General features: G+C 67.7%; 200 protein-coding genes, 5 tRNA genes and 1 pseudogene (2 of these 206 running past the window's edge). 75 read left to right on the top strand and 131 right to left on the bottom strand.

From position 1 onward, the window contains the following. The 8 genes from acnB to RAB71_RS10385 all read right to left on the bottom strand — a co-directional run. Positions 1 to 2,026, bottom strand: partial view of a bifunctional aconitate hydratase 2/2-methylisocitrate dehydratase gene (gene acnB, locus RAB71_RS10420; RefSeq protein WP_010343320.1) — the 5' portion only. Its footprint begins 566 nt before the window's first position; the window shows 2,026 of its 2,592 coding nt (coding positions 1-2,026); it begins with the start codon at positions 2,024 to 2,026; its stop codon lies beyond the left edge, outside the window. Positions 2,027 to 2,078: 52 nt separating this feature from the next. Continuing rightward, complete coding sequence (locus RAB71_RS10415) at positions 2,079 to 2,486, bottom strand: type II toxin-antitoxin system VapC family toxin (RefSeq protein WP_010343321.1); 408 nt, start codon at positions 2,484 to 2,486, stop codon at positions 2,079 to 2,081. Then, positions 2,483 to 2,746 (bottom strand): AbrB/MazE/SpoVT family DNA-binding domain-containing protein, encoded by a 264-nt coding sequence (locus RAB71_RS10410; RefSeq protein ID WP_010343322.1) that lies wholly within the window; start codon positions 2,744 to 2,746, stop codon positions 2,483 to 2,485. The genes RAB71_RS10415 and RAB71_RS10410 overlap by 4 nt, the downstream gene beginning before the upstream one ends. Positions 2,747 to 2,861: 115 nt before the next feature. Next, positions 2,862 to 4,295 (bottom strand): OprO/OprP family phosphate-selective porin, encoded by a 1,434-nt coding sequence (locus tag RAB71_RS10405; protein WP_010343323.1) that lies wholly within the window; start codon positions 4,293 to 4,295, stop codon positions 2,862 to 2,864. Positions 4,296 to 4,414: 119 nt separating this feature from the next. Next, complete coding sequence (locus RAB71_RS10400) at positions 4,415 to 5,191, bottom strand: ABC transporter permease (protein ID WP_010343324.1); 777 nt, start codon at positions 5,189 to 5,191, stop codon at positions 4,415 to 4,417. After that, positions 5,175 to 6,008: an ABC transporter ATP-binding protein gene (locus RAB71_RS10395; RefSeq protein ID WP_010343325.1), complete on the bottom strand. Its 834-nt coding sequence runs from the start codon at positions 6,006 to 6,008 to the stop codon at positions 5,175 to 5,177. The genes RAB71_RS10400 and RAB71_RS10395 overlap by 17 nt, the downstream gene beginning before the upstream one ends. A gap of 11 nt (positions 6,009 to 6,019) precedes the next feature. Next, a complete protein-coding gene (locus tag RAB71_RS10390; protein ID WP_010343326.1) occupies positions 6,020 to 7,072 on the bottom strand; it encodes an ABC transporter substrate-binding protein in 1,053 nt (350 codons plus the stop codon). 83 nt (positions 7,073 to 7,155) lie between these two features. Beyond that, the gene (locus tag RAB71_RS10385; protein ID WP_010343327.1) at positions 7,156 to 8,262 is read right to left on the bottom strand and encodes a 4-oxalomesaconate tautomerase; all 1,107 of its coding nucleotides are present in this window, start codon (positions 8,260 to 8,262) and stop codon (positions 7,156 to 7,158) included. A gap of 104 nt (positions 8,263 to 8,366) precedes the next feature. Between RAB71_RS10385 and RAB71_RS10380 the strand changes: the two genes are divergently transcribed. The 4 genes from RAB71_RS10380 (at position 8,367) to RAB71_RS10365 (ending at position 15,730) form a co-directional block, all read left to right on the top strand. Next, complete coding sequence (locus tag RAB71_RS10380; RefSeq protein ID WP_010343328.1) at positions 8,367 to 9,269, top strand: LysR family transcriptional regulator; 903 nt, start codon at positions 8,367 to 8,369, stop codon at positions 9,267 to 9,269. Positions 9,270 to 9,439: 170 nt separating this feature from the next. Next, the gene (acnA, locus tag RAB71_RS10375; protein ID WP_010343329.1) at positions 9,440 to 12,199 is read left to right on the top strand and encodes an aconitate hydratase AcnA; all 2,760 of its coding nucleotides are present in this window, start codon (positions 9,440 to 9,442) and stop codon (positions 12,197 to 12,199) included. A gap of 826 nt (positions 12,200 to 13,025) precedes the next feature. After that, a complete protein-coding gene (locus tag RAB71_RS10370) occupies positions 13,026 to 14,708 on the top strand; it encodes a long-chain fatty acid--CoA ligase (protein ID WP_010343330.1) in 1,683 nt (560 codons plus the stop codon). A gap of 149 nt (positions 14,709 to 14,857) precedes the next feature. Next, positions 14,858 to 15,730: a crotonase/enoyl-CoA hydratase family protein gene (locus RAB71_RS10365; RefSeq protein WP_010343331.1), complete on the top strand. Its 873-nt coding sequence runs from the start codon at positions 14,858 to 14,860 to the stop codon at positions 15,728 to 15,730. A 52-nt stretch (positions 15,731 to 15,782) separates the two neighbouring features. Here the strand turns inward: RAB71_RS10365 and RAB71_RS10360 are convergent, their stop codons facing one another. The 17 genes from RAB71_RS10360 to RAB71_RS10280 all read right to left on the bottom strand — a co-directional run bounded on the left by RAB71_RS10360 (position 15,783) and on the right by RAB71_RS10280 (position 36,608). Continuing rightward, entirely contained in the window at positions 15,783 to 17,963 is a 2,181-nt protein-coding gene (locus tag RAB71_RS10360; protein ID WP_010343332.1) for an ATP-binding protein, read from the bottom strand. 1 nt (position 17,964) lies between these two features. Further along, on the bottom strand, positions 17,965 to 19,101 hold the full coding sequence (locus RAB71_RS10355; protein ID WP_010343333.1) for a two-component system response regulator: 1,137 nt from the start codon (positions 19,099 to 19,101) through the stop codon (positions 17,965 to 17,967). 146 nt (positions 19,102 to 19,247) lie between these two features. Then, entirely contained in the window at positions 19,248 to 20,765 is a 1,518-nt protein-coding gene (gene lysS / locus RAB71_RS10350; RefSeq protein WP_010343334.1) for a lysine--tRNA ligase, read from the bottom strand. Positions 20,766 to 20,860: 95 nt separating this feature from the next. Next, positions 20,861 to 21,986, bottom strand: a protein-coding gene (gene prfB / locus RAB71_RS10345; protein WP_100224025.1) for a peptide chain release factor 2 whose coding sequence is annotated in 2 segments (ribosomal slippage) — positions 20,861 to 21,910 and positions 21,912 to 21,986 — 1,125 coding nt in all. Because the reading frame shifts where the segments join, the coding sequence is not laid out codon by codon here. A 68-nt stretch (positions 21,987 to 22,054) separates the two neighbouring features. Then, a complete protein-coding gene (locus tag RAB71_RS10340; RefSeq protein ID WP_029562138.1) occupies positions 22,055 to 22,951 on the bottom strand; it encodes a LytTR family DNA-binding domain-containing protein in 897 nt (298 codons plus the stop codon). A gap of 206 nt (positions 22,952 to 23,157) precedes the next feature. After that, on the bottom strand, positions 23,158 to 24,891 hold the full coding sequence (recJ, locus tag RAB71_RS10335) for a single-stranded-DNA-specific exonuclease RecJ (protein ID WP_010343337.1): 1,734 nt from the start codon (positions 24,889 to 24,891) through the stop codon (positions 23,158 to 23,160). Next, positions 24,888 to 25,808, bottom strand: a complete 921-nt coding sequence (locus RAB71_RS10330) for a regulatory protein rpfe (protein WP_010343338.1) — start codon at positions 25,806 to 25,808, stop codon at positions 24,888 to 24,890. The genes recJ and RAB71_RS10330 overlap by 4 nt, the downstream gene beginning before the upstream one ends. A gap of 4 nt (positions 25,809 to 25,812) precedes the next feature. Then, on the bottom strand, positions 25,813 to 26,277 hold the full coding sequence (gene greA / locus RAB71_RS10325) for a transcription elongation factor GreA (RefSeq protein WP_026143501.1): 465 nt from the start codon (positions 26,275 to 26,277) through the stop codon (positions 25,813 to 25,815). 8 nt (positions 26,278 to 26,285) lie between these two features. Continuing rightward, complete coding sequence (gene carB / locus RAB71_RS10320; RefSeq protein WP_010343340.1) at positions 26,286 to 29,528, bottom strand: carbamoyl-phosphate synthase large subunit; 3,243 nt, start codon at positions 29,526 to 29,528, stop codon at positions 26,286 to 26,288. A 9-nt stretch (positions 29,529 to 29,537) separates the two neighbouring features. Continuing rightward, entirely contained in the window at positions 29,538 to 29,984 is a 447-nt protein-coding gene (locus RAB71_RS10315; RefSeq protein WP_175300604.1) for a hypothetical protein, read from the bottom strand. After that, positions 29,981 to 31,105, bottom strand: a complete 1,125-nt coding sequence (gene carA / locus RAB71_RS10310) for a glutamine-hydrolyzing carbamoyl-phosphate synthase small subunit (RefSeq protein WP_010343342.1) — start codon at positions 31,103 to 31,105, stop codon at positions 29,981 to 29,983. Before carA ends, RAB71_RS10315 begins: the two co-directional genes overlap by 4 nt. A 162-nt stretch (positions 31,106 to 31,267) precedes the next feature. Beyond that, positions 31,268 to 31,984, bottom strand: coding sequence for a 4-hydroxy-tetrahydrodipicolinate reductase (dapB, locus tag RAB71_RS10305; protein ID WP_010343343.1), 717 nt, complete (start codon positions 31,982 to 31,984; stop codon positions 31,268 to 31,270). 246 nt (positions 31,985 to 32,230) lie between these two features. Beyond that, on the bottom strand, positions 32,231 to 32,944 hold the full coding sequence (locus tag RAB71_RS10300; protein ID WP_010343344.1) for an MOSC domain-containing protein: 714 nt from the start codon (positions 32,942 to 32,944) through the stop codon (positions 32,231 to 32,233). Between the two features lie 20 nt (positions 32,945 to 32,964). Further along, the gene (locus tag RAB71_RS10295; protein WP_052471035.1) at positions 32,965 to 34,173 is read right to left on the bottom strand and encodes a PLP-dependent aminotransferase family protein; all 1,209 of its coding nucleotides are present in this window, start codon (positions 34,171 to 34,173) and stop codon (positions 32,965 to 32,967) included. A gap of 71 nt (positions 34,174 to 34,244) precedes the next feature. Continuing rightward, the gene (locus RAB71_RS10290) at positions 34,245 to 34,499 is read right to left on the bottom strand and encodes a DUF6587 family protein (protein ID WP_010343346.1); all 255 of its coding nucleotides are present in this window, start codon (positions 34,497 to 34,499) and stop codon (positions 34,245 to 34,247) included. A gap of 1 nt (position 34,500) precedes the next feature. Beyond that, positions 34,501 to 36,360 (bottom strand): ferrous iron transporter B, encoded by a 1,860-nt coding sequence (locus tag RAB71_RS10285; RefSeq protein ID WP_010343347.1) that lies wholly within the window; start codon positions 36,358 to 36,360, stop codon positions 34,501 to 34,503. After that, positions 36,357 to 36,608 carry a FeoA family protein gene (locus RAB71_RS10280; RefSeq protein ID WP_010343348.1) on the bottom strand — a complete coding sequence of 84 codons (252 nt, stop codon included), beginning with the start codon at positions 36,606 to 36,608 and terminating at the stop codon, positions 36,357 to 36,359. The genes RAB71_RS10285 and RAB71_RS10280 overlap by 4 nt, the downstream gene beginning before the upstream one ends. A gap of 124 nt (positions 36,609 to 36,732) precedes the next feature. Between RAB71_RS10280 and RAB71_RS10275 the strand changes: the two genes are divergently transcribed. The 6 genes from RAB71_RS10275 (at position 36,733) to RAB71_RS10250 (ending at position 40,987) form a co-directional block, all read left to right on the top strand. Further along, entirely contained in the window at positions 36,733 to 37,521 is a 789-nt protein-coding gene (locus RAB71_RS10275; protein ID WP_010343349.1) for an enoyl-CoA hydratase-related protein, read from the top strand. After that, positions 37,518 to 37,922: a VOC family protein gene (locus RAB71_RS10270; RefSeq protein WP_010343350.1), complete on the top strand. Its 405-nt coding sequence runs from the start codon at positions 37,518 to 37,520 to the stop codon at positions 37,920 to 37,922. Before RAB71_RS10275 ends, RAB71_RS10270 begins: the two co-directional genes overlap by 4 nt. Before the next feature lie 166 nt (positions 37,923 to 38,088). Further along, entirely contained in the window at positions 38,089 to 38,985 is an 897-nt protein-coding gene (locus RAB71_RS10265) for a hydroxymethylglutaryl-CoA lyase (protein ID WP_010343351.1), read from the top strand. Between the two features lie 112 nt (positions 38,986 to 39,097). Continuing rightward, a complete protein-coding gene (locus RAB71_RS10260) occupies positions 39,098 to 39,868 on the top strand; it encodes an SDR family oxidoreductase (protein WP_010343352.1) in 771 nt (256 codons plus the stop codon). Positions 39,869 to 39,984: 116 nt separating this feature from the next. After that, a complete protein-coding gene (gene yeiP, locus RAB71_RS10255; RefSeq protein WP_010343353.1) occupies positions 39,985 to 40,551 on the top strand; it encodes an elongation factor P-like protein YeiP in 567 nt (188 codons plus the stop codon). A gap of 4 nt (positions 40,552 to 40,555) precedes the next feature. Beyond that, positions 40,556 to 40,987 (top strand): hypothetical protein, encoded by a 432-nt coding sequence (locus tag RAB71_RS10250; RefSeq protein WP_010343354.1) that lies wholly within the window; start codon positions 40,556 to 40,558, stop codon positions 40,985 to 40,987. A 264-nt stretch (positions 40,988 to 41,251) separates the two neighbouring features. On the opposite strand, the gene RAB71_RS10245 is transcribed toward RAB71_RS10250, so the two are convergent. The 4 genes from RAB71_RS10245 to RAB71_RS10230 form a co-directional block, all read right to left on the bottom strand. After that, the gene (locus RAB71_RS10245; protein WP_104609622.1) at positions 41,252 to 42,175 is read right to left on the bottom strand and encodes a transposase; all 924 of its coding nucleotides are present in this window, start codon (positions 42,173 to 42,175) and stop codon (positions 41,252 to 41,254) included. A 304-nt stretch (positions 42,176 to 42,479) separates the two neighbouring features. Further along, a complete protein-coding gene (locus tag RAB71_RS10240; RefSeq protein ID WP_100224007.1) occupies positions 42,480 to 44,258 on the bottom strand; it encodes a DUF4105 domain-containing protein in 1,779 nt (592 codons plus the stop codon). A gap of 137 nt (positions 44,259 to 44,395) precedes the next feature. Next, positions 44,396 to 44,713 (bottom strand): DUF2388 domain-containing protein, encoded by a 318-nt coding sequence (locus tag RAB71_RS10235; RefSeq protein ID WP_010341821.1) that lies wholly within the window; start codon positions 44,711 to 44,713, stop codon positions 44,396 to 44,398. Between the two features lie 116 nt (positions 44,714 to 44,829). Next, positions 44,830 to 46,218, bottom strand: a complete 1,389-nt coding sequence (locus tag RAB71_RS10230; RefSeq protein WP_010341822.1) for an FAD-binding oxidoreductase — start codon at positions 46,216 to 46,218, stop codon at positions 44,830 to 44,832. A 259-nt stretch (positions 46,219 to 46,477) separates the two neighbouring features. Here RAB71_RS10230 and serA point away from each other — a divergent pair, with 259 nt between their 5' ends. Beyond that, entirely contained in the window at positions 46,478 to 47,719 is a 1,242-nt protein-coding gene (gene serA / locus RAB71_RS10225; protein WP_010341823.1) for a phosphoglycerate dehydrogenase, read from the top strand. 240 nt (positions 47,720 to 47,959) lie between these two features. On the opposite strand, the gene RAB71_RS10220 is transcribed toward serA, so the two are convergent. Beyond that, complete coding sequence (locus RAB71_RS10220; protein WP_010341824.1) at positions 47,960 to 48,508, bottom strand: NUDIX hydrolase; 549 nt, start codon at positions 48,506 to 48,508, stop codon at positions 47,960 to 47,962. A 169-nt stretch (positions 48,509 to 48,677) separates the two neighbouring features. On the opposite strand from RAB71_RS10220, the gene RAB71_RS10215 reads away from it, so the two are divergent. From RAB71_RS10215 to RAB71_RS10185, 7 genes are all read left to right on the top strand, one after another. Beyond that, entirely contained in the window at positions 48,678 to 50,150 is a 1,473-nt protein-coding gene (locus RAB71_RS10215; RefSeq protein WP_010341825.1) for an amino acid permease, read from the top strand. Between the two features lie 85 nt (positions 50,151 to 50,235). Beyond that, positions 50,236 to 51,669, top strand: coding sequence for an amino acid permease (locus RAB71_RS10210; RefSeq protein ID WP_010341826.1), 1,434 nt, complete (start codon positions 50,236 to 50,238; stop codon positions 51,667 to 51,669). 681 nt (positions 51,670 to 52,350) lie between these two features. Beyond that, complete coding sequence (locus RAB71_RS10205) at positions 52,351 to 52,992, top strand: methylthioribulose 1-phosphate dehydratase (protein ID WP_010340792.1); 642 nt, start codon at positions 52,351 to 52,353, stop codon at positions 52,990 to 52,992. Positions 52,993 to 53,086: 94 nt separating this feature from the next. Further along, a complete protein-coding gene (locus RAB71_RS10200) occupies positions 53,087 to 53,653 on the top strand; it encodes an acireductone dioxygenase (protein ID WP_010340791.1) in 567 nt (188 codons plus the stop codon). Positions 53,654 to 53,656: 3 nt separating this feature from the next. Next, complete coding sequence (gene mtnC / locus RAB71_RS10195; RefSeq protein ID WP_010340788.1) at positions 53,657 to 54,355, top strand: acireductone synthase; 699 nt, start codon at positions 53,657 to 53,659, stop codon at positions 54,353 to 54,355. Positions 54,356 to 54,363: 8 nt separating this feature from the next. After that, positions 54,364 to 55,476, top strand: coding sequence for a C13 family peptidase (locus RAB71_RS10190; RefSeq protein WP_010340786.1), 1,113 nt, complete (start codon positions 54,364 to 54,366; stop codon positions 55,474 to 55,476). A gap of 68 nt (positions 55,477 to 55,544) precedes the next feature. Then, positions 55,545 to 56,243, top strand: a complete 699-nt coding sequence (locus RAB71_RS10185) for an STY0301 family protein (RefSeq protein ID WP_208625101.1) — start codon at positions 55,545 to 55,547, stop codon at positions 56,241 to 56,243. 225 nt (positions 56,244 to 56,468) lie between these two features. On the opposite strand, the gene RAB71_RS10180 is transcribed toward RAB71_RS10185, so the two are convergent. From RAB71_RS10180 to RAB71_RS10080, 21 genes are all read right to left on the bottom strand, one after another. Continuing rightward, a complete protein-coding gene (locus tag RAB71_RS10180) occupies positions 56,469 to 58,055 on the bottom strand; it encodes a calcineurin-like phosphoesterase family protein (RefSeq protein ID WP_010340784.1) in 1,587 nt (528 codons plus the stop codon). Between the two features lie 268 nt (positions 58,056 to 58,323). Next, on the bottom strand, positions 58,324 to 59,172 hold the full coding sequence (locus tag RAB71_RS10175; RefSeq protein ID WP_010340783.1) for a sulfotransferase: 849 nt from the start codon (positions 59,170 to 59,172) through the stop codon (positions 58,324 to 58,326). Next, positions 59,166 to 59,870, bottom strand: a complete 705-nt coding sequence (locus tag RAB71_RS10170) for an SDR family NAD(P)-dependent oxidoreductase (protein ID WP_010340782.1) — start codon at positions 59,868 to 59,870, stop codon at positions 59,166 to 59,168. Before RAB71_RS10170 ends, RAB71_RS10175 begins: the two co-directional genes overlap by 7 nt. Continuing rightward, on the bottom strand, positions 59,867 to 60,622 hold the full coding sequence (locus RAB71_RS10165) for a hypothetical protein (RefSeq protein ID WP_010340781.1): 756 nt from the start codon (positions 60,620 to 60,622) through the stop codon (positions 59,867 to 59,869). Before RAB71_RS10165 ends, RAB71_RS10170 begins: the two co-directional genes overlap by 4 nt. A gap of 5 nt (positions 60,623 to 60,627) precedes the next feature. Continuing rightward, the gene (locus tag RAB71_RS10160; protein ID WP_010340780.1) at positions 60,628 to 61,974 is read right to left on the bottom strand and encodes a coproporphyrinogen-III oxidase family protein; all 1,347 of its coding nucleotides are present in this window, start codon (positions 61,972 to 61,974) and stop codon (positions 60,628 to 60,630) included. Then, positions 61,971 to 62,252 (bottom strand): acyl carrier protein, encoded by a 282-nt coding sequence (locus RAB71_RS10155; RefSeq protein ID WP_010340779.1) that lies wholly within the window; start codon positions 62,250 to 62,252, stop codon positions 61,971 to 61,973. Before RAB71_RS10155 ends, RAB71_RS10160 begins: the two co-directional genes overlap by 4 nt. Further along, the gene (locus tag RAB71_RS10150; protein WP_041500122.1) at positions 62,245 to 63,597 is read right to left on the bottom strand and encodes an AMP-binding protein; all 1,353 of its coding nucleotides are present in this window, start codon (positions 63,595 to 63,597) and stop codon (positions 62,245 to 62,247) included. Before RAB71_RS10150 ends, RAB71_RS10155 begins: the two co-directional genes overlap by 8 nt. Further along, positions 63,594 to 64,142 (bottom strand): hypothetical protein, encoded by a 549-nt coding sequence (locus tag RAB71_RS10145; protein ID WP_010340777.1) that lies wholly within the window; start codon positions 64,140 to 64,142, stop codon positions 63,594 to 63,596. Before RAB71_RS10145 ends, RAB71_RS10150 begins: the two co-directional genes overlap by 4 nt. Before the next feature lie 200 nt (positions 64,143 to 64,342). Then, a complete protein-coding gene (locus tag RAB71_RS10140) occupies positions 64,343 to 65,623 on the bottom strand; it encodes a hypothetical protein (RefSeq protein ID WP_010340776.1) in 1,281 nt (426 codons plus the stop codon). An 11-nt stretch (positions 65,624 to 65,634) separates the two neighbouring features. Then, positions 65,635 to 66,507 (bottom strand): CCA tRNA nucleotidyltransferase, encoded by an 873-nt coding sequence (locus RAB71_RS10135; RefSeq protein WP_199774626.1) that lies wholly within the window; start codon positions 66,505 to 66,507, stop codon positions 65,635 to 65,637. 2 nt (positions 66,508 to 66,509) lie between these two features. Then, positions 66,510 to 67,286: an ABC transporter permease gene (locus RAB71_RS10130; protein WP_010340774.1), complete on the bottom strand. Its 777-nt coding sequence runs from the start codon at positions 67,284 to 67,286 to the stop codon at positions 66,510 to 66,512. A gap of 60 nt (positions 67,287 to 67,346) precedes the next feature. Then, complete coding sequence (locus tag RAB71_RS10125) at positions 67,347 to 68,021, bottom strand: GrpB family protein (RefSeq protein ID WP_010340773.1); 675 nt, start codon at positions 68,019 to 68,021, stop codon at positions 67,347 to 67,349. A gap of 274 nt (positions 68,022 to 68,295) precedes the next feature. Then, entirely contained in the window at positions 68,296 to 68,919 is a 624-nt protein-coding gene (hisIE, locus tag RAB71_RS10120; protein ID WP_010340772.1) for a bifunctional phosphoribosyl-AMP cyclohydrolase/phosphoribosyl-ATP diphosphatase HisIE, read from the bottom strand. Continuing rightward, complete coding sequence (gene hisF, locus RAB71_RS10115; protein WP_010340771.1) at positions 68,909 to 69,685, bottom strand: imidazole glycerol phosphate synthase subunit HisF; 777 nt, start codon at positions 69,683 to 69,685, stop codon at positions 68,909 to 68,911. Before hisF ends, hisIE begins: the two co-directional genes overlap by 11 nt. Beyond that, a complete protein-coding gene (gene hisA / locus RAB71_RS10110) occupies positions 69,679 to 70,413 on the bottom strand; it encodes a 1-(5-phosphoribosyl)-5-[(5-phosphoribosylamino)methylideneamino]imidazole-4-carboxamide isomerase (protein WP_010340770.1) in 735 nt (244 codons plus the stop codon). The genes hisF and hisA overlap by 7 nt, the downstream gene beginning before the upstream one ends. Beyond that, complete coding sequence (gene hisH / locus RAB71_RS10105) at positions 70,410 to 71,012, bottom strand: imidazole glycerol phosphate synthase subunit HisH (protein WP_010340769.1); 603 nt, start codon at positions 71,010 to 71,012, stop codon at positions 70,410 to 70,412. The genes hisA and hisH overlap by 4 nt, the downstream gene beginning before the upstream one ends. Positions 71,013 to 71,040: 28 nt before the next feature. After that, complete coding sequence (gene hisB / locus RAB71_RS10100; protein WP_010340768.1) at positions 71,041 to 72,114, bottom strand: bifunctional histidinol-phosphatase/imidazoleglycerol-phosphate dehydratase HisB; 1,074 nt, start codon at positions 72,112 to 72,114, stop codon at positions 71,041 to 71,043. After that, entirely contained in the window at positions 72,111 to 73,211 is a 1,101-nt protein-coding gene (hisC, locus tag RAB71_RS10095) for a histidinol-phosphate transaminase (RefSeq protein WP_010340767.1), read from the bottom strand. The genes hisB and hisC overlap by 4 nt, the downstream gene beginning before the upstream one ends. Further along, entirely contained in the window at positions 73,208 to 74,503 is a 1,296-nt protein-coding gene (gene hisD, locus RAB71_RS10090) for a histidinol dehydrogenase (RefSeq protein ID WP_010340766.1), read from the bottom strand. The genes hisC and hisD overlap by 4 nt, the downstream gene beginning before the upstream one ends. Then, positions 74,500 to 75,414, bottom strand: a complete 915-nt coding sequence (gene hisG / locus RAB71_RS10085) for an ATP phosphoribosyltransferase (RefSeq protein WP_010340765.1) — start codon at positions 75,412 to 75,414, stop codon at positions 74,500 to 74,502. The genes hisD and hisG overlap by 4 nt, the downstream gene beginning before the upstream one ends. 9 nt (positions 75,415 to 75,423) lie before the next feature. Further along, positions 75,424 to 75,750: a YerC/YecD family TrpR-related protein gene (locus tag RAB71_RS10080; protein ID WP_010340764.1), complete on the bottom strand. Its 327-nt coding sequence runs from the start codon at positions 75,748 to 75,750 to the stop codon at positions 75,424 to 75,426. Positions 75,751 to 76,018: 268 nt separating this feature from the next. Here RAB71_RS10080 and RAB71_RS10075 point away from each other — a divergent pair, with 268 nt between their 5' ends. Further along, the gene (locus RAB71_RS10075; protein WP_010340762.1) at positions 76,019 to 77,191 is read left to right on the top strand and encodes a hypothetical protein; all 1,173 of its coding nucleotides are present in this window, start codon (positions 76,019 to 76,021) and stop codon (positions 77,189 to 77,191) included. Positions 77,192 to 77,304: 113 nt separating this feature from the next. On the opposite strand, the gene hisS is transcribed toward RAB71_RS10075, so the two are convergent. After that, entirely contained in the window at positions 77,305 to 78,705 is a 1,401-nt protein-coding gene (gene hisS / locus RAB71_RS10070) for a histidine--tRNA ligase (protein ID WP_010340760.1), read from the bottom strand. Positions 78,706 to 78,816: 111 nt separating this feature from the next. Here hisS and RAB71_RS10065 point away from each other — a divergent pair, with 111 nt between their 5' ends. Together RAB71_RS10065 and RAB71_RS10060 are read left to right on the top strand one after the other, a co-directional pair. Next, positions 78,817 to 79,572, top strand: a complete 756-nt coding sequence (locus tag RAB71_RS10065; RefSeq protein ID WP_010340758.1) for a Crp/Fnr family transcriptional regulator — start codon at positions 78,817 to 78,819, stop codon at positions 79,570 to 79,572. 300 nt (positions 79,573 to 79,872) lie between these two features. Further along, complete coding sequence (locus tag RAB71_RS10060) at positions 79,873 to 80,187, top strand: hypothetical protein (RefSeq protein ID WP_010340756.1); 315 nt, start codon at positions 79,873 to 79,875, stop codon at positions 80,185 to 80,187. A 36-nt stretch (positions 80,188 to 80,223) separates the two neighbouring features. Here RAB71_RS10060 and thrC read toward each other — a convergent pair whose 3' ends face one another. After that, positions 80,224 to 81,525, bottom strand: coding sequence for a threonine synthase (thrC, locus tag RAB71_RS10055; protein ID WP_010340755.1), 1,302 nt, complete (start codon positions 81,523 to 81,525; stop codon positions 80,224 to 80,226). Positions 81,526 to 81,753: 228 nt separating this feature from the next. Here thrC and RAB71_RS10050 point away from each other — a divergent pair, with 228 nt between their 5' ends. Next, on the top strand, positions 81,754 to 82,386 hold the full coding sequence (locus RAB71_RS10050; protein ID WP_146095613.1) for a hypothetical protein: 633 nt from the start codon (positions 81,754 to 81,756) through the stop codon (positions 82,384 to 82,386). A gap of 4 nt (positions 82,387 to 82,390) precedes the next feature. On the opposite strand, the gene RAB71_RS10045 is transcribed toward RAB71_RS10050, so the two are convergent. From RAB71_RS10045 to RAB71_RS10035, 3 genes are all read right to left on the bottom strand, one after another. Continuing rightward, positions 82,391 to 83,347, bottom strand: a complete 957-nt coding sequence (locus tag RAB71_RS10045; RefSeq protein ID WP_010340024.1) for a homoserine kinase — start codon at positions 83,345 to 83,347, stop codon at positions 82,391 to 82,393. Positions 83,348 to 83,352: 5 nt separating this feature from the next. Next, on the bottom strand, positions 83,353 to 85,878 hold the full coding sequence (gene thrA, locus RAB71_RS10040; RefSeq protein ID WP_029561671.1) for a bifunctional aspartate kinase/homoserine dehydrogenase I: 2,526 nt from the start codon (positions 85,876 to 85,878) through the stop codon (positions 83,353 to 83,355). Between the two features lie 463 nt (positions 85,879 to 86,341). After that, positions 86,342 to 86,689 (bottom strand): hypothetical protein, encoded by a 348-nt coding sequence (locus RAB71_RS10035; RefSeq protein ID WP_234006561.1) that lies wholly within the window; start codon positions 86,687 to 86,689, stop codon positions 86,342 to 86,344. A 352-nt stretch (positions 86,690 to 87,041) separates the two neighbouring features. On the opposite strand from RAB71_RS10035, the gene RAB71_RS10030 reads away from it, so the two are divergent. The 10 genes from RAB71_RS10030 to RAB71_RS09985 all read left to right on the top strand — a co-directional run bounded on the left by RAB71_RS10030 (position 87,042) and on the right by RAB71_RS09985 (position 95,739). After that, positions 87,042 to 87,118: transfer RNA gene (locus RAB71_RS10030), tRNA-Arg, on the top strand. Between the two features lie 249 nt (positions 87,119 to 87,367). Continuing rightward, on the top strand, positions 87,368 to 88,900 hold the full coding sequence (locus RAB71_RS10025; RefSeq protein WP_010340027.1) for an aldehyde dehydrogenase family protein: 1,533 nt from the start codon (positions 87,368 to 87,370) through the stop codon (positions 88,898 to 88,900). A 1-nt stretch (position 88,901) separates the two neighbouring features. Further along, a complete protein-coding gene (locus RAB71_RS10020) occupies positions 88,902 to 89,642 on the top strand; it encodes a metallophosphoesterase (protein WP_010340028.1) in 741 nt (246 codons plus the stop codon). 97 nt (positions 89,643 to 89,739) lie between these two features. After that, positions 89,740 to 90,021: a DUF4190 domain-containing protein gene (locus tag RAB71_RS10015; RefSeq protein ID WP_010340029.1), complete on the top strand. Its 282-nt coding sequence runs from the start codon at positions 89,740 to 89,742 to the stop codon at positions 90,019 to 90,021. Next, a complete protein-coding gene (locus RAB71_RS10010) occupies positions 90,018 to 90,791 on the top strand; it encodes a class I SAM-dependent methyltransferase (protein ID WP_010340030.1) in 774 nt (257 codons plus the stop codon). Before RAB71_RS10015 ends, RAB71_RS10010 begins: the two co-directional genes overlap by 4 nt. An 8-nt stretch (positions 90,792 to 90,799) precedes the next feature. Beyond that, on the top strand, positions 90,800 to 91,855 hold the full coding sequence (locus RAB71_RS10005) for a quinone-dependent dihydroorotate dehydrogenase (RefSeq protein ID WP_010340031.1): 1,056 nt from the start codon (positions 90,800 to 90,802) through the stop codon (positions 91,853 to 91,855). Next, positions 91,852 to 92,895: a UDP-N-acetylmuramate dehydrogenase gene (gene murB / locus RAB71_RS10000; protein WP_010340032.1), complete on the top strand. Its 1,044-nt coding sequence runs from the start codon at positions 91,852 to 91,854 to the stop codon at positions 92,893 to 92,895. The genes RAB71_RS10005 and murB overlap by 4 nt, the downstream gene beginning before the upstream one ends. Before the next feature lie 32 nt (positions 92,896 to 92,927). Then, positions 92,928 to 93,797 (top strand): DMT family transporter, encoded by an 870-nt coding sequence (locus RAB71_RS09995; protein ID WP_050946502.1) that lies wholly within the window; start codon positions 92,928 to 92,930, stop codon positions 93,795 to 93,797. A gap of 77 nt (positions 93,798 to 93,874) precedes the next feature. Next, positions 93,875 to 94,564 (top strand): aspartate/glutamate racemase family protein, encoded by a 690-nt coding sequence (locus RAB71_RS09990; protein ID WP_010340034.1) that lies wholly within the window; start codon positions 93,875 to 93,877, stop codon positions 94,562 to 94,564. Positions 94,565 to 94,566: 2 nt separating this feature from the next. After that, positions 94,567 to 95,739 carry a YgcG family protein gene (locus RAB71_RS09985; RefSeq protein WP_010340035.1) on the top strand — a complete coding sequence of 391 codons (1,173 nt, stop codon included), beginning with the start codon at positions 94,567 to 94,569 and terminating at the stop codon, positions 95,737 to 95,739. 4 nt (positions 95,740 to 95,743) lie between these two features. Here RAB71_RS09985 and RAB71_RS09980 read toward each other — a convergent pair whose 3' ends face one another. The 5 genes from RAB71_RS09980 to ispG form a co-directional block, all read right to left on the bottom strand. Next, positions 95,744 to 97,303 (bottom strand): molecular chaperone DnaJ, encoded by a 1,560-nt coding sequence (locus RAB71_RS09980; protein WP_010340036.1) that lies wholly within the window; start codon positions 97,301 to 97,303, stop codon positions 95,744 to 95,746. After that, entirely contained in the window at positions 97,300 to 98,991 is a 1,692-nt protein-coding gene (locus RAB71_RS09975) for a molecular chaperone HscC (protein ID WP_010340037.1), read from the bottom strand. Before RAB71_RS09975 ends, RAB71_RS09980 begins: the two co-directional genes overlap by 4 nt. 354 nt (positions 98,992 to 99,345) lie before the next feature. Continuing rightward, positions 99,346 to 99,624 carry a hypothetical protein gene (locus tag RAB71_RS09970; RefSeq protein ID WP_100223976.1) on the bottom strand — a complete coding sequence of 93 codons (279 nt, stop codon included), beginning with the start codon at positions 99,622 to 99,624 and terminating at the stop codon, positions 99,346 to 99,348. Between the two features lie 148 nt (positions 99,625 to 99,772). After that, a complete protein-coding gene (locus RAB71_RS09965) occupies positions 99,773 to 100,483 on the bottom strand; it encodes a phosphatase PAP2 family protein (RefSeq protein WP_010340039.1) in 711 nt (236 codons plus the stop codon). Continuing rightward, a complete protein-coding gene (ispG, locus tag RAB71_RS09960; protein WP_010340040.1) occupies positions 100,464 to 101,729 on the bottom strand; it encodes a flavodoxin-dependent (E)-4-hydroxy-3-methylbut-2-enyl-diphosphate synthase in 1,266 nt (421 codons plus the stop codon). The genes RAB71_RS09965 and ispG overlap by 20 nt, the downstream gene beginning before the upstream one ends. Positions 101,730 to 101,853: 124 nt before the next feature. Between ispG and RAB71_RS09955 the strand changes: the two genes are divergently transcribed. The 3 genes from RAB71_RS09955 to RAB71_RS09945 all read left to right on the top strand — a co-directional run bounded on the left by RAB71_RS09955 (position 101,854) and on the right by RAB71_RS09945 (position 105,516). Continuing rightward, complete coding sequence (locus tag RAB71_RS09955; RefSeq protein WP_010340041.1) at positions 101,854 to 103,077, top strand: ATP-binding protein; 1,224 nt, start codon at positions 101,854 to 101,856, stop codon at positions 103,075 to 103,077. Next, the gene (locus RAB71_RS09950) at positions 103,074 to 103,640 is read left to right on the top strand and encodes a response regulator transcription factor (RefSeq protein WP_010340042.1); all 567 of its coding nucleotides are present in this window, start codon (positions 103,074 to 103,076) and stop codon (positions 103,638 to 103,640) included. The genes RAB71_RS09955 and RAB71_RS09950 overlap by 4 nt, the downstream gene beginning before the upstream one ends. Before the next feature lie 82 nt (positions 103,641 to 103,722). Next, positions 103,723 to 105,516 carry a bifunctional diguanylate cyclase/phosphodiesterase gene (locus RAB71_RS09945; RefSeq protein WP_029561673.1) on the top strand — a complete coding sequence of 598 codons (1,794 nt, stop codon included), beginning with the start codon at positions 103,723 to 103,725 and terminating at the stop codon, positions 105,514 to 105,516. Positions 105,517 to 105,544: 28 nt separating this feature from the next. Here RAB71_RS09945 and RAB71_RS09940 read toward each other — a convergent pair whose 3' ends face one another. From RAB71_RS09940 to RAB71_RS09915, 6 genes are all read right to left on the bottom strand, one after another. Beyond that, positions 105,545 to 107,107, bottom strand: a complete 1,563-nt coding sequence (locus tag RAB71_RS09940; RefSeq protein ID WP_010340044.1) for a sodium/sugar symporter — start codon at positions 107,105 to 107,107, stop codon at positions 105,545 to 105,547. Positions 107,108 to 107,211: 104 nt separating this feature from the next. Continuing rightward, complete coding sequence (locus RAB71_RS09935; protein ID WP_050946501.1) at positions 107,212 to 109,830, bottom strand: exo 1,3/1,4-beta-D-glucan glucohydrolase; 2,619 nt, start codon at positions 109,828 to 109,830, stop codon at positions 107,212 to 107,214. Between the two features lie 471 nt (positions 109,831 to 110,301). After that, entirely contained in the window at positions 110,302 to 110,523 is a 222-nt protein-coding gene (locus RAB71_RS09930; protein ID WP_104609580.1) for a hypothetical protein, read from the bottom strand. A 310-nt stretch (positions 110,524 to 110,833) separates the two neighbouring features. Next, positions 110,834 to 111,292, bottom strand: coding sequence for a hypothetical protein (locus tag RAB71_RS09925; RefSeq protein WP_138985733.1), 459 nt, complete (start codon positions 111,290 to 111,292; stop codon positions 110,834 to 110,836). A 1-nt stretch (position 111,293) separates the two neighbouring features. Continuing rightward, on the bottom strand, positions 111,294 to 116,720 hold the full coding sequence (locus RAB71_RS09920; protein WP_158255553.1) for an RHS repeat-associated core domain-containing protein: 5,427 nt from the start codon (positions 116,718 to 116,720) through the stop codon (positions 111,294 to 111,296). 63 nt (positions 116,721 to 116,783) lie between these two features. Then, positions 116,784 to 121,718, bottom strand: coding sequence for an IPT/TIG domain-containing protein (locus RAB71_RS09915; protein WP_081482000.1), 4,935 nt, complete (start codon positions 121,716 to 121,718; stop codon positions 116,784 to 116,786). Positions 121,719 to 121,867: 149 nt separating this feature from the next. On the opposite strand from RAB71_RS09915, the gene RAB71_RS09910 reads away from it, so the two are divergent. After that, the gene (locus RAB71_RS09910; RefSeq protein ID WP_010343886.1) at positions 121,868 to 122,887 is read left to right on the top strand and encodes a cytochrome-c peroxidase; all 1,020 of its coding nucleotides are present in this window, start codon (positions 121,868 to 121,870) and stop codon (positions 122,885 to 122,887) included. Here the strand turns inward: RAB71_RS09910 and RAB71_RS09905 are convergent. From RAB71_RS09905 to pcnB, 7 genes are all read right to left on the bottom strand, one after another. Further along, positions 122,884 to 123,303, bottom strand: a complete 420-nt coding sequence (locus RAB71_RS09905) for a hypothetical protein (protein WP_138985770.1) — start codon at positions 123,301 to 123,303, stop codon at positions 122,884 to 122,886. The two genes, RAB71_RS09910 and RAB71_RS09905, sit on opposite strands and share 4 nt — an antisense overlap. A 135-nt stretch (positions 123,304 to 123,438) precedes the next feature. Beyond that, complete coding sequence (pgi, locus tag RAB71_RS09900; RefSeq protein ID WP_010343888.1) at positions 123,439 to 124,953, bottom strand: glucose-6-phosphate isomerase; 1,515 nt, start codon at positions 124,951 to 124,953, stop codon at positions 123,439 to 123,441. Continuing rightward, positions 124,950 to 125,330, bottom strand: a complete 381-nt coding sequence (gene panD / locus RAB71_RS09895) for an aspartate 1-decarboxylase (protein ID WP_010343889.1) — start codon at positions 125,328 to 125,330, stop codon at positions 124,950 to 124,952. The genes pgi and panD overlap by 4 nt, the downstream gene beginning before the upstream one ends. Before the next feature lie 171 nt (positions 125,331 to 125,501). Then, positions 125,502 to 126,341 carry a pantoate--beta-alanine ligase gene (gene panC, locus RAB71_RS09890; RefSeq protein ID WP_041500112.1) on the bottom strand — a complete coding sequence of 280 codons (840 nt, stop codon included), beginning with the start codon at positions 126,339 to 126,341 and terminating at the stop codon, positions 125,502 to 125,504. Next, positions 126,338 to 127,156, bottom strand: a complete 819-nt coding sequence (gene panB, locus RAB71_RS09885) for a 3-methyl-2-oxobutanoate hydroxymethyltransferase (RefSeq protein ID WP_010343892.1) — start codon at positions 127,154 to 127,156, stop codon at positions 126,338 to 126,340. Before panB ends, panC begins: the two co-directional genes overlap by 4 nt. Positions 127,157 to 127,187: 31 nt before the next feature. Beyond that, a complete protein-coding gene (gene folK / locus RAB71_RS09880) occupies positions 127,188 to 127,697 on the bottom strand; it encodes a 2-amino-4-hydroxy-6-hydroxymethyldihydropteridine diphosphokinase (protein ID WP_041500110.1) in 510 nt (169 codons plus the stop codon). Beyond that, complete coding sequence (gene pcnB / locus RAB71_RS09875; RefSeq protein WP_026143854.1) at positions 127,694 to 129,112, bottom strand: polynucleotide adenylyltransferase PcnB; 1,419 nt, start codon at positions 129,110 to 129,112, stop codon at positions 127,694 to 127,696. Before pcnB ends, folK begins: the two co-directional genes overlap by 4 nt. A gap of 30 nt (positions 129,113 to 129,142) precedes the next feature. Between pcnB and RAB71_RS09870 the strand changes: the two genes are divergently transcribed. Then, positions 129,143 to 129,217, top strand: a tRNA-Glu gene (locus RAB71_RS09870). Between the two features lie 242 nt (positions 129,218 to 129,459). Here the strand turns inward: RAB71_RS09870 and folE2 are convergent. The 9 genes from folE2 to RAB71_RS09825 all read right to left on the bottom strand — a co-directional run bounded on the left by folE2 (position 129,460) and on the right by RAB71_RS09825 (position 146,762). Further along, on the bottom strand, positions 129,460 to 130,410 hold the full coding sequence (folE2, locus tag RAB71_RS09865; RefSeq protein ID WP_029562225.1) for a GTP cyclohydrolase FolE2: 951 nt from the start codon (positions 130,408 to 130,410) through the stop codon (positions 129,460 to 129,462). A 385-nt stretch (positions 130,411 to 130,795) separates the two neighbouring features. Next, complete coding sequence (locus RAB71_RS09860; RefSeq protein WP_010343896.1) at positions 130,796 to 132,223, bottom strand: sugar porter family MFS transporter; 1,428 nt, start codon at positions 132,221 to 132,223, stop codon at positions 130,796 to 130,798. A 91-nt stretch (positions 132,224 to 132,314) separates the two neighbouring features. Next, positions 132,315 to 133,655, bottom strand: coding sequence for a xylose isomerase (gene xylA / locus RAB71_RS09855; RefSeq protein WP_041500108.1), 1,341 nt, complete (start codon positions 133,653 to 133,655; stop codon positions 132,315 to 132,317). A 34-nt stretch (positions 133,656 to 133,689) separates the two neighbouring features. Continuing rightward, on the bottom strand, positions 133,690 to 135,183 hold the full coding sequence (xylB, locus tag RAB71_RS09850) for a xylulokinase (protein WP_010343898.1): 1,494 nt from the start codon (positions 135,181 to 135,183) through the stop codon (positions 133,690 to 133,692). Positions 135,184 to 135,925: 742 nt separating this feature from the next. Beyond that, complete coding sequence (locus RAB71_RS09845; RefSeq protein ID WP_010343899.1) at positions 135,926 to 138,808, bottom strand: TIM-barrel domain-containing protein; 2,883 nt, start codon at positions 138,806 to 138,808, stop codon at positions 135,926 to 135,928. A 53-nt stretch (positions 138,809 to 138,861) separates the two neighbouring features. Continuing rightward, on the bottom strand, positions 138,862 to 140,547 hold the full coding sequence (locus RAB71_RS09840; protein ID WP_050946595.1) for a DUF5597 domain-containing protein: 1,686 nt from the start codon (positions 140,545 to 140,547) through the stop codon (positions 138,862 to 138,864). Positions 140,548 to 140,564: 17 nt separating this feature from the next. Continuing rightward, on the bottom strand, positions 140,565 to 142,499 hold the full coding sequence (locus tag RAB71_RS09835) for a sialate O-acetylesterase (protein WP_010343901.1): 1,935 nt from the start codon (positions 142,497 to 142,499) through the stop codon (positions 140,565 to 140,567). Positions 142,500 to 142,583: 84 nt separating this feature from the next. Beyond that, complete coding sequence (locus tag RAB71_RS09830) at positions 142,584 to 145,451, bottom strand: TonB-dependent receptor (protein WP_234006560.1); 2,868 nt, start codon at positions 145,449 to 145,451, stop codon at positions 142,584 to 142,586. Between the two features lie 348 nt (positions 145,452 to 145,799). After that, complete coding sequence (locus RAB71_RS09825; protein WP_010343903.1) at positions 145,800 to 146,762, bottom strand: LysR substrate-binding domain-containing protein; 963 nt, start codon at positions 146,760 to 146,762, stop codon at positions 145,800 to 145,802. A gap of 280 nt (positions 146,763 to 147,042) precedes the next feature. On the opposite strand from RAB71_RS09825, the gene RAB71_RS09820 reads away from it, so the two are divergent. From RAB71_RS09820 to fdxA, 5 genes are all read left to right on the top strand, one after another. Further along, a complete protein-coding gene (locus tag RAB71_RS09820; protein WP_041500105.1) occupies positions 147,043 to 147,663 on the top strand; it encodes a 2-dehydro-3-deoxy-6-phosphogalactonate aldolase in 621 nt (206 codons plus the stop codon). Beyond that, complete coding sequence (dgoD, locus tag RAB71_RS09815; RefSeq protein ID WP_010343906.1) at positions 147,660 to 148,811, top strand: galactonate dehydratase; 1,152 nt, start codon at positions 147,660 to 147,662, stop codon at positions 148,809 to 148,811. The genes RAB71_RS09820 and dgoD overlap by 4 nt, the downstream gene beginning before the upstream one ends. A 4-nt stretch (positions 148,812 to 148,815) precedes the next feature. After that, positions 148,816 to 149,739, top strand: a complete 924-nt coding sequence (locus tag RAB71_RS09810) for an SMP-30/gluconolactonase/LRE family protein (RefSeq protein WP_010343907.1) — start codon at positions 148,816 to 148,818, stop codon at positions 149,737 to 149,739. Further along, entirely contained in the window at positions 149,736 to 150,635 is a 900-nt protein-coding gene (locus RAB71_RS09805; protein ID WP_010343908.1) for a 2-dehydro-3-deoxygalactonokinase, read from the top strand. Before RAB71_RS09810 ends, RAB71_RS09805 begins: the two co-directional genes overlap by 4 nt. 98 nt (positions 150,636 to 150,733) lie before the next feature. Further along, a complete protein-coding gene (gene fdxA, locus RAB71_RS09800) occupies positions 150,734 to 151,057 on the top strand; it encodes a ferredoxin FdxA (protein ID WP_010343909.1) in 324 nt (107 codons plus the stop codon). A gap of 952 nt (positions 151,058 to 152,009) precedes the next feature. On the opposite strand, the gene RAB71_RS09795 is transcribed toward fdxA, so the two are convergent. Together RAB71_RS09795 and dapA are read right to left on the bottom strand one after the other, a co-directional pair. Then, positions 152,010 to 152,534, bottom strand: a complete 525-nt coding sequence (locus tag RAB71_RS09795; RefSeq protein ID WP_010343910.1) for a hypothetical protein — start codon at positions 152,532 to 152,534, stop codon at positions 152,010 to 152,012. 17 nt (positions 152,535 to 152,551) lie between these two features. Continuing rightward, a complete protein-coding gene (gene dapA, locus RAB71_RS09790) occupies positions 152,552 to 153,460 on the bottom strand; it encodes a 4-hydroxy-tetrahydrodipicolinate synthase (protein WP_010343911.1) in 909 nt (302 codons plus the stop codon). A 166-nt stretch (positions 153,461 to 153,626) separates the two neighbouring features. On the opposite strand from dapA, the gene RAB71_RS09785 reads away from it, so the two are divergent. The 9 genes from RAB71_RS09785 (at position 153,627) to RAB71_RS09745 (ending at position 159,583) form a co-directional block, all read left to right on the top strand. After that, on the top strand, positions 153,627 to 154,202 hold the full coding sequence (locus RAB71_RS09785) for a glycine cleavage system protein R (RefSeq protein WP_087943489.1): 576 nt from the start codon (positions 153,627 to 153,629) through the stop codon (positions 154,200 to 154,202). A gap of 65 nt (positions 154,203 to 154,267) precedes the next feature. Beyond that, positions 154,268 to 154,747, top strand: a complete 480-nt coding sequence (locus RAB71_RS09780; protein ID WP_010343914.1) for a peroxiredoxin — start codon at positions 154,268 to 154,270, stop codon at positions 154,745 to 154,747. Positions 154,748 to 154,829: 82 nt separating this feature from the next. Further along, positions 154,830 to 156,230: a PhoH family protein gene (locus RAB71_RS09775; protein ID WP_010343915.1), complete on the top strand. Its 1,401-nt coding sequence runs from the start codon at positions 154,830 to 154,832 to the stop codon at positions 156,228 to 156,230. A gap of 41 nt (positions 156,231 to 156,271) precedes the next feature. Continuing rightward, positions 156,272 to 156,721 carry a hypothetical protein gene (locus tag RAB71_RS09770; RefSeq protein ID WP_175300611.1) on the top strand — a complete coding sequence of 150 codons (450 nt, stop codon included), beginning with the start codon at positions 156,272 to 156,274 and terminating at the stop codon, positions 156,719 to 156,721. Positions 156,722 to 156,805: 84 nt separating this feature from the next. Further along, positions 156,806 to 157,474 (top strand): YoaK family protein, encoded by a 669-nt coding sequence (locus RAB71_RS09765; RefSeq protein WP_010343917.1) that lies wholly within the window; start codon positions 156,806 to 156,808, stop codon positions 157,472 to 157,474. 47 nt (positions 157,475 to 157,521) lie between these two features. Then, entirely contained in the window at positions 157,522 to 158,331 is an 810-nt protein-coding gene (thiD, locus tag RAB71_RS09760; RefSeq protein ID WP_010343918.1) for a bifunctional hydroxymethylpyrimidine kinase/phosphomethylpyrimidine kinase, read from the top strand. Continuing rightward, positions 158,328 to 159,197 (top strand): alpha/beta fold hydrolase, encoded by an 870-nt coding sequence (locus tag RAB71_RS09755; protein ID WP_104609578.1) that lies wholly within the window; start codon positions 158,328 to 158,330, stop codon positions 159,195 to 159,197. Before thiD ends, RAB71_RS09755 begins: the two co-directional genes overlap by 4 nt. Before the next feature lie 62 nt (positions 159,198 to 159,259). After that, positions 159,260 to 159,336: transfer RNA gene (locus RAB71_RS09750), tRNA-Arg, on the top strand. Between the two features lie 170 nt (positions 159,337 to 159,506). Further along, positions 159,507 to 159,583: transfer RNA gene (locus tag RAB71_RS09745), tRNA-Arg, on the top strand. 129 nt (positions 159,584 to 159,712) lie between these two features. Here RAB71_RS09745 and RAB71_RS09740 read toward each other — a convergent pair. The 3 genes from RAB71_RS09740 to RAB71_RS09730 form a co-directional block, all read right to left on the bottom strand. Next, positions 159,713 to 160,507, bottom strand: a complete 795-nt coding sequence (locus RAB71_RS09740) for an SDR family NAD(P)-dependent oxidoreductase (protein ID WP_010343921.1) — start codon at positions 160,505 to 160,507, stop codon at positions 159,713 to 159,715. 361 nt (positions 160,508 to 160,868) lie between these two features. Then, positions 160,869 to 161,858, bottom strand: coding sequence for a DedA family protein/thiosulfate sulfurtransferase GlpE (locus RAB71_RS09735; RefSeq protein ID WP_010343922.1), 990 nt, complete (start codon positions 161,856 to 161,858; stop codon positions 160,869 to 160,871). Between the two features lie 139 nt (positions 161,859 to 161,997). Next, on the bottom strand, positions 161,998 to 162,933 hold the full coding sequence (locus RAB71_RS09730; protein WP_010343923.1) for a LysR substrate-binding domain-containing protein: 936 nt from the start codon (positions 162,931 to 162,933) through the stop codon (positions 161,998 to 162,000). Positions 162,934 to 163,082: 149 nt separating this feature from the next. Between RAB71_RS09730 and RAB71_RS09725 the strand changes: the two genes are divergently transcribed. From RAB71_RS09725 to RAB71_RS09705, 5 genes are all read left to right on the top strand, one after another. Then, positions 163,083 to 163,784 carry a pirin family protein gene (locus RAB71_RS09725; protein WP_010343924.1) on the top strand — a complete coding sequence of 234 codons (702 nt, stop codon included), beginning with the start codon at positions 163,083 to 163,085 and terminating at the stop codon, positions 163,782 to 163,784. Positions 163,785 to 164,003: 219 nt separating this feature from the next. Further along, positions 164,004 to 166,139: a glycogen debranching protein GlgX gene (glgX, locus tag RAB71_RS09720; protein ID WP_010343925.1), complete on the top strand. Its 2,136-nt coding sequence runs from the start codon at positions 164,004 to 164,006 to the stop codon at positions 166,137 to 166,139. 342 nt (positions 166,140 to 166,481) lie between these two features. After that, complete coding sequence (locus RAB71_RS09715; RefSeq protein WP_029562229.1) at positions 166,482 to 167,033, top strand: CPBP family intramembrane glutamic endopeptidase; 552 nt, start codon at positions 166,482 to 166,484, stop codon at positions 167,031 to 167,033. Between the two features lie 287 nt (positions 167,034 to 167,320). Then, positions 167,321 to 167,491 carry a CsbD family protein gene (locus RAB71_RS09710; RefSeq protein ID WP_010343927.1) on the top strand — a complete coding sequence of 57 codons (171 nt, stop codon included), beginning with the start codon at positions 167,321 to 167,323 and terminating at the stop codon, positions 167,489 to 167,491. A gap of 566 nt (positions 167,492 to 168,057) precedes the next feature. Beyond that, positions 168,058 to 168,618, top strand: a complete 561-nt coding sequence (locus RAB71_RS09705; RefSeq protein ID WP_029562230.1) for a hypothetical protein — start codon at positions 168,058 to 168,060, stop codon at positions 168,616 to 168,618. 187 nt (positions 168,619 to 168,805) lie between these two features. Here RAB71_RS09705 and RAB71_RS09700 read toward each other — a convergent pair whose 3' ends face one another. Further along, complete coding sequence (locus tag RAB71_RS09700) at positions 168,806 to 169,267, bottom strand: hypothetical protein (protein ID WP_010343929.1); 462 nt, start codon at positions 169,265 to 169,267, stop codon at positions 168,806 to 168,808. Between the two features lie 558 nt (positions 169,268 to 169,825). Between RAB71_RS09700 and RAB71_RS09695 the strand changes: the two genes are divergently transcribed. Continuing rightward, complete coding sequence (locus tag RAB71_RS09695) at positions 169,826 to 170,035, top strand: hypothetical protein (RefSeq protein ID WP_156148506.1); 210 nt, start codon at positions 169,826 to 169,828, stop codon at positions 170,033 to 170,035. A gap of 562 nt (positions 170,036 to 170,597) precedes the next feature. Next, complete coding sequence (locus RAB71_RS09690; RefSeq protein ID WP_010340586.1) at positions 170,598 to 170,972, top strand: hypothetical protein; 375 nt, start codon at positions 170,598 to 170,600, stop codon at positions 170,970 to 170,972. Positions 170,973 to 171,025: 53 nt separating this feature from the next. Here the strand turns inward: RAB71_RS09690 and RAB71_RS09685 are convergent, their stop codons facing one another. Next, positions 171,026 to 172,636, bottom strand: a complete 1,611-nt coding sequence (locus RAB71_RS09685) for a MobA/MobL family protein (protein ID WP_010340585.1) — start codon at positions 172,634 to 172,636, stop codon at positions 171,026 to 171,028. 266 nt (positions 172,637 to 172,902) lie between these two features. On the opposite strand from RAB71_RS09685, the gene traD reads away from it, so the two are divergent. Next, complete coding sequence (gene traD / locus RAB71_RS09680; RefSeq protein ID WP_010340584.1) at positions 172,903 to 173,226, top strand: conjugal transfer protein TraD; 324 nt, start codon at positions 172,903 to 172,905, stop codon at positions 173,224 to 173,226. A gap of 62 nt (positions 173,227 to 173,288) precedes the next feature. Here traD and RAB71_RS09675 read toward each other — a convergent pair whose 3' ends face one another. From RAB71_RS09675 to RAB71_RS09635, 9 genes and pseudogenes are all read right to left on the bottom strand, one after another. After that, positions 173,289 to 174,695 carry a hypothetical protein gene (locus RAB71_RS09675; RefSeq protein ID WP_010340583.1) on the bottom strand — a complete coding sequence of 469 codons (1,407 nt, stop codon included), beginning with the start codon at positions 174,693 to 174,695 and terminating at the stop codon, positions 173,289 to 173,291. 87 nt (positions 174,696 to 174,782) lie between these two features. Next, positions 174,783 to 176,120, bottom strand: coding sequence for a hypothetical protein (locus tag RAB71_RS09670; protein ID WP_138985713.1), 1,338 nt, complete (start codon positions 176,118 to 176,120; stop codon positions 174,783 to 174,785). A gap of 261 nt (positions 176,121 to 176,381) precedes the next feature. After that, on the bottom strand, positions 176,382 to 177,107 hold the full coding sequence (locus tag RAB71_RS09665; protein WP_138985712.1) for a hypothetical protein: 726 nt from the start codon (positions 177,105 to 177,107) through the stop codon (positions 176,382 to 176,384). Between the two features lie 56 nt (positions 177,108 to 177,163). After that, positions 177,164 to 178,240 carry an MBL fold metallo-hydrolase gene (locus RAB71_RS09660; RefSeq protein ID WP_029561777.1) on the bottom strand — a complete coding sequence of 359 codons (1,077 nt, stop codon included), beginning with the start codon at positions 178,238 to 178,240 and terminating at the stop codon, positions 177,164 to 177,166. A 33-nt stretch (positions 178,241 to 178,273) separates the two neighbouring features. Further along, positions 178,274 to 180,859 (bottom strand): XVIPCD domain-containing protein, encoded by a 2,586-nt coding sequence (locus RAB71_RS09655; protein WP_010340580.1) that lies wholly within the window; start codon positions 180,857 to 180,859, stop codon positions 178,274 to 178,276. 36 nt (positions 180,860 to 180,895) lie between these two features. Continuing rightward, positions 180,896 to 181,555 carry a DUF1629 domain-containing protein gene (locus RAB71_RS09650; protein ID WP_010340579.1) on the bottom strand — a complete coding sequence of 220 codons (660 nt, stop codon included), beginning with the start codon at positions 181,553 to 181,555 and terminating at the stop codon, positions 180,896 to 180,898. A 114-nt stretch (positions 181,556 to 181,669) separates the two neighbouring features. Continuing rightward, a complete protein-coding gene (locus RAB71_RS09645; protein ID WP_010340578.1) occupies positions 181,670 to 182,353 on the bottom strand; it encodes a thermonuclease family protein in 684 nt (227 codons plus the stop codon). A gap of 108 nt (positions 182,354 to 182,461) precedes the next feature. Continuing rightward, entirely contained in the window at positions 182,462 to 182,662 is a 201-nt protein-coding gene (locus RAB71_RS09640) for a hypothetical protein (protein ID WP_010340577.1), read from the bottom strand. 70 nt (positions 182,663 to 182,732) lie between these two features. After that, positions 182,733 to 183,216: pseudogene (locus RAB71_RS09635) on the bottom strand (JAB domain-containing protein). A gap of 486 nt (positions 183,217 to 183,702) precedes the next feature. Between RAB71_RS09635 and RAB71_RS09630 the strand changes: the two are divergent. Further along, the gene (locus tag RAB71_RS09630; protein ID WP_029561776.1) at positions 183,703 to 184,086 is read left to right on the top strand and encodes a hypothetical protein; all 384 of its coding nucleotides are present in this window, start codon (positions 183,703 to 183,705) and stop codon (positions 184,084 to 184,086) included. Positions 184,087 to 184,120: 34 nt separating this feature from the next. On the opposite strand, the gene RAB71_RS09625 is transcribed toward RAB71_RS09630, so the two are convergent. After that, positions 184,121 to 184,516 carry a hypothetical protein gene (locus tag RAB71_RS09625; protein ID WP_138985711.1) on the bottom strand — a complete coding sequence of 132 codons (396 nt, stop codon included), beginning with the start codon at positions 184,514 to 184,516 and terminating at the stop codon, positions 184,121 to 184,123. Between the two features lie 442 nt (positions 184,517 to 184,958). On the opposite strand from RAB71_RS09625, the gene RAB71_RS09620 reads away from it, so the two are divergent. Continuing rightward, positions 184,959 to 186,359: a site-specific integrase gene (locus RAB71_RS09620; RefSeq protein WP_010340574.1), complete on the top strand. Its 1,401-nt coding sequence runs from the start codon at positions 184,959 to 184,961 to the stop codon at positions 186,357 to 186,359. Positions 186,360 to 186,413: 54 nt separating this feature from the next. Here RAB71_RS09620 and RAB71_RS09615 read toward each other — a convergent pair whose 3' ends face one another. Further along, positions 186,414 to 186,743 carry a hypothetical protein gene (locus tag RAB71_RS09615; RefSeq protein WP_081481887.1) on the bottom strand — a complete coding sequence of 110 codons (330 nt, stop codon included), beginning with the start codon at positions 186,741 to 186,743 and terminating at the stop codon, positions 186,414 to 186,416. A gap of 713 nt (positions 186,744 to 187,456) precedes the next feature. Between RAB71_RS09615 and RAB71_RS09610 the strand changes: the two genes are divergently transcribed. Both RAB71_RS09610 and RAB71_RS09605 read left to right on the top strand, forming a co-directional pair. Next, a complete protein-coding gene (locus tag RAB71_RS09610) occupies positions 187,457 to 188,413 on the top strand; it encodes a reverse transcriptase domain-containing protein (protein WP_029561775.1) in 957 nt (318 codons plus the stop codon). Next, positions 188,410 to 189,750 (top strand): AAA family ATPase, encoded by a 1,341-nt coding sequence (locus RAB71_RS09605; protein ID WP_029561774.1) that lies wholly within the window; start codon positions 188,410 to 188,412, stop codon positions 189,748 to 189,750. The genes RAB71_RS09610 and RAB71_RS09605 overlap by 4 nt, the downstream gene beginning before the upstream one ends. Before the next feature lie 48 nt (positions 189,751 to 189,798). Here RAB71_RS09605 and RAB71_RS09600 read toward each other — a convergent pair whose 3' ends face one another. Further along, on the bottom strand, positions 189,799 to 190,092 hold the full coding sequence (locus RAB71_RS09600) for a helix-turn-helix transcriptional regulator (RefSeq protein WP_353940101.1): 294 nt from the start codon (positions 190,090 to 190,092) through the stop codon (positions 189,799 to 189,801). 166 nt (positions 190,093 to 190,258) lie between these two features. On the opposite strand from RAB71_RS09600, the gene RAB71_RS09595 reads away from it, so the two are divergent. From RAB71_RS09595 to RAB71_RS09580, 4 genes are all read left to right on the top strand, one after another. Continuing rightward, positions 190,259 to 191,014 (top strand): hypothetical protein, encoded by a 756-nt coding sequence (locus RAB71_RS09595; RefSeq protein WP_010340570.1) that lies wholly within the window; start codon positions 190,259 to 190,261, stop codon positions 191,012 to 191,014. 72 nt (positions 191,015 to 191,086) lie between these two features. After that, complete coding sequence (locus RAB71_RS09590; protein WP_010340569.1) at positions 191,087 to 191,401, top strand: hypothetical protein; 315 nt, start codon at positions 191,087 to 191,089, stop codon at positions 191,399 to 191,401. Between the two features lie 17 nt (positions 191,402 to 191,418). Beyond that, entirely contained in the window at positions 191,419 to 191,778 is a 360-nt protein-coding gene (locus tag RAB71_RS09585; protein ID WP_050946523.1) for a hypothetical protein, read from the top strand. Between the two features lie 356 nt (positions 191,779 to 192,134). Continuing rightward, entirely contained in the window at positions 192,135 to 192,875 is a 741-nt protein-coding gene (locus RAB71_RS09580; protein ID WP_010340567.1) for a DNA/RNA non-specific endonuclease, read from the top strand. A gap of 115 nt (positions 192,876 to 192,990) precedes the next feature. Here the strand turns inward: RAB71_RS09580 and RAB71_RS09575 are convergent, their stop codons facing one another. The 19 genes from RAB71_RS09575 to rlmE all read right to left on the bottom strand — a co-directional run bounded on the left by RAB71_RS09575 (position 192,991) and on the right by rlmE (position 212,505). Beyond that, positions 192,991 to 193,326, bottom strand: a complete 336-nt coding sequence (locus RAB71_RS09575) for a hypothetical protein (RefSeq protein WP_010340566.1) — start codon at positions 193,324 to 193,326, stop codon at positions 192,991 to 192,993. Between the two features lie 370 nt (positions 193,327 to 193,696). Further along, entirely contained in the window at positions 193,697 to 194,167 is a 471-nt protein-coding gene (locus RAB71_RS09570; protein WP_045760590.1) for a hypothetical protein, read from the bottom strand. 194 nt (positions 194,168 to 194,361) lie between these two features. Then, positions 194,362 to 194,766 carry an H-NS family nucleoid-associated regulatory protein gene (locus RAB71_RS09565; RefSeq protein WP_010340564.1) on the bottom strand — a complete coding sequence of 135 codons (405 nt, stop codon included), beginning with the start codon at positions 194,764 to 194,766 and terminating at the stop codon, positions 194,362 to 194,364. A 165-nt stretch (positions 194,767 to 194,931) separates the two neighbouring features. Continuing rightward, the gene (locus RAB71_RS09560) at positions 194,932 to 195,552 is read right to left on the bottom strand and encodes a hypothetical protein (protein WP_138985710.1); all 621 of its coding nucleotides are present in this window, start codon (positions 195,550 to 195,552) and stop codon (positions 194,932 to 194,934) included. A gap of 440 nt (positions 195,553 to 195,992) precedes the next feature. Beyond that, a complete protein-coding gene (locus RAB71_RS09555) occupies positions 195,993 to 197,447 on the bottom strand; it encodes a site-specific integrase (protein WP_029561770.1) in 1,455 nt (484 codons plus the stop codon). A gap of 81 nt (positions 197,448 to 197,528) precedes the next feature. After that, positions 197,529 to 197,621: transfer RNA gene (locus tag RAB71_RS09550), tRNA-Ser, on the bottom strand. Positions 197,622 to 197,702: 81 nt separating this feature from the next. Then, positions 197,703 to 197,915: a carbon storage regulator CsrA gene (csrA, locus tag RAB71_RS09545; RefSeq protein WP_010341308.1), complete on the bottom strand. Its 213-nt coding sequence runs from the start codon at positions 197,913 to 197,915 to the stop codon at positions 197,703 to 197,705. Positions 197,916 to 198,051: 136 nt separating this feature from the next. Beyond that, positions 198,052 to 200,703 (bottom strand): alanine--tRNA ligase, encoded by a 2,652-nt coding sequence (alaS, locus tag RAB71_RS09540; RefSeq protein WP_041500103.1) that lies wholly within the window; start codon positions 200,701 to 200,703, stop codon positions 198,052 to 198,054. Between the two features lie 105 nt (positions 200,704 to 200,808). Continuing rightward, a complete protein-coding gene (gene recX, locus RAB71_RS09535; protein WP_010341310.1) occupies positions 200,809 to 201,306 on the bottom strand; it encodes a recombination regulator RecX in 498 nt (165 codons plus the stop codon). A gap of 116 nt (positions 201,307 to 201,422) precedes the next feature. Then, the gene (gene recA, locus RAB71_RS09530) at positions 201,423 to 202,460 is read right to left on the bottom strand and encodes a recombinase RecA (protein WP_010341311.1); all 1,038 of its coding nucleotides are present in this window, start codon (positions 202,458 to 202,460) and stop codon (positions 201,423 to 201,425) included. A gap of 199 nt (positions 202,461 to 202,659) precedes the next feature. Further along, on the bottom strand, positions 202,660 to 203,295 hold the full coding sequence (gene lexA / locus RAB71_RS09525; protein WP_010341312.1) for a transcriptional repressor LexA: 636 nt from the start codon (positions 203,293 to 203,295) through the stop codon (positions 202,660 to 202,662). Positions 203,296 to 203,629: 334 nt separating this feature from the next. Beyond that, complete coding sequence (locus RAB71_RS09520; protein ID WP_010341313.1) at positions 203,630 to 205,306, bottom strand: AarF/ABC1/UbiB kinase family protein; 1,677 nt, start codon at positions 205,304 to 205,306, stop codon at positions 203,630 to 203,632. Positions 205,307 to 205,340: 34 nt separating this feature from the next. Further along, the gene (locus RAB71_RS09515; RefSeq protein WP_010341314.1) at positions 205,341 to 205,835 is read right to left on the bottom strand and encodes a CinA family protein; all 495 of its coding nucleotides are present in this window, start codon (positions 205,833 to 205,835) and stop codon (positions 205,341 to 205,343) included. Between the two features lie 159 nt (positions 205,836 to 205,994). Further along, a complete protein-coding gene (gene hflX, locus RAB71_RS09510) occupies positions 205,995 to 207,320 on the bottom strand; it encodes a ribosome rescue GTPase HflX (RefSeq protein WP_010341315.1) in 1,326 nt (441 codons plus the stop codon). 26 nt (positions 207,321 to 207,346) lie between these two features. Continuing rightward, positions 207,347 to 207,622: an RNA chaperone Hfq gene (gene hfq / locus RAB71_RS09505; protein ID WP_010341316.1), complete on the bottom strand. Its 276-nt coding sequence runs from the start codon at positions 207,620 to 207,622 to the stop codon at positions 207,347 to 207,349. 119 nt (positions 207,623 to 207,741) lie between these two features. Further along, positions 207,742 to 208,692 carry a tRNA (adenosine(37)-N6)-dimethylallyltransferase MiaA gene (gene miaA / locus RAB71_RS09500; protein ID WP_010341317.1) on the bottom strand — a complete coding sequence of 317 codons (951 nt, stop codon included), beginning with the start codon at positions 208,690 to 208,692 and terminating at the stop codon, positions 207,742 to 207,744. After that, positions 208,692 to 209,597 carry a dihydropteroate synthase gene (folP, locus tag RAB71_RS09495; protein WP_010341318.1) on the bottom strand — a complete coding sequence of 302 codons (906 nt, stop codon included), beginning with the start codon at positions 209,595 to 209,597 and terminating at the stop codon, positions 208,692 to 208,694. The genes miaA and folP overlap by 1 nt, the downstream gene beginning before the upstream one ends. A 269-nt stretch (positions 209,598 to 209,866) precedes the next feature. Then, positions 209,867 to 211,801 carry an ATP-dependent zinc metalloprotease FtsH gene (gene ftsH, locus RAB71_RS09490; protein ID WP_010341319.1) on the bottom strand — a complete coding sequence of 645 codons (1,935 nt, stop codon included), beginning with the start codon at positions 211,799 to 211,801 and terminating at the stop codon, positions 209,867 to 209,869. Positions 211,802 to 211,872: 71 nt separating this feature from the next. Beyond that, positions 211,873 to 212,505, bottom strand: coding sequence for a 23S rRNA (uridine(2552)-2'-O)-methyltransferase RlmE (gene rlmE / locus RAB71_RS09485; RefSeq protein ID WP_010341320.1), 633 nt, complete (start codon positions 212,503 to 212,505; stop codon positions 211,873 to 211,875). A 66-nt stretch (positions 212,506 to 212,571) separates the two neighbouring features. Here rlmE and yhbY point away from each other — a divergent pair, with 66 nt between their 5' ends. Together yhbY and RAB71_RS09475 are read left to right on the top strand one after the other, a co-directional pair. Next, positions 212,572 to 212,877 carry a ribosome assembly RNA-binding protein YhbY gene (gene yhbY, locus RAB71_RS09480; protein WP_010341321.1) on the top strand — a complete coding sequence of 102 codons (306 nt, stop codon included), beginning with the start codon at positions 212,572 to 212,574 and terminating at the stop codon, positions 212,875 to 212,877. Between the two features lie 19 nt (positions 212,878 to 212,896). Further along, on the top strand, positions 212,897 to 213,271 hold the full coding sequence (locus tag RAB71_RS09475) for an Mth938-like domain-containing protein (protein ID WP_010341322.1): 375 nt from the start codon (positions 212,897 to 212,899) through the stop codon (positions 213,269 to 213,271). 65 nt (positions 213,272 to 213,336) lie between these two features. Here the strand turns inward: RAB71_RS09475 and RAB71_RS09470 are convergent, their stop codons facing one another. The 5 genes from RAB71_RS09470 to surE form a co-directional block, all read right to left on the bottom strand. Then, positions 213,337 to 214,260 (bottom strand): transposase, encoded by a 924-nt coding sequence (locus tag RAB71_RS09470; RefSeq protein ID WP_104609622.1) that lies wholly within the window; start codon positions 214,258 to 214,260, stop codon positions 213,337 to 213,339. Positions 214,261 to 214,754: 494 nt separating this feature from the next. Beyond that, entirely contained in the window at positions 214,755 to 215,555 is an 801-nt protein-coding gene (locus tag RAB71_RS09465) for a peptidoglycan DD-metalloendopeptidase family protein (RefSeq protein WP_010341526.1), read from the bottom strand. Next, a complete protein-coding gene (locus tag RAB71_RS09460) occupies positions 215,552 to 216,166 on the bottom strand; it encodes a YqaA family protein (RefSeq protein ID WP_010341527.1) in 615 nt (204 codons plus the stop codon). Before RAB71_RS09460 ends, RAB71_RS09465 begins: the two co-directional genes overlap by 4 nt. A 19-nt stretch (positions 216,167 to 216,185) precedes the next feature. Continuing rightward, positions 216,186 to 216,863 carry a protein-L-isoaspartate(D-aspartate) O-methyltransferase gene (locus RAB71_RS09455; RefSeq protein WP_010341528.1) on the bottom strand — a complete coding sequence of 226 codons (678 nt, stop codon included), beginning with the start codon at positions 216,861 to 216,863 and terminating at the stop codon, positions 216,186 to 216,188. Beyond that, the gene (gene surE, locus RAB71_RS09450; protein ID WP_010341529.1) at positions 216,860 to 217,639 is read right to left on the bottom strand and encodes a 5'/3'-nucleotidase SurE; all 780 of its coding nucleotides are present in this window, start codon (positions 217,637 to 217,639) and stop codon (positions 216,860 to 216,862) included. The genes RAB71_RS09455 and surE overlap by 4 nt, the downstream gene beginning before the upstream one ends. Here surE and RAB71_RS09445 point away from each other — a divergent pair. From RAB71_RS09445 to RAB71_RS09420, 6 genes are all read left to right on the top strand, one after another. Next, entirely contained in the window at positions 217,638 to 217,835 is a 198-nt protein-coding gene (locus tag RAB71_RS09445) for a hypothetical protein (protein WP_010341530.1), read from the top strand. The genes surE and RAB71_RS09445 overlap by 2 nt on opposite strands. 9 nt (positions 217,836 to 217,844) lie before the next feature. Next, positions 217,845 to 218,378, top strand: a complete 534-nt coding sequence (locus tag RAB71_RS09440; RefSeq protein WP_010341531.1) for a Smr/MutS family protein — start codon at positions 217,845 to 217,847, stop codon at positions 218,376 to 218,378. A gap of 353 nt (positions 218,379 to 218,731) precedes the next feature. After that, entirely contained in the window at positions 218,732 to 219,799 is a 1,068-nt protein-coding gene (locus RAB71_RS09435) for a DUF535 family protein (protein WP_104609567.1), read from the top strand. 48 nt (positions 219,800 to 219,847) lie between these two features. Next, positions 219,848 to 220,396 carry an RNA polymerase sigma factor gene (locus RAB71_RS09430; protein ID WP_010343444.1) on the top strand — a complete coding sequence of 183 codons (549 nt, stop codon included), beginning with the start codon at positions 219,848 to 219,850 and terminating at the stop codon, positions 220,394 to 220,396. Then, positions 220,396 to 221,364: a FecR domain-containing protein gene (locus tag RAB71_RS09425; RefSeq protein ID WP_041500101.1), complete on the top strand. Its 969-nt coding sequence runs from the start codon at positions 220,396 to 220,398 to the stop codon at positions 221,362 to 221,364. Before RAB71_RS09430 ends, RAB71_RS09425 begins: the two co-directional genes overlap by 1 nt. A gap of 232 nt (positions 221,365 to 221,596) precedes the next feature. Continuing rightward, positions 221,597 to 223,879, top strand: a complete 2,283-nt coding sequence (locus RAB71_RS09420; protein ID WP_234006559.1) for a TonB-dependent receptor — start codon at positions 221,597 to 221,599, stop codon at positions 223,877 to 223,879. A gap of 34 nt (positions 223,880 to 223,913) precedes the next feature. Here the strand turns inward: RAB71_RS09420 and truD are convergent, their stop codons facing one another. The 5 genes from truD to eno all read right to left on the bottom strand — a co-directional run. Continuing rightward, on the bottom strand, positions 223,914 to 224,963 hold the full coding sequence (gene truD, locus RAB71_RS09415; RefSeq protein ID WP_010343436.1) for a tRNA pseudouridine(13) synthase TruD: 1,050 nt from the start codon (positions 224,961 to 224,963) through the stop codon (positions 223,914 to 223,916). Further along, positions 224,960 to 225,451 (bottom strand): 2-C-methyl-D-erythritol 2,4-cyclodiphosphate synthase, encoded by a 492-nt coding sequence (ispF, locus tag RAB71_RS09410; RefSeq protein WP_010343435.1) that lies wholly within the window; start codon positions 225,449 to 225,451, stop codon positions 224,960 to 224,962. Before ispF ends, truD begins: the two co-directional genes overlap by 4 nt. Positions 225,452 to 225,532: 81 nt before the next feature. Then, positions 225,533 to 226,237 (bottom strand): 2-C-methyl-D-erythritol 4-phosphate cytidylyltransferase, encoded by a 705-nt coding sequence (gene ispD / locus RAB71_RS09405; protein ID WP_175300606.1) that lies wholly within the window; start codon positions 226,235 to 226,237, stop codon positions 225,533 to 225,535. After that, positions 226,234 to 226,593: a cell division protein FtsB gene (gene ftsB / locus RAB71_RS09400; protein WP_010343433.1), complete on the bottom strand. Its 360-nt coding sequence runs from the start codon at positions 226,591 to 226,593 to the stop codon at positions 226,234 to 226,236. The genes ispD and ftsB overlap by 4 nt, the downstream gene beginning before the upstream one ends. A 3-nt stretch (positions 226,594 to 226,596) precedes the next feature. Next, positions 226,597 to 227,720, bottom strand: partial view of a phosphopyruvate hydratase gene (eno, locus tag RAB71_RS09395; protein WP_010343432.1) — the 3' portion only. It continues 169 nt past the right edge of the window; only the last 1,124 of its 1,293 coding nucleotides appear in the window; its start codon lies off the right edge, out of view; it ends in the stop codon at positions 226,597 to 226,599.

Raw genomic sequence — 227,720 nt, 5'->3', positions numbered from 1 at the left:
CGATCTCGATCACCGCCGCGTACTCGGCGTCGGCATCGGGCTCGAGCAGCTGCGGGTCGGCCAGCCACTCCTCCATCTTCTTGATCCGCCGCGCCAGCGAACGCGCGTCGGCGTAGCCTTCGGCGATCATCCACTTCAGCAGGGTGATGTTGCTGGTCAGGTACTCGACGATCGGCTCCTTGTTCAGGCGCACCGTGCAGCCGGCGGCCGACCGCTCGGCGGAGGCGTCGGACAGTTCGAACGCCTGCTCCACCTTCAGTTCCGGCAGGCCTTCGATCTCCAGGATGCGGCCGGAGAAGATGTTCTTCTTGCCCTGCTTGGCCACGGTCAGCAGGCCCTGCTTGATCGCATACAGCGGGATCGCGTTGACCAGATCGCGCAGGGTCACGCCCGGCTGCATCTGCCCCTTGAAGCGCACCAGCACGCTCTCGGGCATGTCCAGCGGCATGACGCCGGTGGCGGCGGCGAAGGCCACCAGGCCGGAACCGGCCGGGAACGAGATGCCGATCGGGAAGCGGGTGTGCGAGTCGCCGCCGGTGCCGACGGTGTCGGGCAGCAGCATGCGGTTGAGCCAGCTGTGGATCACGCCGTCGCCCGGGCGCAGCGACACGCCGCCACGGGTGGAGATGAACTCCGGCAGGGTGTGGTGGGTCTTGACGTCCACCGGCTTCGGGTACGCCGCGGTGTGGCAGAACGACTGCATCACCAGGTCGGCGGAGAAGCCCAGGCAGGCCAGGTCCTTCAGCTCGTCGCGGGTCATCGGGCCGGTGGTGTCCTGCGAACCCACCGAGGTCATCTTCGGCTCGCAGTAGGTGCCCGGGCGCATGCCCTGGCCTTCCGGCAGCCCGCAGGCGCGGCCGACCATCTTCTGCGCCAGCGAGAAGCCCTTGCCGGTATCCGGCGGGTCCATCGGCAGGCGAAACAGGGTCGAGGCCGGCAGGCCCAGGAACTCGCGCGCCTTGGCGGTGAGGCCGCGGCCGACGATCAGCGGGATGCGGCCGCCGGCGCGCACTTCGTCGAACAGCACGTCCGACTTCATCGCGAACTCGGCGATCACCTGCCCGTTCTTCAGCGCCTTGCCTTCGTACGGACGCAGCTCGACCACGTCGCCGTGCTCCATCTGCGACACGTCCAGCTCGATCGGCAGCGCACCGGCGTCTTCCATGGTGTTGTAGAAAATCGGCGCGATCTTCGAACCCAGGCACACGCCGCCGAAGCGCTTGTTGGGGATGTACGGGATGTCCTCGCCGGTCCACCACAGCACCGAGTTGGTCGCCGACTTGCGCGAGGAACCGGTACCGACCACGTCGCCGACGTAGGCGACCAGGTGGCCTTTGGCCTTGAGGTCGGCGATGGCCTGGATCGGGCCGCGCTTGCCGTCCTCTTCCGGCTCGAACGGCGCGCCGTCGCGCTTGTTCTTCAGCATCGCCAGCGCGTGCAGCGGGATGTCCGGGCGGGTGGTGGCGTCCGGCGCCGGCGACAGGTCGTCGGTGTTGGTCTCGCCCGGCACCTTGAACACGGTGATGGTCAGGCTCTGCGGCACTTCCGGCTTGCTGGTGAACCACTCGGCCTCGGCCCAGCTCTGCAGCACCGCCTTGGCGTGCGCGTTGCCGGCCTCGGCCTTCTCCTGCACGTCGTGGAAGGCGTCGAAGATCAGCAGGGTGTGCTTGAGGCCTTCGGCGGCTACCGCGCCCAGCTCGGCGTTGTCCAGCAGTTCGACCAGCGGATGGATGTTGTAGCCGCCGAGCATGGTGCCCAGCAGCTCGGTGGCGCGGGTGGGCGAGATCAGCGGGGTGGTCTCGCTGCCGAAGGCGACCGCGGCCAGGTACGAGGCCTTGACCTTGGCGGCGTCGTCGACGCCGGCCGGCACGCGGTGGCTCAGCAGTTCGACCAGGAACTGCTCTTCGCCGGCCGGCGGATTCTTCAGCAGCTCGATGACCTGCGCGGTCTGCTGCGCGCTCAGCGGCAGCGGCGGGATTCCGAGCGCGGCGCGCTCTGCAACGTGGTGGCGGTAGGCTTCCAACATGCGGGTTCTCCGGAAAAAAACGGTGGGGATGAGCGGTAGCGGTTGCGCGGCGTCAGCCGGCGGGCTTGGGCACGATGATCTTCAGGCCCTTGAAGTAATCGCGGAAAAAACCGTCGTCGCGGGTGATCAGGCCATCGCATTGCAGCAGCGCATGCGCCCCGATCAGGAAATCGGCCACCACCCGCTCGCGCTTGCCGCCGCGGGCGCGGAAGCGGCGCTGCATCTCGCCGGCGCGCAAGGCCGACTTGGCCTCCAGCGCGCTGAAGCGGATGCTCATGTCCTCCAGCACCGACAAGGCCTCGGCGCCGTCGCGCAGCGCGCTGCAGACCTCGGCCAGGACGATGTCGCAGACCACCACCGGGCCGGTGCTCAGGCACTGGCGCAGGCAGGCTTCGGCGGCGTCGGCCTGCGGGCCGTCGGCCAGCAGGTCCACCAGCACGGACGAGTCGATGGCGATCATGCGCCGGCGTCGGGTTCGGGCTCGAACGGATCGCCGGGGGCGCGGCCGCGGATCGCGCGCATCGCCTCGTCGGTGCTGGCGAAGCCGTCGAGCTTGAAGCGGCCGCGGGCGCGCGAGATGGCATCGTCCACGCTCTTGCGCAGGATGATCCGGCCGCCGTCCAGTTCCACTTTCAGGATGGTGCCCTTGCTCAGGCCGAGCGCATCGCGCACGGCCTTGGGAAGGGTGATCTGACCGCGTTCGGCGACAGTGGCTTCCATCGGTGTAGGCCCGGTTCGGTATGCACGGATTATACATACCCAAGCGGTCATACCGCCAGCGACGGACGTGGTGAGGCACGACCTCGCGCCGGCCGCCCTGCTCTCGTTCAGCTGCTCAGAACGCCACCTGCAGGCGGGTATTGAAGGTGGTGCCCTGGTCCCGGCCCTGCACCGTGCCGCTGCGGTTGTCGGTCTGCCAGCGGATCACGTCGAGCATCAGCCGGCTGACATCGTTGAGGTACCAGTTGGTCCCCAGCGTCCAGGCGTTGCCGCGGCCGCCACTCGGCAGTTCGGCGTAGTCCACGTCCTCGTAGCGCAGCTTCAGTTCCCAGGCGCCGGCGCCGCCGGCGGTGACCGGGTCGGCGACCTTGACCCGGCCCCAGGTCCCGGTCTTGGCGGCATACGCGGGCAGCGCGCCGGACAGGAACCAGCCGGCCGACACCGCCCAGGCCTGGTGATCGAGATCGTAGCCGCCGGCCGCGCCACGCCCGCGCAGGTTGCGCGTGCCCCATTCGGCGCTGGCCCAGGCCGGGCCGAAGACGCCGGCCAGTTCCGCACCGTAGGCGTCGCTGCGCTGCGCGCCCAGCAGCGTTCCCGGCGCGATCTTGACCTGGTCGTTGAAGTGCCCGGCGATCGCCGAACTGCGCAGCACGCCGCTGGCGCCGGCGGCGATCTCCTCGTGGAAGGCCCAGGCACCCACGTGCACGGTCGCGGCCTTGCCGACCAGCGGATTCCAGTGCGCGCGCGCCGCCCAGGTCAGGCTGTCGTTGTCGTCGCCGGCGTTGTTGAGGTCGTTGCCCGCCACCGACAGGCTGGCGTGCCAGTCGCGCCCGTAGACGCGCTCGGTCAGGCCGACGCCGAACAGGCCGCGCTGCGGCAGGATCAGCGTGCCCACCACGTTGCGGTCCTGGAACGGGGTGTTGGAGGTGCTGCTGGCGCCGTCGATGCCGCGATCGTTGAGGCGATTGCCCACGCTCAGCTCGGCCGGCAGGCCGAACAGGCGATGGTCGACGCTGGCGTACACCGATTTCCAGGCCACCGCGTTGTCGGCGAAGTCGCCCTCCACCACCCAGCCGAGCTGGCCGTAGCGGCCTTCGGCGCCGAGCCGCACCGAGCGGATCTCGGTGCCGGACAGGTTGCGCTGGCTGGCGGCGGAACCGTCGGTACTGGAGGCATCGACGAACAGGCGGCCGCGCGGACGGAACACCACGTTGCCATCGGCGCTGGCGAACTCCGGGGCGCCCTTCGACCACGACACCTTCGGCGCCTTGGCCTGCGCCGATTCGAGCGCGGCGACGCGGCCTTCCAGCGCCGGTGCGGTGGTGGCGGGCGCCGGACTCGGCGCGGCGGGGGCCTGCAGCGCGTCGAGCCGCGCCTGCAGCTGCTGGATCTGCTGCGCCTGCTGCCGCACCAGCACGGTCAGTTCGGCATGGCTCAACGTGGCCGGCGCGGCCGGCACGGTTTGCGCACCGGCTTCGTTGGCGCCGCCGAGCAGCAGGCCGAGCGCGAGCGTCAGCGCTGCGCGGGGCAGCACGGGATGGGGATGCATGGATGGGTCTCTCCGGCCAGCCGGGCGCCTGGCCTGGCGCTGGCCCGTTGCGATGGTGCGGGGGATGCGATACGCGCGACAGGCGCGCCACCGGCCGGGCCGGCGGCGCGCGGCCGCGGTCAGCTGGTGGCCTGGTTCTGCGCGTTGGGACGCCAGGTGATCAGGCGGTTCTCGATCACGTCCAGCAGCGCATCGATGAGCAGCACGAAGGCGGCCAGGATGATGATGCCGGCGAACACGCCCACGGCATTGAAGTTGCCCTCGGCCTGCGCGATCAGGTAGCCCAGGCCGGCGGAGGCGCCCAGGTATTCGCCGATGATCGCGCCGACCACGGCAAAGCCCACCGAGGTGCGCAACGACGACAGGATCCAGCTCGCCGCCGCCGGGAAGTACACGTGGCGCAGCAGGTCGCGGCGATTGGCGCCGAGGATGCGCGCATTGGCCAGCACCACCGGATTGACCTCGCGCACGCCCTGCATGGCGTTGAAGAAGGTGGTGAAGAACACCAGGGTCACCGCCAGCGCCACCTTCGACCACAGGCCCAGGCCCAGCCACAGCACGAAGATCGGCGCCAGCACCACGCGCGGGATCGCATTGAAGCCCTTGATGAAGGGATCCAGAATCCGCGCCGAGCGCCGGCTCAGGCCCAGCCACACGCCGCCGGCCACGCCCAGCGCGGTGCCGATGACGTAGCCGAGCGCGGTCTCGGTCAGGGTGATGTAGACGTGCTGGTAGAACCCGGTGTCGGACAGCCAGGCCCAGGCCTGCTGCACGATCGCCGTCGGCGCCGGGAAGAAGAACGGGTCGATCAGGCCCAGGGCGATGCCGCCCTCCCAGCCGCCGAACACGGCCACGACCAGCGCGAGCTGGATGAGTTTGTCAGTCTTGGCGTGCATAGCTCTTCTCCACTTCGCCGCGCAGGCAGGCCCAGATGTCGCGGTACAGGTCGGTGAAACGCGTGTCGAGCTTGATCTCGGCGACGTTGCGCGGGCGCGGCAGGTCCACGTCGAAACTGCGCACCACGCGGCTGGCGGGGCCGGAGGACAGCACCACCACGCGGTCGCCCAGCGCGATCGCCTCCTCCAGGTCGTGGGTGATCAGGATCACCGAGCGGCGCTGCTCCTGCCACAGCCGCAGCAGTTCGTTCTGCATCAGGTGGCGGGTGTGGATGTCCAGCGCCGAGAACGGCTCGTCCATCAGGATCACCTTCGGCTCCACGATCAGCGCCTGCGCCATCTGCACGCGCTTGCGCTGGCCGCCGGAGAGCTGGTGCGGATAGCGATGCTCGAACCCGGCCAGGCCGACCTTGGCCAGCCAGGCATTGGCGCGCTGCCTGCGCTCGGCGTCGGCCACGCCGCGAAAGCGCAGGCCCAGCTCCACGTTCTGGAAGGCGGTCTTCCAGGGCAGCAGCGCGTCCTGCTGGAACAGATAGCCGACCGCCTCCTGCACACCGGCGACCGGGCGGCCGTCGATGACGACCTGGCCGGCGGACGGCGACAGCAGGCCGGCCACCGAGTTGAGGATGGTGCTCTTGCCGCAGCCGGTGGGGCCGACGATGGCCAGGAATTCGCCATCGGCGACCTGGATGTCCACGTCGCGCACGGCGGTGAAATCGCCGAAGGACATGGTGACGTTGTTGATCGCGACCATCGTCTGCGCCGGATCGAGGTGCGGCGCGCCGTTGAGGCGCTGCACGGTAGCGTTGCGTGCCATGGTTCCTCCGCTCACGGTTGGGCCGCCTTCGCCGCACCGCTGGCGCGATCCACGAAGGCGTTGGTGTAGGTCTTGGTCAGATCGATGTCCGCGCGCGCCACGTCCTTGTTGAACTCGCGCAGCACGGTCAACGGCGTTTCCAGGTCGGCGGCGACGAAGCGCCCGTCGCGGGTGAAGATGGCACGGGCGTTCTCCACCGCACGCGCATAGGTGGCGCGGTCGCCGGACACGTAGGCATCGGGCAAGGCCGCGACGATCTCCTCGGCGGAGTGGTCGGCGATGAAGCGCAGCGCCATCTGCTCGGCACGCACGATCTTCTCCGCATCCTGCGGCCGCTTTTCCAGGAAGCTGCGGTTGGCGTACATCACCGAGGTCGGATACAGCCCGCCGTACACCTGGCGTGCGCCGGCATCGCTGCGCGCGTCGATCAGGATCCTGCCGATCTTGCGCTCGCTGATCAGGGTCGCCGCCGGATCGTAGTTGACCAGCAGGTCGATCTTGCCCTGCTCCAGGGCCGCCACCGCGGCCGCGCCGGAGCCCACGCCGATCAACGACACCGCGCTCTCGGCGATACCGTTGCGCGCGAGGTAATGGCGCACGAAGAAGTCGGACGAGGAGCCCGGCGCGGTGATGCCGACCTTCAGGCCCCTGATGGTCTGCGGCTTGGCCGGATCGAAGGCGGTGTCGTTGCGCCCGGCCAGCACCAGCCCGGAATTGCGCGACAGCAGCACGAAGGCGACCACGTCCTTGCGCTTGGACTGCATCTGGATGGTGTGGTCGTAGAAACCCACCGCCACGTCGGTGGAGTTGGCCACCAAGGCCTGCAGCACCTTGGAGCCGCCCTGGGCGAAGTTCTCGGTCTTGACCTTGACCCCGACCTGGTCGAAGTAGCCGTTGGCGTCGGCGATGAAGAACGGCAGGTTGTTGAGATTGTAGGACCCGACGCTGATGCGCACGGGCGTGGCGTCGGCGCTCGCCGCATCGCCGCCGCCCTTGCCGCAGGCGGTGAGAAGCAGCAGGCCGACCGCGGCGAGCGCCGCGGTGAAGAACGTTCTGGACAACATCGATCCCTCCCAGGATTGAAGCGTGTGCGTTGTCGGTCGCGGAGGCCTGCTTGCATGCAGGCGCCCGGCCGGTTCGGGTCATGTCATGCCGCGGAGATCCATTGGCGGGCCTCGGTGGACACGGGCGAGGTCGCGAAGACCCGCCCTTCGAACAGCCGGCGGGCGGTGCGCACCACGCTGGCGACGATCGGCGCATCGGCCGCGGTGCGGCTCAATCCCACCTCCAGGGCGCCGCTCGGATGTTCCAGGACGACGTGGCGCGGCAGCGCCGCATCGCCGACGAAGGCATTGGCCAGGGTACCCGGCGTGGCCGCCGCGGTGGCGATGCCGACCGCACCGGTGATGGCCAGCGCGGTGTGGCACTGCTGCGGCATGAAATAGCGCACCTGCAGGTCGCCGCCGTGCTGCGGCGCCGACAGCAGCACCGGCTTGGGAATCACCTTGCTGCCGACGTCGGCGATGCCCATGCGCGCACCCGCCTCGATCCGCAGCCCCTCCAGCCGCGCCAGCAGCGCGGCATCGGCATTCAGCTCGGCAGGCGAGGCATCGCCGCGCACGCCGAGATCGGCGGCACGCAGCAACATCATCGGCATGGCGCAATCCACCAGACTCGTCGTGACCCCGTCGATGGTGTCCTGCGCCTGCCCGCTCGGCAACAGCTTGCCGGTGCGCGCGCCGGCCGCGTCCAGAAACGACAGCCAGATCGGCGCGGCCGCGCCAGGCGCCCCGGCGATGCGCGTCTCGCCACGGTACACCACCCGGCCATGCGGCGTTTCCACCGTGGCCACGATCAGCTTGCCGGTGTTGACGTTGTGGATGCGCACCTGGGTGCGCGGATGCTGCGCCTGCACCAGGCCGCGCTCAATCGCGTACGGCGCCACCGCCGCCAGCATGTTGCCGCAATTGGGCGAGGTGTCCACCACCTGCTGCTCGACCCGCACCTGCGCGAACAGATAGTCCACGTCCGCGTCGGCGCGACTGGAGCGGTCGATGATGGCGACCTTGCTGGTCAGCGCGTTGCCGCCGCCGATGCCGTCGATCTGCAGCGGATGGCCGGCGCCCATCACCTCCAGCAGCAGGCGGTCGCGGCGGGCGGGATCGGCCGGCAGGTCCGGCGCGAAGAAGAACGGCCCCTTGGAGGTGCCGCCGCGCATGAGCACGCAGGGAATGCCGAGCAGATCGTTGGACATGGTGTAGATTGATGCGCTATGAAGATGAATGTCTTCGTCTGATTCGATACTTGCATGACCCCAATTGATCTGTGAATTGCTAATTTTCCAATGATTGATTACATATGAGCATCAATTGCGAAATCCTCGACCTGCGCGCGTTCCTGCTGGTGGCCGAGACGCGCAGCTTCCATCGCGCGGCCGAGGCGCTGCACATGTCGCAGCCGGCGCTGAGCCGGCGCATCCAGAAGCTGGAACAGGCGGTGGGGTCGCCATTGCTGGAGCGCACGACCCGCAGCGTGGCCACCACCGCCATCGGCGAGAACCTGCTGCCGCTGGTGCGGCGCATGATCGAGGAGTTCGACGGCTCGCTGTTCTCGGTGCGCGGCCACGACGATGCGCGCGGCGCCACCGTCACCATCGCCTGCCTGCCGACCGCCGCGTTCTACTTCCTGCCCAGCGTGATGGCGCGCTTCCGCGAGGCGCATCCGCATGTGCGCTTCCGCATTCTCGACATCCCGGCCACCGAGGGCCTGCAGGCGGTGGAACGCGGCGAGGTCGAGTTCGGCATCAACTTCATGGGCGCCAACGATCCCAACCTGGATTTCGACGTGCTCGCCGAAGACCCGTTCGTGCTGGCCTGTCGCCGCGATCATCCGCTCGCGAAGAAACGCCGGATCGAATGGGCCGACCTCGCCCAGCACCAACTGATCACCGTGCATCGCACCAGCGGCAACCGCACCCTGCTCGACGGCGCACTGGCGCGCGAGAATCTGAAGCTCAGCTGGCACTACGAAGTGACCCACCTGTCCACGTCGCTGGGCATGGTCGAGGCCGGCATTGGCGTGTCGGTGCTGCCGAAGATGGCCACGCCCGACGGCGAGCATCCGATCCTGGTGACGCGGCCGATCGGCAATCCGGTGGTCTCGCGCACCATCGGCATCGTGCGCCGGCGCAGCGCGCTGCTCTCGCCCAGCGCCGAACGTTTCCTGCAGATGCTGATGAGCCGCTGGCGCGGCAAGCCGTGACACGGGCGCTACATCTGAACGTGTAAGCTTCGGCCCGACGCCTTGGGCCGCCGCGCCTTCCGGCCGCGTCGCGACGCGACGCAATGCCGGCAACGCAACGGCCCGGCACTCGCAAGCAGGCTCGTCACAGCGGGCCACTGCAAGCCACCCGCAATCAGGAGTTCCCCCGCATGAACGACTCGTTCTCCACCCGCAGCCAGCTGCACGTCGGCGGCAAGACCTACGGTTACTTCAGCCTGCCCAAGCTCGGCGAGCGCTTCGACATCTCGCGCCTGCCCTACTCGCTGAAGATCCTGCTGGAGAATCTGCTGCGCCACGAGGACGGCGGCGCGACCGTCGGCAAGGAGCACATCGAAGCGGTGGCGCAATGGCAGCCGACCGCCGAGCCGGACACCGAGATCGCGTTCATGCCGGCGCGCGTGGTGCTGCAGGACTTCACCGGCGTGCCGTGCGTGGTCGACCTGGCGGCGATGCGCGATGCGGTGGTCAAGCTCGGCGGACGCCCGGAGCAGATCAACCCGCTGATCCCGTCGGAACTGGTGATCGACCACTCGGTGCAGGTGGACGTGTTCGGCAAGCCCGACGCGCTGGATCTCAACGGCAAGATCGAATTCCAGCGCAACAAGGAACGCTACGGTTTCCTTCGCTGGGGCCAGAAGGCCTTCGACAACTTCAAGGTGGTGCCGCCGAACACCGGCATCGTGCACCAGGTCAACCTGGAGCACCTGGCGCGGGTGGTGATGACTGGCGAACGCGATGGCGAGGCGCTGGCCTATCCGGACACCGTGTTCGGCACCGACAGCCACACCACCATGATCAACGGCATCGGCGTGCTCGGCTGGGGCGTGGGCGGCATCGAGGCGGAAGCGGCGATGCTCGGCCAGCCCTCGTCGATGCTGATCCCGCAGGTGGTGGGCTTCAAGCTCACCGGCAAGCTGCCCGAAGGCGCCACCGCCACCGACCTGGTGCTGACGGTGACGCAGATGCTGCGCAAGCACGGCGTGGTCGGCAAGTTCGTCGAATTCTTCGGCGACGGCCTGCAGCACCTGCCGCTGGCCGATCGCGCCACCATCGGCAACATGGCGCCGGAGTACGGCGCCACCTGCGGCATCTTCCCGATCGACGCCGAATCGCTGACCTACCTGCGCCTGTCCGGGCGCAGCGAGGAGCAGATCGCGCTGGTCGAGACCTACGCCAAGGCGCAGGGCCTGTGGCACGACGCCGACAGCGCGCACGCCAGCTACAGCGCGACGCTGGAACTGGACATGGGCGACGTCAAGCCGTCGCTGGCCGGCCCCAAGCGCCCGCAGGACCGCGTGCTGCTGGAAGACATGCAGCGCAACTTCCGCGACAGCCTGGTGCCGTTCGCCGACGCGCGCAGCAAGCGCCACAGCGATGCGAAACAGGAAGACCGGCTCAAGAACGAAGGCGGCGGCGGCACCGCGGTCGGAGTCCAGGCGGCGCAGGCGCAGGAGGCCGAGGCCAGCGGCGCCGGCTGGCGCCTGCGCGACGGCGCGGTGGTGATCGCGGCGATCACCTCCTGCACCAACACCTCCAACCCCGCAGTGATGCTCGGCGCCGGCCTGCTCGCACGAAACGCCGTGGCCAAGGGCCTGAAGGCGCAGCCGTGGGTCAAGACCTCGCTCGGGCCGGGCTCGCTGGTGGTCACCGACTACCTCAAGAAGGCCGGGGTGATGGACGACCTGGAACAGCTCGGCTTCTACGTGGTCGGCTATGGCTGCACCACCTGCATCGGCAACTCCGGCCCGCTGCCGGAGGACGTGTCCGCGGCGATCGCCCAGGACGACCTGGTGGTGGCCTCGGTGCTGTCGGGCAACCGCAACTTCGAAGGCCGCGTGCATCCGGAAGTGAAGATGAACTACCTGGCCTCGCCGCCGCTGGTGGTCGCCTACGCCATCGCCGGCACCACCGACATCGACCTGACCCGCGACCCGCTCGGCACCGGCAGCGACGGCCAGCCGGTGTACCTGCGCGACATCTGGCCGAGCAACAAGGAAATCGGCGACACCATCGCCGCCACGGTCGGCCCGGAAATGTTCAAGCAGAACTACGCCGACGTGTTCAAGGGCGACAGCCGCTGGAACACGATCGCCTCGCCCGACGGCGAGCTGTACGCCTGGGACGGCGCCTCCACCTACATCAAGAACCCGCCCTACTTCGACGGCATGACCATGCAGGTCGGCCGCATCGAGGACGTGCACGGCGCGCGCGTGCTGGGCCTGTTCGGCGATTCGATCACCACCGACCACATCTCACCGGCCGGCAACATCAAGAAGGACTCGCCGGCGGGCCGCTTCCTGCAGGAGCGCGGCGTGCAGCCGGCCGACTTCAACAGCTACGGCAGCCGCCGCGGCAACGACGACGTCATGGTCCGCGGCACCTTCGCCAACATCCGCATCAAGAACCTGATGTTCGGCGGCGAGGAAGGCGGCAACACCCTGTACCACCCGCCCGGCGGCGGCCAGCCGGAAAAGCTGGCGATCTACGACGCGGCGATGAAGTACAAGGCCGACGGCGTGCCGCTGGTGGTGATCGGCGGCAAGGAATACGGCACCGGCTCCTCGCGCGACTGGGCGGCCAAGGGCACCAACCTGCTCGGGGTCAAGGCGGTGATCGCCGAGAGCTTCGAGCGCATCCACCGTTCCAACCTGGTGGGCATGGGCGTGCTGCCGCTGCAGTTCCTCGACGGCCAGAACGCGCAGAGCCTGGGCCTGGACGGCTCGGAAGTCTTCGAGATCACCGGCCTGCAGGACGGCGCCAGCAAGCGCGCCAAGGTCGTCGCGACCAAGGCCGACGGCAGTGCGCAGTCCTTCGAGGTGGCGGTGATGCTGCTGACCCCGAAGGAGGTGGAGTACTTCCGCCATGGCGGCCTGCTGCAGTACGTGCTGCGGCAGTTGGCTGCGCGCTGACCGACCCAGCGCTTTCCGCCAGCGGAAACCCGGCCCCCGCGCCCGCGCGGGGGCGCTGCGCCGGCGCGCGAACCCGTGGTTCGCAAGCGCGCCGGCTCGCCCACCACGGTGGCCTGCTGCAGTACGTGCTGCGTCAGTTGGCCGCGCGCTGACCGACCCTGCGCTTTCCGGTAGCGGAAGCCCGGCCCCCGCGCCTGAGCGGGGGGCTCTGTCGGGGCGCTTGAACCTACGATTCGCGTGTTCTCGCGCCCGCGCCGTGGCCACAGTGAATTGCTGCAGTACCTGCGCCCCCAGTGGCTGCGCACTGATGCACCTTGCAGTTTGTGCGAACCACTGACCGCATACGCGCTAAAAGCAAAGGCTTTCGCCTTGCGGCGAGTTACTTTTCTTTGCTTGTGCAAAGAAAAGTAACCAAAAGAAAGCACACCCTGCCTCGCGCCCTCCGCGCTGCGCGCTCCGGGTCCGCGTCCAGCACGGGGATCCGCGGAAGGGGCATCCTGCCCCTGCCGCGGACGGCGTACATCCATGTACACCGCCCTTCGGGTGTTTCCCCGCGCTGGCCGCCGCTTCGGAAGGGAACCCGGTACGGCAACAGCAACGACCAACAGCAACAGCAGGTGCAACGGCAAAAGCAGCGTTGCTGGCGTCTGGGCGGTCATCGCTCTTCGGCATTCCCAGCAGAACCATCACCCAAAGACATCCGTCAACCAGGCATTCGGTGCTCTCCCCTGTTCGCCTTTTCCCTACGGAACGGTATGCTGCCGTTGCCGGTTCTGACGGATACTGTCCGTCGTGAGCCAATCAATACGTTTCCTGGAGGGGGAATATGAGTCTGGATCGTCCGTGGTTGCAGAGTTATCCGGCCGGCGTTGGCGCCGACATCGATGTCGAGGAATACCGCTCCGTCGCCGCCGTCTTCGAAAGCTCCGTGGCCAAGTTCGGCGACCGCCCCGCCTACAGCAACTTCGGCAAGACCCTGACCTACCGCGAGGCCGGCGAACTGGCCCGGCAATTCGCCGGCTACCTGCTGGGCGAACTGCAGCTCAAGAAGGGCGACCGCGTCGCCCTGATGATGCCCAACTGCCTGCAGTACCCCATCGCCACCTTCGGCGTGCTGCTGGCCGGCATGACCGTGGTCAACGTCAATCCGCTGTACACCCCGCGCGAACTGCGCCACCAACTCATCGACTCCGGTGCCAGCGCACTGGTGGTGATCGACAACTTCGGCACCACCGTGCAGGACGTGCTCGCCGACACCCCGGTCAAGCAGGTCATCACCACCGGCCTGGGCGACATGCTGGGCTTCCCCAAGGGTCCGCTGGTCAACTTCGTCCTGAAGTACGTCAAGAAGCTGGTCCCGGACTACGACATCCCCAACGCGATCCGTTTCCGCGACGCGCTGACCCTCGGCCGCCTGCACACGCTGCCGCCGATCGACATCGCGCCGGACGACATCGCCTTCCTGCAGTACACCGGCGGCACCACCGGCGTGGCCAAGGGCGCCATGCTGACCCACCGCAACCTGGTCGCCAACATGCTGCAGGCCGGTGCGTGGATCTCCGCGACCGGCAAGCTGGAGGAAGGCAAGGAAGTCATCATCACCGCGCTGCCGCTGTACCACATCTTCGCGCTGACCGCGAACGGGCTGGTCTTCATGAAGCTCGGCGGACTCAACCACCTGATCAGCAATCCGCGCGACATGCCCGGCTTCGTCAAGGAACTGCAGAAGACCCGCTTCACCGCCTTCACCGGCGTCAACACCCTGTTCAACGGCCTGCTCAACACCCCCGGCTTCGACAAGGTGGATTTCTCCTCGCTGAAGTTCACCCTCGGCGGCGGCATGGCGGTGCAACGCGCGGTGGCCGAGCGCTGGAAGCAGGTCACCGGCGTCACCCTGGTCGAGGCCTACGGCCTCACCGAGACCTCGCCGGCGGCCTGCATCAATCCGCTGACCCTGACCGAGTACAACGGCGCGATCGGCCTGCCGATCCCCTCCACCGACGCCTGCGTCAAGGACGACCAGGGGAACGTCCTCGCCCATGGCGAGGTCGGCGAACTGTGCATCCGCGGGCCGCAGGTGATGAAGGGCTACTGGCGCCGGCCGGAGGAAACCGCCAGCGCCATCGACGCCGACGGCTGGCTGCACACCGGCGACATGGCGCGGATGGATCCGCAGGGCTTCTTCTATATCGTCGACCGCAAGAAGGACATGATCCTGGTGTCCGGTTTCAACGTGTATCCGAACGAGGTCGAGGACGTCATCGCGATGATGCCGGGCGTGCTGGAAGTGGCCGCGGTCGGCGTGCCGGACGAGAAGTCCGGCGAGGCGGTCAAGGTGGTGATCGTGAAGAAGGACCCCAACCTGACCGCCGAAGAGGTGAAGGCCCACGCCCGCGCCAACCTCACCGGCTACAAGCATCCGCGCATCGTCGAGTTCCGCAAGGAGCTGCCCAAGACCAACGTCGGCAAGATCCTGCGGCGCGAACTGCGCGACGCGCCGCCGCAATAAGCAGGTCCGACGGGCGTCCACGCGGCGTCCGTGCAGGCGCTGGCAGGGCGGGTTCCGGCCGCTACACCCGGGTGTAGCATCCGCCGGGTGGAAACGCACTCGCCCGCTGCGCCACGCCATCTCCGCGGGCGTCTTTCCGAGAGCCCGCCATGAGCACGATCGACCCGCTGCCCCGTACCCGCGCCTACTCCAGCATCCGCATCGATGCCGACGGCGACGACGATAGCCACTGGCTGTACATGCATGCAGGCGGTGCCGCGAAGCAGCGGCCCTGCTTCCATCCCACCTTGATGCGCGAGATGCACGGCTACCTCGCCGCGATCAGCCAGCCCGGCACCCCGACCTCGGCGCGGCTGGGCAGCCTGGTGCTGGCGTCCGATGGCAGCGCGTTCAACCTGGGCGGGGACCTGGAACTGTTCGGCCATTACATCCGCCGCCGCGATCGTGCCGGCCTGATGGCCTACGCGACGAGCTGCATCGATGGCGTCCATCGCTTCCATACAGGGCTCGGCGGCAATTTCCGCACCATTGCCCTGCTGCAGGGCGACGCGCTCGGAGGCGGCCTGGAGATGGCGCTGTCGTGCCATCTGATCGTGGCCGAGGAAGACGTCGGCATGGGCCTTCCGGAAATCATGTTCGGCCTGTTTCCCGGCATGGGCGCGTATTCGTTCCTCAGCCGTCGCATCGCGCCGCATGCCGCGGAGAAGCTCATCCTGGGAGGCCATGTCTTCAGCAGCCAGGAGATGCACGCCATGGGCATCGTCGATGTGCTGGTCCCCAAGGGCCAGGGCAAGGAGGCGGTGCGCGACCTGATCCAGCAACAACGACGGGCGCCGCTGGCGCATCTGGCGATGAACGCGATGCGCAACGTGGTGCAGCCGGTCAGTCGCGAGGAATTGCTGACGGTGACCGAAATCTGGGTGGACGCCGCGCTGGCCCTGGGCGAGAAGTCGCTGCGGACGATGGATCGGCTGGTGCGGGCCCAGGTCCGGCGCGCGCAAGCCGGCGTCGTTGCCGCCTGAGCGGCGTGCCGGCGGCAGTGAGGGGATGACCCGGCCGCGCGCCGGGCGTTCCTCAGCGCAGTTCGCCGTCCTGCACGGCGCTCTGCCGGGCGCGCAACTCCAGGGCTTCGCGGCCTTCGGTCAGGCTGGCGTTGAGCGCCATCAAGCGCTGGCGCCACTCGCTGCGCACCTGCCATTCCGGCATCTGCATCAGCTCGCCGCCAAGGCTGGCGAGCCGTATCAGGCCGAGGTTGCTGGCGACGCCCTTGATCGCATGCGCGTGTTCGCGCAGGCGCTCCCAATGCTCGGCTTCGCCGGCGATCTGCATGCCGCCGAGGCAGCCCTCGGCATCGTTGAGGCATTGCGAGATGAACTCGCGCTCGAAGCCATCGCCCATGCCGAGCCCGGCGAGTTCGTCCAGGACCGACGAATCCAGCACCCCTTCGCTCGACACTGGCATCTGCCGCACGCTCGTGTCGTTGCCGACGCGCAGGCGCCCTTCCATCGCGATGTCCGAGAGCGTATCCAGCAGGCGGTTGGCCACCACCGGTTTGGCCAGAAAGGTCCTGGCGCCGGCCTGTTCGCAGCGCTGGATCGATTCGGGAGTCACATCGGCGCTGAGCACCACCACCGGCGTCCGCGGTCCGCCGGCCTGCATCACCCGCAACTGCCGCAGCATGTCCAGGCCGCTCATGCCGGGCATGTGCAGGTCGACGATCACCGCGTCGAATTCGGTCTCGGCCAGCGCGTCCAGCACCGCCTCAGCGCCGTCGACGCAGATGACACGATGGCCGGCCTTCTGCAGCATCCGCTGCAGCACCATGCGGTTGGCGGCGTGATCGTCGGCGACCAGGATGCGCATACCGCGCACCCGCGCGCGGTGGCGCAGGAACGGGTCGGAGAAGGCGATGACGTTGCCGCTGGTATCGAACTCCTCGGCCGCCGCCGGCACGCTGGCCGGCTGCGCACCCAGGTCCGCCGACGCCGGCACCGCCGCGGCCACGAACGGCAGTTCGAACCAGAAATGGCTGCCGCGCGGGGCATTCTCCTGGTAGCCGATGCTGCCCCCCATCGCCTCGACCAGGCCCTTGGCGATCGTGGTGCCGAGGCCACTGCCTTCGTAGCGGCGCGACAGGCCGACGTCAGCCTGCTCGAACGCCTCGAACAGGCGCGGCCGCATGTCCGGCGTCACGCCGATGCCGGTATCGACGATGTCGAAACTCAGGCGCGTCGGCTGCCCCTGCTCGTTCTTGTGCAGGCGTACGCGGATGTCGACCCGGCCGGTCTCGGTGAACTTGATGGCATTGCCGGCCAGGTTCAGCAGCACCTGGCGCAGATGGCCCGGGTCGCCGGAGAGGTAGTCCGGCACGTCCGGGGCGACATCCACCTGGTAGGTCAGCAGCTTGGCGCGTGCCTGCGGCTGCAGGATCAGGCTGATCCCTTCCAGGGTTTCGCGCAGCGAGAAATCGCGCTTGTCGAGCCGCAGCTTGCCGGCCTCGATCGCGGAAATGTCCAGCACTTCCTCGACCAGCGACAGCAGGCTGCGTGCGGACGCCTGGATGGTGTTGACGCACTCGCGCTGCTCGGCGTCCAGGCGTGTGGTCGCCAGCACCTCGGTCATGCCGGACAGGCCATTCAACGGGGTACGGAACTCGTGGCTCATGTTGGCCAGGAAACGGCTCTTGGCCTCGCTGGCGCGGCGCGCCTCGGCGGTGGTGCTGGTCAATTGCCGCAACAGTCCCGACAGGTACAGCGGGATGGCGGCCAGGCCGACCAGCAGGCCGATGCCCAGGCCGCGATTGGCGATCCAGTAGTCGCTGGTCATCAGCGTGATGCTGAAACTGGCCACCGCCATGGCCACGGCCAGATACAGATAGCGGTTGCCATAGCGCAGGCCGTTGCCGATGGTGACCCACATGATGACCACGTAGATGCAGGCCATCGGCTCGCCGATCGCGCTCATCGCCATCGACATCAGCCCGTAGTCGGCCACCATGCCGATGATCCGGCGCACGTCCGAGCGCTGCGGCCGGAGCACGATCCAGGTCATCAGGGCCAGGGCCACCGCCTGCGAGATCAGGGTCAGGCCGATGACGTAGGCGCGCTGCCGCGGGGCGATGTCCCAGCCCTGCGAGAACGACAGTTCGTAGGCCAGGATCAGCGCGACCATGCAGATGCGGACGAACGCCTGGCCGTGCTCGGTATCCTTGCGCTCCGCGAACCGTTGCCGCACCCACCTGATCGCCGAGATCATGTCAGATTCCTGGTCGCGCCGAGGCGGTGGAGAACTTCTCGCAGATCACCTGCAACTGCTCGCGGCCGCGGAACAGCGCGTCCACGCAACGCGGGTCGAACAGGCGGCCGCGCTGGGCGTAGAGGTAGGCCAGGGTCGCATCCATGGTCCAGGCTTCCTTGTAGGGCCGCGGCGAGATCAGCGCGTCGAACACGTCGGCGACCGCCACGATCCGCGCTTCCAGCGGAATCGCCTCGCCGACCAGGCCGTCCGGGTAGCCGCTGCCGTCGTAGCGCTCGTGGTGGCGCAGCGCGATCAGCGCGCCGACCTGGATGAAGCGGTTCTGGCTGCCGCTGAGCAGTTCGTAGCCGATGCGCGGGTGCATGCGCATCACCGCCATCTCGTCCTCGCTGAGCTTGCCCGGCTTGAGCAGCACCGCGTCGGGAATGGCGATCTTGCCCATGTCGTGCAGGCTCGCCGCCATCTCGATGACCCGCACCTCGTCCTCGGACAGGCCCAGTTGCTCGGCGATCAGCCCGGCCACGTGCGCCATCCGCTCCAGGTAGGCGCTGGTGCCGACATCGCGGTACTCGATGGCCCGGGCCAGCCGCGACAGGGTCTCGCGCTCGCGTTCCTCGACCTCGCGCATGCTGGCCAGCAGGCGCTGCTCGAGCGACATCGCGCGCTGCTTGATGTTCTCGCTCTGCAGCCGCAGCTGCAGCAGGTTGTGGCAGCGCGCGCGCAGTTCGCGCGGGCGGATCGGCTTGACCAGGAAGTCGATCACCCCCGCTTCCAGCGCCGCCTGGCGGATCGGCTCGTCGCCGACCACGGTGATCAGGATGATGGGAATGTCGCGGTGCTTGGGCAGCCGGCGCAGGCGCCGCGCGAACTCCAGCCCGTCCATGCCCGGCATGCGGTAGTCGAGCAACAGCAGATCGACCTTGCCCGCCTCGCACCAGGCCAGCGCGGCCTGCGAGTCGCCGAAGTCGCGTACGGTCAGTTCCGGGGCGATGTCCTCGATGACATGCCGCAGCATCGTGCGCGCGGAGGTCTGATCGTCGACGATGACGATGTTCAAACGATTGTCGCTTCCGTCCGCCCAGTGGAGACGGTCCCCGTTCGAGGACGCGCCGGAGAGGCTCATGCTGGCATCATGCATCTGCAATCCTCCGCCCGTCGCATCTGCGCGGGCTGCTGAGACGACAACGGGAACGCACCGGCGCGGGGTCACCCGGCGCGTCCACCTCACTTCCTTTTGCGTGCAACGCCTAGTGCAAGAACCGCACCACCTCGTCCGCGGCTAGGTTAAGCCTCCGGACGCATATACGGAAACAGCAGCACGTCACGGATTGAGCTGCTGCCGGTGAGCAACATTACCAGCCGGTCGATGCCGATGCCCAGGCCGCCGGTCGGCGGCAGCCCCACTTCCAGCGCCCGGATGTAGTCGGCGTCGAAATGCATGGCCTCGTCGTCGCCCCCCTCCTTCGCCGCCACCTGGGCCTGGAACCGCGCCGCCTGGTCTTCCGGGTCGTTGAGCTCGGAGAAGCCGTTGGCGATTTCCTTGCCGTTGATGAACAGCTCGAAGCGGTCGGTGTAGCCCGGCTCGGTGTCGCTGGAACGGGCCAGCGGTGACACCTCGACCGGGTGGTCGGTGATGAAGGTGGGCTGGATCAGGGTGTGCTCGACCGTGGCCTCGAAGATCTCCAGCAGCAGCTTGCCCCAGCCGTAGGACGGCTTGGTGCGGATCTTCAGCCGCTCGCAGTGGCGCAGCAGCGCCTCGCGGTCGGTACAGTCGGCGGCACTGATCTCCGGGTTGTGGTGGCGCACCGCCTCGTCCATGCGCCAACGACGGAACGCCGGCGCCAGGTCGATGTCGGCGCCGTCCCAGTGGACCTGGGTGGTGCCCAGCACCTCGCGGGCGACGTCGCGGATGACGTTCTCGGTCAGGTCCATCACCTCGTGGTACGTGGCGTAGGCCTCGTACAGCTCCATCATGGTGAATTCCGGATTGTGCCGGGTGCTGACGCCTTCGTTGCGGAAATTGCGGTTGATTTCGTAGACCCGTTCCAGGCCGCCGACCACCAGCCGCTTCAGGTACAGCTCCGGGGCCACCCGCAGGTACAGGTCCAGGTCCAGGGCGTTGTGGTGGGTGGTGAACGGCTTGGCCGTGGCGCCGCCGGGGATGTAGTGCATCATCGGCGTCTCCACTTCCAGGAAGCGGCGCGCGTCCAGCCAGGCGCGCATGGCGCGGATGATCTTGGAGCGCTTGACGAACACCTCGCGCGCCTCCGGCGACACGATCAGGTCGACGTAGCGCTGGCGGTAGCGCTGCTCCACGTCCGACAGGCCGTGCCACTTGTCCGGCAGCGGCCGCAGCGCCTTGGTCAGCAGGCGCAGGCCAGTGGCCTTGATCGACAGTTCGCCGGTCTTGGTGCGGGTCAGCCCGCCCTCCACGCCGATGATGTCGCCGATGTCCCAGCCCTTGAAGGCGTCGTAGGCCTCGCCCAGGGCGTTGGCCTGCAGGAACAGCTGGATGCGCCCGGACTCGTCCTGCAGTTGCACGAAGCTGGCCTTGCCCATCACCCGCTTGGCCAGCAGGCGCCCGGCCAGCCGCAGGCTGCGTCCTTGGGCCTCCAGCGCCTCGGCGGTCCAGCGCTCGGTGTCGGCGAACTCGGCCTGCAGATCGCCGGCGAAGTCGCTGCGGCGGAAATCGTTCGGATAGGCCACGCCCTGCGCGCGCAGCGCGGCGAGTTTGGCGCGCCGTTCGGCGATGAGGCTGTTCTCGTCGACGGGAAGGGACGGCGCGGGGGTCTGCTCGGTCATGGGATGGGGGATGCGTGAGGAAGGGAAAGAATGCACCAGCCGACGCGGCCGTGTGCCGCCGCACGGCCTCCGTCGCCAGGACGGAGGCCGCCGGTTCAGGCGTCGCTGCGTTTCGCGCCGGCTTCCAGACCGGACTTGAGGCTGGCCTCGACGAACTCGTCCAGGTCGCCGTCGAGCACCTTCTGGGTGTCCGAGCGCTCCACGCCGGTGCGCAGGTCCTTGATCCGGCTCTGGTCGAGCACGTAGTTGCGGATCTGGCTGCCCCAGCCGATGTCGGACTTGGTCGCCTCCACCGCATCGCGCTCGGCGTTGCGCTTCTGGATCTCCAGCTCGTACAGCTTGGCGGCCAGCATCTTCATCGCGTTGTCGCGGTTCTGGTGCTGGCTGCGCCCGGTCTGGCAGGCCACCACGATGCCGGTGGGCACGTGAGTGATGCGCACCGCCGACTCGGTCTTGTTGACGTGCTGGCCGCCGGCGCCGGAGGACCGGTACACGTCGGTCTTCAGGTCGGCCGGATTGATGTCGATGTCGATGTTGTCGTCCACTTCCGGCGACACGAACACCGAGGTGAAGCTGGTATGGCGGCGGTTGTCCGAGTCGAACGGCGACTTGCGCACCAGCCGGTGCACGCCGGTCTCGGTCTTCAGCCAGCCGTAGGCGAAGTCGCCCTCCACGCGCAGCGTGGCCGACTTGATCCCGGCCACTTCGCCGCCGGAGACTTCCATCAGCTCGGTCTTCCAGCCGCGCGACTCGCACCAGCGCAGGTACATGCGCAACAGGATCTCGGCCCAGTCCTGGGCCTCGGTACCGCCGGCGCCGGCCTGGATGTCGACGAAGGCGTTGCTGGCGTCCATCTGCCCGGAGAACATGCGCTGGAACTCCAGCTTCTCCACCTGCGCCTGGAAGCGGTCGACGTCGGCCAGCACCGCCTGCGCGGTGGCCTCGTCGTTCTCGCTTTCGGCCAGTTCCAGGAATTCCAGCGATTCGTTCAGGCCATCGAGCACGCTGGCGATGCCGCCGACGGTCTTCTCCAGGCTGGCGCGCTCGCGGCCCAGGCCCTGGGCGCGCTCAGGGTCGTTCCAGACGTCGGGGCTTTCCAGCTCCCGGGTGACTTCCTCTAGACGCTCCTTCTTGGCGTCGTAGTCAAAGAAACCCCCGTAGCGACAGCACCCGATCGGACAGATCGGCGATGCGGTGGCGAATCGGATTGAGTTCGATCATTGCGGCATTTCCGGCAGACAAGAGCGCGATTCTAGCAATTCCGGCCGCCGCGCCACAGCGCCGCCGGCCTACTCGACGGGGGCGGCCTCGCCCTCCCCGGCCGCCACCCGCAGCCCGGCGCGGTAGCGGCGGCTGCACGGCACCTGGCTGCCGTCGCGCAGGTGCACGCGCGCCTCGCCCGCCTCCAGCGGCTCGATCGAGACCACGCTGGCGAGGTTGACGATGTAGCTGCGGTGGATGCGCACGAACCGCGCAGGGTCCAGCCGCGCCTCGATCGCGGCCATGGTGCTGCGCAGCGGGTAGTCGTAGCCGCGCACGCGCAGGTTGACGTAGTTGCCGGCCGCCTGCAGCCATTCGATATCGGCCGCGGCAACCAGGAAATCGCGGCCCAGCTTGCGCACCAGGAAGCGCTCCGGTCGCTCCAGCGAGCCCACCGGCGGACCGGCGTCGGGCGCGCCGAGCAGCGCCGCCTCGCCCTGCCAGCGCCGCAACAGGAACCGATACATCTCCACGCACAGCGCGATCGAGGCCAGGCTGCGCACGTCTTTCAGATACTCGTAGGCCAGGCCCTGCGGCCACGGCCCGAAATCATAGTGCTGGCCCTGCATGTGGTAGACCAGGCTGCGCACGGCCACCATCCCCACCACATGCAATACCGACAGCGCCACGCTGCCCAGCAGGTAGCCCGGCAGCCGGCGCCGCCAGGTGTCCCAGTGCAGCGGATAGCGCCGGGTCAGCAGCACCACCAGCGGCACGATCAGCAGGAACATCAGTTGGCTGGACCACTCCCAGACCACCGGTTCCCAGGCGGCGAAGTGCAACCCAGTGGTGCGGATGTCGATCAGCACCGTGATGCTGTTGGCGGTGGCGTTGATCAGGGTCAGCGCGACCCAGAAGCCGATCTCGAAACTGCGGCGCCAGGGCTGGAAACGGGAGTAGGCGCTGGCGCCGGAGAGGTCTGACATCTGCAAAGTGTAGCGGCAGATCCTCGTTCGCCGATGCGCGAGGGACGATCAACGCATCGGATTTGCTAGGCTTCGCCCCGTACCCTCATCCGCCCCTGCGGGGCACCTTCTCCCGAAGGGAGAAGGAACAGCGAAGCCCCTCTCCCATCGGGAGAGGGGTTGGGGTGAGGGTCCGGCACCACCTGCAGCGTCGGACCGCCAACTGCTCAGCCATCCAACGGCAAACAGTGCTCCACCACCAATTGCACCGCATCGCCACCGCGGTAGTCGTCGGCAACCAGCCGATAGGCGATGTGCACGCGGCGGCCGGGTTCGCGGCCGTGCCAGCCGTTGAAGTGGATCGCGTTCAAGGGCGCGGCGCGGCCGGGGCAGCGCAAGCTCAGCTTGAGGTGGCGCTCCTTCAGCACGCGCCACTGCAGCACCTCGAATTCGCCATCGAACAGCGGCTCGGGAAAGCCCTGCCCCCATGGCCCGCCCTGGCGCAACGCCTCGGCATGGCGATGGTCGAGTTCGTGCGGTTCCAGCGCGCCGTCGCTGAGCAGTTCGGCCTGCAGCAGTTCCGCGTCCAGGCTGGCCAAGGCATGGTTGCGGAACACCTGTTCGAATTCGGGCAACGCGTCCTGCGGCAGGCTCAGGCCCGCTGCCATGGCGTGGCCGCCGAACTTCTCCATCAGGCCCGGCCGCTGCGCCTCCACCGCCGCCATCGCATCGCGGATGTGGAAGCCGGGAATCGAACGCGCCGAGCCGCGCAACTGGGTACTGCCCGGTTCGGCCGGGGCGAAGGCGATCACCGGCCGGTGCAGGCGGTCCTTCATCTTCGAGGCGACCAGGCCGATCACGCCGGGATGCCACTGCGCATCGAACAGGCACACCGCCACCGGCGGCTGCTCGGGTGCGGCCAGCAGCGCCTTGGCCACCACCGCCTCGGCCTCGTCGGTCATCTGCTGTTGCACCGCGCGGCGCTCGGCGTTGATCTCCTCCAGCGTCGCGGCGATCGCGCGCGCCTGCTGCGGGTCCTCACACAACAGCAGTTCGATGCCCAAGGCCATGTCCTCGAGCCGGCCGGCGGCGTTGAGCCGCGGGGCAAGGGCGAAGCCGATGTCGCTGGCGCTGAGCCGTGCCGGGTCGCGGCCGCTGGCCTCGATCAGGGCGCGCAGGCCGATGCAGCCCTCGCCACGCTGCAGCCGGCGCAAGCCGGCCGAGACCAGCGCGCGGTTGTTTGGATCCAGCGGCACCAGATCGGCGACGGTGCCGACCGCGACCAGGTCCAGCAGCACGCCCAGGTCCGGCGGCGCAGCGGCGAACGCACCGCGCGCGCGCAGGTGCCGGCGCAGCGCCAGCAGCACGTAGAAGATCACGCCGACGCCGGCCAGCATCTTGCTCGGGAACGCGTCGCCGGCCAGATTCGGATCGACGATGGCATCGGCCGGCGGCAACGCCGGACCCGGCAGGTGATGGTCGGTGACCAGCACCTGCCAGCCCAGCGCCTTGGCCGCGGCGACGCCGGCATGGCAGGCGATGCCGTGGTCCACCGTCACCAGCAGGTCCGGCTGCAACGGCGCCAGTTCCGCGACCAGCGCCGGCGACAGCCCGTAGCCATGGACCATGCGGTTGGGCACCGCGTGCAGCACCTGCGCGGCGCCGAGCAGGCGCAGCCCGCGCACCGCCACCGCGCAGGCGGTGGCACCGTCGCAATCGAAATCGCCGACCACCAGGATGCGCTTGCCCGCCGCGATCGCGTCGGCCAGCAACACCACCGCGGCGTCGATGCCGCTCAGTGCATCGGGCGGCAGCAGTTGCGCCAGCTTGGGCTGCGCCAGGCCGCTGTCGTGTGCGCCGCGCGCGGCATAGATGCGCCGCAGCAGCGGCAAGGTGGCCTCGTGCCACGGGCCGGCCGCGGCCGCCGCGGGCCGCCGCACGATGCGCGCGCTGGAACTCATGCGTCCAGGCGCGACAGCGGTCGCCGCCACAGGCGCCAGCGTTGCGCGGGGGCGATGCGGAAACAGGTGCCGTCCTCGAAATCCAGTTGCAGTTGCTGCAACTCGCCGTCGCGCAGCGCCTGCAGCAGCGGCTGTACCACCTCGCCGACGAACTGCTCGGGCGCACGCAACTGGCGCAGGTCGACCAGCGCATCGACCCGCGGCGCCTGTGCGTCGGCGACGCCGGCGGCCTGGGCGAGCGCGCGCAACAGCGGATCGCGGCTGCGCACCTGCGCATGCGCAGTGCCGACCGTGGCCGGCAGGCGGCCGCCGCCCCAGAACCACAGCGAATTGATCGCCGGCTGCCCGCGGGCGACGCGTTCGCGGTTCCACGGATGCTGATGCAGCACGATCTGCGCCTCGGTCAGCAACGCACGCCAGCGGCGCGCGTCCTCGCCCTGCGGCAGATGGTCGAACAGGTCCGCGCCGAGCACCTGCGCCGGCGCCGCGAACACCGGCAGCACGCTGTCGGCCGGCAGACGCAGGTACCAGCGGGTCGGATCGGGCGCGTCCAGGGTCAGCCCGCTCTCGGCGAACAGGGCCTGCACCGCCGGCAACAGCGCGTCCAGGTCCACCGCGTCGAGCGGCAGCATGTCGCCATGCGCCATCAGCCGCGCGCCCTGCATGTCCGGCACCACGTAGGCGGGATCGGCGCGCAGCCACAGGCCGTCGCCGGCATCGCCGGCGTCCAGTTGCCGGGTCAGTGCCGCAGCCGGCAGGGAGTCCTCCGCCAGCGCGAAATGGCGGCGCAACTGCGCCTCGCCGCCGGGCGCGGCCTGCGTGCGGTCGGCGCGACCGAACGCGCGCGCCACCTCGCCAGACAGCACGGCGCCGGCCAGGCGGACCCGCTCGGGCAACAGCAAGGTGGCAACCGCCATCGGATCAGCCGACGTAGGCGACGCTGACGATCTCGTACTCGCGGCGACCGGCCGGAGCGTCGATGCTGACGCTGTCGCCTTCCATCTTGCCGATCAGCGCGCGCGCCAGCGGCGAGGAGATCGCGATCAGGCCGAGCTTGATGTCCGCCTCCAGGTCGCCGACCAACTGGTAGCGCTTCTCCTCGTCGGTCTCGACGTCGGCCAGGGTCACGGTGGCGCCGAACACCACCTTGCTGCCGACCGCCAGCTTGCTGACGTCGATGACCTCGGCGTGCGACAGCTCGCTTTCCAGCTGCTTGATGCGGCCTTCGATGAAGCCCTGCTGCTCGCGCGCGGCGTGGTACTCGGCGTTCTCCTTCAGGTCGCCGTGCGCACGCGCCTCGGCGATCGCGGTGATGACCTCGGGACGCTTGACCGACTTCAGGTGATCCAGTTCCTCGCGCAACCGCTGCGCGCCTTGCATGGTGATCGGGGCTCTCACGCTTCCAGCTCCTTGTGCAGTTCCTGCAGCGCCCAGACCGGACCGGTGCCGCGGAATTCCAGTGAATGCACCAGCGCACGCGCGCCGGCGACCGTGGTCGAATAGGTGACGCGATGCTGCAGGGCTTCGCGACGGATCGAGAACGAGTCGGAGATCGCCGCCCGGCCCTCGGTGGTGTTGACGATATACACGATTTCGCCGTTCTTGATCAGGTCGACGATGTGCGGGCGGCCCTCGGCGACCTTGTTGACCTGCTCGCACTGCAGGCCGTGCTGCTGCAGCCAGGCGCAGGTGCCGCGGGTGGCGACCAGGGTGTAGCCGCGCTCGACCAGCGCCTGCGCCACCGGCAGCACGCGCTGCTTGTCCGGATCGCGCACCGACACGAACGCCTTGCCCAGCGGCGGCGCCTTGATGCCGCCGGCTTCCTGCGCACGCGCGAACGCCGCGCCGAAGCTGCGGCCCACGCCCATCACCTCGCCGGTGGAACGCATCTCCGGGCCGAGGATCGGATCGACGCCCTGGAACTTGGCGAACGGGAAGATCGCCTCCTTCACCGAATAGTAGTCGGGCACGATCTCCTTCAGCGCGCCCTGCTCGGCCAGGGTCTTGCCGGCCATGCAGCGCGCAGCGATCTTGGCCAACGGCACGCCGATCGCCTTGGACACGAACGGCACGGTGCGCGAGGCGCGTGGGTTCACTTCCAGCAGGTAGACGATGTCGTCGCCGGCATCGTTGACCTGCACCGCGAACTGGGTGTTCATCAGCCCGACCACGTTCAGCGCCTTGGCCAGTTCGACCACCTGGCGGCGTAGCTCGGTCTGGGTGGCCGGCGACAGCGAGTACGGCGGCAGCGAGCAGGACGAATCGCCCGAGTGCACGCCAGCTTCCTCGATGTGCTCCATGACGCCGCCGATCAGCACCTGGCCGCTGTGGTCGGCGATGATGTCCACGTCCACTTCCACCGCGTTGTCCAGGAAACGGTCCAGCAGCACCGGCGAATCGTTGGAGACCTTGACCGCATCGCGCACGTAGCGCGCCAGGTCGGATTCGCCGTAGACGATTTCCATGGCGCGGCCGCCGAGCACGTAGCTCGGGCGCACCACCAGCGGGTAGCCGATCTCGCGCGCCAGCACCAGCGCTTCCTCGGCGTTGCGGGCGATGCGGTTCGGCGGCTGCTTCAGGCCCAGCTTGTCGACCAGCTGCTGGAAGCGCTCGCGGTCCTCGGCCAGGTCGATGGAATCCGGCGAGGTGCCGATCACCGGCACGCCGTTGGCTTCCAGCGCGCGCGCCAGCTTCAGCGGGGTCTGCCCGCCGTACTGCACGATCACGCCCTTGGGCTGCTCCAGCTCGACGATCTCCAGTACGTCTTCCAGGGTCAGCGGCTCGAAGTACAGGCGATCGGAGGTGTCGTAGTCGGTGGACACGGTCTCCGGATTGCAGTTGACCATGATGGTCTCGTAGCCGTCCTCGCGCAGCGCCAGCGCCGCGTGCACGCAGCAGTAGTCGAACTCGATGCCCTGGCCGATGCGGTTGGGGCCGCCGCCGAGGATCATGATCTTGTCGCGGTCGCTCGGCGCGGCCTCGCACTCGTCCTCGTAGGTCGAGTACAGGTAGGCGGTGCTGGTGGCGAATTCGGCCGCGCAAGAGTCCACTCGCTTGTACACCGGGCGCACCTTGTGCGCGCGGCGCAGCGCGCGCACCGCGGCCTCGTTGGTGCCGCACAGCTCGGCCAGGCGCGCATCGGAGAAACCGGCGCGCTTGAGCGTGCGCAGGCGCTTGGCGTCCAGCGCACCGAGGCCGTCGGCAGCCAGCTGCACTTCCTGCGCGATCAGGTCTTCCATCTGGTCGAGGAACCAGGGATCGATGAACGACAGCGCGTGCACCTGCTCCACGCTCATGCCGGCGCGGAAGGCGTCGGCGACATAGAACAAGCGCTCCGGACCGGGCGCCTTCAGCTCGCGCTTGAGCGTGGCCAGGTCGTCTTCGCTGCTCAGGTCCAGGCCGGTCGGGTCCAGCCCGATCTTGCCGGTCTCCAGGCCGCGCAGGGCCTTCTGCAGCGATTCGGAGAAGGTGCGGCCCATCGCCATCACCTCGCCCACCGACTTCATCTGCGTGGTCAGGCGCGCGTCGGCCTGCGGGAACTTCTCGAAGGCGAAGCGCGGGATCTTGGTGACCACGTAGTCGATCGACGGCTCGAACGAGGCCGGGGTCAGCCCGCCGGTGATCTCGTTCTTCAGTTCGTCCAGGGTGTAGCCCACCGCCAGCTTGGCCGCGACCTTGGCGATCGGGAAGCCGGTGGCCTTGGAGGCCAGCGCCGAGGAGCGCGACACGCGCGGGTTCATCTCGATCACCACCACGCGGCCGGTCTGCGCGTTGATGCCGAACTGCACGTTGGAGCCGCCGGTGTCCACGCCGATCTTGCGCAGCACCGCGATCGAGGCGTCGCGCAGGCGCTGGTATTCCTTGTCGGTCAGGGTCTGCGCCGGGGCGACGGTGATCGAGTCGCCGGTGTGCACGCCCATCGGGTCCAGGTTCTCGATCGAGCAGACGATGATGCAGTTGTCCGCGGTGTCGCGGACCACTTCCATCTCGAACTCCTTCCAGCCCAGCACCGACTCTTCGACCAGCACTTCGCTGGTCGGCGACAGTTCCAGGCCGCGGCCGACGATCTCGATCAGCTCTTCGCGGTTGTAGGCGATGCCGCCGCCGCTACCGCCGAGGGTGAAGCTGGGGCGGATGATGGTCGGGTAGCCGACCGTGGCCTGGATCTCCAGCGCCTCTTCCAGGGTGTGCGCCACCGCCGCCTTCGGGCATTCCAGGCCGATCTCGCCCATCGCCACGCGGAACAGCTCGCGGTCCTCGGCCATGCGGATGGCCTCGCGCTTGGCGCCGATCAGCTCGACGCCGTACTTCTCCAGCACGCCGTGGTCGGCCAGGTCCAGCGCGCAGTTCAGCGCGGTCTGCCCGCCCATGGTCGGCAGCAGCGCGTCGGGCTTTTCCTTTGCGATGATCTTCTCGACCGTCTGCCAGTTGATCGGCTCGATGTAAACGGCATCGGCCATGTTCGGGTCGGTCATGATCGTGGCCGGGTTGCTGTTGACCAGCACCACGCGGTAGCCCTCGTCGCGCAGCGCCTTGCACGCCTGCGCTCCGGAGTAGTCGAACTCGCAGGCCTGGCCGATGACGATCGGGCCGGCGCCGATGATGAGGATGGTTTGGAGGTCGGTGCGCTTGGGCATGGGGGATTCTCAGTAGAGGCGGTCCTGCCACGCCGCAGGGGCGCGCCAGGTGATCTGATCGGGCGAACGCGCATCGATCGCGCCATGGTCGACCGCGGCGCGAACCTCGCGCTGCATCGCGGCCCAACTGCTGGCGGTGGCGCCGATGCGCGCGCCGATCCGGTTGTTGTGGGCGTCCATCGCCCGGCTGGCGTTGCCGTGGCCGTCGCGCTCCATGACCGCCGTGACCCAGTCCACGCAGCGTGGCGACAGGGTGTAGGCGACCACGGCGCTGGCCAGGCTGTGGCGGTACGCATCGGCAGGGCCGTCGCGCCCGCCCGGCAGGCCGGCGCTGAGCCATTGCGGATACACCGCGCCCAGCACGAAGGCCGGATACGCGGCCAGCACCAGCAACGCCGTGGCCGGCCCCCGCCAGCGGCGGGTCGGCGACGGCATGGCCGGCACGGCGGCCATCAGGCGGCGGCCGCCATCAGCGCGGTGAAGCGATCGAACAGCGGCGCCACGTCGCGCGGGCCCGGCGAAGCTTCCGGATGGCCCTGGAAGCTGAAGGCCGGCGCGTCGGTGAGCGCGATGCCCTGGTTGCTGCCGTCGAACAGCGAGCGATGGGTGACGCGCACATTGGCCGGCAGCGTCGCCTCGTCCACCGCGAAACCATGGTTCTGCGAGGTGATCATCACCCGGCCGCTGTCCAGGTCCTGCACCGGGTGGTTGGCGCCGTGGTGGCCATGGCCCATCTTCAGGGTCTGCGCGCCGGCGGCCAGCGCCAGCAGCTGGTGGCCCAGGCAGATGCCGAAGGTCGGGATCTTGCGCGCCAGCAGTTCCTTGATCGCGGCGATCGCGTAGTCGCAAGGGGCCGGGTCGCCGGGGCCGTTGGACAGGAACACGCCGTGCGGGTTCATCGCCAGCACATCGGCGACCGGCGTCTGCGCCGGCACCACGGTCACCTCGCAGCCGCGCTCGGCGAGCATGCGCAGGATGTTGAGCTTGACCCCGTAGTCGTAGGCGACGACCTTGAACCTGGGCTCGGCCGTCACGAACGCGTTGCTGTCCAGGTCGAGCTGGCCGTCGCGCCAGGGATAGGCGGTGTCGGTGGAGACCACCTTGGCCAGGTCCATGCCCTTGAGCCCCGGGAACTTGCGCGCCGCCTCCAGCGCGGTGTCCACGTTCACCTCGCCGGCCATCAGCGCGCCGTTCTGCGAGCCCTTCTCGCGCAGGATGCGGGTCAGCTTGCGGGTGTCGATGCCGGCGATGGCGACCACGCCGCGCTGGATCAGCCAGTCCGGCAGCGCCACCTGGTTGCGCCAGTTGCTGGGGCGGCGCGGCACGTCGCGCACGATCAGGCCGGCCGACCAGACCTGGGCGGCCTCGTCGTCCTGGTCGGTGCAGCCGGTGTTGCCGATATGCGGATAGGTCAGCGTGACCAGTTGGCGGGCGTAGGAGGGATCGGTGAGGATCTCCTGGTAGCCGGTCATGGCGGTGTTGAACACCACTTCGCCGACGGACAGGCCGGCAGCGCCTACGGATTCGCCCTCGAACACGGTGCCGTCTTCAAGGACAAGGATTGCGGGTTGAGTCACGGGGTTCGCCTTGGGGAGAGAGGAACCCTGCCCCACCAACTTGCAGGCTGCAAGAAACCGCGAACTCGGCGCTTCTCCGGGTCCGTGGCGATGGGTAACAGGCGAGCGAGAATTGTACCGGCGCGGGGCGGTCCGCGCCAGCCGTTTGGGTGAAGCGCCTGTTCAGCCGAGCAGATCGCGCAGCCGGTAGGCCCCGGGCGCACGCCCCGGCAGGCGCGCGGCGGCATGCAGCGCGCCGCGGGCGAAGATGTCGCGGTTGCTGGCGCGGTGCACCAGTTCGACCCGCTCGCCGAGCCCGGTGAACTGCACCAGATGCTCGCCGACGATGTCGCCGGCGCGCAGGCTGGCGTAGCGCGGGGTGGCGCCGCCGTGCGCGGCCGCGTCGCCGAGGGTGAGCGCGGTGCCGGAGGGCGCGTCCTGCTTGTGCACGTGGTGGGATTCGACGATGTCGCAATCCCAGCCCGGCAGCGCCGCGGCGGCGCGCTCGACCAGGTCGTGCAGCACCGCCACGCCCAGGCTGAAGTTCGACGCCCAGATCAAGGGAATGCGCTCGGCGGCGGCGGCAAGCGCTTGCCGCTGCGCGTCTTCCAGCCCGGTGGTGCCGGACACCAGCGCCGCGCCGCGCGCCGTGCATAGGGCCAGCACCGGATCGAAGCCCTGCGGCAGGCTGAAATCGATCGCCACGTCGAAGGCCGGCACGCCGCCCAGCTCGGCCGCGGCGAAGTACGGCACGCCGTCGATCACCCGCTGCGCCGGCGCGCGCCGCACCACCGCGGCCACCACCTGCAGTGCCGGGTCCTGCGCGGCCAGCCGCAACAACGCCTGGCCCATCCGGCCCGACGCACCATGGATCAACACACGCAGCGGAGAAGTCGTCATCGGCAAAGGCTAGCGGTTTGCGCGCGGGTGCGACAGAGGGTGTGCGCGCCGGAGACGCATGCGCGCCTGACGAAATGCCAGCGACGTTCGACGTCGCGCGTGCGCTGCTTCGGAGGTGAGCCGGCTTCACTCGTCGCGGCTGAAGCCGCTCCTACGACGGGCTGAACGCAATCGCAGCCGATGGGGCATCCCACTGTGGGAGGGGCTTCAGCCCCGACGCGGTGCGAGGAACGGGGCCTTGCTGCCCTACTCCGGAGCCTGCCCCAACAAGCGCTTGTCCCAGTCCTCCACCGCGCGCTGCGCCAGGCGCCGCTCGAACAGGGTGCGCCAGTTCGGCACCAGCGGCAGCGCCAGCACGTCCCGCAATTGCGCCGGGTCGATCTCGCGCCGGTACAGCAGGCCGACCAGCCGTACCAGCGGCCACTGCGGATACGGACGCTCCAGCAACTCCAGGCGATCGCCGGCGGCGACCTCGCCGGGCTGCAGCACGCGGTAGTACCAGCCGGTGCGGCCGCTGTCCTGCACGCGCCGCGCCAGCGCCGGCACGCCGAAGCGGTCGGACAGCTTCCAGCACGGCTGCCGCGACTGCGAGACCTCGACCAGCGCGGTACCCAAACGCAGACGATCGCCCAGGCACAGGTCGGCTTCGGTCACCCCGCAACTGCTGAGGTTCTCGCCGAACGCGCCCGGCGCGTCCAGCAAGGCATGCGCGCCCAGCTCCTCGCGCCAGGCCGGGTAATGGTCGCGCGGGTAATGGTGCAAGGCCTTGTCGGGGCCGCCATGCACGCGGCGGTCGCCTTGCTCGTCCAGTTCCAGCCCTTCCGGGCCGATGCGCAGGCGCCCGTTCTGGGGCCGCTTGTCGATCGCGCTGCGGCTGCCCGGGCGGGTGAACGCCTGCGCGCGGCCGATCAGGACCGCATCGATGGTCCACGAGGCGACCGCGGAACCGGACGACGTCATCGACAGACGCGAGGCCAGGCTCAGGCCGTCGCGCGTCGGTGCGCGGCGACCTCATCCTGCAACAGCGCGCCGAGGATGCGCACGCCGGTCTCGATGCGCTCGGCCGGCACGGTCACGAACGACAGCCGCAAGGTATTGCGCTGCGGCGCGACCGCGAAGAACGGCGCGCCCGGCACGAACGCCACGTTGCGCTCGATCGCCTTGCTCAGCAGCGCGCCGCCGTCCATGCCCTCAGGCAGCTCGACCCAGATGAACATGCCGCCGGCCGGGCGGTTCCAGCGCACCTGCGCCGGGAAATACTTGGTCAGCGCTGCGAGCATCTGCTCGCAGCGGCTGGCGTACAGCGTGCGGATGCCGGGGATATGCGCATCCAGGAAGCCGTCCTGCACCGCTTCGTACACGATGCGCTGACTGAACGAGGGCGTGTGCAGGTCGGCCGCCTGCTTGGCCTGCACCAGCTTGGCATGCACCGCCTCCGGCGCGACCACGTAGCCCAGGCGCAGGCCGGGGGCGAACACCTTGGAGAAGGAGCCCATGTAGATGGCGCCGTCCGGGTTCATCGACAGCAGGCTCGGCAGCGTGTCGCCGCTGTAGCACAGCTCGCCATAGGGATCGTCCTCGACGATCGGCACGCCGGCCGCGGCCGCACGGGCGACCAGCGCCTGGCGGCGATGCAGCGGCAGGCGCCGCCCGGTCGGATTCTGGAAGTTCGGCAGCACGTACATGAAGCGCGCGCCGGCCAGTTGCGCATCGTCTAGCGCGTCCACCACCACGCCGTCGTCGTCCGACTGCATCGCCGCGAACGCCGGCTGGAACAGCGAGAACGCCTGCAGCGCGCCGAGATAGCTGGGCGTTTCCACCAGCACCTTGCTGCCTTCGTCGATGAACACCTTGCCGAGCAGGTCCAGGCCCTGCTGCGACCCGGTGGTGATCAGCACCTGGCTGGGCCGGATGTCGGCGCCGTCGCGGCTCAGTCGCGCCGCCACCCATTCGCGCAGCGGCAGATGGCCTTCGGTCGGGCCGTACTGCAGCGCCGCCTGCGGGGCGTCACGCAGCACCTTGTCGCAGGCCTCGCGCATGCGCGCGACCGGGAAGGTATCCGGCGACGGCAGGCCGCCGGCGAAGGAGATCACTTCCGGGCGTTCGGTGACCTTGAGGATTTCGCGGATCGCCGAACTGGTCAGCGCCTGCGCACGGCGGGAGAACTGGAATGGGCTGGTCATCGGCATAGGATAGTCGCCGCCCTCGCCGCGCGCATGTGCGGCGCACAAGTGCGCCAGACGGCAATACGTGGCGCGGCTCAGTGCCGCCGCGGCGGCGCCGGCCCGCAGCTGTCGCACCCGCCACAGGCGCCTGCACCGGCGCTGGCCGGCGGTGCGATGCGCCGCCCCAGCGCCTGCAGCCAGGCCGCCCGGCCCGGCTTGAGCAGGCGTAGTGCGAGTGCGCCGCGCAGCTTGCGCGCGGTGCCGGGGAATTGCTTCTTCAACACCACCCAGGCGCTGACCAGCACCGCCAGCGCGATCACCAAGTACTGCAGCAGCAGCGAGGCGGTCATCTCAGCCGGCTCCCAGCGCCACCGCGACCTGGTAGGTGACCAGCGATGCCAGGTATGCCAGCGCGAACAGGTAGAACGCGGCGAAACTCATCTGCTTCCACGAGTTGGTCTCGCGCTTGATCGTGGCCAGGGTGGAAAGGCACATCGGCGCGTAGATGTACCAGACCAGCAGCGACAGCGCGGTGGCCAGCGACCAGCCGTCGTGGATCAGCGGCGACAACGCCTGCGCGGCGGCATCGTCGTCGGCCGCCGACAGCGCGTACACCGTCGCCAGCGACGACACCGCCACCTCGCGCGCGGCCAGGCCGGGGATCAGCGCGATGCAGATCTGCCAGTTGAAGCCCAGCGGCGAAAACACCGTGGTCATGGCGTGGCCGATGCGGCCGGCGAAGCTGTAGTCGATCGCCGGCAGGGTGGCGTCGGCCGGTGCCGCCGGGAACGACAGCAGGAACCACAGCAGAATGGTCAGCGCCAGGATAATGCCGCCGACGCGCTTGAGGAAGATCGCCGCGCGCTCCCACAGGCCCAGCGCCAGGTCACGCAGATGCGGCACGCGGTAGGACGGCAGTTCCAGCAGCAGCGGGTGCTCGCCCTTGTCGCGGCGCCACTTCTTCATCGTCCACGACACCATCAGCGCGCTGGCGATGGCGGCGAAATACAGGCCGAACAGCACCAGCCCCTGCTGGTTGAACACGCCCCACACCTGCCGTTGCGGGATGAACGCGCCGATCAGCAGCGCGTACACCGGCAGGCGTGCCGAACAGGTCATCAGCGGCGCCACCAAAATAGTGGCCAGGCGGTCGCGCGGGTCCTGGATGCTGCGCGTGGACATGATCCCCGGCACCGCACAGGCGAAGCTGGATAGCAGCGGGATGAACGAGCGCCCGGACAGGCCGGCCGCGGCCATCATGCGGTCGAGCAGGAAGGCCGCGCGCGGCAGATAGCCGGATTCCTCAAGCGCCAGGATGAAGGCGAACAGGATCAGGATCTGCGGCAGGAACACCACCACCCCGCCGAGACCGGCGATGATGCCGTCCACCAGCAGACTGTTCAGCGGCCCCTCCGGCAGCGTCCCGCCGATCCAGGCGCCCAGCGCCTTGGTGCCGCCGTCGATCAGGTCCATCAGTGGTGCCGCCCAGGCATACACCGCCTGGAAGATCAGGAACATCACCACAGCCAGGGTCAGCAGCCCGGCCACCGGGTGCAGCAGCCAGCGGTCCAGCGCGTCGTCCACTCGCGAGGTGCGCGTCGGCATCGACACCGCCGAGGCCAGGATCGCGCGCACCTGCTGGTGATAGTCGCCCTGCCCCTCGGCCGGCGCCACCGCCGGCGGCAGTGCCGGCGCCAGTGCGTCGAGCCGCTCGACCAGGGCGCGGGCGCCGTTGCGGCGCACCGCCACGGTCTCGATCACCGGCACGCCCAGCGCCTGCTCCAGCGCCTGGCGGTCGATCTGGATGCCGCGGCGCTGCGCCGCGTCGACCATGTTCAGGGCCACCAGCATCGGCTTGCCCAGCTCGCGCAGCTCCAGCGCGAAGCGCAGGTGCAGGCGCAGGTTGGTGGCGTCGACCACGCAGACCAGCACGTCCGGCGCCGGCTCGCCCGGGTAGAAGCCGCGGCACAGATCGCGGGTGATCGCCTCGTCCAGGCTGGCCGGCTGCAAGCTGTAGGCGCCCGGCAGGTCCAGCACCGCGAACTCGCGCCCGGACGGCGCGCGGAAACGGCCCTCCTTACGCTCGACGGTGACACCGGCGTAGTTGGCGACCTTCTGCTTGCTGCCGGTCAGCTGGTTGAACAGCGCGGTCTTGCCGCAGTTCGGATTGCCGACCAGGGCCAGGCGCAGCGGCGCGGCCACCGCGCTCACGGGCGCACCTCGTCCAGCGCGCTGACCTGCACCCGCGCCGCCTCGCTGCGGCGCAGCGCGAAGCGCGTGTAGCCCACCTGCACCAGCAGCGGTTCGCCGCCGATCGGCCCGCTGGTCAGCACCTGCACCTGCTCGCCGGCGACGAAGCCCAGCTCGCGCAGACGCCGCGCAATGGCGTCGTTGGGCTGGCGGTCGTGCACGGATTCCACGAGGGCGCTGCTGCGCAACGGCATGTCGGACAACGTCACAGCACGTTCCGTCGATAAGAATGGTTATCAATTGTAGCATCGCCGCGGCGCGTCATGGCGGCGCTGACGCGGCCGGCTATGATCGCCGTATGGCTGCCGTTTTCCCTTTGTACGAGCGTGTTCGATGAGCGATGCCCTGTTGTTGCAACGATCCGGCAAGGTCCTGACGCTGCAGTTGAACCGACCCGAGGTCCGCAACGCCTTCGACGCCGTGCTGATCGCCCAGCTCAGCGACGCGCTGCTGCAGATCGGTGCCGATCCGCAGGTGCAGGTCGTGGTCCTGGCCGGCGCCGGCGCGGCGTTCTCGGCCGGCGCCGACCTGCAGTGGATGCGCTCGATGGCCGGCGCCAGCGAGCAGGCGAACCTGGACGATGCGCTGGCCCTGGCGCGGCTGATGCGCCTGCTCGACGAACTGCCCAAGCCCACGGTGGCGCGGGTGCAGGGCGCCGCGTTCGGCGGCGCGGTGGGCTTGGTCGCCTGCTGCGACATCGCCGTGGCCGCCACCGATGCCCGCTTCGCGCTCAGCGAAAGCCGCCTGGGCCTGCTGCCGGCGGTGATCTCGCCCTACGTGATCGCCGCGATCGGCGCGCGCCAGGCGCGACGCTGGTTCGCCAGTGCGGAAACCTTCGACGCCGCCACTGCGGCGCAGATCGGCCTGGTCCACCAGGCGGTGGCGCCCGAGGCCCTGGACGCAGCGGTGCAGCGCCAGGTCGCCCTGCTCGGCCAGGCCGGGCCGCTGGCTGCCGCCGGCGCCAAGGCGCTGGTGCGGCGGGTCGCCGCTGGCGGCGAGCGCGATGCGCTGGACCAGGCCAACGCGGCGCTGATCGCGCAATTGCGGGTCTCGACCGAGGGCCAGGAAGGATTGACTGCGTTCCTGGAGAAACGCGAACCGGCCTGGAGGGCCAGCCCATGAACCCGCTCGATCATCTCGGACTGCGCTGCAGCGACCTCGACCGCAGCCTGGCCTTCTACCGCGCCGCCCTGGCCGCGCTGGACCTGGGCGTGGTGATGCAGGTGAGCGCCGAACAGAGCGGCGGCCAGCGCCATGTCGGCTTCGGCCGCGACGGCAAGCCCAGCTTCTGGATCGCCGACGGCGGCCGCGACGCCGGCGACAACGGCGTGCACGTGGCCTTCGTCGCCGCCAGCCGCGCGCAGGTGGACGCGTTCCATCGCGCCGGCCTGGCGACCGGCGGCCGCGACCACGGCGCACCGGGCCTGCGCCCGCACTATCACCCCGACTACTACGGCGCGTTCCTGCTGGATCCGGACGGCCACAACATCGAAGCGGTCTGCCACCACCCGGCAGCGGCCTGATCGGCGCCGCCGCGTCGTGCCCGCGCAAGGCGCTGGCCGTGCTGCCGGTGCTTCACCGCCTCCCTCTCTCAGGAATTCCCATGATCCTCGTTGCTTCCCGTCTCATGCGCAGTGCCCGGCAGACGCCGCGGCGCGCGCACTCCCTCCCGATGCGGGAGCGCGCGCAATGAGCGACCACGTCCGCATCGTCGAAGTCGGCCCGCGCGACGGCCTGCAGAACGAGAAGGCCTGGGTCGCCACCGCCGACAAGATCGAGCTGATCGCGCGGCTGGGCCGCACCGGCCTGCGCAGCATCGAGGCGACCAGCTTCGTCAGCCCCAAATGGGTGCCACAGCTGGCTGATGCAGCCGAGGTCTACGCCGGCATCGCGCAGATGCCGGGGGTGGACTATCCGGTGCTGGTGCCGAACCTGCAGGGCTACGAACGTGCCGCCGCGGTCGGCGTGCGCGAGGTGGCGGTGTTCACCGCCGCCTCGGAGACCTTCAATCGCACCAATACCAATGCGGGCATCGACGAATCGCTGGCGCGCTTCGCGCCGGTGCTGGAGCGCGCGGCCGCGGACGGGGTTAAGGTGCGCGGCTACGTGTCCACCGTGCTCGGCTGCCCGTACCAGGGCGAGGTCCCCCTGGACGACGTGGTGCGGGTGGCGCAGCGGCTGCACGCGATGGGCTGCTACGAGATCTCGCTGGGCGACACCATCGGCGTGGGCACGCAGGGCAAGGCGCGGGCGATGCTGCGCGCGGTCGCCGCCGCTGTGCCGATGGACGCATTGGCGGTGCATTTCCACGATACCTACGGCCAGGCCCTGGCCAACATCGCCGCCTGCCTGGAAGAAGGCGTGCGCGTGGTCGATGCCGCCGTGTCCGGCGCCGGCGGCTGTCCCTACGCCAAGGGCGCCAGCGGCAACGTGGCCAGCGAGGACGTGGTCTACCTGCTGCACGGCAATGGTGTGGACACCGGCATCGACCTGCCGGCACTGGCCGCGACCGGCCGCTGGCTGGCGCAGAAACTCGGCCGGCCCACCGGCAGCAAGGTCGGCCAGGCGCTGGCCGCCGAGGCCTGAGCCGCGACAGCGCCGCATCCGGCGACAGGCTTGCGCACCGCGGGCGGTCGTCGCGTCTCGCCGCAATCGGCGGCAGCCTCTAAACTGGGCGTTTTCCTGGGAGGGAAAATCCATGCAGCTTGCCGATCTCAAAGCGGTGGTCACCGGCGGCGTGTCCGGCCTCGGCCTGGCGGTGGCGCAGCGCATCGTCGCCGAAGGCGGCAAGGTGGCGCTGTTCGATCTGAACGACGACAAGGGCGCGGCCGCGGTCGCCGCGCTGGGCGCGGAGCGGGCCTGCTACCTGCGCACCGACGTCAGCGACGAGGCCCAGGTGGCGGCGCAGCTGGCGGCGGCACGCGATTTCCTCGGCGGACTCAATGCCGCGGTCAACTGCGCCGGCATCCTCGGCGCCGGTCGCGTGCTCGGCAAGGAAGCGCCGATGCCGCTGGCCGCCTTCCAGGGCACGGTGATGGTCAACCTGGTCGGCAGCTTCAACGTCGCCAAGGCTGCCGCCGACCTGATGCAGCACAACGCCCCGGGCGAGGACGGCGAGCGCGGCGTGATCGTCAACACCGCCAGCGTGGCCGCCTACGAGGGCCAGATCGGCCAGGCCGCCTACGCCGCGTCCAAGGGCGGCGTGGTGGCGATGACCCTGCCGATGGCGCGCGAACTGGCGCGCTTCGGCATCCGCGTCAACACCATCGCCCCGGGCATCTTCTGGACGCCGATGGTCGACGGCATGCCCGAGGCCGTGCAACAGTCGCTGGCCGCGTCGATCCCGTATCCTTCGCGTCTCGGCCGTCCGGACGAATTCGCCGACACGGTGATGTTCCTGCTGCGCAACCGCTACCTCAACGGCGAAACCATTCGCCTCGATGGCGCGGTGCGGTTGGCGCCGAAGTAGCCGGGAATGGAGAATCGGGAATGGGGAATCGCAAAAGCGCTTCCCTCCCGCCGATCCTTTCCGGCCGCTTGACGCTGTTCCGATTCCCTATTCCCCATTCCCGATTCCCAGCCCTCATGAAAGCCAACGAAATCAAGAAAGGCAACGTCGTCGAGTACAACAACGGCGTGTACCAGATCCGCGACATCGAGCGCAGCTCGCCGCAGGGCCGCGGCGGCAACGTGCGCTTCCGCTTCGTGATGTACAGCGTGCCGGGCGGCAACAAGCTCGATGCCAGCTTCGACGGCGACGACGACCTGCGCGAGGTCGAGCTGATGCGCCGCCAGGCCACCTTCTCCTACAAGGACGGCGAGGCCTTCGTGTTTCTCGACGACGAGGACTACACGCCCTACACACTGGACGCCGATGCGATCGGCACCGACGCCGGCTACATCACCGACGGCCTCAGCGGCATCTACGTGCAGGTCATCGACGACCAGCCGGTGGCGATCCAACTGCCGCAGAGCGTGACCCTGGAAGTGATCGAGACCCCGCCGGAACTCAAGGGCGGCACCGCCACCAAGCGCCCGAAGCCGGCCAAGCTCAATACCGGCATCGAGATCATGGTGCCGGAGTACATCGGCAACGGCGAGCGCGTGCTGGTCAATACCACCACCGGCGAATTCGCCGGCCGCGCCGACTGAGTCCATGCGCGGGCGCCGAGCGAATCACGTCGCCCGCGCCGGCCGCACCGAGCGCGCGCCACGGCGCGCGTCCCTCGGCCTGCTGCTGGCCGTGCCGGCGCTGGCGCTCGCCGCGCCAGTGACGCCGGCCACCGCAGCCGCGGCCAAGCCCGCGTGCACGATTCCGGACGCGGTCGATCCCGAGCATTACGACGGGTTCTGCGCGATGCCCGCGCCGATCCGCGTCTTCGTCGCGCGCCAGGACACCTGCACCCATTTCGCCGGCGAAGAGCCCTACGACGCGGCGCGGCGGCGCGAACTGGAACAGGCGATGGCCAAGTACTGCGGCGGCAACGAACAGACCTGGGCGACGCTGCGCGCGCAGTACCGCCAGGATCCGCCACGCGACGCCTGGCTGCGCCGCTACGGCGAGGATGTCGGTCTCGAGCTGCCGTGATGACGGCTTGCCGGCCGGCAAGGTGGCGCCCTTGCGGGCATCGGCGTCGGCCCTGAAGGCCGTCGACATCGGCCGGCTTCGCGCCTTCGTTCGTCGCGGCTGAAGCCGCTCCTACAAAACCGAGCGGAGGGGACGCCGCTTTTTTGTGGGAGGGACTTCAGTCCCGACGACTGGAACTATCGGCCTCCTTTCATAACGAAAAGGCTGCGCTGCAACCAGCCGATGCAACACACCCACCGCCGGCCGCGTCGTAGGAGTCAACTGTCATGCACCTGCGATGACAGGAGGAGCATATGGTGCGTGATCGCGCACGATGGCGTTGAGCCAGCGCAGGAACTTGTGCATACAGGCGACGATGGCGACCTTGGCCGGCTTGCCCGCTGCGCGCAGGCGCGCGTAGGTGTTGGCCAAGGGGGATTTGGCACGGATGCTGGCCCAGGTGGCCATGTACAGCACGCGCCGCACGTCGGCACGTCCGCCTTTGATGCGGCGTTGGCCTTTCCAGCAGCCGCTGTCGTGATTGAACGGGGCCAGCCCGACCAGGGCAGCGAGCTTGCGTGGCGGCAGCGTGCCTAGTTCTGGCAGCCGCGCGGCCAGAACCGCGCGCAGGATCGTGCCGAGCCCAGGCACCTTGGGTAGGCTCGAGCAGGTCTTGCCCTGCTGCTCGATCTCCTGCGTCAACGTCTGGATCTGCTGGTTCAGTAGGGCGATCACCTCTCGGCAGCGGTGTTGCACTTTGGCGCTGGTGATGTGCTCCAGGCGCCGCCGATGGACATCGCGCTGGCCCACCAGGGTGGCACGCAGGTCCAGCAGTTCGCGAAGAGATTGCTGGTGCTCAGGCACCACGGGCGTGAGGGTGGTCGGGATGTGCTGGGCGGCGATGGCCAGCAGGCGCGCGTCCAGGACATCGGTCTTGGCATGCAGGCCCAAGGCCTGGGCTAGTTTGCGCGGACGATCGGCGGCCATCCGCACTGCCGGCAGGTTCGCCTCTCGGAGCACCTGCAGCACGGCATGTTCGTAGCCGCCACTGGCTTCCAGCACGATCCGCTCGCAGCCCAACTCGGCCAGGCGTTGGGCCAGCGCACGCTGCCCCTGTGGCGTATTGGGTTGGGTCCAGGTCTGCTCGTCCGGCAGTACATGAATGACCAGTTCGGCCTTGGATACATCGATCCCGATATAGCGTCGCATAGACGTTCTCCGCAGTAGACTCAGGCACGAGAGCACTCCTGCCGACGCCCATGCTTGTGGAGTTCGAGCTCGCGACTCGGGCAACTGTTCGGGCTGATGAGGCAGGAGACACGGGGTGCGGCGGCGCTGACTCCTACTCGTGCTTGCTGGCACCACGGCTAAACGGCCTGCCGCACTCCGCTCTCACCTGCAACGATAGACCCTCATTTGACACAAGCGGCTTCAACCGCGACCGCGCCGCCGTCAACCGCACGCGCGATACATCTCCCTTCGATCGCCGCGCGTCGCAAGCCCGTATGCCGCACTACGGCTGCCCACCACGCTGCCGCAACAGCGACGGCGAATCCAACTGCAGCCCGCCACCTTCGCGATTGAGCGTGCGCAGGCGTTCGCCCAGCGTCGCCAGGTTGGCGTCGATCTGCACCAGGTCCGCCTGCAGCGGCGCCGGCAGCAACCCGCGCAGGCGCGCCTGCAGCGCGGCACCGTCCTCGCGCAGCGCCGCGATTCGCGCTTGTCCCTGAACCTGCAGCCAGGCGCGTTCCTGCGCCTGCGGCAGGCCATAGCCCGGCTGCCCCTGCAGCAGGCTCGCCGGCTGGTTCAGCAGCCCTTGCTCGGCCAGGACGGCGCGCACCGCGCTGGCGGCGTCGCGGGTGTCGGCAGCCGCCTTGCCCTCGCCCGCAGCGGCCACCGCGGACGGCAGCTGCTTGTCCAGATAGCGCCGCTTCAATGCATCGCGGCCGCGCTGTTCGGCGCGGCGGCGCGCGGCGTTCTCCAGCACCAGCAAGGCCGCACTGGTGCGCAGGTCGCCGCGCTGCAGCCACGGCGCGCGCTGCGCCGCCGGCAGGTCCAGCCACGCGTCGGCAGTGCGCGCCGGCAGCGCCAACGAGCTCCGCGCCACCGCGAACATCTCCGCGAAGTGCGCGCTCGCCGCAGGGAAGTAATAGCCCTCCCGCACCGCCCCATCGGCATCGTCGAGCACCGACGCATCGGCGATGCCGGCCCCTACCAGGCGCCGCCGCAATCCCGTCGGGCTGATGCCGGACAGGTGCGCGGCCGCCAGCCGCGGCACGCCGTCGTGCAGCAAGGCGTAGGTCTCCACCGCGCAGTTGTTGCTGAGGAAGTAATAGCGGCCGTCGTAGCTCCAGTGCAGTTGCGCGGCGCGCTCCAGCAGCGCGGCGATCTCCTCGTGCGAGAGCCGCAGCGGCAGCGACTGCAGGCCGCGCAGTTGCACCTGGGTGTAGTCGTCCACCACCTGGCGCAGCGGCAGCACGAACAGCCGCGACGGGTAGGAGCCGGTCAGCCCGCGCAGGCTGGAGATCTGCACGTCGTCGACGAAGGCGCGGAACGACAAGACCCGATGCTCGGCCAGGTCCAGCCGGCATGCCGGCCCCAGCGGCCGCCCCGGCGCGCAGATCACCAGGCGCAGCATGCTGTGGCCCCAGTGGCTCATCGGCTGCGCGTTGCCTTCGGCCAACAGGTAGTCCACCGCGTAGACCCGCGCCGGGTCGATCTGCAGCAGCGCCGCCTGCTCGGCCAGCGGATCCTGCACGAACGCCAGGCCCGGCGCGCAGTCGCGGGCCGGTGGCGTCCACGCCAGGCGCTCGGCGAAATACGCGGCCAGCGCCGGGCGGCGGCAGGCATAGTCCGGATCGAGCAGGAAATGTTCGAGATTCACCGCCACGAACTCGGCCGGCGACTGCAATTCGTAGCGGTCCGGGCTGCGCTCGGTGAACCGGTTGTGGCCGCGGCGCAGGCCCAGGCGCATCGGGCTGACCTGCCAACCGGCCAGATCCAGCAGCCGCGGATCGGACGACAGCCGCCCTGCCGTGGAACGATCATAGAAATGCGCCAGTTCGTGCAGCACCGCGGCCAGGGCCAGCCGCCGCGCCGGGTCGGCGGCCGGATCGGTGTCGGCCCCTGCCGCCACCCAGTCGCGCAGCAAGCGCTTGTTCAACAGCAGGCGCCTGGCCTGCGCGCGCCCGTGCACCTGTGCGGGGAGGTCGTCGCGCCATTGCAGCGGCAGCCCTGTCGGCAGCGCCGCGGCCCAGGCCGGAGGCAGCCGCGCCTGCGCCGCGGCCAGCACGGCCTCGCTGGCCGTACGTTCGGCGGGACTCAGGCCGGTTTCGTCGACAGACAGCGGCGCGGCCGCCGCATGCACCGCACCTGCCAGCGCCAGCAACGCCAGCCACCACGCGCCCAAGCGCCGTGGCCGGCGCGGGATCACAGCGCCAGGATCGCCTGCGCCAGTTCCAGGTCGCTGGCCTGCTGCGCCTGCGGGTTGCGCTCGCGCAGCACGCGCAGCGCCGCTTCCAGTTGCACGCCGCGGATGCGCCCGGCGCTGGCGACGAAGCCGGCCGCATCGTCGCGCGCCTGCAGCACCACCTTGTCGTTGTTGGAACTGCTGTCCGAGGACGCCGAACTACCGGCCGAACCGGCCGAGGCCGAACCGGCGGAGCTGCCGGCGAAGCTGGACGCCTGCGCGAACGCGGGCAGGATCAGGGCGAACAGCAGGGCGCAGCGCGCGGTCACTCGGGTCATCGCAATCGTTCCAAACGGGATCGTGAAAAGGGGGACGGCCAGCGCCGCGCCGCATAGCCTAGCGGCCCGCCGCGCGCAGCGCCTGAACGGGCCGTGCGGCAGTGCTGCGGCCGGGCTCAGGGATCGAACAGCTTGCCGGGATTGAGCAGGCCCGACGGATCGAACACGCGCTTGACCGCACGCATCAGCGCGATCTCCTCGGCGCTGCGGGTGCTGTCCAGGTACGGTTTCTTGACCAGGCCGATGCCGTGCTCGGCGGAGATGCTGCCGCCGTGCTCGGCCAGTACCTGCGCCAGCAGCTTGGTGACCTGCTCGCAGGCGGCGATGAACTCGGCCGGCGCGGTGGCGTCGGGCTTGAGCACGTTGATGTGCAGGTTGCCGTCGCCGATGTGGCCGAACCACACCACCTCGAACTGCGGGTAGGCCTCGCCGAGCAGCGCCTGGGTCCGTGCCAGGAACGCCGGCATCGCCGAGATCCGCACCGACACGTCGTTCTTGTACGGGGTGTAGCGCGCCACCGCCTCGGTGATGCCTTCGCGCAGGCGCCACAGCTGTGCTGCCTGCGCCTCGCTCTGGCTGATCACCCCGTCCAGCACCCAGCCCTGCTCCATGCAGGCCTCGAACGCGGCCAGCGCCGCCGCCTCCTGCGTCTCGTTGCCGCTGGCGTATTCGGTGACCACGTAATACGGATAGACCGTGTCGAACGGCGCCTGCGCGCCATGCGCGAGCACGTGCTGCAACGCGCGGTCGGTGAAGAACTCGAACGCCTCCAACTGCAGCCGGCTGCGGAACGCGGCGAACACCTGCATCAGCACCTCGAACGAGGGCAGCGCCAGCAGCATCACGTTGCTCGGCGGCGGCGGATCGGTGAGCCGCAGGGTGGCCTCGACCACGATGCCCAGGGTGCCTTCGGAGCCGATCAGCAACTGGCGGAAATCGTAGCCGCTGGAATTCTTGATCAACCCGCGGTTGAGCTCGAGCAGCTCGCCGCTGCCGGTGACCACCTTCAGCCCGGCGATCCACTCGCGGGTGTTGCCGTAGCGGATCACGCGGATGCCGCCGGCGTTGGTGGCGATGTTGCCGCCGATCGAGCACGAGCCGCGCGCGGCGAAGTCCACCGGGTACAGCAGCCCGTGCTCGCGCGCGGCGTTGTGCACCGCTTCCAGCGGCATGCCGGCCTGCACGGTGAGGGTGCGATCGACCGGATCGAACGCCAGCGCCTTGTTCATCCGCTCCAGGCTCAGCACCAGTTCGCCATGCGCGGCCACCGCGCCGCCTGACAGGCCGGTGCGGCCGCCGGAGGGCACCACCGCCACCGCGTGCTCGTTGGCCCAGCGCAGCACCGCCTGCACCTCTTCCACCGTCGCAGGCAGCGCGATCGCCAGCGGCGCCGGGGTCCAGCGCCGGGTCCAGTCGCGGCCGTAGTGCTCCAGGTCGGCGGGATCGGTCTTCAGGCGCAGGCCGGGAACGGCGAGGGCCAGGGCATCCAGGCGCGGGTCGGTCATGGCGGAGAGGTCGAGGCGTAGACAATCGTTCAAGCGTGCCAGCGTTGCGCAACAACGTCCAGTTGCGGCGTCGACGCCGCCGTTCTTGCGAATCCCCAATCCCCACTCCCGAATCCCACGCCGGCCCAGCTCAATCGATGCACCTGAAACCGTTCCCCGGCGTTGCATCCACGGCCTCCCGGCATCCTATTGCGGCGCACCAAAGCACGGAGCCATCTGGCATAGTGACCGGCCCGTTGGCCATCGCTCCCTCGCCGCAATGTCGCCCAAGAAGACCTCGTTTCCGAAGCAGGATATCCGCGTGCTGCTGCTCGAAGGCATCAGCCAGACCGCCGTCGACGTGTTCCGCGCGGCCGGCTACTCGCAGATCGAACTGCACGCCAAGTCGCTGCCGGAAGAGGAGCTCAAGCAGCGCATCGCCGAGGCGCACATCGTCGGCATCCGCTCGCGCACCCAGCTCAGCGCCGAGGTGCTGGCCCACGCCAAGCGCCTGATCGCGGTCGGCTGCTTCTGCATCGGCACCAACCAGGTCGACCTGGACGCGGCCGAACTGGCCGGCATCCCGGTGTTCAATGCGCCCTACTCCAACACCCGCAGCGTCGCCGAACTGGTGATCGCCGAGGCCATCCTGCTGTTGCGCGGCATTCCGCAGAAGAACGCCGAATGCCACCGCGGCGGCTGGTCGAAGTCGGCCGCCGGCAGCCACGAGACCCGCGGCAAGGTGCTGGGCATCGTCGGCTACGGCCACATCGGCACCCAGGTCGGCGTGCTCGCCGAGGCGCTGGGCATGCAGGTGATCTTCCACGACATCGAGACCAAGCTGTCGCTGGGCAACGCCCGCACCGCCACCGACCTGGACGACCTGCTGGCGCGCTCGGATGTGGTCACCCTGCATGTGCCGGAAACCGCGGCCACCCGCGACATGATCGGCGCGGCGCAACTGGCGCAGATGAAGCCGGGCGCGCACCTGATCAACGCCTCGCGCGGCACCGTCATCGACATCGACGCACTGGACGCGGCGCTGCGCAGCGGCCACATCGGCGGCGCCGCGGTGGACGTGTTCCCGATCGAACCCAAGGGCAACGGCGACCTGTTCGAATCGCCGCTGGTCGGGCACGACAACGTGATCCTGACCCCGCACGTGGGCGGCAGCACGCTGGAGGCGCAGGACAACATCGGCGTGGAAGTGGCGGCCAAGCTGGTGCGCTACAGCGACAACGGCAGCACCCTGTCGGCGGTGAACTTCCCCGAGGTGACCCTGCCCGAGCACGCCGAGAGCCTGCGCCTGCTGCACATCCACCGCAACGTGCCGGGCGTGCTGTCGCAGATCAACGAACTGTTCTCGCGCCACAACGTCAACATCGATGGCCAGTTCCTGCGCACCGACCCCAAGGTCGGCTACGTGGTGATCGACGTCGGCGCAAGCGAGGAGCAGGCGGCGGTGCTGAAGGAGGAACTGGCGCAGGTGGCGGGGACGTTGCGGACGCGCATTCTTTACTAGCGGGATTGGGGATTGGGGATTGGGGATTGGGGATTGGGGATTTGCGGGTGCGCTGCGCGCCCGGACCCTCACCCCAGCCCCTCTCCCGGGGGGAGAGGGGCTTTGGCTTTCCCTTCTCCCGTCGGGAGAAGGTGCCCCGAAGGGGCGGATGAGGGTACGGGCGAAGTATCGTGTTGCCAGATTGGTGCAGCGCTTCGCGCCCGTACCCTCACCCCAACCCCTCTCCCGGGGGGAGAGGGGCTAAGCAGTTCGCTGCAGCCACTTTTGCGCCATGCGCCGCAGCGACGGATCCAGATCCGCTTCATCCACCAGTTCCGCAATCGGACGCCAAGCCAACGCCAGCGATTCTTCGCTGACCGCAAAGGCCTCGTCCGCGCCGGCGCGGACCACATACCGCGCATCGTAGTGCCAGTGTCCCGGCACCTCGCCCCGCTCAGGAATCCAGTGCCGGTCTAGGTCGAAGATCGCGCCATCGTCCAATCCCAGGCCAGCCAGCCCCGACTCCTCCTCGGCCTCCTTCAACGCCACCCGCGCCAGATCGCGGTCGCCGTCGGCGTGGCCGCCCAGTTGCAGCCAGCGCTGCAGCTTGCGGTGATGGGTCAGCAGGGTGCGCGTGCCGTCGGCGCTGACCAGCCAGGCCGAGCCGGTGAAATGGCCGTCCAGGCGCGCGCGCACGAACGGATCGGCGGCATCGTCCAGCAAGGCCAGGAACTGCGCGGCGACCTCGGCCTGGTCCGGACACCGCCGGGCATGGGCCTGCAACTGCTGGCGTAGGGGCGACTCCGGCATCGGCGTTCTCGCGTTCGGGGGCCGCCATTATCGCCGCCGACGGTGCAGCGCGGCTTGTGGCGGCCGGCCGGCTTTGGCATGGTACGACGCTTGCGTCGCCCGCTTCGGGCCCGGCGCTTCGCCATTGCCGGGGCCGCTTGCCCCGTACCGCCACCTGGGGATGCACCGAATGCTCAAGTCTCTGCTGAGGGTCAAGCCGATCGAACCGGCCGGTCACGTCGATGCCGGCGAACCGTTCGAAGGCAGTCTGGAGGGGGAAGCCACCCTCAAACGCACCCTCACCGCCAGACACCTGATCCTGCTCGGCATCGGCGCGGTGATCGGCGCCGGCATCTTCGTGCTCACCGGCCAGGCCGCGGCCAATCACGCCGGCCCGGCGGTGATGCTCTCGTTCGTGTTCGCCGGCCTTGCCTGCGCCTTCGCCGGCCTGTGCTACGCCGAGTTCGCGGCGATGCTGCCGGTCTCCGGCAGCGCCTACTCGTACTCCTACGCCACGCTCGGCGAAGGCGTGGCCTGGTTCATCGGCTGGTGCCTGGTGCTGGAATACCTGTTCGCCGGCTCCAGCGTCGCGGTCGGCTGGTCGGCCTACCTGATCAGCTTCGTCACCGGCACCCTCGGCCTGCCCTTCCCGGCGGAACTGGCCAGCGCGCCGCTGACCTGGACCGGCCACGCGTTCGTGGCCTCGGGCAACCTCGTCAACCTGCCGGCGGTGCTGATCGTGGCCGCGGTCAGCACGCTGTGCTACATCGGCGTCACCCAGTCGGCCTTCGTCAACGCCATCGTGGTGGCGATCAAGGTGCTGGTGATCTGCCTGTTCGTCGGCGTCGGCCTCTTCTACATCAACCCGGACAACTGGCACCCGTTCATCCCCGAGAACACCGGCCCGGGCGAGTTCGGCTGGAGCGGCATCTTCCGTGCGGCCTCCATCGTGTTCTTCTCCTACATCGGCTTCGATGCGGTCTCCACCTCGGCCGGCGAGACCAAGGACCCGCAGAAGAACATGCCGATCGGCATTCTGGTGTCGCTGGCCATCTGCACCATCATCTACATCATCGTCTGCGCGGTGCTGACCGGCCTGCTGCCCTACACCCAGCTCGGCACCGCCAAGCCGGTGGCCACCGCGCTGGAGCACTACCCGCAGCTGGCCTGGCTGAAGACCTTCGTCGAGATCGGCGCCATCGCCGGCCTGTCCTCGGTGGTGCTGGTGATGCTGATGGCGCAGCCGCGCATCTTCTACACCATGGCCCGCGACGGCCTGCTGCCGAAGCTGTTCGGTAAGGTCCATCGCCGCTTCCACACGCCCTACGTCGGCACGGTGGTGGTCGGCGTGCTCGCTGCGCTGCTGGCCGGGCTGATTCCGCTGGACGTGCTGGGCGAACTGGTGTCGATGGGCACTCTGCTGGCCTTCGCCACTGTTTGCGTCGGCGTGATGGTGCTGCGCTTCACCCGTCCCGACCTGCCGCGTCCGTTCCGGGTACCGCTGTTCTGGGCGGTGTGCCCGCTGGGCGCGCTGTTCTGCGTGGGCCTGTTCTTCCAGGCGTTCCAGGAGCATTGGAAAGTGTTCGTCGGCTGGACCCTGATCGGCCTGTGCATCTACTTCTTCTACGGCATCCGCAACAGCCGCCTGGCCGCGAAGGCCTGATCCCTTTCCCCGAAGACCGGCGTCCGCGCCGGTCTTCGCGTTCGTCCCCTCTTCCTCGCGCGCCGCGCCCGGCTGGAACCGCTCCATGCTCAAACAACTCTTGGCCACCAAACACCCCCATGCCAGCCACGAGGACGCCGGCGGGCTGGGCCTGCAACGCGCGCTCGGCCCCTGGGGCCTGACCGCGCTGGGCATTGGCGCGGTGATCGGCGGCGGCATCTTCGTCATCACCGGGCAGGCCGCGGCCAACCATGCCGGGCCGGCGATCATGCTCTCGTTCGTGCTGGCCGCGGTGTGCTGCGCGTTCTGCGCGCTGGCCTACGCCGAGTTCGCGGCGATGGTGCCGGTCTCCGGCAGCGCCTACACCTATACCTACGCCACCTTCGGCGAACTGGCGGCCTGGTTCATCGGCTGGATGCTGGTGCTCGAGTACGGCGTGTCGGCCTCGGCGGTGGCGGTGAGCTGGACCGGCTATTTCCTCAGCCTGCTCGACCACTTCAACATCCATCTGCCGGCCGCGCTGGTCAACGCGCCGCTGGACGGCAAGCTGCAGCCCACCGGCGCGATCGCCAACCTGCCCGCCGCCGGCATCGTGCTGCTGCTGACCTGGCTGTGCTACGTCGGCATCCGCAAGTCCTCGGCGATGAACATGGCGATGGTGGTGCTGAAGAGCGGCCTGATCGTGCTGGTCATCGCCGCCGGCTGGAAATACGTGGATCCGGCCAACTGGCACCCGTTCATCCCCGCCAACGAAGGCCCCGGCAAGTACGGCATGGACGGCGTGCTGCGCGGCGCGGCGATGGTGTTCTTCGCCTACATCGGCTTCGAGGCGGTGTCGGTGGCGGCGCAGGAATCGCATCGGCCGCAGCGCGATTTGCCGATCGGCATGATCCTGTCGTTGGTGATCTGCACCGTGCTGTACATCGCCATGGCCGCGGTGATGACCGGGCTGGTGCCGTTCGCGCAACTGGGCACCGACGAGCCGGTGGTGACCGCGGTCGCCGCGCATCCGCAGCTGGGCTGGCTGCGCGTGGTGGTGGAGGTCGGCGCGCTGATCGGCCTGTCCTCTGTGGTGCTGGTGATGATCATCGGCCAGCCGCGCATCTTCATGATCATCGCCCGCGACGGCCTGCTGCCGCCGGTGTTCACCAAGATCCACCCGACCTACCGCACCCCGCACGTCAACACGGTGATCACCGGCATCGGCATCGCCCTGCTGGCGGCGCTGTTCCCGCTGGACGTGCTGGGCGAACTGACCTCGATGGGCACCCTGATCGCCTTCGCCGCGGTCTGCGCCGGCGTGCTGATCCTGCGCCGCACCCAGCCGGACCTGCCGCGGCCGTTCCGCATCCCGTTTGCGTGGCCGATCTGCATCGCCGGCGTGCTCAGTTGCCTGGCGCTGCTGTCGGCGATGACCGCGCACAACTGGATGCTGATGGCCGGCTGGACGGTGATCGGCCTGGCAATCTACTTCGGCTACGGCTACCGCCACAGCCGCCTGCGCGGCAGCCAGGGCTGAGCGCCATAAGCCCCTCTCCCTCCGGGAGAGGGGTTGGGGTGAGGGTCCGGCGCGCGAAGTGCTGCACCCAGCTGGCGACACGTGGCTTCGCCCGTACCCTCATCCGCCCCTGCGGGGCACCTTCTCCCAAGGGGAGAAGGAAAAGCCGTAGCCCCTCTCCCTCCGGGAGAGGGGTTGGGGTGAGGGTCCGGCGCGCGAAGCGCTGCACCCAGCTGGCGACACGTGGCTTCGCCCGTACCCTCATCCGCCCCTGCGGGGCACCTTCTCCCAAGGGGAGAAGGAAAAGCCGTAGCCCCTCTCCCTCCGGGAGAGGGGTTGGGGTGAGGATACGGAGCGCGAAGCGCTGCACCCATCTGGCATACGTGGCTTCGCCCAGACCCTCATCCGCCCCTGCGGGGCACCTTCTCCCAAGGGGAGAAGGAAAAGCCGTAGCCCCTCTCCCTCCGGGAGAGGGGTTGGGGTGAGGATACGGAGCGCGAAGCGCTGCACCCATCTGGCATACGTGGCTTCGCCCAGACCCTCATCCGCCCCTGCGGGGCACCTTCTCCCAAGGGGAGAAGGAAAAGCCGTAGCCCCTCTCCCTCCGGGAGAGGGGTTGGCGTGAGGGTACGGCATGAGCAGATGCGCTTGGATCCAGCCACCTGTCATCCCAATCCAACCCCCAAGCCCTACACTACGCGCATGAACGCACTGCCCTACGATTCCGAGCGCCTGCGCACGCTGGCGCACCTGCTGATCGACAACATCCGCGAACTCTCGCAGGCCGGCTGGACTCCCGCCACCAGCAGCAACTTCTCGCACCGCCTGGACGAGCGCCACGCGGCGATCACCGTCTCCGGCCGCGACAAGGGCCGGCTGGTGGAGGACGACATCATGGTGGTGGACTTCGACGGCCAGGCCGTCGGCCGTCCGCTGCGCCCATCCGCCGAGACCCTGCTGCACACCCAGTTGTACCGGCGCTTCCCCGAAGTCGGCTGCATCCTGCATACGCATTCGCCGGTGCAGACCATCGCCTCGCGCCTGTACGCACCGCAGGGCCATATCCGCCTGGAAGGCTACGAGCTGCTGAAGGCGCTGCACGGCAACCAGACCCACGAGACCGCGGTGGACCTGCCGGTGTTCGCCAACACCCAGGACATGACCGTGCTGGCGACGCAGGTCGACGCCCTGCTCGACCGCACGCCGCTGTGGGGCTACCTGATCGACGGCCACGGCCTGTACGCCTGGGGCCACGACATGGCCGAGGCGCGACGCCACCTGGAGGCCTTCGAGTTCCTGCTGCACTGCGAGCTGGAGCTGCGCAAGCTGCGCGCCGCCGGCTGAGCCGCCGCGGCGCGACAGCGTTCCAGCGCCGCAACGGCCGCCAGCCGCGCACCTGCTACCCTTTTCGTTCCCCCTGCCGCTTTCGCCCGCCGCCATGAGCCGACTCCGCATCTTCGCCGACACCACTCCCGACACGCCGCTGTTCGACAGCCGCGATGGCGACGCGATCGCCGCCGAACTGCGCAAGATCGGCGTCACCTTCGAGCGCTGGCAGGCCAACCAGCCGATCGAGGCCGGCGCCTCGCCGGAAGCGGTGATGGCTGCCTACAAGGCCGACATCGACCGCCTGGTCGCCGCCAACGGCTTCAAGACCGTGGACGTGGTCAGCATCGCCCCCGACAACCCGCAGCGCGAGGAGATGCGCAAGAAGTTCCTCGACGAGCACTTCCACAAGGAAGACGAGGTGCGTTTCTTCGTCGCCGGCTCCGGTCTGTTCACCCTGCACGTGGACGGCAAGGTCTACGAGATCGAGTGCGTGCAGAACGACCTGATCGCCGTGCCCGACGGCACCCACCACTGGTTCGACATGGGGCCGGAACCGCGCTTCGTCGCGATCCGCTTCTTCACCGAGCCGGACGGCTGGGTCGGCCACTTCACCGGCACCGACATCGCCCAGCGCTTCCCGCGCTACGAGGCGAAGCTGCGCGGCGAGGCGCACTGAGCGATGACCGATCCGCGCGTCGTTCTCACCGACATCGAAGGCACCACCAGCAGCATCTCCTTCGTCAAGGACGTGCTGTTCCCGTACGCGCGCCGCGCCCTGCCCGGCTTCGTGCGCGAGCATGGCCAGCAGCCGCAGGTGCGGCACTGGCTGGATGCCGTCGCCAGCGAATGCGGCGGCATCTGCACCGATGCGGTGATCGTGGAGACCCTGCAGGGCTGGATCGACCAGGACCGCAAGCACACCGCGCTCAAGGCGCTGCAGGGCATGATCTGGGAAGCCGGCTACCGCGATGCCGACTTCACTGCGCACATCTATCCCGATGCCGCACCGGCGCTGCGCCGCTGGCACGCCGACGGCCGCGCGCTGTACGTGTACTCGTCCGGCTCGGTGCCGGCGCAGAAGCTGTTCTTCGGCCATAGCGACGCGGGCGACCTGCGCGCGCTGTTCTCCGGCTGGTTCGATACCGAGATCGGCGGCAAGCGCGAGCAGCCCAGCTACGCGCGCATCGCCGAGGCAATCGGGGTGGCGCCGGCGCAGATCGTGTTCCTGTCCGACGTGGTCGCCGAACTGGATGCGGCCCGCGCTGCCGGCCTGGACACGGTGCTGATCGACCGCCGCGACGATTACCCGCAACCGCGCCAGGGCGAGGCCTGCAACGGCCACCGCCGCGCGGAGAGCTTCGCCGACCTGGGCTTCTGAGAACCCGCATGCGCCGGCCTGTCGCCGCCTTGGTGGCCGTCCTGGCGGCGTGGCAGCGCCCGCTCGCCTTGCTGCGACGCCGCTTGCTGCCGGTAGCGCTGCTGGCGCTGGCCCTACCCGCCTGCCATTCCGACGCCGGCGCCATGCCGGCCGGCGCGGCCGACGCCGCACAGGACGAGGCGGCACCGGATCCGGTCGACCAGGCGCAACTGCGCCAGGCGCTGGGGTCGCTGCAGGCGCAGCGCCCAGGCATTCCCGACCTGTACGTGGTCGGATTCGCCGGCGACGCCAGCGAGGACGTGTTCCGCAACGAAGTGCTGTACCTGCGGCAGATGTTCACGCAGCGCTTCGGCGCCGCTGGCCGCATCGCCACCCTGATCAACCAAGGCGACAACCTGGGCGCGCACGCCTACGCGCCGCAGGCGTCCTACGACAACCTGGCCGATACGCTGGACCGCGTCGGCAAGCTGATGGATCCGCGCGAGGATGCGCTGCTGCTGTTCCTGACCAGCCACGGCACCGACAAGCACGAGCTGTACCTGCAGTTCGGCCCCGGCGAGGATGCCGAGTACGACACCATCACCCCGCAGGAACTGCGCCGCCTGCTCGACGACGCGGGCATCCGCAACCGCATCATCGTGATCTCGGCCTGCTACTCCGGCGGCTTCGTGCCGGCGCTGAAGACCGCCGACACTCTGGTGATCACCGCCGCACGCCGCGACCGGCCCTCGTTCGGCTGCGGCAACACCGCCAGCGCCACCTACTTCGGCCGTGCCTGGCTGATCGACGCACTGGCGCGCACCACCGACATGGTCGAAAGCTACAGCCTGGCCAGCGCCGAGATCAGCGCACGCGAACAGGCCGAAGGCGAAGCGCCGTCGTATCCGCAGCTGTACGTGGGTGCGCGCATCGGCAGCTGGCTGCAGCACTGGCGCGCGCAGTTGCCGAACGCCGCCGCACCGCCCTATCCGTATCCGGAACCCGATGCGGACGACGCAGCGACTGCGGCCGATGCAGATGCAGATACCGAACCGGACCACGCGCCCGGGACCACGCAAGCCACTGCCCCCCCGACGCCTGCAAAACAGGCGCGACCATCGACTGCCGCTCCCGCGCAGTGAGTCGTCCTGCTCCGTCGAGCAGCGCACGTATTGCCCCGACGGTGACGGCTCCAGCGCTCGGTGCCCGCATGGAGCCTGGAGCAGGAGTCCGCAGCGATCTCATAGATGAGAGTGATTCGCGTTCGACCGATGATCGCGCGCGGCCGCTACACTGCGCCCCGCAGCAAGCCCGCCAGCCTTTCGCCAGCCAGCTGCGCACCGATCCGCCCGCCCGCCAGCCTTCGCTCGCCAGCCAGGATCCTCGCGTTTCATCGGCCTCCTTCATGGAGGTTTTTTTGTTTCATGCCGATGCCACACCAGCAGTGCACCGGGCCGCGCCGCAGCGGCGGTCCACTCCAGACTCGGCAGGCGGTGAAGCCGACTTCCTCGATCAAGGCTACACAGGCGAACGCCCGGCCGACGCGGCGCAGATGGAAGCAACCTCTATGTCATCGAGCAAGCAACTTGCCGCGCTCCTCCTTTGCCTATTTGGCTGGAGGAGTGCGCTCGCCGCGCCTTCCGTCTGCCCCATTCGACAGAACCAGCCACTTCGCTCCATCGATGCATTCGATGGAGAACCACAGGATCTCGCAACGCTTGAACCCGACGTGGCAAAGGAACGAGACGGCCATTGGGCTCTCGGCTACATCTACGACGAGGGCCGCTTCGTCACCATGCGCTGCAAGTACGCGGACAAGCAAACGCAGGATGTAAAGCTGGCGAACCGTGTGGAGCAATGCAGCTATTCAATCAATGCAAGGAATGTTCTTCGCGTAACCTGCAAATGAAAGTTGGCACAGCGATCGGGCCCAGCACACGCGGGCGCTGGACGAAGTAGAACCGGCTGCTGTCGTTGGCGATGAAGCCGATGCGCCGATCGGCGCTTGCATTGGCGAATCGGCTGGCGTTTGACCGGTCCGGCGCGCCGTCCCAGCCCAGGACAGCGGTTGAAAGAACCTAGATCGCGACTGAACTGGCGTCGCCGGGACACCAGCGTCGCACCCGCGGCGCGTTCAGGGCGACGCGTCCTGCAACCGATAGCTGGTGCTGGCGCGCTGCTCGCCGCGCCAGCGATCGAAGGCGCGAACCTCGATCCGGTGTGCGCCGACGCTCAGGTCGGTGGGCAGGACGCCGCGCCACAGGTGTTCCGACGGCGTGGCTTCCGGCGAACGGTCGTAACCACGCAACGCGTCGGCGGCATCGTCGCGCGCGTTCTCCGCGAGCAGGTCCGGATCCGGCTGCCGGACGTGCCGCATCGGCTTCCAGGGGCCGCCATCGAGACGGTACTCCACACGTGTGTCGTCTTCGCCCATAAACACGTTCGCGTACACCCCCCAGGCCGGGTAGGCACCGCGGCGCAGCACCTTGGGCGCATGCAACTGCAACTGCGGATCGCCGGCGGCGCGCGCGGCGTGATAGGCGAGCGCATAGTCGCCGCCGCGCTTCACGGTCAGCACGGCATAGCCATTGGGCGTGCCGTCGGACATCGTCGTCACCGGCACGCCATCGGCGCCCTTGACGCCGGACCAATAGGCGCCGCAAGCGGCGCCGACGTTGTACTCGTGCAGCGGGCTCGCGCCCTGCCAGCCGTCGGCGGCGGTGTAGTACATGTGCCGCTGGGTGTGGCTGTGCGCGGTGAGCACCAGCACGTGCGGGAAGTCCTTCAGCAGCGCGAACAGCCGCGCACGGTCGGCATGGCGGAAGGACTCCTTGCCGGGGACCGCGTCGAACAGGTGGATATGCATCCCCAGCACCAGCAGCCGATCCTTGGGAACGCTCGCCAGGTAGGTCTGCAGGAACGCGAACTGATCCTCGCGCAAGCCGCCGATGTAATCGGGCTGGCGCTGCGGCTGATAGATCACGTCGTCGAGGAACACGAAGCTGGCGCCCCCGTCCTCCACCGCGTAGGTGTCCGGGCCGTAGATCGCGCGCCAGCTAGCCAACGACCCCAGGTCGTCGGCCGCGTCGAAATTCAGGTCGTGGTTGCCGGGCACGTGGAACCACGGCACGCCCAGCTTGACGGTTTCGGCGTTCAGCGCGGGAAACAGCGACAAGTCGTCGCTGACCAGGTCGCCCAGCGTGGTGCCCAGGCGCGCCTGGGTCTTGCCGACCAGCGGGGCGACGATCGCGCGGGCGTAGTAGCCGACGTCGGTCATCGAGGCGGTCTGACTGTCGGCGAAGACCAGCACCTCGGTGCTGTCGGCCTTGGGCTGCGCGCGCAGGGCGAAATCCCAGTGCTCGGTGGCGCCGGTCGTCGGCGCGATCCCCGGGTACTTGAGCTTGGGCGAGCCGGCCGGCGCGTAGTGGCGCCAATAGGCAGGCAGACCGTTGCCTGCGCTGGCGAAGGTGTAGCCATCGGGCTTGATCACGAAGACCGTGCGTCCCGGCTCCACTTGCAGGGAGTAGCGCCCCTGCGCGTCGGTGCGCACGATGTGCACGCCATCGGAGACCTGCACGCCGGCGATGCCGGGCTCGCCATCGCCACGTCCCGCATGGCCATCGCGCTCCTGGTAGACGCTGCCGCTGATCGTCGCCGGCTGCGCCAGCACGGGAAGCGCGGCGGTCAACAGGCAGGTGAGCACGACGGCACGCAGCAACATGGTCAATCCCGGGAGCAAGCGAAACCGCCATTGTAGCCATTGATCACGGAACGACGGTGACCGCGACCGGACGGTCCAGCGCACAGCCAGCGGGCCGGCGACGTCCTGCACAGCCACGCCCAACGGTTGGGCGGACGCAGGCGATCAACGCAGCCGCAGCCCGGCGCTCGAGGCGGCTGGGCGCCCGAGGTCCGCTCAGGCGTCCACCCGAAGACAGGCTCCCCTGCCCTGACCCGCCACGCGGGCGATCATGTTCCCGGCGCCCCTGTCAGGCAGCTCGCCACGCGTCAGGCCATGGCCTGTCCGCTGCCAGCGCGAAGCCGGCGTTGCGTTCCTGCGCATGGTGGCGCAGACGTGTGCGCAGCGCAGCGGGGATCGCAACGTCCGCCTTGCCGGCGTGCAATCGGGAGGCAGCGGGGTTCAGCTTCCGGCGGAGATGATCGGGCAGATCGCGCAGTTGCTTCGTTGCCATGCGACGCACCGCCTCGCGTGCCTGCCGGGCATCGAAGCTCACCGGCGCTTCCTGGTCGATGCCCAGCCAGCCGCAAAGATCGCGAAACCCCGCCTGCGGCGACGCGTACATGTCCTCGTAGGTCAGCACCCGCAACCGCTCCCTGGGAAAGAAGCTGCGCCAACGCGACAGTGGCCCGGTGACGTCCAGCAAGTTGAGGTAGTGCAGCCCGAACGGAAAATACGTGTTCGCGAAACGTGCCTCGCTCGTGCGGAACACGGCCGCCTCGGGATTCGAGTCGGCTTCGTTGCCCGTCCGCAGATACAGCGCATACAGGCTGAGCAGCATGTCGGCCGGGCTTCGCAGCAGCAGCACGATCCGCGCGTCCGGATGTGCCCTGGCGATCCGTGCCGGCGCCTCCTGGCTGTAGAAGTACCAGACCGACGCTTCGGCGCGATAGCGCTGGTCGCCCGCAGCAGCGAACAGGCGCTGGTAGTCCGCGGGATCGGAGACGGTGTGCGGCTGTGCGGGCAGGTCCGCGGCGTAGAAGTGCGGCTCCTTCAGCACGGTCGCGTAGACGTCCGGATGCTGCTTGAGCGCGGCGAACAACGAGGTGGTCCCGCATCTCGGCGCGCCGATGACGAACAGGTTCGGCGCCTTCACCACGGGAAAACCGCCTTGTCCTTGTAGAACTTGCCGGTCTCGCCGCCGCCATCGGCCAGCCACAGGATGGTCTCGGCCCCCTGCTCCGGCGAGCGCGGCGCGGCGATGCCGCCGAGCTTGGTCCTGACCCAGCCCGGGGTCATGCAATTGACGCGGATGCCGCGGTCGGCGAGCTCCATGGCCAGCGCCTGGGTCAGCACATTCAATGCCGACTTCGAGCTGCGGTACGCCAGGTTGTTGCCTTCGATCTTGGTCGAACTGCCGTGCCCGCTGGAGACATTGATGATCTGCGCCTGCGGCCGCAACTGCATCAGGGGCAGGACCAACTGGATCAGCCGCCACGGGCCGAAGAAGTTGACGTCGAACGTCGCCCGCGCCTGCGCCTCGGCTTCCGTACTGGGCGTATCGCGCACGCCCACGGAGACGCCGGCATTGTTCACGAGCACGTCGACATGCCCGTGGGCTTGTGCGATGACGTTGACCGCCGCGGCCATCGACGCTTCGGAGCAGACGTCCAGCTGGATCGGCGTCACCCCGCTCAGCTGGCGGCGCGCGACCACGGCCATGCCATCGGCCAGATTCCGGCACCCCATGTACACCTGCATGCCACGCTCGGCGAGGCCTTCGCACGTCGCCAGCCCGATCCCGCGATTGCCGCCACTGATGAGGGCGACGCGATCGCCGCTGCGCGTCTGCGTCATTGCACACCTGCCCGGTATTCCGGAAAGCGATTGAACAGGAAGGCCTCCTTGCGCGCGACGAAATCGCGCAAGCGATCGTCGAAGTAATCGCGTGCGTGCGGGCGCGCCCGCGCTTCGTGGGCCTGATCCGGCAGGACCCGGTCGTGCTGTCGGACGCACCTGGACAGCGCCGCATCCGCACCCAGCCGTTCGAGGTAATCGGCGAGGTCGTCGTTGAGCGTCTCGGTGCGCAGGAACTCCACCAGATACTCATGCGCCTGCAGATGGCCCCGGTCCAGGTCCTGGTCGACGATGCCGGCGAATACGCGCTTCGGGTCCCGGCAGAAGAAGCGGATGAACTGCTCGGTATGCCATCCGATCGCACGTTCGGCCGGCAGCTTCGGCGTGTCGTAGCCGCTGGGCATGCCGCGATGCACATTGACGAAGAAACGATTGGCGATCGCGACGAACTCCCCGAAACCGACCTGGGGATACGCCGGGAACTCCTGCTGGATCCGCGCAGGATCGCAGTATTCCTGCGGATGCGTCTTCCACCAGCCATAGTGGTACTGCGAGACATAGCGCTCGAACGGCGAGCGCATGACCGAGAGGATCGGCTTGCCCCGGTCCGCGTCCGGGATCTCGTCGCAGGTACCGTGCTTGCGCCCGGTTTCGACCGCCCGCGGGCCATACGCACGTCGCAGCATCTCGGTGATGAATGTTCCGCCCGTCTTGGGCATATGGATGAAAACGAAATCCGGCGTGATCAGCATCGTGGTCAGGCTCTCAGCGGCCCGGCCTTTCCGGTGAGCTTGCGGCGCAGTCCGGCGCCCAGATAACGGCCGCAGTAGTCGCCGTAGAGGATGCCTTCGTCGGTCAGGCGCAGGCGCTCGTCCTCGAGCGTGACCAGGCCCTGCTGCTGCAGGTGCGCAAGGTCGTCGGCGAGCGTCGTGTCCAGCTGCACGCCGTGCCTGTCGCGGTAGGCGCCGAGATCGATCGCGGTCGTCTTCAGCCCCATCACCAGGTCGCGCAGCATTTGGTCGGCGCTGCTGATCTCCAGCACCCGCTGCGTCGGGATCGCACCGCGCTCGACGCGGTCCAGATAGGCATCGATCTCGGTGACGTTCTGCCGGCTGCGTCCGCCCACGGTGCCGAACGCCGATGCGCCGAAGCCATACAAGTCTTCGCCGCGCCAGCGGCTGATGATGTGCCGTTGCGGATACTTCCCTTCGCGGGTGAAGGTGAAATAGGTGGACGGCAGATAGCCCGCCTCGCGCAGCCGCGAAAGTCCCCAGCGCGCAAACGCTATTTCCTGGTCCGGGCCTGGCAGCGTGAGCGTGCCCTGGCGGACGTCGTGCATGTAGTGCGCGTTGGAGTACAACTCCATCTTGTAGACGGTGACCGCATGCACGCCGAGGGAGATGGCACGGTTGATCGAATGCTGCCAGCTGCCCATCACCTCGCCTTCGAGCCCGGACAGCAGATCCACATTGACCACGGCACCGGTCTTCAGCGCTCGCTCGATCGCCCGCGAGTTCTTCTCGTCGGTATCGTGGCGACCGGTCAGGGCGACCACGCGGTCGTCGAAGGACTGGATGCCGAAGCTGATCCGGTTGACGCCCAGGTCCGCCAACCCATCGATCATGCGGTTGTTCAACGTGATCGGCTCGATCTCGAAGACGAACTCGGGCGCATCGAGCACGAAGCACTCCTCGATCTTGCGCTTGATGCGGCGCAGCTGCTCGGGCTGGATCACGCTCGGCGTGCCGCCGCCGAAGTAGATCGACTTCACCGTGCGTCCGCGCAACCGGTGCGCATCGGCGACCAGTTCGATCTCGCGGCACAGCGCGTCGACATAGCGCTCGCGGACCGCATGCGAGGAGTCGGACAGGATCTCGATCTTGAAGAAGCAGTAGCGACAGCGCTGCAGGCAGAACGGGATATGGAAGTACAGATGCAGCGGCTGTTCGGCCAGGAGATCGGCGTCGCCGGCCGACTTCCAGTAACGCTGAGGCGGCCACGCCACCACGAAGCCGTCGCGGTTGGGCAGTTCGTTGCGATAGTCCGGCGGCGGCAGGGGCGGACCACGCGCATCGTCGACCAGCGCGATCGTGAGCTCGGTCATTGCGCCGCCTCGGCCGTGCGCGCCGGCAGGCGCATGAGCACGAGCGAGGCCACGCTGTCCAGCGACCTGAACGTATCCGACTCTAGGTCTTCGTCCAGGATGCGGATCGGGAAGCGGCGCTCCAGATGGTTGATGAACTCCGCCATGCTGATCGAATCCAGCGCAAGCCCGTCTTCCAGGAACGACGCCCCATCCGGGATCTGCTCGTAGCGCACATTGAGATCCAGGTCCTCGGCGATCAGCCGCTTCAAGGTGTCGACGATCTGGGGCTTATCCATGGCAGTAGTCCTTGATGATGGTCTTCCGGTCGGGCTTTCCGCTGCCCAGACAAGGCAGATCCGAAACGAGCGTGTAGTGATCCGGCCTGGCGAAGGCCGGCAGCGTGATCGACGCATGCTGCTTGAGCACGTCGACGGTCAGCGTGGGGTTGGCAGGCTTGACCACGGCCGCGATCGCCTTGCCCGCCGTGGTGTCTTCGTCGAGCACGATCGCCACGGCCTGCGCGACGTCGGGCCACGCCATCATGGTGCTCTCCAGATCGGCCAGGATCAGCAGCTTGCCCGCGCGGTTCAGGCTGAGATCGGCGCGGCCGCGGATGCAGAAGCCACCACTGTCATCGAAGGCCGCGATGTCGCGCGTGTCCCAGACGGCGGGAAACGCCGTCAGTTCGTCCTGCTGGGCCAGATGCGTGGCGGCGTGCGGATGGGTCACCAGCAGATTACCCTGTCCGGCGCTGGTGTCTGCGATGCATGCGGACACGCCCTCGAGCGGACGCAACGCCCCGGGCGCATTGGGCGCGGAAATCGCGACCACACCCAGTTCGGAACTTCCGTAGAGGTCGAAAACGCGATTGAAGACCTGCTGCGCCTGCGCGTGCAGTACCGGCGGCGTCGCGTCGCCGGCAAGCACCAGGCCGCGACAGCCGACGACCGGGGCGTTCTTGCGCTGCAGCAGCATTCGCAACAGATGCGGGGTGGAATAGACCCAGGTCGGCCTTGCGGCGCGCAGCGCATCGTTGAAGCCCAACAGATTGGCCTTGGGCAGCAGATGGATCTGCGCACCGGCCAGCAATGCCGGCAGCAGCGCCGCGCCGAGACCATACATGTGATGCAGGGGAACGGTGATCAACACCCGATCGTCGGCGCCGAGTTGCAACCGGCGCAGCACCATGGCGCTGGTCGCCAGCAGATCGTCGTATGCATGCCAGATCACCTTGGGCGCCCCCACCGTGCCCGAGGACAGCACCGCCAAGCCCGCGGGCCACTGCGCATGCCCTGCCGGTGGCGGGAGGATCTGCAGCGGCGACGGCGCAGCGCCACCTTCGACCGCCGCACCGACATGCACATCGCACAGCGGCGGTGGCGCCGCGTTGCCTGCACACAGCAGCAGCGAATGCCCATCGACAATGGCGGCCAGCAAGTGCGACAGCATCTGCAGATCGTCGACGCCCAGCATCGCCGCCCGCGTGCACCCGCGCTTGGCCTTCCAGCGCTCGCGCCCGCTGTGCAGCAGGTCCTGCAGCGTCGCCCGCGCTCCATTCAGGTGCACCACGCTGCCGCTGGCGGCCAGCGCGCCGCGCCAGTCGCACGCGGGCGCGTCGGCGCACTCGACCGGCGTCATCATGCGCGCTCCAGCGATTCGTTGTTGAGGATTTCGCTGACCTCGACGCAGTCGAGGCCGTTGAGTTTCATCGCGTAGCGCCGCGAGAGCGCCCAGGTCGAGTCGGTGCGGAGACTGCGAGGTGCAGGCACGGCAAGCGTCTCCAGGTCGGTCTTTTCGAGGAGACCACGATCGTGCGGATCGAACAGCTTGCCGATTCCTACGCTGCCGTCGAGCAGCTTCCGCCGCTGCTGCGCATCGACGCAGGACAGGCGGATCGACGATTCGGCGACCAGGAGGATGTTGCGTGGATCGCGCACGTAAAGGCGGGAACGGCGGCACAGGACCTCGCCTTCATTCGCCCGCGCTTCGATATGCTGATCGAGGACATGGACCTCGACGGGCGATCCGGCGAGCGCCTCCAGAAAGAAGGTGGTGGAGCCGCGCAAGGCCAGATAATCGTTGAGCCGTCGCGAGGGGACGGCGTCGGCACACCATCCATCGGCATACGCGTCCGCAGGGCGCGGGTCCGGAAAGGCGGTCCAGGAGGCCAGCAAGTGCGAGGTCATATCCGTCCTTGAAACATGCTGCCGGCCGCAGACATACGGCTGTCAGATGCACAACCAATAATTGTGCATTTCCTTATGCTGTAGGGGCTGTGGCCCGAGTATATTCAGAAGAATTTGCGAAATTCAACGCACCTTTCATCCGCGACTCGAAAATGTAGACAAGTGACGGCGTCGATGCGGGCGCGGCAGCGCACTCGATCTCATCGCGTTCGCGGTGCGAGCACCGTCTCGACGGATGCGGAAAATACCCATGCGGTGTCTCGGCACGGCTGCGCGTTGGGATCGTAGCCGCCCACGTACAGCATTCCTGGTTCGAATGGCGAGGCCGCGAAGCTGCGTGCGGCAAAAAGCGGCGTGGACGGCGCCAGATCCGCAGATTCGATCCGAGCGAGCGTATGCCGCTGCCCGTCCGGATCGCGGATCAGATACCAGGCGTCGCGGGCCCAGCCGTCGGGCGGATGCATGTCGTCGCGGGCACTGTCGCTGGCGCCAACGCCTGCGAGCAGCAACGTCTGTGCGCTGGCGGGATCGCGCACCGGCGTGAAGTCGTCGTAGGCGACCACGCCAAAGGCCGGGCGCTTTCCCCAATGCGCGCCCAGAAACTCGAGGACATCCAGTTCGAGGGTCTCCCTGAAGTCGTCCTGCGGATCGATCCGGACGATGCGGCAACGGTCGCCTTCCAACGCCGCCAGCAACACCTGCCCCGATCCCGAGGGATGCGGCACGCCCATGAGCCCGCGATATCCGCAACTCGGAAAGATCAGCGGTTCGGCGATCGTATGCACGCTCTCCCATCGCGGCACAGGGCCGTCGATGCGCCGATAGATGTCCGGCCTGATGCTGCAGTACAGGACCCCATCGCATTCGGTGAAGGCCATGGGACGGCGCCGGTAGCCGCTTAGCTCGGCCTGTCGGTCCCAGCGGATCTTGCCTGGCGCGTCCGGATCGTAGCTGCCGCTGAAGATGCCGAGCGGCAACGTGCCGACGAAGACGCGCTCCTGCCCGGTCACCGTGTCGCGGTGGACGAAGAAGCTGCGCGCGGCGGTCAGGCCCGCCCCGCTCCCCAGGTGCGTGCGCGCCCACGTCCCGATGTCGTCGTCGAGGCAATCGACATACACGGCGCCCTTGTTGTTGGACGGCCCGGCGAGCAGCAGCGAGACGGGCACATCGAGCGGTCGCCCGCGTTCGTCCTGGGTAAACGCCACCGACCTGAGCGTTGCCCGCCAGTAGTCACGGTCGTAGGCGTGCACCTGGCGCCATTCGCCGTCGGCCCGATCCAGCATGGCGACCTGGGCGCCGACCGGAGGGTCGCCTGGCAGGTAACGGTTGTGGGAATAGGACAACAGCGAAAACAGCTTTCCTCGATGCGGCACCAGATGCAGCACTTCGGTGCCACCGAGCAGGTGGCCGTCGCCGTCGCGCATCCCGGCTTGGAAGACGCGCCGGAACGGTGCCGACATCGTGGCGATGGATGCGTGCATGCAGGTCTCCCTCAGCCGAAGAAGGCGTCCAAGGTCTCGATGGAGGCGGCCTGGCGGGCGTGCGCATAGAGGACGCCCTTGAACGCTGCCTGCTGATCGCGCTCCACGCGCAGCTGCTCCGATGTCCATCGACGAATGCGCGCGCCCATGCCCTGGATGTCGCGATCGGCATGGCTTTCCAGATACTCGAGCACGTTCGACGTCGGCGAATAGCCGCGACTGAGGAACTGGGCAATGCGGAAGGTCATCCGGTAGCTCGCCGCCAGCACGTGCGGATGGGCGATGATCCGCAGGGATTTTTCGCGCAGATCCTGAATGCCGCACCGCAGAGGATCGCGCAGCACCTGGTTTGCGCAATCGTAATAGAACGCATTGACCGAAAAATCGCGCATCAGCGCGTCTTCGACCAGATCCGAACGCGCGACGAACGTCGTCGTCCACATGTCACTGCCCTGGACATCGCGCCAACTGCGCAGGATGTTGAGATCGACCGCGCCTGACGCGGGGTCGCCCCAGCGCACCACGCCGAAGCGGTCGTTGCGCATGCGCACCGCAGCCTCCGCATCGGGATAGGCGTCGCGCAGCAGGCGCAGCGCCTCGTCCACGCCGCACTCCAGCGCCAGATCGATGTCCTTGCCAGGCAGGCCCGCCAGCCAGTCGCGTGGCGCACCTCCGACAACGAAAACGCGCTTGCCGTCACGGCCCAACACGGCGACAAGGTCGCGCACGCGCACGTCGTATCGGGTGTCCCGATACACCGGTTGATCGAGTGCTGCTTCCACCAGACCTGGCGCAAGCGCGGCATCGCCGATGTCCATGTCGCGAGCTCCCTGGTCCTGACGACCGATCGTCACCGCTGCGTCCCGCGCATGCTTCACCGCCATGCTCAGGATCTGACGCCGACACCTCTGCCGAGCAACGTCAGCGCGAAAGCGCCCAAGCCTATAATGAACATCAGCATGACCACAAGCGAGGTGCCGACGCTCGCTGCGGTGTCCGCGCCCAGCACGCCATAGCGGAACGCGCTGATCATGTGCATCAATGGATTGATGCGCGCAATGCTCTGCCAGGGCTCGCCCAGCAGGCCGATCGGGTAGAACACACCACCGAGATAGGACAGCGGGGTCAGCACATAGGTGGACACATGCGCCGTGTCGTAGAAATTCTTCGCGTAGATCGCGACGATGACACCGACCAGCGAAAAGATCGTGGCCGCCAGAAGCGCCGAAAGAAAGACGATGAACGGATGCGCGACCTGCAGTGCGGTCATCGGCAATGCGATCAACAACACCAGCCCCCCGACGAGCAGGCCGCGCACCACCGCCGCGGCCACATAGCCCAGCAGGATGGTCCATTCGTGCATGGGCGACACCAGCAGTTCCTCGATCGCGCGATTGAAGCGGATGAAATAGAACGCGTTCGACGCATTGGCGTAGCTGTTGGTGATGACGCACATCATCACCAGGCCCGGCGCGATGAAGTGCAGGTAGCTGACGCCGTCGACGGTTCCGATCCGGGTTCCGATCAGCTTGCCGAAGATCAGGACGTACAGCACCATCATCGTCAGCGGCGGAACCAGCGTCTGCACCCACATCCGGAACATGTGCGCGATTTCGCGTCGAAACAGGGCCTGCAGCGCGATCAGGCTGTGCGAGGCCTTCATGCCGCACCGGATCGCATCTGCAGATGACGCCGGGATTCCTCCAGGAGGGATGCCGGCATGTCAGCTCCCCTGGCGCCACGCATTGGCGCGTGCGGTAATCCGCACCACGAGGACTTTCTTGAACACGCTGTAGTCCAGCCAGGTCTGGCCGGGCACCGCCGCCAACGCCTGCTTGAGCTCCAGATAGCGCTGCCGCTCTTGCGGAAACGCACGCAGGAAATCGCGGAAATTGCGGATGTCGGTGAATCGGGGATTGTCGGCGGCGCAGGTATGGACCACGAACGCGCGATCGCCGGCCTGCCCGATGCGCCAATGCCAGGAGAATCCTGCATCGATCGGGCTTTCGCCATATGCCTGATAGCCGAGTTCCGACAATATGCCGGACTGCCGTTCGGCCGACAGCGATGCGCCGCGTGCCATCGCGATGTCCAGGATGTTCTTGCTCGGCAGGTCCGGGATCGCCGTGCTACCGATATGCTCGACACCCAGCACATCCTCTCCGGCGAACGCGTCCAGCAGCCGATCCTTTTCCTCTTCGAATGCGCGCGGCCAGTTTGGGTCGTAGTGGCTCTGCATGTCCAGCGTCAACGCCGGCGGGCGCACGCGCGCGTAGCGGCGCACAAGGTGTTCGACCGTCTCGGCGCCCAACTCGCTGGGCTGCACCTGCGCCTTGAGTCGCCTGATGACGCGCGCCAGCTGCAGGGCGCCCCCGAGATCCTGGGCGTCGGGGCTCATAGGCCGACACCGGCGGACCGCACAGGGAGCGCACTACCCGCAGCGAGGCGTGATGCATCCAGCCGACTTCCCATTGCATCTCCATTGCACGCCAGTTGATCGCCGCGAACGCAGTTCGCGGCCTGAACATCCGCGTTGGTGCTGCCATCTTGGCAGCGCATTCGCACGTGTCCGCATGCTTATCAATGGCATGCGGGCTGTCAAGCGACATCAGACCGGCAGGGCGGCTGCGATGTAGACAAGATGGGCGACGCCTGACGCGGCGTCACCTGGACTACCAGTGCCGCGCTTCCAGCACCGCCACCGCATCGGCCAAGCCCAGGCCGCGCGCGCGCAGCAGCACGGTCAGGTGGTAGAGCAGATCGGCGGATTCGCCGAGCAGTTCGTCGTCGCCCTGGGCGACGCCGGCCAGCGCGGTCTCCACGCCCTCCTCGCCCACCTTCTGCGCGATGCGCCGCGTGCCTTTCTCGAACAACTGCGTGGTGTAGCTGCCGGCCGGCCGCTCGCGCTCGCGCTGCGCGACCAGGCGGTCGAGCGCGCCCAGGAACTGGCCCGGTGCCTGCGGGAAGCAGCTGTCGCGGCCGAGGTGACAGGTCGGCCCGCGCGGATGCGCCAGCACCAGCAAGGTGTCGCGATCGCAATCGGTGTCGATCGCCACGACGTCCAGCACGTTGCCGGAGCTTTCGCCCTTGGTCCACAGCCGCTGCTTGCTGCGGCTGTAGAAGGTGACCTGGCCGCTGCGGCGCGTGGCCGTCAGCGCCTCCTGGTTCATGTAGCCCAGCATCAGCACGCGCAGCGTGGCGGCATCCTGCACCACCACCGGCAGCAGGCCATCGCCCTTGCCCCATTCCAGCGCCGCGTCGGCGGCGTCCGCATCGTGGGAATGTTCATGCGCCATCGCGCACCTCGATCTGTCGTTGGCGCAGGAAGCGCTTGAGTTCGGGAATGGGAATCGCGCCGCTGTGGAAGACGCTGGCGGCCAGCGCGCCGTCGACGTCGGCACGCTCGAACACGTCGGCGAAGTGCTGCATCTCGCCCGCGCCGCCGGAGGCCACCAGCGGCACCTTGCACAGGGCGCGCACCTCGTGCAGCTGGGCGATGTCGTAGCCGCGGCGCACGCCGTCGTTGTCCATGCAGTTGAGCACGATCTCGCCGGCGCCCAGGCGCTGCGCCTCCACCACCCAGTCCAGGGTGCGCACGCGCAGCGCCTGGGTCTTGCTGGGATCGCCGGTGAAGCGGCGCACGCGCCACTGGCCGTCGTCCTCGCGGATCGAATCGATGCCGACCACCACGCATTGCACGCCGAAGGCCTCGGCCAACTCGGCGATCAGCGCCGGCCGCTCCAGCGCCGGCGAATTGATCGAGATCTTGTCGGCGCCGGCGTGCAACACTGCGCGCGCGGTGGCGACGTCGCGGATGCCGCCGGCCACACAGAACGGGATGTCCAGCAACCGTGCCACCTTCTCGACCCAGGCGTAGTCCACCGAGCGCCCTTCCGGGCTGGCGCCGATGTCGTAGAACACCAGTTCGTCGGCACCCTGGTCGCGGTAGCGCAACGCCAGTTCGGCGATGTCGCCCATGTCCACGTGGTCGCGGAACTTGACGCCCTTGACCACGCGCCCTTCGCGCACGTCCAGGCACGGGATGATGCGCCGGCTCAGCATGCCAGCGCCTCGTCCAGGCGCAGCCGCCCTTCCAGCAAGGCCTTGCCGAGCACCGCGCCGGCGCAGCCGGCCTCGCGCGCGCCGCGCACGTCGGCGGCGTCGCGGATGCCGCCGGAGGCCTGCACCGCCAGCGTCGGCGCGAGCTGCCGCAGGTGCGCGTACAAGGCCAGATTCGGCCCGGACAGCATGCCGTCACGGGCGATGTCGGTGCACAGCAGATGCACCAGCCCGGCCGCGGCGTACTCGCCCGCCAGCGTATCCAGGCTCAGCGACGAGGTTTCGGTCCAGCCGTGCACCGGCAGGCGCCAGACGCCGTGCGCGTCCTGGCGGCTGTCCAGCGCCACCGTGATGCGCTCGGGACCGAACTCGGCCAGCCATTCCAGCACCGATTCGCGATCGCGCACCGCCAGCGAGCCGATCACCACGCGGCTGGCGCCGGCCTCAAGCAGGCGCTGCACGTCGGCACGCGAGCGCACGCCGCCGCCGGTCTGCACCTGCAGCCCGGTCTCGCTGCGGATCCGCTGCAGCAGCGGCGCCAGGGTGTAGCCGCCGGCGCGAGCCGCATCCAGGTCGACCAGGTGCATCCACTGCGCGCCGGCCTCGGCAAAGGCCTGCGCGCGGCGCAGCGGATCGTCGCCGTAGTGGGTCTCGCGGGCGTAGTCGCCCTGCGCCAGCCGCACCACGCGGCCGTCGCGGATGTCCAGGGCGGGATAGACGACGAAGCTCATGGGAAATCGGTCTCGAGGAAGTTGCGCAGGATGCGCGCGCCGGTGTCGGCCGAGCGCTCGGGATGGAATTGCGCGCCGCAGCGGCGACCATGCTGCACCACCGCGGTGAACAGGCCGCCATGATCGCAGGCGGCGACGGTGTCGCCTGTGACCGGTGCGGCATAGCCGTGCACGAAGTAGGCGCTGGCACCGTCCGGCACACCCGCCAGCAGCGACGACGGCCGCAGCGGCAACAGCCGGTTCCAGCCCATGTGCGGCACGCGGATGCCCAGCGCCGGCGGCATGCGCCGGACCACGCCGGTCAGCAGACCCAAGCAGTCGACATCGCCCTCCTCCGAGCGTTCGAACAGCAACTGCATGCCCAGGCAGATGCCGATCAGCGGCACCTGTAGCGCGCGCAATGGCTCGATCAGACCTTGCTCTTGCAGCCGCGCCATCGCGTGCGGCGCGGCGCCGACACCCGGCAATATCACCCGGTCCGCGCCTTGCAGTCCGGCGGCGTCGCGCACCAGCCGGGCTTCCACGCCGAGGCGTTCGAGCGCGTAGCGTACCGAACCGAGGTTGGCGCCACCGGCATCGATCAGGGCGACATCGCTCATCGCACGCTCCCTGCGAAACCCGCGCGCATCACAGCACGCCCTTGGTCGAGGGCAGCGCTGCGCCCTCGCGCTTCAGCGCCTGGCGCAAGGCGCGCGCCAGCGCCTTGAAGCAGGCCTCGACCTTGTGGTGGTCGTTGTCGCCGCGCACGCTCAGGTGCAGGTTCAGCCCAGCGGCGTCGCACAGCGAACGGAAGAAGTGCGGCACCAGTTCGGTCGGCATGTCGCCGACCCGCTCGCGCTTGAACTCGCCTTCGAACACGAAGTACGGACGCCCGCTGAAATCCAGCGCGGCGCTGGCCAGGGTCTCGTCCATCGGCAGGGTGAAGCCGTAGCGACCGATGCCGCGCTTGTCGCCCAAGGCCTGGCGCAGCGCCTGGCCCAGCGCCAGGCCGGTGTCCTCGATGGTGTGGTGTTCGTCGATGTGCAGGTCGCCTTCGGCATGCACGTCCAGGGCGAAGCCGCCGTGCTTGCCGATCTGCTCGAGCATGTGGTCGAAGAACGGCAGGCCGGTGGCGCAGTGCGGGTCGCGCGCCTGGTCCAGGTCCAGTTCCACCGCGATGCGGGTTTCCTTGGTGTCGCGCTGCACCCGCCCACGCCGCGGCGCATCGGCCAGTTCGTGGGCGATGCCGGCCCAGTCCCACTCGCCGCCGAACTGCGCGGTGCGCAACTGGAAGCCGCGGATGCGCAGGTTCTCGGCGAACTGGATGTCGGTGACGCGGTCGCCGACCATCGCCGAGCGTGCCCAGTCGATGCTGCGGTCCTGCAGGTACGGCAGCATCAGACCGATGCCGGGCTTGCGCGTGGGCGCATTGTCGGCCGGCCAGCTGCGGTCGACCAGCACCTCGCGGAACACGATGCCCTGGCTGGCGAAGATCTGCAGCATCAGGTCGTTGGGGCCGTCGAAGGCGGCCTGCGGATAGGCCTCGCTGCCCAGGCCGTCCTGGTTGGTGACGATGACGAACTGGTAGCCGGCGTCGCGCAGCTTGAGCATCGCCGGGATCACGCCCTGCACGAAGCGCAGCTTCTCGTAGGCGTCGATCTGGAAATCGGCCGGCTCCTCGATCAGGGTGCCGTCGCGGTCCACGAACAGGATCGGGGTCATGCCGCGGCCCTCCACGCCTGCAGCGCGCCGAGCACGCGCTGGTTCTGCGCCGGCGTTCCCAGGGTGATGCGCAGTGCGTCGCCCAGGCCGGGCGCGGCGCGCTGGTCGCGCACCACCACCCCTGCCGCCAGCAGCGCCTGGAACGCGCCCTCGGCGTCGTCGAAGCGCAGCAGCAGGAAATTGCCCTGCGACGGATACACCTGGCGCACGCCGGGCAGCGCCGCCAGCGCCGCCTGCATGCGCGTGCGCTCGGCACGCACCTCCTGCACCCGCGCCGCGGTCTGCCGCAGCGGTTCGGGCTGCAGCGCGGCCAGCGCCAGCTGCGTGCACGGCGCCGGAATCGGATACGGCGCCTGGCAGCGCCGCAGCACCGCGATCAGCGCCGGATCGGCGATCACGCAACCGATCCGCGCCGCCGCCAGCGCGTGCGCCTTGGACAACGTGCGCAGCACGGCCAGGTTGGCATGGCGCGCAAGCAAGGTCGTTGCCGAGGCCTCGTCGGAGAACTCGCCATAGGCTTCGTCCACCACCAGCACCGCACGGCCCTGCAGACGCTCGGCGGCGCGGGCGATGTCGGCCAGCGCGATTGCCGCGCCGCCGGGGTTGCCCGGCGAGCACAGGAACACCAGCTTGGCCATCTGGCTCAGCGCGGCGTCCACCACCGCGTCCACCTCGGTGAGCAGGCCTTCGGCGGTATCGCGCAGCGGTACCTCGACCACGCGCGCGTTCTGCAGCCGCGCGCAGACCGCGTACATGCCGAACACCGGCGGGGTGATGACGATGGCATCGCGGCCCGGCTCGCACAGGGCGCGCAGCAGCAGGTCGATGGCCTCGTCGCTGCCGCGGCCGAGCAGCACCTGTTCCGGGGCGCAGGCGTACAGCTGCGCCAGCGCGGCGCGCAGCGCCGGCGGCTGCGGGTCGGGATAGCGGCGATTGCCGGCGTCGCCATCGGCGGCGTTGGCCCAGGCCGACTCGTTGGCATTGAGCCAGATGTCGCCCTGCAGCGCGCTGCTGCGTGCGGACGAGTAGCCGGCGAAGTCGCGCAGATCCGGGCGGACCAGCGCCAGCACGGCGCGCGCATCGGAGGCCGCGCTCATGCCGCCTTCTCCATGCGCAGTGCCACCGCATTGGCGTGCGCGTCCAGGCCCTCGGCACGCGCCATCAGCACCGCGCAGCCGCCGATCGTGGCGATGCCGGCAGCGCTGGCGCTCTGCACGCTGACGAAATTTTGGAAGCTGGCCACGCTCACGCCGCTGTACGCGCGCGCTGCGCCGCTGGTCGGCAGCACGTGGTTGGTGCCGCTGCAGTAATCGCCCAGCGCCTCGGGGGTGTAGTCGCCGAGGAATACCGAGCCGGCGGCCTCGACGCGGTCCAGCCAGTCGCGCGGCGCGCGCAGCGCCAGGATCAGGTGTTCCGGGGCGTAGCGGTTGCTGATGGCGAAGGCGTCCTCCAGCGTATCGACGCGGATCAGCCGCGACGCGGCCAGCGCCTGCCGGGCGATCGCCGCGCGCGGCAGCGTCGCCAGCTGCCGCTCCAGTTCGTTCTCCACCGCCTCGATCAGCGCGGCGCTGTCGGACAGCAGCAGCACCTGCGAATCGGCACCGTGCTCGGCCTGCGACAGCAGGTCGGCGGCGACGAAGGCGGCATCGGCGCCGGCGTCGGCGATCACCAGCACCTCGGACGGGCCGGCCGGCATGTCGATCGCCGCCGCGCCGGCCTGGGCGATTTGCTGCTTGGCCTCGGTGACGTAGCTGTTGCCCGGGCCGAACAGCTTGTCGCAGGACGGCACGGTCTCGGTGCCGAAACCCATCGCCGCGATGGCCTGGGCGCCGCCGAGCTTGAACACCCGGTCCACGCCGCACAGGGTCGCCGCGACCAGCACCGCCGGGTCGGCCGAGCCGTCGGCGCGCGGCGGCGTGCACAGCACCACCTCGCGGCAGCCGGCCAGTGCCGCCGGCACGCACAGCATCAGCGCGGTCGACGGCAGCGGCGCGCTGCCGGCCGGCACGTACAGGCCGACCCGCCCGATTGGCCGGACCACGCGCTCGCAGACCACGCCCGGCGCGGTCTCGATCGCATACGGCTGCGCCATGCCCGCACGGTGGAAGGTGTCGATCCGCGCCGCCGCCTCGGCCATCGCCCCGCGCAGCGGCGCCGGCACCGCCGCTTCGGCGGCGGCGAACTCCTCGGCGCTCACTTCGAGCGTCTCCAGCACCACCCCGTCGAAGCGCGCGGTAAGCTCGCGCAACGCGACGTCGCCGCGGCTGCGCACCGCGTCCAGCACCTGCGCCACGGCGCTGCGAGTCTGGTCGGCGACGCGCTGCACCGGCCGGGTCAGCGCCTGGGTGCGCTCCTGCGCGTCGAGCGCGCTCCACTCCAATCGATTCATGCCAGCGACCGCTCCACCGTCAAGACCATCAACCCCTGCGCGCCTGCGCGCTCCAGTTCCTCCATGCGTTGCCAGGTGATCGCGCCGTGGCACATGGTCTGCAATTGCAGCGGGCCGTCGGCGTCGCCGGGCAGTTGCACCAGCGGTTCGGCATCGGGCAGCAGCCGCGCCAGGTCGGCGACGCGTTCGCGCGCGGCGCGGAACATCAGCAGCTTGCTGTCGCGCAGCTTGAGCACGCCGTCGAGCCGGCGCAGCAGCATCGCCGCCAGGCCCGCGCGGGCGTCGGCCGGTTCGCGGACCGGGCCGGCCAGCACCGCCTCGCTCTCCAGCAGCGTCTCCACCGGCTTGAGCTGGTTGGCCGCCAGGGTGGCGCCGCTGGACACCAGATCGCAGATCAGGTCGGCGGTGCCCAGGCGCGGCGCGATCTCCACCGAGCCGGACAGTTCCACCACCTGCGCGGCGATGCCGCGCGCGTCCAGCCAGTCGGCCAGCACCGCCGGGTAACTGGTGGCGATGCGCAGCCCCTGCACCTGCTGCGGGCCGCTCCACTCCCAGCTCTCCGGCACCGCCAGCATTAGCCGGCACTGGCCGAAGTTCAGCCCGCGCAGGGCGCGATAGGCCTCCGGCAAGCCGTTGCGGCGGCGCTCGCCGGCCTGCTCGTCGAGTTCGTTGCGGCCGACGATGCCGAAGTCGCACACGCCGTCGGCGATCAGGCCGGGAATGTCGTCGTCGCGCACCAGCAGCAGGTCCACCGGCAACGATTCGCCGTAGCAGAACAGCTTGTCGCGGCTTTCGCGCCAGCTCAGCCCGCAGGCGGCCAGCACCGCGCGGGCCGGCTCGGCCAGGCGGCCGCTCTTCTGGATCGCGATACGCAGCCGGTCGCGGGCCGGTGCTGCCAGGGAAGCACTCATCAGGACATCTCAGTGGGAATCGGAGGGGCGCGCCGTCTGCCGGCGCAGCGCCGCGGCATAGCCGCCGGCGCCGTATTCCAGGGTCCGTGCGACACGGCCGATGGTGGTGACGCTGACCTGGGTCAGGTCGTGGATCTCGCGGTACGGCACGCCCTTGAGCAGCAGCGGCACCACCCGCCAGCGGTCCGCCATCGCTTCCAGCTCGGCCGGCGTGCACAGGTCCTGCAGGAACGCCGCCACTTCCTGCGGCTTGCCGAGCTGGGCCAGGGTACGCGCCAACGCCTTGAACGAGGCGTCGCCATCGCGGTCTGCTGCAGGGACGGGACGTTGTTTCATTGCGCTAATGTAATAGCACACTGTTACAAGGTCAAGCCTGCGTGGGTCGCAACGACCTGGCATTCAGCCTCCGGGCTATCCTGTTGCGGGTTCTGGCGCCCTACGCGTTGCCGCGATCCGGCCTCACGCCGCGTGCAGACGCCACCGGCAGCGCATGGAAGGAGTACCCGGCAGCCGCTAGGATCGGCACTAACCGCTGCCCCTTCTGGAGTGCCGCATGCGCCATGCGTGTTTTGCTGCTCTTGCCCTTTGCTTGGTGACACAGGCAGTGGCGCAGCCGCCGCCAGCGCCTCCCGTCCAAGGAGCCGCAAGCGGCGACACCGCGGCCACTGCGCCAGGACTGCCGATCCGCTCCACCGCCCAGCTCCAGGCCTACCTGCGCGCCCACGCCGGCCAGGCCACGCCCCTGGACGCCCTCACGCCCGGCGCCCGCGAGCGCTTTCTCGACGGCCTGGTGTTCGGGCGCAACGGCCTGGGCGGATTCGATACACAGGATCTGCCGCAGCTCACCCGCGAACAGGGCCGCGCACTGCTGGCCCTGTTCGGCGCCGAGCGCTACGCCGAGAGCTTGCCGCACTGGGCGACGCAGCCGCGTGCCCACGATCCCGCCGCCCCCATCGGCGACCTGGAGCGCCGCTACAACATCTACAACCGGAATCTGGACGGCCTGCGCCGCACTGGACGCGATCCCTGGCCCGCCGTGCGCAGCGCCCTGCCCGAAGCATTCGACCCGGCGGCCCTCGCGCAATCGGACGATACCGCGCTGGACCTTCTGTATCGGGCCGTCGTCGCGACCTACGCGCTGCGCCCCACCCCGGCGGGACTGGACACGCAACTGCAGGTGTTGGCGCAGTTGCGGCACCGCGGCCAGGCCAGCGCGGCGCAGGTGGACGACGCCGGCAACGCGCTGCTGCTCGCGCATCGTGTGGACGACGCACGGCGCCTGCTGGCCGATGGCGGCAGCGCCGACTGGCCGCATTGGCTGCGCTTCGAGGACCGCCTGGGCGCAGCGACGCAAGGGCCGACGCTCTGGTCGCTGGACGCCGATGGCCGCACCCTGCACCGGCAGCGCATCGATCTGGGGCCGACCCAACTCCTGGTCACCGCCGGCTGCCATTTCGCCGCCGACGCCGCACGCGCCATTGCCGCCGATCCCGAACTGGGCCCGGCGTTCCGCCGCCATGCGCTGTGGCTGACCCTGCCACCCGGCAGCGAGGACCTGGAGGCACTGCGCGCCTGGAACCAGGCGCAGCCGCAGACGCCGCTGCACCCGCTCTACGACGTGGAGGAATGGCCGCTGTTGCCGCGCGAATGGCGCATGCCGACGTTCTTTCTGGTGCGCGACGGCAAGATGGTCGCGCAATTGCATGGGTGGCCGGCGGACGACGCCGCGCAGCGGCGTGCGCTGAAGGCGATGCTGCAGGGCGCGGGCCTGCTGTAGCCCGCGCTTGGGGATCAGCCACGGCCGGGTTTACCGGCCATGCTGGTCGCGGCTGACGCCGCTCCTACGAGAATCCTGCACAGCGCGGCGGCCGTCGCCGGCCGCCGACAGACTCAGGCCATGACCTTGGCCTGCTCCAGTTCCACCTGCAGCGTGCTGGCCAGCTCGTCGCGGGCGACCTCGAACTGCTGCTCGCGCAGCAGGTCCTTGACCGCGACCACGCCGCGCGCCAGTTCGTCGTCGCCGGCCAGCACCACGAAGCGGATGCCGGCGCGGGCCGCGTACTGGAACTGCTTGCCGATCTTCTTCGGCTCCATCTGCACTTCGGTGTTGATGCCGCCGGCGCGCAGGCGCCGCGCGATGTCCAGCGCGTCGTCGAGCTTGGCCTCGTCCATCAGCGCCACCATCGCCTGCACGCTGCTGGAGGCGATGCCGTCGATCAGCCCGGCCTCGCGCAACTGCCAGAACAGCCGGGTCAGGCCGATGGAGATGCCCACGCCGGGCAGCTTGGACTTGCTGTAGTGGCTGGCCAGGTCCTCGTAGCGGCCGCCCGAGCAGATCGAGCCGATCTGCGGGTAGTCGGTCAGCAGGGTCTCGTAGACGGTGCCGGTGTAGTAGTCCAGGCCGCGGGCGATGGAGAAGTTCAGGCAGTAAGCGCTCTCCGGCACGCCCAGCGCCTTGACCAGCGCCAGCACCTCGCGCAGTTCGGCCACGCCCTCGCGCAGGATCGCACTGGAAGCGGCGTCGGCCTCCAGCGCCTGCAGCCGCGCCAGCGCATCGGCATGCCCGCTGGAGCGCACCGCAACGAAGTCGAGGATGCGCTGCACCTGCGCGGCGGGAATGCCGAAGCCCTCGCCGGTGAGCGTCTCGCGCACGTAGTCGGCGCCGCGCTTGTCCAGCTTGTCGACCTCGCGCAGCACCGCGAGCTGGCGCTCGCCCTCGGCCACGCCCAGGCTCTCGAAGAAGCCGCGCATCAGCTTGCGGTTGTTCAACTGCACGGCGAAATCGCCGATGCCCAGCTCGGCGAACACCGCGTGGATCACCGCCAGCACCTCGGCGTCGTAGCGGATGCTCAGCGCGTCCTTGCCGATCACGTCGATGTCGCACTGGTAGAACTCACGGAAACGACCGCGCTGGGCGCGCTCGCCGCGGTACACGCGCTGCATCTGGTAGCGGCGGAACGGGAAGCTCAGCTCGTGCTCGTGCTCGGCCACATAGCGGGCCAGCGGGACGGTCAGGTCGAAGCGCAGCGCCAGTTCCGGCAGCCCGCCCTCGGCGCCCTCGGCCGCGGCATTGGCCAGCGCGCCGGTGGACTGCACGAAGTACACCTGGCGCTCGGTCTCGCCGCCGGACTTGGTCAGCAGCACATCGGACAGCTCGAACACCGGCGTCTCCACCGGCAGGAACCCGAACCGCTCGTAATTGCGGCGGATGACGTCCAGCATGCGCTGGAACGCGATCTGCTCGAGCGGCAGCAATTCCATGATGCCGGGCGGCGTACGGGGCTTGATCACGTGCGGAACTCCTGCGATTCGGGGGCGAGCGGGATGCCAATTCTAGCCGCACCGGCCACGCCCGACCGCATCGGCGTATCATTCGCGGGTGCCGAAGCCGCTGCCACGCCCATGAACAGGCCTCCTTCCGGATTCGCCCTGCCCTACGCCGAACCGGCCGCCCCGCGCGCGCCGCACGGCAACGAATGCCTGCATTGCGCGGTCCGCCACCTGGCGATCTGCTCGGCGCTGGCCTGCGACGAGGTGCAGGCGCTGGAACGGGTCACCACCTCGCTGACCTACTCCGCCGGCGCCACCCTGGCGCGCACCGGCGAGGCGCGGCAGGCGGTCTATACCGTCACCGCCGGCGCGCTGCGCCTGGTCCGTACCCTCGCCGACGGCCGTCGCCAGGTGGCAGGCTTCGTGCTGCCCGGCGACTACGTGGGCCTGAGCGAATCGGCCCGGCACCGCCACGACATCGAAGCCATCGCCGACAGCCGGGTGTGCCGGGTGCCGGTGGCGCAGATGCAGCAGTTGCGCAGCCAGTTTCCGCACCTGGAGCGCAAGCTGCTCCAGCGCGCCTGCCTGGAACTGGACGCGGCGCAGGACGCGGCGCTGGCGCTGGCGCGTCTGCAACCGGCCGAGAAACTGGCCGATTTCCTGCTCAAGCTCGCCGCCCGCGCCGCACGCCAGGGCGATGCCGGCAACAAGGTGGTGCTGCCGATGGGCCGCGGCGACATCGCCGACCATCTCGGCCTGACCATGGAAACGGTCAGCCGCACCTTCACCAAGCTGCGCCAACAGGGCCTGATCGCCTTGCCGCAACTGCACGTGGTCGAGATCCGCGACTTCGCCGCGCTGCACCGGCTGGCGTCGGACGAAGACTGAGCGGACCGAGGTGGCGATTTTTTCGCCACGCCGCTGCAGGCACTGACGCCGTGCGGCGCCTGGCCAGTTATCCACAGGATTCCAGGGCAACGCTCCACATCGCGTGTGGACAACCGTGTAACCTCCGCTGGCGGCCGACGGGTCGCCTGCCTGCCAGCGCGTGCAACGCTGCCGCCGCGCCCGCTCTGAACGCTTCAGCCGGCCCTCGCGGCAGCGGCGTCCTGCCGGCTTAGACTGCGTGCGCAATACACCTGCGGCGCCGCCGCGGTGCCGGTGGGGGGGACCACTCGGAGGGCCAACATGGCCGTCGCCATCGAGATGCAACACGCCTCGCGCGCCTGCGTGATGCTGGATCGCGAGCGCGAACTGGAGTTCTGGAAGGCGCAGTTCGTACACAGCCCCTTCCATCAGCCTGGTTACACGTTCCACGACTACGAGCCGGCGCTGAAGCTGGCCTACGACGCCTACCTCAAGTACCACGGCCAACGCGTGGAGGACGTGGTCGCGCAACTGCGCGACGTGTTCCTGCGCGACCACCCGCGCTCGCGCCTGGACTGGCTGCAGGTGCGCGGCATCGTCCTGGCCGCCTGGCAGCGGCTGCAGCCGTCCGACTGAGCCACACGTGCGCAGGCGACATCGCCCACGTGCCGCTCAGCCGGCCAGCAATCGCGCGCGCAAGGCCGCGTAGTCCGGCGCGATCGGCTCGGCCTGCGCCGGCCGCTGCAGCAACGCCGCCAATGCCGGCGGCACCGGCACCGGCTGCCCGATCAGCGGCTCCACCACCCCTTCGAACTTGGCCGGATGCGCAGTGGCCGCCACCGCCCAGTCGCCGGCGTCGGCCTCGGCGCCCTCGGCGCGCAGTTGCTGCAGCACGTGCAGCGCGGTGGCGGTGTGCGGGCAATGCACCTCGCCGTAGCGGCGGAAGCGCTCGCCGATGGTCTGGCGGATCTGCGCATCGTCCACCGAGTAGGCCTGGAACTGGGTACGCAGCGTGGCGTCGTCCCCCTGGTACAGCCAGCGCAGACGCTCGACGTTGCTCGGCGCGCCGACGTCCATCGCATTGGCCAGGGTCGCCACACTGGGCTGCGGCGCATAGTCGGCGCCGGCGAAGAAGTCCGGCAGCACGCGGTTGGCGTTGGTGGCCAGCACGATCCGGCCCAGTGGCACGCCCAGCGTCCGCGCCAGGATCGCGGCCAGCGCATTGCCCAGGTTGCCGGTGGGCACCACCAGGTTCAGCGGCTGCGCATGCGCGGCGTGGTGCTGCAGCGCTGCATGCGAGTAATAGCTCATCTGCGGCAACAAGCGCCCCAGGCTGATGCTGTTGGCCGAACTCAACGGCGCCTGCGCCTGCAGCTCGGCATCGTTCAGGGCTTGCTTGACCAGCGCCTGGCAGTCGTCGAAGGAGCCAGCCACGCGCAGGGCGTGGATGTTGTCGCCGAAGCAGCCGAGTTGATGCGCTTGCCGCGGCGACACGCGCCCGTCCGGATACAGCACCACCACGCGCAGCCCGGGCTGGCGATGGAACGCGGCCGCGACCGCGGCGCCGGTATCGCCGGAGGTGGCGACCAGGATGGTCAGCGGCGTCGCCGCACCGCGCCGCAGGCGGGTCAGGCAGGCCGCCAGGAAACGGGCGCCGAAGTCCTTGAACGCGGCAGTCGGCCCATGGAACAACTCCAGCGCGTGGTCGCCGGGGGTGGCCAGCGGCTGCAGGGGCGCAGGGAAGTCGAAGGCTTCGGCGCAGATCGCCGGCAGTTCCGCGGCCAGGGCGTCGCCCTCGAAGAACGGCGCCAGCAGCTCCGCGGCGGTCTCGGCAAGGCTGGCACCGGCGCGCAGGTCGCGGGCGGCGGGCATGCGCTCGGGCACGTACAGGCCACCATCGGGGGCGAGGCCGGCGGCGATGGCCTGGCTGAGCGAGACGGCGGGTGCGGCGTTACGGGTGGAAATGAAGTTCATGGGGGTTCCATCGGCAGGGGAATTTCGATCGCACTGGCATTCTTGGCTTTGGCTTTGGCTTTGGCTTTGGCTTTGGCTGTTGCTCTAGCTGTTGCTGTTGCTTTGGCTGTTGCGCTTCTGCTTCACCCGGGGCCCCCTCGGCGCGGCAGCCGCGGCGGGCGAATACCCGGAGGGCGACGCGCAGGATGCGCGTCGTTTTTCGCCGGCACATGGATGTGCCGTCGAAAAATGCCCGTCGTGGCTGCGGACCCGGAGCGCGTCAGCGCGGAGGGCGCGCTGCGGGGTGTGCTTTCTTTTGGTTACTTTTCTTTGCACAAGCAAAGAAAAGTGACCCGCGTTAGCGGAAGCTGTTGCTTTGATGCTCTGCGTAACAGCGGCTTCAGGCGCGACATAGACCGACAGGCGGAGCATCTGTCGCGGCTGAAGCCGCTCCTACAAGTTCCGCTCGTCCGACACGCAAAAATCAAGCAACAGCAACAGCTTTCGCCTTGCGGCGAGTTACTTTTCTTTGCTCGCGCAAAGAAAAGTAACCAAAAGAAAGCGCGCCCTGCCTCGCGCCCTCCGCGCTGCGCGCTCCGGGTCCGCGTCCATCGCGGGGATCCGCGGAAGGGGCATCCTGCCCCTGCCGCGGACGGCGTACATCCATGTACGCCGCCCTTCGGGTTTTTCCCCGCGATGGCCGCCGCTTCGGAAGGGAACCCGGTACGGCAACAGCAACAGCAAAGCAACGACCAAAGCAACAGCGACAGCAACAGCAACAGCAAATTCGAAATCAGCAACAGCAACAGCAAATTCGAAATCAGCAACAGCAACAGCAACGACACTAACAACAGCGGCGCCGACAACGCACCGCTCCAATAAGTGGCTACAGCAACATCGCGCCCGCACACTGCAGCGGCGAAACCCAATGCTGGCTGCCGAAGCCCGCATCCGCGAAAGCCGACTGCACCGCCGGTGCAGCCGCCTCCGCCTCGGCGCGGCTGGCGAACCAGGCGAAGACGCTGGGACCAGCGCCGGAAATGCCCGCGCCCATCGCCCCCGCCGACAGCGCCGCTGCCTTGGCCGCGTCGAAGCCGACGATCAAAGGCGCACGGCGTGGCTCGATCAGCACGTCGCGCAGGCCGGCGCGTACCAGCGCCTCGTCGCCGGCATGGCAACCGGCCAACACCAACGCCAGGTTCGCGCTCTGCGCCACGAACTCGCCGAGCCGGTATTCCCCGGCCAACGCAGCGCGCGCATGGCGCGTCTCCAACGTCGCATCCGGGTGCACCAGCAGGCTGTGCCAGCCGCTTGGCACCGGTACCGGCACCAGCCGCTCCAGGGTCGACAGCACCAGCCCGCCCAGCAGCATCGGGCCGAGGTTGTCGCCGTGGCGGCTGCCGCTGGCCACCGCCTCGCCGTCCAGCGCGTAGCGATACAGTGCATCGCGCGATAGCGGCTCGGGCAACAAGGCATTGGCCGCCACCAGCGCGGCCACGCACGAGGCGGCCGAGCCGCCCATGCCGGAACTGAGCGGGATACCCTTGTCGATCTCCAGTTCGAAGCCGAACGGCAGCGCCAAGGCCTCGCGCAACGACATCAGCGCGGCACCGGCGGTATTGCGCGCCGCCTCCAACGGCAAGGCCACGGTCGTGCCGCGGATCGCAGCGATGCGCACCTCGGGCGCATCGATGCGGCGCACCGTCACCGTGTCGCCGACACCCTCCACCGCGTAGCCCAGCAGGTCGAACCCCACTGCCACGTTGGCCACCGAGGCCGGCGCGAACGCGCGGGCCTGCGTCGGCGCGACCGTGCCAACGGTGTGAGCCGGCAGCGTCTGCATCCGGCTCACAGGCGCGCGCCCTCGCCCGCCGCCACCCGCAGCAGGTCGGCGAACACGCCGGCGGCGGTCACTTCGGGACCGGCGCCCGGCCCCTGTACCACCAGCGGATTATTGCAGTAGCGGCGCGTGGTGAACTGCACGACGTTGTCGGTCAGGCGCAGGTTGGCGAAGGCATGGTCGGCCGGCAGTTCCACCAGGCCCACGCTGGGCGCATGGCCCGGCGCCAGCCGCGCCACGTAGCGCAGCACGCAGCCGCGCGCCTTGGCCGCCTGCAGGCGCTGCGCGAAGACGGCATCGACTTCGTGCAGGCGCGCCATGAAATCGTCCACGCTGGCCTGCCGCAGCGCTTCCGGCACCAGGCTTTCCACTGCCACGTCCTCCAGGCTCAGTTCGTGCCCGGCCTCGCGCGCCAGGATCACCAGCTTGCGCGCCACGTCGGTGCCGGACAGGTCGTCGCGCGGGTCCGGTTCGGTGTAGCCCATGCCGCGCGCCTCGGCCACCAGCTGCGCGAACGGCACGCTGCCGTCGTACTTGTTGAACAGCCAGGCCAGGGTGCCGGAGAAGATGCCTTCGATCGCGGTGACGGCGTCGCCGGTATCGACCAGGTCGCGCAAGGTGGTGATCACCGGCAGGCCGGCGCCGACCGTGGCCTCGTAGCGGAAACGCGCGCCGCTGGCCGCGGCCGCGGCGCGGATCGCGTGGAAGCGCGGCAGCGGCCCGGCGCCGGCCTGTTTGTTCGGGGTCACCACGTGGATGCCGGCGGCCAGCCAGCCGGCATAGCGGTCGGCGACGTCGGCGCTGCCGCTGCAGTCGATGATCACCGCATGCGGCAGATGCGCCGACAACAGGTGCGCGGTGAACGCGTCCAGATCGGTCGGCTGCTGCCCGGCCGCCAGCGCCTGCCGCCAGTCGCCGGCGAAGGCGCGCGGCTCCAGGCGCATCGTGCTGCGCGAGGCGACCGCGCGCAGGCGCAGGTCAAGGTTGGCCTTGGCCAGCAATTGCGGCTGCGCCGCGCGCAACTGGTCCAGCAGCGCGGCACCGACGTTGCCCGGCCCGATCACGCCGACCGAGAAGGTCTGCGGCGACAGCCAGAAGCCGGCATGCGCGGCGCGCAGCGCCTTGGTCGCGTGCGCGCTGTCGATGGCCACGGAGATGTTGCGCTCGGACGAGCCCTGCGCGATCGCCAGGATGTTGACCTGGGCGCGGCCGAGCGATTCGAACAGGCGCGCGGCCACGCCGGGCTGGCCGGCCATGCCGTCGCCGACCGCGGCCAGCACGCTGATGCCGGTGGTCAGTTGCACGCGCTGCACCTGGCCCACCACCAGTTCGTGGGCGAAGGCCGAGAGCACCGCATCGCGCGCACGCTCGGCCTCGTTCTGCCGCACCACGCAGCAGATGGAATGTTCGGAAGAACCCTGCGAGATCATCACCACCGATACCCGCGCGTTGCGCAGCGCGGCGAACACGCGTTCGGCGGTGCCGGGCACGCCGATCAGGCCGGTGCCTTCCAGATTCAGCACGGCCAGGTCCGGGCTCAGGGTCAGGCCCTTGATCGGGCCGCTGGTGGCGCTGCTGGCGGTGATGCGGGTGCCCGGGTGCTCGGGCTGGAAGGTGTTGCGGATGATGATCGGCAGGCCGCGCTCGATCGCCGGCGACATGGTCTGCGGATGCACCACCTTGGCGCCGAAGTACGCCAGTTCGCAGGCTTCGTCGTAGCTGAGCGTCTCCAGTTGCACCGCCTCGGGCACCACCCGCGGGTCGGCCGAGAGCACGCCGTCGACGTCGGTCCAGATATGCAGTTCCGCCGCCTCGAACAGCGCGGCGAAGATCGCGCCGGAGTAGTCGCTGCCGTTGCGGCCGAGCGTGGTGATGCGGCCGGCGCGGTCGCGGGCGACGAAGCCGGTGACCACGATGCGCTGCTGCGGGTGCTGCGCGCGCCACTGCGCCAGGCGCTGCGCGCTGGCTTCCCAGTCCACGTCGACGCCCAGCTCGCCGCGGTCGACCACCAGCACCTCGCGCGCGTCCAGCACCGCGCAGTCCTCGCCCAGCGCCTGCAGGTGGTCGCCCAGCAGTTGCGCCGAATACACCTCGCCCAGGCCCTGCACGCGATCCAGCACTTCCCGCGGCAGCTCGCCGATCACCGCCAGCGCGGCGAGGATCTCGGCCAGGTGCTCGAAGCGCGCGTCCAGCCATTCCACCGTGGCGCCGGCGTGCTCGCCGAGCAGCGCCACGGCGGCGGCGCGATGGCGGGCGCGGGTTTCGTGCCAGCGCTCGCGCCAGTCGCCGTGGCCGCGCGCGGCCAGCTCGGCCAGGCCGATCAAGGCATCGGTGACGCCCTTCATCGCCGAGACGACGGTGACCTGGAACCGCTCCGGGCGCGCCAGCAGCAGTTGCGCGACATGGCGGTAGCGTTCGGCATCGGCCACCGAGGTGCCGCCGAACTTGTGCACGACGGTGGCGGCGGCGAGCGCGGGATCGACGGCGGAATCGGGCGAAACGGCAACAGCGGGAGCGACGGCGGGGGACGACATGGGAGACCTCGGAGTGGAGGCCCCGCTCGCATCAGGCCGAGGGTGTCCCCCGCATCCTGATCCGGGTGCGGGGCCGTGGTGTTCGACGATCAGACGAAGACGACGGGCCGCACCGGGCGAATGGTGAGGGTGGTAATACCGGTGGTAATGCCCGCAGCAACCGCAGCCGCGTGCCGAAGCGAGCGCGGAAGCGAGGTGGCGATGAGGGCGTGGACCAGAGGCATGGACGCAAGAGGACATCATGCGCCGGGGCGCTGTCAAGCGCCACGTGTGCAACCGCAGCATCGACCAGGCGGCCGAACAAGACGGTTGCAAAAGTGACTATCGCGAAAGCTCGAAAAACCCGGTGTTGCGCCGGGTTGCATCGCAAGCGAGCACGCGGAAAATGCCGATGCGCCCCGTACCGGACGATGCGCACCGACCAAGCGCGCGACGCCCGTGGCGCCGCGCGCTTGCGCAAGCCTTACTGCTGCTTCTGATCCGCCGGCGGCGTCTGCGGCGGCTGCTGCGGATCAGGGTTGGCCGGGTCCTTCGGGGTGGTCGGCGACGTGCCGTCCTGCCCCTGCATCGTGCCCTGGCCGGCATCGGTGCCGGTGGTGCCAGTCGCGGTGCCGCTGGCGTCGCCACTGGTGCTGCCCGCCGGCGCGGTACTGCCTGCTGGAGCGGTGCTGCCGCCTGCCGGGCTGCCATCGGCCGCGGCCGGCGGATTGGCCGCATTCGGATCGGTGGCCGGTTGGTCGCCATCGCGCTTGCACGCTGCCAGGGCAGCCAGCATCGAACCGACCAGGACCATCTTCATTGCTGTTTTCATCTGTGACTCCTGCTTCGCATAGGGGTGGGAATCGCTGCGGTCATGCCGGACAACCGGCGATCACGCCAGCCCGCAGCGACCAGGACCGCCGATGCGCGGCGGCGATCGTCCCGCCGCAGGAACTGCGGTCGGGACGCTTGTAGCGGACGTGGCGGACGCGACTGCGTCCGTCATGTGTCGCCCCTGCAACAACGCGGGATCGCAGCGCGAATCGCCGCCAGACGCAGTGGCCGACGTCCGCAGCCTACGCAGGGCGATGCTCAGCCCGCGTCGGCACAAGGTGTAGAGGACGTTATTGCAGGCCGGGGCGACAACGCGCGATTCAGCGTCGTAGAATCCCCCGCAGGCCAATGGCCCCGTAGCTCAGCTGGATAGAGCGGTCCCCTCCTAAGGGACAGGTCGTGCGTTCGAATCGCGCCGGGGTCACCATTTCGTTCATGTCGGCGGCAGCGGCACCCGTGCCGGCAGCGCCCCCTCCCTCTGTCCTCCCTCTTTGCCTGCCGAGGCACGTGGCGCAGCCGCCACGCCGGCACGCCGGTGGGCTTTTGCGCTCACAAGGCACCCAGCCCGGCGAGCGGCAGCGGCCGGCTGCGTGCGGTCTGCTAAAATTGCCGGCCGCGCGTCCCGCGTCCCCCGCCTGCGGTCGCCTTCCCTGTCGCAACGAACCCAGGAGATTCCATGTCCGCTGACCTGCTCAAGGCGCTCGGCCTCGCCGCCACCAACTCCGGCACCTATCTCGGCAACGGCGAGTGGTCCAGCGCCACCGGCGCCGGCGTACTGCAGCCGCTGAACCCGTCGAGCAACGCCATCATCGCCGAGGTGCAGGCCACCACCGAGCAGGACTACGAGACGGTGATCGCCCGCGCCCAGGCCGCGTTCAAGATCTGGCGCACCACCCCGGCCCCGCGCCGCGGCGAGGCGGTGCGGCTGTGCGGCGAGGCGCTGCGCAAGCACAAGGACGCGCTGGGCTCGCTGGTCGCGCTGGAAATGGGCAAGAGCAAGCCGGAAGGCGACGGCGAAGTGCAGGAGATGATCGACATCGCCGATTTCGCGGTCGGCCAGAGCCGCATGCTCTATGGCTACACCCTGCACTCGGAGCGCCCCGGCCACCGCATGTACGAGCAGTACCAGCCGCTGGGCCTGGTCGGCATCATCAGCGCGTTCAATTTTCCGGTCGCGGTGTGGAGCTGGAACGCGTTCCTGGCGGCGATCTGCGGCGACATCTGCATCTGGAAGCCGTCCAACAAGACCCCGCTGACCGCCATCGCGTCGATGAAGATCTGCAACGACGCGCTGCGCGATGCCGGCTTCCCGGACATCTTCTTCCTGATCAACGATGCCGGCGTCGCCCTGTCCGAGCGCCTGGTCGAGGACACCCGCATCCCGCTGATCAGCTTCACCGGCTCCACCCAGGTCGGCCGCGTCGTGGCCGAGAAGTGCGCGCGCCGCCTGGGCCGCTGCCTGCTGGAGCTGGGCGGCAACAACGCGATCATCCTCGACGAGAGCGCCGACCTGAAGCTGGCGGTGCCCGGCATCGTGTTCGGCGCGGTCGGCACCGCCGGCCAGCGCTGCACCACCACGCGTCGCCTGATCGTGCACGAATCGATCTACGACACCGTGCTGGCGACCCTGGTCAAGGCCTACAAGCAGGTCGAAGGCAAGATCGGCGACCCCACCGACCCGGCCAACCTGATGGGCCCGCTGAACAGCCGCGGCGCGGTCGAGCAGTTCCTGGACTCGATCGCCAGGGCCAAGGCCGCCGGCGGCACCGTCGAGACCGGCGGCACCGCGCTGGATCGTCCTGGCAACTTCGTGCTGCCAGCCATCGTCACCGGCCTGAAGAACAGCGATGAAGTGGTGCAGCACGAGACCTTCGCGCCGATCCTGTACGTGATGAAGTACAGCACCCTGGACGAGGCCATCGACATGCAGAACGGCGTGCCGCAGGGCCTGTCCTCGTCGATCTTCACCCAGAACCTGAAGGCGGCGGAGAAGTTCCTGTCCGCGGCCGGCAGCGACTGCGGCATCGCCAACGTCAACATCGGCACCTCCGGCGCCGAGATCGGCGGCGCCTTCGGCGGCGAGAAGGACACCGGCGGCGGCCGCGAATCCGGCTCGGACGCGTGGAAGGTGTACATGCGCCGGCAGACCAACACGATCAACTACTCCGATTCGCTGCCGCTGGCGCAGGGCATCAAGTTCGATCTGTAAGATGCGTCTGGCCGCGCTCTCCGATATCCACGGCAACCTGCCCGCGCTGGAGGCCGTGCTTGCGGATATCGGACGGCGCGGCGTGGACCGGATCGTCAATCTGGGCGACATCGTCTCCGGCCCGCTGTGGCCGCAGGAAACAGCCGCGCGGCTGATGCCGCTGGCGCTGCCCACGGTGCGCGGCAACCACGAGCGCCAGTTGAGCGAACTGGAACCGACGGCCATGGGCGCCAGCGACGCCTATGCCCATGCGCAGCTGACGCCGGCACAGCGGCGCTGGCTGGCCGCATCGCCGCCGACCCTGTCGTTGCCGCATGCGCTGCTGTGCCATGGCACGCCGCACGACGACCTGTGTTGGCTGCTCGACGAACTGGAACCGCCGCGGCTGCGCGCCGCCGATGCGCAGCGCGTGCGCGAGCGGCTCGGCGACGCCCCGCACGCGGCGCTGGTGCTGTGCGGACACAGCCACCTGCCACGCACGCTGCGCCTGGACGACGGGCGCCTGCTGTGCAATCCCGGCAGTGTCGGCCTGCCCGCCTACGCCGAGACCCAGCCGCAACCGCACCGGGTCGAAACCGGCACGCCGCAGGCGCGCTACGCGGTGCTGGAATACCGCGACGGCCAGTGGCACGCGCAGTTGCACGCGATCGACTACGACCACGCCAGCGCCGCCGCGCAGGCCGAGCGCAACGGCCAGCCGCACTGGGCGCATGCCTTGCGGCACGGGCGCATGCCCGTATGAGCGGCGCACGCCAGGCGCGCTTCTGGGATAATTCGCCCATCCTGCGCAAGCGCGCGTCCACCTGGCGCATGCCGCCTTGCTCGCACGAGGAGTCCAGATGAGCACCGTTCGCGAAACCAATTCCCTGGCGGTGGTCAGCCTGATCGCCGGCATCCTCGGCTGGACCCTGATGCCGGTGCTGGGCAGCCTCGGCGCGATCGTCACCGGGCACCTGGCGCGCGCGCAGATCCGCCGCGAGCCGCAGCGTTTCCAGGGCGACGGCCTGGCCGTGGGCGGGCTGATCCTGGGCTGGGCCGCGGTGGTCCTGGCCATGCTGGCGCTGCTGGCCTTCGTGCTGTTCTTCGGCGGGCTGGCGTGGTTCGCCAGCACCCAGTCGTGAGCCGGGACGCCGCCGCGCCGCGCGAGCGCTTCAGCGACCGCGTCGCCGATTACGTGCGCTACCGCCCCAGCTATCCGCCGGCCCTGCTCGACTGGGTGCACGGCGAGCTGGGCGTGGCCCGCGACGCGCTGGTCGCCGACATCGGCGCCGGCACCGGGATCTCCACCCGCCTGTTCCTGCAGGCCGGGCACCCGACCCTGGCAGTGGAGCCGAACGCGGCGATGCGCGCGGCCGCCGAGGAATTGCTGCGGGACCAGCCGGGGTTCCGCGCCATCGACGGCAGCGCCGAAGCCACCACCCTGGCCGACGCCAGCGTCGACCTGATCAGCGCCGCACAGGCCTTCCACTGGTTCGACCTGGAGGCGGTGCGCCGCGAATGGGCGCGGGTGCTGCGCCCCGGCGGCCTGGCGCTGGTCTACTGGAACTCGCGCCTGCTCGACGCCACGCCGTTCCTGGAAGGCTACGAGCAATTGCTGCTGGAGTACGGCACCGACTACAGCGCGGTGGCCGAGCGCTACCACGACGATGCCACCATGCAGCGCTGGTTCGGCGACGGCCTGCGCGGCACCGCGCAGTTCCCCAACGAACAGCGCATGGACTTCGAGGCGCTGCGCGGTCGCCTGCTGTCGTCCTCCTACGCGCCGCTGCCCGGCCACCCGCGCCACGCGCCGATGCTGGAGGCGTTGCGTGCATTGTTCGACCGGCACCAGCGCGACGGCGTCGTCGCGTTCCATTACCGCACCCGCGCCTTCGCCGGGACGCTGACCTGAGCCACGCCATGTATTCCCTCGCCCGACCGTTCCTGTTCGCCTTCGACGCCGAGCGCGCCCACGCACTGGGCCTGCGCGCGATCGAACTGGCCTACCGCACCGGCACCAATCCGTTGCTGGCGCGCACGATCGCACCGATGCCCACGCGCGCCTTCGGCCTGGAGTTTCCCAATCCGGTCGGACTGGCCGCGGGCCTGGACAAGAACGGCGAGCACATCGACGCGTTGCTGGCGCTGGGCTTCGGCTTCGTCGAGATCGGCACGGTCACCCCGCGCGCGCAGGCCGGCAATCCGCAGCCGCGCATGTTCCGCCTGCCACGGCAGCAGGCAGTGATCAACCGCATGGGCTTCAACAACCTGGGCGTGGACGCGCTGGTGCGCAACGTCGAACGCGCGCGGCGCCGGCGCGGCCTGCTCGGCATCAACATCGGCAAGAACAAGGACACCCCGAACGAGGACGCCGCGTCCGACTACCTGCACTGCCTGGAGAAGGTCTACGCGCTGGCCGACTACGTCACCGTCAACATCTCCTCGCCCAACACCGCCGGCCTGCGCGAACTGCAGGAAGAACAGGCGCTGCGGCAGCTGATCGCGCGGCTGCGCGAGGCGCAGGAAGCGCTGGCCGCGCGCCATGGCAAGCGCGTGCCGATGCTGGTCAAGGTGGCGCCGGACCTGAGCGACAGCGACATCGACGCGGCGGCGCGGGTGCTGTCGGACCTGCAGGTGGACGGGGTGATCGCCACCAATACCACCGTCGCCCGGCCCGGCCTGGAGCAAGAGCCGCTGGGCGCCGAAAGCGGCGGCCTGTCCGGCGCGCCCCTGCTGGGCCAGTCCACCCTGGTGCTGCGCCGGCTGCGCGCGCGCCTGCCCGAGAGCATCCCCCTGATCGGTGTCGGCGGCATCCTCTCCGGCGCCGACGCGGTGGCGAAGATGGCCGCCGGTGCGGCCCTGGTGCAGTGCTACAGCGGGCTGGTGTTCCGCGGTCCGGAGCTGATCGGCGAGTGCGTCGAGGCGATGCGCCGGCGCCGCGAAGCGCCCAGCCGCGGGGACGTGGTCGCGCCATGAGCACGACGGCCTGGTCGCTCACCGCGCAGGCGCCGCTGCAGGCGCTCAACACCTTCCACGTCGCCGCGCAGGCACCGTGGCTGCTGCAGATCTTCGCGCCCGAGGCGCTGCCCGAGGCGCTGCTGGCGCCGGAACTGGCCGGCGCCGCGCTGCTGCCGCTGGGCAGCGGCAGCAACATGCTGTTCGCCGGCGACGCGCCCGGGGTGGTGCTGTGCTTCGCCAACCGCAGCATCGACACCCTGGAGCACCGCGCCGATTACGCCATCGTCCGCGCCGGCGCCGGCGTGGGCTGGCACGAGCTGGTGATGTGGTCGCTGGCGCAAGGCCTGTCCGGCCTGGAGAACCTGGCGCTGATCCCGGGCACGGTCGGCGCCGCGCCGATCCAGAACATCGGCGCCTACGGCGCGCAGATGGGCGAGTTCGTGCACGTGGTCGAGGCCTACGACCGCGCCGATGCGCGCTTCGTGCGGCTGGACGCGGCCGCCTGCGAGTTCGGCTACCGCGACAGCCTGTTCAAGCGCCAGCCCGACCGCTACCTGATCGCCGCGGTGGAGTTCAACCTGCCGCGGCTGCACGCGCTGCGCCTGGACTACGCCGGCATCGGCGAGGAACTGCAGGCGATGGGCATCGCCACCCCCGGTGCGCCCGACGTGGCCCAGGCGGTGATCAACATCCGCCGGCGCAAGCTGCCCGACCCGGACGTGCTCGGCAACGCCGGCAGCTTCTTCAAGAACCCGCTGCTGCCGCTGGAACAGGCGCTGGCGCTGCAGCACGAGTACCCGGCGCTGCCGGTGTTTCCCGGCGACGACGACAGCCAGCGCAAGCTGTCGGCGGCGTGGCTGATCGAGGCCTGCGGCTGGAAGGGCTACCGCGACGGCGATGCCGGCGTGTCCGCCGCGCACGCGCTGGTGCTGGTCAACCACGGCCAGGCCAGCGGTGCCGAACTGCTGGCGCTGGCACGGCGCATCACCGCCTCGGTGGGCGAGCGCTTCGGCGTCATCCTGGAGCCGGAACCGCGTATCGTCGGCACGCAGTGGTAAGCGCGCCCACGCCGCTGCGCGCGGCGCTGCTGATGCTGGCCAGTACGATGGCCTTCGGGCTGATGGTCGTCGCGATCCGGCTGGCCTCGGCGCAGCTGTCCACGCTGCAGATCGCGTTCTTCCGCAACCTGTTCGGCCTGCTGTTCCTGTTGCCGATGCTGCTGCGCCCGGGCCGGCCATGGCCGCGGACCGCGCAACTGCCGCGTTACCTGCTGCGCACCGCGATCGGCCTGGTGTCGATGCTGGCCGGGTTCTGGGCGATCGGCCATCTGCCGCTGTCGCAGGCGATCGCCCTGTCCTACTCCACCCCACTGTTCGCGACCCTGGCCGCCGCGCTGTGGCTGGGCGAGACGGTGCGCCTGCGGCGCTGGCTGGCGGTGCTGTGCGGCTTCGTCGGGGTGCTGCTGATCGTGCGCCCCGGCGCCGCCGCGTTCAGCCCCGGCACCCTGGTGGCGGTACTGGCGGCGGTGATGAGCGCCCTGGTCGCGATCCAGATCAAGCAACTGGCGCGGGTGGACGCCGCCAACACGGTGGTGTTCTACACCTACGCGTTCTGGGTACCGATGTCGCTGCTGCCGGCGCTGTTCGTGTGGCGCTGGCCGCAGGGCATCGACTGGCTGTGGCTGCTGGCCACCGGCCTGTTCGGCACCCTCGGCCAGTTGCTGTGGACGCACGCGCTGCGCCTCGGCGAGGTCTCCGCACTGACCCCGATCAGCTTCACCCAACTGCCGTTGGTGGCGCTGTTCGGCTGGTGGCTGTTCGACGAAACACCGGACGGCGGCACCGTACTCGGCGCAGTGGTGATCCTCGGCGCCAACGCCTACATCGCCCATCGCGAGGCGGTGCTGGCGCGGCGCGCGGCACGCGCCGGCGCCGGCACGCCCCCGACGCTGGACGCCTGAGTGCCACGCGCGGTCGCTGCGTGTGGCCGATGCCGCTACCATCCTCGCGCACTCAAGACGGCAGCAAGCGACCCAGGATGAAGACCATCGGCATGATCGGCGGCATGAGCTGGGAATCCACCCTGCCCTACTACCGGCACATCAACGAGAAGGTGCGCGCACAGCTGGGCGGGCTGCATTCGGCCAAGCTGCTGCTGCACAGCGTGGACTTCCACGAGATCGCGCAGTACCAGCGCGACGGCGACTGGAATGCGGCCGGCGCCGCACTGGCGGCGTCGGCGCGCGCACTGCAGGCCGGCGGCGCCGATTTCCTGGTGTTGTGCACCAACACCATGCACTGCGTCGCCGACGCGATCGCCGCCGCAGTGCCGCTGCCGCTGCTGCACATCGCCGATGCCACCGCCGATGCGCTGCAGGCCGCCGGCATCGTCCGCGTCGGTCTGCTCGGCACCCGCTTCACCATGGAGCAGGCGTTCTACCGCGAACGATTGCAGCGGCGCGGCTTCGAGGTGCTGATCCCGGATGCGCCGGCGCGCGAGGACGTGCACCGCATCATCTACGAGGAACTGTGCCAGGGCGTGGTGCAGACGTCGTCGCGGCTGCGCTACCGCGAGGTGATCGCGGGGCTGCAGGCGCAGGGCGCCGAGGCGGTGATCCTGGGGTGCACCGAGATCGGCTTGCTGGTCGGCCCCGCCGATGCGGCGGTGCCGCTGTTCGACACGACCGTGCTGCACGCGCGGGCCGCGGCCCTGCACAGCCTGGCCTAGCGATGCGCAAGCAGCGTCCACACGTCACCACCCCGCGCCGCAGCCCCGACACACTGCGCACCTGGGCGCCGTTCCGGCTCGGTACGCTGCTGCTCCTGGCCCTGCTGCTGTGGCCGGCGCTCGGCCGCGGCGCCGTCGCCATTCCACCCTACACGCCGAACGTGGTCGATCCCGCCGGCACGCTCAGCGCGGAGGACACGCAGCGGATCAACGCGGCGCTGCAGCGCCTGCGCGAGCGCCAGCACATCTGGGGCGCGGTCTACATCGTGCCATCGCTGCAGGACGAACCGATCGAGCGCCTGGCCGAGCGCGCCTTCCGCACCTGGCGGCTCGGTCAGAAGGGCACGGACAACGGCCTGCTGCTGGTGCTGGCGATGCAGGACCGGCGTTTGCGCTTCGAGGTCGGCTACGGCCTGGAAGGCGTGCTGCCCGACTTGGTCGCGCGGCACGCGCTGGACGATTACCTGGCCCCGCGCCTGCGCCAGGGCGACACCGCCGACGCCATCGTGGCCGCCTTCGACTTCATGGGCCGCGCCGCGGCGCAGGATCCCGAAGCCGTCGCCGAACTGGCGCAACCGGCCGACGACGGCATGCACTGGCGGCGCGGCGCCATCGCCTGGGTGGGCCTGCTGGTGCTGGTGTGGCTGCTGCTGCCGCTGCGCAGTGCCTGGACTGGCATCCTGCGCAGGCGCCTGCTGCGGCTGCACCCACGCCTGGCGGGCAAGCCCGAGGAACTGGTGCAGGACACCGCACGTGGCGGCTTCTGGGCGTGGTTCATCCGCCTGTTCCTGAGCGCCAACCCCGGCATCTTCGTGTTCCTGCTGTCGGCCAGGTCGATGACCATGTACGTGATCTTCCTGGCGCTGGAACTGCTGATCCTGGTGCTGACCCTGGCCGTCGCCACGCAGCGCTACCGCTCGCCGCAGCGCTACAGCCGCTTCCTGCAGGCGCTCGCACGGCGGCGCAACGCGCTGATCCGCAAGGGCCACATCGCCGAGACCGCGCCCGGCGTGTTTGCCTACACCGCCAGCTACTACGCCGCCCAGGCCGCCAAGGAACGCGCCGCGGCCGAGTCCGCAGGATCGTCCTCCTCGTCTTCGTCTTCGTCCTCCAGCAGCGACTCGTCCTCCGGCGGCGGCAGCTCCGGCGGCGGCGGCGCCAGTTCGAGCTGGTAACCGATCAGGCCACCGCCCTCTTTCTGGCTCTCCACTGCGAGATCAGATCGCCAAGCCAGGCGATCGCGGTACCGCCGAGCGCGACCTGCGGGTAGAGGACCAACATCCCGACTCCCAAGAAAGCAGCCTTGAGCACGAAGAATCCAGCCCACACCCAGCCCCAACCCCATTCCAGCTGAAGCCGGTATCCAGCACGGCGCATCCAGCGTACAACCGCGATCAGCAACAGTGGCAAGGCGATGGCTGCGGCAGCCCAGGACTTGTCCGCTGCAATGCATGCAATGGCGACCATGCCGATCATCGGGATGAAGAAGCGCTGCAACAGCGGGCGTCTGACGCAGGCATCGGTTTCGTGTCGGGACTGCCAACGCAGCAGCGAAGCGAAGCAATCCCAGGCAAGCCAACCACCAACGATGACAGCGGCGCCGATGCCGCCGGCCTTCAGCATCGGCGAGATCCCGGGTGCCGGATTGCGATCGAGCATCGCCAACAAGAGGCACAGAAGCAGGAAGGCTGCTGCCGCGATCAGGCTACGCGCCACTCCGACCATGAAGGCAATCGGATTGAACATGTGCCGTTCGCCGGCCAGATACCAGGTGTTGGCACGCTCTCGCTGCAACGGCGGTGGTGGCTTGCGACCGTCCGGCACGTAGCCGATCAGTTCAAGCAGTCGCCGCATGCGGGTGGGCCGGCCTGGCCACAGCATCGCCGCGAACACCGCACTGTCGGACGCCGTCGGGCCCAGCAACGCCAACAACTTGCGCACATAGGGAACCGATGCGTCTGGGTCGCCGCGCCGCCGCAGCGCCTCGCTCAGCTCTCCATGGCCGGACGGTTGCAGCCGCCAACGCTGGTGCATCCGTGCGCAGGCATGCTGCACGAAATAGGGATCGGGCGCGTCCAGCGCCTGCTCCCAGTCGAAGAAATCGGCAAGTACCTCGTAGTGGTAGAGGCTGAGCGTTTCCTCGTGTTCGAGCAGATGGCGCTGCAGCTCGGCACCGATCTGCGGCTTGTGGTCCAGCGACCACAGCTCCGGTTGCGCGAGCAGCCAGGTGTGCAGCGCTGCCGGTTCCAGTTGCTGCGCTTGATGCAGGATGCGCAACTGCATCTGCGCCATGTCCACGGACGGGGGCTCCGTCTCGGCAAACGCGATCCTTGATGCGACAGCAGGAAGACGGATGGCTGGCGTTTCGGCCGCCTCAGGCTCTGCGAAGCGTTCGGGCGCTTCCGAGACGTCGGCAGGCTGAAGCACGTCGGCATCGCGCTGCGTGGGCGCCGGCACGGCTTCCTGCGCCAAGGAAGCCCGTGCAAACCCGACATCCGCCTGCGCCTGCAGTACATCATCCTGGTGTTCCAGGCCCTCGACGGCCGGCTCTGCCGGGCGATGCTCAGCGGCGAAGTGCCGCGCCCAGCCAAGCGCCGCCTGGTAGGTCTCGTGGAGTTGCTGAAAGCCGGCCGGATCTTCGTCCGGACGGGTCACCTTCAGGCGCGCGGCGTACGCCCGCTTGATGGCACGCTCGTCGGCGTCCTCATCCAGCCCCAATGCCGCCAAAGCCCAGCTCATGCGCGCGCTTCCAGCTCGTCCAGTGCCTGGGCCAGTTCCTGGCGATGGCGTTCGATACGGACCGTCTCCTGGCTTTCGAGCACCGCGCGGAACTGGTCGAGCCAATGCTGCAGCGTCTGGCGTTCGTCGATGTACTCCTCGTAGACGCGCTCGATGCGTGCCAGCATCGCCAGGTTCTGCTGCTGGTCGCGCGGGTGCACCTTCAGTTCGGCCAGGGCCAGCAAGCGCCGGGCGATTTCGTCGCGGTCGAGCAACCCGGGATTCTGTTCGAGGATCAATTCGTGCCGCTTGCCGGTGGCCTCCTCGACGACCTCGACCTGCAGCAATCCGTCCACGTCATAGGTGAATCGGGTCAGCACGCTCTGCTCGTTGCGCGGGCGCTTGGGATCCAGCGCCACCCGCACTTCGCCCAGCTTGATGTTGCGCTCGACCATCGGGTTCTCGCCCTGGTAGACATCGATGACCACTTCGGTCTGGCGCTCGTGGATGGGATAGAAGGTGTCTTCGCGACTGACCGGCACCACGCTGTTGCGCGGAATGATCGGATGGAAATACCCGTTGCGCAGTTGTCCATCGCCGCCGCGGCGCGACACCTGCGTTCCCAGCGTATAAGGACAGACATCGGTCAACACCACCTCGCGCAGGCTCTCGTCGCGGCTCTTCAGGCCGGCCGCCACCACCGCTCCCAGGGCGATCGCATGGTCGGGATTGACATGACGCAGCGGCAGGCGGCCGAGCATGCGCGTGGCCAGACGGCTGATCATCGGCATGCGCACCGCGCCGCCGACCAGCACGATGTCGTCCAGCTCCGACGGCCGCAGCTTGGCATCGCGCAGCGCACGTTCGATCGGGGCGCGCATGCGCTGCAGCAAGGGCTCGGCCAGCTGCGCGAAGCGCGACTCGTCGATGTCCCAGCTGTACGTCTGCCCGGCGATGCTCAGGCTCACTGCGGCCTGCGCCTGGGTGCTCAGTTCGCGCTTGAGTTGCTCGATCCGTCGCCGCAACTGCGCGCTGTCGCTGGGCGCGAGCTTGGCCGGATCGAGCCGATGCTCGCTACAGAAACCGTCCACCAGCACCTGCAGGAAGTCTTCGCCACCGAGGAAGTTGTCGCCTGCGCTCGCATGCACTTCCACCACGCCGTCGAACATTTCCAACAGCGACACGTCGAACGTGCCGCCACCAAGATCGAGCACCAGCACGCGGCCTTCTCCCCCGCGCTCCTGCAGCCCATAGGCCAGCGCGGCGGCGGTCGGCTCGTTGATCAAGCGTTCGACGCGGATGCCGGCCAGTTCGCCGGCCACCCGGGTGGCCTTGCGTTGCGCGTCGGAGAAATAGGCAGGCACGCTGATGACCGCTTCCTCCACCTTCTCACCCAGCGCGGCCTCGGCGTCGGCGATCAGGGAGCGCAGGATCAGCGCGGACAACTCTTCCGGACGGAAACTGCGCTGCCCCAACCTGGTCTCGCGCGGGCTGCCCATCCAGCGCTTGAACGCGGCCACGCTGTGGCCCGGATGGGTCACCAGGCGATCGCGGGCGGGCTGGCCGACCAGTAGGTTGCCATCGTCGTCGACGCTGACCACCGACGGGGTCAACAGGCCGCCGTGTGGATTGGCGAACAGGCGCCCACCGTCGGCGTCGTGGATGCCGATCAGCGAGTGGGTGGTGCCGAGGTCGATACCTACGATCATGTGCGGATCCTTGTGTCCCTATCCATTATGAAAATTCTAGACGTGCGTGTGCAGGGCGCGATGCTGGATGTCCTGGATCAGCGAGAGGGCCTGGAACAACAGCGCGACCACGTGCCGGGCCAGGCACCGGCCTGGATCATGACGACCAGAGGTACGCACAGCACACCCACCACGCCAAGCCCAGGAGGGATCGCCTTTCGGGATTCGGTCTGCATGCAACCTGCCATGCGGGATGTCGCGACGTAGGCGAGCGCGGAACCGACGCCCCCCCCCATCCGCCGCTACGCATTCCGACAGGATGACGATACTGGCCGAAGCAACCACCCAGCAATGCGCGAGGCATCAGTTCGGCCTTCAACACCGGGGCGTGCACGAGATCGGCCAGGGACCCACGACCAGCGGAGGCACTGCCGCCGGTGGCACCAGCGACACGTCTACCTGCAGGTCATCGATCGTGGCGCGCGCGTGCTGCGGCCACGTCGGCGCTTCCGCCCAGGCCAGTGCCGCCCGATAGGTCGCGTACAACTGCTGGAACGCGACCGGGTCGTCGTCGGGCCGGGTTTTCTTCAAGCGCAGCGCGTAGGCGCGCTTGATCGCGCGCGGCCGCATCGGGCGGCAGTTCCAGCGCCTCATCGACCAAGCTTCGCCGCCGCAACGCTGCGCCGTTCGACGTCCATCCCCCTGCTTGCCCCCTATCCCTGCAAGATCGCGTTATCGGCGACTGCCGCCTGAACTTGAGCGCGCTGCGCTACGGTGCGTCGCCACGCATCGAACGGCGCCGCTAGGACACGGCGCGCCGCACACGCCAGCGCGGCCGGCGCGCGCCGCGGAACAGCAGCAGGTACAGTCCCACCACCCACACCAGCGCCGCGCTCCAGCCGCCGAGGATATCGGAGGGGTAATGCACGCCCAGGTACACCCGCGAGATGCCGACCAGCAGGGTGAAGCTGCCGGCCAGCCACAACACCGGCCAGCGCCAGCGGGTACGCCAGCTGAGCGCGATCAGCACCGCGGCCAGGGTCATCGAACCCATCGCGTGGCCGCTGGGGAAACTGAAGGTGTGGTGCTCGGGCGCGATCGATTCCCACAGGCTCGGCCGGTCGCGCTGGAAGAACTGCTTGGCGCCCATGTTCAGCAGCGCCGAGCCGATGAAGGACAGCGCGGCGAACAGCGCTTCGCGCCAGCGGCGCAGGCCCAGCAGCACCAGCACGATCAGCGTGTCCAGCGGGATCACCCCGTACTGGTAGCCGGCCTCGGTGACCACGGTGAAGAAGCGGTCCCAGCCCGGGCTGGTCAGGCCGCGCATGCTCCACAGCAACGGCTCGTCGAAATACAGGTCTTCGAGTGCGTGCACGTCCTCGGCAAGGGCCACGAACACGCCCAGCGGCAGCAGCACCCCGGCGAACAGCAGGACGATGCGCCAGGCATTCAGCCGCAACCAGCGGCGCAGCCCGGCCGCCTCCGCGGCGGACTCACCCGGTGCGGCGGACATAGGTCCGTTCGACGTACTCGTCGATCAGCGCCACGAACTCCTGGGCGATGTTCTCGCCGCGCAGGGTCACCTTCTTCTCGCCGTCGATGAATACCGGCGCGGCCGGCGCCTCGCCGGTGCCGGGCAAGGAGATGCCGATGTTGGCGTGGCGCGACTCGCCCGGTCCGTTGACCACGCAGCCCATCACCGCCAGGGTCATGCTCTCGGCGCCGGGATGGCTCACCTTCCACTCCGGCATCTTCGCGCGGACGTGGTTCTGCACCACCTTGGCCAGCTCCTGGAAGAACTCGGAGGTGGTGCGGCCGCAGCCCGGGCAGGCGGTAACCAGCGGAGTGAAGGCGCGCTGGCCGGTGGTCTGCAGCAACTCCTGGGCGACGATCACTTCCTGCGTGCGCGACTGCCCCGGCTCGGGGGTCAGCGAGATGCGGATGGTGTCGCCGATGCCTTCCTGGAGCAGCACCGCCAGCGCGGCCGCCGAGGCGACGATGCCCTTGCTGCCGATGCCGGCCTCGGTCAGGCCCAGGTGCAGGGCGAAGTCCGAGCGCTGCGCCAGGTCGCGGTACACCGCGATCAGTTCCTGCACGCCGCTGACCTTGCAACTGAGCACGATACGGTCGCGGCCCAGGCCCAGTTCCACCGCGCGCTCGGCCGAGTCCAGCGCCGAGCGGATCAACGCCTCGCGCAGCACCCGGCCGGCATCCCACGGCACCTCGCGCCGCGAGTTCTCGTCCATCAGCTGCGCCGCCAGCGCCTGGTCCAGCGAGCCCCAGTTGGCGCCGATACGCACCGGCTTGTCGTATTTCAGCGCGAACTCGATCAGCTGCGCGAACTGGGTGTCCTTCTTCTTGCCGAAGCCGACATTGCCGGGATTGATCCGGTACTTGGCCAGCGCCTCGGCGCAGGCCGGCTCGGCGGCCAGCAACTGGTGGCCGTTGTAGTGGAAGTCGCCGATCAGCGGCACCTCGATGCCCATCATCCGCAGCTTGTCGACGATGCGCGGGATCGCTGCGGCCGACTCGGGGGTGTTGACGGTCAGGCGCACCAGTTCCGAGCCGGCGCGCCACAGTTCGGCCACCTGCTTGACCGAGGAGGCGACGTCGGCGGTGTCGGTGTTGGTCATCGACTGCACCACCACTGGCTTGCCGCCGCCCATGGTGACGCCGCCGATGCGGACCGGCTGGGTGAGACGGCGCGCCCAGGGCGCGGCATCGGCGGGGGGCGTGGGGCGGCTGACGGCATCGTACATGCGCCCATTTTAGCCTGCGCAGCGCCTCCTTCCGCATGCGCCGGCACCTCCGATTCAGCGAGGCGGCGCCGCTGCGACGGTTTGTCGCAGGCAGGCCCCCGGCCCAGCGCATACGATGCGCAGCATGGATTCCACCGACGCCTCCTTCCTGCGCACCCTGTGCAGCCTGCGCTGGCTGGCCACCGCCGGCCAGGCCGCGACGATCCTGGTGGCGACCTGGCCGCTGCAGTTGCCGCTGCCGCAGGCGCCGCTGTGGGCCGGCGTGGCGGTGCTGGCGCTGTTCAACCTGTACGCGCAGCTGCGCCTGCGCCATGCCGACTCGGCCGCCCCGGCCACCGCCTTCGGCCACATCCTGGTCGACGTGACGGTGCTGACCTGGATGGTCGGCTGGAGCGGCGGCATCGGCAACGCCTTCGGCTCGCTGTTCCTGGTGCTCATCGCGCTGGCGGTGCTGGCGCTGCCGCTGCGCTGGGCGCTGGCGGTGGCGCTGGCCTGCGTGGCCGGCTATACGGTCAGCGCCGTCTTCGGCCTGCCGCTGCCGCACGGCCCCTACCGGGCGCTGGACCTGCAGCGCTGGGGCATGGCCGCCAACTTCCTGCTGTCCACGGTGGTGGTGCTGGTGTTCTCCACCCGCCTGGCGATGGCCATGCGCGAACGCGAGCGCGAACTGGCGCTGCTGCGCGAGCGCTTCACCCGCAACGAAGGCATCGTCGCCCTGGCCACCCATGCCGCCTCGGTGGCGCACGAGCTGAACACGCCGCTGGCGACGATGACCCTGCTCACCGACGACATCGCCGAACAGAGCACCCAGCCGGAACTGCGCGAAGACCTGGACACCCTGCGCGAACTGCTGGTGCAGTGCCGCGAGCGGGTACTGGCGCTGGCCGCGCCGGCGCAGCGCGCCGGCGGGCAGACGGTGTCGCTGGCGCAGGTGCTGCACCAGTGGCAACTGGTGCGGCCCACCGTGCGCCTGCGCCGCAACGACGACGCGCCGCTGCAGCTGCGCATGGAAAGCGCCATCGGCCACCTGCTGCAGGTCCTGCTGAACAACGCCGCCGACGCCGGCGAACGCGCCGGCCATCCGCAGGTGGACCTGAACGTGCGGGTCACCGGCAGCGAACTGGTCGGCGAGGTACGCGACTACGGCGGCGGCTTCGACGCCAACCAGGTCGGCCTGCCGGCCACCCTGTTCCGCAGCGGCAAGCCCGAGAGCATGGGCGTGGGCCTGGCGCTGTCGCATGCGACCATCGAACGCCTGGGCGGCGAACTGTGGACCGAGCCGGCGCCGGACCATGGCGCCCGGGTCGGCTTCCGCCTGCCGCTGCTCGCCCTGGAGACCTCCGCATGAACACCGAGACCCCGCTGGGCCTGCTGGTCGACGACGATCCGCTGTACCTGCGCACCCTGCAGCGCACCCTCGCCCGCCGCGGCCTGGAGACGCGCACCGCCGACAGCGCCGCCGCCGCGCTGGCGCTTGCCGCCGAGTCGCCGCCGGACTACGCGCTGATCGATCTCAAGCTCGGCGACGAATCCGGCCTGGCGCTGATCCAGCCGCTGCGCGCGATCCGCGCCGACATGCAGATCCTGCTGGTCACCGGCTACGCCAGCATCGCCACCGCGGTGGAGGCGATCAAGCTCGGCGCCGACGACTACCTGCCCAAGCCGGCCACCGTGCCGATGATCCTGCGCGCGATCGGCCTGGAGGCCGAGGAGGACGAAGACGAGGACGGCAGCGACGTGCCGGACGCGATGACCCCGCTCAGCCGCCTGCAGTGGGAGCACATCCAGCAGGCCATGCACGAGACCGGCGGCAACGTGTCCGCGGCCGCGCGCCTGCTCGGCATGCACCGCCGCTCGCTGCAGCGCAAGCTGGCCAAGCGGCCCAGCCCGCAGCGCGATCCGCCGCGCTGAGCGTGCGGCGCGGCGCCGCGGCAGCCTGAACCGCCCGTCCGGCCAGCGCTCAAGTCCCCTGCTACCGGGCCGATAACCCGGCATGCTGAAGTCTCCCCCACCCGCCTTGCTGGACGAGCCGCAACGGCTCAGTGCCCTGCGCCAGCTGTGCCTGCTGGACACGCCGGCCGACCAGGTCTTCGATCTGGTCACGCAACTGGCGTCCCGCTACCTGCGGGTGCCGATCGCGCTGGTCTCGCTGATCGACGAACATCGCCAGTGGTTCAAGTCCCGGGTCGGTCTGGAGGTGCCGCAGACGCCGCGCAGCCAGGCGTTCTGCGCCTACGCGATCCACAGCCCGGAACTGATGGTGGTGCCCGACGCGCGCCAGGATCCGCGATTTTGCGACAACCCGCTGGTCACCGGACCGCCGTTCATCCGCTTCTACGCCGGCGCGCCGCTGCTGATGGCCGACGGCGCCAGCCTCGGCACGCTGTGCGTGATCGACAGCGAGCCGCGCCACGAGTTCGATGATGTCGCGCGCCGCACCCTGCAGGACCTGCGCGACCTGCTGATGGTGCGCATCGACACCCTGCGCAACACTGGCTTCGTCGACGCGCTGACCGGCCTGCCCAACCGCAGCCGCTTCAACGACGACCTGACCATGTGGCTGTCGCTGCAGACCGCCGACCAGCACGACACCGCGGTGGCGATCGACGTATGCGGCATCGACTATTTCCGCGACATGGTCAAGGCGCTGGGCTGGGAGTACGCAGAAGGTTACCTGCTGGCCGCGCGCGACCGCCTGCGCAAGGCGCTGGGCACCCTGCCGCTGTACCGCATCGACACCACCAGCTTCGTGTTCATCATGGAAGGCAGCGACACCGCACATCTGGAGTACTGGTGCGAGCACGTCTGCGACGCCTTCGCCGCGGCGATCGACCACCAGGGCATTCCGCACGCGGCCAGCCCCTCGCTGGGCGCGGTGCGCCTGGATGGTGCGCTCAGCGCCAACCACACGGTGCGCTCGCTGACCACCGCGGTGGACATGGCGCGCCAACGCGGCCAGCGCTGGAGCCTGTACGAGCGCAACCACGACGCCAACCAGCGCAACGCCTTCCGCATCCTCGCCGCCTTGCCCGAGGCGCTGGACGCCAGAGACCAGCTGAGCCTGCACTACCAGCCGCGGGTGAGCCTGCGCAGCGGCGAATGCGTCGGCGTGGAAGCGCTGCTGCGCTGGCGGCATCCCTTGCTCGGGACGGTGGCGCCGAACGACTTCATCCCGCTGGCGGAAAAGACCGCACTGATGAGCCGCATCACCGCCTGGGTGCTGCGCACCGGCATCGCCCAGGCGGCGCTGTGGCAGCAGCGCGGCTATCGCTTCAGCGTCTCGCTGAACGTGTCGGCGGTGGACCTGGAGCAGGTCGACTTCATCGTTCGCCTGCAGGCGCTGCTGCAGCAGCACGCGCTGGCCCCTGGCGCGCTGGAGATCGAATTCACCGAGAGCGCGATGATCCGCGATCCGCAGCGGGTCGCCGAACAGCTGCAGCAGATCAGCGCGCTCGGGGTGAAGATCGCCATCGACGACTTCGGCACCGGCTACAGCAACCTCGGTTACCTGAAGAACATCCCGGCCAGCGCGCTGAAGATCGACCAGTCGTTCATCCGCGCCCTGCCCGGCAGCCGCAGCGACGGCATGCTGGTGCCGTCGATGATCCATCTCGGCCACGACTTCGGCCAGCAGGTGGTGGCCGAAGGCATCGAGAGCGAAACCGTGTATCGGATGCTGCGCGAGTGGGGCTGCGACGAAGGCCAGGGCTACTGGATCGCGCGGCCGATGCCGGCCGAGGCGCTCGACGCCTGGCTGGCCGAGCCGTGGCAGGGCGGCGACGCCTGAGCGCACCGCGCCACGGCCGGCCCGTGGCTCACCAGAACACCGCGTACAGCGCCACCAGGATCGCGATCACCACGGCGGCGCCGAGCTTGAAGCCCAGTGTGGTGCCGTAGCGCACATCGTCGGTGCGGATCAGGTCGCGCGCCGGCGCCAGCGGGGTGAGCAGCGACACCACCACCGCCGCCACCAGCGACAGCACGAACACCAGGCCGATGCGGTCCATGAACGGCAGTTCCGGCCACAGCTTCTTCAGCGCGAACGACAGCAGCACCGAACCGATCGCCGCGGTCAGCGCGCCGGCCTCGTTGGCGCGCTTCCAGAACAGGCCGAGCATGAAGATCACCACCACGCCCGGGGTGAAGAAGCCGGTGAATTCCTGGATGAACTGGAAGCCCTGGTCGAAATTGCCCAGCAGCGGCCGCGCGGTGAGGATGCCGATCAGTACTGAGGTCACCGCGGCCACGCGGCCGACCCGCACCAGCTGCGGCTGGTCGGCCTGCGGGCGGAACTTGGCGTAGAAGTCCAGGGTGAAGATGGTCGCCACCGAATTGATCTTGGACGCCAGCGAGGCCACGATCGCCGCCACCAGCGCGGCGAACACCAGGCCGAGGATGCCGCTGGGCAGCAACTGCATCATGGTCGGATAGGCCTGGTCGGGCTTGGCCAGGTCCGGCGCCAGCACCACCGCGGCGATGCCCGGCACCACCACCACTACCGGCATCAGCAGCTTCAGGAACGCGGCGAACACCATGCCCTTCTGCGCCTCGCCGATGTTCTTGGCCGCCAGCGCGCGCTGGATGATGTACTGGTTGAAGCCCCAGTAGCTGATGTTCATCACCCACAGGCCGCCAAGCAGCACGCTCAGGCCCGGCAGGTCCTTGTAGAACGGGTTGTCCTTGGACAGGATCATGTGGAAGTGCTCGGGGTGCGCGTTCCACAGATGCCGGAAGCCAGCGAGCACACCGGCGCCGTCGCCGATCTTCGACAGGGTCAGGCCGGCGACCAGCAGGCCGCCCAGCACAAGCAGGGTGACCTGCACGATGTCGGTCAGCGCCACCGCCTTCAGCCCGCCGTAGAGCTGGTAGACCAGCGCGAACACGCCGATCAGCGCCAGCGCCAAAGTCTGGTCCATGCCGGTGACCTGGCTCACCGCGATCGACCCCAGCCACAGGATCGAGGTCAGGTTGACGAACACGTACAGCAGCAGCCAGAACACCGCCATCAGCGTGCGGATCCACTTGCCGTAGCGCTGCTCCAGGAACTGCGGCATGGTGTAGATGCCGTTGCGCAGGAAGATCGGCAGGAAGAACTTGCCGACGATCAGCAGGGTCAGCGCCGCCATCCACTCGTAGGAGGCGATCGCCAGGCCGATCGCATAGCCGGAACCGGCCATGCCGATGATCTGCTCGGCGGAAATGTTCGCCGCAATCAGCGAGGCGCCGATCGCCCACCACGGCAGGGTCTTGCTGGCCAGGAAGTAATCTTCCGCGCTCTTGCGGTGCCCGGCCTTCTCCCGCGACACCCACTGCGCGAGCAGGAAGATGCCCGCCAGGTAGACCACCACGATCGCCACATCCAACGTCGCCAACCCCACTGCCTTCTCCTACGGGCCGCAGCCCTGTCGCACCGTTGTCCATGACGCCGCCCGCGTGGGCGGCGCCGCTCGTTCGATAACCCGTTCGCCGCCTGCGCCGCCGCTCAGTGCAGCGGGCAGTCGACCACGCTCTGCGCCTCGTTGCTGCTGCCCAGCGCGATCCGCGACAGCGCCAGGTCCAGTGCGCCGTCGCTCTCGATCTCCGGCAGACGCTCCAGCCGGGTCAGGTCGGCGCCGGCCGCCGCGAAGCACTTCAACGGCACGCCCAGCGTGCGCCACTCGCCCTTGGGCAGCGCGGCCAAGGCCTTGCCCAGGTCCACGCGCGCGCCGCAGTCGTGGCCGCAGGCCACGCCGATGCGCGCGGCTGCGCTGGGCGCCGCGTCCACCTTCAACGTCAGGATCAGTTGCACGTCGCCATTGCTCTCGCGCGAGACGTCCAGCGGCTTGGGCAACACCAGCGCCAAGCCGGACTTGCCGCTGCCGGACCAGACGAAGCGGCGCGCATCCTCCTGCGCCTTGTCGTCGATCGCGGTGACCTTCAGCGATCCGTCGGCCAGTGCCGCCGGGAAGGTCGCCGCCGGCAGATTGGCCTGCGTGCCGCCGAACAGGATCAGGTTGATGCCCACTGCCGGCTTGCCGCGATCCAGATACACCCCGCCCACCGCCTGCGCACCGGACACGCCCGAGACCTCGGACAGCCGGCTCAGATCGCCCTTGTCTTCGTAGGTGAGGCCATAGCCGAAGGCGAACTGCGGGCTGTAGTTCTTCTGCCCGACGTTGTTGGCGAACTGCACAGCGGTGCGCGGCCAGGAGAAGCTCAACTTGCCGTGGAAGTCGTACTGCACGCTGCCGTCCGGCTTGCGCAGCAGCACGTCGGCGATGCCGGCGCCTTCGGAGCCCGGCAACCAGGCCGCGACGAAGGCGTCGGCGGCGTTGATCTCGCGGTTCACCCACAGCGGCCGCCCGCTCAGGAACACCGCCACCACCGGGATGCCCTGGGCCTTGAGCGACTTGATGAGTTCCAGGTCGCTGTCGTCGCCGGGCTTGTACAGCAGCGTGGCGATGTCGCCCTGGAATTCGGCGTAGGGATGCTCGCCAAACACCACCACCGCCACGTCCGGCTTGGTGGTGAACTTGCCGTCCACCGCCAGTTCGGCACTGCCGCCGGCGGCGCCGACCTGCTGCTGCAGGCCCTCCCAGATGGTGGTGCCATTGGGGTAGTCGGCGCGCTTGGTGCCGGTGCCCTGCCAGTTGAGGGTCCAGCCGCCGGCCTGCTTGCCCATGTCGTTGGCGCCGTCGCCGGCGACCAGCAGCTTGAGCTGCGGCTTCAGCGGCAACAGCTGCCCCTGGTTCTTCAGCAGCACCAGCGATTCGCGCACCGCCTGTCGCGCCACCGCGCGGTGTTCGGGCGCGCCGAGCAATGCGAACTTGCCACCGAGCGGACGCTGCGACGGCTTGCCGGCCTCGAACAGCCCCAGGCGCAGCTTGACCCGCAGGATGCGCCGCACTGCATCGTCCAGCCGCGCCATCGGGATCTGACCGGACTTCACCGCCTTCAGCGCGTTCTCGTACACGCCCTTCCAACTGTCCGGCGCCATCAGCATGTCGACGCCGGCGTTGAACGCCGCCGGGCAATCGTCCTTGCGGCAGCCCGGGACCTGGGCATGGCCGTTCCAGTCGCCGACCACGAAGCCGCCGAAATGCATCTGCCCCTTCAGCACGTCGGTCAGCATGACCTGATTGCCGTGCATCTTGACCCCGTTGACGCTGTTGAACGAGGCCATCACCGTCTGCGCCCCCGCCGCGATCGCCGGCGGATAGCCGGCGCCGTGGATGTCGCGCAGTTGCTGCTCGCTGATGCGGGTATCGCCCTGGTCCTTGCCGTCGGTGGTGCCGCCGTCGCCGAGGAAGTGCTTGACCGAGGAAATCACGTGCGACCCGTCCAGGAAACCCGGCGTGCCGGGCACACCCTGCAGCCCCTCGACCACCTTGCCGGCGAAGCTGGCCACCACCTCGGGCGACTCCGAATAGCCTTCGTAGGTGCGGCCCCAGCGGTCGTCCTGCGGCACCGCCACGGTCGGGGCGAAGGTCCACTCCATGCCGGTGGTGCGGGTCTCGGCGGCGGTGATCTCGCCGATCTTGCGCATCAGTTCCGGGTCGCGGGTCGCGCCCAGGCCGATGTTGTGCGGGAACAGCGTGGCGCCGACGATGTTGCTCTGCCCGTGTACCGCATCGATGCCGAAGATGATCGGGATCGCCGGGCCGGCGCCGTCGGTCTGCATCGACGCCGTGTAGTAGGCATCGGCCAGGGCCAGCCACTGCGCCGGGCTGGCGTCGTACTTGCCGCCGGGATCGGAATTGCCGCCGGCCAGCACCGAGCCGATGTGGTACTTGCGCACGTCCTCCGGGGTCATGCTGCCGATGTCGCCCTGCACGGTCTGCCCGACCTTCTGCTCCACCGACATCTGCGCCATCAGCTTGGTGATGCGCGCCTCCAGCGCCGGATCCTCCTTCAATGGCCAGGCCGGCGACGGCCACCGGTCCGGATGGATCGGCGGCGGCGGTGCGGCCGCCGGTGCGACCGGCACGGAGCGACCGGGAACCGCGGCGGCCAGTGCCAGCAGGCCCAAAGCGGCGGCCGCGGCCAGCGCCGTGCGAAGCGGCGCGCGCGCGCCAGCGGTCTGTGTGTGCAAGAGACTCCCTCCCAGGAACGGCGAACGCATGCCATGTCGCGGCCGGACCGCACACGCCGAGGTGCGGCCGGCGCCTACGCTTCCCGAATCGCCCCAAGCCTGTCAACCGCGGCGCAAGGTATGCCTCGATGCCGCACGGATATCGACTGACGCTATAGCGATGGAATACCGGCTGCGCTTGTGGCGGCTGGCGTCTGCTCAGCTTTCACTACGACACTCGGCAGCGTTGCGACAGGAGATTTGCTGCACCGCAATAGACTCGATATCGCGCCCTGCGCAAATGGAGAGTCGTGCCGTAGAGACTGCCGGGTGCCAAGCGCGTCGCCCAGGAGGCGGGCAAGTCCATCGGCCTCACGACGCAGATCTTGCTAGTCGATGCGAAGCCCGGTCAGGATCGGGTTGACGGTGCCGCCCTGGGACTTCTGCACCGCGTCCAGCCCATCGTACAGATGGTTGATCGTCCACCCGCCTTCGGTCTTGCTCACTCTTCGGCCAAGTGAGTCATAGCCGAAGCTGGCGATGCTCGCCGTCCCTGTTTGATCTCGACCATTGGTCGCGTGCGTTCCAGACGTAGGTGCGCACGCCGTCGGAGACCAGGTTCCCGTTGGCGTCGTAGCTGAGCGCCTGTCCATCGGCCTGGGTTTGCCGATTGTTGTCGTCGAAGCTGCCGCTGCGGGCCGCCGGCAGCGCCTGCGGGGCGAAGCTGCCATGCCCAAAAGTCAATCGTTATATCAAGCCATCGACATCACTTGCGCCCTGCTATGTATTCATCATTAACTATTTCGAACGCATCAAAATCACCGAGGACCGCTGCCTCGAGCATCCAGCGCCTACCATTGACAGAATCACCTCGCTCGCCGTTCCCTGCTTGAGGTCGCAATCGTTCTAGACGCAGGTACCTAAGCCATTGGACCAAGTTGCCATTGGTGTCGTAACAGAGCGCCAGCCGCCCCGGCGTGGATCTTGAACTGTTGTCATCAGAGATAACACGGAGACGCCGCAAGATGCGTCTACAAGATGAAACTATCGGTTCTTATGATGCAGCTCTTAGGCGACAGTTGGCAACCACATTCTTCCATAGCTCGGAAGACAGCAATGAGGCATCAAGATTGATTACACACTTATTTTCACCAAATGAAAATGCATAAATTTGCTCAAAAATATTCTCGGAAAACAAACTCTCATAACCGTTAAAAGCACCATCATACATCAATAAAGAAAATTTACATGGACCAGCATTAAACATCCTTGTAAACCCATCACTGATTGCCAGCATTACTTCCTCCTTAGAATCTACTACATTATCTATGAGCAATACTCCATTAGGCCAATCATCATCAATCATGCAGTACTCACTAGATTTCCCGACAAAGCTATTTTGATCCTTTAACTTGACATAGGCCGCATTCAGGTCATCCCCATCAAAAACCCCATAGCAAATTACTGACATACCATCACTACCATACACGGAAATAAATTCAAAAAAATCCACACTACCTCTCCAAAATTATCTTAAGTTGATTTGCATCTGGAATAAATGACGAGATAACCTTACCTTCAAGTGGACCATCTTTTGCCACCACAATTACAACATCATGGCCACCCACGTTACCAAGAAATGCTCTACCTTGGGTAGCGCCGATCTTCCAATCAGCAGTATGTGTTGGATTTTCCAAAATAGGCCTAGCGATATTTTTAAATGCATCAACTCTAGACTGAAGTGAACCTACATTCGGTATTACCACTCCCTCAAGATGACGAATTGCGTGTCCACCCCCACCTCTCATACCTGACATAGCAGTATCTGCCAGTCCAGAAGCAAAACCTATTGCCTTCTTTGAGACTTTTCTACCAATCGCACCATAGCCACCTCCAGGCAAAGCCATCCCCACCAGCAGGAGACCCACAGAGGCGGCTTTTTCGCCACGACCAACACATGGATCTAGCAATGTCTTACCGGTGTCATAAATATCATAAATGCTCAACCCAATTTCAATGAGCCCCCAAACAACGGGAATCAAGCACATTGGACAGTTACCGGAAGGGTCCCGATAGCTCAAGGGATCACCATTCACATAAGCATATGGATTCACTCCTCCAGCCAGTCCAATCGAATCCTCACTCAAGAAGCGTCCAACGCTGGAGGAGTAGTAACGTGCACGGTAGTAATAAAGCCCACTCGCATCCCTCTCCCGCCCCGTGTACTGATACGGGTTGGTGGTCCCTGCGCTGGCTTGACTGGTCTGTCCGTAAGGGGTGTAGTCGTAGCGCTGGATCAAGGAACCGCTGGCATTGGTAAGTGCACGCGTGCTGCCAAGCGCATCGCTCAGGAAATACGCACGTCCGCTGGCTTCGTTCCGCGCATAGCGCTCGTCGATGCCCAGCCCGGTCAGGATCGGGTTGACGGCGCCACCCTGGGTTTCTTGCACCGCGTCCAGCCCATCGTACAGATAGCTGATCGTCTGTCCGCCTTCGGTCTTGCTTACTCTTCGGCCCAGCGGGTCGTAGCCGAAGCTGGCGATGCTTGCCGTTCCCTGTTTGATCTCGACCAATTGGTCGCGTGCGTTCCAGACGTAGGTGCGCACGCCGTCGGAGACCAGGTTCCCGTTGGCGTCGTAGCTGAGCGCCTGTCCATCGGCCTGGGTTTGCCGGTTGTTGTCGTCGAAGCTGCCGCTGCGGGCCGCCGGCAGCGCCTGCGGGGCAAAGCTGCCGGTCTGCGCCACCAGGCGGCCGACCTGGTCGTAGCCGTAGCCGATCTCGCCCAGGGCCGTGCCGTCCGGCTTGAGCCAGGCGATGCCAGTGTTCTGGTTGGCGGTGTTGTAGGCATACCCGGTCTTGACGCCGTTGGGCAGCGTGGTCTCGGTGAGGCGATCGGCGGCGTCGTAATCGAACGCCACGGTCTCGCTCCCCTGCAGCAGGCCGCGCAAGCGGTCGACGTCGTCGTAGCGGTATTCCAGTGCCGCCTGGTTGGCCGCGATCATCTTGGTACGGCGGCCCGCGGCGTCGTATTCGTAGACGATGTTGCCTTGCGGTGTGATGGCCTTGATGACCTGGTCGAACAGGTCGTATTCCCAGCTCAGGGTTCCCGCTGCCGAATCGACCAGCGCGACACGGCGGTTGCCGGCGTCGTAAGTGAAGGTCTGGGTACGCCCGTCGGCCTCGGTGACCACCGACAGGCGCCCGAGCACGTCGTAGGTGAAGGTCTTTTTCTGGCTCTTGCGATCGGTGTAGCTGGCGACACGGTCCATGGTGTCGTAGGTCCAGGTCTCGGACTGGCCCAGCGCGTCGGTACGGGTCAGCGGACGGTTGCGCTCGTCGTAGGTATAGGTGATGCCGTTGCCGTGCGGCAACAGGACCGCCACGACGTTGCCGTTCTTGTCGTAGCCGAATTCGGTCACATTGCCGGCGGCGTCGTAGGCCTTGCTGACACGGCCAAGCGCGTCGTATTCCTGGCGCGTGGCGTTGCCCAGGTCGTCGCGGCTGCCGGTTACCCTGCCGAGGCTGTCGTACTGGAAGCGGGTGCTGCGCCCCAACGGATCGACCATGCCGGCCAGATCGTAGCCAGCGTACTGGAAGGCGATCGTCTGGCCGATCGCATTGGTCGCGCTCAACGGCAGGCCCGCGCCATCGCAGGCGAAGCGCGCCGTGCGGCCGCCAGGATCGGTGACCGCGGTCAGGCAGCGGTTGGCGCCGTAGTCCAGGCGCGTGACCCGCCCGAGCGGATCCGTCGCCGATTGCAGGTCGCCGTCACTGGTGTAGCTGAGGCTGGACACGCGCGCCTGTGTGGTGCCCGCCAGCAGCGTGACCTGCAGCGGTCGCCCGCCCGCGTCGTAGCGATACTCGGTGCGACGGCCGAGCGGGTCGATACTGGCGGTGACCTGCCCGTAGACGTTGCGCTCAAAACTGTACGTCTGTTGCTTGTCGGTGCCGTAGGCCAGGATGTCGGTCTTCGGGTAGGCACTGTTGCCGTCGAACACGACGCGGCGCTTGCTGCCGTCGGGACTGGTGACGAGCACGCCGGTACTGCCGACGTCGACATGCGCATAGTCGATGACGAAGACGCCGCCGTCGGCCTGGGTCTGCTTGATTACCCTGCCCGTGGAAACACCGTTGACAACCTCGAACTCGTTGAGCAGAACGCGCTTGCCGCGGGCGTCGGTGATGGACTGCATCCGGTGCTGCGCCAGCGCGTTGTTCTGGGTCCTGGTCTGATACGCGTATGTCTTGCTGCCGCCATCCGGATATCCCACCGTGGCGAGCAAGCCATTGCTGTCGTAGGCATAGGTCCAGCGGTTGCCGGCGTTGTCGGTCGCCGCTGCAACGCGATTGCGGGTGTCGTACTCCAGACCAATGTAGCGCCCGCTGGGCGAGACGATGCGCGCGACCAAGCCGGCATCGTAGAGCAGCGTGGTGCGGTTGCCATAGCGGTCTTCCAGCCAGCGCAGGCGGGTGTCCATGTAGCTGGAGAACTGCATGCGGCTGCCGTCGCGCAGGGTGATGCGGAAGCCGCGGCCCCACGGCTGCAACGGGTCCGAATCGTAGACCGACTGCAGCACGGCGCCCGCATACTGTGTGGTCGAACCGGCTTGGCGCCACTCGCCACGCGGGCCGGAACCGGAGGCCCGATCGAAGCGGATATAGGCGCCGGTCGGCAGCACCAGATCGAGCGAATCGTAGGTGCCGCCCGGATTGTGGAGATAGTAGCCCCAGTTGGACGCGGTGCCGATGCCGAACTCACGCTGCTTCATGTCGTGGGGACGGTAGCTGCGCGAGAGGCTCAGCGCCGTCACGTCCGCGATCTGCAGGTCGGTTTCCGAATGAACAAATTCGCCGGTCTTCAGGTCGATGGGATCGGCCGCATTGGCGACGCCGCCGCTGCCGGGGGTGCCGCAACAATGCCCATCCGGCGGCAACCCGGCCTCGCTGGGCGGGTCGTTGCTGGGCACGCTGTACATGCCGCCCATGGTCTGGTGCAAGGCCACGCCAGGCTCGGGAACGAAATGCTTGCCGTCGGCCGAAACGGTGCCCTTGCCGTAGACGCGCCAGCCATCGCGCGGGTCGTACATCCAGAAATTGGCCTGGGTACCCGCGGCGTAGCCGTCGTAGTTGGGGTAGTAGACCTGGATGCCGTTGTTGGCGCCGGGGTCGAGTCCGCGGATCTGCGCGCCGCCCGGCTCGACCGTGAACGCCATCGGATGGTTTTCGGTGACCGGGAACGGCGCCCGATTGACCGGCGTCGGCACGATCGCCAGTTCGGTCACCAGGCGGCCCTTGCGGTCCAGCACGACGGTGCCCTTGGGAATGCGCAATTGCAGGCCGGGAATATCCGGGTGGCCAACGACCATGTCCTGGACGGTCGGCGACGGGATCCGGATCTTGTCGCGCGCTGCGATGCGTGGCAGATGCAGCAGATAGCCGAGTTCGTTCAATCGGCCGGCGGCGACTTCGGTGCCGACGACGAATTGACCGTATTCGGCGCCGGCCGTGTTGGCCGTGCTGCCGTCGACGTAGAGTTCCTGGTGCCCCGCCGGCACATCGAACAGGGTGAACCAGCCGTTCTTGTCGGTAAGCGCGCGCTCCTTGCCGATGCTGACCTCGACCCCGGCCACGGGTTGTTGGTCCACCCGCACCACACGCCCGCGCACCATCGTCACGTGGAAGGTCGCGGCGATCCGCGCAATGCGGGCGTTGTGTTCCGGCTGTTGCGAGGCGCCATAGATGCGCCAGCGGCTGTCGGTATTGTCCTGTCCCGGGTACCAGACGCCGTCCACCAACAGGCCGTGCGCGCGGCACGGCACACCGTCATTGGCACAGGAGGCCGACGTGCCTGCACCAGTCATCTGCACGCTGGGTGCAGCGCCTGCTTGTGTCGGCGTGGTCATTGCATGCGCCACCGGATTTCCGTTGCTGTCGTAGGCGGTGGTGCGGAAATCCAGGGCGATCAGCGGAACGGCATCGCCCGATGCGGCACGCGCGCCCTCGACCATCAAGGTATAATGGGAATCCGGGAACAAGGCCTGACGCGGCTGCACGAACAGCAGACGGCCCTGCTCCACCGGCGCGATGCGCACCGCGACGCGTCCCTCCGGACCGACCAGGGTGACGGTGCGCGCGGACAACGTGGGCATGTGCAGCGGACGCGAGAAGCGCAACGCGAGCCGCGCGGTCGGCGCAACGCCCGCTGCCCCCTGCACCGGCACGCTGCCGGCGAGCCGCGGCGCGCCTGGCTGCTCCGCGATGCTGGCCGGATACGGAAGAAACGCCCCCGCGAGCGGATCGAACACCGCATCGCTGGTGATGCGCTGGGCGCTTCGAGACGCCGGCAACGCCACACGGCCATCAGCAAGCAGGCGCGAGCTTGCGTTGCCGCCACCCGGCAGATCCGCAGGCAGGGTGATCGCCCGATCGCTGGCTTCGTCCCACACCTGCGCGCCGGCGCCATCGCCGGTGCCGCCGGCCAGCAGGAGGCGACCATCGGTCAGTACCGTGGCGGTGTGTCCATAGCGCGCGCGCAGGCTCAGTCCCGTCGCGGGCTGCACGGAAAGGCTCGTGGGATCGAACCACGCGCCGCCGTCCTGCAGTCGGCCCCTGGCATCGCGCCCTCCCCAGACCAGCACGCGCCCGCTCGGCAGCAAGGTGACGCTGGCGTCGATGCGCGCCGATGGCAGCGCGATCTCGCGCGCACGCCGACCGGGCACGCGATGGCGCAGGAAACGCCCGTCGGGCGCCAGCGCCAACTCGCTGCCATCGGCCAATGCGGTCGTATGCCACTGCCCGATCACTGCAGGGACAGCGCCAACGCCGACAGCCGGCATGGCCGCCGTCGACCAGACCAGCTGTTGGGAGGCGGCCGTCGACGCCAGCGCGCCCAGTACCCCACCCAGGATCACGCTTTTCCATGCGCTGTTGAACCACGTCATATGCTCGCTCCGCTCCATGCCTGCCGCCGATCTGCGTCCGTTCGTTGAAATCGCGTCGGTGTTCTAGGGCGTACTGTCCAAAGTGATGTCCATCGCCGCAGTGACGCCGTCCTCGGGCACGATCCGCAATCGATAGGTGCCGCTCGTCGGGAGCGCCGGGAAGCTCAGGTCGCTGCTGCCGGCGCTGGCGCTGAGCGATCTGTACGACTGTCCGTCAGGCCGATACAGCGCATAGGTCACCGACCGTCCGACCGGCGTGGTCGTCTGATTGACCACCCGCAGCAGCACGCCCTGCCCTGCCGTGCCGCTGAAGGACAGCGTGGCAGTCTTGCCGTGCCTGTCCAGGGCGATCGATTGCGGGACATCCCACGCCAAGGTGCCAACGACGGTGCTGGATACCGAGGCGGTCAGAGCGAAACTCTGGTCTTCCGACGAAGGAACGACCACGACGCCGTAGCGTCCGGCTTGCGCGGCATCGATGGAGAATCCGCAGCCGTAGGTACGGAAGCAATTCGTGTTGGAGAAGACCTTGCTGCCATCCGGACGATAGAACGTCGCATAGACCCAAGCGTAGCCGTTGCCTGATAGTGCGATCTGATCGAGTCCGAAATCGAGCTTCTGCCCGGCCTGCGCATCGAACCAGAAGAAAATGCCCGCGCCAGGCGGACCCGCAGCGAACGTGCGACTGCTGTCCACGGCCACTGACGTGCCGGTGGACAAGGCGACCGTGGTGTCGATCGTCTGCCCATACTGCGGATCGACCACCACGCTGTACTGGCCGGTCGTCGGCAGGCTGCCCAGGCCGATCGCAGTACCGGTACGCGTCGATCCGGACGTGAGCAGGGTGCCATTCGGCTGGTAGACGCTGTAATAGCTGGTGCCATCCGCGGGCGTGGTCGCCTGGTTCTGCACCAGCACGGCGAGTTTGTCGCCCGCCTGCCCCTGGAAGCTCAACCGGGCGTTCTGCCCGCGTCTGGCGACGGAGACGGCCAGCGGCGTGTCGCGCTGCAGGTTCAAGGCGAGATCGCTGGAAAGCGTCACGTCGTACGTTGCTGCCTGCTCCTCTTCTTGAGTGATCAGTACTGCGTACTTGCCTGCAGCGAGGTTGACGAGATCGAAATCGCAGCCGCCGCGCTCCACGTCGCAGTATCCGCTCGCCAGCGTGCTGCCATCCGCCTTGTAGACGGACGCAACGACGCGCTGCCACCCTGAGCCCACGATCTGGATGCCGCTGATGCCCAGTCCCAGGTTCTGGCCCTGACTGGCGATGAAGGAGAAGTGCTTGTATTGCGCCGGCAAGCGTGTCACCACATGCGACGGAGGGCCATCGATCGGCAGCGAGATTCCGGAGGAAAGGGTGATGTCCGATTCCAGGGGACTTCCGGTCCTGCTCTCGACCTGGATTGCATACTCGCCAGACGTCGGGATACTGATCAGATTGATGGCATCGCCCACCTTGATAGTCGCCGCCTTCCAGACAGCACCATCCGGCCGTAGCACGCGATATACCACATCACGACCGGAGGGTAGTGTCGTCTGCGCCGCGACCAGCAGCATCAACGACTCGCCCGCCTGCGCCTGGAAGCGGAGCCGCGCATTCTGCCCATACCGGGCCAGCGCCAGATGCAAGGGCTGATCGCGGGTCAGCTGATCCAGCAATTCGGACGACAGCACGGCGCGGAACTGGATCGTCTGGCTCGCCGAGGCCGGTGTCGCCACCACGCTGTAGCGTCCCGCCAAGGTGTTCCTCAGCGGCAACGAACAGCCATCCTGGACGTAGCAGCTGCCGCTGTACAAGGTCGTACCGTTCGGGCTGTAGACGGCGATATTGAAGTAATTGCCCGAACTCACCGCAATGTCGGTGATCCCCAGCCCCAGATTCTGGCCGGCCTGGGTGTCGATGGAGAAATGTACGCCCTGGCCTGCAGGCGTCTGATAGCTGCCACCTGCGCCGTCCAGTTCGACATTGCCGTCCTGGCCCGTGGAGAGTTTCAAGCGTGCCGACCACAACGCGCCGCCCGCCGGATCGACGAACACCCGATAGCTTCCCGTCTCAGGGAGATTGGGCATGGCCAGAATGACATTGCCGCTGGCCGTCACGTTCTTCCACAACGCGCCGTTCGGCCGATACACCGCATAGACCACGTCGCGGCCTGCCGGCCTGGTCGCGACGTCGGCGGCGAGCAAGGCCAGGCTCTCGCCGGCGGTCCCGGTGAACGTCAGGCGCGCATTCTGGGCATAGCGCGAGATGTCCACGGAACTCGACGCATCTTTCTGCAGGAAGCCAGTGACCTCTGTGGACAGAGTCGCCTTGAACGCGATGCTCTGGGAGCCCGATTGCGGACTCACGGTCACACCATAGTTGCCCGCGGTGAGGTTGAGCAGATTGAAGGCGCAGCCACTGGCGGCGTAGCAGGTCGCGGTCGTGAGCGTGGAGCCGTTGGGATTGGCGATCTTGACGTTGACATAGGTCCCGCTGCTCAGGTTCAGATCGCCGATGCCCAATCCCAGATTCTGCGAGGCCGCTGCGCTGAAACTGAAGAACACGCTTTGACCGGCGGCGCCGCTGTACACGCCGCTGCTGCCATCCAGTTGCAGCCCGCCCGCGCTCCCGGTGGTCACCAGCACCTTGGCGGACATGGTGGCGCCATTGCGCGGATCGACGAACAGTCGGTAAGCCCCGGCGACAGGTGTGTTCATCGTCAGGGTGCCCGAACCGGAGACCGCCATCGACGACAAGGCCGTGCCATCAGGCTGGTACACCCGGTAGTAGACCGTGCCGTTCGCCGGAGTCGTGGTCTGCTCCGACACCTGCACTGCCAGTGCGTCGCCGGCACCCGCCTGGAACGACAGCACTGCGTTCTGCCCGCGCCGGCCGATGCTGACCTGGCTGACCGCATCCCGCGTCAAGGAAAGCGCCAGGTCGGTGGACAGGGTCGCCTTGAAGCGCATCGTCTGCGTCGTCGTGGCAGGAGCGACCAGGACTCCGTAACGACCCGCCGCCAGTTGCGGCAGATTCACATCACATCCGTCATTGGCCACCTCGCAGGCGGCACCGGCCATCGGCGCGCCTGCAGGGCCATAGATAGTGAGGTTGAGCGGGCCGCTTTCGTTGGACTGCAGCTCGCTGATGCCGAGTCCCAGGCTCTGCCCGGCGGTCGCGGAGAAAGTGAAGTACACGCTGTCGCCCGGCAATTGCGTGGCGAATGCGCTGGTGGCGTCATCGAGCCCACCACCGCCACTACCCACGTTTCCAGTGCTGAGCCGCATCTGCAACCGCACGGTTTCTCCGAACCCGGGATCCACCAGTACCTGATAGGTGCCGCTTGTCTTCGCCGTCACATAGGTGGTGCCTGCTGCGCGCACCGCCATCGAGGCAACACTGGTGCCATCAGGCGCGTAAACGCGGTAGTACACATCACGGCCAGCGGGCACGGTTGTCTGGGCGGCTACCTGCAACGCAAAGGCATCGCCGGCCACGGCACCGAACGACAGACGCAGGTTCTGTCCTCGACGCGACGTTTCGGCCAGCACGTCCTGGTCCTTCGGCAATGCCTGCAATAGATCCGAGGACAGCCACAGATTCAGACGCAGGGTGCGTGCACCGCTGGTGCCGGGCGTCAGCAACACCTGATACACGCCGGTCCTGGGCGCGGCGATGTTGAGTGCGCAGCCGTTGTTGGCCTGGTTGCAGTACTGATAGCCCAGATTGACGCCGTCGGCGTCGAACACCTGCACCAAGGCGGTTCCCCAGCCGCTGCCGGCCGGCGTCTGCTCGGCCACCGCCAGGCCCAGCCTGCTTCCGGCCTGGGCAAGAAAGGTGTAGCGCTTCGATTGCGCGGCGAGCGACGTGGCAACGCTGGTTTCGGCGCCGTCCAACGCAAGCACTCCGGCATGCTCCACTGCCATCTTCCAACTGGCGGAAGAGGTGCTCGGTGTAAGCAGCAACAGATAGGTGCCGCCCACCTTCAATCGCGGCAGATGCAGGGTGGGCTGGTTCGCATTCACCAGTCCACTGGCAATCTCCACGTTATCGGTGCCGAACACCAGGTAGTTCAACGTCGTGGACCCCAGCGACTGGAACTGAGCGCTGAGGTAATCACCGGCCATGCCGGTGAACAGGACCGCGGCAGACCCACCCGCGTTGGCGACCGCCACGTCGACGGCGGCGGCATCCAGGGTTAGGCGCGTGACGCTGGCGATGCCGACGGACGACACACTGCTCGGCACCACCAGCACATCCTGGCTGCTCGTGGCGCTGCCGTAAGGCGTGGTGACGGTCACCGGACCGCTGCCGCTCCTGCCCGGCACCGGAAAGACCAGGCGCGTGCCGGTGGCGCTCGAGAGCACCGCGGTCTTGCGATCCAGCTTCGCCGTGGTCTGCCCGGCGACCGGCGCCAGGTTCTGCCCATCGACGGTGATCGCCGTACCTGCGCTGGCGATCAACGGCGATACGCCCGTAATGGTCGGCTGACGCAGGTTGGCATCGACCAGGAACTGCTGCGCACTGCTTGCGCTCTGCCCGGCCACGGCCACGGAGATCGGACCGGTACTGGCAGTGGCAGGCACCAGGACCGTCAACTCGCGTGCGCTGGCGGCCAGCACCGTCGCTGCCTGTCCATTGAAGGTCACGCTGTTGGCAGACGCAGCGGTGGAAAATCCCTGCCCCTGGATCCGCACGCGATCGCCCGCCGCACCGCGCGCCGGACTGAAGCCCAGCACTGCCAAGGTTCCGCTGGAGACGCGTTCGACAGCGACGATATTGCCCATCGTGTCGTAGCGATAGCGGGCACTGGCACCGGCATCGTTGCTCACGGCGACCAGACGCCCCTGCGCGTCGTAAACGTAGGACGTGGCGCCAGACGTGCAGGCCAGAAGGGTCAGCAACAAGGCCGCCACCGTTCTGCCCACGATGCGCCGCCAACCCTGCGCGGGCGCATGCGCCGCCCGCTTCAGCAAACCCACGACCGAGCCCATCCCTGCGCCGCGACGTTCCATGCTCTCATCCCTGAAGGCTGGCCACGATAGCCGGCTGTCCGTATGCTGACCTTGCGTCGTGCATTCAGCCTGGATATAGATATCCGACAGTGGGGACAGGAGTCAACAGCGTCATGCCAAGGAACTGGCGTCATTACATTGTCATCTGCATGCGTCTGTGGTCGGCCACCCTCGTTCTGGTGCTGACCGGGTGTGGCGGTGGCCAGCACGACACAGCGGCGGCGCGCATCACGCTTGGCCAGGCCCTGTTCCATGACACGCGGCTCAGCGCGGACGGCAAGACCAGTTGCGCAAGCTGCCATCGCGCCGAGTTGGCCTATACCGATGGTGCCGCAGTGTCCACCGGGACAGGCGGCCAGCACGGCACACGCAACGCGCCCAGCCTGCTCGACAGCCGCTTCATGACGCACTTTTTCTGGGATGGGCGCGCAGCGACGCTGGAAGACGCGGTCCTGCAACCATTGACCAACCCACGCGAGATGGGCCTGCCCGATCGGCAAGCCGTGCTGGCCCACCTCGCCCGCGACCCGCGCTACGCGCCGCTGTTGCGTGCAGCCGCCGGCGAAGACGGCAGCGACATCCAGGTCGTGGCCGCCGCGCTCGCCGCCTACATCCGCGCGTTGCCCGCACCGCCGACGCGCTACGAAACTTACCGGACGACGCGTGGCGCGCAAGCTTCGCTGAGCGAGGACGAACGCGAGGGATTGGTACTGTTTTCCGGCAAGGCCGGCTGCATCGATTGCCACAAGCTGGATGGCACGCCCGCGACCACAAGCGATCAGCGCTTCCATCACGCCGGCATCGGTTTCAATCAGGTCGCCGGCAACGTCGCCGCGCTGCTCGACGTGCTCGAGCGGCAAAACCGCGAAGGCAGGAGCCTAGGCGACTCCATCCTCTCGGACGTGCGCGTGGCGGAACTGGGCCGTTTTGCGGTGACGCGCGCGCCCCAGGATCTGGGCGCCTTCCGCACCCCGTCGCTACGGACGGTGGCCGATACCGCGCCGTACATGCACGACGGCAGCATCGCCGATCTGCCGGCGGCGGTGGAACACGAGGTCTACTATCGCAACCTCGCCCGCAATCGGCCGATCAGCCTGACCGCAGAGGAGAAGCACAAGCTGGTGCTGTTCCTGCAGGCGCTGTCCAGCACGGACGCCGCGCCGCGCTAGGAGCCCGTGCGCGGCGCACCTTTCGCCGGCTCCATCACGTCGACGTCCTGCTGCGAGGCGAGCTTGCCATCAAGCGTTACCTCAAGCATGTAACGCCCCGGCTGCCAGCCGGCCGCGTTGTCGAAACGCAGCGACTGGACCTGATCGGAGCGGGTCATGGCACGCTCCACCAACCCGACCTGACGACCATCGCGCAGGTCAAGCAAGCGCGCTTTCAGCACGTGTCCCTGGGCAGTGCCGCGCAGGGCGACGGTGGCCAGGATCGGCGCATCGCTGGTCTGCGGCACGGGCCTTCCGTCGCGCATTGCACCGATCCGGACCTCGACGACGTGCAGCGGTTCCGCTACCTCGCCCGAATTGCGCTCCGGCGCTTGCCGCTGGCACGCCCCCAAGCACACCAGCGCCGGCAGCAACATCCAACACACCATCCTTTTCGCGTTCATCATCCCTGTTTCCTCCCTGATCGGCGATCGCCATTGCGATACACGCGCGCAGACCGCATCGTTCCTCGCGGACGCACGGGAGCGAATGCCCCGTGCGCTTCGCTTCGCTCAGCCCTGCAACCGCGCCAGCACCGCGCGCGTCACCGGGTCGGCGATCTCGGTGGACTGGCCCTGCAGCGCCGGCAGCAACTGGCTCGCCAGCTGCTTGCCCAGTTCCACGCCGAACTGGTCGAAGGCGTTGATGCCCCAGACCACCGACTGCACGTACACGCTGTGCTCGTACATCGCGATCAGCGCGCCCAGCGCCTGCGGGGTCAGCGCGTCGAGCAGGATCAGCGTGCTCGGGCGGCCGCCCGGGTAGTCGCGGGCCGGATCGTCGCTGCCCTGCCCGTTCGCCAGCGCTTCGGTCTGCGCCAGCAGGTTGGCCAGCAGCGCCTGGTGGTTGACGGTGTACGGGTCGTCGTTGCGGATGCAGCCGATGAAGTCGGCCGGCACGATGCTGGTGCCCTGGTGCAGCGCCTGGAAGAAGCTGTGCTGCACGTCGGTGCCGGCGCCGCCCCACCACACCGGCACGGTGTCGGCCTCGACCGGGCTGCCGTCCAGGCGCACGCGCTTGCCCAGGCTCTCCATCACCAGCTGCTGCAGGTAGGCCGGCAGCAGCGCCAGGCGCTGGTCGTAGGTCATCACCGCCTGCGTCGCGTAGCCGAGCAGGTTGCGGTTCCACAGCGTGGTCAGGCCATGCAGCACGGCCACGTTGCGCTCCAGCGGCGCGGTCAAGGCGTGTTCGTCGAACTGCGCGCCGCCTTCAAGCAACTGCTCGAAGGCGTCGGCGCCGATCGCCAGCGCGATTGGGAAGCCCACCGCCGACCACAGCGAATAGCGGCCGCCGACCCAGTCCCACATCGGCAGCACGCGGCCGGCGGCGATGTCGAAGGCCTTGGCGGCGCGCTCGGGGTTGGCGCTGACCGCGTACAGGCGCTCGCTGCCGCCCAGCCAGTCGCGCAGGATCTGGCCGTTGAGCAGGGTTTCCTGGGTGCCGAAGGTCTTGGAGATCAGCACGCCGGCGGTACGCGCCGGATCCAGCGTGGCCAGGGTGCGCTGCATCGCCGCGCCGTCCACGTTGGAGACGAAGTGCACGCGGAAGCGCGCGCCGGTGACCGGACGCAGCGCGTCGGCGACCAGGCGCGGGCCGAGATCGGAGCCGCCGATGCCGACGCTGACGATGTCGGTGACATCGGTCTGCGCCAGGGCGTCGATCAGCGCGCGCATGCGCTGCTGCACCTCGCGCGCGCTGGCGTGGGCCTGGCTGGCCACCGGCGCGTCGGTGAGGTCGCCGCGCAGCGCGGTATGCAGCGCGGCGCGGCCTTCGGTGACGTTGACCGTCTCGCCGCGGAACAGGCGCTGGAAGGCGCCGGCCAGGTCGTGGTCGGCGGCCAGCGCCAGCAGCGCGTCGAGCGCGGCGCGGTCGTACTTCTGCCGCGCGAAATTGAAGTACAGCGGTCCGACCTGCAGCGCCAACGTCTCGGCACGGCCGGGTTCGGCCGCCAGCAGGTCGGGAAGGCGCGCCCCGCGCAAGCGCTGGGCGTGGGAATGCAGTGCGTCGAAACCGGTGGACTGTGTCATGCGGCCTGCTTTGGGATGGTGGTGTTGGTGTGGGTGATCTGGTTGTTGCCGTCCACGTAGACCAGGGTCGGCTGGAAGCGCGCGGCTTCCTCTTCGCTCATGCCGGCGAAGGCGGCGATGATGATCAGGTCGCCGACCTGCACGTGGCGCGCGGCGCCGCCGTTGAGCGAGATGATGCCGCTGCCCTCTTCGGCGCAGATCGCGTAGGTGCTGAAACGCGCGCCGTTGGTCACGTCCCAGATATGCACCTGCTCGAACTCGCGGATGCCGGTCGCCTCCAGCAGCAGCCCGTCGATGGCGATCGAGCCTTCGTAGTTCAGCTCGGAATGGGTGACGGTGGCGCGGTGGATCTTGGTCTTCAACAGGCTCAGTTGCATGGGGCGGGACTGCGGTCAGGAAAGAAGCGCAGTTTAGCAGCCGAGGGTTAGGTGGCGGTGGTGAGGGGCGGCCTCAGACCGTCGTAGGAGCGGCTTCAGCCGCGACAGGCGTTCACGGGGAAGCCCGGTCGCGGCTGAAGCCGCTCCTACGACGACGGCGACCTACCGCGCTCAGAATTCCAGGTTGTCGATCAGCCGGGTGCGGCCCAGGCGCGCGGCGATCAGCGCCACGCGCGGGCCGGTGGCGTCCTGCGGCTCGCTCAGGTCGGGCGTCCGCAGCACGCTGTAGTCGACCTCGAAGCCGGCCGCCTGCAGCTGCGCGGTCGCCTCCGCCTCCACCTGCGCGCGTGGGCGCCCAGCCAGGTGACCGTCGCGCATCGCCCGCAGGGTGCGATGGATCTGCGCCGCGCGCGGCCGCTCCTCCGCCGACAGGTACTGGTTGCGCGAGCTCATCGCCAGGCCGTCGGCCTCGCGCACGATGCTGCCGCCGAGGATCTCGATCGGGAACGCCAGGTCGGCGACCATCTGCCGGATCACCGCCAGTTGCTGGTAGTCCTTCTTGCCGAACGCCGCCAGGTCCGGCTGCACCTGGTTGAACAGGCGCGCGACCACGGTGCAGACGCCGTCGAAATGGCCGGGCCGGCAGGCGCCTTCCAGCACCTCGCTGACGCCCGGGGTGTGCATGCGCAGCGCCAGCTCCACGCCCAGCGGATACATGCTCTCCACCGTTGGCAGCCACAGCACGTCGCAGCCGGCGCCTTCCAGGCCACTGGTGTCTGCCTCGGGCGTGCGCGGATAGCGGGTGAAATCCTCGTTCGGACCGAACTGGGTCGGATTGACGAAGACGCTGGAAACCACGCGGTCGGCGTACTGCCGCGCCAGCATCACCAGCGAGAAATGCCCGGCGTGCAGGTTGCCCATGGTCGGCACGAAGGCCACGCGCAGGCCCTGCCGCTTCCAGCCGGAGACGGTGGCGCGCAGTCGTGCCAGGTCGGTGATGGTCTCGATCATTTGGCGTAGGCGTGTTCGGCGTCGGGGAAGGTGCCGGCGCGGACCGCGTCGGCGTAGGCGCGGGCGGCCCCGGCGATGGAACCGCCCTCGGCCAGGAAATCCTTGACGAAGCGCGGGCGGCGGTGGCCGCTGTCCAGGCCGAGGAAGTCGTGCATCACCAGCACCTGGCCGTCGCAGTCGGGGCCGGCGCCGATGCCGATGGTGGGGATGTCGATCTCGGCGGTGATCCGCGCGGCCAGCGGCGACGGCACGCATTCCAGCACCAGCAGCGCGGCGCCGGCTGCGGCGACCGCCTTGGCGTCGGCGAGCAGTTTGGCCGCGGCGGCCTCTTCGCGGCCCTGGATCTTGTAGCCGCCGAAGGTCAGCACCGACTGCGGGGTCAGGCCCAGGTGCGAGCACACCGGGATGTCGCGTTCGCTGAGGAAGCGGATCACCTCCAGCTTGTGCCCAGCGCCCTCCAGCTTGACCATCTCCGCACCGGCCTGCAGCAGCCGGGTCGACGCGTCCAGCGCACGCTCAGGGGTGGCATCGGACTGGAACGGCAGGTCGGCCACCAGCAGCGCCCGCTGCAGCACCCGCGCCACCGCGGCGGTGTGATAGACGATGTCGTCCACGCTCACCGGCAGGGTCGAGTCGTGGCCCTGCACCACCATGCCCAGCGAATCGCCGATCAGGATCAGGTCCACCCCGTTGGCGTCGAAGGTCCGCGCGAAGCCGGCGTCGTAGGCGGTCAGCATCACCAGCTTCTGCTGGCGGCGCTTGGCCTCGGCCAGGGCGGGAACGGTCCAGGGCTTGCTGTCGGCGTGGCTGCTCATAAGCTCATGTGCGGCGGTAATGAGCCGAGCATTATCTACCGATTGGCGCGATCCCGCCGGTTTCGATGCGGTCGCGTACGTCACGCACCGTTCCATGCCCCGGAATCACCACGTCGGCGGCGATCTCGGCCAACGGCAGCAGCACGAAGGCGCGCTGGTGCAGATACGGATGCGGCACCTGCAGCCCGGGCAGGTCGATCGTCGCCTGCGCGTACAGCAGCAGGTCCAGGTCCAGGGTGCGCGGGCCCCAGCGTTCGCCAGGCAGGCGCTGGCGGCCGTGGCGGTGTTCCAGGTCCAGCAGCGCCTGCAACAGATCCGGCGCCGGCAGCGCGGTGCTCACCAGCGCCGCGGCGTTGATGAAGTCCGGCTGGTCCTCGCGGCCCCAGGCCGGGCTGCGGTACAGCTGCGAGGCGCGCAGCAGGCGGGTCTGCGGCAGCGTGTCGAGCGCGGCCATGGCCGCGCGCAGGGTCGCCGCGGCGTCGCCGAGGTTGCCGCCCAGGCCGATGCAGGCCTGGACCGGCGCCGGTGTCGCGGCGCTCACTCGACGGGCGTGGCGGCGTCCGGACGGCGGCGCCGGCGCCGGCGGCGCTTGGGGGTCTCTTCGCTGTCGGCCGGCGGCGCGAACGCCAGTTCGTCGCCGGCGTAGTCCACCTCCGGGTCGAAGCCGCGGGGCGGCGGCGCGTAGCCGGGCTGCTGCTGCAGTTCGCGCCAGTAGGCGATGTCGGCCGCATGCTCGTCCGACGCGGACTGGCGCACGATCAGGAAATCGAACGCAGCGCGGAAGCGCGGATGCGACAGCGTGCGCACTACCCGCTTGCGCTGGCGCGAGGTGAAGCGCGACTGCAGCAGCCAGATCTCCTGCATCGGCAGCGAGAAACGCCGCGGCAGCGCCACGGTGCTGAGTTGGTGCAAGGTCACCCGGTCGGCGGCGCGGCGTTGCGCCTCCTCCATCTGCATGCCCTGTTTCTGCAGGGTCATCAACGCGCGGCAGTAGGCCGGCCACAGCAGCAGCGCGAACAGGAACGCCGGCGACACCGGCTCGTCGTTGGCGACGCGGTTGTCGGTGTTGCGCAGGCCTTCGATCAGCATCCGCCGCAGCGCGCCGCTGCGGTTGGAGCGCAGCGCCGCCGCGCTCTCCGGGAACAGCGCGGCGAGCAGACCGTGCCGCTCCAGGCCCTCGAAGCTGGCCACGCCATGGCCGGACAGGAACAGCTTGAGCACTTCCTCGAACAGCCGCGCCGGCGCGGCCTCGGCCAGCAGCCCGGCCAGGCGCGGGATCGGCTCGGCGGTACCGGCCTCGATCTCGAAATCGAGCTTGGCCGCCAGGCGCACCGCGCGCAGCATGCGCACCGGGTCCTCGCGATAGCGCTGCTCCGGGTCGCCGATCAGCTTCATCAGCCGCGCCTGCACGTCCTCGAAGCCGCCGACGTAGTCGCGCACCGAGAAGTCCTCGATGGCGTAGTACAGGGCGTTGCAGGTGAAGTCGCGGCGCACCGCATCGTCCTCGATGCTGCCGTAGACGTTGTCGCGGACCAGGCGGCCGTTGTCCACTTCGCGGTCGCCGCTGCCGTCGTCGACGTTGGCGCGGAAGGTGGCCACCTCGATGATCTCGCGGCCGTAGACCACGTGCGCCAGGCGGAAGCGGCGGCCGATCAGGCGGCAGTTGCGGAACAACTGCTTGACCTGCTCGGGCGTGGCGTCGGTGGCGACGTCGAAATCCTTGGGCTGGACCTGGACCAGCAGGTCGCGGACCGCGCCGCCGACCAGGTAGGCGCCGAAGCCGGCCTCGCGCAGGCGGTACAGCACGCGCAGGGCGTTGGGGCTGATGTCCTTGCGCGAGATGGGGTGCTGATCGCGCGGGATCGCGCGCAGGGTGAATGGCGATGGAACTGGCGGATTGATGATGGCGCTTCCGTATCGGGTTGCGGGATTGCCGAAGGGCGGCGAGACCCATATACTAGCGCGCTGCAATCGACGCGACCAAACGCTCCCTTCGTCTAGTGGTTAGGACGTGGCCCTCTCAAGGCTAAAACAGGGGTTCGAGTCCCCTAGGGAGCGCCATCCTCGCCTCGCCTGCAGCGCGACACAGCAAAAACCCCGCCTTGGCGGGGTTTTTTGCGTTCTGGGGCCGGCCGGCCCGACGTGCCTCACTCCTGATTGGGCGGGCGTCGATCGCCCTCGGCCAGACGGCTGCAGACGCCGGCACGCCCATCCAAGCCTACCCGGAACGCCGAGGCTGCCCGGGCGACGTGCGCGATCCGGTCGGCATCGGTGCGCACTTGCCGACCACCCGCAGCTCGCGGTCAGGCCTGCGCCAAGTCAGGGGCGGCCTCCCCGGCCATGACGGCCACCGGCGCCGATGCAGTCTCCGCCACCGCGTCGTGCGCATGCAGGCTTTCCAGATGCCGCACCTGCACCTGCACGTCGGCGTAGCGTGTGCCCAGCGCCTGTTGCAGGCGCCGCGCGGCGTCCTCCACGTACATCAGGTTCTCGCCGTTGCGGCGCGCGAACGCCTGTTCGTCGGCGCGGCGCACCGCCGCCTGCACCGGCGTGGCCAGGGCCTGCTCGGCCAGCACGATCACTCCCTCGGCGTCGAAACGCACCGCGCGGGCCGACACGCCGACCCGCACCGAGGCCACGCTGCGCTGGCTATGCGGGGTGGCATGGCTGCCGTGCCGGAGCAGCCAGTCCGCGACCGCCTCGCGCGGGACCGAGGCCTGGTCCACGTGCTGCTGCACGAAAGCCTCGCTGAGCAGTTGCCGCGCCAGCGCCGCCGAGCATGGACAGGTCGAGGAATATAACAACTCCACGCCCAGCCCCAGGCGGACCACGCCGCCGCGCAACTCGGCGTCGATCCGCAGCGGATACGCCCGCCAGCCGGCCAGCCCCACACTGCGCAGCGCCGGGCTGCGACGCAGCAGCTCCAGGCGCAGCGACACCCGCGCCGCGGTCGAGGCGCAATCGGCATGGCTGTGCACCATCGCCCGCAGCAACTGCGACAGGCGCGACGGCGACAACGGCTGCTGCGCGCTCTCGTCGAGGAGGCGGTACAGCCGCGACATATGAATGCCCTTGACCTGCGCCGACGGCAGGTCGACGGCGAGCGCGGCCTGCGCCGGCACGGGTGCCGCAGGCGCGCCCTCGCCCATTTCCAGACTGATCGGCAGCGCGATGCCGTCCATGCCCACCCAGTTCAGGGGAGCGGCGATCTGCGACGGTTCGTCGGCGGCGACATCGGGCAATGGCGAGGGGATCTGCAGGTTCATCGGATCGGCGGGAGCGGCAAGGGAGCGAGGGAGGGCAAGCAAGGCAAAGTGACAATTGTTATAAAATAACACAACAAGCGCGTGCCGATGGGACCGCCCTTCGCAGACATAAGGAATCAATGAATGCCTATGGGCTGCGCGGACCTGCTCGCAAGGATTCGCCTGGACCCTCGTCCGCCCCTGCGGGGCACCTTCCCCAAGAAGGGGGCCATGGCCCCGGTGGGAGAAGGGAGAGGCCAAAGCCCCTCTCCCACCGGGAGAGGGGTTGGGGTGAGGGTACGGCACGCGCAGCGCCGCCACCGATCCGGCAATGCCTTCAGCCGCTCACTACAGACACCTCGATCCGGACACGGCACGCGCGTGCGCATCGGCCTCAGCCCTGCATCTGCTCCAGTTCCTTGCCCTTGGTCTCGTACACGTAGCGCAGCACGAAGAACACCGACAGGAACGCAGCGACGGTGTAGATGCCGTAGGCACCGGCCAGGCCGATGCTGCCGAGCAGGATCGGGAAGGTCACGGTGATGGCGAAGTTGGACATCCACTGCGCCGCGCCGGCCACGGCCAGGCCGGAGCCGCGGATCTGGTTGGGGAACATCTCGCCCAGCATCACCCACATCACCGGGCCCCAGGACATGTTGAAGAAGACCACGTAGACATTGGCCGCGATCAGCGCTAGCCGGCCCATGCCCGGCGACAGCGCCAGCTTGCCGGCCGCATCCAGCGAGGCGCTGGCGAAGGCGATGGTGACCAGCGCCAGCGACACCGCCATGCCGGCCGAGCCGATCCACAGCAGCGGCTTGCGCCCGATCCGGTCGATCAGCACCACCGTGACCAGGCAGGCGCCGATGCTCAACGCGCCGGACAGCACGTTGATCAACAGCGCATCGCTCTCGGAGAAGCCCACCGCCTGCCACAGCACCGCGCCGTAGTAGAACACCACGTTGATGCCGACCAGTTGCTGGAAGGTGGCCAGGCCGATGCCGATCCACACGATCGGGCGGACCTTGCCGGTGACCTTGCTGACCAGGTCGGACAGCCGCGGCTTGTGCTGGTCGGCAGAGAGCGAGGCGGAGATTTCGGTCAGCTTGGTCTGCGCGGTGCCGGCGCCGTACAGCCGGGTCAGCACCGCCAGCGCCTGCTCGCGGCGGCCCTTCACCACCAGGAAGCGCGGGCTCTCCGGAATCGCCAGCAACAGCAGCAGGAACGCGGTGGACGGCAGCGCCTGCATCCAGAACATCCAGCGCCAGGCCGGCTGCCCCAGCCACAGCGCCTCGGTGGACGCGCCGGCCGCCTTGGCCAGCAGATAGTTGCTGAGGAAGGCGCAGAACAGGCCGCCGATGATGGCGATCTGCTGCACCGTGGCCAGGCGCCCGCGGTAGCGCGCCGAGGCGACCTCGGCGATGTAGGCCGGCGACATCACGCTGGCTGCGCCCACCGCGAAACCGCCCATCATCCGCGCCAGCACGAACACCACCGAGTTGTGCGCCGCGCCGGCGCCCAGCGCCGACAGCAGGAACAGCGCCGCCGAGACGATCAGCACCGTGCGCCGGCCCCAGCGATCGGCGAGCGAACCGGCCAGGAACGCGCCGAACGCGCAGCCCAGCAGCATCGAGGCGACTTCGAAGCCAGTGCCGGCGGAACTGGACTGGAAGGTCTGCTTGAGGCCATCGACAGTACCGTTGATGACCCCGCTGTCGAAGCCGAACAGGAAGCCGCCGATGGTGGCGACGCAGCTGATCAGGATGATGAGGCGGGTGTTCTCGCCGGCGTCGGCGTGGCGATCGATCGGAACACTGGACATGGGTTCACCTGGTGGCGTGCAAGAGGAAGACGGCCGGCGCGCGGGAAGGAGCGTGCGCAGCGGCGGCACCGGGCCGCCGCCGCGCACCGGTTCAGCGCAGCAGGTACTGGTTGATCAGGTTCTCGTAGGCTTCCTGGCGGCCGCTGCGCTGGGTCGGCTCGCCGGCCTGCGCGGCGTGCGCGGCCAGGTCGGCCAGCGTGCTCCTGCCAGCGGCGAAGGCCGCACCGGCACCGCTGTCGAAGCTGGCGTAGCGCTCGCGGCGCCACTGCTCCAGCGGCGAGGCGGTGAGCAGCGCGTGGGCGACTTCCAGGCCGCGCGCGAACGCGTCCATGCCGCCGATGTGGGCGATGAACAGGTCCTGCGGATCGGACGACTCGCGGCGCACCTTGGCGTCGAAGTTAAGTCCGCCCGGGGCCAGCCCGCCCTGCCGCAGCACCACCAGCATCGCGCCCACCGTGTCGTACAGGTCGACCGGGAACTGGTCGGTGTCCCAGCCGTTCTGCGGATTGCCGCGGTTGGCGTCGATGCTGCCGAGCAGGCCGGCGTCGCTGGCCACCTGCAGGTCGTGTTCGAAGCTGTGCCCGGACAGGGTGGCGTGGTTGGCCTCGATGTTGAGCTTGAAGTCCTGGTCCAGGCCGTGCTGGCGCAGGAAGCCGACCACGGTGGCGCTGTCGAAGTCGTACTGGTGCTTCATCGGCTCCATCGGCTTGGGCTCGATCAGGAAATTGCCCTTGAAGCCGATGCTGCGCCCGTAGTCGCGGGCCAGGGTCAAAAACCGCGCCAGGTGCTCCTGCTCGCGTCGCATCTGCGTGTTGTGCAAGCAGGCGTAGCCTTCGCGGCCGCCCCAGAACACGTAGTTCTCGCCGCCCAGTTCCACCGTCGCTTCCAGCGCGGCCTTGACCTGCACCGCCGCGCGCGCAACCACGTCGAAGTCCGGGTTGGTCGCCGCACCGTTCATGTAACGCGGATGCGAGAACAGGTTGGCGGTGCCCCACAGCAACTTGACCCCGGTGTCGGCCTGACGCTGCCTGGCGATGCCGACCATGTGCTTGAGGTTCTTCTCGTACTGGCCGACATCCTCCGCGTCCGGCGCCAGATCGACGTCGTGGAAGCAGTAGTACGGCACGCCGAGCTTGGTGAAGAACTCGAACGCGGCATCGGCCTTGGCCTCGGCGCGGCCCAGCGCATCGCTGCCGGCGTCCCAGGGATAGGCGCGGGTGCCGGGGCCGAACGGATCGGCGCCGTTGCCGCAGAAGCTGTGCCAGTAGGCCACGGCGAAGCGCAGGTGCTCGGCCATGGTCTTGTCGCCGATGCGCTTGCCGGCGTCGTAGACCTTGAACGCCAGCGGATTGTCCGAGGCCTTGCCTTCGAACGGGATGCGGCCGATGCCCGGGAAAAACTCCTTGGCGCCGGTGTAGACGGAAGTGCTCATCACGAAGTCCTAGTGCGTTGCGGGGGAAAGGGAATCACGCGGCGTACAGCGGGCCGATGGCCTGCAGATGCCGCTGGAAGCTCTGGTAGTGCGCCTGGTACTGCGCACCGCGTTGCGCATCCGGCTGCGCGGACCGCGCCGGGTCGTCCTGCTGGTGCTGCAGCACCACCTCGGCCAGGCTGGCGCGCTCGCCCTGCGCCCAGGCGTCGGCCCACAGCGCCTGCAGCGCGGCGCCGAATGCCGCGCCCTCGGCCTGCGCCGGCACGTGCACCGGCAGCCCGAACAGGTCGGCGACGAGCTGGCGCCAGCCGGCGCTGTTGCTGCCGCCGCCGGTGAGGGAGATGGCATCGAACTGCAGCCCGGCGTCGACGAAGGCGTCGAAACCGTTGCGCAGGCTGTAGCTGGCGCCCTCCATCGCCGCGCGATAGAAATGCGCCGGCGTGGTGTTGTGCAGGTCCATGCCGGTCAGGCAGCCGCGCGCGGCCGGCAGGTTCGGGGTGCGTTCGCCGTTGAAGAACGGCAGCAGGACCAGTCCATCCGCACCGGGCGCGGTGGCGGCGAGCAAGGCCTCGCCCTGCCCGGTCTTGATGCCGAACAGGCGCGCGATGGTCTCGGTGGCCACCGTGCAGTTCATGGTGCAGATCAGTGGCAGCCAACCGCCGCTGGAAGAGCAGAATGCGGCCCAGCGTGCGTCCGGGTCCACCACCGGGCGCTCTGCGTAGGCGAACAGCGTGCCGGAGGTACCCAGGCTCATGCTCAGGCGTCCCGGCACCACGTTGCCGGTGCCGATCGCCGCCATCATGTTGTCGCCGCCGCCGGTGGCCACGCGCACCTCGCGCGGCAGACCCAAGGTCTGCGCCGCGGCGGCGGAGAGAAGGAAACTGGTCTCGGTCGGCACCAGCGGCGGCAGCGCCGCGGCCAGGTCGCGCTGCGGATCGATCGCCTGCAGCAGCGGCGCCGACCATTGCCGGGTGCGCACGTCCAGCCAGCCGCTGCCGGAGGCATCGCCGACTTCGGCGTAGCGCTCGCCGGTGAGCCAGAAGTTGACGTAGTCGTGCGGCAGCAGCACCGTCGTCATCGCCGCGTAGGCATCGGGACGATGCTTGCGCGTCCACGGCAGCTTGGAGGCGGTGTAGCCGGCCAGGATCGGATTGCCAGCCAGTTCCACGCAGCGCTGCGCGCCGCCGACCGCGTCCATGATCTCCTCGCACTCGCGCTGGGTGCTGGTGTCGCACCACAGCTTCACCGGCGCGGTGACCTGGCCCTGCGCATCCAGCGGCACGAAGCCGTGCTGCTGCCCGGACACCGCGATGGCCCGCACCTGCGCCCGCTGTTCGGCGCTGAGTGCGGCGAAACAGGCGACGATGCCGTCGATCCACCACTGCGCCTGCTGCTCGCGGGTGCCGTCGTCGCGGCTGATCAGCTCCAGCGCGTGGCCGTGGGTGGCCACCACCTGCCGGCTGTCGGCATCGTAGGCGAGCAGCTTGACGCTCTGCGTGCCCACGTCCAGGCCGATGTACAGACTCATTGCGCTACCCGCCACATCGTGCACACACCCAGTTCCATCATCGCTCCAGGAGAAAGGCCGGCGTGCGGGGACCGCCCGCCGTGACGCCGAGTGTAGTGCGCACTGCACGCATCACGCAGCGGCGCATGATGACGTTGCGCGTCGCGCGCTGCCAGGGCGGCCCGAGCGATGGCTTACGCACGCAATGGATCCTGCCGCCCTGCAGCCAATTCATGGTCAACGCATGCAGAAGCGGGACACGGATCGAGCCAACGCATGTCATTGCGGGCAGTGATGGCCCGTCGCATGCGCGACACGCTGGCGACTGGCGCGGTCTCGACTCTGCGCAGGATGTGTCTACACACGGCACCATCTTGATGCGCTGCATCAAACTTGCGCGCAAGGCGTGCGCATGTTGCACCGTTGCGCATTCGATGCATCCCTTCTCCCCGTGGACCATGGTCCTCCTCGGGGAAGTACCCCAGGGAGCAGATGAAGCGCTGCGCTCCGTACCCTCACCCCAACCCCTCTCCCGACGGGAGAGGGGCTCAAGCGCGCCGCGGCCGCTTCTTTGCGGACGTCACGATCGTGCCCGCGCCAGCGAACATGCTTCCCTTCTCCCATTGGGAGAAGGTGCCCCGAAGGGGCGGATGAGGGTACGGGCGTAGCGCGCCTGTTTCGCTGCATCGCAAACCAGCCAGCACGCCACGACCGCCAGCATGGGGCAACCAACGCTGGCACCATCTCGCGCGCCATCCCAGGCTCATCCTGCCCGCGCCGCGACGGCATGGCCGGTTCCCTTGCGCGGCACCTCCAGGGGTTGGCCGCGATACTCCACACTGGCGTCGGCCGCGGGTTCGAGCGCGCCGGCATCGTCGCGTGGACCATCGACGAAGCGCACATGGAGGGTGCGCCGGTCCTGCATCCCTGGCCAGCGCCCCTCGCGCGCGCCGATGCGCAGCACGCCGCTGGCCTGGTCCCACTGCAACGGGATGCGGCTGAACTCGCCCTTCTCGTAGCCGTAGCCGGTGCCGTCGTCCTCGTACAGCGAGAAGCGGCCGTCGGCGCCGGTATAGACCACCACGGTCAGCGGTGCGTCCGGGATCTGGTCGACGTACTGCTGCACTTGGGTCATCGGCACGATGGCGCCGGCGCGCACGAACAGCGGCATGCGCTGCAGCGGCGCGGCGGCGTCGATGGTCTGGCCACCGGCGTGGCGCGCGCCACTGTTGAAGTCGATCCAGTCGGTACCGGCCGGCAGGTAGACCTTGCGCGAGGTCGCACCGAAGCGGGTCACCGGCGCGACCAGGAACGCCGGGCCGAACAGGTACTCGTCGTCGATGTCGGCGACCTTGGGGTCGTGCGGGAAGTCCATCGGCAGACCGCGCATCATCACCCCGTCGTGGTGATAGGTGTCGCCGGCGAGCGTGTAGATGTAGGGCAGCAGCGCGTAACGCAGGCGGCTGTAGTAGGCCATGCTGGCGTAGTACGGCGTGCCTTCCGGCGCGATGTTCCAGATCTCGCGGTACGGGAACTGGCCGTGCGAGCGGAACAGCGGCACGAAGGCGCCGAACTGGAACCAGCGCGTGTTGAGTTCGCGCCACTCCGGCAGGTGCGCCGGGTCCTGGCTTTCGTAGCGCTTCTCCACGGCGAAGCCGCCGATGTCGAAGGTCCAGTTCGGCAGGCCCGACATCGACAGGTTGACGCCGGCGGAGATCTGCTCGCGCATGTCCTCCCAGCGCGAGGCGATGTCGCCGCTCCACACCGCCACGGCGTTGCGCTGGATGCCGGCGTAGCCCTTGCGCGAGAGGATGAACACGCGCTTGCCGTCGGCGGCGCGGTCGCCGGCATAGACGCCGTGGGTGTGCGGCAACGGGTAGGAATTGAAGAACTCGGTGGAAGGCCCCAGCGCGGTCGGCGTGGTGCGCGCCTTGCGCTCGGCGATGTCCAGGTTGGAGTGCACGTCGGGCTCGTCGGCATCCAGCCACCAGGCATCGATGCCCTTGCGGTTGAGCGTCTCGTCGATCTGCCGCCAGTAGATCGCCTGCGCATCGGCCGCATATGGGTCGTAGAATGCGTTGGTGTAGCCCTTGCCGATCCAGTCCAGTTCGCCCACCTCGACGTTGCGCCGGTAGATGTGCCCGGCCGCGTCCAGTTCCTTGTAGTGGGCAGTGCTCGGATAGAACTTCGGCCAGACCGAGATCATCAGTTGCGCGTGGCTGGCGTGCACCGCCTTGACCATGCCGTCCGGATCCGGAAAGCGCGCGCGGTCGAAATCGTGCGAGCCCCAGGCGTTCTCCGGCCAGTACGACCAGTCGAGCACGATGTTGTCGATCGGCAATTGCCGCCGACGGTACTCGGCCAGCGCGCCGAGCAGTTCGTCCTGGGTCTTGTAGCGCTCGCGGCTCTGCCAGAAGCCGTAGGCCCACTTCGGCAGCAACACCGCCTTGCCGGTCAGCGTGCGGTAGCCGGCGATGACCTGGTCGGCGTTGTCGCCGGCGACGACGTAGTAGTCGATCATCTGCCCCGCTTCGGACCACAGCGACAGGTCGCCGGCTTCGGCCGCCGGCAGCGGGTCGCGATGCAGCAGCGCGATGTAGCTGGGATCGATCAGGTCCCATTCGACCTTGAGGGTATGCCGTTGGCCGGGCTGCAGCTGCAGCGCGAACTCGTGGTGCCAGGGGTTCCAGTTCTGCCGCCAGCGGTCGACCAGCAGCTTGCCGTCGACCCACAGCCTGGCGTACTCGCTGGCGTAGAGCGAGAAGGTATGCGTGCCGCCGCGTTCGGCCTCGATCTGGCCTTCCCAGCGCACCTGCATGCGGCGCTTGTCGCCCGGCTTGGCCGCGGCGGGGAATTTCGCCAGGTCCTTGATGTACTGATAGTCGATGTCGGCTTCGCGACGCTCCAGCACCGGCTTGCCGTCGATCGCGTAGTGCGCGGTCAGCGCTCCGGGCTTGCCGTGCGCGTCGTACAGGCGCAGTGTCGCCGGCAGCGGCTGCAGCCCGCGCGGATCGCCGAAGCGGGTGATCGCGTTGTTGTCCCACAGGATGCCGTAGTTGCGGCTGGACACGAGGTACGGCACCGCCATGTCGAGATTGCTCTGCAGCAGTTCGATGTCGTGGCCCTTCTGGTTCATCCAGCCCTGCTGGTGCTGGCCGAACCCGTAGAAGGCCTCGTCGGGCGGCGAGACGAAGCGCTGGCGCAGGCTCAGGTAGTGGCGGCCCTCGACCTGCAACGGCGCGAAGCTGCGCCCGCCCGCCACTTCCGCCAGTAGCGGCGTGCCCTGCGCATCGGTGAAGCCGACATGGCCATCGACGGTGGACACCTGCGCGGTCATCCGCGCGGTCTTGAGCTGCACCGTGTCGCCGCGCTGCTCCAGCGTAAAGCCGGTGTCGCCCTGCACCGGCACCCGCATCAGGCTGGGCGTGCGCTGGAACGTACCGGTGGGATCGGCGCTGACCCGGACGATGCCGCGGTCGATCACCTGCAGGCGTACCGGCGCCGCGCCCTTGGCGCTGGGATGCACGGTGACGCCGTCGGCATCGCGGGTCACCTGCTGCGCGGCGGCGGATGCGGCGACCGCGAGCAACGCCAGCGCCAACAGGCGTAGCAACGAAGGCGGCAGGCAATGGTTGGCGCGGTGCATGTTCACTCCCTTGGAAAGTCACGCGGCACGGCGCGTCTGGCGCCGCCGCGTCGTCAATAGGTCGCCAGGGTGACGCGCAGCAATTGCGGCACGTCGGAGAAATTGAGTCCGTAATCGGTCTGGTCGCCGTTCCAGTTGCGCCGGAACCGCCACTGCTCGCCGTCGTACACGCCCTCCTCGACCCGGTCGTAGAGCATGTTGGCGGTCGCGGCGCTGGCTGGGTGCAGGGTCACCCGCGCGTGCTGGGCGGTGATCAGGAAGGTGTCCGGGCCGAGTTCGGCGATCAGCGCCGCACCGATCGGCGCGGGATTGCCGGGCGGCTCGCCCTGGAACCAGAACTGCGGCACGCCGTAGGTGACGGTGGCGCTCCAGCGCGCGTTGAGCGGCAGTTCCTGCACCGCCTGGCCCGGCGCCTCGGCGGTGCCGTGCAGCTTGCCGGCGGCCGCGGCGCGGGCGAACACGCGCATGCCCATGCCCACCGCCCGATAGCCCAGCGCGAACGGCGCCAGCGCCTGCGCATCCACGCGCTTGGCGCCGAGCGGATAGTTGGAGTAGCCGCTGTAGTCGATGCCGAAGGTGGACCAGCCGATGCCGTCGTGACCCAGCGCCGGATACAGGTAGCGCGCGTACTCGGGGCGGTTGCCGGTCTCGGCGACGAACAGCGCGTTGTCGGGCCGCGCGTAGCGTTGCAGCACCGTGGTGTACAGCGGGTACTCGGGCATGTAGATGTCCGGCGCCAGCAGATCGATGTGCAGCGCCGCCGCCTTCCACACGTCCAGCACGTTGTCGGTGGGGCCGCCGCTGGCGTACTGCCCGGGCTGGCCCGGATTGAACGGGCCGCGCAACGCCGCATTGACGTAGATCGGCAAGGGATACGCGGCCTTGCCAGCCTCGGCGATACGGTCGATGAAGTGCGCGATGTGCCAGGCGTGGAAGATCTCGTCGGCATCGGCGCCGAACACCTGCGCCCAGCTGCCCGGCGACTTGCCGAGCCGCTGCAGCAATGCCTGCGGCACCGGGCCGTCGAACACGCGCTGCGCCATCGGCGAGAAATCGCGCGCACTGCCGTAGGTGCCGGGCTCGTTCTCGGCCTGCACCATGATCACGGTGCGCTGCGGATCGGCCTGGCGCAGATGCCGCATGAAGGCAACGAACGCGGTGCGGTCGGCTTGCAGCGTGGCCGGCGCCAGCGGCGACAGCGAACCCAGGCGTCGCCCGTCGCGCGCGACCACGCGCGGGAAGCGCGCATCGTCGGTCTTGACCCAGTGCGGCGCGTAGTTGGGGCCGTTGTTCTTCCAGGTGCCGAACCACAGCAGCACCAGCCGCACCCGTTGCATGCGCGCCTGCGCCAGCAGCGTGTCGACGAAGGAGAAATCGAAGCGGCCCTCTTCCGGTTCCACCTGCTCCCAGGCGATCGGCACCTGCACCGTGTTCGGCCCCAGCGCGCGGATCGCCGGCCACACCTGCGCCAGCGCCGCCGGATAGTTGCTGGAGTTGTTGACCTGCGCACCGAGGATCAGGAACGGTGCGCCGTCGACCAACAAGGCATGCCGACCGTCGGTGCTCACCAGGCGCGGGATCGGTGCCTGGGCCGGCGCCGATGTCGCGGCAGCAGGCGTGTGCCTACCACCCGACGCTGCATCCGGCGCGGCCTGGCAACCGCTCAGCAGCAGCGATAGCAGGACCGGCAGCCGCCATGCGGTGCGCAACGCGCGCAACGGCGATTCGGTTCTTCGCATGGGGCAGGTGCCCTGCCTCACCAATCGTCGCTGCGGAACGGGCCCACCGGCAACTGCTCGCGGTTGACCAAATTGGCGTCCTCGGGGTTTTCGCTCCAGGCGTAGCGCACTGCCTGCGGCTGCGGCACCGCGTCGCTGCGGACCACCACCTGGTCGCCCTCGATCCGTGCCTGCGCCGGATGGAAGCGGCGATCGGCGCCGGCCAGGGCGAAGCCACGCACCTCAGTGCCGCCGCCGCGCAACGCCAGGGTGCTGCCCATCAGGTCGAACATCACCCGTGCCTGTCCATCGGCGAACGTGGCGCGCGCGAACATCGGCGCGCTGTAGACCAGGGTTTCGCCGTAGGCCACGTGCCGTGCGACCAGCGCCAGGCGATGCCCCACGTCCTGCTTGTTGGGGGGATGGATGTTGTCCGGCGTGCCGATGTCGATGGTCACCGCCTGCCCGGTGGCCGGCAGCGCCAGCGTCCTGGTCTGCGATTCGCGCAGTTGCGCCCACGGACTCAGGTCGCCCTGATCGTTGCCGGCCTTCCAGTTGGCCAGTTGCACCCACAGGAACGGCAGCTGCGGCTGTCCGCGCTCCTGCCGCCAGCGCCCGATCAGCGAGGCGAACTGCTCGCGGTAGCGCAGCGCGCCATACGGGTAGGCGTTGCTCTCGCCCTGGTACCAGATCACGCCCTTGACCGGAAACGGCTGCAAGGGATGGATCATCGCGTTGTACAGCAGCGTCGGCACCTGGTTCTTGTCGTCGTTGGCGGCCAGCGTGACCTTGCCCGGGCGGAACTGCCAGTCGCCGGCCAGCGAGCGCGGCCGACCGCCGTCGGGCTGCACGAAGAACGCCGCCGCATCGCCGGGAATGCCGCCGAAGCCGCCGGTATCCAGAATGCGGATCGCGATGTGGTTGACGCCGGCGCGCAGCGCTGCCGGCGGCACGCGGTAGCGGCGCGGTTCGGTGTAGCGCCCTTCGGTGTGGCCGACCTCCACGCCATTGACGTAGGTGGTGTCGGCATCGTCGGCCGGGCCGATGCCCACGACGGCGCCGGCCTTGGCTTCGGCCGCGCTGAGGGTGAAAGTGCTGCGGTACCAGGCGACGCCGTCCATGCCGACGTAGCCATGCTGTTCCCACAGCCCCGGCAGCGGCTGGCGGTCCCAGTCGCGGTCGTCCAGATCGGCGGCGGCCCAGCCGGCATCCGCATCCGCGGTGGTCGGCTGCGGCCAGCGCGCCAGGCGCCGCCGGGTCTCGCCGAGGTCCTGTGCGTCCTTGGCCTGCATCTGCGCGATGCGCGTGCGCACCTGCGCCGCGTCCACGCCCGGCGAGGCCGCGTCCATCCAGGTCTCGATCGCGCTGCCGCCCCAGGTGCTGTCGATGATGCCGATCGGCACGCCGGTGCGCTGGCGCAGCTCGCGCGCGAAGAAGTACGCCACAGCCGAGAACGCGCCGGCAGTGGCCGGCGTGGCCGCGACCCAACTGCCCCCGGGCAGCCGCGGCTGCGGCTGCGCCGCCCAGGCCTTGGGCACCTTGAAGTTGCGCAGTTGCGGATCCGTTGCCGCCGCCACTTCGCGCGCGCCGTCGCGCGCCTGCGCCAGCGGCCACTCCATGTTGGACTGGCCGCTGGCCAGCCACACGTCGCCGATCAGCACGTCGCCGATGCGGCGCTGGCTGCCGTCGCCCTGCACGTCCAGCACGTACGGGCCACCGGCCGCATGCGCCGGCAACTGCAGTTGCCAGCGGCCATCGCGGCCTGCGACCGCACTGGCGCTGGCTCCGTCCAGGCGCGCCTGGATGCGTGCGCCAGGCGAGGCCCAGCCCCACACCGGAATCGGCGCATCGCGCTGCAGGACGGCGCCGTCGGCGAACAGCAACGGCAGTTGCAGTTCCGCCGCGGCCGGCCATGACGCGAACGCCAGCGCCAGCAGCGCCAGGCGAACGGTGGGATGCAGCGGTCTTGCCATGAGCGGTTCCTGCGTCGGGGGGAAAGCCGGCGGCAGCCACCCGCCTCGCCGCAGGCGGACCGCGCGCCGGAGACGGCTGTGCACCTACCAGTTGGCGCGCAACACCAGCGAGTAGCGACGATCGTTGACGAACCAACTGCGCGTGTACAGGTGATTGTCGACCTCGCCATCGCTGTAGGAGGTCGGCCCCATCAGCACCTTGGTCTCCGCGTTGGTGATGTTGTTGGCCTGGATGCCCAGTTGCAGGTGCGGCGTGAACCGATAGAACACCGAGCCGTCGAGCTGGCCGTAGTCGTCCGACCAGGTCGGCAGCTTGGTCGACACGTCGCTGGCGGTCAGCAGGTAGCGCGAGCGCCAGTTGTAGGCCAGGCGCACCGACAGCGGACCCTTCTCGTAGATGCCGGCGAGGTTGTAGCTGCGCCGCGACAGCCCTTCCAGCGGCAGCGCCACGCCGGTGACGGTGGTCTTGGTGTAGGGATCTGTGGCCGTGTTCACGCCGCCGCTGCTGTCGACGAAGGTGAAGTTGGCATTGACGCCGAAGCCGCTCATCCAGCCCGGCAGCGAATCGAAGAACTGCGTGTAACCGTACTCGAAGCCGCGGATGCGGCCCTTGTCCATGTTGTACGGACGCGTCACCAGGAAATCCTGGCCGCCGTAGTTCTCGGTGACGGTCTGGTTGGAGAAGTAGTCCTTGACGCTCTTGTAGAACAGCGTCACGTACATCATGTCGCTGCTGTCGAAGTACCACTCCAGCGCGGCGTCGTACTGGTCGGCCTTCATCGGCTTGAGGTTGGGGTTGCCGGCGGAGCCGGTCCAGTCCTTCAGCGAGCCGTCGTCGTTGACGGTGGCGGTGAGCAGCAGATACGGCTGCAACTGTGTGTAGTCCGGCCGCGCCATCGCCTTGGACGCGGCCAGGCGCAGTTGCAGCGCATCGGAGAACTTGAAGCGCAGGTTCAGGCTCGGCAGCACGTCGGTGTAGCTGCCGCGCGCGTCGTTCGGGAAGTACTGCCCGTAGTACTGGGCCTTGAGCGCGTCCGAGGCCGAGGTGGCGGACAGGTCCGGATACTGGCCGTAGCCCGAGGCCTCGGTCCTGGTCTGCACCACCCGCACGCCGATGTTGCCGTCCACCGGCACGCCCAGCGCGGTGTCGTTGCCGAAGTACATCACCATGTACGCGGCCTGGGTGCGCTCGAACTGGCGGTTGGTGTCCTGCAACTGGTACTGGTCCGGTGACCAGCCATAGCCGCGCAGCGCGACGATCTGCTCGATCAGCGCCGAGGTGCCGGCGTAATCCTTGACCGCGCTGTTGCGCGGGAAGTACAGGTTGTTGGGCACGCGCACATTGCCGCGCAGCAGGTTCGAAAAGGAATACAGCGACGAGGACGCGGTCATGTAGCTGGCCAGGTCGGCCAGGCCGGTGGCGGTGCCGGGGATGGTCGCCCAGTTGTCGCTGATCACGCCCCAGTTGTAGCCGGAATTCTTGTTGGTCTGGGTGCGGTCGGTGGCGCGGATGCCGGCACGGAAGGTGCGCAGCCACGGATTGTCGTCGTAGCTGTACTCCAGGTCGAAGCGCGTGGCCAGCTCGCGGCCGCGGTTCTTGGCCAGGTGATCCATCGCCGCGCTCCAGAAGTAGTTGGAGGGGTCGGCGGTGTAGCTCGGGTCGGCCAGGGTCACCGCAGGGTACTTGCCGCTGAGGTCGAAGGTCAGGCCCGGCAGATAGATCGAACTGAACAGAGTGAAGTCCAGGGTATCGCTCTGCGACTGCACCAGTTGCATGTCGCCGCGCACGGTCAGCCGGTCGGTCAGGCGATGGGTGAAGCCGCCGGACAGATCGGAGGTGGTGGTGCTCTGCCGGGCATAGCGGTTGTCGGTGTAGAAGCGCACGCCGTCGTTGCCGGTGACGTTGCCGCGCCAGGAACTGGACACCGGCGAGCCGCTGACGAAACGGCCTGCATCGTCGTAGGTGAAGGTGGTGCCCGGCGCCGGCGCGATCGCATTGGTGTCGTCGTTGAAGAACGCCGCGCGCTCCTGCCAGTTCATGTCGTAAGACGAGCGCAGGTATTGCACGTAGAGGTCGGTGGCGTCGCTGGGCCGCCACTGGAAGGCGGCCGCCACGCCCTTGCGCTTGCGTTCGAACTCCAGCTGGCGCCAATTGACGCCACCGGGCACGTAGACCTTGTCGAAGCTGGTGCCGGCCAGCAGCGCTGGATCGGTGCGGCGCACGAACGGTTCCACCTGGATGCCGTCGCTACGCGTGGCCAGTTCCGAATGCGCCACATCGAGCATGAAGCCCATCTCGCCCAGGCCGGTGTTCCAGCGATCACTGAACAGGAACGAGCCCGACGGCTTGTAGGTCTTGCTCAGGTCGCCGTAGTTGACGTCGGCGGTGAAGCCCACCACGCGGCCGGGCTGATCGAACGGCATGCGCGTGCGCAGGTTGACCGTGCCGCCGAGGCCGCCTTCGATGATCTCCGCCGAGGGATTCTTGTACACGTCCACGCCGGCCATCAGTTCGGCCGGCACGTCCTCGAAGCTGAGACCGCGTCCGCTGGCGGCACTGAAGCTGTCGCGGCCGTTGAGTTCGCCGCGCACCTGGGTCATGCCGCGGATCATCACCCCGCTGCCTTCGGCCGAGAAGTGATCCGGGTCGTTGCGCGCCATGAAGTGATCGATGGTCACGCCGCTGACCCGCTGCAGGGTCTCGGTGACGCTGCGATCCGGCAGCGCGCCGATGTCCTCGGCGCTGACCGCATCAACGATCTGCTCGGCGTCGTGCTTGATCGACTGCGACTTGATCAGGCTCGCCCGCACGCCCTTGACCTCGATCGCATCGAGCTGGACCGGATCGCTCTTCTTGGCGGCAGGCTGTTTGGCGGCAGGTTCGGCGTCCTGCGCCAGCGCCTGCGCGCTGAGCAACACGCCGATGCTCAGCGCGATGAGCGAATACGGCAAAACGCGGGTGCGGCGCGACGCTGCGGTCGGCCAGGCCGGACCACGGGGATGCTGCGATGCCATGCTGTTTCCCTCCCAGGAGACATGCACACAGACACGGGTGACGGTCGCGCCAGGGCGCCGTCCTGCGAGTTGTGACGGCATGGCCAAAGCCTCTGCCGTATCGGGTGGCGCTGCTGCTGTCAGGCAAGCGCGTCGCGACCGCGATCGGCCGAGACTAGAAATGCACTTCGCGTGACGCAAATGAAAATTTCACGCCTAGCTATGCCATTCCAGACTAGCGGGATGCACACCACGGCATGTCTACGAAATCGTCCACTCCCAGCATGACAACGCCAGCGATGACAGTCAGAGGCTGGCCGCGCGTTCGGGATACAGCCGCTTGGCGGCGTTGCGCAGCGCCAGCAACACGCGTTCTGCGCCCGGCGGCAGCAGATAATCGCGGCGGCGCACGATGCCGAAGGACTCCATGCGCACGCCCAGCGTGATCGGCAACACCGTCAACAGCTTGGCCTGCACGTACGGCGCCACCGCCTCCGCCGGCAGCGCGGCCAGCAGGTCGCTGCCGCGCAGCAGGCTGGTCATCACCGGCAGCGACGAGGTCTCGATGACGTTCTGCGGCGCGGGCACCGCGTGCTCCAGGAACATCGCGTCCAGGCGCGCGCGCAGCACGCTGTCGGCCGGCGGCAGCACCCAGCCGTAGCGGGCCAGGTCGGCATGGCGCAGGTCGGCGCGGGTGGACAGCGGGTGGCCGGCGCGGGCGATCACCGAGTGCGGCTCGTCGGCCAGCGGCTCGAATTCCAACGCCTCGGCACCATAGGGGCCGAGGATGCGCCCGATCACGATGTCGAGCTGGCCGTCGAGCAGCTTGGCCACCAGCGGCCGGCTGTAGTCCATCTCCACCCGCACCAGGATGCCGGGGAACTCGCGCTTGACCTCGGCGATCGCCTGCGGCACCAGATTGGTGCCCGGGTTGACCACGGTGCCGATCGAGACCTGGCCCATGCGCCCCTCGCACAGCGCCGCGATCTCTTCCTGGGCGCGGCCGATCTCGGACATCGCCGCGCGCGCGCGGCGGATCAGCACCTGCCCGTACCAGGTCGGCTCGACCCCGCGCGCGTGGCGCTCGAACAGCTTCACGCCCAGCAGGTCCTCCATTTCCGCCAGCAACTTGGACGCCGCCGGCTGGGTCATGCTGGCCGCCTCGGCGGCGCGCAGCACCGAACGGTGCTCGTGCAACTGCAGCAGCAACAACAGATGCCGGGTCTTCAGGCGCGCGGCGTTGAACCAGGGATTGGCGGAAGCGTTCATCGTGGGCAGGCGTCCTGGAAGGCGAAACCGCCTATTCGGCGGCGGAATAGAATATGCCTAAAATTTCATTTGCAGAGCATAGCTCACGCGCGCAGGCTACGGTCCATCGCGCCCCCGCCGGCGTCGCCGTTCGTCGGGCACCGGCCTGCCGCGGCGGATGCCGCGGGTTGCGCCAGCGCGCCGACGCACGGGCGCGGACCGCGGCCTCCCGCCTCCGGTCCCGCCGCGGCGTCGCGCTGGCCCGGCGCCTCCGTCACCGTCGTTTCCGCCAGGTATCCCGATGTCCGCCGCTTCCCCGTTCCGACTCCCGCTGATCGCGATCCTGCGCGGTCTCACCCCCGAGGACGCGCTGGCGCACGTCGGGGCGCTGGCCGATGCCGGCTACGACGCGATCGAGATCCCGCTCAACTCGCCGCGCTGGGCCGACAGCATCGGCCCGGCCGCGCAGGCGTTCGGGCAGCGCTGCTGGATCGGCGGCGGCACCGTGCTGCAGATCGGCGACGTCGACGCCCTGGCCGATCTCGGCGCACGCTTCATCGTCACCCCCAACACGCGCCCGCCGGTGATCCGCCACGCGGTCGCGCGCGGCCTGCAGGTGGTGGCCGGCTTCGCCACCGCCACCGAGGCGTTCGACGCGCTGGATGCCGGCGCGCAGATGCTCAAGCTGTTCCCTGCCGCCACCTACGGCCCCGGCCACGTGCGCGCCCTGCGCGCGGTGCTGCCGGCGCAGGTGCCGCTGTTCGTGGTCGGCGGCGTCAACACCGAGACCCTGCACGACTACCTCGGCGCGGGCGCGATCGGCGCCGGCATCGGCGGCGAGTTGTACCGCCCCGGCCAGTCGCTCGCACAGACCCAGGCGCACGCCGCCGCCTTCCGCCACGCCTATCTGGACCGCGCATGAAGATCGTCCGCCTCACCACCTACCACGCCGCGCCGCGCTGGCTGTTCCTGAAGATCGAGACCGACGAGGGCATCACCGGCTGGGGCGAGCCGGTCATCGAAGGCCGCGCGCGCAGCGTCGAGGCCGCGGTGCGCGAACTCGGCGACAACCTGATCGGCAAGGATCCGGCGCGGATCAACGACATCTGGCAGATGCTCTACCGCGGCGGCTTCTACCGCGGCGGCCCGATCCTGATGAGCGCCATCGCCGGCATCGACCAGGCGCTGTGGGACATCAAGGGCAAGGCGCTGGGCGTGCCGGTGTACGAACTGCTCGGCGGGCGCGTGCGCGACCGCATGAAGACCTACCGCTGGGTCGGCGGCGACCGCCCGGCGGCGACCATCGCCCAGATCCAGGGCTACCGCGACCTCGGCTTCGACACCTTCAAGTTCAACGGCACCGAGGAAATGAAGCTGATCGACGGCCCACGGGCGGTGGATGCCGCGGTGGCCAAGGTGGCGCAGATCCGCGAGGCGTTCGGCACCGCCATCGACTTCGGCATCGACTTCCACGGCCGCGTCGCCGCGCCGATGGCGCGCGTGCTGCTGCGCGAACTGGAGCCGTTCAAGCCGCTGTTCGTCGAGGAGCCGGTGCTGCCCGAGCAGGCCGAGTACTACCCGCGGCTGGCCGCATCCACGCCGATTCCGCTGGCGGCCGGCGAGCGCATGTTCTCGCGCTTCGACTTCAAGCCGGTGCTGCAGGCCGGCGGCCTGTCGCTGCTGCAGCCGGATCTCTCGCACGCCGGCGGCATCACCGAATGCCTGAAGATCGCCAGCATGGCCGAGGCCTACGAGGTCGGCCTGGCGCCGCACTGCCCGCTCGGCCCGGTGGCGCTGGCCGCCTGCCTGCAGGTGGACTTCGTCTCGCACAACGCGGTGCTGCAGGAACAGAGCATCGGCATCCACTACAACGAAGGCGCCGACCTGCTCGACTACGTGCTCAACAAGGACGACTTCGCCTGCGACAATGGCGGCAGCATCGCCGCATTGCCCAAACCGGGCCTCGGCGTGGAAATCGACGAGGAGCGCCTGCGCCATGCCAACGCCAACCCACCCGACTGGCACAACCCCATCTGGCGTCACGCCGACGGCAGCATCGCCGAGTGGTGAGCCGATGAGCGTCACCACTCCGCCCCGCCACACCGCCACGCTGGCGGTGGACAGCCGCTGCGCGCATGGCGAAGGCATGCTGTGGTGCGAACGCCGCGGCGTGCTGTTCTGGGTCGACATCAGCGGCCGCCGCCTGTGGCGCCACGATCCGTCCAGCAACGTCAGCCGTCATTGGGACCTGCCCGACCGCCCCGGCTGCCTGGGCCTGTTCGAAGACGGCCGCCTGCTGCTGACGCTGGCCAAGGGCGTGTACGTCGCCGATCCGGATGCCGCCGCCGAGGCCGACAGCGCGCTGCCGCTGCAGCACCTGGCGGACGTGGAGCCGGAACGCGACGACACCCGCAGCAACGACGGCCGCGCCGACCGCCACGGCAACTTCGTGTTCGGCACCATGAGCGAACGCGAGGACCAGGCGCCGGTCGGCAGCTTCTACCAATGGTCGGCGCGCTACGGCCTGCGCCGCCTGCCGTTGCCGGGCGTGGCCATCCCCAACGCGATCTGCTTCAGCGCCGACGGCCGCACCCTGTACTACTGCGACTCGGTGCAGCCGCGCATCCTGTGCTGCGACTACGACCCGGATACCGCGCACACCGCCAACAGCCGCGTGTTCGCCGAACTGGACCATGCCGGCGCCGAGCCGGACGGCGCCATCGTCGATGCCGAAGGCCACCTGTGGAACGCGCAATGGCGCGCCTGGCAGGTGGTGCGCTACCGCCCCGACGGCAGCGTCGAGCGCCGTGTCGCGCTGCCGGTCAAGCATCCCACCTGCCCCGCCCTGGGCGGCACCGACGGCGGCACGCTGTACCTGAGCACCTCGCGGCAGGATCACAGCGAGGACGAACTGGCACGCACGCCGCAGGCCGGCGGCGTGTACGTGGCCGCGGTCGGCATCGCCGGCCTGCCCGAAGGACGCATCGCCAGCGCATGATCGTCGTCGATTGGGGGACCAGCAGCCTGCGCGGCTATCGGCTCGATGCCGACGGCGGCATTCTCGACCAGCGCCGCAGCGACCAGGGCATCGCCGCCTGCCAGGGCCGCTTCGCCGCGACCCTGGCCACCCTGATCGACGGCTGGGACGGCGACATCGTCCTGTGCGGGATGATCGGCAGCCGCAACGGCTGGATCGAACTGCCGTACGCGTCCTGCCCGGCCGACGCTGCCGCCCTGGCCGCGGCGATGCAGCCACTGCAGGATCCGGCGCTGCCCGGCCGCACGCTGTGGTTCGTGCCCGGCGTGGCCAGCGACGCCGACGCCGTGCCGGACGTGATGCGCGGCGAAGAGACCCAACTGATCGGCCTGCTCGCGTTGCTCGCGCAGGAACCGCCGACGACCGAGGTCCACCACGTCTGCCTGCCCGGCACGCACAGCAAGTGGGTGACCCTGCAGGACGGGCGCATCGCCTCGCTGGCGACGATGATGACCGGCGAGCTGTACGCGCTGCTGCGCACGCACAGCCTGCTGGCGCGGCTGATGGACGCCGACGACGGCGTCTTCGATGCGGCCGCGTTCGACGCCGGCGTGCAGCGCAGCGGCGACCCCGGCGGGGTGCTGCACCATCTGTTCGGCGTGCGCAGCCTGGGCCTGTTCGAACGCCTGAGCGCCGCCGCGGCACCGTCGTATCTGTCCGGCCTGCTGATCGGCCACGAACTGCGCGCGCACCCCACCTTGCCGCCGGTGGTGCACCTGGTCGGCGGCAGCGGCCTGCTGGCGCGCTATGCGCATGCGCTGGCCACGCTCGGCAGCCGCGTGCGCACCCATCCGGAGGATCTGGCCGCACGCGGCCTGTATCGGCTGGCGCAGCAGCGCGGCGGCCTCGCCGGCTGAGCCGCGTGCACCGGCCGCCTCCTGCCCGGCTGCCCCGCACACACGGCGGCGGTGGCCGCTTTGCATTAGAATTGCCGGGTTAATCGCCGGATCCCGCCATGCCTTTCGTCGTCACCGAAAACTGCATCAAGTGCAAATACACCGACTGCGTGGAAGTGTGCCCCGTGGACTGCTTCCACGCCGGCCCGAACTTCCTGGTGATCGATCCGGACGAGTGCATCGACTGCACGCTGTGCGAGCCGGAATGCCCGGCCAACGCCATCTACCCCGAAGACGACGTGCCCGCAGGCCAGGAAGGCTTCGTCGCACTCAACGCGGAACTGGCCAAGGCCTGGCCGGTCCTGACCACGCGCCAGGAACCGCTGCCCGACGCCGCCGAGTGGGACGGCAAGCCGAACAAGCTGCCGCTGCTGCGGAAGTAACTGCGCCGCGGATTCTGCCCAGGCGCCGCCCGCCAGACCGTACAAAACCGTAGAGACAAGCTGCGGCTTCAGGGCGCCTCTGACAACTCGCGTTGCCGCCGCTCGACCGGACACGCGGTTACACCCTCCTAGGCGTGAGGCTTCGCCCGTACCCTCATCCGCCCCTGCGGGGCACCTTCTCCCGAGGGGAGAAGGAAGAAGCCGAAGCCCCTCTCCCCTCGGGAGAGGGGTTGGGGTGAGGTACGGCGCCCAGCAGCGCGCTGAAGCAAGGAGCGGCTCTTATTGCCTTTTTTGAATCAGCCGCGACGCGCATCTTGCAGAGCCTATCGCGGCCAACGCCGCTACTTGCATACGCAGGGCACCTCTGACAACTCGCGTTGCCACCGCTCGACCGGACACGCGGTTACACCCTCGTAGGACGCGAGGCTTCGCCCGTACCCTCATCCGCCCCTTCGGGGCACCTTCTCCCGAGGGGAGAAGGAAGAAGCCGGAGCCCCTCTCCCCTCGGGAGAGGGGTTGGGGTGAGGGTACGGCGCGCAGCAGCGCGCTGAAGCAAGGAGCGGCTCTTATTGCCTTTTTTGAATCAGCCGCGACGCGCATCTTGCAGAGCCCATCGCGGCCAACGCCGCTACTTGCACACGCAGGGCGCCTCTGACAACTCGCGTTGCCGCCGCTCGACCGGATACGCGGTTACACCCTCCTAGGCGCGAGGCTTCGCCCGTACCCTCATCCGCCCCTGCGGGGCACCTTCTCCCGGAGGGAGAAGGAAGAAGCCGAAGTCCCTCTCCCTCCGGGAGAGGGGTTGGGGTGAGGGTACGGCGCCCAGCGTGGCGCTGAAGCAAGGAACGGCGCTTGCCCTTGCACTCCTTTCTCGCGGAACGAAAACGGGCGCACTAGGCGCCCGTTTCGCATTCTGCAGCCAGATCCGGCGCACGCGCCGGGCCACACCGGATCAATGACCCAGCTTGGCCTTCAGCGCGGCGATCAGCTTGACCGGCGCTTCGCCGGTGGCCGGCAGGCCGCGCGGATCCACCGCCGAGACGTACACGCCGGCATCCACCGCCACTACGCGCACCAGGAAGTTGCTGCCTTCGTAGGCCACGTCGTAGGAGCCCAGCAACTGCGCGCGGCTGGCGATGGTGACGCCTTCGATGCCGCCGAGCGCATCGCCGACCTGGCCGAACACCTGGTCGCGGGTGCCCGGCACCACGAAGCCGCTGTTCGAGGCCGCCGGGGCTTGGCCGGCCGGGGCCGCAGGCCGCTGCGCCGAGGCCAGCGCCGGCACCTTCATCGCTGCCGAGGTATCGGGCGAGGTTAGATCCGGCGGCACTTCCAGCGGGCGCATGTCGGGCGCCAGCGCGTAGTCGCCGCGCGGCTTGCCCTTGTGGAACCAGCTGCAACCGCTGGTGGCCGCGACCAGGGTGGTCGCCAGCACGGCGGCCGACAGCACGCGGACGTAGGGAACGGAAGCACGCATCAATCAATCTCCTGGAGTCAGGCCGCGAGCGTTTCGCGGCTGGATAGGTCTTCCAACGCGGCAGCGTCGGCGGCAAGTCGGTCGGCCGTGGCATGGTGCGCCGTGGACAGCGGAAGCAGCGGCAGCCGCAGGCCCTGGCCGATCCCGGCGCGCTGCAGTAGCGCCTTGACCGGGATCGGGTTGGATTCGATGCCGCAGAACGCATGGAACGGCTGCAGCCGCGCGTCCCAGGCCTGCGCCGGCTCGGCCTGCCGCGCGCGCGCCAGGTCGCACAGGCGCCGGTAGGCGCGCGGCAGCGCGTTGGAGGCCACCGAGATCAGCCCGTCGAAGCCGGCCAGCATCGCCTGCGCGGCGCTGCCGTCGTCGCCACTGAACACGGCGAACTGGTCGCTGCGCAGGGCCGCCAGCGCGGCGATGCGCTGCGGGTCGCTCACGGCTTCCTTGATGCCGACGATGTTCGGATGCTGCGCCAGTTGCGCCACGGTCTCCGGCAGCAGGTCGCAGCCGGTGCGGCCGGGCACGTTGTACAGCAGCACCGGCAGGCCGCCCTGCTCGGCGACCTGGGTGTAGTGCGCGATCAGGCCGGCCTGGGTCGGACGCACGTACGGCGGCGTCACCACCAGCGCGTACTGCGCGCCACCGGCGGCGGCGCGCTGGGTCAGCGCCACGGTCTTGGCGGTACCGGACAGGCCGGTGCCGGCCAGCACCGGCACGCGCCCGCCGATCGCCTGCACCGCTTCGCGCAGGATCCGGTCGTATTCCTCGTCCAGCAGCGTGGCCGCCTCGCCGGTCGATCCCGCCACCACCAGCCCCTGCACGCCGCCGTCGAGCTGGCGTTTGAGCAGCCGCTGCCAGGCGTCGAGGTCGAGGTCGCCATTGCCCTGGAAGGGCGTGGCCAGGGCGGTGATGATGCCGGAGAGAGACAAGATGCCGGGTGCTCGCTGGGAGAAAAGGGCCGCGCAGGCTGCGCGGACGGGTCGGCCCCGCACGCGCGGCAAGGTCGCCCCGCATGTTACTTGCGGCCCGAAAGCGCGGGCAAGTATGCTGCACACCATGCCGGGCGACCGCCCGGATGCCGTTCAGCCTTACGCAATGCCGGAAGCCCCTTTGACTGACACCACGCCCCGGCCCGCGCCGACCGAAAACCACCTCCTGATCAACGCCTACACGACGCATCCGGAGTCGCCCTTGTTGCCGGTGACGCGTCGCATCGCCGACAGCGGCTGCAATCTCGTCGATGCGCGCCTGGCCACGGTCGGCCGCGACGTGTCGGTGACCGCGCTGGCGACCGGCTCGTGGGACTCGGTGGCCAAGCTCGAAGCCATGCTCACCCGCCTCGACCGCGAGGAAGGCATGAAGCTGGTGTGGTACCGCACCGGCGCCAAGCAGGCGCAGTCCAACCTGCTGCCGTACATCGTCGAAGTCATCGCCGCCGACAAACCCGGCATCCTGTTCCAGTTGGCCGACTTCTTCGACCGCCAGGGCATCACCATCGAGAACCTGCAGAGCACGCGCTACCGCGCCATGCAGACCGGCGCGGAGATGTTCTCGGCGCAGGTGACGATCGGGGTGCCGGCGAACATGCACATCGCCGCGCTGCGCGACGACTTCCTCGAGTTCTGCGACCACCTCAACCTGGACGCGATCATGGATCCGATGAAGTTCTGAGTGCGCCGCGCTGGACACCGACGCAATCGAACGCGGATGATGGCGATGCACGCGGAGGACACCCCATGAAGGACGGCGACACCCTGGACCGCAGCACGCTGGCCTTGCCGCTGGCGCTGTCCGGCGGCGCAAGCGCCACGCTCGGCGACTACGCCGGCCGCTGGCTGGTGCTGTATTTCTATCCGAAGGACAGCACGCCCGGCTGCACCACCGAGGGCATCGAGTTCAATGCGTTGCTGCCGCAGTTCGAACAGGCCGGCGCCACCGTGCTGGGCGTGTCGCGCGACTCGGTGAAGTCGCACGACAATTTCTGCGCCAAGCAGGGCTTCCGCTTCCCCCTGATCAGCGATGCCGACGAAGCGCTGTGCCGCGCCTTCGACGTGATCAAGGAAAAGAACATGTACGGCCGCCAGGTGCTGGGCATCGAGCGCAGCACCTTCCTGCTCTCGCCGACCGGCCAACTGGTCCGCAGCTGGCGCAAGGTCAAGGTCCCCGGCCACGCCCAGGCCGTGCTAGACGCGCTGCAGGCCGCCGCCAAGCAGTGACCACTGCCGTTTCCCGCACCCCGCATCGCCCTGCCCCGCAGGCAGCGATGGTTCGTCCCTGCTCCTCTTTCAGGAATCCATGATGACCCGAGGCAAGCGCATCTACGTGCTGGATACCAACGTGCTGATGCACGATCCGACCGCGCTGTTCAAGTTCGAGGAACACGACGTGTTCCTGCCGATGCAGGTGATCGAGGAACTGGACAATGCCAAGAAGGGCATGTCCGAAGTCAGCCGCAACGCGCGCCAGGTCAGCCGTTTCCTCAACGAGCTGATCGAGGGCGCCGGCGCCGAGCAGATCGAATCCGGCATCCCGCTCAGCCATCCGCAGGGCATCCAGCTCAAGAGCACCGGCAGCATCGGCCGGCTGTACTTCCAGGTGCGCCCGGTCGAGCCGGGGCGCAGCTTCGGCAGCGTCGCCCCGGACAACAAGATCCTGGCCGCGGTGCTGGCGCTGCGCGAGGAGCAGCCGGAAATCCCGGTGATCCTGGTGTCCAAGGACATCAACCTGCGGATCAAGGCGGCGATCAGCGGGCTGGTCGCCGAGGACTACGAGAACGACCGCGCGCTCGACGATTTCAGCCTGCTCTACACCGGCGCGATCGAGCTGCCGGAGAATTTCTGGCAGAAGCACAACCAGGACCTGCGCAGCTGGAGCGACAAGGGCCGCACCTGCTACGAGATCGCCCTGGCCGCCGACGAGGACTGGTATCCGAACCAGTACCTGTACCTGCCCGGCGAGGACGAAGTGGAACTGCGCGTGGTCAAGGTCAACGCCGAGCGCAAGGCGACGCTGGCGCTGGTCGACGACTTCCGCAGCGGCCAGCACGCGGTGTGGGGCATCGCCGCGCGCAACCGCGAGCAGAACTTCGCGCTCAACGCGCTGATGGATCCGGAAATCGACTTCGTCACCCTGCTCGGCACCGCCGGTACCGGCAAGACCCTGCTGGCGCTGGCCGCGGGCCTGGCGCAGACCATGGACCAGCAGCGCTACCGCGAGATCATCATGACCCGCGCCACGGTGAGCGTCGGCGAGGACATCGGCTTTTTGCCCGGCACCGAGGAAGAGAAGATGACGCCGTGGATGGGCGCGCTCACCGACAACCTGGAAGTGCTCACCCACACCCAGGAAGGCGGCACCTGGGGCCGCCAGGCCACCAACGACCTGCTCGCCAGCCGCATCAAGATCCGCTCGATGAACTTCATGCGCGGGCGCACCTTCCTGTCGCGCTACCTGATCCTGGACGAAGCGCAGAACCTGACGCCGAAGCAGATGAAGACGCTGATCACCCGTGCCGGCCCCGGCACCAAGATCGTGTGCCTGGGCAACGTCGAACAGATCGACACGCCCTACCTGACCGAGACCACCTCCGGCCTGACCTACGCGGTGGACCGCTTCAAGGCCTGGCCGCACAGCGCGCACATCACCCTGCGCCGCGGCGAGCGCTCGCGCCTGGCCGACTACGCCTCGGAGGTGCTGTGAACGCGGCGGCCGGCGTGCGCCTGGCCGGCGCGGCGCTGGCCATGGCCCTGCTCGGCGCCTGCGCCACCACGCGCGGGCCGGCCATGGTGCCGACCGCGGTCAAGGCCGGGCAGTCGTGGATCGTCACCCGCAACAGCACCGCCGCGCAGGTGCTCGACACCTGCGCGCGCGACAGCCCGGCGCGCCAGGACGGCGCGGTGACCGGCTACTGGATCCCGACCCCGGAACAGATCGCGCAACTGGAAGCGCACCTGGCGCAACTGCAGCCGCAGATCGCCGACCCCACCGCGTCCGATCGCCAGTACGTCGGCATCCTGTACCGCGGCAAGCAGGCGATCTACGTCAACGCCTTCGCGCCGGACGACGGTAGCGAGCGCGACCCCACGGTCGACGCGGTCCGCGCCTGCGGCGGCGGCAGCCGTTTCTGGGGCGCGGTCTACGACCCGGCCAGCGGCCGCTTCTCCGAGATCGCGGTCAACGGCGCACGCTGAGATGGCCGCAGGCAGGCGCCAACGGCGGCACGCTGGGGCGGCTGTATCCCGCGGCCGCCGCGCCGCGGCTGCTTCGCGCACGGCATGAACCTGGAACTGCCACGCTGGGCCTGGGCCTTCGCCGGGGCGCTGGCCGCCGTCGCCGGCATGGTCAACGTGGTCGGCTATCTCGGCTTCGAGCATCAGGCGGTCACCCACCTCACCGGCACCACCACCCTGCTCGGCGCCGCGCTGGCCGACGGCGACGCGCGCGCGATCGCGCAACTGGTCGGCGTGGTGCTGGCGTTCCTCGGCGGATCGATGCTCGGCGGCTTCATCGTGCAGGACAGCCGCCTGCGCCTGGGCCGCCGCTACGGCGTGGCGCTGGCGCTGGAAGCGCTGCTGCTGCTGGCGGCGATGCAGGCGTTCAAGCAGCAGCAACTCGCCGGCGCGGTCCTCGCCGCGATCGCCTGCGGCCTGCAGAACGCCACCACCACCGTCTACAGCGGCGCGGTGGTGCGTACCACCCACCTCACCGGCATGTTCACCGACCTGGGCATCGGCCTGGGCCAGGCGCTGCGTGGACTGCCGCTGCCGCGCCGACGCATCCGTCTGAGCCTGCTGATCATCGGCGGCTTCCTGTGCGGCGGTGTCCTCGGCGCCTGGGCCTACCGGCAGGTCGGCTTCGACGCCCTGCTCGGCCCCGCCCTGCTGACCGGCACGGTCGGCACGCTATACGCGCTGCAGGCGCACTACCGCAGCCGCGAACGCTGAAGGTGCGGCCGAGTGCATAAGCGACGCCAGCCCTGCACAATCGGCGCATGAGCGAACCCACCGTCGTCTCCGCGCTGAGCATCGCCGGCACCGATTCCGGCGGCGGCGCCGGCCTCCAGGCCGATCTCAAGACCTTCGCCGCGCACCGCGTGCACGGGCTGGCGGCCGCCGCCGCGCTGACCGCGCAGCACACCCGCGGCGTCACCGCGGTGCATGTGCCGCCGCTGTCGTTCCTGCGCGCGCAGATCGATGCCTGCTTCGCCGACTTCGACATCGCCGCGGTCAAGCTCGGCATGCTCGCCAACGCCGAGGTGATCCACCTGGTCGCCGATGCGCTGGAGGAGTACCGCCCGCCGTGGGTGGTGCTGGACCCGGTGATGGTGGCCACCAGCGGCGCCAAGCTGCTGCAGGACGACGCCCTGGACGCGCTGCGCGGCCGCCTGTTGCCGCTGGCGACACTGGTGACGCCGAACGTGCCGGAAGCGCAGTTGCTGCTCGGCCGCCCGATCGACACCGCCGACGACGCCGAGCACGCCAGCGCGGCGCTGCTCGAGGCCGGCGCACAGGCGGTGCTGCTCAAGGGCGGTCATCTGCAGGAAGGCCAGCGGGTGATCGACCGCTACGACGACGGCGTCAGCCGCAGCGAGTTCAGCCACGCACGACTGGCGCTGGACGCACACGGCACCGGCTGCACCCTGGCCGCGGCGATCGCCGCACAGTTGTGCCAGGGCCTGGCCTTGCCGGCCGCCTGCGAAGCGGCGATCGACTACGTGGCGCGCGCCCTGCGCGGCAGTTACCGGCCCGGCCGCAGCGACGTGGCGGTGCTGGATCACTTCGGCGCGGCGCGCGGCCCATGAGCGCAGCGCCCATCGCCGCGACGGCGGTCGCCGAGCACGCCCTGCCCGTCGCCGCGGCCGACGGTCATCGCTGGACCTTGCTGGCGCGCGTTCCCGACGCACCGCGGCAGGCGCTGCTGTGGCTGCCGGCGCTGGGCGTGGCCGCGCGCCATTACCTGCCGTTCGCCGAAGCGCTGGCCGCGCACGGCGTGGCGGTGTTCCTGCACGAATGGCGCGGCAACGGCAGCAGCACGCTGCGGCCGTCGCGGCAATGCGACTGGGGCTATCGCGCCCTGCTGCAACTGGATCTGCCCGCCAGCCAGGCGGCGATTGCCCGGCATGGCATCGCGGCACCGCTGCTCGTCGGCGGCCACAGCCTCGGCGGACAGCTCGCCTGCTGCTACGCCAGCCTGCAGCCGCAGGCCTTCGCCGCGCTGTGGCTGGTCGCCAGCGGCACGCCGTACTGGCGCCGATTCCCCGCGCCGCGCGGCTATCTGCTGCCGTTGGCGTATCGCCTGGTGCCATGGCTGGCGCAGCGGCAGGGCGTGCTGCATGGTCGCCGCCTGGGCTTCGGCGGTACCGAAGCGCGCGGCCTGATCGCCGACTGGGCGCGCGTGGGCCGCAGCGGCCGCTACGCCGCGGCCGGGCTGGCCATCGACCTGGAGGCGCGCCTGGCGCACCTGACGCTGCCGGTGCGCGGCGTGGTGCTGCAGGACGACTGGCTGGCGCCGGAGAGTTCGCTGCGCGGCCTGCTGGACAAGCTGGCCACGCCGGCACCGCACCTCCATCGCCTGGACGCCACGCAGCTTGGCGTGGCCACCGACCATTTCGCCTGGATGAAGCGGCCCGCCGCCGTGGCCGCGGCGCTGCTGGGCGAGGATCGGTGAAATTTTTCCGAAAGAGCATTGACGGGCCAGATCGACTCCCGCATAATTCCGCTCCTGACGACGCGCCCGTAGCTCAGTTGGATAGAGTACCTGGCTACGAACCAGGCGGTCGGGAGTTCGAATCTCTCCGGGCGCACCAGTCAGATGAAAAACGACAAGCTACCGCTTGTCGTTTTTTTTTGCCCTGCCGCCGCGATGCGATCGCAACCAGGCCGCGCGCAGCGGCATCGTCGCCCGCTTGCGTCATGCGCACGACACGCAGGTGTAGACGAATCGCCGCAACTCGTGAATAATCCCGCGCCTGACGACGCGCCCGTAGCTCAGTTGGATAGAGTACCTGGCTACGAACCAGGCGGTCGGGAGTTCGAATCTCTCCGGGCGCACCAGTCAGATCAAAAACGACAAGCCAGCGCTTGTCTTTTTTTTGCCTGCGCGGCGGCGATTGCATGCCGCGCGCAGCAGCGAACGATGCGCGCCGCCGGCCTCGCCTGCGCGACCGACCAAGCCACACCAGCTCAGGCGATGGTATCCACCACACCGCCGTCGACGCGCAGCGCCGCACCGGTGGTCGCGGATGCCTGCGGCGACGCGACGTAGACGCACAGATTGGCGACCTCCTCCACCGTCGCGGCGCGGCGGATGATCGAGCTGGCGCGATGCGCCTTGACGAAATCGGCGGCGACCTCCTCCAGCGGCTTGCCGGACTGCTCCACCTGCTCGGACAACATGGCGGCGACGCCTTCGGTCAGCGTCGGCCCCGGCAGGATCGCATTCACGGTGACGCCGGTGCCGGCCATGCGCTTGGCCAAGCCGCGCGACAGGGCCAGATCGGCGGTCTTGGTCACGCCGTAGTGAATCATCTCGACCGGGATATTGAGTCCGGACTCCGACGAGACGAAGAGCACGCGCCCCCAGCCCTTTTCCGCCATTCCTTGCAGATACGCGCGCGACAGGCGCACGCCGGACATCACGTTGACGGCCAGGAAGCGCTCCCACTCCGCGTCGGGTGTCTCGAAGAAGTCCTGCATCCCGAAGATGCCGGCGTTGTTGACCAGGATATCGACCGCAGGAAGCGCGGCGACGATCGCATCGCAGCCGGCTGCAGTCGCCACGTCGCCCACCACGGCGCGCACGCTGGCGGCCGGGAGGTCGCGCTTGAGCGCCGCGACGGCGGCCTCGGTACGGGCCTGGTCGCGACCGTTCAGCGCGACCTCGGCGCCCGCCGCGGCCAGGCCCTTGGCGATTCCGAAGCCGATGCCCGCGGTGGAGCCGGTGACGAGGGCGATTTTCCCGGATAGATCGATGTTCATGGCTGTCTCCGTGCAGGGTGAAGATGAGGATTCGCTTCGGCGCCAGCCTTGCGGGATCGCCGCCGACAGGCGCTTGCCGGACCGGTGGTGTCATCGACCGAATCATGGACGCATCCGCCGGCAAGCAAGTGAACGCGCCCCAGGCGGGACCTCCGCTCGACGTCGCCACGCCGTCTGGATGCGGGCGATGCAGGCGGAAGAATCGAGCACGCTGGGGCGTGACGCGCGCCCTGCCTACCTACCCAACCGCACCCATGACTACAGACGACGCACTCGCCGACATCTGCGGGGGCGTGGAGGCGTATGCGTCGCCTGTAAGTCGTGAGGTCGCCGGGACGCATGACGTTCCCGCCACGGCGACTCACGCCGCGATCGTGTCGCCCTTCGGCGGCGGCGCCACTGCAGCCGCAGCGTCCAGCGCGACCAGCGGATGGCCCGCCGCACGCCACGCATCCAGCCCACCGCGCAGCGGCAGCACGTCCTCGAACGCGTGCTGGCGCAAGCGCTTGGCCAGGATCGCGGCCGAGACCTCGTTCGGGCAGGCGCAGTAGATAACGATCCTGCGATCGCGCGGCAAGCGGGCGACGAGCGCGTCGACCTGGCGATCGTCCACTTCCAGCGCACCGGGAATGGCGAACGGCTCCAGCGTGCGGTAGCCGGGAGCGCGAATGTCCAGCAGCAGCGGCGGCGTCTCGCCCTGCAGCAGCGCGCGCAGTTCGTCGACGTCGATGCGCCGCATCTCCATCGCCTTGCGCAGCGAGTGCCGGCGCCAGGCGCGGTAGCCGACGTACAGCGCCAGCAGGCCGCCCAGCAGCAGCGCCGCGCGCCTGCCGAGCAGGCTCAGCCAGTCCAGCAAGTCCTGCACCTGGTCGGCGAAGCACAGGCCCAGCAACAACCCGACGCCCGCCCACAAGGCCGCGCCCAGCGCGTCGTAGCGCAGGAAGGCCACCGGGCGCACACGCATCGCGCCGGCCATCGGCACCGACACCATCGACAGGCCCGGCACGAACTTGGCCACCGCCAGCACGCGCACGCCCCAGCGGGCATAGAAGCGCTCGGTGCGCTTCATGCAGGTGTCGCGCGACAGCGACAGCCGGCACAGCGACTGCAGGGTGCGATTGCCGTAACGACGCCCGGCACCGAACCACAGCAGGTCGCCGAGCAAGCTCGCCGCGATCGACACCGACAAGGCGCCGAGCAGCGCACTCCACATCGCCGCGCCATCGAGCAGCGCATAGGTCGCCCCGACCAGGATCAACGTGGGCAGCGCCGGTACCGGCAGGCCCAGCGACAAGGCCAGGACGTTGACGAAGACCAGCCCGAGTCCGTAGCGCGCAATCAGGTCCTGCATGGCGTGGCGGGCGGAAGGAAGAAGATGCCGCGCATTATCCTCCCGTCGCCCACCGCACGCGCGGGCAGCAGGGCATCACCGGCGGAACAGACCCATCCATCGTCGCCCTGCGGCAAGCGCGACCGGTGTCCGGCATGCCTCACACACCCTCGTCCAGCCGCGCCGCCATCTGCGCCAGCCATGCCGCGAACACGCCCGACTGACGCATGCGCGCGCGCCACCAGGCGAGCGCCGCGCCCTCCTCGCCGCTGCGCCAGGCCAGCTGGAACACCTCGTCCGGCTTCGGCTCCTCCACGGCCTTGCGCACCAGCGTGCCACGCGCCAGCGCGGCACGCGCATACGGCTCGGGCAGAAAGCCGAAGCCGAGCCCGGCCAGTTGCAGCCGATACTTGCTGCGCATGTCCGGCACGGTCAGCGCGTCCTGGCCGAACAGCAACCCGACCGTGCGCGGCAACAGCCGCCGTGCCGAGTCCGCCACCGCGATCGCACGATGCGCGCTCAACTGGCTGCGACTGAGCGGTTCCGGCGCCTGCGCCAGCGGGTGACTGGGCGCGACCGCGAACACGAACGGCAACGTGCCCAGCGGCTCGGTCACGTAGCCTCCGCCGCTGGGCCCTTCCCCGGCCGCCCCGACCAGCAGATCCACCCGCCGGTCCAGCAGCGCCTCCCAGGTGCCGGACAATGATTCCTGCACCACCCGCAACCGGGTGCGATCGGCGACCGCGTAGAACGCCGCCATGTCCTGCGCCAGGCATTCCGGCGCGAACACCGCATCCAGGCCCAGCGCGAACTCGGTCTCCCAGCCCGAAGCGACGCGGCGCACGCGCAGTTCCAGGTCGCCAGCGGCGCGCAGCAGGTGGCGGCCTTCGCGCAGCAGCTCGGCCCCCGCGGCGGTCGGCACCGCCTTCGGCCCGATCCGCTCGAACAGTTGCACGCCCAGGTCCTCCTCCAGCTTGGCGACGGTGTAGGAGATGGTCGACGGCACCTTGTGCAGCGCCTTGCCGGCGGCCGAGAACGAGCCGCGACGGTCGATGGCGTCGAGGATCTGCAGGGCATCGAGGCTGAGCTTGAGCATTCGAATTTTTCGATGATGGATGCCGAATCTATCCGTTTTTCAAACCCGGCGACAGCGCCGATACTTGTTTCCAAGCCGAAGCGCACGCGAAATCAACAAACCGGGCGCTTTCGATCCACTTGCACATCAACGCCACCAAGGAGCCTCCCATGCTGCAGATCCGCCCCGCCAATACCCGTGGCCGCGCCGAACACGGCTGGCTGTCCTCGCGCCACACCTTCTCCTTCGGCCATTATCACGACCCGCGCCACATGGGCTTCGGGCCGCTGCGGGTGATCAACGAGGACCGCGTGCAGCCCGGCCAGGGCTTCGGCACCCACGCCCATCGCGACATGGAGATCCTGTCCTATGTGGTCGAAGGCGCGCTGGAGCACAAGGACAGCATGGGCAACGGCTCGGTGCTGCGCTACGGCGACGTGCAGCGCATGAGCGCCGGCTCCGGGGTCACCCACAGCGAGTTCAACCACTCCGCCAGCGAGCCGGTGCACTTCCTGCAGATCTGGGTGATGCCCGAGCGCGCCGGGATCGATCCGGGATACGAGGAGAAGCACTTCGCCCCCGACAGCAAGCGCGGCCAGTTGCGACTGATCGCGGCCCCGCAGGGCGAGGACGGCGCGGTGCGCATCCATCAGGACGCGCGCATCTACGCCTCCATCCTCGACGGTGATGCGCGCCTGGACTACCCGCTGGCGGCCGGGCGCGGCGCCTATGTGCAGGTGGTGCGCGGCACGCTGAGCGTCAACGGCCAGACCCTGCAGGCCGGCGACGCGGTCCAGGCGATCGACGAGGCCAGCCTGCAGTTCGCCGATGCCCAGGACAGCGAGTTCCTGCTGTTCGACCTGCCGCGCTGAGCGCTGCAGGCCAGTCGCGCCCGGGACCATCGGACCGGGCCGCGACAGTCGCGATCGCGGCCCGCGCAGCGGCGCCACGGCGTCGTTGCGTCGGCCGCCCGCTCGCTTTCCACTGCGCCCTCACGCCACCCTCGGCATCCCGTAACGCGTCCTGCACGGTGTCCACGGCAATGCTTCCGCTCTCCCTCCCCTACTGCCGGCGTGCCGGCCGAGAGCCCGATGCGCCATCCGACCAGTGCCGCCTATGCCACCCCTTCGCGCATCCGCGAGGGGCGTCCCTTTCCGCGCGGCGCCGTCTTCGACGGCCAGGGCACCAACTTCGCGCTGTTTTCGGCGCACGCTACCCGCGTGGAGCTGTGCCTGTTCGACGAAGACGGGACCGAGACCCGACTGGACCTGCCCGAATACACCAACGAAATCTGGCACGGCTACCTGCCCGACGTGAAGCCGGGCCAGCGCTACGGCTATCGCGTGCACGGCCCCTACGCGCCCAGCGAAGGCCACCGCTTCAACCCCAACAAGCTGCTGCTCGATCCCTATGCGCGCGAGCTCGAGGGCGACCTGATCTGGGCCGACGAGCTGTACGGCTACACCGTCGGCCATGCGGACGGCGACCTGAGCTTCGACGAGCGCGACAGCGCACCGTTCATGCCCAAGTGCGTGGTGGTCGAGGACACCTACGACTGGGAGGACGACCAGCGCCTGCTCACCCCGTGGAGCCAGACCCTGGTCTACGAGACCCACGTGCGCGGCTACACCATGCGCCACCCGCAGGTGCCGGACGAACTGCGCGGCACCTGCGCCGGCCTGGCCCAGGAACCGGTGCTGCGCTACATCAAGGAACTGGGCGTCAGCGCAGTGGAACTGCTGCCGGTGCACGCCTACCTCGACGACCAGCATCTGCTCGACAAGGACCTGCGCAACTACTGGGGCTACAACACGCTCGGCTTCTTCGCGATCAAGTCGCGCTACCTGGCCAGCGGCCATCGCGACGAGTTCCGCGACATGGTCAAGGCCATGCATCGCCAGGGCCTGGAGGTCATCCTCGACGTTGTCTACAACCACACCGCCGAAGGCAGCGAGTTGGGCCCGACCCTGTCCTTCCGTGGCATCGACAACGCCAGCTACTACCGCCTGGCCGAGGACAAGCGCTACTACATCAACGACACCGGCACCGGCAATACGCTCAACCTGAGCAATTCGCGGGTGATCCAGTTCGTCAACGATTCGCTGCGCTACTGGGCCGGCGAGATGCACGTGGACGGTTTCCGGTTCGACCTGGCCACCATCCTCGGCCGCGAGCCGACCGGCTTCGACCAGCGCGGCGGCTTCCTCGACGCGTGCAACCAGGATCCCCTGCTGTCGCAGGTCAAGCTGATCGCCGAACCCTGGGACTGCGGCCCCGGCGGCTACCAGGTCGGTCACTTCCCGCCGGGCTGGTCCGAGTGGAACGACAAGTTCCGCGACAACGCCCGCGCGTTCTGGAAGGGCGATGAAGGCAAGCTCGCCGAGTTCGCCACCCGCTTCACCGGCTCGGCCGATCTGTTCGACCGGCGCGGGCGCCGGCCGTGGGCCTCGGTGAACTTCATCACCGCGCACGACGGCTTCACCCTGCACGACCTGGTCAGCTACAACGGCAAGCACAACGACGCCAATGGCGAGGGCAACCGCGACGGTTCCGACCACGACAGCTCCTGCAACTACGGCGTCGAAGGCGAGACCGACGACGCCGGCATCCTGCAGTTGCGCGAGCGGCAGATGAAGAACCTGCTGGCGACGCTGTTGCTATCGCAGGGCACGCCGATGCTACTGGCCGGCGACGAGCGCGCACAGACCCAGGGCGGCAACAACAACACCTACTGCCAGGACAACGAGATCACCTGGATCGACTGGGAGCGCGACCCCACCGAGGGCCGCCTCACCGCCTTCGTCAAGGCGCTGAGCGCGCTGCGCCAGCGCTACCCGATCCTGACCCGCGGTCGCTTCCTCAACGGCCAGTACAACGAAGAAGCCGGCGTTCGCGACCTCACCTGGCTCAACCCGGGCGGCACCGAGATGGACGATGCGCACTGGACCGATGCCGGCGCACGCTCGGTCGGGCTGTTGCTGGAAGGCAAGGCGCAGACCTCCGGCGTCAAGGAACTGGCCAACGATCATACCTTGCTGATCGTCATCAACGCCTACCACGAGGGCGTGAGCTTCGTGCTGCCGTCCTCGGAAGAGGAACTGCACTGGAAGCTGGTGCTGTCCACCGACGATGCGCTGCAGGTCGACAGCATGCCGGCCGGTGCCAGCGAGTTCCTGGCGCCGCCGCGCAGCGTCAGCGTGTTCGAGTGCCAGACCGCGGGCGCATAGTCGCCACACGCCGTTCCGGAGTGCACGCGGATTGACGCGTCCGCGCCTGCATTGCGTCGCCAGCGCTTGCCGCTGGCGACGCGCACGATGCTGGCATCTGCATGCTCTCTACGACGCACCGCAGTGCATTGGTCTACATGGCCTTTGGCACAGTGCTCGATGGCGCAGGCTCGCTAGGCTGAGTGCCCGCTTCCTTCCAGGTCAGGCATGCAGCACTCCGCGCAAGGCAACACCCACGCCACGTCCAACACCTCCTTCATGCGCCACCCGCTGCTGCGCATTGCGCTCAGCGCCGCGATCCTCGCGCTGGCGTCCTATGCATGGCTCCCGTTTCCGTGGCGCATGCCCGTGGTCGGCCTGCTCGGTCTCTCCTTGGTGTGGATCGAAACGCGCTCCTCCCTCGCGTGCGGCGTGGCGCGCCCTCGCCTGGTGTCGGTGATCGGCTGGACCGCGCTGCTGGTGCTGTTGACCGTGGGCTTCATCACGCCGGTGCTGCAACCGCTGATCGACACCATCACCGGGCACAAGACCGACTACAGCGCCTACGGCGCGCTCAAGGGCAACGTCCAGGCGACGACTCATCTGATCGGCGCGGCGTGGCTGAGCGCAGCGCTCGGCGAAGAACTGGTGTTCCGCGCCTTCCTCATGCACCAGCTCGATGCGCTGCTGGGGCGTCTGCGCGGCGGCCGCTGGATCGCCGCACTGGTCGGCGGCGTGGTGTTCGGCCTGATGCACGCCGCGCAAGGCGCCTCTGGCATCCTGCTGACCGGCGTGGTCGGCACGATGTTCGGCTATGCCTATCTGCGCTCCAGGCGCAACCTGTGGGCGATGATCCTCGCGCATGGCCTGATCGACACCTGGGGCGTGACCACCCTGTATCTGGGCTGGTACTGAGCGCGCAGCGCAGTCGAGGGTCGCCACTCGGCGCACCTATGCGGACCACGCCGTCGCCGCCGGCAGGCAGACGAAAGACATGTCGCGGTGCGCGTGTTCCCGCTGTAGAAGCACCAAGCGCGCCCAGCCCAAACGGGGCGCACGATCGCCGCTACAGGCTTCGGCATACAACCCGTCCGCCACCTAAATGATCGAGCGCACGTCCGCGCAATTTTCACTTGCACGCCACCGGCCCGCGCGCAGTTTGGCAATGCCCACTTGAGGGCATCCCTACTGCGGAGTCAACGATGGACAAGAATCGCACCGAAGGCGCCAAGAACCAGATCAAGGGCACCATCAAGGAAGTCGCTGGCAAGGCCACCGGCAACAAGCTGAAGGAAGTCGAAGGCAAGATGCAGAAGAACGCTGGCAAGGTACAGAGTGAAGTGGGCAAGGCGCGCGACCACGCACGCGGCTGAGTTCAAGGTTCTCGTGCTCCCCTGCCGCCAATGGGAGGGGAGCTGTTGTGAGCGATTTGCACCGCGTGGACTCGCTGGCGATTCGCTTGACGCGCTAGAGCCACAGGAGGCACACAGGCCTCTGAAATGGTCGACGGGTGGACTAGCGTACGAAACGAGGCGCAGTGTTCAACACGCTGCCGAGACGACAGTCAGCAACACCAAGTTGATCGAACACGGCACGTCTCGGAGTGGCTTGCCGAAACAGCGTTCGTAGGGGCATCCAAACGACACGGTGCGCCGCTCACAGCGGACTCGCATGGATTCGAAAGCGATCCACCACACGCCTGATCAGATCGCCGCGGAAGCTGTTGAGAAGGCGCACCCCTGACGTCGCTTGGCGCATGCCAGTCCGGAAGCGATGGCATACTCCAGGCGTCCCACCGTCCTGACGCTCACGTTGCGCCGGCATCGGGACAACCTCGCCGATGCGCAGTGCACTGTGTGATCCACCAGCCCGCGAATGTGCACAGCCGACGACACGAACACACCCGCGACATTGCGCCCCAATTAAAGCATCGATGCACATGATCACCTCCACCAGAAGAGCAGCGCTATTGCTCTTCCTGCTGCTTCCTGCCGCCCAAGCCGAGATGACGGCTGCGGCAGCAGTTCGCGCAGCACCTGTCGAAATGACCGAAAGCGACTTTACCGTGGCAATCAACACACACGCTTTCGCCCTGGGTGAAAGCTGGAGCGACCAGGCCAGGAAGCAGGCAGGCACCCAGATCAGCGAGCGCTTTGTAGGGGATGTGCCCGCCGGGGATACCAGCTACAAGTACTACCAGCATCGATATGCCGGATTTGACATCTATACGGCGAACCTATCCTGGCAAAAACAGCAACGCGAAATCGACAGCTACGTCATTGCGCAGATCACCATCAATGCATCCACGATCAAAACGGCCAGAGGCGTCGCGATCGGCGACACGCAGAATGTACTGATCAACGCCTATGGCCAAGGCACGACGGATGACAGCGATGGCCAGCACTGGCGCTATTATCAGGCCAGGAACAAGCGCCTCTCTTTTCAGCTCGAACATGGAAGAATCATCCACATCATGATGACCCTCGACGCGGACAGCTGAAGACAGCGCGTGCGATGCGCCACCGACGCCATTTCGGGCGTTAGGCGGCCGCCACTGGCGCTCACCCGGACAGAAACGCGGCCAAACGCGTTTCTTGCCGAAGAACACCGGCCTACCCTGCCTTTCTTGTTGGCAGATCCAGACTCGGCGGCGGGCCGATGCGCGCCGAGGCTGTCAGGCTGCTTGGCTACGCCTTGCGAGCACGATGCAGAAAGTATCCCGCTCCAAGCAAGGCGATCAGTCCAATCATGGCACCAACCTGGCCATTCTTGCGCCGCGCCTGGAGCGCCTGCTCGGGCGTGAGGACCACGTCATCGCCCAAGCGCAACCCCCAGATGGATCGCTTGCCATCCGCATCGTCGAAGGTGACGCGAACCGGTGATCCCACCTTGAGACGCCCCCACAGCGCATCGATGCCAGGCAGCACACTGGAGTACTCGAATGCATCGCCGGCGGGCGCGAGGGTGAAGTTCACGCTTTGAAGCCGTCCCTTTCGCTGCGTTGCGTCGACCTTTTCGACCGTCCCATCGGCTTCAGCCAAATGGGTCGGCACTGCCGCAGGCCTGCTGAAAAACGTGACGGCGCTGGCGATCGTGACGCCAAGGCAAAGCAACGCGATGATGATGAAGCGGATTTTGTGTGACTGCATCTCGATACCAGAGCAAGAAGGAAACGTCGCGATCCAGCGACGACGCACATTTTTTCGTGACAGGGCATGGGAATCAATCGATGGATCGCCACCATCCCCTGCGACTCAATGTCACCGCGAGCTTCCGGCCTGCATGCTCAAGCGCTTCGATCCCAACGAGGCGTCGCGTCAACCGTTGCTGAGCGAAGCCTGCAACCGCGACACGCGACGGGCGCAAGATGAGCAGCGCAAATGCGTGGCTGGAACGACATGAAGCACACTGCAACCCACACGTGGCCACCGTCATCGCGTGTGTCCAGACGAACTCGGAAAGCAAACGCAGTAGCGCGACCTAACTCACGCCCATCATCGACAGGGACACACCGCGGAGAGACGGTCGATCGATACCGGCAGGATGGGCTGCGCGTCAGGGCGCGCTGGCTGCGCCGCCTAGAACAGGATTTGGCGCTGCGCGATCGATGACATTGCGTGGCAGCGATTGCCCTCGCCTTCATCCTCCACGGCCCACGGCGGATGCCCACGGAAGCTTGAACGTAGCGGCACGCTCCGAGCTTCGTCATGCAACACGTCAAGGGCGCTGCGCTCATCACCGGCTCCTTGAGCACCGACATGCGCGATACCGTCTGCTCGAACTCCTGCAAGGCGCGTCAGCGCTCACCCGCCACCATGCGGACGCGCAGAGGCGAGTATGACGTCGCTGCAGCAGCACGGCGCATCGCACGTCACTTCAGTGCTGCACTGAAGACCGTGCGCTCGAACTGTGCCTAACAGGTCAGCAGAAACGCGCAAACGAACGTCGTAGCGACCGGTCTCGCCGCGCGTGAGGTCGTGCGTTACTCGCATGGAAGTGTGCAAGCGAGTGTCCAAGGTGGCGAAAAAGAAAAACGCCCGCAAATCGTTGATTTGCGGGCGTTTCCTTGACACTGGCGGAGTGAGAGGGACACAATTCAGCGTCCTCTAACCCATTGATGCCAATTGTCTTTTCCCACCTGGACACCCGCAAATAGTGCCCAAGGGATGGTCCTGCGTCCGGGATCGTAGCCGAGGCAGCCTGCAATGTGGATCCCCCTGCGGCCCATTCCGCTCGCTGTGCGACGACCGATGCGCGGCCGCCCACGGAGCGGGATGAGGAGGGCACTCTCAGCAGCAGGACGCCTGGCGATTGCTGATCGTTGGCTGTCCATTGACTCCTTCTAGGTGTCTTCAGACATGGGAAAGCCAACTTTGCAGCGCCTATTTATATTTGTGAAATAGCTCTGAAATTTGCACTTGCGGTATAGCGACTTGGTGCTTGGATGAAAGCTCCTTCCACAGGCTCCAAGGAGCATCCATGCAGTCCGAACTCACCCTTCAAATCGCCAGCCGCCTCATCAGCGGACTCCTTTGCCAGGAGCGGCACTGCCGCTTGCCCGATCGTGTCGACGACATCCGGCACGCCCTGGAAGTGGCCGCGGAAATGATGCGCCAATACCGCGGCGGCTCTTCCGCCCCACCGGTGCACGACCACGCCCCACCGACGCCGGCCCCGACGCTGCCGCCACCAGCGTCGCCCTCCCCGTCGCAAGCACCGCGCCTGCAAGAGATCCGCACCCGGGAGGCGGTCGTGGTGCGCGATATCCCGTCCGTCGAAGAGTGGCGCAAGAACCGCCGACGCAAAGCGGCTCCCGATCCGGTGGCGAACAAGAAGAAGCCGACACTCCACTGATCCGCCACCGCCGCCCCAACAACAAAGTGCCCCGCAAGCGGGGCACCGTTGTTTCAGTGGAGGCGGGGGCGCGGTGGTCGGGGGCCACTCGGTTCAAGGTCCAGGGTCGGCAGGTCGTCGAGCGCAGTCGGCTGAGCCTCCTGGAGTCCAAAGACCAGCGGTCGGTCGAGCTCGAGGGGATAGCGCCCGAGCATCTCCTTGCTCCAGACCTCCAGGAGGCGGCCACTCTCTGCCGCCTCCTTTTCGCAAAAGGCCTGTTGCTCCGGGGTGACCCGGGCCCGCGCTTCCGCCAGCTCGGCCGTCCGCTTTTCCAGCGTGCTCAAGCGCCACGCCCGCCGCTGCTTCCAATCCTGCTCCGTCCATGACGTGCCAGGCTGCGGATTGTTGACGGTGAAGTCCTCCCAAGACCGCTCCGCCAGATGGCGGAGCCTGGAGGCGCGTTGCTCCGCCTGCAGGCGTCGGCCGAACCTGGTCAAGCCGGCCTTGAAACGGCGTAACCGCCGTGACAACTCCAGCAAGTCTGAGCGGAGCCGGGCGTGCTCGGCGAACGCCGCGGCACGCTCGGCCGCCCAAGCCAAGAGCTGGCGTGTGGCGTGAAGCGCCCGCGCGACTGCCTCGTGGCGCAGCGCTCCCCACTCCTGGCTCAGCTCCGCGACGAGCGCCGGGATGGAAACCGGCTCCGGGCGTGGCGCCCCGGGAGCGGTCTCCTCCAGCAACCCCAGCCGTTGGGCGATGGGCCCCATGTTGCGAGAGACCTCGATGTGCCCTGCCCCGCGGCCCAGCGACAGGGGCAGCACGGCCGCTGGACGTCGGAGTTCCCGTTGGGCCTGTTCGTGGCTGTGGCCATCGGGCACTTCCACCGCTCGCTCCTCGTTTTCGAAGACGGCGATGAGCTTTTGGAAGGTCTGCTCATTCGCCTCTTCGATTCGGCTGTTCGCTTCCACGCGTTCGGACGCCTGTCCCCGTCGGGCCATGGCGGTCGCGTTCTTGCCCACGTGTTTGGTGGGCTCCCGCGAGAGCACGGCAGCGGCGACCAGATCGCCGCGGGCCAGGGCTTCGCCAGCCTGCGCCTCAAGGCTACGGTGATCCACCTGGATTCCTAGGTCAGCCGCCCTGAGGTAGGCATTGACGGTCGTGGCGATCAGTTCGCGGACCCAATGCACCTCCACCCGGCCAGAAGGCCCACCGTCCAGCTCCTTGGTTTTTTCCGTGAAACCGTCCGGCCCCATGCGCCGCGTCGTTGCCAAGACGTGGACGTGCCAGTTCAAGCCGTCTTTGCTGCCTGGGCTGTGGATGCTCGCCTGCGCCGCGAAGCCATAGCGGGCCACCAAGGCGCGGGTGACCTCCATGGCCAACGCCGATCGCTGCGCCTCGTCGAGTTCGTGGGGCAACGCGAACTCGAACTCGCGCGCGATCGTGGCATCCTTGCGCCGCTCGGCCGCCTCCACCGCCGGCCAGAGCTCGGCGGGGACCAGGGCCCAGTCGGGCGCGTCCTCGGGGGCGACGCAGCGGGTTTCGACCACGCCGTCCCGGCGGCGGTAGTCGTGGCGCTGCCCGGTCTTCTCGTCCTCGAGAAGCAGGCCAGCGCGGTAGGCGGCCGCCGCGATGGACGAATGTCCTTTGGCGCGGCTGAATGTTTTTACGTTGGCGTGGTAGATGGCCATGAGGTGTTGCTCCGAAGCAGTGGGGTTGCTTCGTTTATGCCTTGGCTTTTGATTTGCGCAAGCGCCGCCGGCGCTTGGGGTTCAAGGGGCGAAGCCCTTTGCGCACGTGTCACGCAGTGACACCTAGGTGCGCTCTTGCATTTCGCTTTGAGGCACCCATTTCAGCCGCCAGCGGCTAAACGGCCACGTCAAAAATCGAATTCGCAAGGATCCTTGACGACGCTCATTTCTCTGTTTGACTGATCGTGCATCCGCAGGAGAATCATATGAGCGCCATCGACCACTACCAAGACCGCATTGCGCGTGCGACCGAACGACTAGCCCAACTACAAGCGAGGGACTTGCTGGCGCGGCAGAAGCGAGATAGCAAAGCAAAGGACCTTGAAAAGCGCGAGCAAGCGAAGCGCCGCAAACGCATCGCGGAACTCGTGGTTCTAGCTGGCGCGGACAAGATCAGTGGCGATGAGCTGTTGGGCGTTCTTTTAAACCATATGGACACCCGATCCGAACCATCTGTGCGACAGTTCGCTGTCGAGCGCGGCAAGCCACTCCTCCTCGACGTAGCCCGAGGCTCTCGAGGTCTGCACTAAAGCGACGGAGCTGCGAAGTGACTCGCAGACGTGCTGCGATAAGTGCCCGCTCCTACCAAACATCAATCTTCGCTGTCGCTTGTCTCCTGGAACATCAGGTCATCAACAGTCGGGACAGGCTGTTCGGTGCCCTGGATCAAAGTTCTTGATCTCAGAACGGTGTTCTTGAAGAACATTTTGCAGTCCATCACGCCATCAACCGGAAGCCAGTGCGCCGCTTCTGGAAGCAGCGCTGGGTTCAGCGGATTTTTTGCATTTGGGTTGTGGAAAACCTCCATCTCGGCCGTCCACGGCTCATAGCCGTAAGGTGTCCATAGCGCGCGGTATTCGTCTGTGTTCACGTCCATGGAAAACGGGATACCGCGCAACGCACCCGGCGTGAAATCACTAAGCTCCCCGAAGCGAACGTAGCGATAGCCAGAAGAAGGAGCACCGAAGGAGAGCGGGACCCGGCTAAGCTTTGCCAGCGTGGCACCCTGGCTGAAGATCACAGCCGAAAGCTCTTCGCCTTCTGGAGTGAAGAAAAGCCCCGCTGGAATCTTTGGTTCGCCTGGAAGCGTATAGACCTCTTCCGCGACTGCAACCCGCTTGCCTTGAACCTCCATCTCCCGTGCGTAGAACCCGTAGAGGTAACCTGCCAAGGCGACCCTGCTCCAGACCATGGAGCCGGGCGCGTGGAAATCGGCGATGGCGATGGCGAAAGGCCTTCCGATGACATGAGGCATACGTGCATAGCCCCTGTCCATCTTGCTCTTCAGCGTCTTTGCGTAACGCGCCGCTGCCGAGCCCAGCATACGCTCCTTGCTATCAATGGGTGGCTCCGCTTCCTGAGCATGGGCATGATCGTAAGGAACCGACGGGTTCGCGGTCACGGCCTCAACCCATACCTCCCCGCCGTTGCGATTGCTCACATGAAAATCCGGAGACGGATGATCTTGCGTGACCAGCAAGCCCTGCTCTCGGAGGCTGGCAAACAGGAGGGCCTCCCAGAGACGAGTATGGAAGTTGCCAGTCCGGCAGTCGCTCGCCCAGTTGTCATCTGGGTTTGGCATCGCCAAGTAGAGCTGATTGAGTATCCACGCGCCCCGCTCCCTACAGGGGTGCGCCAACAGCTTGAAGATCCCGCTGAGCTCTCTGGAGTTCTGATCCACAAGCGGCGGACGCCGCTTTGTGCCAGGCGAGACCGGCAACCTAGTAGCGGGCTCCTCGCAAGCCTGCGAGATGATTGCCATGGCCTCCATCTCACTGAAAGAATCATCCTCTCTCCGAAGGATTGCCCATACGTCGTCCTCCCGCCTGCGCATGACCAAGACACCGAACCTGCCGGAAGTGCGGTTCGTCGTTAGCGCACAGATCGTGATCCAGTCCGCGCTTCGCCATGCCCCCTTGGGTGGGTTCTCACCGAATCCCAGCCCGCGAGGCAAGGCAAGGGCAAACACGTCGAACAACGGTAGTGGCAGCGGCTCCATGATTTCTCCAGCGGTCAAGGGTGAGACCAAACTCCCAGTCCGGACACACCAATGGATGGACCGGCTGCCACTTCATAACCCGAGGGACTACTCCTCGTATCCTTGCTGGTGGCCCGGCGGTGGCTGCTTCGTCCTGAATCTGGCCGGCTGCTCGGCCCGGCGAACCGCCTTGAGCACGAACGCCTTCAAGTCCTCAGAGAGATTTGGAACCTTCTTCAGTGCATCTCGGAACAGAGGGGATGAAAAGAACTCGGCGTAAGGACTTCCATGGTCCGCATCAGACATAAACCGTAGTGGCTCTTGATCCAAGTGGCGAAGAGCGGAGCCAAACAGGTCCTTTTCAAAATCTGGATCGATCCGAGCGGCTTCACGTCGGTAGCCCTCATAGGCTGTCGCAAGAGATGCCTTGAAGGAATAGTCCTCGGCCAGTCGGAATCGCTGCGATATCTGGCGGGTAGCAAGCCACGCAACCCAAAGTGGCGCAGCGAGGGACAGGGTGCCGAGAGCGACCTGCACCCATATCAGCGCCATAAACTGCTGTGAGCTTGGATCTTTGGTCAGGTCGGAGATTGCCTGCACTCTCAAATAGCCAAGATATGCTCCGATCCCCAAAGCCAGTATCAATAGACCAACCCACCACCTCACCGACGCCCTCAACGCGTTACCCCGACTGTTGAAAGCCTCCGCCAAAGCGTGGCTTGTGGTCGCCCTGTAGACTGCCTCGATTCCTTCCAAAACCTTCTTGGCATCTGCCTCAAATGCCTTGACCCGGCCCACCGAGCTCTCAGCTTCCTGTGCGGCGCTCTTCGACTGCGAGGCCGCCTCCACCGCAGATTGATGCGCGGCGGCTACATCCTTCCGCGCGTTTGTGATCATCTCAGCATCGACCGGAAGGTCTCCAATCATCTGAGCGCCGCTTCTGATTTCTTCAAGCTGGCCCTCTAGAGTTTCGCGATCTATGACAATGGATTCCAAAGCCTTCGCGGTCGTCTTCAGCTGTCGCCGCAATCGGCCTGGTAACGTATCTGGGTCAGGCTCGGCCCATACTTCTCCAGGAAAAAGGGTGCGTTCCCACTGATTGAACGTCTCAAAGTAGGCCCATCCCGCTTGACCGATATCGCTGTTGGCGAGATTTACCAAGTTTGTTTCTATCGCCGCGAGCTGAGCCGGGATGCTAGTGACTAGGTTTGCCCGGCTCTTTTCGTCTGGGTCTTCACTTTCGACATCAACCTCGAAGGCTGACTCCCGCAGCCGCTTTGCTAGACGTCTTGGAACTGCTGCAACTTGATCGCGAGTGAGCGCTGGACCCATCCAGCCGACGTGTTGCAACAATGTCGCTGAAACACTGCCAAGCGCGCTGTCAACGGCGACGGCAAACTCCTCCAAGGCATAACATACGACTTCAACTTCAACTTTCTTATCCATACATCGCTCCATAAGCGACCGCCCCCAAAACTCGTCGTAACAAACAAGAAGGCGCCGAGACCTGATTGTCATTGCTTTGCGAGGAGCCCGATGGCAGACGGGTGTCGCAGCTCACGCAGCAGTTAAGAAGCAAGGTGGCACCAACAGCAACATGCTTGTTCGAACCACTGACGTCGTCTAAAACTTAGTGATATCCATCCTAATGATTGTTCCGTCCAGCTCCTCACGGATGCGGGTCAACACTTGTGCTGCAAGTTGAGCTCATGGCAGGCGATCAAATGCCGTCAATAGACGCTCGGCATACGCATACGCCGCACTCTCAACCCGACCATGACTGAAGCTTGTGAGCCATAAGAACAACAGCAATCCCGAGACTAGAAGTGTTGCCCCACCTTCAAATCCGGGGTGATGCAGACCGCGCCAGTTGAGGCCCAACGGATTGAAAGACAACACCCCTGCCATGACCGTGCCGAGGAAAAGGCCCGCGACAGAAGTAGCTATACCAAATGGCCTGACGGCCGACATGTTCCGAAAGAATCCGTATGAGATGTTTTCACGAAGCACCAAGGCCTCGGTAGCTCTTGTCTTCTCCCGCAAAATTCCAACGGCCGCATCGTATGAATGATCCGCCTTGCTGGGATCACTACTCTCCTTGGCAGCTGTAGGAACAGCAATACCCAATCTATCCTTGATGATTCGATGGTACTGGGCCTTGGTGATCGGATTCAGGCGTTCATCTCGATGCCGCAGGAGGATGGTTGATGGCATTGCCCCCCACTTCTTAACGAGCTTTCTCTCCAGCTTCTTGCCCTGGAATCGCACTACACTAGACAACAAGAAGGGCGCGCAAAACGTTGCCACCACAGTCGTTAGCAGTTGCACGGCACTGAGTTCCTCGCGAAATGCCGCAATGAACGATACCGTCAATGGCATCAACACGATTAGGGCTGGTGCCAGCCTGGCATTTCGATCGTATGGATCGCTCATCAAAGAGAGCATCTGTGTCAGTGCAATAGGATTCGTCACCAAGGCCTCCCAGCCGCTTAGTCCTGTTCGTAGTCGGTCGGATACGGAGTTTGAGGGAGAACTGACCAGCCCTCGCGCGAAATGCCGATAGACAGAAGGACATTCCGACCCTCCGTCTTTGAGAAGTGTGCACCGCGGTGGATCATGGCGCGCTCGACTACCTTGCGCGGATGATCCTTGTCCGCCTTTGCAGAGCTACAAATGGCGAGGAACTTGTAGTTGGGCTCCTCGGCTGTCAGCGGCTCGCCCAACCAGCGGTTCAGCACCTCAGTGTTTACGTTTCTACGCCCACCATGGTGCGGCACCTGGAAGCCCCACACGCCGGGCAGCTTAGCCCCGAGCATCTCTAGGTAATCGGCAGCCTCGCTTAGGCCATCACGGCCAGTATCCCCAGTAAGGAGCACACGCTTGCCATTGACCACGATCGTTTGGACAACGCTCATCTCGTTTTCCTCACTCGTTCCGCCCGGCGGAAAATACTCCTGCCCCCAGAGGCCCTGGACAAGGTTCTTAGCCGCCTTTGCCAACGCGGCCAATCCCTCGAGTGACGCCTCCAGCAATGAACGATCATCGGCTGCCTCGGGAGTCCGCTCAGAGGCCACGACCAGATCCAAGTAGCGAGAGCGGGTGGGTGCCAACACGACGAAATCACCGATGTAAGCGCCCTGAAAAGGCTCACGGATCGGGATATTCTTCTCAAGCGCCAGCTCTTCAAGCGCCGCAGGGCCCGGATAGAGCGCGCGCAACCGGCTACGCAACGCGTCGACTGAGTTGTAGGTTTCGAAACGCGAAAGGAGCTCTTCGGCATGAGTCCACGGACGGTGCATCCAAAGCTCGCCCACTTCACATCGTTCGAGCACCTTTCGCAATCCATTTGCGTGGTCACTATCGGGGTGGGTCAGAACCACCGAATCAACTTTCGCAGAGCCATAGTGCTTGGCGATGTGGTCGACCAAGCGATCCCCTGTCGCCAAATAGCCTCCGTCCACAACGTGAATCCTGGTGCGGCCGTTGAGTTCATAACGCACACCAATGGCATCACCACTCTTGGAAGTTTCTACACCCAAGAAGTCCACTTCGATACTATCTGCCATATCCCCCCCCGTTGTTGGCTAAAAAATATTTACTTAGATGTGTCGGCCTGGCTCCGCCTGCTCTTGCCGCGCAGTCTGCTGCTGAGTCTGCTCCAATGCCTGCTGACGCACCTGGTCCTGCTTGATAACCTCCGCCTGCTGCAGGTTCTGCTCTGCCGGCTGCTGCGCCGCCTCGCGTCCATCCACCCGGGCATGAAAGAAGGGCGCCTTGTCGCCAAACGGCGCGTAGACCGCCAGCACGTTCTCGGCCCCGTCCTTGCCCAGCGCACCGGTTACCCGGTCCACTCGCTTCACCAACGGGTCCTCGGCCTGCTGCTTGTAGAGCGCTGCGGTGACGTTCCGGCTCTCCTGCTCGTTCCAGTTCCCCGTCCCGCTGACCCAAGAATGGATGGTTTGGTAGGTGGAGTGGTCGGGATGCCCGGGGTTGTCGGCAAGCAGCGGACCTTGCGCCCCCCTCTCCTGGGCCGGTTCGGCCTCCTGCTCCTTGCTGCGGCTCGGCGCGGTCACCGAGACCGTCTCCAGCGTCGGCACGTGCGCCACAGCCGGCTGGCCCAGTTCGGCCTTGGCCTGGCGCAGCTCCTCGGAAGTGGTCACCGCGACTTGGTGGGCCACGCCGTCCTGGCCAACCTGATAGTGAACAATCTGGCTGTCGTAACCGTATTGCCCCTGCTCGTTCCGCTTCAGCTGCTGCATCGTCGGACCGGTGAGTCCTTCGGCCTCCTTGGTCCGCTCGGTGGCGAGCTCCACGGCCTGCAGGTTGTTCTCCTGGGCGTTGAGGTCGACGCCAGCAGCTCGATAGCGGTGCAAGAGCTCGTTGTGCTCCATCTGCGCGGCCGTGGGCGCTGGGCGAGCCTCAATGGCCGCCAGCGTCTCCTGCGCACGTTCCAGTGAGGGCTGGCGCATCTGGTTCGTCAGCTCCAGCTCCGCCGCCAGGTTGCCGGTCGCCACCCCGTCCTTGCCGAGCCACTGTCCGGCCTCGTTGCGCTGGTAGGTCTGGCCATCGTGGCCTTGCACCCGGTCCTGCTGGGCACGAGCACTTTCCACCGCGGCAGGAACCGCCACCCCGTAGTCCTGCCCACGCTGGGCGGCATGGCTCTCCAGGTAGGCTTGGGCGATGGCCTCGCGGCCGTTGGCGATGTTGCCCTCGATCCGCCCCAAGGCTTCTTGGTTCAGGCGCTGGGCCTGCTCTGCGTTCGCGATCTGGGGTTCATAGACGCCCCGGTCGTTGGCGCCGTCCACCCCGGTCTTGACCTGGCGCTCCCACTTCTCGGTTTCCGGATTTCGGTGCCAATTTGGGTTGTCCAACCCAATCCGGTCGCCGGGCTGGGCCGGCAGGTTGAAGGGATCCTGCGGCGGCGGGGCTTTGCCCAGCGCGAACTCGGCAGCCTTGGCATTCGCCATGGCACCCAATTCCTGAGACTTTACGTAGCTGGCACCGACGGATATTTGGACAGGGGCTTCGCGCCCATCAGCGGCGCGCTCGAACGCGCCTTGGCGCTCCCAATCTCGTCCGTTGAACTTCCAGTCCACGCCGGCCCGATCGGTCTGGTGGAAGATGTCGCGGTTCTCTTTGAGGTCGACGGCCTTGTCGAAGGCCTTGCTCATCAAGACCGCGTCGCCCACCACCAAGGCCGCAGGCACAAAGCCGCCGCTGCTGCCCAGCGCGGCCGCGGTGGACGCGCCGCCGGCCCAGCCGCCCACGTTGCGCGCAACGGCGTGATTGACCTCCGACTGCGCGGCGGTGAGGTTGCCCTGCTCCATCAGCGTCGCCGCCGTGCGAGCGGTCATCACCGCATCCGCCCCGGTCGCCAAGAGTCCGCCGGCACGGGTGAGCCCACGCGCGGACGCCTCGCCCATCAACAGCTCCATGGCGACTTCGCCACGCTGTCCGCGCGGCACGCGAATGTTCTGGGCGGCTTCAGGACCCAGCACCTGCTCGACCTTGAGGATGCCCTGCTCGGACAACACCACGCGCCCGTCGTGATGAGCGTTGGCGATGGCGAGCGACAACCCGCTGCGCTGAAGCTGGATATCCCCGCCTCGAACGATCGCGGCGTTGCTGACCTGGATTTGGTTGAGCGTGGTGACGATGCGCGACTCGGAATGCGCGACGGCACCCCAGCCGTGGTCCACCCCCGTGAAGCCCTTCAGGGCCTCGATCTGCTGAGAGTGGGTTTGGTAGTAGGCGGGGATGTCTTTGAAGAACTGACGAACTCTCTGGCTCGTCTGCGCCGGAAGTTCGCCTACTGGCGTGTTGGTGTTCAAGTCGCCATTGATCAGCCCGACCTTGACCGTATCGCGCAGCTGCTCCACACGTTTGGCAACCCGATCCATCGCATCAGGGTCACCCATCAAAGCAGCTTGACCATCCCGCGTCGATTGGATGCGGTTCAACCGTTCAAGCATGCCTTTCTGGTATTCCGCCAAGGGACCGCCACTGTGTGGGGTCACCCCAAGCGCGTCAGCCAGTTGAGGACTGGCTGGCAGGAACAAACGGTTCTCAGGGGCATGGATATGAAACTTCCCGACCTCTTGCAACTTCGCCAACAGCTCGCTGTTCTTCAGCGTCTGCTGTTCGATGTTGTGATGGTCTTGGAAAAGCGTCCGATAGTTCGCCATGGATCATGGCTCCTTCCTTGCTGCCCGTGTTCGCAATCAGCAGTTCACGACGTCGTAAAACCAAAGCCCATTGGACTTGCTGGGCGTGACAATGCCCGCCGCTTCTACGGCTTCCTTGAACGCTCTATCGCAGAAGACACCACCATGGAAAGCCAACCTAAAAACATGCGCCGAACCCAACACATCCCGCCTGAAGGCCAGACGGATGTCGCCGGTGAGGTCGTAGTATTTCCCGGCCTCAAATTCGTCACTGATTTCAATGTTGAGCTGGGAAGCCTCTTCGTCCAAGGCATCCAAGGTGCGGACGACATCGCAGAGGAAAACAGCCGGCCCCTTGGAACCATCGTCCAAACGATAGTCCACCTCAGCAAAAGCGAAGGCATCCGCGTCCACGGACTCCATCACGCGACGCAGCCGGTCGGAAACCAACCAGTAGCCGCTGAAACCGCCCTCTAGATCTTCAGGCAGCGCGCCCTCGCTAGGGTGGTAAACCAGGCGCGGGGTTTCGCGCAATGGCGGGAACCCGCCCTCCGTTGGCTTTACGATGAGGCGCGGCGGCGTTCGCAGAACACTCTCATTTTCAAAGACCACTCCGTGGCCTTTGCCTCCACGCCGAGCATCCGGCTGCAGCTGGAAGAACTCGCCCTTGTTAGGCTGATTTGCCATCTTGGTTTCCATGCGTTGCACCCCGTCCATAGGCTCACGTCCATCGATTACTGTGACCGGAGTCTAGCGCTATCGCCCGCGACTTGGGCAGACAAATGGCAAGGGCCCCGCCTCTGCTGCGGCCGCCCGGCTGCTTCCAAGAGCTCAGCGCTTTGCCGGCTGCCAGCCTGCCCGTGCGGCCTCCTCCGAGCTGCAGAATATGCGCTCGCCATGGCTCAGGTCGATGCTAGTGCGCTCGTAATCCCGCTGCCCAGGGACGTGGTAGATCTTCTTGCCTTGGCGAGAGATGTTGCCCTTGATGCGGCATCCGCTGGATACGGGCGGCGTGGCCACATGGGCCTGGCGGGCCGTCTGGTCGCGCTTGCTTCGGCGGAAGTCCGCGGGCATCTGGAAGGGCCCTTGCCAGAGGTTCCGCTGGTGCTGGCGCGCGTCGGCTTCGTCACCGATGAACGCCGTGGCGTATTGGCGATAGGCCACGGCCCAACCGGAGCTCACCATCCTGCGGTTGACGGACTGCCCTTGGACGAAGCACTCCGCGACCACCCGGCCATAGCGGTCGGTGTCCTTGGGTTGGCAGCGAACTGTCTTGTCCAGCACGTAGCTGTCCAGCGCGGCGGCGGACCGCCGTCCACAGGGCCACGAGCGCCCGTCTTTGGTGGTGCATTGCTGAGCGCTTTCCGGGGCATCGATGCCCCACAGGCGGATGCGCTGCTTCGCCACGGTGAGGGTATCGCCGTCCGTGACGGTCGCGCGGCCGACCAACTCTGCTGCCACGCCAGGAATCGAAGCAAAAACCAAAGACAGAACCAACAGACCCTTCAACACCATCAACAACGACTTCCTCTACGCGCACGCTCGGGTGGCGAGCGCCAGTTCAAACACGGTCCGACACTTTAGCGGAAGCGGGAAACGGGCGCCGACCAACTCGCCCACCCTTCAATCCCGACGCACGTTCCTGGTGTGGTCGCCGCCGGTCTCCTCTACGACAAGGAACTCGCTCACCAGCCAACCGTATGCGTCGCTCAAGGCATCAGCGATCCCATCTTCGCTCTCGCATTCAACTGTTGCTTCGGCCGGCAACACAGGACGCTTGCCATCGGTCTCCCACACAATCCCTCGCACGTGAAACAACTTCATTTCCTGCTCCTTGGAAGTGCATCTGCCTTAGCAGTCTAGCCTTGGCAGACTTCACAGGTGAAGGGGTGGGCTATGCCCACCCCCTGCTTGCCAGGCTGGTGTGCTGGTGGCCGCCGATGATCAGGTGGTCAAGGACTCGGATGTCGAAGAGGCGAAGCGCTTGCTTCAGGCGCTCGGTGACTTGGCGGTCGGCGTCGCTGGCGCTCCGGGTTTCCGCTCGGATGGTTGTGGAAGAGGATGACGGCGGCAGCGTTGAGGTCCAGGGCACGCTTGGCAACGACTCGGCTGTGGACTTCGCAGCCGTCGATGGTGCCGCTGAAGAGATGCTCGGTGGCGAGGATGTGGTGCTTTGTGTCGAGGAAGACGACGCCGAACACTTCGTGCGGCAGGTGGGCGCAGCGGGCGACCAAGTAGCTGCCGGCGTGGATGGGGTTGTGGATCCGGCCTTGCCGCTGGAGGCGCTGTTCCAGGATGTTGGCGGCGGCGAGCAGGATGCCTTCTTCGTCCATCGGGAGTTGGTATTGGGCCGTGCGGTCCTGGGTGTTGCGCTTCATCGGTTCTTCTCCACCAGCGCGTTGTGCGCCTCGTGGGAACCGGCAGGCGGAGCGCCAGGCCCAACCGCACCCGGGAGTGAGCACCGCGGCAGCGGCGCGCAGCGGAGGGCCGCAACAGAGCGTCAGCGCCGAGGAGGAGGCTCGCCCTTGCGGTCGAGACAGCGAAGCTAAGGTCCCTCTAAGAGGCCCAGCGCTGGTGGAGAGCAATGATGTGCGACTCCCATGCCGGCGATCGAAGAGCTAAGGGGACTTGAGTGCTGGCTGCGTGCAACGTTGCCCATGGTCCTGGCGTGCGTTGCCGGCTGCTGGCTTGACGCTGCCGTGAGCGTCCGCTCACTGAGAGTGCTCATGCCCACAGCATTCAGGCCGGCAGTCTCTGGTGCGCATCTCAGCAGCGGATTGCAGAGCTGTGGGACACTCAGGCTGTCTTCGGAGCCACCCTCAGCCATGCGAATCGAACAACGAAAGGCTGTCCAGACCTTTTGGATGAGAGTGAAGCCACTTGCAGCGCTGATGGCCATATCGGTTGCCGGGTGCGCGACGGGTGGTCCGGTCGCAAGCCGTCCGATTGAAGGCCCCGTGCGGTTGGGAGAGATTGCCGCGGTCGATGGCCCCAGGGTGCGTCCCGACCGCGTCATGGAAGACAGCCGTTGCCCTGCCGACGTTCAATGCATCCAGGCCGGCCGACTGGTCGTCAGGGCGACCGTGCTTGGCGGCGGCTGGTCCAAGGAGATGGACCTCACGCTGGGCGTCCCGGTCCCTGTTGCCGATGGCATGTTGACGCTGGTGGACGCGACACCCGTGCCCATCAGTGGGAAGACCGCCGCGTCCTCTGCTCGCTTCACCTTCAAGTTTCAGGGCGGCCGGTAGGTCTTCCGGTTGATCGCGTTCACTCAGAACGAGCTTAAAAACGAGATCTAACAGTGACTGGCTCGGCCTTTGGCAATGCTTGATCAAGAAAAGCCGCGCGGAGAATATTCCCAGCCCCGTCGGTCGTTGCTTCAATTCCAGCTTTCTTGAGCTCACGCTTCAGCCTGAGGACCACTTCGTGGTCCGCGTTTTCGTAACGCTCGCAATGAGCCAGGCTACGACAAGCCAAATTGTATGAGTTGGGATAGCTACGGGTTGGCGAACGCCCTCCAAGCATGACCTCTTCATCACGCCCTGCTGGATACCAGCGTTTCGCTTTATCAAAGCTACCGGCCGGGTGCTCCTTGCGAGATTGACGACGCTCATAGCGAATCAGTGCCGCAAGGGCCTTCGATAAATCTTCCGGTCCAACATTAATCTTTTTAGCCATGTCACAATCAGATTAGCCGAGCGAACTGCAGGCTTTCACTGACCGAACCTACGACAGATTGTAAATTTCGCAACACCACTCCGCAGCCTGTTCGTAACTGACAGTTACAACAGCGCGAGCAGGAAAAAGAAGAATAAGCTTACAAAAATTGACTAACATTTAACTTATATTCATCTAGAGATGATGAAAAATATCGAAGTAAGTTAGCTTATTTAATGCAAACAGTACGCAATTGACTGCGATAAATCGACAAAAATTCTCTCAAAACCCTTGGTTTATAAGGCTTCTCGCCGGATAACGAATTTGCGGATGCGGGAAGCACCCCATCGGGAATACCCTAACGCCTAAGGACTTCGCCAACGCTGTAAGTTTTTGTATCGACCCCATTGACGAATTCGCGCCCTGTTTTATCCCTACTTCCATCTCTCGATGGAAGTGACCCATGACCAGCAACCCCTCTGCAACACTCAACGATTACATCGCCTCGCCGTTTGGCCTCCTGCAGTTGGAAGGCATCCACATCGGCCGGTTCCGCATCGACCGCGCCATCATCCGAGGCCGGGAAGCCGCCATCAATCTCCAAGAGTGCATCCTCGCCGCGCTCGACGAAACCGGACGAAAGAGCGGCCTGAAGAACAGCACACGCTACCCAGCGCAGTTGCCCATGGGCACCCCGTCGCGCCCCTTGGCCAAAGAAATCGAAGACCATCTGGAGGACATGCGCCGCCGGCAGCTGGACCCAAAGACAGTGCTGGCCACAGAGCGCACGTTGAAGCTGCTGCTTCTTACCTGCGGCAACATCTCCGCATCACGTGTCGACTACCACCACATCCAAGCGCTCTGGAAGCTCCTACGCTGGGCCCCCAGGAACTTGACGTCGGACCCGCTGTTGAAGGATCTCACCTTCGACGAAGCCATCGCCATGGGGAAAGAGCAGGACGTGGCGCCGCTGGCCCCGGCCACCGAGGAGCGTCATCGCCGGTTCCTCGTCGCTTTCTTCAACCACCTGGTCAACGGACAGGCCATCGTTTCTTCGCCCATGAAAGCCTTCCGGAAGATCAAGCAGGACGACACCATCGATCCAGAGAAGGCCATCCGGCTGTTCGAGGACGAAGACCTGCAGGCCATTTTCGACCCCGAGACATTCATCCCCTGGGCCAAGAAACCTCAGTATTGGTGGGCGCCGATGATCGGCTTGTATACCGGCGCCAGGGTCAACGAGGTCTGCCAGCTGAAGCTGACAGACATCATCGAGGAACGCGGGGTGTGGTGCATCGCTTTCCAGAAGACGCTGGACCAAGACTTGGCCGCGGACCCGAAACGCCGGCGGCGCAGCCGGCAAAGCATGAAGGGTGCGGGCTGCATGCGCATCGTCCCCATCGCGAAGCCACTCTTAGAGGCAGGCTTCCTGGAATTCGTGGAAGACATGAAGGCGACCGGCCACCCCCGACTGTTCCCGTTGCTCTCCGCTGGTGTGAACCGGAAGACCGGGGAAACGAATGCGCGTTACAGCCAGCAGTTCGTGGTGGACTTTGGGCGCTACCTGAAGAGCCTTGGGTTCGAGAAAGGAATCGGTTTCCACGCCTTCCGCCACACCCTGGCCACCGAACTCGATGCAATCGACGTCCCCGAGAAGGAGATTGCCCTGGTCACGGGCCACAGCACCGATCCCCGCGAACGGGTTCCAGTGCTTCGCAAGCACTACTTACACAAGCGATCGCAGGCGACGCGCAGCAAGCAGATCAGCGCACTGGAACTGTATCAGCCCAACGTGGAGCTGCCGCGCTACCAGCGGGGGCAGTTCGATTGGTGTTTGGCAGATTCAAGCAAGTTCTACCCCTGACCGTGCTCAGCTACTACTTCGACCGAGCGGCGCCCTGTTGGGCGCCCTCCCTAATCAATCGTCTCCTTCAGCATCGTGATTGTCGAACCACTCCGCATAGGGAGTGTTGCGGACCAAGTGACGATTGAAGTCCTTGGAGCCATCGGTCCACCAGACAGGCCCCCGTTCGCCAAGTCCCACCTTGGCGGCGTTCACCGCTCGTCGAGCCTTGGCGAGGTCGTCCGAGTCTCCGTTGGCCTTCGCCGCCTTGACGGCCCGTCGCGCATCCATCAGTTCGTGGACCAGGCGCTCTCGTTCTTGAGCACTCAGGGCCGGGTTGGCGGTGCGCCAGAGGCGTCCACGAACAATGAGGTAGCGGCCATCTGGGGTCGTCAAGGCATCCATGTATAGCAAACCAAAGCTGGGGTATCAGCAGCCGCTTTGTTCTTCTATCTGCCTATTGCGATGGTCTGGGTGTAGGTAATTCTGCCACGACATGGCAGCGGACCTGACACAGGGGAAAAAGAAAGGATTCAGAGTTGTATCGGCCGCAGGTAGAGTTGCTGAAATATCAGGCCGGACATTTTCAAGATGCCCGGCCTGACAGCACGATAAATCTACTCGCCCTTCTTATGCTTATGGGGCTTAAGCTCAGGCTTATTGCCTGGTGTGGTTTTGTTGTCATGCTGTCGCCGATCAGGTTTACCAGTCGACTTGGCAATGCGCTTAGGACCTGGCTTGATGCTCATGAAGACCCTCCAGTTCTCGCCGGCATTTAGAAAAGGCAGCTCGGCGTTGCCTTTCAAGCGGTTCTACTACTACTGTCCCCCAACCGCAACTGGACTAGGCGCAGGCCAGTTGCTCCATTCACGATTATTTTCCCCATGCCCGATCCCCCCCAGAGCTCCAGACTTGCAAAGTCTTGGTCGAGCGTGCTACGGTCTTGGCATACCAGCGACTAGGAGTAGCTCCGGTCTAATGTCTGGTCCCTAGGGCGTTTCATCAATTTACGCATGCCCGGTCGCAGGCTCACGCCCGACCGGGCATTTCGTTTGTGCAGTCCTGGCCAGTGATGGGCTAGGCTTCCCTTCATCCCAGTGAGCGACAGGCCGCGCGCCATGACCCCACAGCCGTTAAACAAGCTGTTCGACGCCATGTATCACGGCAAATACCGTTTCGATGAGTTTTTGGCACTCTCTCCCGAACAGAACTACAGCCCGGTCCGCTGGAAAAATCGCACTATCTATAAGCCATCTAGAACCCTGAAGGACTTCCACGCCTTCCTCAACGGCTTTGTTCTAGAGCATCTTCCTGTCAATACATCGGTCTCCTTCGCCTATCGCAAAGGTGCGACCCTCATTCAGGCGGTGGCGCCCCATGCAACGAGCCGCGCATTCTTCCAGACCGATCTGGAACGCTTCTTCGATAGCATCACGACGCCATTGATTCGCAAGGTTCTGGTAGAGAACGAGACGCCCGCTGCCGACCTTGAGGATCACGTGGAACATGTCCTCCGGTTGCTCACCATCGATGGCAAGCTGCCGATCGGCTATTCCACCTCCCCGATCGTGAGCAACGCCTGCTTGCTCTCTTTTGACCAGTTGCTGTCACAGATCAGCCACGACCGGGGATGGATTTATACTCGCTATGCCGACGACATCATGCTGTCTACGCAGGATCGCGCCAATCTGTCGGACGCAGCCGCTGTCGTTGAGGGCTGCCTTGCCAGTGCACTCGGCGACGAATTCAAGCTAAATCCGGCAAAAAGCAAGCTGACAACGATTGGCCGGAAGGTCAAGCTTTTGGGGCTGGTGATCCTTCCAACAGGAGACATCGCCATCGACCGCGATGTCAGGAACCGCATTGAGTCGTGGATTCACTTCTATCTGAGAGATCGGGCGCGGTTACTGAAGATATTCGAGGAAACGCATAACGAGGGCATGGAAGAAGGTTTACAGCGTCTTAGTGGCCTCATCAGCTATGCCCACGCTGCCGACCCTGCCTATCTCGAGAAGCTTAGAAGCAAGTTTGGCACCACCGTCATTGACAGCCTCCTACATAGGTCTGCCCAGTGAGTCGCCTGCAAGTAACGCTTGAATCTATCCAGCACGTTGCTTATCTCCATCTTGACGTGGAGCTTTCCAAGAACGGGCTGATGTGCATGGTTGGCCGAAATGGCGCAGGAAAGACGACCCTTGTAAGGGCCCTCCGGAACCTTTCCAACTCAGATACGTTTATACGAACAGCAACGCCTTACGCGTTCTCGGAGAAAAGCCGAATCGTCTACGACCTGGACGGCGAACAGGTAACTTTTGCTTACGACAGCAGGGTTCGCTCCCTAGACTGCCGAGGTAAAATCTCCAAGGAGCTGCGCGAACTTGTCGCTGCGGAGCTGCCGATGCCATACGGAGCCCGGTTCAACTACTTTAAAAGCGCCAGCGAGGCTGACCAGGACATTCGGACAGCCATTGCTTTGGCAACCTATCGCGTCCCTGACGAACTGATCGCCTTTCTCAATGCGGTCTATGAGACCAACCGCTACTCAGCAATGGTCGAGGTCCGGGTTAGGGGAAAGAACTACTACGCTCTTGTCAGGGAAGACGGGACTTACATCCGAGAGGACTACCTCAGCTCTGGTGAGCACTTCCTCATCAATCTCTACCGAACAATCAAGGGCACCTCAAAGCTCTTGGTGATTGACGAGATTGACCTATCCTTGGATGCAGCTGCCCAAGCGAATCTTCCCGGCTGGCTTCGTGGGTTCTGCGCAGAATACGGCTGCAAAATCCTCTTCACCACTCACTCTCTCGCGCTAATGCAGCAACTAGAGCTTGATGAACTCTTCTATATGGAGGAGGAGGCTGGCAGTGTTTCCATCAAACCCACCTCTTTCAGCTACGCGATACTAAGGCTATTCAACTTTGTTGGCTATGACAGATACATCGCAACGGAAGATAAAAAGCTCATCGCCTTAGTCCACCATCTAGTCAAAAAATACTGCCCTGCCACCTTACTCAGCTACAAAGTAATCTACATCGGAGGAGCGTCTCAGGTTGCAGCGCTCATCGAGAGCAATGAGTTAGATCAATTCCTGGCCGCCCCTGAAAAGGTGATCGCAATTCTCGATGGCGATCAGCACAAGGAGAAATACGCCCAGAACGCGAGCATCCATATGATCCCACTGAAAAGCGTTGAGAAGGCGCTCTGGGCAGCCAGACAAGAAGACCCCGACTTCCCATTCGTCACCCCGCGAGACAACTTTACAAGTGACAAAGATTTCGAGAACTACCTCAAAGATAAGAAAATTGCCACGCAGGAGCAGATTTTCGACTATCTAATAAAAAGGCACGAGGTAGGTTTTCAACCTATAGCACAAGCCTTAAACAACCTACTGCCACCCCCGCATGGTTGAAGGCGGCCGAATCCAGAAGGCCTCAGGTTTCAAGCTTTTTTCTCCCGATTATGCACCGGGTTCGCGCAAGTTATTCTGGGAAAAGTCACGCATCCGACGCACCAGTTCCTTCTGCGCCTCTTCCGGCAGTTGCGACATCACCAAGATGGCCTCGGCCATTGGTTCGCTGACAGCGTGGAAATAGGCGACGGGTAGCTCCAGGGCCTCCGCCAGTTTTGCCATGCTCTCGTTGTCCGGCATCCGATCGCCTCGCTCGTAGCGCGAAATCCTAGGGGCGGCAGTGTTCTCCTCCTCCAACCCCAACACTGCTCCCAGCGCGGCTTGGGTCAGACCCTTGGCCACCCGGGCCTCACGCAAACGACGGCCGAAAGTGGATGCGGGAGGAAGTGCTGCAGGCATGAAGACCAACGAATGCTGAATTGGCCCGTTAGTCTGCCGCTTCCAATCTTGCCCTGCATTTGCCATATTTGCAAACGTCGCCAAGCCGGCGGCATTGCAGGGGATTTCGATGAGGCACGCAGGACAAGGAGCGTTCGCTGCGCTCCTGGCATTGACGCTGGTCGCTCCCGCCTTCGCCCAGGCCCAGGACACCCAAGCCCAGAAGCCTGGCTTCTTCCGGCAGCTCGGCGGCAGCCTCAAGGACGCCGGCAGGCAGATGGTGGGCATCAAGCCGACCGCCCAGGCCGGCAGTAGCGGCAACGGTCCTCTCTACACGCCCCTCAGCGGCGCCGGGACGCTGCCCGGGCTCTTCAAGGGCGACAACCACCAGGCTTCCCAGGCCGGTCGTCTGGAGTGGCCCCGAGTGGCGCTCACGTTCAACGAGTGGGGCGTTTCCCTGCCTTGCTGGACGGTGGAAGCGCGTATCTGGACCGGCCCCGCGGTCTCGAGCACGGAGACCTTCCGCGCCTGCGCAGATGCCCCGTTGACCGAAACCGACGACCTCGGCGAGGTGGCCGAGCTCAACACGTCGGCTCTCTGGAAAGGCCGCGACACGCTGACCGGTATCCGGGTGCCGGCCAGCAAGCCGAACACGGGCGCTCAGCGCTCCACGGGCCCCACCCCACCGGCGCAGCCCTTTGTGGTCAACGTCAGCCGGCCGGGCGTCGCTGATCGCGCCGTGGATGTGTCGCTGCGCGTGGCGTGGGTCTCGGGGTTCCTCCAGACCGCAGATCTGCATCCGGGGGCATCGGGGTTGCTGACGCCCTTCAAGGACACCCGGCTCTGGCTCGCGGGCTTCAAGCCCGACGGCAACCGCGACCGGTAGGCACTCGCCTTTCCGCTCCTACTCCTCTCGTGGGCCGGCCTACCGGCCCGCATCACCCAGCAAAGGAACGACATGAATAAAGCACGGATCGGCCTGGTCGCGTTGACCACGGCCTTGGGCCTGACCGCCTGCAGCGGCAAGCCCTCGAACGACAACGCCAAGCAGGCCCTGGTGACTCTGCTTGAGCAGAGCGGCGCCGGCCGAGTGAGCGACATTCGCGACTTCGAGTTGACCGGTTGCACCAAGGCAGAAGACGCCGATGGCTACCGCTGCGACACGCGCGGCCAGGTCGTCCTGGAGATCGCCGGTCGGCAGGTGCCCGTGCCCGTCAACAAGAACTTGCGCTATGCCAAAGCCGACGGCACGTGGAGGGCCTACGCAAAATGACGACCCACCCTGACCCGATGGCCAGCACGCCGGTTGGCTTGGCACACCCGCTTCCTGGCGCCGGTGCGCCGCGGGCTGCGCCTAAAAAAGTGCTGACGCCCCACAACCGGTTTTTCTGGTGGTTCTCGCTGACCCTGCTCTTCCTGGGTCCGTTCGGCTTCCTCGTCGGGCCTTTGATGGCCCGGCGCGGTCTGCGGAAAGCGGAGCGGCTCTACCCGGGCGCCGCCTACGCAGCTCGGCAGCGCGACCAGGGGTTCACCGCTGGGCAGTGGTGGGTCATGACGCCGCTGGCTCTGATGGGAGCCTTCTGGGTCTTTTCGCTGCTGAGCGGGCTGCCGATGGTGTTGCTGGTGCTGTGGGTGCAGCTGACCAGTTGATTCCGATAGAGCATCCGCATTAAAAAGCCCGGGCAATCCGGGCTTTATTTTTCGCTCCATACATCGCCCTTATTTCATGGCTGTGGAGGCCGTTTTACAGCGACGCAGTCTTCCGACCAGGTCACACCTTGGCCAATCCGCGGTTGACCCGCTCAGCGCGCTGTTAGATACATGTCGCAACCGCGTGCCACTCCGTGGCAAAGGGGCGCGGTTGTCGTCTCTCCCACCACACCGGCTCGAGCCGGTCTCGGCTGTCTGCTCCACCTCTGTCAACTCGCGCGTCTCTCAACAGGCACGGCTCTTGTCCGTGCGTGCTGGGTTCGTGCGGCCTGCCTAAACACATGGAGAAGTGCACTATGCGATTCCGGATCTTCCTCGCCGTCTTCCTGTTCACCACCGCCAGCGCAGCAGCGCAGGCCCAGGTCGTCACGCTCAACAAGGGCGGCTTTATCCTGACCTACGACTGCACCGAGCACACCGCCACACGCTACGAATACTCGCTCAACGCGGACACCGGGTCTGCGGCGCGTCCGTCCGATTTCAAGCTCGACACCACCCTACCGAGCGGCTGTGGCGGTCAGACCTCGACGAAGTCCTACGCCAGCGTGCGCTCGGGCTACGATCGCGGCCACCTGGTCACGTCCAACCACATGGACTACAACTCGACCTATATCGTGCGCGCCAACCTGATGTCCAACATCGTGCCGCAGGTGTCGGGCTTCAATCAGGGCATCTGGGTGAGCGCGGAAAATGTCGCCGAGTGCTACCGCGATATCCGGCCGGTGAAGGTCTACGGCGGCGTGGTCTTCGGCGACACGTCGAACGACTACTTCCTCTCGAGCCACGGCATCCGCACGCCGGAATACTTCTGGAAGACGATCATCACCACGGACCCGAGCACCGGCGCCGAGAAGGCCATCAGCTGGATCATTCCGAACCAGACCGGCCTGGGCAGCCTGGACGACTACATCGTGTCGATCGCTGACTTGGAAGAGCTCATCGGCGCCAACAACGTTGGCATCACGGCGTCGTCCGCGGTGAAAAACATGCTGCCGTCGACGACCTGGAAGCTGCCGAGCAACTGTGACCTGAGCTGATCACGCGCCGGCGGCGCAACGCGTTTCCTCGAAAGCCCTGGGTCACCACCTGGGGCTTTCTCTTTGCAGGCAAGGGATGACTACGAGGAGAGTCCCGCTCTCCGGGAGCATCCGCTCAACTGGTCGCGTCGCCCTCGAGCACGGGCAAAGGCTGACCCGCAGCGGAGCCGATTGGCAGACGAGACTCGGCGCCAGGCGTGACGACGATGACGGTGATGACCTCGTCCTGCAGCGAGTTGATTTGAACGAACTTGAGGCCTGCCTTCTCGAACACGTAGGCTTTGAACAGCGGCGACAGGCTGACGTTTTTCTTGCCAGGCGGCACGCGCTCTCCCATGCCCTCGATGACGTCGGCCGGGTTCAATGCCGGCTGCTCCGCTGCCTTGGCGAGCGGGGAAAACCCGGCGGCCATCATCGCCACGCCAATCACCATCGCTGAGAAGGATTTCATCGTTCGTTCCTTGAGGATGCGGCCTGGTAGACGCTACTGCTGGGCTGAAGGGGCCGCAAGCGCAGCCCAGAGGCTGGGAAAAACCGTCTACGGGATTGGACAAATGCATCCGTGAAGTAGAGCCGCGGCCCTTACCCGCCTGACCGATATCAGACCACAGCCCAGCCGGGCGAAAAGCAAAGGCCCCGCGTGCGGGGCCTTTGATCGTCGGCGCTTAGGTGGAGGTTCTGGCCTCCGTCCCCCAGCCATGGTGGGTGAAGTGGCCTAGACGATGAAGACAGCTTGCCATGGAAGATGCGGACTCGTGATCAGTTGAACACGGACCTTGGCATCAGAAAAATCCTACGCAAACCTCACAGCCTTCAAAGCCCTAATCCTTCACTTTTTGCTTCACCGCATTCCGCCGCTCAAGCCTCTCCTCAAGCACCGCAACTTTTGCTTCTTGGCGCTGCACATACTTAGCTCCCTTCTTCAGCCGAATGATGATGCCGATCGCGTAGACGACACAGGTATAGATGCCCAATCCAAGGATGGCCAAGATTGGCCCAATCACCTTTGCTCCACCGTCCATGAAAGCCATCGGCGCATAGGCCATTCCAATCCCCAGGATGCCGAAGCAGCAGAGCAGCTGGGTGAGAAGAAATTCCGCAACCTTTCCTGGGTTCTGCTGAAGACCCAACACCTTGTTCAACTCAGCTCGAAGGATCTTGAGGCTAATCCTGTCGTTCATCAGGCCTAGCCGCATCCTTGCCCATCCCAGTGCCCAACCACCTCCTCCAAGCAGCAGAGCAACGACGATTCCGTTGAAAATGCCGTTCGCGTCAAAGTGCAGGTCACTCATGATTTCTCTCTCTCTCTCTCGCTGGTTGATTTTTCAGCCCGTGCGGCTAGCACCCACATCCGATGCGCGCCACGGCAGGAGTAGACAGAAGAGGTGTCGCACAGATCGAGACAGTGCTTGGGAATTTTTCCGGTTTCCCAAAGCAAGAAGCCCTGGAACACCAGGGCTTTTTTTCAACGAACGTCTGAGACGGGCTACCCCGGATACTTCGGGAACTTCTCGTCCGGGTGGCTGGCCTTCCACTGCTTGTAGGCCGCCGTGCCCTCCCACGCCTTGAACGCCAAGGGGGTGCGTCCGCGACCCGACCAGGTCTCATGGGTATGGGGCAGCCAATACTTGGGGGCGACTTCCTTCTTGCCCTGGGCAGGGGCAGCCTTGCGGCCACGGCCCGGGCTGCTGGCGCCGATGGCGACGGCCAACTCAGCTTTCTGTTTCGGGGTGAAGTGCTCGCCGTATTGGCTCAGCAGGCTCGTTATTTCCGCGACAGCGGCGGCGGCCTGTTCTTGGCGGAGCGCCGCTTCCTGCTCTTCAAGCTTGCGGAGCTCTTCTTCGATCTTGGCCTTGGCAGAGGTGATCGACTCCAGGGTTTTCTTACTCATTCAGCGCATCGCCTGTTAGGAACATGGGTCTTATCCCGGAAGCGAAGAGTCTAAGTGAATTGACCGCCCTTCCACCATGGGCATGCAAACCTTGGCTGGAATCAGATGAATCTATTTGCGCCGAATCAGGAACCTCGCTCACTTAACGACTTTCCGCACAAATCGTTAAGGAGGATTATTTCCAACCCATTCTGCCATCATGGCCTGCAAATCATTAACATATGGCCATGATTTCAGCTCGGGCAGTGATATATTTCGAGTTCGAGCAGTCGATTTAAGGAGTTGCTGAAATAGGTTGAAGCGCTTCCAAATGTGGCTCCCACCTTGAAACCCGCCGCCTTGCGCGCCACTTTTAGCCACTAGAAAAGAGCGAACTGCATTAATAGCCTTCTTTTGATCACCGTCATGAACTTTCGCATCCAGCCCAGCAGCGTCACTTAGTGACGCATGGTACCGATAGGGCTCGGAATCCAAAAGTAAAAAGTGATGCTTGTCCGGCTCTACAGATGTCTCATGAAGAAGATATCCCACCCCTGCTTCAAATGGCATATTGAAACGAGGCAGCCGGAGTGATCCACCGCTTTCAACACGACTTATATCGTGAATCGAATACTTGCAAGACTGAATTTCAGCAGAAATACGCAATAAGCGAACGGCATTAGCGTTATCAATCAACGCATGCCGAGCCTCAAACCCCAAATCGTGAATCGCAAATACAATAGAATCAAATATAGGCTTGTAGGAAGCATCAAAGGGACAATTTAAGAAAACCTTTTTTGCATCCATGTGAAGTTCAATCCCTTGTCAAAAAATGAACTATGCAACCTTCATGGACTTCACGATTTCCGAAATGTCTGACTCAGAAAAATGCGAAGGCTTTATCGAAGCCTTCCGCAATTTAACCTTTGGGTGTTGATTCACAAGCCTTCCCTGAGTCGTCCCATCGATAACAAACCTGCCATCACTGGTGCGAGAAATACGGACGCTTGGCGTTACTTTCTTCTGAGCCTTAACCACGAAAGAAAATCCACCTCCAGGCTTAGTCGCTTTCTTTACTGCCTTTTTAATGGACATAACAACCACCCCGATTCTTTATGTTTGTAAAATATTTATTAGCTAATGCTTTATAACATAAAATTTAAATAGAGTCAACTCTTTAAATCTTATCTTATCAACCGAACTACCAGCCATGCTACGGCTAGTAAAGACCTTGCCAACCACTATAACTATGGCTGGTATTCCAACGAACTCAAGCTCACGCTCCATACCATTGCCGGATGACAAGCAGCAGCCAACGCCCTCGGACTGAACTCCGTTTCATACGCATGTGCATGCTCCTGCCGGTCCGACAACTCGTGCCCGGTGTATTCCTCCCGCATCTCCCGGTGGACCCCAGCGGCCTTCAGCGCGCCGATGACCGTATCCCGGAAGCTGTGGTGCCCCACCCTGCCACCGCCCCGCGCCTTGATGCCCAGCTTGACCAGGTAGCGTGAAAACGCGTGCTGGGTCCGGCCTGCCGGGCCGTTCTTGGCATCGAAGCTGAGCTCGGGGAAGAGCTTCGTCTCGCCGGCGGCCTTGAGCCGCGCCACGCGCTCCCAGAGGCCCAGCTTGATGAGGTCCGGGTGCACGGGGGTCTTCCGATCGCTGGCATCGGTCTTGAGGCTCTTGTCCTCGCCCATCCAGGTGAAGTGGAAGATGGGGATGCCGTCCTCCTCCCGGCAATCCTCCAGCTCCAACCGGGCCACCTCATTGGACCGGGCGCCGGTGTAGAGCAGGATGAGCGGGAGCCACCGCGCCGCGTCGCCCTTCAACCGCTTGAAGTTCTCCGGGTCGAAGATGCGCTTGACCTGGTCGGGGGTGAATGCCTGCGAGCCGTGGCTCTTCGCCCGCTGCTTCTTCAACTGCTTGGGCACAGAAGCATGCCCCGACGCCGGGTTGTCGCCTTGCGGGTATTGGCCAGCCGTCTGCGCCCACTTGATGAAGTCCGCGCAGGCCGAGAATCGGTTGGTGATGTAGGTGATGACGCGCTTCTGTGCGGTCTCGTGCAAGAACCACTCTGAGAAGTCGGTCCGCGTCAGCTCCTTCAACATCACCGACTGTCTGCCTTTGCCCTTCCGCTGGCTCACCACGAACGCTTCCAGGTCTTTCAACGCACGGGTCTTCTGGACGATGGTCTTGGCGGTGTTCTTGCCCTGGATGCTGACCAAATACTTGTCTCGCGCAGCCGCGAGGGTCAGCCCCACCGGACGCGGTTCGCTGATGGGCTTGACGACTCGGCGCGGAGGAAACGGTGTCGACGACGGCGCAGGCATCGCGTGCTGCGCCGCGAGCTTCTGGAACAACGACAAGTCGTTCTGGTCGTTGATCTCCACCTGGCCGAACGAAGCGCCGCCCGGCAGCTTCACGTCCTTGAGGATCAGCTCAAGCGACGACTTACCCTCCAGGCTCTTCAAGAGCTCTTCCAGCTCCTTCCCCATGCTGCCGTTCCTGATGGCTGCGAAGGCTTGAGCATAGCGTTGCTGCAACAGCAACGCGTAGCCAAGCGCGGCGCGATCGCACGTCGTGCCGGCACTGCGCTTGATGACCTTGCGCCCGAAGCGTGCCTGCAGGTCAGCAGGAACGCGCAAACGAACGTAGTAGCGGCCGGTCTCGCCGCGCGTGAGGTAGTGCGCTACTCGCATGGAAGTGTCCAAGCGAGTGTCCAAGGTGGCGAAAAAGAAAAACGCCCACAAATCGTTGATTTGCGGGCGTTTCCTTGACACTGGCGGAGTGAGAGGGATTCGAACCCTCGATAGAGCTTTTGACCCTATACTCCCTTAGCAGGGGAGCCCCTTCAGCCACTCGGGCATCACTCCGGATTTCTGCGCTGCGGATATTCCGCGACCGGGCGCGAAGAATACCGGGTTGTGGGGTCCCAGGTAAACCCTTTCGACGCATCAATCGGCAGATTGATCGCCGTGACCGCCGCCGTGGGAGTTCGGCTCGTCGCCGCGCTGGATGCGCTGGTAGATCTCTTCGCGATGCACCGCGACGTCCTTCGGCGCGGTGATGCCGATACGCACTTGATTGCCCTTGACCCCAAGCACCGTCACGGTGACCGAATCGCCGATCATCAAGGTTTCGCCTACCCGGCGAGTCAGGATCAACATGTTTAAAATTCTCCAGGGAGCCGGTGGGTCTCACCGGCACGGCGCCCGCACTGCGGGACGCCCAAATGAAAGGTGAAAAGAGGGGTGATGTTACGGGAAGCCGCGCCTTGCCAGCAAGGCGCGCGGCTTGGAGTGTTCAGGGGAGATGTTGCTTGACCCAGGCCGGGACGCCGGCGAGTGCAGGGGCAAGGGCGGGCCCGTCCTCGCCACCACCCTGGGCGAGGTCCGGGCGGCCGCCGCCCTTGCCGGAGATCTGACCGGCGATGTGGCTCAACAGTTCCCCGGCCTTGACCCGCCCCATTGGGCTGCCGTTCACGCCGGCGACCAGGGCGACCTTGCCCTCGCTGGCGCCTGCCAGCACGATCACGCTGTCGCCCAGTTGCTGCTTCAGGCGGTCCATCGCATCGCGCAGGGCCTTGGCGTCGAAGCCTTCCAGCCGCACGGCGAGCACCTTCACACCGGCCACGTCGACCGCCGACCCGGCCAGATCGGCGGTGGCGCCGGAAGCCAGTTTGGCCTTCAGCGCCTCCAGTTCTCGCTCCATGCGCTTGTAGCGGTCGCCGAGCTGGCGGATCTTGTCGACCACGTCATGGCTGTTGCCGCCGACCAGATCGGCCGCCTCACGCAGCCGTGCCTCCTCGGCCGCCACGTAGTCCAGCGCGCCCTGCCCGGTCACCGCCTCGATGCGGCGCACGCCGGCGGAGACGCCGCCTTCGCTGGTGATCTTGAACAAACCAATGTCGCCGGTACGGCCGACATGGGTGCCGCCGCACAGTTCGGTGGAGTAGTCGCCCATCTTCAGCACGCGCACGCGCTCGCCGTACTTCTCGCCGAACAGCGCCATCGCACCGAAATCCAGCGCTTCCTGCATGCCCATCTGGTGCACTTCGGCAGCGTTGTTGGCGCGGACCTGCTGGTTGACCTTGCGCTCGATCAGCGCCAGTTCCTCGGCCGCGATCGGCTGGAAGTGCGAGAAGTCGAAGCGCAGGCGGTCAGGCGCCACCAGCGAGCCCTTCTGCTGGACGTGGGTACCCAGCACCTCGCGCAGCGCCGCATGCAGCAGGTGCGTCGCCGAGTGGTTGAGGATGGTGGCGCCGCGGCGCTCGGCATCGACCTGACCGGCCAGCAGGTCGCCGACCTTCAGGCTGCCCTCTTCCAGCGTGCCGACGTGTCCATGGAACTGGCCCGCGAACTTCTGCGTGTCGGTGACCGTCAGTCGGGTGCCGGCGGCGGTCAATGTGCCGAGATCGCCGACCTGGCCACCGGATTCGGCATAGAACGGGGTCTTGTCGGTCAGCACGATCACTGCATCGCCGGCCTGGGCGGACTGCACCGGGCGACCGTCCTTGAGCAGGGCGACCACGCGCAGGCCGTCTGCCTGCAGGCTGTCGTAGCCCAGGAACACGGTCGGGGCGAGGGTCGCCACCAGGTCCGCCGGCAGCTGCACGCCGCCGCCGAACTTGCCGGCTTCGCGCGCGCGCCGGCGCTGCTCGTCCATTGCCGTCTCGAAGCCCTGCTCGTCCACGCGCAGGTCGCGCTCGCGGGCGATGTCCTGGGTCAGGTCCAGCGGGAAACCATAGGTGTCGTACAGGCGGAAGGCGTCCTCGCCGGCGATCACCCCTCCCTGGGCCTTGGCGGCGACGTCCTCGAAGATCTTCATGCCGGCATCGAGGGTTTCGGCGAAGCGCTCCTCCTCGGCCTGCAGGGCACGCAGCACGGTGTCCTGGGCCGCGGTCAGTTCCGGATAGGCCACGCCCATCAGCTCCACCAGGGTCGGCATCAGCTTGCTGAAGAACGGCTGGCGTACGCCGAGCATCCAGCCATGGCGCAGGGCGCGGCGAATGATCCGGCGCAGCACATAGCCGCGTCCTTCATTGGACGGCAGCACGCCGTCGACGATCAGGAACGCGCAGGCGCGGATGTGGTCGGCGATCACGCGCAGCGACTTGTTCTCCAGGTCGGCGGTGCCGGTCAGCTCGGAGGCCTTGCGGATCAGCGTCTGGAACAGGTCGATCTCGTAGTTGGTGTGCACGTGCTGCAGGATCGCCGCCAGGCGCTCCAGGCCCATGCCGGTGTCCACGCAGGGTGCCGGCAGCGGCACCAGGGTGCCGTCGGGCTGGCGGTCGAACTGCATGAACACCAGGTTCCAGATCTCGATGAAACGGTCGCCATCCTCGTCGGGCGAGCCCGGCGGACCGCCGGCGATGTGCGCGCCGTGGTCGTAGAAGATCTCGGTGCACGGGCCGCAGGGGCCGGTGTCGGCCATCTGCCAGAAGTTGTCCGAGGCGTAGGGCGCGCCCTTGTTGTCGCCGATGCGCACGATGCGCTCGGCGGGCACGCCGATCATGTCGCGCCACAAGGCGTAGGCCTCGTCGTCGGTGTGGTAGACGGTGACCAGCAGGCGCTCGGCCGGCAGCTTCCAGACCTGGGTCAGCAGTTCCCAGGCCCAGGCGATGGCGTCCTTCTTGAAGTAGTCGCCGAACGACCAGTTGCCGAGCATCTCGAAGAAGGTGTGATGGCGCGCGGTGTAGCCCACCGAATCGAGGTCGTTGTGCTTGCCGCCGGCGCGCAGGCAGCGCTGCACGTCCGCCGCGCGCACATAGCTGCGCTTCTCGGCGCCCAGGAACACGTCCTTGAACTGCACCATGCCGGAATTGGTGAACAGCAGCGTCGGGTCGTTGCCGGGCACCAGCGGTGCGGACGGCACGATGGTATGGCCCTTGCCCTTGAAGAAGTCGAGGAAGTCGCTGCGGATCTGGGAGGTGGAGAATTTGGCGGGTGCGTTCATGGGCTGGCTATAGACGAGCGGACGGGCGTCCTGGCGCTCCCTCTAGATGAGGGCGCCACGGAAACCGGACAAGACAACTCGCCAAGGGTAGCAGGCCCGGCCCGCTCAGTCCTCCGCAGCGTCGCGCACCGCGGCGCGGATGCTGTCGCCATCGAAACCGCGCCGCGCCAGCAGATCGGCGGCCTTGCGCTGCTGCGGCAGGTCCATCGCCCCGGTGGCGCCGAAGCGACGCCGGACCAGGTCGCGGGCGTTCTCCGTCCAGTCGCCTTCGAAAGCGCCCATCGCGGCAGCGATGGCCTCGCTGTCCAGGCCGTGGGTGCCAAGCTCGGCACGGATGTGCAGCGGGCCATACCCTGCCCCGGCGCGGCTGCGCACCAGCAGTTCGGCGAAGCGGCCATCGTCCTGCCAGCCCTCGCCGCTCAGCCGCTCTACCGCTTCCGCAGCGGCCTCGGCTTCCACGCCCCGAGCACGCAGCTTGCGGGTCAGCTCCTTGCGCGAATGCTCGCGCCGTACCAACAGGCCCAGCGCCTTCTGCAGCGGGGTCTGCTCCGGTTGCCGACGACGCCGACGTGGTGGTTCTTCGTGTGCCTGTTCGTCGCTCATGGGCCATGCCACCCCATTCAAAATGCACCGTCCCTGGCGCGCGCCCTCCTGGCTTGCTCAAGACTGCCGAGGGAGACGAGCGGCACTGACTCCACCGCTCCCCCGGCAGAAAACCATTACGCGTCGTCGTCTTCCGCCTCGGCCTCGCTCGGGGCGATTTCCGTGGGCTGGAACTTCTCGCGCAGCTCGCCTTCCAGCTTGGCCGCAACCTGCGGGTTGTCGCGCAGGTAACCGCGGGCGTTGTCCTTGCCCTGGCCGATGCGCTCGCTGCCGTAGCTGTACCAGGCACCGGCCTTCTCGACCAGCTTGGCTTCCACGCCCATGTCGATCAGTTCACCCTCGCGGCTGATGCCTTCGCCGTAGAGGATTTCGGTGACGACCTGCTTGAACGGCGGCGCCAGCTTGTTCTTGACGACCTTGATCTTGGTCTGATTGCCGATGATCTCGTCGCCCTTCTTGATCGCGCCGATGCGGCGGATGTCCAGGCGCACCGAGGCATAGAACTTCAGCGCGTTGCCACCGGTGGTGGTTTCCGGGCTCTGGCCCGGCATCATCACGCCGATCTTCATGCGCAGCTGGTTGATGAACACCACCAGGGTGTTGGAGCGCTTGATGTTGCCGGTGAGCTTGCGCAGCGCCTGGCTCATCAGACGGGCCTGCAGGCCCGGCAACTGGTCGCCCATCTCGCCTTCGATTTCGGCCTTGGGGGTCAGCGCGGCGACCGAGTCGACCACCACGATGTCCACCGAACCCGAGCGCACCAGCATGTCGGCGATTTCCAGCGCCTGCTCGCCGGTGTCCGGCTGCGACAGCAGCAGTTCGTCGACGTTGACGCCCAGCTTGGCGGCGTAGATCGGGTCCAGCGCGTGCTCAGCGTCGATGAACGCGGCGGTGCCGCCGTTCTTCTGGCACTGCGCAATGGCCTGCAGGGTCAGGGTGGTCTTGCCCGAGGATTCCGGACCGTAGATCTCGACCACGCGGCCCTTCGGCAGGCCGCCGATGCCCAGCGCGATGTCCAGCATCAGCGAGCCGGTCGGGATCACTTCCACCGCTTCGATGACGCGATCGCCCATCCGCATCACCGAGCCCTTGCCGAACTGCTTCTCGATCTGGCTCAGGGCGGCAGCAAGCGCGCGCTTCTTGTTCTCGTCCATTGTGGTGTCCTTGGAAGGTGAGGAGGATGATTTGCGGAGTGAGGTCAATGTAAGGGCCTGGTATCGCACGGACTGAGACAGTGCGTGGCGAGATGAAAATAATTCGTCCGGACCGGGCGACGGCAGCGGCGAATGGCGATATCCGGGGTCGGAAAAGTCCGGCCGGTGCTGTAGTGCATGCCCTGCTCCACGCGCGGCATCAGCGGTTGGGGCGCAGCAGGCCGCAGTACAGGCCTTCGATGGCGAACTCCTGATCCGGCAGCACCTCGATCGGCGCATAGTCCGGGTTGCGCGGCAGCAGGCGGATGCGGTCCTTGCCGATCTTCAGCAGCTTGACCGTGATCTCCTCGTCGATGCGCGCCACCACGATCTGCCCGGAGCGGGCGTCGCGGGTGCGGTGCACGCCGATCAGGTCGCCATCGAAGATGCCTTCGTCGCGCATGGAGTCGCCCTGCACCTTCAGCAGGTAGTCCGGGGCCGGCGAGAAGAACACCCGGTCCAGCACCACGAAGTCGTCGGAACCGATGTCCGCGCCGATCGGCAGGCCGGCCGCGACGCGCCCGAGCACCGGCAGGCGCAGCACGTCGGCGCTGTCCACCTGCGGCGCGGGGGCCGGGGCCGCGGCGCCGCCGAGCAGGCGGATGCCTCGTGCCTGCCCGGGCACGCGGCGGATCGCGCCGGCCTGTTCCAGCGCTTCCAGGTGGTACTGGGCCGCGCGTACGCCTTTGAAGCCGAGGGCGCGGGCGATCTCGGTCTGCGACGGCGGCACGCCATCGTGTTCGATGCGCTCGGCGATCAGGTCGAGGATCGCCTGCTGGGTTTCGGTCAGGTCCATGGTTAGTAGTAATACTACTAAATCGACCGGTGAGCAACTGGCGTGTGCATTCCGGAGTGCCGGCGCACTTCACTGGTCGGTAGTAGCGGCCACTCCGCCGACAGCCCTGCGATGCCTTCATCAGCGAGTGCGCGGCTGCTGATTCTTGTGGCCTTTTGGGACCCTGCGTCGCGTCAGAGCGATGTGTGCCGAGGGATTCGAGTGCATCGCGTCGGGGCTGAAGCCCCTCCCACAAGGGATTGCGTGCGCGCCGACACGCCGATGAAGCGAGGTGGTGCCTGCGGACCAGCCGCTCCACCTTCCGGCGGACCGTGCCCGAGAGCGTGCGCGGCCCTCAGCGCCCGCTGCGCCAGATCGAGAACAGGATCCACACCCCCGACAGCGCCGCGCCGACGAAGCCACAGACGCCGATCGCCAGCAGCCAGCGGCTGGAAATCCCGCCGACGCTGTTCATCACGATCGAAGAGCCGATGATCAGCGCGGCGGTGACGATACCCATGGTCAGACGGTTGGCGGCGCGGTTGACCTGGTCGCCGAAGCCCTTCAGCGAGCCGGTCTCCACGTTCAACTGCAGGCGCCCGCGCCGCGCCGCCTGCAGCAGCCGGCGCGTATCGCGCGGCAGGTCGCCGAGCAGTTCCAGCGCGCCCAGCACGGTGCGACGGCCGCGCCGGGCCATCGCCCGCGGCGCGAACCGCTGCAGCATCACCCGCTCCAGGTACGGGGCGGCGGCGCCGGCCATGTCGAAGTCCGGATCGAGCTGGCGCCCGACGCCTTCCAGGGTCAGGAAGGTCTTGATCATCAGCGCCAGGTCGGCCGGCAAGGCCAGCGCGTGCTGGCGCAGCAGCGCGGTGACGTCGCCGAGCATCGCGCCCACCCGCAGGTCCTTCAGCGGCACGCCGCGGTACTGGTCGACGAAGGCGGCGATTTCCAGGTGCAGGCGCGCCTCGTCGACTTCGACCTCGCCGTCGGTCCACTCCAGCAGGATGTCGGCCACCGCCTCGGCGTCCTGCGTGACCAGCCCGTGCAGCAGTTGCACGACTTGGTAGCGGCGCTGTTCGGAAATGCGCCCGACCATGCCGAAGTCGATCACCGCGATGCGCTCGCCGGGCAGGTAGAAGATGTTGCCCGGATGCGGATCGGCGTGGAAACAGCCGTCCTCCAGCACCATCTTCAGCACGATGTCGGCGCCGGTGCGCGCCAGTTGGCGACGGTCCAGGCCGGCGGCGTCGACCGCGGCCAGGTCGCGGCCGCCGATGCCATCGACGAAGTCCTGCACGTTCAGGGTCTCGCAGGTCCACTGCCAGTGCACCCGCGGGATCACGATCTCGTCGTGTCCCTGGAAGTTGGCCGCGATGCGCTCGGCGTTGCGGCATTCGCCGGCGAAATCCAGCTCGCGGCGCAGCGACAGGGTGAATTGCTGCACCACGGCGGCCGGGTGGTAGCGTTTCAGGTCCGGCGCGCGCGCTTCGACGATCTCGGCCAGCCGCGCCAGCAGTCGCAGATCCGCCTCGATCACCTCGCGGATGCCGGGGCGGCGCACCTTGATCACCACCGCGGTGCCGTCGTGCAGCCAGGCGCGGTGGGTCTGCGCCAGCGAGGCGGCGGCCAGTGGAATTTCCTCGACTTCGGCGAAGATCGCCGTCGGCGCCTCGCCGAGCCCCTCGATCAGTTGCGGCAGGATCTGCGGGTAGTCCAGCGCCGGCGCGGCGTTCTGCAATTCGCCCAGTTCGTCGATCCACTCGGGCGGCAGCAGGTCCACGCGCGTGGCCAGCACCTGTCCGAGCTTGACGAAGGTCGGGCCGAGGTCCTGCAGGGCGCGCCGCACCCGCTGCGGCGCCGACATCCGCAGCAGTTCCTCGGCGTTGTGCCAGTGCAACAGGCGCCCGGCGCGTTCCAGCACGTCGGCCATGCCGATGCGCCGGACCACGTCGCCGAACCCGTAGCGGATCAGCACCGAGGCGATTTCCTGCAGGCGTCCCAGGTCGCGGACGGTGCTCAGCGCCTCCCACATCGCACTCATCCTCGACGCAGGCGCGCGGCCACGCTCACAACAGCGCGTCCAGACCGCGCAGGGCCGCCGCCACGGTCTGCCGGCGCACGGCATCGCGGTCGCCCGGGAACTGGAACAACTGCGCGCTGGCATAGCCGCCGCGGCGCTTCCAGCCCAGCCAGACGCTGCCGACCGGCTTGTCCGCCGAGCCGCCGCCGGGGCCGGCGATGCCGGTCACCGCGACCGCGACGCTGGCGCCGGAATTGACCAGCGCGCCGGACACCATTTCGATCACCGTCTCGCGGCTGACCGCGCCGTGATGCTCGAGCGTCTGCGGGCGCACGCCCAGCAGCGCCTGCTTGGCCTCGTAGCTGTAGGCGACGATGCCGCAGTCGAACCAGGCCGAGGACCCGGCGACGTCGGTCATCACCTTGGCGATCCAGCCGCCGCTGCAGCTTTCGGCGGTGACCAGGCGCTCGCGCGCGGTGCGCAAGCGATCGCTGAGCGCGGTGGCCTGTTGCAACAACTCCGAATCGGTGGGAAGCGTCATGGCACAGCTCGGGAAACCAGTGCGCTTTGTAGCCCAATTCGCCGTGGCTGTCGCGCCTGCGCGCGCAGCGCGATGGCCGGCCGTCAGCCAACGCGGCGCATGTCCCGCCGCCACGCCGGCCCGCCAATCGGCATCGACCGCACGACGCCGACGCGCCGCTCAGCGCTGTTGCCACTCCTCCTGCTCGCGCGGCGGCAGCAGCGCGCGGATCGGCGCGCCGTCGGCCGCGGCGGCCAGGCGCTCGGCCTCGGTAATCGGGATGTCCACCTGCAGCAGCCAGCCGTCCTCGTCGGCCTGCTCGCTGCGGATCACCTGCAATTGGTGCAGTTGCGAGCGCAGGCGCCCGGCGCTCGGCGGCAGGCGCAGGCTGCCCTGCACGTGGCGCAGGCCCAGGCGCTGGCCGAGCACGTGCTGCAGCAGGTCCAGGCCGCGGCCGTCGCGCGCGGAGATCCACACCCGCTCGCGCCGCGCCGTGTCCGGCACGCCGTCCTGCGCATCGTGACGCACCTCGGCGCCGTCGATGCGGTCGATCTTGTTGAACACCAGCAACTGCGGCAGTTCGCCGGCGCCGACCGCGTGCAGCACCTCGTCAACCTGGGCGATGCGTTCCTCGCGCAGTGGATCGGCGGCGTCGACCACGTGCAGCAGCAGGTCGGCCTCGCGCGCCTCGGACAGGGTCGAGCGGAACGCCGCGACCAGTTCGTGCGGCAGGTTGCGCACGAAGCCGACGGTATCGGCCAGCATGGCGTTGCCGCCGGGCAACGCGATGCGCCGAACGGTCGGGTCCAGGGTCGCGAACAACTGGTCGGCAGCGTAGGCCTCGGCACCGGTCAGGGCGTTGAACAGGGTCGACTTGCCGGCATTGGTGTAGCCCACCACCGCGATCCGCGGCAGCTCGCTGCGCACCCGCGCGCGGCGCATCTGGGTGTGCTGCACCTCGACCTTCTCCAGCCGCTTCTGCAACTGCTCCACCCGCTTCTGCAGCAGGCGGCGGTCGGTTTCCAGCTGGGTTTCGCCAGGGCCGCGCAGGCCGATCGAACCGCCGCGCTGGCGCTCCAGGTGGGTCCAGCCGCGCACCAGCCGCGTGGCCATGTGCCGCAACTGGGCCAGCTCGACCTGCAGCTTGCCTTCGTGGCTGCGCGCGCGCTGGGCGAAGATGTCCAGGATCAGCCCGGTGCGGTCGATCACCCGCCGCTCCAGGTATTTCTCCAGGTTGCGCTCCTGGCCGGGGCTGAGCGCGTGGTTGACCAGGACCAGGTCGGCGCCGCTGGCGTCGGCGGCGGCCTTGACCTCCTCCAGCTTGCCACTGCCGATCAGCGTCGCCGGACTCGGCTTGTCGATGCGCGCAGTGACGGTGGCGGCGATGCTGGCGCCGGCCGAGCGCGCCAGGTCGGCGAACTCCTCCAGCACATCGTCTTCCAACGGACCGCCCGCGTAGGGCTGGATCAGCAGTGCGTGTTCGCCGCGGCGGGAACGATCAAACACCCGCGGCTCCGCTCTTCACCACCGAACTACTCGACTTCGTCATCACCCGCACTGCCACCTTCGTTCTGCTGCACATAACCGCCGCCCGGTCCCACGCGCACGTTGCGCGCCGGCACCACGGTGGAAATGGCGTGTTTGTAGACCATCTGGCTGACGGTATTGCGCAGCAGGACCACGAACTGATCGAACGACTCGATCGTGCCCTGCAGCTTGATGCCGTTGACCAGATACACCGAGACAGGGACCCGTTCGCGACGCAACGCGTTGAGGAAAGGATCCTGCAAGGATTGCCCCTTGGACATGCTTGACTCCCAGATTATTGTTTTTATTGTCCGGGACGGCACTGCAGCTCCCCTGCCGTGGTCCGGAACGTCGATGTTACACAACCGCGGGCGCCAGCACAGCGCGGCCGGCCGCCGGATCAGCCGAGGAAGGCGTCCAGGGCCGCCTGCAGGCGCCCGGCGTCGTGCATGGGGTCGAACCAGCGCGCATCCTGCTCGCCGCGCAGCCAGGTGAACTGGCGCTTGGCCAGTTGCCGGGTGGCGGCGATGGCGCGGGCGCGGAAGTCCGCGGCATCGCCGATTCCATCCAGGTACTCCCAGGCCTGGCGGTAGCCGACCGCGCGCACCGCCGGCAGCGCCAGCGGCTGTGCCACCGCCTGCATCTGCGGCAACGCGCGCAAGGCGCGCACTTCGTCGAGGAAGCCCTGCCCCAGCATCATGTCGAAGCGGGCCTCGATGCGCCCGTGCAGCACGGCGCGCTCGGCCGGCGCCAGCACCAGCTTGAGCACCCGCAGCGGCAGCCGCGGCGGCCCCGGATCCGCCTGCCAGGCACTGATCGGCCGGCCGCTGAGGCGGTACACCTCCAGCGCACGCTGGATGCGCTGCGCGTCGCCCGGGCGGATCCGCTGCGCGGCCGGCGGATCGATCCGCTGCAGTTCCGCGTGCAGCGCCGCCCAGCCGTCGGCCTGCGCTTGCGCGGCCAGCGCCGCGCGCAGTTGCGGGTCGGCCGCCGGCATCGGCGCCAGCCCCTCCAGCAGCGCCTGGAAATACAGGCCGGTACCGCCGGCCAGGATCGGCAGGCGGCCGCGGGCGACGATCGCGTCCAGCGCCGCGCGGGCATCGGCGGCGAACTCGGCCGCCGAATACGTCTGCCAGGGATCGCGCAGGTCCAGCAGGTGGTGCGGTACCCGCGCGCGCTCGGCCGCATCGGGCTTGGCCGCACCGATGTCCAGGCCGCGGTAGACCAGCGCCGAATCGACGCTGACGATCTCGCCGCCGCAGCGTTCGGCCAGGGCGATCGCCGCGGCGGTCTTGCCCGAGGCGGTCGGGCCCATCAGCGCGATCGCGCGTGGGCGCCGGTCGGCCGCCATCAGTCCTCGTCCGGCCAGCGCAGCGTCGCCGCAGCGGACGCGTTGGCGGTGCGCGGCACGGGCACCGCCTGCAGGGCCTGCCAGACCTTCAGCGCGTCGACGGTGGCGGCGACATCGTGCACGCGCAGCAGCGCGGCGCCGCGCTGCGCGGCCAGCAGGTGCGCAGCGACCGAGCCGGCCACGCGCTGTTCCGGCGCCTCGCGCCCGGTCAGCTCGCCGATGCTGCGCTTGCGCGACAGCCCGGCCAGCACCGGCACGCCCAGCTCGACCAGCCGCGCCAACTGCGCCAGCAACTGCAGGTTGTCGGCGGTGCTCTTGCCGAAGCCGAAACCCGGATCGACCAGGATGCGCCGCTTGTCGATGCCGGCCATCTCCGCGGCAAAGATGCGCTCGGCCAGGAACCGGTGCACCTCGCCGACCACATCGTCGTAGCCGGGCGCGCTGCCGGCGGCATAGGCGTCGGCGGGCATGTGCATCAGCACCACCGGCACCCCGAGTTCCGCGGCGGCGTCCAGCGCGCCGGGCTGGCGCAGGGCCTGCACGTCATTGATCATGCCGGCGCCGGCGGCGACCGCGGCGCGCATCACCTCCGGCTTGAAGGTGTCCACGCTCAGCGGCAGCGCGGTCTGAGCGGCCAGCCGCTCGATCACCGGGATCACCCGCCGCAGCTCCTCCTCCACCGGCACCGGGGTCGCACCCGGACGGGTCGATTCGCCGCCGATGTCCAGCAGGTCGGCGCCCTCCGCGACCAGGCGCAGGCCATGCGCCACCGCCGCATCCACACTGGCGTGCGCGCCGCCGTCGGAGAACGAGTCCGGGGTGACGTTGACGATGCCCATCACCCGTGGGCGATCGAGCAGCAGCCGGTGGGCGCCGCATTGCAGGCTGGGCGAGGTGTCGAACATCGGCGGGTCTCCTGATGGTGGCCGCGGCAGGCGGCGAAGCGGCTCGGCGAGCGCGGCGACGGTGACGTCGGCGGGCGACAGCGCCGCGCCGAACGCTGCCGCGGTGCGCAGCACACGCGCATCGGCCGGCACCTGCCGACTACGAAGCGCGCATTGTCGCCCACGCACGCCGCGGCGACGAGCCTGGCACCGCCAGACGCGTCGTCGCCGCCCACAAAAAAGCCAGGGATCGCTCCCTGGCTTTTCGGCGATCGAACGCTGACCCGCGCTTACAGCTGTTCGGCCGGCCCGGCGATCGGCGGCAGCGGCCGCGAATTGCCCTTGTCGTTGCTGCCGTCCTTGCCGGACTTGTTCCAGCCCATCGGCGGCGGCGGATCGCGGCCTTCCATGATCGCGTCGATCTGCGGCGCGTCGATCGTCTCGTACTGCAGCAGCAAGTGCGACATGGTGTGCAGCTTGTCGATGTTGTCGGTGAGGATCTTCTTGGCGCGGTTGTAGGCGTTGTCGAGGATCTCGCGGACTTCGTCGTCGATCTTGCGCGCGGTCTCGTCGGACACGCTCTTGTGCTGCGTGACCGAACGCCCCAGGAACACCTCGTCCTCTTCCTCGCCGTAGGCGATCGGCCCGAGCTCGTTGGACAGACCCCACTTGGTGACCATGTTCCGCGCCATCTTGGTCGCGCGCTCGATGTCGTTGGAGGCGCCAGTGGTGACCTTGTCGGAACCGAAGATCAATTCCTCGGCGACGCGGCCGCCATACAGGGTCGCCAGGCGGCTGTGCAGGCTCTCGCGGGTGGAACTGTAGCGATCGCCCTCGGGCAGGAACTGGGTGACACCCAGGGCGCGGCCGCGCGGAATGATGGTGACCTTGTAGACCGGATCGTGGTCGGGCACCAGACGGCCGATGATGGCGTGCCCGGCTTCGTGATACGCGGTATTGGTCTTCTCTTCCTCGCTCATCGCCATCGAGCGGCGCTCGGCGCCCATCAGGATCTTGTCGCGGGCGCGGTCGAAGTGATCCATGCGCACTTCCTTGACCGACTCGCGCGCGGCGAACAGGGCCGCCTCGTTGCACAGGTTGGCTAGGTCCGCACCGGAGAAGCCCGGCGTGCCGCGCGCGATCACCATCGGCTCGATGTCGTCGGCCAGAGGCAACTTGCGCATGTGCACCTTGAGGATCTGCTCGCGGCCGCGCACGTCCGGCAGGCCCACCACGACCTGGCGGTCGAAGCGGCCCGGGCGCAGCAGCGCCGGATCCAGCACGTCCGGCCGGTTGGTCGCGGCAATCACGATCACGCCCTCGCCGCCCTCGAAGCCGTCCATCTCCACCAGCAACTGGTTGAGGGTCTGCTCGCGCTCGTCGTGGCCGCCGCCCAGGCCGGCGCCGCGGTGACGGCCCACCGCATCGATTTCGTCGATGAAGATGATGCACGGCGCGTGCTTCTTGGCCTGCTCGAACATGTCGCGCACGCGGCTGGCGCCGACGCCGACGAACATTTCCACGAAGTCCGAGCCGGAGATGCTGAAGAACGGCACCTTGGCCTCGCCGGCGATCGCCTTGGCCAGCAGGGTCTTGCCGGTACCCGGCGGACCGACCATCAGCACGCCGCGCGGGATCTTGCCGCCGAGCTTGGTGAACTTGGTCGGGTCGCGCAGGAAGTCGACCAGCTCGCCGACCTCTTCCTTGGCCTCGTCGCAGCCGGCCACATCGCCAAAGGTGATCTTGATCTGGTCCTCGCCCTGCAGCTTGGCGCGCGACTTGCCGAAGGACATCGCGCCCTTGGCACCGCCGCCCCCGCCCTGCATCTGGCGCATGATGAACAGCCAGAACCCGATGATCAGGATGACCGGCAGGAAGTTCAGCACCAGCGACCAGAAGCCCGGACCGTTGTCGGGCTTTTGTCGGGTGATGTCGACGTTCTTGCTATACAGCACGTCGATCAGCTTGTCGTCGCTCGGGCCATACACCGAGCCCTCGCTGCCGTCGGCGCGCTTGAAGCGAATCGCGTTGACCGAGAGGTTGGTGGCGTCGGTGAAATCGACCGACTTCACCCGCCCGGCATCCACGTCCTTCAGGAACTGGGAGTAGGTCACGGTGTCGACGCCCGCACCGCCGGCCAGACGCGGCGAGAAGCTGTTGAACACCACCATCAGCACGACGGCGACGACTACCCACAACAGCAGATTCTTGGTCAAGTCGTTCATCCTCATTGGCTCCGGTGTCCCTTCAACTCTGTCTCGATGCGTGGCATTGCGGATTCAGCCTTGCGTTCAGCTTACTTGATCTGGGCGCGCTTGCCCTGTCCGAGGGCGTAGACCTCCGGCGAGCGCTTGCGCGACGCGGCCGGCTTGCGGATGGTCACCTTCTCATAGCGGCGGCGCATGTCGCGGATGTAGTCGTCGAACCCCACGCCCTGGAACAGCTTGATCAGGAACGCGCCATTCGGCTTCAGGTGGCTGTCGGCGAACGCCATCGCCAATTCCGCCAGATGCATCATCCGCGGCTGGTCCACCGCGTCCATTCCGCTCTTATTGGGGGCCATATCCGACAGCACAAGGTCTACCGGGGTGTCGCCCAGCATGGCCTCGAATTGCGATAGCACCGTGTCTTCCCTGAAGTCACCGTGAAGGAACTCCACGCCGGCCAGCGGCGGCATCTCCAGGATGTCCAGGGCCAGCACCCGGCCGCGGTCGCCCATCGACTTGCGCACCTGCTGCGACCAGCCGCCCGGGGCGGCGCCGAGGTCGACCACCACCATGTCCGGCTTGAGCAGCCTGTCGCGCTGCAGCAGTTCCTCCAGCTTGTAGGCCGCGCGCGAGCGCATGCCTTCGGCCTGGGCCTTCTTCACGAAGGGGTCGGCGAAATGTTCGCGGAGCCAGCGTTGGCTGCTTTTGCTGCGGGTGGCCATGGACGCACGGTCGGGAGGGGCGGCCATGATACCCTGATCGCCCTTGCCAACCCTGCTCCCACCTGCATGTCGATCAGCCTGACCTCGGCCCAGAACCGCTTCCTGCGCGGCCTGGCCCACGACCTCAAACCCCTGCTGCAGATCGGCAGCAAGGGCGTCACCCCGGCCTTCCTGGCCGAACTGGACGAGGTGCTGGAGCGCCACGAACTGGTCAAGGTGAAGGTCGGCGGCGACGACCGCGAGGCCCGCGACGCCGCCATCGGCAGCCTGGTGGAGCAATCGCACAGCGTGCTGGTGCAGCGCATCGGCCACACCGCGATCCTGTATCGCCCGGCCAAGGAAGACCGGCAGATCGTGCTGCCGCGCGCCTGAGCGCGCTCCCGGTGACCCCATGCAACTGACCCAGGACCTGCCCGACTACGCCTACGCCCTGCGCATGGCCGACGGCCGCCAGGCCAAGGTGAACGACCGGCTGCTGACCCGCAGCTTCATCCTCGCCCCGGACACCCTGGTCGAGGACTGGCAGGCGCCGCTGGCCGGCGACCTGCAGCCGCAGCATCTGCAACCGCTGCTGGACCTCAACCCGGCCCTGGTGATCCTTGGCACCGGCGAACGCCAGGTGTTTCCCGCCGCGGCGGTGATGGCGCTGTTCCTGACCCGCGGCATCGGCGTGGAAGTGATGAACAACGCCGCCGCGGCACGCACCTACAACGTGCTGGCCGCCGAAGGCCGGCGCGTGGCGGTCGGGTTCCTGCTCGAAGGCTGAGCCAGGCGTCTCTGCGGACCCGTTGCACGCCTTCCGCAGACATTCACTCCCGTAGGAGTCAACTGTCATGCACCTGCGATGACAGGAGGAGCATATGGTGCGTGATCGCGCACGATGGCGTTGAGCCAGCGCAGGAACTTGTGCATACAGGCGACGATGGCGACCTTGGCCGGCTTGCCCGCTGCGCGCAGGCGCGCGTAGGTGTTGGCCAAGGGGGATTTGGCACGGATGCTGGCCCAGGTGGCCATGTACAGCACGCGCCGCACGTCGGCACGTCCGCCTTTGATGCGGCGTTGGCCTTTCCAGCAGCCGCTGTCGTGATTGAACGGGGCCAGCCCGACCAGGGCAGCGAGCTTGCGTGGCGGCAGCGTGCCTAGTTCTGGCAGCCGCGCGGCCAGAACCGCGCGCAGGATCGTGCCGAGCCCAGGCACCTTGGGTAGGCTCGAGCAGGTCTTGCCCTGCTGCTCGATCTCCTGCGTCAACGTCTGGATCTGCTGGTTCAGTAGGGCGATCACCTCTCGGCAGCGGTGTTGCACTTTGGCGCTGGTGATGTGCTCCAGGCGCCGCCGATGGACATCGCGCTGGCCCACCAGGGTGGCACGCAGGTCCAGCAGTTCGCGAAGAGATTGCTGGTGCTCAGGCACCACGGGCGTGAGGGTGGTCGGGATGTGCTGGGCGGCGATGGCCAGCAGGCGCGCGTCCAGGACATCGGTCTTGGCATGCAGGCCCAAGGCCTGGGCTAGTTTGCGCGGACGATCGGCGGCCATCCGCACTGCCGGCAGGTTCGCCTCTCGGAGCACCTGCAGCACGGCATGTTCGTAGCCGCCACTGGCTTCCAGCACGATCCGCTCGCAGCCCAACTCGGCCAGGCGTTGGGCCAGCGCACGCTGCCCCTGTGGCGTATTGGGTTGGGTCCAGGTCTGCTCGTCCGGCAGTACATGAATGACCAGTTCGGCCTTGGATACATCGATCCCGATATAGCGTCGCATAGACGTTCTCCGCAGTAGACTCAGGCACGAGAGCACTCCTGCCGACGCCCATGCTTGTGGAGTTCGAGCTCGCGACTCGGGCAACTGTTCGGGCTGATGAGGCAGGAGACACGGGGTGCGGCGGCGCTGACTCCTACTCGTGCTTGCTGGCACCACGGCTAAACGGCCTGCCGCACTCCGCTCTCACCTGCAACGATAGACCCTCATTTGACACAAGCGGCTTCAGCCACGACCTGTGACATTCGCTAGAACCCCGGTCGCGGCTGAAGCCGCTCCTACGAAAGCCGGAAATGGAGACCGGCTGCACGCTGCGTCAGGGCGGCAACCCGTTGGTCGCGCCGGCGTTACTTCGGCGGCAGATACAGCAGAGGGTCGACCGGCTTGCCGTTGTAGTGGGTGAGCCAGCGGCGCTTGCGGCCCACTGGGCCGCGCCGATGGCGAACGCCCGGCGCGCTGCGCCGGCCGGGGATCCGCCCACGCGACGACGCAACCGGTTACTTCGGCGGCAGATACAGCAGCGGGTCGACCGGCTTGCCGTTGTAGCGGATCTCGAAGTGCAGCATGTCGCGCGCCGCGCCGCTGTGGCCCATCTCGGCGATCTGCTGGCCGGCCTTGACGTTCTGGCCTTCGTTGACCAGGCGCTTGCGGTTGTGGCCGTAGGCCGACAGCCACTGTTCGTTGTGCTTGACGATGATCAGTTCGCCATAGCCGACCAGGCCGGCGCCGGAATACACCACCACGCCATCGGCGGCGGCACGCACCGCCTCGCCGTTGCTGCCGGCGATGTCCACGCCCTGCTTGGTGGTCTCGCCGCTGACGAAGCGGCTGACCACCACGCCATCGGCCGGCCAGCGCCAGGAGAAGCCGCTGCTGACCGGTGTCGGCGCCGGCGCGACCGGAGGCCGCGCGACAGAGCCGGCACCGGACGACGGCGGCGGCACCACAGGGGCAGCGCCAGGCCGTGCGGCGACCGTGCCGCCAGGCGGGTACAACCGCAGCGATTGCCCCGGATAGATCGTGTACGGCGGCTGCAGGCCGTTCCAGCCGGCCAGGTCCTGCGGGGTGATGTTGTTGGCGCGGGCGATCGCATACAGCGTGTCGCCGCGGCGCACGGTGGCGCTGACCCCGGGCTTGGGCACGGACACGCGCGGCGCCGACGCGGCAGGGGTGCCGCGCACCGGCGTACCGCCCGGCGTGCGCACCACCGTGGCGCTGCTGCAGGCGCCGAGCGCCACCGCCACCAGCACACCCAGGCCGCACCGCAGGCCGTTCCGCACCACCCGATCGACGCTCATCCGAACTTGGCTCTCCATATGACCCACACCACCAGCAGCGCCAGGATCGCCGAGGCGACCCAGCCGAGCGGCTCGATCCAGCGGCGCAACGCGGCTTCGGCGCGCGGCCCGCCGAGGCGGATCGCCCCGGCCACCAGATACACGCGCTTGCCGCGTCCCACCAGCATGCTCGCCAGGAACGGTAGCAGCGGCACCCCGACGATGCCTGAGGCCCAGGTGAATATCTTCAGCGGAATCGGGGTGAAACCGGCCAGCACCAACAGCCAGAACGCGCGCCACGGCGACTCGGCGATGACCTCGCGCAAATGGCTGACCTGGGCGTCGATCTTCTGCGTCCAGCCCAGCCATTCGATCAGCGGCTGCACCGCGGCGAAGGCGAAATGCCCGAGCAGGTAGCCGATCAGCGCGCCAGCCAGGGAGCCGAGCAGGCTCAGCGTGGCGAACCACAGCGCGCGCCGCGGCTGCGCCAGCGACATGGGCGCCAGCATCACTTCCGGCGGCACCGGGAACACGATGGCCTCGGCGAAACTGAGCCCGGTCAGCAGCGCCGGCGCGCGGCGATGCCGCGACCAGCCGATGGCACGTTCGTACAACGGCCCGAAAATCTTCATCCAGCGAGGCTCCGAAAGGTCAATCCAGCATGCCTGACAGCAACGGGACGAAGGTCACCGGCGCCAGGACGTCTTGTTCGATCTGGCCGTCGGCCGCGCGGCGCAGGCGGATCAGCGATTGCGCGGACGGGCCGCCGACCGGCGCCACCAGGCAACCGCCCGGCGCCAGCTGTTCGACCAGCGCATCGACCAGCGCCGGTGCCGCGGCGGTGACCACGATGGCATCGAACGGGCCATGCTCCGGCCAGCCGATGCGGCCGTCGTCGTGCTTGCTGCGCACGTTCATGCCGAGCTGGCGGAAGCGCTTGCGCGCCTGCCGCAGCAGGTCGCCGATGCGCTCGACGGTATGCACCTCCAGGCCCAGCGCGGCTAGGATCGCCGCCTGGTAGCCGGAACCAGTACCCACTTCCAGCACCTTCTTCGGCGCCGCTTCCAGCACCGTCTCGGTCATGCGCGCCACCACCCACGGCTGCGAGATGGTCTGGCCATGGCCGATCGGCAGCGCGGTGTCCTCGTAGGCGCGCGAGGCCAACGCCTCGTCGATGAACAGATGCCGCGGCACGGTGCGCACCGCGTTGAGCACGCTCTCGTCGCGGATGCCGGCTTCGCGCAGGCGCTCGACCAGGCGGTCGCGCACGCGCTGCGAAGTCATGCCGATGCCGATCGCTTCCGGCTGCAGGCGCAACCGCGGGGTCATGCCGGGCGGTCCAGCGCGGCGGTGAGGCCGCCGACCCAGCTGGCAACCTTTTCCAACGCCTGATAGCGGGTCAGATCGACCTGGATCGGGGTGATCGAGATGAAGCCGGTGCGCACCGCATGGAAATCGGTACCGGGGCCGGCGTCCTGCTCGCGCCCGGCCGGGCCGATCCAGTACACGGTGGCGCCACGCGGGTCGGTCTGCGGCAGGCACGGTTCGGAGCGGTGGCGGTTGCCGAGCCGGGTGACCTCGAAGCCCTTGATCTCCTGCCACGGCAGGTCGGGCACATTGACGTTGAGGATGGTGTCGGCCGGCAGCGGATCGGCCTTGAGCTGGGCCACGATCTCCACCGCGGCGCGCGCAGCGGTCTGGAAATGCTTGGGGTCGTGGTTGTGGGTGACCAGCGACACCGCCACCGCGGGCAGTCCGAGGAAGCGGCCTTCCATCGCCGCCGAGACGGTGCCGGAATAGATCACGTCGTCGCCGAGATTGGCGGAATTGTTGATGCCGGAGACCACGATGTCCGGGTCGAACTCCAGCATGCCGGTGAGCGCCAGATGCACGCAGTCGGTCGGGGTGCCGGCGACGCTGCAGGTGTCATGATCGATGCGCTTGAGCCGGATCGGCAGATCCAGGGTCAGCGAATTGCTGGCGCCGGACCGGTCGCGGTCGGGTGCGACCACCGTCACTTCGTGGCCGGCGCCGCGCAACTGCTCGGCCAGCATGCGGATGCCGGGGGCGTCGACGCCGTCGTCGTTGCTCACTAATACGCGCATGGTGCTCCTCGAAAACCGGGGCATGATACCGGATGCGTCCGGCCAGGTCGCTGACGGCGCGCCGACGATCGCGGTGGCGGCCTTCGCGCGGCAGTCAACAGCGGCGCTGTCCTCGGCAAGCAGCGTGACCGCGAGCCATGGCGCAGGCGCTGCCAGCGACACCCGCACTCACCTCAAACCCCGCAGCACGTTCTAAGCTGTGCGGATGGCGCATTCCGACGACGAAGACCCCGCTGCCCTGTTCCGTGCGGCCATCGGCAAGGTGGCCCCGCTCAACGCGACGCCGCCGGCCAACCCCAAGCCGCGCCCCAGGCCGCGCGCACGCATGGCCGAACGCGACGACGCCGAGGCACAAGGCGAGTTCCAGCAGTTGCTCCGCCAGAGCGCACCGCTGGAAGCCGGCGACGTGGCCAGCTACCGCCGCGAGCATCTGCCGGCGCGGGTGTTCCAGCGCCTGCGCAAGGGCCAGTTCTCGGCCCAGGACGAACTGGACCTGCACGGCGCCACCGCTGCGCAGGCCGAGGCGCTGCTAAGGCAGTTTCTGGCCGAGGCGCACGCGCACGAGTTCGGCTGCGTACGCATCGTCCACGGCAAGGGCCTGCAATCCGGCGGCGTGCCGCTGCTGAAGAACCTGGTGGACCGCCTGCTGCGCCAGCGCAACGACGTGCTGGCTTTCCATTCGGCGCCGACCGCGCAAGGCGGCACCGGCGCGATGCTGGTGCTGTTGGCGCGGCGCTGAGCGGTGCCGTAGCCGCGGCGCGGTGGCGCGGATCGAGGGAAGATCGACGCGCCACCGAGATCGCCGGCCGGACCGTGTCCACGCGGAAGCCGCCATCGCGCACGGATCTGTAACAGTTGCGCAGGAGCGGCTTCAGCCGCGACCGGCTTGAACGGGAAAGCCCATCGCGGCTGAAGCCGCTCCTGCATCGGTGCATCGACGTGCCGTCGCGCGCACCTGCGGCGTGCCCGGCAAAGGTCCGGTCAGGCTAGGACGTCATACGCGCGGACGCGATCACCCGACGAGCGCACGCATTTCAATTTTCGCCCGCTGAAACGTCTTGTCAGAGAGTACCGCCCCTCTGCGAGCCGAACGTGACCGACGCAACCACCGAATTCCTCCTGCAACCCACTGATCTGGTGGACGTTTCCGCGAGCGCCGCGGCGTTCGAGTCGGCGTCGGCGCGCCCGGCCCGGCCGGCGCCGCCGCCCCGGCCGAGCGGCAGCGCCGCACCGGCCCGCTGGTGGCCGCTGTTCCTGGGCTCGTTCCAGGGGCGGACCGACTGGCACGGCAACCCGGTGCAGCGCGGGATCAAGGCCACCAAGTACATGCTGCGTGCGCTGTGCATGCCTGCCACGCATCTGCGTTTCCTCGACGAACTGCGCCGCGATCCGCGGATGCGCGGCTATGCCGAGCGCGATCCGCGCCTGCTCGAGCGCCACCTGCACCGTTTCGTCAACACACGCTGGGACAGCAAGGCGCGGCTGCACCACCTCCGGCAGCACTATCGCCTGATGCTCGAGCGCCTGCCGGCCGGGTTGTTCGACGCCATCTACCGGCACGGCCAGGCGGACCTGGGGACGCTGCCGCTGCACGATGGCAGCGCGCTGACGCTGTCGCTGCTGCCGCCGGCGCCGATGAGCTGCGAAGGCGAACTGTGGCTGCAGCTCAGCGACGCGGCGGGACGCGAGCTGTATCGCCTGGTGCTGACCTTGACCGGCGACGCTGCCCATCCGACGGTGCTGATCGGTTGCCTGCAGGGCCCCAAGGGTGCCGACGCCCGCGACGTGGTGCGCGCGCTGACCAAGCAGATGCACGGGCTGCGGCCCAAGCAACTGATGCTGTCCCTGGCCTGCACCTTCGCCGAGCGCCTCGGCGCGAACGCGATCCGTGCCGTCTGCAATGGCGCGCATCCGCTGCAGCGCAAGCGAGACGTGTTCCTGTCCGACTACGACGCGTTCTGGATCGAGCAAGGCGGTACGCCCATTGCCGATGGCTGGTTCGCGTTGCCACTGACCCCGGCGCGCAAGACCGCGGCCGATGTGCCCAGCCAGCACCGCGCGGCGTTTCGCCGCCGCGAGGCATTGCGCGCGCATGCCGAGGGCCTGCTGGCCGCCGCGCTGCCGACCGCGTGCGCCACCGCGCCGCGTGGCGGCCAGTGAGCCTGGCTATACTGCCGCGGCCGCTTCCCTGCAGGAGCACCAGCATTCGTGAGCCGGGCCGAGCACACCGAAGGCGCGCCGTCGCCGGAGCGGGCACAGGCGCATCACGTCGACGCGTTGTTCAAGGAACATCACCGCGCCCTGCTCGCCTTCCTACAGTGCAAGCTCGGCTCGATGGCGGACGCGCAGGACGTGGCCCAGGAGGCGTACATGCGCATCGTTACCCTTGAGCGTCCGGACGCGCTGACATCGCCGCGCGCCTATCTGTTCCATGTCGCCTCGAACCTGGCGGTAGACCGGCTGCGCATGCGCAAGGTCCGCGAAAACGCGGCGGTGGAGCTGCCGGAGCATGACCTGCCGCTCCCGCCGATTCCGGAGCGTCACGCCACGGCCAGTGAGCAACTGCGCGCGCTGACCCGGGCGCTGCAGGAACTTCCGGCCAAGACCAGCCGCGCCTTCGTGCTGCACGTGATCGAAGGCAAGGACTTCGGCATGATCGCCAAGGCGATGAACGTGAGCGAACGGATGGTCCGCTACCATGTGGCCAACGCGCTCGCGCATTGCCGCAAACGCTTCGACGAAGCGGAGATCCCGTAATGGACAGCGGCATCGACAAGCACATCCTCGACGACGCCGCGCGCTGGTGGACCCTGCTGCGCGCACCCGACAGCAATGAGGACACCGTCGCGCGCTGGCTGGACTGGACGGAGGCCGACCCGCGGCACCTGCAGGCGTTCGAACGGATCAATGCGCTCGGCGGCGAGTTGCGCACGCTCGATCACTCGACGCGAGACGAACTGGTCCGCACCTTCGCGCCGCCGCGCGCGCGCTGGCGGCCGCTGCAGGTCGCCGCCTGCATCGGCGTGCTGGCGCTCGGCAGCGCCCTCGTCTGGCGGCAACTGCACCCGCCGCCGGTCACCCAGGTCTACAGCAGCGCGATCAGCCGCCACCACGACATCGTGCTGGCGGACGGATCGAAGATCGCGCTCGGCGGCGCCTCGCGGCTGAGCACCCGCTTCAGCGCCGCGCAGCGCCACGTGGACCTGATCGCCGGCGAGGCCTTCTTCGAAGTGGCGCATCACGCCGGGCGCCCCTTCGTGGTCGACGCAGGCGGCGTGTCGATCCTGGACGTCGGCACCGCCTTCGATGTCAGCCGCGACGGCGAACGCGTCGAGGTCGCGGTCACCGAAGGCCGGGTCCGCATCTACGGCGCCGGCCAGGTACCGGCCGACGGCAGCGGGGGACTGGAAGCGGTGGCCGGGCAACGCGTGTCCTACGATCCGGCCAGGCCCACGCTGCAGGTCAGCCAGATCGACGTGGCACAGGCCACTGCCTGGCGCGATCACCGGCTGGAGTTCGTCGATACGCCGCTGGACACGGTCATCGCCAGGGTCAACCGCTACAGCGACCGCCCGCTGCGCCTGGCCGACCCGGAGCTGGCGCGGCTGAGCTTCACCGGTACGGTCGACACCCAGGCGACCGCGCAATGGATCGACGCCCTGCCGCAGGTGTTCCCGCTGCGGGTACGCCAGGGCAAGGACGAAATCGTGCTGAGCCGCCGCTAGGCCGCGCCTCCCCGGCCCTACCCCGCCCAGTTTCGCCGGGGCGGCGGTGGTGGCATGACGGACCAGGCACCGCGTCGGCGAAGCCGCGCATGGCATAATTCGCGCTTCCGCTGGGGGGCGAAGTGCAGTGCGTGGGCTGAGGCGAGTGATCATCTGCGGCAGCCTGGCGCTGCCGCTCGCAACCTGGAACCAAGCTCCAGCCGCGCCCCTCCCGTCCGACGCACGCCAGATCGTGTTCTCGATCCCGCCGCAGGCGCTGTCCACGGCGCTGATCGCATTCGGCAAGCAGGCCAAGGTGCAGGTCCTCACCGCCAGCCCGACCCTGTCCGGGTTGCGCAGCGACGGGCTGCAAGGCGTGTTCACCGCGGACGCGGCGCTGCAGCGCCTGCTGCAATCCAGTGGCCTCGCGTACCGCATGCTCGATGCGAACACGGTGGCGGTCACCCCCGCCGCCACGGCGCCGGTCGATCCTGCGGACGCCGCCGATGCGCACCGCGCCGGCACGCCACCCAAGCTGCTGGAACAGGTCGACGCCGCGGCGCTGACCGAGCACGCCATGGGCGACGTGCCTGCCTATGCCAGCGACGCGCTGCGTTATGCCGCCGATTCCATCGCCGTGCCGCAGTCGGTGAACGTGGTCGCCCCACACCTGCTGGCATCGCAACAGGTGCGCACCGTCGCCGACGCATTGCGCAACGTGGCCAGCGTGCAGCAGATCGAAAACCCGTTGCGCGCGCCGCTGTTCAAGATCCGCGGCATCTACACCGGCAACGGCATGACCGACGGAATGCCGAACAGCTTCGTCGGGCTCGGTGGCTATCCGCCGATGATCGGCGTGGAGCGGGTCGAGGTGCTCAAGGGGCCGGAATCGATCCTCGGCGACAGCAACGGCGGCGACATGAGCGGGCTGATCAACGTCGTCACCAAGCAACCGCTGCGCACGCCCAGGCGTGAACTCAGCTACATCCTCGGCGAACGCGGCGACGTGCAGGCCGGCCTCGATGCGACCGGGCCGATCGGCACCACGCCGCTGAGCTACCGGCTCGTCGTCTCCGGCCAGCATGCCGATTCCACGGCGCAAGGCTACGGCCCGCGCAACGCCGCCTACCTGGCCCCGTCCATCGCCTGGCAAGGAGACGTCAACCGCCTGGTACTCGGCGTGCAGCGCGTGATCGATCGCCAGCCGGCCGCCGACCATGCGCTGCTGCTCGGCAACCGCGTGTCGGCGATGACGCCCAGAACCTTGCGCCTGGGCAACCCGCAGGACCACACCGCCTACCGCACCCAGCGCGCCTACTACCTGTTCGATCAGCGCCTCAGCGACCGCTGGCAACTGCGCAGCCGCGGCCAGTACGTGACCCAGGCCGTCGACGCGCGCAACTGGGGCATGTTGTCGCCGTCGCAGAACGGCATCGTGCGCGCCTATGCCGAGGCCTACCGCAATACAACGGCGTACTCCACCATCCAGAACGACCTGGTCGGCAGCTTCGGCGACGGGCCGCTGCAGCAGACCGTGACCCTCGGCCTGGATTACACGCGCGCGCGCCTTGGCAGCAGCGATTACTTCATCCGGATGCACCGCAACCGCTACGATGTGTTCGGCGACGAGCGGCTGGGTCCGGTGCACTGGCCGCGTTCGCAGCGCGGCATCCGGCATTCCCCAGGCAGCCCCTGGTCGAGCCGCAGCGGCATCCTGCTGCAGGACCAGATCAGCATGGGCGAGCGCTGGGACGTGCTGCTGGCGCTGCGCCGTTCGGCGTACGAGATTTCCAGCTACGACGCCAGGGGCAAGCTGCGCCAGTTGCGCCGGCGCCGCTGGGTGCCCAACGTCGGCGTGGTCTACAAACTGACCCCCGAGGCGTCGCTGTACGCCAGCACCATGAACGGCTTTGCGCCGAGCGCCGTGCTCGGCAAGAACGGCCGGCCGCTGCCGCCCGCGTTGTCGCGGCAGGTGGAGGTCGGTGCGAAGGTCGATCTGTTCGACCACCGGGCGCGGCTCAGCGCCGCCTACTACCAGATCACCGTCGACCGCAGTTTCGATCTGGTGCTGGCGCATCCGTCGTACTTCGCCAGGCCGATCGACAGCCAGAGCAACCGCGGGCTGGACGTGGATTTCGTCGGCACCCTCGCCCCCGGCCTGGAACTGAGCAGTAGCCTGGCGCTGGCCCGCATCGGCCGGCGCGACGGTACGCCGACCACCGGCGTGCCGCGCACGCGCTTCACCCTGTGGAGCAGCTACCAGTTCCAGGACAGCCGCTGGAGCGGCTGGGGGGTGGCAGGCGGCATCCTCGCGCGCGATCACACCCTCGGCCGCTGCCTGGCCGGCGGCTATTTCAAGATTCCCGGGCAGGCCAGCGTGGACGCGAATGTGTCCTATCACACGGAGACCTGGGGCGTGACCGTGGGCATGCGCAATGTCTTCGATCGGCGGCTGTACGCCGACGAATTCGACGAGACCTTCGTGCCGCTGCCGGAGGGGCGCAGCCTGCTGCTGACCGGCAGCTACCGGTTCTAGGGCCTCGCGGCCGGCGTGGCGGATGTGACCACGCTCAGGCCTCGCTGGACGCCTGCGGCGCTTCCTCGACCTGGCCGAGTTCGTGCAGCAACGCGGTGGCGTAGCTGCCCGGCGGCAGGGCGAAACGCAGTTCGAGCGCGTCGCCCTGCCCGTCCAGCCAGCGCCACTGCAGGTCGGCCACGCGCAGGCGGGTCGCTCGGCGCTCTTGCTTCAGGCCCTCGCGCTCCAGGCCTTCGCGCAGGCGCAGCGCGACGGCCTCGTCCAGTGCGGCCAGTTCCAGGGCACGCGCCGCCTCGGCGCTGCGCAGTTCGCCGGCACCCCACAGCGGCGCCGACGGATGGATGTCGAAGCGCTGCAGGCGCTCGGCCAGCGCCTCCGACCACGGCTCCGGACCGAACACGCTGCGGCTGCCGTCGAGCATCCACACTTCGCCGTCCAGCGCGCTGTCCCAGTTGCCGGCAGCCACGCGTGCGGCCAGCACCCGGTTGAATAATTCCGAGCGGGCCGCCGACAGCAGCAGCGAGCGCTGCTCGCGCCGCACCCGGCGACCGCCGAACATCGCCAGTGCGGCGCCGACGTTGCCGCCGTCGCGACCGAAGCGCTGTTCGCCGAACCAGTTGGGAATCCCGCGCGCCGCGATCTGCGCGAGCCGCGCCTCGATCGCCGCGCGCTCGCCACGCACCTCGCGCAGCACCAGCACGAAGCCGTTGCCGGCCAGCGCGCCGCGCGGCAGCTTGCGGTTGTGCCAGTGCGACTCCAGCACCTGCAGGTCCGCGTCCTGCAGGCTGTCCAGGGACGGCGCCACGCGCTTGGGCAGATGCACCGAGAAGCGCTGGGTGGTGACCGCATGCCGGTCCTTCATGCCGGCATAGCCGATCGCCAGTTCCGCCACCCCGGCCCACTGCGCCAGGCGGCGCGCGGCGAAGGCGGTGTTCATGCCGCGCTTGCGCACCGTCAGTAACAGGTGCTCGCCTTCGCCGCTGGGCGCGAACGCCGGCACTTCATCGACCTGGAAATCCTCGGCGCTGCAGCGCATGCGCGCCTGCAGGGGCGCGGGCCCGAACGCGCGCGGCAGCTCGCTCACAGCGCCACCAGCAAGGCCACCGCCTGCGCCGCGATGCCCTCGCCGCGGCCGGTGAAGCCCAGCTTCTCGCTGGTGGTGGCCTTGACGCTGACGCAGTCCAGTTCGACCTGCAAAAGCGCCGCCAGGCGTTCGCGCATCGCCTGCGCATGCGGGCCGACCTTGGGCCGTTCGCAGATCACGGTGACGTCGGCATTGCCCACGCGCCAGCCGCGCGCGTGCAGCAGGCCCACGCAGTGATCGAGGAACTGCGCGCTATCGGCGCCCTTCCAGCGCGGATCGGACGGCGGGAAATGCTGGCCGATGTCGCCCAGCGCCAGCGCGCCAAGCAAGGCGTCGCACAGGGCGTGGATCACCACGTCGCCGTCGCTGTGGGCGAGCACGCCGCGCTCGTGCGCCACGCGCACGCCGCCGAGCATGAGGTGATCGCCCTCGCCGAAGGCATGGACGTCGTAGCCCTGGCCGATGCGGATGCGGGGAAGTTCAGACATTGGCATGGAGACATCCCACGAAAAATGAAAAAGGACGGAGCACGCGCCGCGCCACGGCGGCCGCATCCAACGGCAGGCGCATCACGACTGCCGCGCGCGCTGGAACAGTTCGAACTCGAACCGCGCCAGATCGGCCGGGGTGGTGACCTTGAAGTTGTCTTCGGCGCCTTCCACCAGCAGCGGCCGCAGCCCCAGCAACTCCATCGCCATGGCGTCGTCGGTGACCTCCACGCCGGCCGCGGCGGCCTGCTCCAGCGCGCGGCTAAGTTGCATGCGCCGGAACAACTGCGGGGTCAGCGCGCGCCACAGGCGCTCGCGCGGTTCGGTGCCGTCGATGCCGCCGTCGTCGCCGGCACGCTTGAGCGTGTCGCGCACCGGCGCGGCCAGGATCGCGCCGACCGGATCGCCGCGTCCCGCCTCCAGCAGCCGGTCCAGGTCGGCCAGCGCCAGGTTCGGTCGCGCCGCATCGTGCACCAGCACGAAATCGTCCGCCTTCACCGACTCCGGCAAGGCGTGCAGCGCGGCCAGCACCGAGCCGGCACGGCTGCCGGCGCCCAGGCAGGTCAGCACCGGCTTGCCGGCCAGTTCGGTCCAGCCCGGCCACTGCGCATCTTCGGCGCCCAGCGCCACCATCGCCCCGGCCACCGCCGGATGCGCCAGCAACGCTTCCAATGCATGCGCCAGCAACGGACGCCCACCCGCCTGCAGATACTGCTTGGGCGTGGCGCCGCCGAAACGGGTGCCGCGGCCGGCCGCCGGGACCACGGCCCAGACCGTGGCCATCAGGGTTGCTCGCCCGGCGCCGGGGTGACGGGCGCAGGCTGCGCGCCCGCGGCCGTGCCGGCCGGCGTCGACACCGGCGCGTTCTCGACCACGCGGTAGAACTTTTCGCCCGGCTTGATCATGCCTAGTTCGCTACGCGCGCGCTCCTCGATCGCCGCCTCGCCGTCCTTGAGGTCCTTGACCTCGGCGGCGAGCGCGGCGTTGCGTTGCTGCAGTCCTTCGTTGTCGCGCTTCTGGTGCTCGACCTGGCTTTCGAGCACCAGCACTTCGCCGGAATTGCCCGGGCCGAGCCAGAAACGGTACTGCAGCCACGCCAGCAGTCCCGCCAGCACCAGCAGCAGCCAGCGCCAGTTGCGCACGGCTTATCGCTTGAGCGAGACGAAAGCGTCGCGCCCGGCGTAGCGCGCGGCACTGCCCAGCGCTTCCTCGATGCGCAGCAGCTGGTTGTACTTGGCCACGCGATCGCTGCGGCACAGCGAGCCGGTCTTGATCTGGGTGGCGGTGGTGGCCACGGCGATGTCGGCGATGGTGGTGTCCTCGGTCTCGCCGGAACGGTGCGAGACGATGGCCGCGTAGCCGGCCTTGTCGGCCATGGCGATGGCTTCCAGGGTCTCGGTCAGGGTGCCGATCTGGTTGACCTTGATCAGGATCGCGTTGGCGGTGCCGGACTCGATGCCCTGCTTGAAGATCTTCGGGTTGGTCACGAACAGGTCGTCGCCGACCAGTTGCACCTTGCTGCCGATGCGGTCGGTGAGCAGCTTCCAGCCGGCCCAGTCGTCCTCGGCCAGGCCGTCCTCGATGCTGACGATCGGGTACTGCGCGGCCCAGTCGGCGAGGAAGTCGACGAACTGCTCGCTGGTCAGGCGCTTGCCCTCGCCGACCAGGTGGTACTTGCCGTTGTCGTAGAACTCGCTGGAGGCCACGTCCAGGCCCAGCAGCACGTCCTCGCCGGCGGTGTAGCCGGCCTTGCCGATCGCTTCGAGGATGGTGTCCAGCGCTTCGATGTTGCTGCGGAAGTCCGGGGCGAAGCCGCCCTCGTCGCCGACCGCGGTGGACAGGCCGTGGCCCTTCAGCACCGACTTCAGCGCATGGAAGATCTCGGTGCCGGCGCGCAGCGCCTCGGAGAACGAGGCGGCGCCGACCGGCAGCACCATGAATTCCTGGAAATCGACGTTGTTGTCGGCATGCGCGCCACCGTTGATGATGTTCATCATCGGCACCGGCAGCGCCAGGTTGGCGGTGTTGCCTGCGGCCAGCGACTGCCACAGCGGCTGCTTGCGCGAGGCGGCAATGGCATGCGCGTTGGCGAGCGAGACGCCGAGCAGCGCGTTGGCGCCCAGGCGGCCCTTGTTCTCGGTGCCGTCCAGGTCGATCAGGCGGCGGTCCAGGCCCTGCTGGTCGGCGGCGTCGAAGCCCTTCAGCGCGCTGGCGATGGTGGTGTTGACGTTTTCCACCGCCTTGCGCACACCCTTGCCCAGGTAGCGGG

Source organism: Xanthomonas sacchari, from assembly GCF_040529065.1.
Classification (GTDB): domain Bacteria; phylum Pseudomonadota; class Gammaproteobacteria; order Xanthomonadales; family Xanthomonadaceae; genus Xanthomonas_A; species Xanthomonas_A sacchari.
This window is presented reverse-complemented; position numbering and strand designations above follow the sequence as displayed.

What these genes read in the sequence shown, in the direction of transcription:
- ispF (WP_010343435.1), bottom strand. Translation starts at nt 225,451, where the DNA reads ATGTCTGAACTTCCCCGCATCCGCATCGGCCAGGGCTACGACGTCCAT.
- RAB71_RS10140 (WP_010340776.1), bottom strand. Translation starts at nt 65,623, where the DNA reads ATGCACGCATCCATCGCCACGATGTCGGCACCGTTCCGGCGCGTCTTC.
- pgi (WP_010343888.1), bottom strand. Translation starts at nt 124,953, where the DNA reads ATGACACAGTCCACCGGTTTCGACGCACTGCATTCCCACGCCCAGCGC.
- serA (WP_010341823.1), top strand. Translation starts at nt 46,478, where the DNA reads ATGTCGCCCAAGAAGACCTCGTTTCCGAAGCAGGATATCCGCGTGCTG.
- RAB71_RS10135 (WP_199774626.1), bottom strand. Translation starts at nt 66,507, where the DNA reads ATGGCGGTGAAGCATGCGCGGGACGCAGCGGTGACGATCGGTCGTCAG.
- RAB71_RS10205 (WP_010340792.1), top strand. Translation starts at nt 52,351, where the DNA reads ATGAACGCACTGCCCTACGATTCCGAGCGCCTGCGCACGCTGGCGCAC.
- RAB71_RS10220 (WP_010341824.1), bottom strand. Translation starts at nt 48,508, where the DNA reads ATGCCGGAGTCGCCCCTACGCCAGCAGTTGCAGGCCCATGCCCGGCGG.
- hisA (WP_010340770.1), bottom strand. Translation starts at nt 70,413, where the DNA reads ATGAGCTTCGTCGTCTATCCCGCCCTGGACATCCGCGACGGCCGCGTG.
- RAB71_RS10145 (WP_010340777.1), bottom strand. Translation starts at nt 64,142, where the DNA reads ATGACCTCGCACTTGCTGGCCTCCTGGACCGCCTTTCCGGACCCGCGC.
- RAB71_RS10130 (WP_010340774.1), bottom strand. Translation starts at nt 67,286, where the DNA reads ATGAAGGCCTCGCACAGCCTGATCGCGCTGCAGGCCCTGTTTCGACGC.
- RAB71_RS10230 (WP_010341822.1), bottom strand. Translation starts at nt 46,218, where the DNA reads ATGACCGACCCGCGCCTGGATGCCCTGGCCCTCGCCGTTCCCGGCCTG.
- RAB71_RS09590 (WP_010340569.1), top strand. Translation starts at nt 191,087, where the DNA reads ATGAATAAAGCACGGATCGGCCTGGTCGCGTTGACCACGGCCTTGGGC.
- hisH (WP_010340769.1), bottom strand. Translation starts at nt 71,012, where the DNA reads ATGAGCGATGTCGCCCTGATCGATGCCGGTGGCGCCAACCTCGGTTCG.
- RAB71_RS09595 (WP_010340570.1), top strand. Translation starts at nt 190,259, where the DNA reads ATGAGGCACGCAGGACAAGGAGCGTTCGCTGCGCTCCTGGCATTGACG.
- dgoD (WP_010343906.1), top strand. Translation starts at nt 147,660, where the DNA reads ATGAAGATCGTCCGCCTCACCACCTACCACGCCGCGCCGCGCTGGCTG.
- RAB71_RS09570 (WP_045760590.1), bottom strand. Translation starts at nt 194,167, where the DNA reads ATGAGTGACCTGCACTTTGACGCGAACGGCATTTTCAACGGAATCGTC.
- RAB71_RS09985 (WP_010340035.1), top strand. Translation starts at nt 94,567, where the DNA reads ATGCGCAAGCAGCGTCCACACGTCACCACCCCGCGCCGCAGCCCCGAC.
- acnA (WP_010343329.1), top strand. Translation starts at nt 9,440, where the DNA reads ATGAACGACTCGTTCTCCACCCGCAGCCAGCTGCACGTCGGCGGCAAG.
- lysS (WP_010343334.1), bottom strand. Translation starts at nt 20,765, where the DNA reads ATGACCGAGCAGACCCCCGCGCCGTCCCTTCCCGTCGACGAGAACAGC.
- RAB71_RS09630 (WP_029561776.1), top strand. Translation starts at nt 183,703, where the DNA reads ATGAGAGTGAAGCCACTTGCAGCGCTGATGGCCATATCGGTTGCCGGG.
- yeiP (WP_010343353.1), top strand. Translation starts at nt 39,985, where the DNA reads ATGAAAGCCAACGAAATCAAGAAAGGCAACGTCGTCGAGTACAACAAC.
- RAB71_RS09585 (WP_050946523.1), top strand. Translation starts at nt 191,419, where the DNA reads ATGGCCAGCACGCCGGTTGGCTTGGCACACCCGCTTCCTGGCGCCGGT.
- mtnC (WP_010340788.1), top strand. Translation starts at nt 53,657, where the DNA reads ATGACCGATCCGCGCGTCGTTCTCACCGACATCGAAGGCACCACCAGC.
- RAB71_RS09920 (WP_158255553.1), bottom strand. Translation starts at nt 116,720, where the DNA reads ATGACGTGGTTCAACAGCGCATGGAAAAGCGTGATCCTGGGTGGGGTA.
- RAB71_RS09650 (WP_010340579.1), bottom strand. Translation starts at nt 181,555, where the DNA reads ATGGACGGGGTGCAACGCATGGAAACCAAGATGGCAAATCAGCCTAAC.
- RAB71_RS09820 (WP_041500105.1), top strand. Translation starts at nt 147,043, where the DNA reads ATGTCCGCCGCTTCCCCGTTCCGACTCCCGCTGATCGCGATCCTGCGC.
- RAB71_RS09465 (WP_010341526.1), bottom strand. Translation starts at nt 215,555, where the DNA reads ATGAGCGTCGATCGGGTGGTGCGGAACGGCCTGCGGTGCGGCCTGGGT.
- hisD (WP_010340766.1), bottom strand. Translation starts at nt 74,503, where the DNA reads ATGAATCGATTGGAGTGGAGCGCGCTCGACGCGCAGGAGCGCACCCAG.
- lexA (WP_010341312.1), bottom strand. Translation starts at nt 203,295, where the DNA reads ATGGACCTGACCGAAACCCAGCAGGCGATCCTCGACCTGATCGCCGAG.
- thiD (WP_010343918.1), top strand. Translation starts at nt 157,522, where the DNA reads ATGAGCGAACCCACCGTCGTCTCCGCGCTGAGCATCGCCGGCACCGAT.
- hisF (WP_010340771.1), bottom strand. Translation starts at nt 69,685, where the DNA reads ATGCTGAGCCGGCGCATCATCCCGTGCCTGGACGTGCGCGAAGGGCGC.
- RAB71_RS09770 (WP_175300611.1), top strand. Translation starts at nt 156,272, where the DNA reads ATGGCCCTGCTCGGCGCCTGCGCCACCACGCGCGGGCCGGCCATGGTG.
- murB (WP_010340032.1), top strand. Translation starts at nt 91,852, where the DNA reads ATGAGCACGACGGCCTGGTCGCTCACCGCGCAGGCGCCGCTGCAGGCG.
- RAB71_RS09910 (WP_010343886.1), top strand. Translation starts at nt 121,868, where the DNA reads ATGCGTCTGTGGTCGGCCACCCTCGTTCTGGTGCTGACCGGGTGTGGC.
- RAB71_RS09705 (WP_029562230.1), top strand. Translation starts at nt 168,058, where the DNA reads ATGATCACCTCCACCAGAAGAGCAGCGCTATTGCTCTTCCTGCTGCTT.
- hisIE (WP_010340772.1), bottom strand. Translation starts at nt 68,919, where the DNA reads ATGGCGCATGAACATTCCCACGATGCGGACGCCGCCGACGCGGCGCTG.
- panC (WP_041500112.1), bottom strand. Translation starts at nt 126,341, where the DNA reads ATGATCGAGACCATCACCGACCTGGCACGACTGCGCGCCACCGTCTCC.
- RAB71_RS09515 (WP_010341314.1), bottom strand. Translation starts at nt 205,835, where the DNA reads ATGACGCTTCCCACCGATTCGGAGTTGTTGCAACAGGCCACCGCGCTC.
- RAB71_RS09780 (WP_010343914.1), top strand. Translation starts at nt 154,268, where the DNA reads ATGAAGGACGGCGACACCCTGGACCGCAGCACGCTGGCCTTGCCGCTG.
- RAB71_RS09560 (WP_138985710.1), bottom strand. Translation starts at nt 195,552, where the DNA reads ATGGATGCAAAAAAGGTTTTCTTAAATTGTCCCTTTGATGCTTCCTAC.
- RAB71_RS09710 (WP_010343927.1), top strand. Translation starts at nt 167,321, where the DNA reads ATGGACAAGAATCGCACCGAAGGCGCCAAGAACCAGATCAAGGGCACC.
- RAB71_RS10060 (WP_010340756.1), top strand. Translation starts at nt 79,873, where the DNA reads ATGGCCGTCGCCATCGAGATGCAACACGCCTCGCGCGCCTGCGTGATG.
- RAB71_RS09685 (WP_010340585.1), bottom strand. Translation starts at nt 172,636, where the DNA reads ATGGCCATCTACCACGCCAACGTAAAAACATTCAGCCGCGCCAAAGGA.
- alaS (WP_041500103.1), bottom strand. Translation starts at nt 200,703, where the DNA reads ATGAACGCACCCGCCAAATTCTCCACCTCCCAGATCCGCAGCGACTTC.
- RAB71_RS09440 (WP_010341531.1), top strand. Translation starts at nt 217,845, where the DNA reads ATGGCGCATTCCGACGACGAAGACCCCGCTGCCCTGTTCCGTGCGGCC.
- RAB71_RS10165 (WP_010340781.1), bottom strand. Translation starts at nt 60,622, where the DNA reads ATGCTGATCACGCCGGATTTCGTTTTCATCCATATGCCCAAGACGGGC.
- RAB71_RS09520 (WP_010341313.1), bottom strand. Translation starts at nt 205,306, where the DNA reads ATGTGGGAGGCGCTGAGCACCGTCCGCGACCTGGGACGCCTGCAGGAA.
- RAB71_RS09990 (WP_010340034.1), top strand. Translation starts at nt 93,875, where the DNA reads ATGAAGACCATCGGCATGATCGGCGGCATGAGCTGGGAATCCACCCTG.
- RAB71_RS10265 (WP_010343351.1), top strand. Translation starts at nt 38,089, where the DNA reads ATGAGCGACCACGTCCGCATCGTCGAAGTCGGCCCGCGCGACGGCCTG.
- glgX (WP_010343925.1), top strand. Translation starts at nt 164,004, where the DNA reads ATGCGCCATCCGACCAGTGCCGCCTATGCCACCCCTTCGCGCATCCGC.
- RAB71_RS10045 (WP_010340024.1), bottom strand. Translation starts at nt 83,347, where the DNA reads ATGCAGACGCTGCCGGCTCACACCGTTGGCACGGTCGCGCCGACGCAG.
- RAB71_RS09645 (WP_010340578.1), bottom strand. Translation starts at nt 182,353, where the DNA reads ATGGTGTTGAAGGGTCTGTTGGTTCTGTCTTTGGTTTTTGCTTCGATT.
- fdxA (WP_010343909.1), top strand. Translation starts at nt 150,734, where the DNA reads ATGCCTTTCGTCGTCACCGAAAACTGCATCAAGTGCAAATACACCGAC.
- RAB71_RS09690 (WP_010340586.1), top strand. Translation starts at nt 170,598, where the DNA reads ATGCAGTCCGAACTCACCCTTCAAATCGCCAGCCGCCTCATCAGCGGA.
- carB (WP_010343340.1), bottom strand. Translation starts at nt 29,528, where the DNA reads ATGCCCAAGCGCACCGACCTCCAAACCATCCTCATCATCGGCGCCGGC.
- RAB71_RS09835 (WP_010343901.1), bottom strand. Translation starts at nt 142,499, where the DNA reads ATGGCAAGACCGCTGCATCCCACCGTTCGCCTGGCGCTGCTGGCGCTG.
- RAB71_RS10300 (WP_010343344.1), bottom strand. Translation starts at nt 32,944, where the DNA reads ATGACGTCGTCCGGTTCCGCGGTCGCCTCGTGGACCATCGATGCGGTC.
- RAB71_RS09840 (WP_050946595.1), bottom strand. Translation starts at nt 140,547, where the DNA reads ATGCGAAGAACCGAATCGCCGTTGCGCGCGTTGCGCACCGCATGGCGG.
- RAB71_RS10200 (WP_010340791.1), top strand. Translation starts at nt 53,087, where the DNA reads ATGAGCCGACTCCGCATCTTCGCCGACACCACTCCCGACACGCCGCTG.
- RAB71_RS09625 (WP_138985711.1), bottom strand. Translation starts at nt 184,516, where the DNA reads ATGGCTAAAAAGATTAATGTTGGACCGGAAGATTTATCGAAGGCCCTT.
- RAB71_RS09425 (WP_041500101.1), top strand. Translation starts at nt 220,396, where the DNA reads ATGGACAGCGGCATCGACAAGCACATCCTCGACGACGCCGCGCGCTGG.
- recA (WP_010341311.1), bottom strand. Translation starts at nt 202,460, where the DNA reads ATGGACGAGAACAAGAAGCGCGCGCTTGCTGCCGCCCTGAGCCAGATC.
- RAB71_RS09970 (WP_100223976.1), bottom strand. Translation starts at nt 99,624, where the DNA reads ATGAGGCGCTGGAACTGCCGCCCGATGCGGCCGCGCGCGATCAAGCGC.
- RAB71_RS10020 (WP_010340028.1), top strand. Translation starts at nt 88,902, where the DNA reads ATGCGTCTGGCCGCGCTCTCCGATATCCACGGCAACCTGCCCGCGCTG.
- RAB71_RS09955 (WP_010340041.1), top strand. Translation starts at nt 101,854, where the DNA reads ATGGATTCCACCGACGCCTCCTTCCTGCGCACCCTGTGCAGCCTGCGC.
- RAB71_RS10395 (WP_010343325.1), bottom strand. Translation starts at nt 6,008, where the DNA reads ATGGCACGCAACGCTACCGTGCAGCGCCTCAACGGCGCGCCGCACCTC.
- RAB71_RS10250 (WP_010343354.1), top strand. Translation starts at nt 40,556, where the DNA reads ATGCGCGGGCGCCGAGCGAATCACGTCGCCCGCGCCGGCCGCACCGAG.
- RAB71_RS10210 (WP_010341826.1), top strand. Translation starts at nt 50,236, where the DNA reads ATGCTCAAACAACTCTTGGCCACCAAACACCCCCATGCCAGCCACGAG.
- RAB71_RS10150 (WP_041500122.1), bottom strand. Translation starts at nt 63,597, where the DNA reads ATGATGACGCCGGTCGAGTGCGCCGACGCGCCCGCGTGCGACTGGCGC.
- RAB71_RS10405 (WP_010343323.1), bottom strand. Translation starts at nt 4,295, where the DNA reads ATGCATCCCCATCCCGTGCTGCCCCGCGCAGCGCTGACGCTCGCGCTC.
- RAB71_RS09765 (WP_010343917.1), top strand. Translation starts at nt 156,806, where the DNA reads ATGAACCTGGAACTGCCACGCTGGGCCTGGGCCTTCGCCGGGGCGCTG.
- RAB71_RS09700 (WP_010343929.1), bottom strand. Translation starts at nt 169,267, where the DNA reads ATGCAGTCACACAAAATCCGCTTCATCATCATCGCGTTGCTTTGCCTT.
- RAB71_RS09950 (WP_010340042.1), top strand. Translation starts at nt 103,074, where the DNA reads ATGAACACCGAGACCCCGCTGGGCCTGCTGGTCGACGACGATCCGCTG.
- RAB71_RS09470 (WP_104609622.1), bottom strand. Translation starts at nt 214,260, where the DNA reads ATGCGACGCTATATCGGGATCGATGTATCCAAGGCCGAACTGGTCATT.
- RAB71_RS09675 (WP_010340583.1), bottom strand. Translation starts at nt 174,695, where the DNA reads ATGGAGCCGCTGCCACTACCGTTGTTCGACGTGTTTGCCCTTGCCTTG.
- hfq (WP_010341316.1), bottom strand. Translation starts at nt 207,622, where the DNA reads ATGTCCAAGGGGCAATCCTTGCAGGATCCTTTCCTCAACGCGTTGCGT.
- RAB71_RS10370 (WP_010343330.1), top strand. Translation starts at nt 13,026, where the DNA reads ATGAGTCTGGATCGTCCGTGGTTGCAGAGTTATCCGGCCGGCGTTGGC.
- RAB71_RS09640 (WP_010340577.1), bottom strand. Translation starts at nt 182,662, where the DNA reads ATGAAGTTGTTTCACGTGCGAGGGATTGTGTGGGAGACCGATGGCAAG.
- RAB71_RS10190 (WP_010340786.1), top strand. Translation starts at nt 54,364, where the DNA reads ATGCGCCGGCCTGTCGCCGCCTTGGTGGCCGTCCTGGCGGCGTGGCAG.
- RAB71_RS09445 (WP_010341530.1), top strand. Translation starts at nt 217,638, where the DNA reads ATGGTGCTCCTCGAAAACCGGGGCATGATACCGGATGCGTCCGGCCAG.
- RAB71_RS10155 (WP_010340779.1), bottom strand. Translation starts at nt 62,252, where the DNA reads ATGGATAAGCCCCAGATCGTCGACACCTTGAAGCGGCTGATCGCCGAG.
- RAB71_RS09810 (WP_010343907.1), top strand. Translation starts at nt 148,816, where the DNA reads ATGAGCGTCACCACTCCGCCCCGCCACACCGCCACGCTGGCGGTGGAC.
- RAB71_RS10245 (WP_104609622.1), bottom strand. Translation starts at nt 42,175, where the DNA reads ATGCGACGCTATATCGGGATCGATGTATCCAAGGCCGAACTGGTCATT.
- RAB71_RS10080 (WP_010340764.1), bottom strand. Translation starts at nt 75,750, where the DNA reads ATGAAACAACGTCCCGTCCCTGCAGCAGACCGCGATGGCGACGCCTCG.
- panB (WP_010343892.1), bottom strand. Translation starts at nt 127,156, where the DNA reads ATGAGCAGCCACGCCGACAGCAAGCCCTGGACCGTTCCCGCCCTGGCC.
- RAB71_RS09805 (WP_010343908.1), top strand. Translation starts at nt 149,736, where the DNA reads ATGATCGTCGTCGATTGGGGGACCAGCAGCCTGCGCGGCTATCGGCTC.
- xylA (WP_041500108.1), bottom strand. Translation starts at nt 133,655, where the DNA reads ATGAGCACTTCCGTCTACACCGGCGCCAAGGAGTTTTTCCCGGGCATC.
- dapB (WP_010343343.1), bottom strand. Translation starts at nt 31,984, where the DNA reads ATGACGACTTCTCCGCTGCGTGTGTTGATCCATGGTGCGTCGGGCCGG.
- yhbY (WP_010341321.1), top strand. Translation starts at nt 212,572, where the DNA reads ATGTCGATCAGCCTGACCTCGGCCCAGAACCGCTTCCTGCGCGGCCTG.
- RAB71_RS09565 (WP_010340564.1), bottom strand. Translation starts at nt 194,766, where the DNA reads ATGAGTAAGAAAACCCTGGAGTCGATCACCTCTGCCAAGGCCAAGATC.
- RAB71_RS09670 (WP_138985713.1), bottom strand. Translation starts at nt 176,120, where the DNA reads ATGGATAAGAAAGTTGAAGTTGAAGTCGTATGTTATGCCTTGGAGGAG.
- RAB71_RS10160 (WP_010340780.1), bottom strand. Translation starts at nt 61,974, where the DNA reads ATGACCGAGCTCACGATCGCGCTGGTCGACGATGCGCGTGGTCCGCCC.
- surE (WP_010341529.1), bottom strand. Translation starts at nt 217,639, where the DNA reads ATGCGCGTATTAGTGAGCAACGACGACGGCGTCGACGCCCCCGGCATC.
- RAB71_RS09555 (WP_029561770.1), bottom strand. Translation starts at nt 197,447, where the DNA reads ATGCGAGTAGCGCACTACCTCACGCGCGGCGAGACCGGCCGCTACTAC.
- RAB71_RS09610 (WP_029561775.1), top strand. Translation starts at nt 187,457, where the DNA reads ATGACCCCACAGCCGTTAAACAAGCTGTTCGACGCCATGTATCACGGC.
- RAB71_RS10385 (WP_010343327.1), bottom strand. Translation starts at nt 8,262, where the DNA reads ATGTCCAACGATCTGCTCGGCATTCCCTGCGTGCTCATGCGCGGCGGC.
- RAB71_RS09665 (WP_138985712.1), bottom strand. Translation starts at nt 177,107, where the DNA reads ATGAGCGATCCATACGATCGAAATGCCAGGCTGGCACCAGCCCTAATC.
- RAB71_RS09725 (WP_010343924.1), top strand. Translation starts at nt 163,083, where the DNA reads ATGCTGCAGATCCGCCCCGCCAATACCCGTGGCCGCGCCGAACACGGC.
- RAB71_RS10170 (WP_010340782.1), bottom strand. Translation starts at nt 59,870, where the DNA reads ATGACGCAGACGCGCAGCGGCGATCGCGTCGCCCTCATCAGTGGCGGC.
- folP (WP_010341318.1), bottom strand. Translation starts at nt 209,597, where the DNA reads ATGTTCGACACCTCGCCCAGCCTGCAATGCGGCGCCCACCGGCTGCTG.
- csrA (WP_010341308.1), bottom strand. Translation starts at nt 197,915, where the DNA reads ATGTTGATCCTGACTCGCCGGGTAGGCGAAACCTTGATGATCGGCGAT.
- RAB71_RS09580 (WP_010340567.1), top strand. Translation starts at nt 192,135, where the DNA reads ATGCGATTCCGGATCTTCCTCGCCGTCTTCCTGTTCACCACCGCCAGC.
- RAB71_RS09730 (WP_010343923.1), bottom strand. Translation starts at nt 162,933, where the DNA reads ATGCTCAAGCTCAGCCTCGATGCCCTGCAGATCCTCGACGCCATCGAC.
- RAB71_RS09915 (WP_081482000.1), bottom strand. Translation starts at nt 121,718, where the DNA reads ATGGAACGTCGCGGCGCAGGGATGGGCTCGGTCGTGGGTTTGCTGAAG.
- RAB71_RS09715 (WP_029562229.1), top strand. Translation starts at nt 166,482, where the DNA reads ATGCCCGTGGTCGGCCTGCTCGGTCTCTCCTTGGTGTGGATCGAAACG.
- RAB71_RS10415 (WP_010343321.1), bottom strand. Translation starts at nt 2,486, where the DNA reads ATGATCGCCATCGACTCGTCCGTGCTGGTGGACCTGCTGGCCGACGGC.
- RAB71_RS10025 (WP_010340027.1), top strand. Translation starts at nt 87,368, where the DNA reads ATGTCCGCTGACCTGCTCAAGGCGCTCGGCCTCGCCGCCACCAACTCC.
- RAB71_RS10355 (WP_010343333.1), bottom strand. Translation starts at nt 19,101, where the DNA reads ATGCATGATGCCAGCATGAGCCTCTCCGGCGCGTCCTCGAACGGGGAC.
- RAB71_RS09475 (WP_010341322.1), top strand. Translation starts at nt 212,897, where the DNA reads ATGCAACTGACCCAGGACCTGCCCGACTACGCCTACGCCCTGCGCATG.
- RAB71_RS10410 (WP_010343322.1), bottom strand. Translation starts at nt 2,746, where the DNA reads ATGGAAGCCACTGTCGCCGAACGCGGTCAGATCACCCTTCCCAAGGCC.
- RAB71_RS09735 (WP_010343922.1), bottom strand. Translation starts at nt 161,858, where the DNA reads ATGCAGGACCTGATTGCGCGCTACGGACTCGGGCTGGTCTTCGTCAAC.
- RAB71_RS09775 (WP_010343915.1), top strand. Translation starts at nt 154,830, where the DNA reads ATGACCCGAGGCAAGCGCATCTACGTGCTGGATACCAACGTGCTGATG.
- hisC (WP_010340767.1), bottom strand. Translation starts at nt 73,211, where the DNA reads ATGAGCGCGGCCTCCGATGCGCGCGCCGTGCTGGCGCTGGTCCGCCCG.
- panD (WP_010343889.1), bottom strand. Translation starts at nt 125,330, where the DNA reads ATGCAACTGAGCCTGTTGAAGACCAAGATCCACCGCGCCACCGTCACC.
- RAB71_RS09945 (WP_029561673.1), top strand. Translation starts at nt 103,723, where the DNA reads ATGCTGAAGTCTCCCCCACCCGCCTTGCTGGACGAGCCGCAACGGCTC.
- RAB71_RS10295 (WP_052471035.1), bottom strand. Translation starts at nt 34,173, where the DNA reads ATGCCGATGACCAGCCCATTCCAGTTCTCCCGCCGTGCGCAGGCGCTG.
- RAB71_RS10065 (WP_010340758.1), top strand. Translation starts at nt 78,817, where the DNA reads ATGAACAGGCCTCCTTCCGGATTCGCCCTGCCCTACGCCGAACCGGCC.
- thrC (WP_010340755.1), bottom strand. Translation starts at nt 81,525, where the DNA reads ATGAACTTCATTTCCACCCGTAACGCCGCACCCGCCGTCTCGCTCAGC.
- RAB71_RS10015 (WP_010340029.1), top strand. Translation starts at nt 89,740, where the DNA reads ATGAGCACCGTTCGCGAAACCAATTCCCTGGCGGTGGTCAGCCTGATC.
- RAB71_RS10125 (WP_010340773.1), bottom strand. Translation starts at nt 68,021, where the DNA reads ATGAGCCCCGACGCCCAGGATCTCGGGGGCGCCCTGCAGCTGGCGCGC.
- RAB71_RS09740 (WP_010343921.1), bottom strand. Translation starts at nt 160,507, where the DNA reads ATGAACATCGATCTATCCGGGAAAATCGCCCTCGTCACCGGCTCCACC.
- RAB71_RS10180 (WP_010340784.1), bottom strand. Translation starts at nt 58,055, where the DNA reads ATGTTGCTGCGTGCCGTCGTGCTCACCTGCCTGTTGACCGCCGCGCTT.
- RAB71_RS09785 (WP_087943489.1), top strand. Translation starts at nt 153,627, where the DNA reads ATGCCGGAAGCCCCTTTGACTGACACCACGCCCCGGCCCGCGCCGACC.
- RAB71_RS09655 (WP_010340580.1), bottom strand. Translation starts at nt 180,859, where the DNA reads ATGGCGAACTATCGGACGCTTTTCCAAGACCATCACAACATCGAACAG.
- RAB71_RS09825 (WP_010343903.1), bottom strand. Translation starts at nt 146,762, where the DNA reads ATGAACGCTTCCGCCAATCCCTGGTTCAACGCCGCGCGCCTGAAGACC.
- RAB71_RS09935 (WP_050946501.1), bottom strand. Translation starts at nt 109,830, where the DNA reads ATGCGTTCGCCGTTCCTGGGAGGGAGTCTCTTGCACACACAGACCGCT.
- RAB71_RS10360 (WP_010343332.1), bottom strand. Translation starts at nt 17,963, where the DNA reads ATGATCTCGGCGATCAGGTGGGTGCGGCAACGGTTCGCGGAGCGCAAG.
- RAB71_RS10340 (WP_029562138.1), bottom strand. Translation starts at nt 22,951, where the DNA reads ATGTCAGACCTCTCCGGCGCCAGCGCCTACTCCCGTTTCCAGCCCTGG.
- RAB71_RS09845 (WP_010343899.1), bottom strand. Translation starts at nt 138,808, where the DNA reads ATGCACCGCGCCAACCATTGCCTGCCGCCTTCGTTGCTACGCCTGTTG.
- RAB71_RS10260 (WP_010343352.1), top strand. Translation starts at nt 39,098, where the DNA reads ATGCAGCTTGCCGATCTCAAAGCGGTGGTCACCGGCGGCGTGTCCGGC.
- RAB71_RS09460 (WP_010341527.1), bottom strand. Translation starts at nt 216,166, where the DNA reads ATGAAGATTTTCGGGCCGTTGTACGAACGTGCCATCGGCTGGTCGCGG.
- RAB71_RS09615 (WP_081481887.1), bottom strand. Translation starts at nt 186,743, where the DNA reads ATGGATGCCTTGACGACCCCAGATGGCCGCTACCTCATTGTTCGTGGA.
- RAB71_RS10050 (WP_146095613.1), top strand. Translation starts at nt 81,754, where the DNA reads ATGCCCGTCGTGGCTGCGGACCCGGAGCGCGTCAGCGCGGAGGGCGCG.
- xylB (WP_010343898.1), bottom strand. Translation starts at nt 135,183, where the DNA reads ATGAGTCTGTACATCGGCCTGGACGTGGGCACGCAGAGCGTCAAGCTG.
- RAB71_RS10290 (WP_010343346.1), bottom strand. Translation starts at nt 34,499, where the DNA reads ATGACCGCCTCGCTGCTGCTGCAGTACTTGGTGATCGCGCTGGCGGTG.
- RAB71_RS09965 (WP_010340039.1), bottom strand. Translation starts at nt 100,483, where the DNA reads ATGTCCGCCGCACCGGGTGAGTCCGCCGCGGAGGCGGCCGGGCTGCGC.
- RAB71_RS10380 (WP_010343328.1), top strand. Translation starts at nt 8,367, where the DNA reads ATGAGCATCAATTGCGAAATCCTCGACCTGCGCGCGTTCCTGCTGGTG.
- RAB71_RS09995 (WP_050946502.1), top strand. Translation starts at nt 92,928, where the DNA reads ATGCTGGCCAGTACGATGGCCTTCGGGCTGATGGTCGTCGCGATCCGG.
- ftsH (WP_010341319.1), bottom strand. Translation starts at nt 211,801, where the DNA reads ATGAACGACTTGACCAAGAATCTGCTGTTGTGGGTAGTCGTCGCCGTC.
- traD (WP_010340584.1), top strand. Translation starts at nt 172,903, where the DNA reads ATGAGCGCCATCGACCACTACCAAGACCGCATTGCGCGTGCGACCGAA.
- thrA (WP_029561671.1), bottom strand. Translation starts at nt 85,878, where the DNA reads ATGTCGTCCCCCGCCGTCGCTCCCGCTGTTGCCGTTTCGCCCGATTCC.
- RAB71_RS10365 (WP_010343331.1), top strand. Translation starts at nt 14,858, where the DNA reads ATGAGCACGATCGACCCGCTGCCCCGTACCCGCGCCTACTCCAGCATC.
- recX (WP_010341310.1), bottom strand. Translation starts at nt 201,306, where the DNA reads ATGAGCGACGAACAGGCACACGAAGAACCACCACGTCGGCGTCGTCGG.
- RAB71_RS10235 (WP_010341821.1), bottom strand. Translation starts at nt 44,713, where the DNA reads ATGACCCGAGTGACCGCGCGCTGCGCCCTGCTGTTCGCCCTGATCCTG.
- hisB (WP_010340768.1), bottom strand. Translation starts at nt 72,114, where the DNA reads ATGACCCCGATCCTGTTCGTGGACCGCGACGGCACCCTGATCGAGGAG.
- RAB71_RS09755 (WP_104609578.1), top strand. Translation starts at nt 158,328, where the DNA reads ATGAGCGCAGCGCCCATCGCCGCGACGGCGGTCGCCGAGCACGCCCTG.
- RAB71_RS10035 (WP_234006561.1), bottom strand. Translation starts at nt 86,689, where the DNA reads ATGAAAACAGCAATGAAGATGGTCCTGGTCGGTTCGATGCTGGCTGCC.
- RAB71_RS10270 (WP_010343350.1), top strand. Translation starts at nt 37,518, where the DNA reads ATGAACCCGCTCGATCATCTCGGACTGCGCTGCAGCGACCTCGACCGC.
- RAB71_RS09575 (WP_010340566.1), bottom strand. Translation starts at nt 193,326, where the DNA reads ATGAAATCCTTCTCAGCGATGGTGATTGGCGTGGCGATGATGGCCGCC.
- hisG (WP_010340765.1), bottom strand. Translation starts at nt 75,414, where the DNA reads ATGAGTGCTTCCCTGGCAGCACCGGCCCGCGACCGGCTGCGTATCGCG.
- RAB71_RS10400 (WP_010343324.1), bottom strand. Translation starts at nt 5,191, where the DNA reads ATGCACGCCAAGACTGACAAACTCATCCAGCTCGCGCTGGTCGTGGCC.
- RAB71_RS09455 (WP_010341528.1), bottom strand. Translation starts at nt 216,863, where the DNA reads ATGACCCCGCGGTTGCGCCTGCAGCCGGAAGCGATCGGCATCGGCATG.
- RAB71_RS10215 (WP_010341825.1), top strand. Translation starts at nt 48,678, where the DNA reads ATGCTCAAGTCTCTGCTGAGGGTCAAGCCGATCGAACCGGCCGGTCAC.
- RAB71_RS09975 (WP_010340037.1), bottom strand. Translation starts at nt 98,991, where the DNA reads ATGATCGTAGGTATCGACCTCGGCACCACCCACTCGCTGATCGGCATC.
- RAB71_RS09905 (WP_138985770.1), bottom strand. Translation starts at nt 123,303, where the DNA reads ATGTTGCTGCCGGCGCTGGTGTGCTTGGGGGCGTGCCAGCGGCAAGCG.
- RAB71_RS10330 (WP_010343338.1), bottom strand. Translation starts at nt 25,808, where the DNA reads ATGGCGGTTGCCACCTTGCTGTTGCCCGAGCGGGTCCGCCTGGCCGGC.
- rlmE (WP_010341320.1), bottom strand. Translation starts at nt 212,505, where the DNA reads ATGGCCACCCGCAGCAAAAGCAGCCAACGCTGGCTCCGCGAACATTTC.
- ispG (WP_010340040.1), bottom strand. Translation starts at nt 101,729, where the DNA reads ATGTACGATGCCGTCAGCCGCCCCACGCCCCCCGCCGATGCCGCGCCC.
- RAB71_RS09980 (WP_010340036.1), bottom strand. Translation starts at nt 97,303, where the DNA reads ATGAGCTGGGCTTTGGCGGCATTGGGGCTGGATGAGGACGCCGACGAG.
- RAB71_RS09860 (WP_010343896.1), bottom strand. Translation starts at nt 132,223, where the DNA reads ATGTCCAGTGTTCCGATCGATCGCCACGCCGACGCCGGCGAGAACACC.
- RAB71_RS09795 (WP_010343910.1), bottom strand. Translation starts at nt 152,534, where the DNA reads ATGCGTGCTTCCGTTCCCTACGTCCGCGTGCTGTCGGCCGCCGTGCTG.
- RAB71_RS10005 (WP_010340031.1), top strand. Translation starts at nt 90,800, where the DNA reads ATGTATTCCCTCGCCCGACCGTTCCTGTTCGCCTTCGACGCCGAGCGC.
- RAB71_RS10185 (WP_208625101.1), top strand. Translation starts at nt 55,545, where the DNA reads ATGGAGCCTGGAGCAGGAGTCCGCAGCGATCTCATAGATGAGAGTGAT.
- RAB71_RS09660 (WP_029561777.1), bottom strand. Translation starts at nt 178,240, where the DNA reads ATGGCAGATAGTATCGAAGTGGACTTCTTGGGTGTAGAAACTTCCAAG.
- RAB71_RS10390 (WP_010343326.1), bottom strand. Translation starts at nt 7,072, where the DNA reads ATGTTGTCCAGAACGTTCTTCACCGCGGCGCTCGCCGCGGTCGGCCTG.
- miaA (WP_010341317.1), bottom strand. Translation starts at nt 208,692, where the DNA reads ATGGCGGCCGACCGGCGCCCACGCGCGATCGCGCTGATGGGCCCGACC.
- RAB71_RS10275 (WP_010343349.1), top strand. Translation starts at nt 36,733, where the DNA reads ATGAGCGATGCCCTGTTGTTGCAACGATCCGGCAAGGTCCTGACGCTG.
- RAB71_RS09695 (WP_156148506.1), top strand. Translation starts at nt 169,826, where the DNA reads ATGCAACACGTCAAGGGCGCTGCGCTCATCACCGGCTCCTTGAGCACC.
- recJ (WP_010343337.1), bottom strand. Translation starts at nt 24,891, where the DNA reads ATGAGTTCCAGCGCGCGCATCGTGCGGCGGCCCGCGGCGGCCGCGGCC.
- RAB71_RS09620 (WP_010340574.1), top strand. Translation starts at nt 184,959, where the DNA reads ATGACCAGCAACCCCTCTGCAACACTCAACGATTACATCGCCTCGCCG.